This window comes from Nocardia spumae, from assembly GCF_020733635.1.
In the GTDB taxonomy this organism is placed as follows: domain Bacteria; phylum Actinomycetota; class Actinomycetes; order Mycobacteriales; family Mycobacteriaceae; genus Nocardia; species Nocardia spumae.
The window spans coordinates 633,764-864,449 of record NZ_JAJFZL010000001.1 but is presented as its reverse complement, the minus strand read 5'-3'; the positions used below and the strand labels follow the sequence as shown (position 1 = coordinate 864,449).

220 protein-coding genes, 1 tRNA gene, 3 rRNA genes, 1 pseudogene and 1 riboswitch (2 of these 226 cut by a window edge) are annotated in these 230,686 nt (G+C 67.6%); of the genes and pseudogenes, 108 read left to right on the top strand and 117 right to left on the bottom strand.

The window, feature by feature from the left end; genetic code table 11:
* The 3 genes from hemC to LKD76_RS03740 form a co-directional block, all read right to left on the bottom strand.
* A protein-coding gene (hemC, locus tag LKD76_RS03750; protein ID WP_227985081.1) for a hydroxymethylbilane synthase crosses the window boundary here: on the bottom strand, positions 1-215 show its beginning. The gene continues 784 nt to the left of window position 1, outside the view; only the first 215 of its 999 coding nucleotides appear in the window; it begins with the start codon at positions 213-215; its stop codon lies off the left edge, out of view.
* 101 nt (positions 216-316) lie between these two features.
* The gene (locus LKD76_RS03745) at positions 317-1,705 is read right to left on the bottom strand and encodes a glutamyl-tRNA reductase (RefSeq protein WP_227979527.1); all 1,389 of its coding nucleotides are present in this window, start codon (positions 1,703-1,705) and stop codon (positions 317-319) included.
* Positions 1,702-2,574 (bottom strand): redox-sensing transcriptional repressor Rex, encoded by an 873-nt coding sequence (locus LKD76_RS03740; protein WP_227979526.1) that lies wholly within the window; start codon positions 2,572-2,574, stop codon positions 1,702-1,704. The genes LKD76_RS03745 and LKD76_RS03740 overlap by 4 nt, the downstream gene beginning before the upstream one ends.
* Positions 2,575-2,959: 385 nt before the next feature.
* Here LKD76_RS03740 and LKD76_RS03735 point away from each other — a divergent pair, with 385 nt between their 5' ends.
* A complete protein-coding gene (locus LKD76_RS03735) occupies positions 2,960-3,220 on the top strand; it encodes a glutaredoxin family protein (RefSeq protein WP_227979525.1) in 261 nt (86 codons plus the stop codon).
* Positions 3,221-3,302: 82 nt separating this feature from the next.
* Positions 3,303-4,340: an HAD family hydrolase gene (locus LKD76_RS03730; protein WP_372465734.1), complete on the top strand. Its 1,038-nt coding sequence runs from the start codon at positions 3,303-3,305 to the stop codon at positions 4,338-4,340.
* A gap of 45 nt (positions 4,341-4,385) precedes the next feature.
* Here LKD76_RS03730 and LKD76_RS03725 read toward each other — a convergent pair whose 3' ends face one another.
* The 9 genes from LKD76_RS03725 to LKD76_RS03685 all read right to left on the bottom strand — a co-directional run bounded on the left by LKD76_RS03725 (position 4,386) and on the right by LKD76_RS03685 (position 12,990).
* Complete coding sequence (locus tag LKD76_RS03725; protein WP_227979524.1) at positions 4,386-5,396, bottom strand: lysophospholipid acyltransferase family protein; 1,011 nt, start codon at positions 5,394-5,396, stop codon at positions 4,386-4,388.
* Entirely contained in the window at positions 5,393-6,475 is a 1,083-nt protein-coding gene (locus LKD76_RS03720; RefSeq protein WP_227979523.1) for an NAD-dependent epimerase/dehydratase family protein, read from the bottom strand. Before LKD76_RS03720 ends, LKD76_RS03725 begins: the two co-directional genes overlap by 4 nt.
* Positions 6,476-6,692: 217 nt before the next feature.
* Positions 6,693-6,794, bottom strand: coding sequence for a 30S ribosomal protein bS22 (locus LKD76_RS03715; RefSeq protein WP_003402602.1), 102 nt, complete (start codon positions 6,792-6,794; stop codon positions 6,693-6,695).
* A gap of 259 nt (positions 6,795-7,053) precedes the next feature.
* On the bottom strand, positions 7,054-7,281 hold the full coding sequence (locus LKD76_RS03710; RefSeq protein WP_227979522.1) for a helix-turn-helix domain-containing protein: 228 nt from the start codon (positions 7,279-7,281) through the stop codon (positions 7,054-7,056).
* A gap of 179 nt (positions 7,282-7,460) precedes the next feature.
* Entirely contained in the window at positions 7,461-8,279 is an 819-nt protein-coding gene (gene proC, locus LKD76_RS03705; protein WP_227979521.1) for a pyrroline-5-carboxylate reductase, read from the bottom strand.
* A 59-nt stretch (positions 8,280-8,338) separates the two neighbouring features.
* Positions 8,339-9,190: a thioesterase family protein gene (locus LKD76_RS03700; protein ID WP_372465971.1), complete on the bottom strand. Its 852-nt coding sequence runs from the start codon at positions 9,188-9,190 to the stop codon at positions 8,339-8,341.
* Between the two features lie 255 nt (positions 9,191-9,445).
* Positions 9,446-10,309 (bottom strand): sugar phosphate isomerase/epimerase family protein, encoded by an 864-nt coding sequence (locus LKD76_RS03695; protein WP_308188609.1) that lies wholly within the window; start codon positions 10,307-10,309, stop codon positions 9,446-9,448.
* 49 nt (positions 10,310-10,358) lie between these two features.
* Complete coding sequence (locus LKD76_RS03690) at positions 10,359-11,957, bottom strand: Rv0497 family membrane protein (protein ID WP_227979518.1); 1,599 nt, start codon at positions 11,955-11,957, stop codon at positions 10,359-10,361.
* A 37-nt stretch (positions 11,958-11,994) separates the two neighbouring features.
* A complete protein-coding gene (locus LKD76_RS03685; protein ID WP_227979517.1) occupies positions 11,995-12,990 on the bottom strand; it encodes a Ppx/GppA family phosphatase in 996 nt (331 codons plus the stop codon).
* A 254-nt stretch (positions 12,991-13,244) separates the two neighbouring features.
* On the opposite strand from LKD76_RS03685, the gene LKD76_RS03680 reads away from it, so the two are divergent.
* The 3 genes from LKD76_RS03680 (at position 13,245) to LKD76_RS03670 (ending at position 15,067) form a co-directional block, all read left to right on the top strand.
* Positions 13,245-14,066 (top strand): DUF3109 family protein, encoded by an 822-nt coding sequence (locus tag LKD76_RS03680; RefSeq protein ID WP_227985079.1) that lies wholly within the window; start codon positions 13,245-13,247, stop codon positions 14,064-14,066.
* Between the two features lie 57 nt (positions 14,067-14,123).
* Complete coding sequence (locus tag LKD76_RS03675; RefSeq protein ID WP_227979516.1) at positions 14,124-14,657, top strand: NADPH-dependent FMN reductase; 534 nt, start codon at positions 14,124-14,126, stop codon at positions 14,655-14,657.
* Between the two features lie 80 nt (positions 14,658-14,737).
* A complete protein-coding gene (locus LKD76_RS03670) occupies positions 14,738-15,067 on the top strand; it encodes a hypothetical protein (protein ID WP_227979515.1) in 330 nt (109 codons plus the stop codon).
* A 75-nt stretch (positions 15,068-15,142) separates the two neighbouring features.
* Here the strand turns inward: LKD76_RS03670 and LKD76_RS03665 are convergent, their stop codons facing one another.
* The 4 genes from LKD76_RS03665 to LKD76_RS03650 all read right to left on the bottom strand — a co-directional run bounded on the left by LKD76_RS03665 (position 15,143) and on the right by LKD76_RS03650 (position 19,924).
* Entirely contained in the window at positions 15,143-15,832 is a 690-nt protein-coding gene (locus LKD76_RS03665) for a response regulator (RefSeq protein ID WP_227979514.1), read from the bottom strand.
* Positions 15,829-17,079 (bottom strand): sensor histidine kinase, encoded by a 1,251-nt coding sequence (locus LKD76_RS03660; RefSeq protein WP_227979513.1) that lies wholly within the window; start codon positions 17,077-17,079, stop codon positions 15,829-15,831. The genes LKD76_RS03665 and LKD76_RS03660 overlap by 4 nt, the downstream gene beginning before the upstream one ends.
* A gap of 285 nt (positions 17,080-17,364) precedes the next feature.
* Positions 17,365-17,736, bottom strand: coding sequence for a hypothetical protein (locus tag LKD76_RS03655; protein ID WP_227979512.1), 372 nt, complete (start codon positions 17,734-17,736; stop codon positions 17,365-17,367).
* Between the two features lie 136 nt (positions 17,737-17,872).
* On the bottom strand, positions 17,873-19,924 hold the full coding sequence (locus LKD76_RS03650; protein ID WP_227979511.1) for a CocE/NonD family hydrolase: 2,052 nt from the start codon (positions 19,922-19,924) through the stop codon (positions 17,873-17,875).
* A 370-nt stretch (positions 19,925-20,294) separates the two neighbouring features.
* On the opposite strand from LKD76_RS03650, the gene LKD76_RS03645 reads away from it, so the two are divergent.
* Positions 20,295-21,233, top strand: coding sequence for an RNA polymerase subunit sigma-70 (locus LKD76_RS03645; RefSeq protein WP_227979510.1), 939 nt, complete (start codon positions 20,295-20,297; stop codon positions 21,231-21,233).
* Between the two features lie 87 nt (positions 21,234-21,320).
* Positions 21,321-21,929, top strand: coding sequence for a maleylpyruvate isomerase family mycothiol-dependent enzyme (locus LKD76_RS03640; RefSeq protein WP_227979509.1), 609 nt, complete (start codon positions 21,321-21,323; stop codon positions 21,927-21,929).
* 24 nt (positions 21,930-21,953) lie between these two features.
* Here the strand turns inward: LKD76_RS03640 and LKD76_RS03635 are convergent, their stop codons facing one another.
* From LKD76_RS03635 to LKD76_RS03620, 4 genes are all read right to left on the bottom strand, one after another.
* Positions 21,954-22,691 carry a phosphoglyceromutase gene (locus LKD76_RS03635; protein ID WP_227979508.1) on the bottom strand — a complete coding sequence of 246 codons (738 nt, stop codon included), beginning with the start codon at positions 22,689-22,691 and terminating at the stop codon, positions 21,954-21,956.
* Between the two features lie 445 nt (positions 22,692-23,136).
* Complete coding sequence (locus LKD76_RS03630) at positions 23,137-23,754, bottom strand: hypothetical protein (RefSeq protein ID WP_227979507.1); 618 nt, start codon at positions 23,752-23,754, stop codon at positions 23,137-23,139.
* Between the two features lie 134 nt (positions 23,755-23,888).
* Complete coding sequence (locus tag LKD76_RS03625; RefSeq protein ID WP_227979506.1) at positions 23,889-24,779, bottom strand: alpha/beta fold hydrolase; 891 nt, start codon at positions 24,777-24,779, stop codon at positions 23,889-23,891.
* A 9-nt stretch (positions 24,780-24,788) separates the two neighbouring features.
* Complete coding sequence (locus tag LKD76_RS03620; protein ID WP_227979505.1) at positions 24,789-25,442, bottom strand: TetR/AcrR family transcriptional regulator; 654 nt, start codon at positions 25,440-25,442, stop codon at positions 24,789-24,791.
* A gap of 152 nt (positions 25,443-25,594) precedes the next feature.
* Here LKD76_RS03620 and LKD76_RS03615 point away from each other — a divergent pair, with 152 nt between their 5' ends.
* Positions 25,595-25,825 carry a DUF4287 domain-containing protein gene (locus LKD76_RS03615; protein ID WP_227979504.1) on the top strand — a complete coding sequence of 77 codons (231 nt, stop codon included), beginning with the start codon at positions 25,595-25,597 and terminating at the stop codon, positions 25,823-25,825.
* Between the two features lie 52 nt (positions 25,826-25,877).
* Here LKD76_RS03615 and LKD76_RS03610 read toward each other — a convergent pair whose 3' ends face one another.
* The 4 genes from LKD76_RS03610 to LKD76_RS03595 form a co-directional block, all read right to left on the bottom strand.
* Entirely contained in the window at positions 25,878-26,819 is a 942-nt protein-coding gene (locus tag LKD76_RS03610; RefSeq protein WP_227979503.1) for an ROK family protein, read from the bottom strand.
* A 66-nt stretch (positions 26,820-26,885) separates the two neighbouring features.
* Positions 26,886-27,389, bottom strand: coding sequence for a type III secretion system chaperone family protein (locus LKD76_RS03605; protein ID WP_372465733.1), 504 nt, complete (start codon positions 27,387-27,389; stop codon positions 26,886-26,888).
* The gene (gene mshA, locus LKD76_RS03600) at positions 27,386-28,738 is read right to left on the bottom strand and encodes a D-inositol-3-phosphate glycosyltransferase (RefSeq protein WP_227979502.1); all 1,353 of its coding nucleotides are present in this window, start codon (positions 28,736-28,738) and stop codon (positions 27,386-27,388) included. The genes LKD76_RS03605 and mshA overlap by 4 nt, the downstream gene beginning before the upstream one ends.
* A 78-nt stretch (positions 28,739-28,816) precedes the next feature.
* Positions 28,817-29,641 (bottom strand): alpha/beta fold hydrolase, encoded by an 825-nt coding sequence (locus tag LKD76_RS03595; RefSeq protein ID WP_227979501.1) that lies wholly within the window; start codon positions 29,639-29,641, stop codon positions 28,817-28,819.
* Between the two features lie 59 nt (positions 29,642-29,700).
* Between LKD76_RS03595 and LKD76_RS03590 the strand changes: the two genes are divergently transcribed.
* Positions 29,701-30,435: an SDR family NAD(P)-dependent oxidoreductase gene (locus LKD76_RS03590; protein ID WP_227979500.1), complete on the top strand. Its 735-nt coding sequence runs from the start codon at positions 29,701-29,703 to the stop codon at positions 30,433-30,435.
* Positions 30,436-30,444: 9 nt separating this feature from the next.
* On the opposite strand, the gene LKD76_RS03585 is transcribed toward LKD76_RS03590, so the two are convergent.
* Together LKD76_RS03585 and LKD76_RS03580 are read right to left on the bottom strand one after the other, a co-directional pair.
* Complete coding sequence (locus LKD76_RS03585) at positions 30,445-31,686, bottom strand: L,D-transpeptidase (RefSeq protein ID WP_422615967.1); 1,242 nt, start codon at positions 31,684-31,686, stop codon at positions 30,445-30,447.
* Positions 31,687-31,757: 71 nt separating this feature from the next.
* Complete coding sequence (locus tag LKD76_RS03580) at positions 31,758-32,831, bottom strand: UDP-N-acetylmuramate dehydrogenase (RefSeq protein ID WP_372465970.1); 1,074 nt, start codon at positions 32,829-32,831, stop codon at positions 31,758-31,760.
* A 59-nt stretch (positions 32,832-32,890) separates the two neighbouring features.
* Here LKD76_RS03580 and LKD76_RS03575 point away from each other — a divergent pair, with 59 nt between their 5' ends.
* The 3 genes from LKD76_RS03575 to LKD76_RS03565 all read left to right on the top strand — a co-directional run bounded on the left by LKD76_RS03575 (position 32,891) and on the right by LKD76_RS03565 (position 34,773).
* On the top strand, positions 32,891-33,376 hold the full coding sequence (locus LKD76_RS03575) for a DUF2505 domain-containing protein (RefSeq protein ID WP_227979499.1): 486 nt from the start codon (positions 32,891-32,893) through the stop codon (positions 33,374-33,376).
* Positions 33,377-33,457: 81 nt separating this feature from the next.
* Positions 33,458-33,973, top strand: a complete 516-nt coding sequence (locus LKD76_RS03570; RefSeq protein ID WP_227979498.1) for a DUF2505 domain-containing protein — start codon at positions 33,458-33,460, stop codon at positions 33,971-33,973.
* Complete coding sequence (locus LKD76_RS03565; protein ID WP_308188608.1) at positions 33,970-34,773, top strand: class I SAM-dependent methyltransferase; 804 nt, start codon at positions 33,970-33,972, stop codon at positions 34,771-34,773. The genes LKD76_RS03570 and LKD76_RS03565 overlap by 4 nt, the downstream gene beginning before the upstream one ends.
* 13 nt (positions 34,774-34,786) lie before the next feature.
* Here the strand turns inward: LKD76_RS03565 and LKD76_RS03560 are convergent, their stop codons facing one another.
* Positions 34,787-35,425: a hypothetical protein gene (locus LKD76_RS03560; protein ID WP_227979497.1), complete on the bottom strand. Its 639-nt coding sequence runs from the start codon at positions 35,423-35,425 to the stop codon at positions 34,787-34,789.
* 115 nt (positions 35,426-35,540) lie between these two features.
* Between LKD76_RS03560 and LKD76_RS03555 the strand changes: the two genes are divergently transcribed.
* A complete protein-coding gene (locus tag LKD76_RS03555; RefSeq protein ID WP_227979496.1) occupies positions 35,541-36,299 on the top strand; it encodes an LmeA family phospholipid-binding protein in 759 nt (252 codons plus the stop codon).
* Between the two features lie 4 nt (positions 36,300-36,303).
* On the opposite strand, the gene deoC is transcribed toward LKD76_RS03555, so the two are convergent.
* On the bottom strand, positions 36,304-36,972 hold the full coding sequence (deoC, locus tag LKD76_RS03550) for a deoxyribose-phosphate aldolase (RefSeq protein ID WP_227979495.1): 669 nt from the start codon (positions 36,970-36,972) through the stop codon (positions 36,304-36,306).
* 109 nt (positions 36,973-37,081) lie between these two features.
* On the opposite strand from deoC, the gene purU reads away from it, so the two are divergent.
* Positions 37,082-37,969 (top strand): formyltetrahydrofolate deformylase, encoded by an 888-nt coding sequence (purU, locus tag LKD76_RS03545; RefSeq protein WP_227979494.1) that lies wholly within the window; start codon positions 37,082-37,084, stop codon positions 37,967-37,969.
* A 215-nt stretch (positions 37,970-38,184) separates the two neighbouring features.
* Here the strand turns inward: purU and LKD76_RS03540 are convergent, their stop codons facing one another.
* The 6 genes and pseudogenes from LKD76_RS03540 to LKD76_RS03515 all read right to left on the bottom strand — a co-directional run bounded on the left by LKD76_RS03540 (position 38,185) and on the right by LKD76_RS03515 (position 43,643).
* The gene (locus tag LKD76_RS03540; protein ID WP_227979493.1) at positions 38,185-39,222 is read right to left on the bottom strand and encodes an alpha/beta fold hydrolase; all 1,038 of its coding nucleotides are present in this window, start codon (positions 39,220-39,222) and stop codon (positions 38,185-38,187) included.
* A 199-nt stretch (positions 39,223-39,421) separates the two neighbouring features.
* The gene (locus LKD76_RS03535) at positions 39,422-40,450 is read right to left on the bottom strand and encodes an alpha/beta fold hydrolase (RefSeq protein WP_227979492.1); all 1,029 of its coding nucleotides are present in this window, start codon (positions 40,448-40,450) and stop codon (positions 39,422-39,424) included.
* Between the two features lie 84 nt (positions 40,451-40,534).
* Positions 40,535-40,831, bottom strand: coding sequence for a DUF2516 family protein (locus LKD76_RS03530; protein WP_227979491.1), 297 nt, complete (start codon positions 40,829-40,831; stop codon positions 40,535-40,537).
* 115 nt (positions 40,832-40,946) lie between these two features.
* Positions 40,947-41,633, bottom strand: a complete 687-nt coding sequence (locus tag LKD76_RS03525; protein WP_227979490.1) for a heparin-binding hemagglutinin — start codon at positions 41,631-41,633, stop codon at positions 40,947-40,949.
* Positions 41,634-41,866: 233 nt separating this feature from the next.
* A pseudogene (locus LKD76_RS03520) lies at positions 41,867-42,280 on the bottom strand (helix-turn-helix domain-containing protein); the annotation flags it as partial.
* A 106-nt stretch (positions 42,281-42,386) separates the two neighbouring features.
* The gene (locus LKD76_RS03515) at positions 42,387-43,643 is read right to left on the bottom strand and encodes a DUF445 domain-containing protein (RefSeq protein WP_227985074.1); all 1,257 of its coding nucleotides are present in this window, start codon (positions 43,641-43,643) and stop codon (positions 42,387-42,389) included.
* A gap of 321 nt (positions 43,644-43,964) precedes the next feature.
* Between LKD76_RS03515 and LKD76_RS03510 the strand changes: the two genes are divergently transcribed.
* The 10 genes from LKD76_RS03510 (at position 43,965) to LKD76_RS03465 (ending at position 52,558) form a co-directional block, all read left to right on the top strand.
* Positions 43,965-44,687 carry a TetR/AcrR family transcriptional regulator gene (locus LKD76_RS03510; RefSeq protein ID WP_227979489.1) on the top strand — a complete coding sequence of 241 codons (723 nt, stop codon included), beginning with the start codon at positions 43,965-43,967 and terminating at the stop codon, positions 44,685-44,687.
* Between the two features lie 148 nt (positions 44,688-44,835).
* On the top strand, positions 44,836-46,281 hold the full coding sequence (locus LKD76_RS03505; protein ID WP_227979488.1) for an ABC1 kinase family protein: 1,446 nt from the start codon (positions 44,836-44,838) through the stop codon (positions 46,279-46,281).
* Between the two features lie 19 nt (positions 46,282-46,300).
* Positions 46,301-47,551: a saccharopine dehydrogenase family protein gene (locus LKD76_RS03500; RefSeq protein ID WP_227985073.1), complete on the top strand. Its 1,251-nt coding sequence runs from the start codon at positions 46,301-46,303 to the stop codon at positions 47,549-47,551.
* A gap of 4 nt (positions 47,552-47,555) precedes the next feature.
* The gene (locus tag LKD76_RS03495) at positions 47,556-48,194 is read left to right on the top strand and encodes a class I SAM-dependent methyltransferase (RefSeq protein ID WP_227979487.1); all 639 of its coding nucleotides are present in this window, start codon (positions 47,556-47,558) and stop codon (positions 48,192-48,194) included.
* Positions 48,195-48,333: 139 nt separating this feature from the next.
* Positions 48,334-48,741, top strand: coding sequence for a hypothetical protein (locus tag LKD76_RS03490; protein ID WP_227979486.1), 408 nt, complete (start codon positions 48,334-48,336; stop codon positions 48,739-48,741).
* Complete coding sequence (locus tag LKD76_RS03485; RefSeq protein ID WP_227979485.1) at positions 48,731-49,303, top strand: hypothetical protein; 573 nt, start codon at positions 48,731-48,733, stop codon at positions 49,301-49,303. Before LKD76_RS03490 ends, LKD76_RS03485 begins: the two co-directional genes overlap by 11 nt.
* Positions 49,303-50,028: an ESX secretion-associated protein EspG gene (locus LKD76_RS03480; RefSeq protein WP_227979484.1), complete on the top strand. Its 726-nt coding sequence runs from the start codon at positions 49,303-49,305 to the stop codon at positions 50,026-50,028. Before LKD76_RS03485 ends, LKD76_RS03480 begins: the two co-directional genes overlap by 1 nt.
* A 53-nt stretch (positions 50,029-50,081) precedes the next feature.
* Entirely contained in the window at positions 50,082-50,930 is an 849-nt protein-coding gene (locus tag LKD76_RS03475; RefSeq protein WP_227979483.1) for a polyphosphate kinase 2 family protein, read from the top strand.
* Between the two features lie 267 nt (positions 50,931-51,197).
* Positions 51,198-51,995: a DsbA family protein gene (locus LKD76_RS03470; protein WP_227979482.1), complete on the top strand. Its 798-nt coding sequence runs from the start codon at positions 51,198-51,200 to the stop codon at positions 51,993-51,995.
* Positions 51,992-52,558, top strand: coding sequence for a vitamin K epoxide reductase family protein (locus LKD76_RS03465; protein WP_227979481.1), 567 nt, complete (start codon positions 51,992-51,994; stop codon positions 52,556-52,558). The genes LKD76_RS03470 and LKD76_RS03465 overlap by 4 nt, the downstream gene beginning before the upstream one ends.
* A gap of 1 nt (position 52,559) precedes the next feature.
* Here LKD76_RS03465 and LKD76_RS03460 read toward each other — a convergent pair whose 3' ends face one another.
* Entirely contained in the window at positions 52,560-53,672 is a 1,113-nt protein-coding gene (locus LKD76_RS03460; protein ID WP_227979480.1) for a S1C family serine protease, read from the bottom strand.
* A gap of 85 nt (positions 53,673-53,757) precedes the next feature.
* Complete coding sequence (locus LKD76_RS03455; protein WP_227979479.1) at positions 53,758-54,489, bottom strand: ZIP family metal transporter; 732 nt, start codon at positions 54,487-54,489, stop codon at positions 53,758-53,760.
* Between the two features lie 278 nt (positions 54,490-54,767).
* Here LKD76_RS03455 and LKD76_RS03450 point away from each other — a divergent pair, with 278 nt between their 5' ends.
* The gene (locus tag LKD76_RS03450) at positions 54,768-55,820 is read left to right on the top strand and encodes an NAD(P)-dependent alcohol dehydrogenase (protein ID WP_227979478.1); all 1,053 of its coding nucleotides are present in this window, start codon (positions 54,768-54,770) and stop codon (positions 55,818-55,820) included.
* On the opposite strand, the gene LKD76_RS03445 is transcribed toward LKD76_RS03450, so the two are convergent.
* The gene (locus LKD76_RS03445; protein ID WP_227979477.1) at positions 55,798-57,111 is read right to left on the bottom strand and encodes a phthiocerol/phthiodiolone dimycocerosyl transferase family protein; all 1,314 of its coding nucleotides are present in this window, start codon (positions 57,109-57,111) and stop codon (positions 55,798-55,800) included. The genes LKD76_RS03450 and LKD76_RS03445 overlap by 23 nt on opposite strands.
* A 113-nt stretch (positions 57,112-57,224) precedes the next feature.
* Between LKD76_RS03445 and LKD76_RS03440 the strand changes: the two genes are divergently transcribed.
* On the top strand, positions 57,225-57,782 hold the full coding sequence (locus tag LKD76_RS03440; RefSeq protein ID WP_227979476.1) for a TetR/AcrR family transcriptional regulator: 558 nt from the start codon (positions 57,225-57,227) through the stop codon (positions 57,780-57,782).
* 42 nt (positions 57,783-57,824) lie between these two features.
* Here LKD76_RS03440 and LKD76_RS03435 read toward each other — a convergent pair whose 3' ends face one another.
* Positions 57,825-58,793, bottom strand: coding sequence for an SMP-30/gluconolactonase/LRE family protein (locus tag LKD76_RS03435; RefSeq protein WP_227979475.1), 969 nt, complete (start codon positions 58,791-58,793; stop codon positions 57,825-57,827).
* A gap of 291 nt (positions 58,794-59,084) precedes the next feature.
* Here LKD76_RS03435 and LKD76_RS03430 point away from each other — a divergent pair, with 291 nt between their 5' ends.
* Together LKD76_RS03430 and LKD76_RS03425 are read left to right on the top strand one after the other, a co-directional pair.
* Positions 59,085-60,716: a GMC family oxidoreductase gene (locus LKD76_RS03430; RefSeq protein WP_227979474.1), complete on the top strand. Its 1,632-nt coding sequence runs from the start codon at positions 59,085-59,087 to the stop codon at positions 60,714-60,716.
* Positions 60,713-62,212 (top strand): aldehyde dehydrogenase family protein, encoded by a 1,500-nt coding sequence (locus tag LKD76_RS03425; RefSeq protein ID WP_227979473.1) that lies wholly within the window; start codon positions 60,713-60,715, stop codon positions 62,210-62,212. Before LKD76_RS03430 ends, LKD76_RS03425 begins: the two co-directional genes overlap by 4 nt.
* Before the next feature lie 62 nt (positions 62,213-62,274).
* On the opposite strand, the gene LKD76_RS03420 is transcribed toward LKD76_RS03425, so the two are convergent.
* The 4 genes from LKD76_RS03420 to aceA all read right to left on the bottom strand — a co-directional run bounded on the left by LKD76_RS03420 (position 62,275) and on the right by aceA (position 67,803).
* On the bottom strand, positions 62,275-62,475 hold the full coding sequence (locus LKD76_RS03420; protein ID WP_227979472.1) for an antitoxin: 201 nt from the start codon (positions 62,473-62,475) through the stop codon (positions 62,275-62,277).
* Between the two features lie 189 nt (positions 62,476-62,664).
* Positions 62,665-64,968 carry a 5-methyltetrahydropteroyltriglutamate--homocysteine S-methyltransferase gene (gene metE / locus LKD76_RS03415; RefSeq protein ID WP_227979471.1) on the bottom strand — a complete coding sequence of 768 codons (2,304 nt, stop codon included), beginning with the start codon at positions 64,966-64,968 and terminating at the stop codon, positions 62,665-62,667.
* Positions 64,969-65,195: 227 nt separating this feature from the next.
* Complete coding sequence (locus LKD76_RS03410; protein ID WP_227979470.1) at positions 65,196-66,065, bottom strand: 3-hydroxybutyryl-CoA dehydrogenase; 870 nt, start codon at positions 66,063-66,065, stop codon at positions 65,196-65,198.
* Between the two features lie 445 nt (positions 66,066-66,510).
* Positions 66,511-67,803 carry an isocitrate lyase gene (aceA, locus tag LKD76_RS03405; RefSeq protein WP_227979469.1) on the bottom strand — a complete coding sequence of 431 codons (1,293 nt, stop codon included), beginning with the start codon at positions 67,801-67,803 and terminating at the stop codon, positions 66,511-66,513.
* Between the two features lie 559 nt (positions 67,804-68,362).
* On the opposite strand from aceA, the gene LKD76_RS03400 reads away from it, so the two are divergent.
* Both LKD76_RS03400 and LKD76_RS03395 read left to right on the top strand, forming a co-directional pair.
* Positions 68,363-69,508, top strand: coding sequence for a lipase family protein (locus tag LKD76_RS03400; RefSeq protein ID WP_227979468.1), 1,146 nt, complete (start codon positions 68,363-68,365; stop codon positions 69,506-69,508).
* A gap of 201 nt (positions 69,509-69,709) precedes the next feature.
* Entirely contained in the window at positions 69,710-70,708 is a 999-nt protein-coding gene (locus LKD76_RS03395) for an XdhC family protein (protein WP_227979467.1), read from the top strand.
* Positions 70,709-70,748: 40 nt separating this feature from the next.
* Here the strand turns inward: LKD76_RS03395 and LKD76_RS03390 are convergent, their stop codons facing one another.
* From LKD76_RS03390 to LKD76_RS03375, 4 genes are all read right to left on the bottom strand, one after another.
* Positions 70,749-71,243, bottom strand: coding sequence for a hypothetical protein (locus tag LKD76_RS03390; protein ID WP_227979466.1), 495 nt, complete (start codon positions 71,241-71,243; stop codon positions 70,749-70,751).
* Positions 71,244-71,389: 146 nt separating this feature from the next.
* Positions 71,390-72,343, bottom strand: coding sequence for a hexose kinase (locus LKD76_RS03385; RefSeq protein WP_227979465.1), 954 nt, complete (start codon positions 72,341-72,343; stop codon positions 71,390-71,392).
* Entirely contained in the window at positions 72,340-73,491 is a 1,152-nt protein-coding gene (gene nagA / locus LKD76_RS03380; RefSeq protein WP_227979464.1) for an N-acetylglucosamine-6-phosphate deacetylase, read from the bottom strand. Before nagA ends, LKD76_RS03385 begins: the two co-directional genes overlap by 4 nt.
* Positions 73,488-74,429 (bottom strand): ROK family protein, encoded by a 942-nt coding sequence (locus tag LKD76_RS03375; protein WP_227979463.1) that lies wholly within the window; start codon positions 74,427-74,429, stop codon positions 73,488-73,490. Before LKD76_RS03375 ends, nagA begins: the two co-directional genes overlap by 4 nt.
* A 196-nt stretch (positions 74,430-74,625) precedes the next feature.
* Between LKD76_RS03375 and LKD76_RS03370 the strand changes: the two genes are divergently transcribed.
* The 4 genes from LKD76_RS03370 to rpoB all read left to right on the top strand — a co-directional run bounded on the left by LKD76_RS03370 (position 74,626) and on the right by rpoB (position 81,426).
* Entirely contained in the window at positions 74,626-75,870 is a 1,245-nt protein-coding gene (locus LKD76_RS03370; RefSeq protein ID WP_227979462.1) for an extracellular solute-binding protein, read from the top strand.
* A complete protein-coding gene (locus tag LKD76_RS03365; RefSeq protein ID WP_227979461.1) occupies positions 75,867-76,760 on the top strand; it encodes a carbohydrate ABC transporter permease in 894 nt (297 codons plus the stop codon). Before LKD76_RS03370 ends, LKD76_RS03365 begins: the two co-directional genes overlap by 4 nt.
* Positions 76,757-77,596 carry a carbohydrate ABC transporter permease gene (locus tag LKD76_RS03360; RefSeq protein WP_227979460.1) on the top strand — a complete coding sequence of 280 codons (840 nt, stop codon included), beginning with the start codon at positions 76,757-76,759 and terminating at the stop codon, positions 77,594-77,596. The genes LKD76_RS03365 and LKD76_RS03360 overlap by 4 nt, the downstream gene beginning before the upstream one ends.
* 341 nt (positions 77,597-77,937) lie before the next feature.
* The gene (gene rpoB / locus LKD76_RS03355) at positions 77,938-81,426 is read left to right on the top strand and encodes a DNA-directed RNA polymerase subunit beta (protein WP_227979459.1); all 3,489 of its coding nucleotides are present in this window, start codon (positions 77,938-77,940) and stop codon (positions 81,424-81,426) included.
* Positions 81,427-81,491: 65 nt separating this feature from the next.
* Here the strand turns inward: rpoB and LKD76_RS03350 are convergent, their stop codons facing one another.
* Both LKD76_RS03350 and LKD76_RS03345 read right to left on the bottom strand, forming a co-directional pair.
* Positions 81,492-82,700 carry an MFS transporter gene (locus tag LKD76_RS03350; RefSeq protein WP_227979458.1) on the bottom strand — a complete coding sequence of 403 codons (1,209 nt, stop codon included), beginning with the start codon at positions 82,698-82,700 and terminating at the stop codon, positions 81,492-81,494.
* A gap of 114 nt (positions 82,701-82,814) precedes the next feature.
* A complete protein-coding gene (locus tag LKD76_RS03345) occupies positions 82,815-83,522 on the bottom strand; it encodes a TetR/AcrR family transcriptional regulator (RefSeq protein ID WP_227979457.1) in 708 nt (235 codons plus the stop codon).
* A gap of 112 nt (positions 83,523-83,634) precedes the next feature.
* Between LKD76_RS03345 and abc-f the strand changes: the two genes are divergently transcribed.
* The 4 genes from abc-f to LKD76_RS03325 are packed head-to-tail and all read left to right on the top strand — an operon-like array spanning position 83,635 to position 86,676.
* The gene (gene abc-f, locus LKD76_RS32085; RefSeq protein ID WP_227979456.1) at positions 83,635-85,242 is read left to right on the top strand and encodes a ribosomal protection-like ABC-F family protein; all 1,608 of its coding nucleotides are present in this window, start codon (positions 83,635-83,637) and stop codon (positions 85,240-85,242) included.
* Between the two features lie 39 nt (positions 85,243-85,281).
* Entirely contained in the window at positions 85,282-85,929 is a 648-nt protein-coding gene (locus tag LKD76_RS03335) for a CatB-related O-acetyltransferase (RefSeq protein WP_227979455.1), read from the top strand.
* Positions 85,930-85,989: 60 nt separating this feature from the next.
* Positions 85,990-86,448 carry a hypothetical protein gene (locus tag LKD76_RS03330; RefSeq protein ID WP_227979454.1) on the top strand — a complete coding sequence of 153 codons (459 nt, stop codon included), beginning with the start codon at positions 85,990-85,992 and terminating at the stop codon, positions 86,446-86,448.
* A 54-nt stretch (positions 86,449-86,502) separates the two neighbouring features.
* On the top strand, positions 86,503-86,676 hold the full coding sequence (locus LKD76_RS03325; RefSeq protein ID WP_443678159.1) for an FAD-dependent monooxygenase: 174 nt from the start codon (positions 86,503-86,505) through the stop codon (positions 86,674-86,676).
* Between the two features lie 20 nt (positions 86,677-86,696).
* On the opposite strand, the gene LKD76_RS03320 is transcribed toward LKD76_RS03325, so the two are convergent.
* Together LKD76_RS03320 and LKD76_RS03315 are read right to left on the bottom strand one after the other, a co-directional pair.
* Complete coding sequence (locus LKD76_RS03320) at positions 86,697-87,869, bottom strand: RNA polymerase sigma factor (protein WP_227979453.1); 1,173 nt, start codon at positions 87,867-87,869, stop codon at positions 86,697-86,699.
* Positions 87,866-88,273 (bottom strand): YciI family protein, encoded by a 408-nt coding sequence (locus tag LKD76_RS03315; RefSeq protein ID WP_227979452.1) that lies wholly within the window; start codon positions 88,271-88,273, stop codon positions 87,866-87,868. The genes LKD76_RS03320 and LKD76_RS03315 overlap by 4 nt, the downstream gene beginning before the upstream one ends.
* Positions 88,274-88,501: 228 nt before the next feature.
* Here LKD76_RS03315 and LKD76_RS03310 point away from each other — a divergent pair, with 228 nt between their 5' ends.
* A complete protein-coding gene (locus LKD76_RS03310) occupies positions 88,502-88,951 on the top strand; it encodes a DUF4254 domain-containing protein (protein WP_227979451.1) in 450 nt (149 codons plus the stop codon).
* Positions 88,952-89,057: 106 nt separating this feature from the next.
* On the opposite strand, the gene LKD76_RS03305 is transcribed toward LKD76_RS03310, so the two are convergent.
* On the bottom strand, positions 89,058-90,611 hold the full coding sequence (locus tag LKD76_RS03305; RefSeq protein WP_227979450.1) for an ATP-dependent DNA ligase: 1,554 nt from the start codon (positions 90,609-90,611) through the stop codon (positions 89,058-89,060).
* A gap of 94 nt (positions 90,612-90,705) precedes the next feature.
* On the opposite strand from LKD76_RS03305, the gene ramB reads away from it, so the two are divergent.
* Together ramB and LKD76_RS03295 are read left to right on the top strand one after the other, a co-directional pair.
* A complete protein-coding gene (gene ramB, locus LKD76_RS03300) occupies positions 90,706-92,115 on the top strand; it encodes an acetate metabolism transcriptional regulator RamB (RefSeq protein WP_227979449.1) in 1,410 nt (469 codons plus the stop codon).
* A gap of 45 nt (positions 92,116-92,160) precedes the next feature.
* Positions 92,161-92,700 carry a carboxymuconolactone decarboxylase family protein gene (locus tag LKD76_RS03295; protein ID WP_227979448.1) on the top strand — a complete coding sequence of 180 codons (540 nt, stop codon included), beginning with the start codon at positions 92,161-92,163 and terminating at the stop codon, positions 92,698-92,700.
* 37 nt (positions 92,701-92,737) lie between these two features.
* Here LKD76_RS03295 and LKD76_RS03290 read toward each other — a convergent pair whose 3' ends face one another.
* On the bottom strand, positions 92,738-93,556 hold the full coding sequence (locus LKD76_RS03290; RefSeq protein ID WP_227979447.1) for a TetR/AcrR family transcriptional regulator C-terminal domain-containing protein: 819 nt from the start codon (positions 93,554-93,556) through the stop codon (positions 92,738-92,740).
* Between the two features lie 163 nt (positions 93,557-93,719).
* On the opposite strand from LKD76_RS03290, the gene LKD76_RS03285 reads away from it, so the two are divergent.
* Entirely contained in the window at positions 93,720-94,130 is a 411-nt protein-coding gene (locus LKD76_RS03285; protein ID WP_227979446.1) for a VOC family protein, read from the top strand.
* 73 nt (positions 94,131-94,203) lie between these two features.
* Here LKD76_RS03285 and LKD76_RS03280 read toward each other — a convergent pair whose 3' ends face one another.
* Positions 94,204-95,058 (bottom strand): SDR family oxidoreductase, encoded by an 855-nt coding sequence (locus LKD76_RS03280; protein WP_227979445.1) that lies wholly within the window; start codon positions 95,056-95,058, stop codon positions 94,204-94,206.
* Between the two features lie 116 nt (positions 95,059-95,174).
* Here LKD76_RS03280 and LKD76_RS03275 point away from each other — a divergent pair, with 116 nt between their 5' ends.
* Positions 95,175-95,573: a winged helix-turn-helix transcriptional regulator gene (locus LKD76_RS03275; RefSeq protein WP_227979444.1), complete on the top strand. Its 399-nt coding sequence runs from the start codon at positions 95,175-95,177 to the stop codon at positions 95,571-95,573.
* A 101-nt stretch (positions 95,574-95,674) separates the two neighbouring features.
* On the opposite strand, the gene lpdA is transcribed toward LKD76_RS03275, so the two are convergent.
* Both lpdA and LKD76_RS03265 read right to left on the bottom strand, forming a co-directional pair.
* Positions 95,675-97,078, bottom strand: a complete 1,404-nt coding sequence (gene lpdA, locus LKD76_RS03270) for a dihydrolipoyl dehydrogenase (protein ID WP_227979443.1) — start codon at positions 97,076-97,078, stop codon at positions 95,675-95,677.
* A gap of 194 nt (positions 97,079-97,272) precedes the next feature.
* A complete protein-coding gene (locus LKD76_RS03265; protein WP_227979442.1) occupies positions 97,273-98,295 on the bottom strand; it encodes a dipeptidase in 1,023 nt (340 codons plus the stop codon).
* A gap of 142 nt (positions 98,296-98,437) precedes the next feature.
* Between LKD76_RS03265 and LKD76_RS03260 the strand changes: the two genes are divergently transcribed.
* The 3 genes from LKD76_RS03260 to LKD76_RS03250 all read left to right on the top strand — a co-directional run bounded on the left by LKD76_RS03260 (position 98,438) and on the right by LKD76_RS03250 (position 101,299).
* Positions 98,438-100,522: a prolyl oligopeptidase family serine peptidase gene (locus LKD76_RS03260; RefSeq protein WP_227979441.1), complete on the top strand. Its 2,085-nt coding sequence runs from the start codon at positions 98,438-98,440 to the stop codon at positions 100,520-100,522.
* Between the two features lie 126 nt (positions 100,523-100,648).
* Positions 100,649-100,861: a three-helix bundle dimerization domain-containing protein gene (locus tag LKD76_RS03255; RefSeq protein WP_227979440.1), complete on the top strand. Its 213-nt coding sequence runs from the start codon at positions 100,649-100,651 to the stop codon at positions 100,859-100,861.
* 24 nt (positions 100,862-100,885) lie between these two features.
* Complete coding sequence (locus tag LKD76_RS03250; RefSeq protein ID WP_227979439.1) at positions 100,886-101,299, top strand: SHOCT domain-containing protein; 414 nt, start codon at positions 100,886-100,888, stop codon at positions 101,297-101,299.
* A gap of 17 nt (positions 101,300-101,316) precedes the next feature.
* Here the strand turns inward: LKD76_RS03250 and LKD76_RS03245 are convergent, their stop codons facing one another.
* The 4 genes from LKD76_RS03245 to LKD76_RS03230 form a co-directional block, all read right to left on the bottom strand.
* Positions 101,317-102,945, bottom strand: coding sequence for an MFS transporter (locus tag LKD76_RS03245; protein ID WP_227979438.1), 1,629 nt, complete (start codon positions 102,943-102,945; stop codon positions 101,317-101,319).
* 119 nt (positions 102,946-103,064) lie between these two features.
* The gene (locus LKD76_RS03240) at positions 103,065-103,925 is read right to left on the bottom strand and encodes an alpha/beta hydrolase family protein (protein ID WP_227979437.1); all 861 of its coding nucleotides are present in this window, start codon (positions 103,923-103,925) and stop codon (positions 103,065-103,067) included.
* Between the two features lie 38 nt (positions 103,926-103,963).
* Positions 103,964-105,760, bottom strand: a complete 1,797-nt coding sequence (locus LKD76_RS32080; protein ID WP_227979436.1) for an NAD-binding protein — start codon at positions 105,758-105,760, stop codon at positions 103,964-103,966.
* 48 nt (positions 105,761-105,808) lie between these two features.
* Positions 105,809-106,441, bottom strand: a complete 633-nt coding sequence (locus tag LKD76_RS03230; RefSeq protein ID WP_227979435.1) for a TetR/AcrR family transcriptional regulator — start codon at positions 106,439-106,441, stop codon at positions 105,809-105,811.
* Positions 106,442-107,255: 814 nt separating this feature from the next.
* On the opposite strand from LKD76_RS03230, the gene LKD76_RS03225 reads away from it, so the two are divergent.
* From LKD76_RS03225 to LKD76_RS03215, 3 genes are read left to right on the top strand one after another with little or no spacing between them, the layout of a single operon-like run.
* The gene (locus tag LKD76_RS03225) at positions 107,256-107,609 is read left to right on the top strand and encodes an ArsR/SmtB family transcription factor (RefSeq protein WP_227979434.1); all 354 of its coding nucleotides are present in this window, start codon (positions 107,256-107,258) and stop codon (positions 107,607-107,609) included.
* Entirely contained in the window at positions 107,606-108,064 is a 459-nt protein-coding gene (locus LKD76_RS03220) for an SRPBCC family protein (protein WP_227979433.1), read from the top strand. Before LKD76_RS03225 ends, LKD76_RS03220 begins: the two co-directional genes overlap by 4 nt.
* Positions 108,061-108,564 carry an SLOG cluster 4 domain-containing protein gene (locus LKD76_RS03215; RefSeq protein WP_227979432.1) on the top strand — a complete coding sequence of 168 codons (504 nt, stop codon included), beginning with the start codon at positions 108,061-108,063 and terminating at the stop codon, positions 108,562-108,564. The genes LKD76_RS03220 and LKD76_RS03215 overlap by 4 nt, the downstream gene beginning before the upstream one ends.
* A gap of 10 nt (positions 108,565-108,574) precedes the next feature.
* Here the strand turns inward: LKD76_RS03215 and LKD76_RS03210 are convergent, their stop codons facing one another.
* Positions 108,575-109,012 carry a MarR family winged helix-turn-helix transcriptional regulator gene (locus tag LKD76_RS03210; RefSeq protein WP_227979431.1) on the bottom strand — a complete coding sequence of 146 codons (438 nt, stop codon included), beginning with the start codon at positions 109,010-109,012 and terminating at the stop codon, positions 108,575-108,577.
* Positions 109,013-109,116: 104 nt separating this feature from the next.
* Here LKD76_RS03210 and LKD76_RS03205 point away from each other — a divergent pair, with 104 nt between their 5' ends.
* A complete protein-coding gene (locus LKD76_RS03205; protein WP_308188504.1) occupies positions 109,117-109,827 on the top strand; it encodes an SDR family oxidoreductase in 711 nt (236 codons plus the stop codon).
* A 67-nt stretch (positions 109,828-109,894) separates the two neighbouring features.
* On the opposite strand, the gene rrf is transcribed toward LKD76_RS03205, so the two are convergent.
* From rrf to LKD76_RS03190, 3 genes are all read right to left on the bottom strand, one after another.
* A 5S ribosomal RNA gene (rrf, locus tag LKD76_RS03200) occupies positions 109,895-110,011 on the bottom strand.
* Between the two features lie 122 nt (positions 110,012-110,133).
* Positions 110,134-113,249 (bottom strand): 23S ribosomal RNA (locus tag LKD76_RS03195).
* A 323-nt stretch (positions 113,250-113,572) separates the two neighbouring features.
* A 16S ribosomal RNA gene (locus tag LKD76_RS03190) occupies positions 113,573-115,089 on the bottom strand.
* Together the 16S, 23S and 5S rRNA genes form the textbook arrangement of a ribosomal RNA operon.
* 698 nt (positions 115,090-115,787) lie before the next feature.
* Between LKD76_RS03190 and LKD76_RS03185 the strand changes: the two genes are divergently transcribed.
* The gene (locus tag LKD76_RS03185; protein ID WP_227979429.1) at positions 115,788-117,065 is read left to right on the top strand and encodes a PepSY-associated TM helix domain-containing protein; all 1,278 of its coding nucleotides are present in this window, start codon (positions 115,788-115,790) and stop codon (positions 117,063-117,065) included.
* A 151-nt stretch (positions 117,066-117,216) separates the two neighbouring features.
* Here the strand turns inward: LKD76_RS03185 and groL are convergent, their stop codons facing one another.
* The 7 genes from groL to LKD76_RS03150 all read right to left on the bottom strand — a co-directional run bounded on the left by groL (position 117,217) and on the right by LKD76_RS03150 (position 124,574).
* Positions 117,217-118,842, bottom strand: a complete 1,626-nt coding sequence (gene groL, locus LKD76_RS03180) for a chaperonin GroEL (RefSeq protein ID WP_227979428.1) — start codon at positions 118,840-118,842, stop codon at positions 117,217-117,219.
* Positions 118,843-119,119: 277 nt separating this feature from the next.
* Positions 119,120-119,413 carry a hypothetical protein gene (locus LKD76_RS03175; RefSeq protein ID WP_227979427.1) on the bottom strand — a complete coding sequence of 98 codons (294 nt, stop codon included), beginning with the start codon at positions 119,411-119,413 and terminating at the stop codon, positions 119,120-119,122.
* A gap of 169 nt (positions 119,414-119,582) precedes the next feature.
* Positions 119,583-120,377, bottom strand: coding sequence for a Clp protease N-terminal domain-containing protein (locus tag LKD76_RS03170; protein ID WP_227979426.1), 795 nt, complete (start codon positions 120,375-120,377; stop codon positions 119,583-119,585).
* A gap of 63 nt (positions 120,378-120,440) precedes the next feature.
* Positions 120,441-120,722 (bottom strand): hypothetical protein, encoded by a 282-nt coding sequence (locus LKD76_RS03165; protein ID WP_227979425.1) that lies wholly within the window; start codon positions 120,720-120,722, stop codon positions 120,441-120,443.
* Positions 120,723-120,839: 117 nt separating this feature from the next.
* Entirely contained in the window at positions 120,840-121,265 is a 426-nt protein-coding gene (locus LKD76_RS03160; RefSeq protein ID WP_227979424.1) for a hypothetical protein, read from the bottom strand.
* Between the two features lie 144 nt (positions 121,266-121,409).
* Entirely contained in the window at positions 121,410-122,888 is a 1,479-nt protein-coding gene (locus tag LKD76_RS03155; RefSeq protein WP_227979423.1) for an ATP-binding protein, read from the bottom strand.
* A gap of 12 nt (positions 122,889-122,900) precedes the next feature.
* On the bottom strand, positions 122,901-124,574 hold the full coding sequence (locus tag LKD76_RS03150; RefSeq protein WP_227979422.1) for an NAD(P)/FAD-dependent oxidoreductase: 1,674 nt from the start codon (positions 124,572-124,574) through the stop codon (positions 122,901-122,903).
* Positions 124,575-125,094: 520 nt separating this feature from the next.
* Here LKD76_RS03150 and LKD76_RS03145 point away from each other — a divergent pair.
* Both LKD76_RS03145 and LKD76_RS03140 read left to right on the top strand, forming a co-directional pair.
* Positions 125,095-125,544 (top strand): SRPBCC family protein, encoded by a 450-nt coding sequence (locus LKD76_RS03145; RefSeq protein ID WP_227979421.1) that lies wholly within the window; start codon positions 125,095-125,097, stop codon positions 125,542-125,544.
* Between the two features lie 56 nt (positions 125,545-125,600).
* Positions 125,601-126,290, top strand: a complete 690-nt coding sequence (locus LKD76_RS03140) for an SIMPL domain-containing protein (protein ID WP_227979420.1) — start codon at positions 125,601-125,603, stop codon at positions 126,288-126,290.
* Between the two features lie 61 nt (positions 126,291-126,351).
* Here the strand turns inward: LKD76_RS03140 and LKD76_RS03135 are convergent, their stop codons facing one another.
* The gene (locus LKD76_RS03135) at positions 126,352-127,380 is read right to left on the bottom strand and encodes a beta-ketoacyl-ACP synthase III (RefSeq protein WP_227979419.1); all 1,029 of its coding nucleotides are present in this window, start codon (positions 127,378-127,380) and stop codon (positions 126,352-126,354) included.
* A 302-nt stretch (positions 127,381-127,682) separates the two neighbouring features.
* On the opposite strand from LKD76_RS03135, the gene LKD76_RS03130 reads away from it, so the two are divergent.
* The 11 genes from LKD76_RS03130 (at position 127,683) to mnhG (ending at position 139,591) form a co-directional block, all read left to right on the top strand.
* Positions 127,683-127,955, top strand: coding sequence for a GlsB/YeaQ/YmgE family stress response membrane protein (locus LKD76_RS03130; protein ID WP_227985072.1), 273 nt, complete (start codon positions 127,683-127,685; stop codon positions 127,953-127,955).
* 126 nt (positions 127,956-128,081) lie between these two features.
* Positions 128,082-128,798, top strand: a complete 717-nt coding sequence (locus LKD76_RS03125; RefSeq protein WP_227979418.1) for a phosphatidylserine decarboxylase — start codon at positions 128,082-128,084, stop codon at positions 128,796-128,798.
* Complete coding sequence (locus LKD76_RS03120) at positions 128,795-129,691, top strand: CDP-alcohol phosphatidyltransferase family protein (RefSeq protein ID WP_227979417.1); 897 nt, start codon at positions 128,795-128,797, stop codon at positions 129,689-129,691. Before LKD76_RS03125 ends, LKD76_RS03120 begins: the two co-directional genes overlap by 4 nt.
* 57 nt (positions 129,692-129,748) lie before the next feature.
* The gene (locus tag LKD76_RS03115) at positions 129,749-131,956 is read left to right on the top strand and encodes an AAA family ATPase (RefSeq protein WP_227979416.1); all 2,208 of its coding nucleotides are present in this window, start codon (positions 129,749-129,751) and stop codon (positions 131,954-131,956) included.
* A gap of 48 nt (positions 131,957-132,004) precedes the next feature.
* Entirely contained in the window at positions 132,005-133,318 is a 1,314-nt protein-coding gene (locus LKD76_RS03110) for a hypothetical protein (protein WP_227979415.1), read from the top strand.
* Between the two features lie 169 nt (positions 133,319-133,487).
* The gene (locus LKD76_RS03105; protein ID WP_227979414.1) at positions 133,488-136,349 is read left to right on the top strand and encodes a Na+/H+ antiporter subunit A; all 2,862 of its coding nucleotides are present in this window, start codon (positions 133,488-133,490) and stop codon (positions 136,347-136,349) included.
* On the top strand, positions 136,346-136,729 hold the full coding sequence (locus LKD76_RS03100; protein WP_227979413.1) for a Na(+)/H(+) antiporter subunit C: 384 nt from the start codon (positions 136,346-136,348) through the stop codon (positions 136,727-136,729). The genes LKD76_RS03105 and LKD76_RS03100 overlap by 4 nt, the downstream gene beginning before the upstream one ends.
* Positions 136,726-138,324: a Na+/H+ antiporter subunit D gene (locus LKD76_RS03095; protein ID WP_227979412.1), complete on the top strand. Its 1,599-nt coding sequence runs from the start codon at positions 136,726-136,728 to the stop codon at positions 138,322-138,324. The genes LKD76_RS03100 and LKD76_RS03095 overlap by 4 nt, the downstream gene beginning before the upstream one ends.
* Complete coding sequence (locus LKD76_RS03090; RefSeq protein WP_227979411.1) at positions 138,321-138,842, top strand: Na+/H+ antiporter subunit E; 522 nt, start codon at positions 138,321-138,323, stop codon at positions 138,840-138,842. The genes LKD76_RS03095 and LKD76_RS03090 overlap by 4 nt, the downstream gene beginning before the upstream one ends.
* 138 nt (positions 138,843-138,980) lie before the next feature.
* The gene (locus LKD76_RS03085; protein ID WP_227979410.1) at positions 138,981-139,241 is read left to right on the top strand and encodes a monovalent cation/H+ antiporter complex subunit F; all 261 of its coding nucleotides are present in this window, start codon (positions 138,981-138,983) and stop codon (positions 139,239-139,241) included.
* The gene (gene mnhG / locus LKD76_RS03080) at positions 139,238-139,591 is read left to right on the top strand and encodes a monovalent cation/H(+) antiporter subunit G (protein ID WP_227979409.1); all 354 of its coding nucleotides are present in this window, start codon (positions 139,238-139,240) and stop codon (positions 139,589-139,591) included. The genes LKD76_RS03085 and mnhG overlap by 4 nt, the downstream gene beginning before the upstream one ends.
* 13 nt (positions 139,592-139,604) lie before the next feature.
* On the opposite strand, the gene LKD76_RS03075 is transcribed toward mnhG, so the two are convergent.
* A complete protein-coding gene (locus LKD76_RS03075; protein ID WP_227985071.1) occupies positions 139,605-140,885 on the bottom strand; it encodes a phosphatase PAP2 family protein in 1,281 nt (426 codons plus the stop codon).
* Positions 140,886-141,090: 205 nt separating this feature from the next.
* Here LKD76_RS03075 and LKD76_RS03070 point away from each other — a divergent pair, with 205 nt between their 5' ends.
* Positions 141,091-141,498 carry a hypothetical protein gene (locus tag LKD76_RS03070; RefSeq protein ID WP_227979408.1) on the top strand — a complete coding sequence of 136 codons (408 nt, stop codon included), beginning with the start codon at positions 141,091-141,093 and terminating at the stop codon, positions 141,496-141,498.
* Entirely contained in the window at positions 141,495-142,772 is a 1,278-nt protein-coding gene (locus tag LKD76_RS03065) for a metal-dependent hydrolase family protein (RefSeq protein ID WP_227979407.1), read from the top strand. Before LKD76_RS03070 ends, LKD76_RS03065 begins: the two co-directional genes overlap by 4 nt.
* On the opposite strand, the gene LKD76_RS03060 is transcribed toward LKD76_RS03065, so the two are convergent.
* Positions 142,709-143,593, bottom strand: a complete 885-nt coding sequence (locus LKD76_RS03060; protein WP_227979406.1) for an LLM class flavin-dependent oxidoreductase — start codon at positions 143,591-143,593, stop codon at positions 142,709-142,711. The genes LKD76_RS03065 and LKD76_RS03060 overlap by 64 nt on opposite strands.
* Positions 143,594-143,612: 19 nt before the next feature.
* On the bottom strand, positions 143,613-144,632 hold the full coding sequence (locus LKD76_RS03055) for an aldo/keto reductase (protein ID WP_227979405.1): 1,020 nt from the start codon (positions 144,630-144,632) through the stop codon (positions 143,613-143,615).
* A 125-nt stretch (positions 144,633-144,757) separates the two neighbouring features.
* Here LKD76_RS03055 and LKD76_RS03050 point away from each other — a divergent pair, with 125 nt between their 5' ends.
* The gene (locus LKD76_RS03050; RefSeq protein ID WP_227979404.1) at positions 144,758-145,339 is read left to right on the top strand and encodes a TetR/AcrR family transcriptional regulator; all 582 of its coding nucleotides are present in this window, start codon (positions 144,758-144,760) and stop codon (positions 145,337-145,339) included.
* Between the two features lie 87 nt (positions 145,340-145,426).
* Positions 145,427-146,203: an alpha/beta fold hydrolase gene (locus tag LKD76_RS03045; RefSeq protein ID WP_227979403.1), complete on the top strand. Its 777-nt coding sequence runs from the start codon at positions 145,427-145,429 to the stop codon at positions 146,201-146,203.
* Positions 146,204-146,214: 11 nt separating this feature from the next.
* Here LKD76_RS03045 and LKD76_RS03040 read toward each other — a convergent pair whose 3' ends face one another.
* The 4 genes from LKD76_RS03040 to napA form a co-directional block, all read right to left on the bottom strand.
* Positions 146,215-147,360: a glutamate--cysteine ligase gene (locus tag LKD76_RS03040; protein ID WP_227979402.1), complete on the bottom strand. Its 1,146-nt coding sequence runs from the start codon at positions 147,358-147,360 to the stop codon at positions 146,215-146,217.
* Positions 147,361-147,373: 13 nt separating this feature from the next.
* Positions 147,374-148,060 (bottom strand): superoxide dismutase[Cu-Zn], encoded by a 687-nt coding sequence (gene sodC / locus LKD76_RS03035; protein WP_227979401.1) that lies wholly within the window; start codon positions 148,058-148,060, stop codon positions 147,374-147,376.
* Positions 148,061-148,176: 116 nt separating this feature from the next.
* The gene (locus tag LKD76_RS03030) at positions 148,177-148,740 is read right to left on the bottom strand and encodes a LytR C-terminal domain-containing protein (protein WP_227979400.1); all 564 of its coding nucleotides are present in this window, start codon (positions 148,738-148,740) and stop codon (positions 148,177-148,179) included.
* Positions 148,741-148,779: 39 nt separating this feature from the next.
* Positions 148,780-149,145: a nucleoid-associated protein NapA gene (gene napA / locus LKD76_RS03025; protein WP_227979399.1), complete on the bottom strand. Its 366-nt coding sequence runs from the start codon at positions 149,143-149,145 to the stop codon at positions 148,780-148,782.
* Between the two features lie 127 nt (positions 149,146-149,272).
* On the opposite strand from napA, the gene LKD76_RS03020 reads away from it, so the two are divergent.
* From LKD76_RS03020 to LKD76_RS03010, 3 genes are all read left to right on the top strand, one after another.
* On the top strand, positions 149,273-149,863 hold the full coding sequence (locus tag LKD76_RS03020) for a peptide deformylase (RefSeq protein WP_227979398.1): 591 nt from the start codon (positions 149,273-149,275) through the stop codon (positions 149,861-149,863).
* On the top strand, positions 149,853-150,842 hold the full coding sequence (locus tag LKD76_RS03015) for an N-acetylglutamate synthase, CG3035 family (protein WP_227979397.1): 990 nt from the start codon (positions 149,853-149,855) through the stop codon (positions 150,840-150,842). The genes LKD76_RS03020 and LKD76_RS03015 overlap by 11 nt, the downstream gene beginning before the upstream one ends.
* An 86-nt stretch (positions 150,843-150,928) precedes the next feature.
* Positions 150,929-151,744 (top strand): exodeoxyribonuclease III, encoded by an 816-nt coding sequence (locus LKD76_RS03010; protein ID WP_227979396.1) that lies wholly within the window; start codon positions 150,929-150,931, stop codon positions 151,742-151,744.
* A 13-nt stretch (positions 151,745-151,757) separates the two neighbouring features.
* Here LKD76_RS03010 and LKD76_RS03005 read toward each other — a convergent pair whose 3' ends face one another.
* Together LKD76_RS03005 and LKD76_RS03000 are read right to left on the bottom strand one after the other, a co-directional pair.
* Positions 151,758-152,396: a hypothetical protein gene (locus LKD76_RS03005; RefSeq protein ID WP_227979395.1), complete on the bottom strand. Its 639-nt coding sequence runs from the start codon at positions 152,394-152,396 to the stop codon at positions 151,758-151,760.
* 112 nt (positions 152,397-152,508) lie between these two features.
* Positions 152,509-154,335, bottom strand: a complete 1,827-nt coding sequence (locus LKD76_RS03000; protein ID WP_227979394.1) for an acyl-CoA dehydrogenase — start codon at positions 154,333-154,335, stop codon at positions 152,509-152,511.
* Positions 154,336-154,626: 291 nt separating this feature from the next.
* On the opposite strand from LKD76_RS03000, the gene LKD76_RS02995 reads away from it, so the two are divergent.
* The 5 genes from LKD76_RS02995 to LKD76_RS02975 all read left to right on the top strand — a co-directional run bounded on the left by LKD76_RS02995 (position 154,627) and on the right by LKD76_RS02975 (position 159,890).
* Positions 154,627-155,250, top strand: coding sequence for a TetR/AcrR family transcriptional regulator (locus LKD76_RS02995; protein ID WP_227979393.1), 624 nt, complete (start codon positions 154,627-154,629; stop codon positions 155,248-155,250).
* An 82-nt stretch (positions 155,251-155,332) separates the two neighbouring features.
* Entirely contained in the window at positions 155,333-156,541 is a 1,209-nt protein-coding gene (locus LKD76_RS02990) for a homogentisate 1,2-dioxygenase (RefSeq protein WP_227979392.1), read from the top strand.
* On the top strand, positions 156,538-157,722 hold the full coding sequence (gene fahA, locus LKD76_RS02985; protein ID WP_227979391.1) for a fumarylacetoacetase: 1,185 nt from the start codon (positions 156,538-156,540) through the stop codon (positions 157,720-157,722). The genes LKD76_RS02990 and fahA overlap by 4 nt, the downstream gene beginning before the upstream one ends.
* A 364-nt stretch (positions 157,723-158,086) precedes the next feature.
* Positions 158,087-159,718, top strand: coding sequence for a phosphomethylpyrimidine synthase ThiC (thiC, locus tag LKD76_RS02980; protein WP_227979390.1), 1,632 nt, complete (start codon positions 158,087-158,089; stop codon positions 159,716-159,718).
* A 13-nt stretch (positions 159,719-159,731) separates the two neighbouring features.
* Complete coding sequence (locus tag LKD76_RS02975; RefSeq protein ID WP_227979389.1) at positions 159,732-159,890, top strand: hypothetical protein; 159 nt, start codon at positions 159,732-159,734, stop codon at positions 159,888-159,890.
* 9 nt (positions 159,891-159,899) lie between these two features.
* Here the strand turns inward: LKD76_RS02975 and LKD76_RS02970 are convergent, their stop codons facing one another.
* On the bottom strand, positions 159,900-160,550 hold the full coding sequence (locus LKD76_RS02970; RefSeq protein WP_227979388.1) for a TetR/AcrR family transcriptional regulator C-terminal domain-containing protein: 651 nt from the start codon (positions 160,548-160,550) through the stop codon (positions 159,900-159,902).
* An 89-nt stretch (positions 160,551-160,639) separates the two neighbouring features.
* Here LKD76_RS02970 and LKD76_RS02965 point away from each other — a divergent pair, with 89 nt between their 5' ends.
* Positions 160,640-162,118, top strand: coding sequence for an FAD-dependent monooxygenase (locus tag LKD76_RS02965; RefSeq protein ID WP_227979387.1), 1,479 nt, complete (start codon positions 160,640-160,642; stop codon positions 162,116-162,118).
* Between the two features lie 4 nt (positions 162,119-162,122).
* On the opposite strand, the gene LKD76_RS02960 is transcribed toward LKD76_RS02965, so the two are convergent.
* Complete coding sequence (locus LKD76_RS02960) at positions 162,123-162,770, bottom strand: TetR/AcrR family transcriptional regulator (protein ID WP_227979386.1); 648 nt, start codon at positions 162,768-162,770, stop codon at positions 162,123-162,125.
* Positions 162,771-162,858: 88 nt separating this feature from the next.
* On the opposite strand from LKD76_RS02960, the gene LKD76_RS02955 reads away from it, so the two are divergent.
* Positions 162,859-163,992 (top strand): epoxide hydrolase family protein, encoded by a 1,134-nt coding sequence (locus tag LKD76_RS02955; protein WP_227979385.1) that lies wholly within the window; start codon positions 162,859-162,861, stop codon positions 163,990-163,992.
* Positions 163,993-164,037: 45 nt separating this feature from the next.
* On the opposite strand, the gene LKD76_RS02950 is transcribed toward LKD76_RS02955, so the two are convergent.
* On the bottom strand, positions 164,038-164,175 hold the full coding sequence (locus tag LKD76_RS02950) for a hypothetical protein (RefSeq protein ID WP_227979384.1): 138 nt from the start codon (positions 164,173-164,175) through the stop codon (positions 164,038-164,040).
* A gap of 145 nt (positions 164,176-164,320) precedes the next feature.
* On the opposite strand from LKD76_RS02950, the gene thiD reads away from it, so the two are divergent.
* The 5 genes from thiD (at position 164,321) to LKD76_RS02925 (ending at position 170,184) form a co-directional block, all read left to right on the top strand.
* A complete protein-coding gene (gene thiD, locus LKD76_RS02945; RefSeq protein WP_227979383.1) occupies positions 164,321-165,166 on the top strand; it encodes a bifunctional hydroxymethylpyrimidine kinase/phosphomethylpyrimidine kinase in 846 nt (281 codons plus the stop codon).
* A gap of 124 nt (positions 165,167-165,290) precedes the next feature.
* Positions 165,291-166,601, top strand: a complete 1,311-nt coding sequence (locus LKD76_RS02940; protein WP_227979382.1) for a nuclease-related domain-containing protein — start codon at positions 165,291-165,293, stop codon at positions 166,599-166,601.
* 52 nt (positions 166,602-166,653) lie between these two features.
* Entirely contained in the window at positions 166,654-167,154 is a 501-nt protein-coding gene (locus LKD76_RS02935) for a nitroreductase/quinone reductase family protein (RefSeq protein ID WP_227979381.1), read from the top strand.
* Positions 167,155-167,218: 64 nt separating this feature from the next.
* A complete protein-coding gene (locus LKD76_RS02930) occupies positions 167,219-168,484 on the top strand; it encodes a bifunctional glycosyltransferase family 2/GtrA family protein (RefSeq protein WP_227979380.1) in 1,266 nt (421 codons plus the stop codon).
* Positions 168,481-170,184 carry a glycosyltransferase family 39 protein gene (locus LKD76_RS02925; protein WP_372465728.1) on the top strand — a complete coding sequence of 568 codons (1,704 nt, stop codon included), beginning with the start codon at positions 168,481-168,483 and terminating at the stop codon, positions 170,182-170,184. Before LKD76_RS02930 ends, LKD76_RS02925 begins: the two co-directional genes overlap by 4 nt.
* Before the next feature lie 60 nt (positions 170,185-170,244).
* On the opposite strand, the gene LKD76_RS02920 is transcribed toward LKD76_RS02925, so the two are convergent.
* Positions 170,245-170,317 (bottom strand) — tRNA-Glu (locus LKD76_RS02920).
* A gap of 130 nt (positions 170,318-170,447) precedes the next feature.
* Here LKD76_RS02920 and LKD76_RS02915 point away from each other — a divergent pair.
* The 3 genes from LKD76_RS02915 to LKD76_RS02905 are packed head-to-tail and all read left to right on the top strand — an operon-like array spanning position 170,448 to position 172,092.
* Positions 170,448-170,969, top strand: a complete 522-nt coding sequence (locus LKD76_RS02915) for an ester cyclase (protein ID WP_227979379.1) — start codon at positions 170,448-170,450, stop codon at positions 170,967-170,969.
* Positions 170,966-171,463, top strand: coding sequence for a DUF3237 domain-containing protein (locus tag LKD76_RS02910; RefSeq protein ID WP_227979378.1), 498 nt, complete (start codon positions 170,966-170,968; stop codon positions 171,461-171,463). The genes LKD76_RS02915 and LKD76_RS02910 overlap by 4 nt, the downstream gene beginning before the upstream one ends.
* Positions 171,460-172,092, top strand: coding sequence for a TetR/AcrR family transcriptional regulator (locus LKD76_RS02905; protein ID WP_227979377.1), 633 nt, complete (start codon positions 171,460-171,462; stop codon positions 172,090-172,092). Before LKD76_RS02910 ends, LKD76_RS02905 begins: the two co-directional genes overlap by 4 nt.
* Before the next feature lie 251 nt (positions 172,093-172,343).
* Here the strand turns inward: LKD76_RS02905 and LKD76_RS02900 are convergent, their stop codons facing one another.
* The 8 genes from LKD76_RS02900 to LKD76_RS02865 form a co-directional block, all read right to left on the bottom strand.
* The gene (locus LKD76_RS02900) at positions 172,344-172,481 is read right to left on the bottom strand and encodes a hypothetical protein (protein ID WP_157104452.1); all 138 of its coding nucleotides are present in this window, start codon (positions 172,479-172,481) and stop codon (positions 172,344-172,346) included.
* An 88-nt stretch (positions 172,482-172,569) separates the two neighbouring features.
* Complete coding sequence (locus tag LKD76_RS02895; RefSeq protein WP_227979376.1) at positions 172,570-173,199, bottom strand: TetR family transcriptional regulator; 630 nt, start codon at positions 173,197-173,199, stop codon at positions 172,570-172,572.
* A gap of 7 nt (positions 173,200-173,206) precedes the next feature.
* Positions 173,207-173,938, bottom strand: coding sequence for an enoyl-CoA hydratase family protein (locus tag LKD76_RS02890; protein WP_372465969.1), 732 nt, complete (start codon positions 173,936-173,938; stop codon positions 173,207-173,209).
* Between the two features lie 121 nt (positions 173,939-174,059).
* Positions 174,060-175,220 (bottom strand): acyl-CoA dehydrogenase family protein, encoded by a 1,161-nt coding sequence (locus LKD76_RS02885; RefSeq protein WP_227979374.1) that lies wholly within the window; start codon positions 175,218-175,220, stop codon positions 174,060-174,062.
* A 34-nt stretch (positions 175,221-175,254) separates the two neighbouring features.
* Entirely contained in the window at positions 175,255-177,273 is a 2,019-nt protein-coding gene (locus LKD76_RS02880; RefSeq protein ID WP_227979373.1) for an acetyl/propionyl/methylcrotonyl-CoA carboxylase subunit alpha, read from the bottom strand.
* 32 nt (positions 177,274-177,305) lie between these two features.
* Positions 177,306-178,904, bottom strand: coding sequence for an acyl-CoA carboxylase subunit beta (locus LKD76_RS02875; protein ID WP_227979372.1), 1,599 nt, complete (start codon positions 178,902-178,904; stop codon positions 177,306-177,308).
* Positions 178,901-180,055, bottom strand: a complete 1,155-nt coding sequence (locus LKD76_RS02870; RefSeq protein ID WP_227979371.1) for an acyl-CoA dehydrogenase family protein — start codon at positions 180,053-180,055, stop codon at positions 178,901-178,903. Before LKD76_RS02870 ends, LKD76_RS02875 begins: the two co-directional genes overlap by 4 nt.
* Complete coding sequence (locus tag LKD76_RS02865; protein ID WP_227979370.1) at positions 180,052-181,767, bottom strand: acyclic terpene utilization AtuA family protein; 1,716 nt, start codon at positions 181,765-181,767, stop codon at positions 180,052-180,054. The genes LKD76_RS02870 and LKD76_RS02865 overlap by 4 nt, the downstream gene beginning before the upstream one ends.
* 237 nt (positions 181,768-182,004) lie before the next feature.
* Here LKD76_RS02865 and LKD76_RS02860 point away from each other — a divergent pair, with 237 nt between their 5' ends.
* The 3 genes from LKD76_RS02860 to LKD76_RS02850 all read left to right on the top strand — a co-directional run bounded on the left by LKD76_RS02860 (position 182,005) and on the right by LKD76_RS02850 (position 184,263).
* Positions 182,005-182,157, top strand: a complete 153-nt coding sequence (locus LKD76_RS02860; RefSeq protein ID WP_227979369.1) for a CG2302 family histidine operon protein — start codon at positions 182,005-182,007, stop codon at positions 182,155-182,157.
* Between the two features lie 172 nt (positions 182,158-182,329).
* Positions 182,330-183,442 (top strand): serine hydrolase domain-containing protein, encoded by a 1,113-nt coding sequence (locus LKD76_RS02855; RefSeq protein ID WP_227979368.1) that lies wholly within the window; start codon positions 182,330-182,332, stop codon positions 183,440-183,442.
* A 35-nt stretch (positions 183,443-183,477) separates the two neighbouring features.
* The gene (locus tag LKD76_RS02850; RefSeq protein WP_227979367.1) at positions 183,478-184,263 is read left to right on the top strand and encodes a MerR family transcriptional regulator; all 786 of its coding nucleotides are present in this window, start codon (positions 183,478-183,480) and stop codon (positions 184,261-184,263) included.
* A gap of 109 nt (positions 184,264-184,372) precedes the next feature.
* Here the strand turns inward: LKD76_RS02850 and LKD76_RS02845 are convergent, their stop codons facing one another.
* Positions 184,373-185,593, bottom strand: coding sequence for an MFS transporter (locus LKD76_RS02845; protein ID WP_227979366.1), 1,221 nt, complete (start codon positions 185,591-185,593; stop codon positions 184,373-184,375).
* 102 nt (positions 185,594-185,695) lie between these two features.
* Between LKD76_RS02845 and LKD76_RS02840 the strand changes: the two genes are divergently transcribed.
* Positions 185,696-186,124 carry a winged helix-turn-helix transcriptional regulator gene (locus tag LKD76_RS02840; RefSeq protein ID WP_227979365.1) on the top strand — a complete coding sequence of 143 codons (429 nt, stop codon included), beginning with the start codon at positions 185,696-185,698 and terminating at the stop codon, positions 186,122-186,124.
* Between the two features lie 16 nt (positions 186,125-186,140).
* On the opposite strand, the gene LKD76_RS02835 is transcribed toward LKD76_RS02840, so the two are convergent.
* From LKD76_RS02835 to thiO, 6 genes are all read right to left on the bottom strand, one after another.
* Positions 186,141-186,905: an adenylate/guanylate cyclase domain-containing protein gene (locus LKD76_RS02835; protein WP_227985069.1), complete on the bottom strand. Its 765-nt coding sequence runs from the start codon at positions 186,903-186,905 to the stop codon at positions 186,141-186,143.
* Between the two features lie 653 nt (positions 186,906-187,558).
* Positions 187,559-188,320, bottom strand: coding sequence for an ABC transporter permease (locus LKD76_RS02830; RefSeq protein ID WP_227979364.1), 762 nt, complete (start codon positions 188,318-188,320; stop codon positions 187,559-187,561).
* Positions 188,320-189,291, bottom strand: coding sequence for an ABC transporter ATP-binding protein (locus LKD76_RS02825; RefSeq protein WP_227979363.1), 972 nt, complete (start codon positions 189,289-189,291; stop codon positions 188,320-188,322). The genes LKD76_RS02830 and LKD76_RS02825 overlap by 1 nt, the downstream gene beginning before the upstream one ends.
* Positions 189,292-189,438: 147 nt before the next feature.
* Positions 189,439-190,194, bottom strand: a complete 756-nt coding sequence (locus LKD76_RS02820) for a thiazole synthase (protein WP_255660813.1) — start codon at positions 190,192-190,194, stop codon at positions 189,439-189,441.
* Between the two features lie 7 nt (positions 190,195-190,201).
* A complete protein-coding gene (gene thiS, locus LKD76_RS02815) occupies positions 190,202-190,432 on the bottom strand; it encodes a sulfur carrier protein ThiS (RefSeq protein WP_227979361.1) in 231 nt (76 codons plus the stop codon).
* Complete coding sequence (thiO, locus tag LKD76_RS02810) at positions 190,429-191,499, bottom strand: glycine oxidase ThiO (RefSeq protein WP_227979360.1); 1,071 nt, start codon at positions 191,497-191,499, stop codon at positions 190,429-190,431. The genes thiS and thiO overlap by 4 nt, the downstream gene beginning before the upstream one ends.
* A gap of 130 nt (positions 191,500-191,629) precedes the next feature.
* Between thiO and thiE the strand changes: the two genes are divergently transcribed.
* On the top strand, positions 191,630-192,340 hold the full coding sequence (gene thiE, locus LKD76_RS02805) for a thiamine phosphate synthase (protein WP_227979359.1): 711 nt from the start codon (positions 191,630-191,632) through the stop codon (positions 192,338-192,340).
* Between the two features lie 16 nt (positions 192,341-192,356).
* Here thiE and LKD76_RS02800 read toward each other — a convergent pair whose 3' ends face one another.
* On the bottom strand, positions 192,357-193,022 hold the full coding sequence (locus LKD76_RS02800; RefSeq protein WP_227979358.1) for an NUDIX hydrolase: 666 nt from the start codon (positions 193,020-193,022) through the stop codon (positions 192,357-192,359).
* 149 nt (positions 193,023-193,171) lie between these two features.
* Between LKD76_RS02800 and LKD76_RS02795 the strand changes: the two genes are divergently transcribed.
* Genes LKD76_RS02795 through LKD76_RS02785 form a run of 3 tightly spaced genes read left to right on the top strand, consistent with a single transcriptional unit; the run spans position 193,172 to position 197,958 of the window.
* A complete protein-coding gene (locus tag LKD76_RS02795) occupies positions 193,172-194,575 on the top strand; it encodes a GlnX family signal transduction membrane protein (RefSeq protein ID WP_227979357.1) in 1,404 nt (467 codons plus the stop codon).
* Entirely contained in the window at positions 194,572-195,567 is a 996-nt protein-coding gene (locus tag LKD76_RS02790; protein WP_227979356.1) for a glutamate ABC transporter substrate-binding protein, read from the top strand. The genes LKD76_RS02795 and LKD76_RS02790 overlap by 4 nt, the downstream gene beginning before the upstream one ends.
* Positions 195,568-195,570: 3 nt before the next feature.
* Positions 195,571-197,958 carry a serine/threonine-protein kinase gene (locus LKD76_RS02785; RefSeq protein ID WP_372465724.1) on the top strand — a complete coding sequence of 796 codons (2,388 nt, stop codon included), beginning with the start codon at positions 195,571-195,573 and terminating at the stop codon, positions 197,956-197,958.
* 29 nt (positions 197,959-197,987) lie between these two features.
* Here LKD76_RS02785 and LKD76_RS02780 read toward each other — a convergent pair whose 3' ends face one another.
* The gene (locus LKD76_RS02780) at positions 197,988-199,184 is read right to left on the bottom strand and encodes an acetate kinase (protein WP_227985067.1); all 1,197 of its coding nucleotides are present in this window, start codon (positions 199,182-199,184) and stop codon (positions 197,988-197,990) included.
* Between the two features lie 91 nt (positions 199,185-199,275).
* A complete protein-coding gene (gene pta / locus LKD76_RS02775; RefSeq protein WP_227979355.1) occupies positions 199,276-201,357 on the bottom strand; it encodes a phosphate acetyltransferase in 2,082 nt (693 codons plus the stop codon).
* Between the two features lie 219 nt (positions 201,358-201,576).
* Between pta and LKD76_RS02770 the strand changes: the two genes are divergently transcribed.
* Positions 201,577-202,383: an LLM class flavin-dependent oxidoreductase gene (locus LKD76_RS02770; RefSeq protein WP_227979354.1), complete on the top strand. Its 807-nt coding sequence runs from the start codon at positions 201,577-201,579 to the stop codon at positions 202,381-202,383.
* 7 nt (positions 202,384-202,390) lie between these two features.
* Here LKD76_RS02770 and LKD76_RS02765 read toward each other — a convergent pair whose 3' ends face one another.
* Positions 202,391-202,540, bottom strand: a complete 150-nt coding sequence (locus tag LKD76_RS02765) for a hypothetical protein (RefSeq protein WP_227979353.1) — start codon at positions 202,538-202,540, stop codon at positions 202,391-202,393.
* 158 nt (positions 202,541-202,698) lie between these two features.
* On the opposite strand from LKD76_RS02765, the gene LKD76_RS02760 reads away from it, so the two are divergent.
* Positions 202,699-203,208, top strand: a complete 510-nt coding sequence (locus tag LKD76_RS02760; protein WP_227979352.1) for a nitroreductase family deazaflavin-dependent oxidoreductase — start codon at positions 202,699-202,701, stop codon at positions 203,206-203,208.
* A 26-nt stretch (positions 203,209-203,234) separates the two neighbouring features.
* On the opposite strand, the gene LKD76_RS02755 is transcribed toward LKD76_RS02760, so the two are convergent.
* The 3 genes from LKD76_RS02755 to fgd all read right to left on the bottom strand — a co-directional run bounded on the left by LKD76_RS02755 (position 203,235) and on the right by fgd (position 208,206).
* On the bottom strand, positions 203,235-205,553 hold the full coding sequence (locus LKD76_RS02755; protein ID WP_227979351.1) for a serine/threonine-protein kinase: 2,319 nt from the start codon (positions 205,551-205,553) through the stop codon (positions 203,235-203,237).
* Positions 205,554-205,724: 171 nt separating this feature from the next.
* The gene (locus LKD76_RS02750) at positions 205,725-207,023 is read right to left on the bottom strand and encodes a hypothetical protein (protein WP_227979350.1); all 1,299 of its coding nucleotides are present in this window, start codon (positions 207,021-207,023) and stop codon (positions 205,725-205,727) included.
* Positions 207,024-207,138: 115 nt separating this feature from the next.
* The gene (gene fgd, locus LKD76_RS02745; RefSeq protein ID WP_255659605.1) at positions 207,139-208,206 is read right to left on the bottom strand and encodes a glucose-6-phosphate dehydrogenase (coenzyme-F420); all 1,068 of its coding nucleotides are present in this window, start codon (positions 208,204-208,206) and stop codon (positions 207,139-207,141) included.
* A gap of 197 nt (positions 208,207-208,403) precedes the next feature.
* Between fgd and LKD76_RS02740 the strand changes: the two genes are divergently transcribed.
* A complete protein-coding gene (locus LKD76_RS02740) occupies positions 208,404-209,162 on the top strand; it encodes an HAD-IIA family hydrolase (RefSeq protein WP_255660811.1) in 759 nt (252 codons plus the stop codon).
* Position 209,163: 1 nt separating this feature from the next.
* On the opposite strand, the gene LKD76_RS02735 is transcribed toward LKD76_RS02740, so the two are convergent.
* The 5 genes from LKD76_RS02735 to LKD76_RS02715 form a co-directional block, all read right to left on the bottom strand.
* Entirely contained in the window at positions 209,164-209,628 is a 465-nt protein-coding gene (locus LKD76_RS02735) for a MarR family winged helix-turn-helix transcriptional regulator (protein WP_227979347.1), read from the bottom strand.
* Entirely contained in the window at positions 209,625-210,251 is a 627-nt protein-coding gene (locus LKD76_RS02730; RefSeq protein ID WP_227979346.1) for a type 1 glutamine amidotransferase family protein, read from the bottom strand. Before LKD76_RS02730 ends, LKD76_RS02735 begins: the two co-directional genes overlap by 4 nt.
* Positions 210,252-210,298: 47 nt before the next feature.
* Positions 210,299-211,513, bottom strand: coding sequence for an O-succinylhomoserine sulfhydrylase (locus LKD76_RS02725; protein ID WP_227979345.1), 1,215 nt, complete (start codon positions 211,511-211,513; stop codon positions 210,299-210,301).
* Positions 211,514-211,634: 121 nt separating this feature from the next.
* A complete protein-coding gene (locus LKD76_RS02720; RefSeq protein WP_227979344.1) occupies positions 211,635-212,051 on the bottom strand; it encodes a rhodanese-like domain-containing protein in 417 nt (138 codons plus the stop codon).
* Between the two features lie 18 nt (positions 212,052-212,069).
* Positions 212,070-212,183: riboswitch (SAM riboswitch) on the bottom strand.
* Positions 212,184-212,236: 53 nt separating this feature from the next.
* Positions 212,237-212,743, bottom strand: a complete 507-nt coding sequence (locus LKD76_RS02715) for an Rv0361 family membrane protein (RefSeq protein ID WP_227979343.1) — start codon at positions 212,741-212,743, stop codon at positions 212,237-212,239.
* A gap of 271 nt (positions 212,744-213,014) precedes the next feature.
* Here LKD76_RS02715 and LKD76_RS02710 point away from each other — a divergent pair, with 271 nt between their 5' ends.
* From LKD76_RS02710 to LKD76_RS02690, 5 genes are all read left to right on the top strand, one after another.
* On the top strand, positions 213,015-214,418 hold the full coding sequence (locus tag LKD76_RS02710) for an FAD-dependent oxidoreductase (protein WP_227979342.1): 1,404 nt from the start codon (positions 213,015-213,017) through the stop codon (positions 214,416-214,418).
* A gap of 49 nt (positions 214,419-214,467) precedes the next feature.
* Positions 214,468-215,331 carry an amidohydrolase family protein gene (locus tag LKD76_RS02705; protein WP_227979341.1) on the top strand — a complete coding sequence of 288 codons (864 nt, stop codon included), beginning with the start codon at positions 214,468-214,470 and terminating at the stop codon, positions 215,329-215,331.
* 106 nt (positions 215,332-215,437) lie between these two features.
* Positions 215,438-216,535, top strand: coding sequence for a CaiB/BaiF CoA transferase family protein (locus tag LKD76_RS02700; RefSeq protein WP_227979340.1), 1,098 nt, complete (start codon positions 215,438-215,440; stop codon positions 216,533-216,535).
* Between the two features lie 97 nt (positions 216,536-216,632).
* Positions 216,633-217,463, top strand: coding sequence for a hypothetical protein (locus tag LKD76_RS02695; protein WP_227979339.1), 831 nt, complete (start codon positions 216,633-216,635; stop codon positions 217,461-217,463).
* Positions 217,464-217,690: 227 nt separating this feature from the next.
* Positions 217,691-220,303 carry a helix-turn-helix transcriptional regulator gene (locus LKD76_RS02690; RefSeq protein ID WP_227979338.1) on the top strand — a complete coding sequence of 871 codons (2,613 nt, stop codon included), beginning with the start codon at positions 217,691-217,693 and terminating at the stop codon, positions 220,301-220,303.
* Between the two features lie 39 nt (positions 220,304-220,342).
* On the opposite strand, the gene LKD76_RS02685 is transcribed toward LKD76_RS02690, so the two are convergent.
* Positions 220,343-220,774 (bottom strand): nitroreductase/quinone reductase family protein, encoded by a 432-nt coding sequence (locus tag LKD76_RS02685; RefSeq protein WP_227979337.1) that lies wholly within the window; start codon positions 220,772-220,774, stop codon positions 220,343-220,345.
* A gap of 213 nt (positions 220,775-220,987) precedes the next feature.
* Between LKD76_RS02685 and LKD76_RS02680 the strand changes: the two genes are divergently transcribed.
* Complete coding sequence (locus LKD76_RS02680) at positions 220,988-221,347, top strand: hypothetical protein (protein ID WP_227979336.1); 360 nt, start codon at positions 220,988-220,990, stop codon at positions 221,345-221,347.
* Positions 221,348-221,883: 536 nt separating this feature from the next.
* Complete coding sequence (locus LKD76_RS02675) at positions 221,884-222,507, top strand: hypothetical protein (RefSeq protein WP_227979335.1); 624 nt, start codon at positions 221,884-221,886, stop codon at positions 222,505-222,507.
* 13 nt (positions 222,508-222,520) lie between these two features.
* Here LKD76_RS02675 and LKD76_RS02670 read toward each other — a convergent pair whose 3' ends face one another.
* Both LKD76_RS02670 and LKD76_RS02665 read right to left on the bottom strand, forming a co-directional pair.
* Positions 222,521-223,129 (bottom strand): methylated-DNA--[protein]-cysteine S-methyltransferase, encoded by a 609-nt coding sequence (locus LKD76_RS02670; protein WP_372465968.1) that lies wholly within the window; start codon positions 223,127-223,129, stop codon positions 222,521-222,523.
* Positions 223,130-223,249: 120 nt separating this feature from the next.
* On the bottom strand, positions 223,250-223,501 hold the full coding sequence (locus LKD76_RS02665) for a hypothetical protein (RefSeq protein WP_227979333.1): 252 nt from the start codon (positions 223,499-223,501) through the stop codon (positions 223,250-223,252).
* A gap of 62 nt (positions 223,502-223,563) precedes the next feature.
* Between LKD76_RS02665 and yczR the strand changes: the two genes are divergently transcribed.
* Entirely contained in the window at positions 223,564-225,054 is a 1,491-nt protein-coding gene (gene yczR, locus LKD76_RS02660) for a MocR-like transcription factor YczR (protein ID WP_227979332.1), read from the top strand.
* A gap of 103 nt (positions 225,055-225,157) precedes the next feature.
* Here the strand turns inward: yczR and LKD76_RS02655 are convergent, their stop codons facing one another.
* Complete coding sequence (locus tag LKD76_RS02655) at positions 225,158-226,447, bottom strand: adenylosuccinate synthase (protein WP_227979331.1); 1,290 nt, start codon at positions 226,445-226,447, stop codon at positions 225,158-225,160.
* 309 nt (positions 226,448-226,756) lie between these two features.
* Between LKD76_RS02655 and LKD76_RS02650 the strand changes: the two genes are divergently transcribed.
* Together LKD76_RS02650 and LKD76_RS02645 are read left to right on the top strand one after the other, a co-directional pair.
* Positions 226,757-227,416, top strand: coding sequence for a hypothetical protein (locus LKD76_RS02650; RefSeq protein ID WP_227979330.1), 660 nt, complete (start codon positions 226,757-226,759; stop codon positions 227,414-227,416).
* Positions 227,417-227,467: 51 nt separating this feature from the next.
* The gene (locus LKD76_RS02645; protein WP_227979329.1) at positions 227,468-228,250 is read left to right on the top strand and encodes a site-2 protease family protein; all 783 of its coding nucleotides are present in this window, start codon (positions 227,468-227,470) and stop codon (positions 228,248-228,250) included.
* A gap of 317 nt (positions 228,251-228,567) precedes the next feature.
* On the opposite strand, the gene LKD76_RS02640 is transcribed toward LKD76_RS02645, so the two are convergent.
* The gene (locus LKD76_RS02640; protein WP_227979328.1) at positions 228,568-229,662 is read right to left on the bottom strand and encodes an FUSC family protein; all 1,095 of its coding nucleotides are present in this window, start codon (positions 229,660-229,662) and stop codon (positions 228,568-228,570) included.
* A gap of 71 nt (positions 229,663-229,733) precedes the next feature.
* Positions 229,734-230,192, bottom strand: coding sequence for a DUF3151 domain-containing protein (locus LKD76_RS02635; protein WP_227979327.1), 459 nt, complete (start codon positions 230,190-230,192; stop codon positions 229,734-229,736).
* A gap of 185 nt (positions 230,193-230,377) precedes the next feature.
* Between LKD76_RS02635 and LKD76_RS02630 the strand changes: the two genes are divergently transcribed.
* Positions 230,378-230,686: the beginning of an Rv0361 family membrane protein gene (locus tag LKD76_RS02630; protein WP_227979326.1), read on the top strand. Its footprint extends 1,641 nt past the window's final position; the window shows 309 of its 1,950 coding nt (coding positions 1-309); it begins with the start codon at positions 230,378-230,380; its stop codon lies off the right edge, out of view.

Sequence of the window (230,686 nt, the reverse complement as noted above, 5' to 3'; positions counted from 1 at the left end):
GCCAGTTCCTCACGCAGGGCCGCGGTGAACACACCGACGCCGATCTTCTCGACCGGATCGGAGGATTTGTCACCCGCGGTCTTCACGATGACCAGTTCGGCGTGCTGTCCGGCAGCGATCAGCGCATCGCGGACGGTGCCGGCCTGGGTGAGCGCCAGCACGCTGCCGCGCGTACCGATCCGCCACGGTGTGTCCGGCGTCCCGCGTCGCGTCATATCGTGCTCCTGCTCGTCTGCCTCGGTAGCGGTACCCATGGCGACAGCCATATCTACGCCGGCGACAGCCATATCTACGCCGGCGACAGCCATATCTGCGCTCACTGCGGATGCCCCTGTTCGTCTCCGAGATGGCTCGTGGTGAAGTCGTCGGCCAATTCGCCGCCGAGCGTGGCGATTTCCATCGGTGCCGCCACCGCTTGTGCCGCACCGGGTTTCAGTTCGAACAACTCGCGCAGCGCCTCGGCGTAACTGCCGCCGCCGGGAACCGCGGCCAATTGTTTGACCCGAACCGTGGGCGCGTGCAGCAGCTTGTCGACCACCCGGCGCACCGTGCGGGCCACCTCTTCCCGCTGCGGATCGCCCAGATCGGGGAGTTTGGATTCCAGCCGCATCAGCTCGGCCTCGACCACCTCGGCCGCGCGCTGTCGCAGCGCGGCGACGGTCGGCGTCACCTCGGCCATCCGCTGGCCGGACAGATACTTGGCGAGTTCCTCGGCGACCAGCGCCCGCGCGGCACTGGTGTCGTCGGCGGCCGCGCCGGCGGCCGGATCGCGCTGAAGGGTCTCCATGTCGATGACGGTCACATCGGGCAGACCGGCCACGGCGGGATCCACATCGCGCGGCAGGCCCAGATCGCAGATCACCATCTGATGTCCGGACTTCGAGACGTTCAGAGCTCGATGGGCATCGGCCAGGCTGACCACGGATCCGACCGCACCGGTGCTGGTGATCACGATATCGGCGTCGGACATGGCCTCGACCAGGTTCGACAGCTCCATCGCCGCCGCCGACGCGCCGTGCATGGTGGATGCGGTGTGGGCCAGCCGCTGGGCGCGCTCGAGCGTGCGGTTGACCACGATGATCCGGCCGATTCCGGCGCGCGCCAGATGTGCCACCGACAGGCCGCCCATCGCACCGGCCCCGACCACGACCGCGGTCCGGCCGGCGAGATCGCCGAGCACCATGGAGGCGCGATCCAGCGCCACCGACACCACCGAGGCGCCGGCCCGGTCGATACCGGTCTCCGAATGCACCCGCTTACCGACCCGCAGTGCGTGCTGCGCCAGTTCGTGGAGGGTGCGCCCGGCCGCCTGCTGGGTATCGGCGGCGGCATAGGCGGACCGGATCTGGCTGAGCACCTGCTGCTCACCGACGACCATCGAATCCAGCCCGCTGGCCACCGCGAACAGATGCTCCGCGGCCGCCTCGGAATACCGCACGTAGGCGTGCTTGGTCAGTTCCGGCAGGGAGAGATCGGCGTGCTTGGCCAGCAGATCGCCGACCTCGGCCAGACCGCCGTGGAAGGCGTCGACCACGGCGTAGACCTCGACCCGATTGCAGGTGGAGACGATCATCGCCTCGGAAATGTGCTGAGAGGCCAGCATGCGGTCGGTGAGCTTGGGCCGGTCCTCCTCGGTGACCGCGACCTTCTCGAGCACCGCAACAGGTGCGCTGCGATGCGATATTCCGACGAGAAGCACACTCATGGTGCGACCACCGATCCCTTGCTGGTTGGCTCCGTTGCCGAATGCGAGGTTGTCTTGTGGGGGTTGGCCTGGTGCGCGGCGCGCCCGGCCATCCGGCGGCCGATCGGCGTGGACACCGCGTGCACGGTCTCCCCCGCCGCGACCCGATCGGTGGCTTCGGCGGCGGCCTCGAGTTCAGCGCTGCGGGCCCGTTCGAAGGACAGCATCTGCAGTTCGACAGCGAGGTCGACGCGGCGCACCTCGACCGAGGCCGGCACGGCCAGGTTCACCGGCGAGAAGCTCAGAATGCACTGCACACCGGCGGCAACGAGTTCATCGCAGACACTCTGGGCCGCGGCGTCGGGAACGGTGACGACGGCGATGGTGGGCGCGAGTTCGGCGACCGCGGCGCGCAGCACCGCCGTATCCCGCACGCGCAGGCCGCTGACCGGGGTGCCGATCACCGCCGGATCGCTGTCGAAGATGCCGACCGTGGTGAATCCGCGTCGGGAGAAGCCGCCGTAACCGGCCAGTGCCCGGCCCAGATTTCCGGCGCCCACCAGGATCACCCGGTGCCCGTTCGCCAGCCCGAGCACATCCTCGATGCGATGGCGCAATTTCGCGACGTCGTACCCGACACCGCGAACTCCGTTGGGGCCCAGGAAGGACAGATCCTTGCGAAGCTTGGCCGAACCGACACCCGCCGCGACAGCCAGTTCTTCACTCGATACGATGAGCACACCCTCGTCGGCCAGGACGGCCAGCACTCGAAGGTAGGTGGCCAGGCGGGTCACCGTGGCCTGCGGGATGTCCTTGTTGATGGATTTGCCGGAAACGCTGTTCAGAGCTCTGCCGGAGACGCCACCGGGCGTCTCATGCTGCTCTGTCACGTCGTTCGGCTCCTCGTCCGGCCGGGGGTAGGGTCCGGGGTTTCGCTTGTCCACTACCGACACCGGGGGACTGACATCGGTATCGGATCGGTGTTGGTACACGGGTGCGTGTGCGTCCGCCGCCAGAAGCAGGCGGGTCGCGTGTCACCACCGTAACTGCTTGTGAAGCCCTGCACAAAGTCGGTGAATTCAGTCACTCTCCGCTAGTCGGCTCGGCGAATGGCTGCTCACATTCAACCGCCGCGCGCCACCGGCTGACACGCAGGCGCGCCGGACCGGCGTTTTCGGTGCCCGTATCCGGAGATTCGGGACGAACTCCCCGCACGCGTTCACCGTGGCCGCGGGTAATGGCCGCCGTGTCGGCGTGGTGGCATTTAATGACGGCATGAGTACTGCCACACATTCGGTGACTTTGCTGACCCGCGCCGGTTGCGGTATGTGCGCCATCGCACTGACCCAGCTACGTGGCATCTGCGCCGACTTCGGACTGGAACCGGGGACCGTGGACGTCGACGAGGCCGCGGCGACCGATCCGTCGTTGCGCGCCGAGTTCGGCGACCGGCTGCCGGTGGTATTGCTCGACGGCCGGGAACACAGTTACTTCGACGTCGACGAACCCCGGTTGCGCGCCGATTTGAGTCGCTGAGCACACATTGCTCAGCAGCCGTCGGGGCATCGCTTCGCTCGGCTAATGTTGGAGTGTTCGCGCGGAACAGGCGGAGGTACTGGTGCCGGAACGATCGAAAGATGCGAGGACGGGTTTCATCGCGGGTAGGTTCGGCGAATTCCCGGCGCGTTGGGGGCAGGGTCTGTCGGACCAGCTCACACGGATCGCGCGCAGTCCGTTCGGACCCAGCGAGGAAGAGGTTCGTGCCAATCTGGCCGGTGAGGCCAGTGCGGATGCGGCCTTGGCTCTGCACGATGCGGAATTGGCGGAATCCGATGCGGCCGAATCCGATTCCGAATATCCGTCGCATGCGCGCCCGCCCAGGGATCTGACCGCGGCGGCATTCTTCGACGTGGACAACACGATGGTGCAGGGCGCATCGATCGTGCACTTCGCGCGGGGGCTGGCGGCCCGGAAATATTTCAAGACCTCGGACCTGGTCGATATGGCCTGGAAGCAGGTGAAATTCCGGGTCACCGGCAAGGAGAGCCAGGGCGATATGGCCAGCGGAAAGGAAAAGGCGCTGTCATTCATCGCCGGCCGTTCCACCGCCGAACTGGCCGCGCTCGGCGAGGAAATCTACGACGAAATCATCGCCGACAAGATCTGGCCCGGTACGCGGGCGCTGGCGCAAATGCATCTCGACGCCGGGCAGCAGGTCTGGCTCGTCACCGCGACACCGGTCGAACTCGCCCAGGTCATCGCGAAACGACTGGGCTTGACCGGTGCGCTGGGCACGGTCGCCGAAAGTGTGGACGGTGTGTTCACCGGGCGACTGGTCGGCGATATTCTGCACGGCCTCGGCAAAGCACACGCCGTGCGCACGCTCGCGATTCGCGAGGGACTCAATCTCAAGCGCTGCACGGCCTATTCCGACAGCCACAACGATGTGCCGATGCTGTCCTTGGCCGGAACCGCGGTGGCGATCAACCCGGATTCGGATCTGCGTGAGGTCGCCAAGAATCGTGGCTGGGAGATTCGTGATTTCCGTACCGGCCGCAAGGCCGCCAAGATCGGCGTGCCGACCGCATTGGCCCTGGGTGCCGCCGGTGGCGCCGCGGCCGCCGTACTCACCCGCAAACGCGAACAGCACGCCTGAGCGGAACCGCCGGTCACCGATGAGGTGACCGGCGGCGGCTTCGCATCAGCCGGTGAACGGATTGCGCCGCTTGGTCAGCAATTTGTACAGCGTCTGCTGAATTGTTTCGCGAACCTGATCGGTGACCTCGAACATGGTCATCGGATCGTCGGCCGCCTCGGCCGGAAAGTTGTCGGTGGAGATGGGCGCACCGAATTCGATCGTCCACTTCGAGGGCAGCGGGACGGTGCCCAGCAGACCCAGATGCGGGAATGTCGGCGTCACCGGGAAATAGGGCAGCCCGAGCAGGCGCGCCAGCGGCTTGATATCGGCGAGTTTCGGGTAGATCTCCTCGGACCCGACGATGGAGCACGGAATGATCGGCACCCCGGTCTTGACCGCCGCCGACACGAAGCCGCCCCGGCCGAAGCGCTGCAACTTGTAGCGCTCGGAATACGGCTTGCCGACGCCCTTGAAACCCTCGGGGAACACCCCGGCGACCTCACCCGACCGCAGCAGCCGCTCGGCGTCGGCGGGGCAGGCGAGGGTATGGCCGGCCTTGCGGGCCAGCCCGCCGACGACCGGAAGTTCGAACACCAGATCGGCGGCCAGCAGCCGCAGCGCACGATGATCGGGATGCCGGTCGTGCACCGCCAGCTGCACCATCAGCGCGTCCAGCGGCACCACGCCGGCGTGGTTGGAGACCACCAGCGCGCCGCCGGAGGCGGGAATGTTCTCGATCCCGTTGACCTCCACCCGGAACCACAGATCCGACAACGGTCGCAGCGCGGGCAGGATGACCGACTCGAGCAGATGCTGGTCCAGACCGAACTCGTCGACCTGGTAGTCACCGGTGAGCCGCCGGCGGGCGAAATCGGCGGCGCCGCGGATACCGCCGGCGACCGTGCCTCGGACCAGGTCGCCCAGTGAGCGCGGCGGTGCGGATTCGGCCAGCCGTTCGGTCAGCGAGGTGACCGGCTCCAGCACCGGCTGCCCCGCCCAACGGCGCGCCGCCGGACGTTGTCGGGACTCGAAATCCGTCTCGTGCAGGTGAATGACCTTGGCAACGTCGTTCATCGATGTGCTCCCGTCCCGGCCCCGACGAGGCCGAGGAGTCTGGTTTCTGCAGCGTCGATCCATCGCGGATCTATGACGGGCCGCAACGCTGCGCCCCCGATGAAGTCGTCGAACGCCTGCACCGTTGTCCAGCGCGGTGCGAAGCCGAGTTCGGTACGCATTCTCGTTGTGTCCAATCCACAGCCGTAGTGGAAATAGTCGATCTGCTCGCTGGTGAACTCCCGCATCACGGGGCCCATGAACGATCGGCCGACAGTCTGGAACACGCTCATCGGCACAGGTAATTCGACGCGACCCGCGCGGCGGATGGCCTGGGACAACGCCAGCGCCCCGTCCCCGGCGACATTGAAAGTCCCGCCGGGCGCGGACTGCGCGGCATGGGCCAGCGCCGCAATCGCGTCCTCTTCGTGCAACAACTGCATGCGAGGGTCACGGCCGAAGATCGTCGGCGTGATCGGGGAACGGAAATATTGCACTCCCCGGCTCGCCAGCCGCGGCCCCACAATCGGTGGAAATCGAAGAATTACTACGGCGACATCCGGGCGCCGACGCGCCAGACCACGAGCAAAACCCTCGACTTCGATCATATCGCGCGCGAACCAGCCGTGCGGTGGCGTGCGCGCACTCATTTCCTCGGTGAATTTCGCCGGATCCTTCGGCCCGCACCCGTACACCGCGGACGAGGAGCGGACCACTACGCGGCGCACGCTGGGAGCCTTCTGGCATACCGCCATCAGCTGCATGGCGCCGAAGACGTTGTAATCCTTCATCGCGGCGCGACCACCGCCGGCCGGCGGGCGGGACAATGCCGCCGGATGCACCACCGTATCGACCTGGTTGCCGTCGATCACCTTACGGATCAACGGGTTTCGAATATCGGCGCGAACGAATTCCGCCCGCCCCATCCGGCGCAGCAGATCGCGGCTGGGCATCCGGGCATCCACCGCGATGACTCGTTCCACGGCCGGATCGGCCACCAGTCGCGTGACGACATTGCCGCCGAAGAAGCGGCTCGCACCGGTGACCAGGACGACCTTGGGCGACTGGTCGTCGCGGCCGGCCGTATGGCCATCACGCATATCAGAACCCACGCCGAATCCCACCTGTGCACCCCTGCTTTGGCTTGTTCCGCGTTCCAGAGTAGCGGCTGTGACGAAGGTCGCCGAGAGTATTTACCAGGATCTAACGATGACTTCAGTCACCGGAAACACGGGGCTCGAAAACTCGCGGATAACAAACCGGAAGCCCGTCATCGAACTCGATGACGGGCTTCCGGCTAACGTTCAGCGCGTAGGCTTACTTGCCGAGTTTGCGACGCTGCACACGGGTACGGCGAAGCAGCTTGCGGTGCTTCTTCTTCGACATCCGCTTACGGCGCTTCTTGATCACAGAACCCATAGGGTTGTTCCTCGCGTTCTCTCTCTACCCTCGGCACGCACGCCGGTTACGTACGCCCATCTTCCGGTTCGCTCGGCGGCCGCCTGGCAACCAGTGTTCAGCTGGCGACCTGACCCCAGATCGACAGCGGGTAACACAACGGTGGTTCATCGTACCGGGCCAACCCACGGCGAACGAAACGGGCACCTCCGGCGCCCGACCCGTCGATACCCCGGATCGGCTGTACCGACCCGTTCCGACCCCGGCCGCTCACACGTTTCTACCCGGCGTCGAAGTACGACGTCTGCAGGTAGTCGTGCACCGCCTTGGCGTGCACCCGGAACGATCGGCCGACTCTCACCGCGGGTAGTTCTCCCGAATGAACCAGCCGATACACCGTCATCTTGGAAACCCGCATCAGATTCGCCACCTCGGCAACGGTGAGGAACTGGGTTCCTCCTCCGCCGATGACAGGACCGGGACTCGCAGAGCTGTTTCCAGACATCATTGGACCACTGACCTCCGGCACGTCCGCGCCGCCGGCTTCCCCACCGGCGGAACAGACACGCACGTGCTCCCCTGAGCTTAGCGGGACCAGTGGGATTGCTGCGACGGGTGGGAGAAATAGCAGTGTCACCGGCCGATGTCATGCCACACGCCGGACGACATCCGACTGCCATGCGACGGTTACTCGCCAGTCGCCCCCTGTTCGACCGAACGGCGCTTGGCGGCGTGCAGCGCCTCCCAGAACGCCGAGCGCACGCCGCCGCGCTCGAGTTCGCGCACGGCCGCGGCCGTGGTGCCCGCCGGGGAGGTCACCGCCGCGCGCAGTTCCGCGGCATCCTGTCCGGACTCCTCGAGCAGGGCCGCCGAGCCCAGCATGGTCTGGACCACCAGGCCGGTGGCCACATCACGGGTGAGGCCGAGGCCGACGCCCGCCTCCACCATCGCCTCGACCACGAGGAAGAAATACGCCGGTCCCGAACCGGAGACCGCGGTGACCGCATCCATCTGGCCCTCGGATACCGTGACGACCTTGCCTACCGCGCCGAGCAGTTCCGCGACCGTGTTCAGCGCGGCGGACTTGGCGTAGCGGCCCGGCGCGATCGCGCTCATGCCCTGGCCGACCAGCATCGGGGTGTTCGGCATCACCCGCACGACGGGGAATCCGGCGGGCAGTTTGGATTCCACCCGGGCCGTGGTGACACCGGCGGCCAGCGACACCAGGATCTGATCGCGATCGTTGTCGAGTTCGAGTTTGCCCAGTTCGGTCAGTACGGCGTCGACATCGTGCGGCTTCACCGCGACCACCAGGACGTCGGTGCCCGTCGCCGCCTCGGCCAGGCTGTCGGTAACCCGGATGCCGAACCGCTCCCGCAGCACCTGCGCACGGGCCTCGACCGACTCGACAACAACCAAGTCCTTACCCGGGCGCCCGGCCTCGAGCAGCCCGGCGATCAACGCCTCGCCGATCCGTCCGCCACCGATCACCGCAATTCTCGTCATGGCGTCCAAGGCTATCGGTGCCGTCCGGTTCCCGGAGGGCAGGGGCGATCAGCGGGCACTCAGCGCGACAACGGAATCAGCGCGAGCTGACGCGTCTGCGCGACCACGGCGCCGGTGCTGTCGAGCACCAGCTGATCCTCGTCGAACATGCGCTCACCGATCTCCTGGGCGGTCGCGATCACGCGCAGCCAGCCCGGGGCCGGGCGGCGCCGCAGGTAGGTGGTGAGCTGGACCGTGGGGGCCCAGCCGAAACGCCCCATGTTCATCGGCACCGGCGGACTCATATCGCCGGCCATCATGGCGAAATACGCGGCGACATCGAGGTCGCGGCCGTCGGCGGCACGCGGCCGGATCCACAGCCGCAGGCGCGGCTCCCCCTGTTCGCCGGACAGGAAACGCGCCCATCCCGGATCGATCGCCACCGACGCCCCCTGGGAGACGTGCACCAGGCGGCCCATGGTCGAATCCGGTTCGTAGCCGAGGGCGTCGGCGGGCGGCTCGGGTGGCATATCGGTGACCGCCGCACGGCGGTAGGCCGGCTTGGCATCGTCGAGGTGGCCGAAGGTGAATGCCGAATGCACCATGGTGCGCCCGCCCTGCACCAGATCGGTGTCGACCGAACAGATCTGGCGGCCCGTCTTGCGGATCCGCACCCGGTATTCGACCTCGCCCGGATCCGGGGCGCCGAGGAAGTCGGTGCTGGCCGCGATCGGGAGCATCTCGGCGAGGCCCGGATGCGCGGTACGCAGACGGGCGGTCGCGGCGGCGGCCGAAGCGGCCACCATGGTCCCGCCGTGCAGTTTCTTACCGATGGTCCACACCGGGTCGATGACGCCGCCGTAGCGAGCGAACTCGGTACCGACTTCCAGTTCGGTGACCGCGCAGACCCGGCTGAACGGTGCGTCGTCCAGATCCGTCCGCGCCGTCTCGATCGTCAGCTCCGTCACCCGCCGCTCCTCTATCGATCCCGGCCGGAAGTCCCGCCCCCGGCCTCGTACAGCGTATAAGTGTGCCCGAACAACGGAACATTCCCCACCGAGTGTGAGACAACCCGCAACCCGGCGCCGCCGCCACCGGACCCGAGGCAACGCCTACGAGACCGTTACACCAGGGAAGTTCGAGGCCGCGGGGCCGAGAACCCGCCGGAGCGGAGGCCGACAACGCGGCTACCGCGCGCCGGTGGGCTCCGGGTCGGGGGCGGGTCGCAGGTTGTTCAGATGGGTTCGCGCGAAGTGCAGCGATCGCGCCAGCATGGCGGCGCGGTCACTGGTGGTGCGGGCGTTCTGGGTGTTCACCTCGATGACCGCGTGGCCCTGGAAACCGTTGCGCACCAATGATTCACACACTTCCACACAGGGCTGCGCACCCTCGCCGGGGACGAGGTGTTCGTCATGTGCCGCGCCACGGCCGTCGGCGAGATGAAGATGCGCCAGGCCGCTGCCCATCCGTCCGGCCAGCAGCAGCGGGTCCATCCCGGCGGTGGCGGTATGGGACAGGTCCAGAGTGTAGTGCCGGAATCCGGTATCGGTCGGATCGTAGGACGGACTGAACGCGGTCACCGAAAGTCCGGGTCCGCCACGGCGTTCCAGGCGGCGCACCGAACCCGTCGTGCGCCCGAACAGCGAATCGGCGCGCATCGGGAACATGTTCTCGACCGCGACCACGACCGGACTGTGCTCCTCGAGTTCTCCGACCTGCTGAGCGAATCCCTCGGCGTAGCGACGCTGCCAGCGAAACGGCGGATGCACCACTACGGTGGCCGCGCCCAGCGACTCGGCGGTCCGCACGCTGCGTTCGAGTTTGGCCACCGGATCGGCGCCCCATACCCGCTGGGAGATCAACAGGCAGGGTGCGTGCACGGCCAGCACCGGCACCGAGTAGCGGCGCACATACTCTTGGACGGTGGAGATGTTCTGGCTGGCCGGTTCGGCCCAGACCATCAGTTCCACACCGTCGTAGCCCAATTCGGCGGCGTACCGGAAGGCCGCCTCGGTATTTTCCGGGTAGACCGACGCCGTCGACAACCCCACCTGAACGGTGGTCCCCGCCTGACCGCTGTGCCCCACTGTTGCTCCCTGCTCAGTTCGTGCTGAGAAGAAAGGCTAGCGGCCCGAGCGTCACGAAGATGCCCACAACGACGGCGATCACCGTGCTGAGAATGTCGTCGGTGCGGCGCAGCACCCGGACCAGCGCCACCAGGCCGAGGATCACGACCATCGCGAGGATCAGGGCGACGAACGGCATGATGTCCCACATCTGCTCGAAGCCCTTGAACAGCAACATTCCCGCGACCGACGCTCCGATGGCCTGTCCGGCGAGGATCATCCACTGGCGGCGGTTGACGTCCTCGGTCGATCCGCGGAATGCGAACGAGGGGACGGCCGGCATCCGCAGTTTGGCGGGCCGCTTCCATCGCGAGGGCTGTTCCTGTTCCTCGTCGTCGAGCAGCTCGTCGTCGAGATCCTCGTCGAATTCGTCCTCGGGTTCGACCGGCGCGTAGAACTCGGTGGCGGCCTCCGCCGGATCGAGCAGATCGATGACCCCGCGGCGCGGACCACGACCACGTCGCTTCTCTCCGCCGCGTGCATTGGCATCACGCAGCAGATCTCCGGCAACGGTCTGTCCGGACAGCAGTTGCGGATCGCGCCCGGACAGTGACCATCCGGCGGAGCGGTCCTCGACCGGACCGGCATCGCGATGATCGGCGTGCTCGTCGAATTCGGGCTGGTTGAAATCAGGCTCGGCGAAATCCGAACGGGCGAAATCGGGTTCGTGGAAATCTTGCGGCGGGGGCGCGGGAGCCGGCGCGGGGGCGCCCGGCCGCCGTCGGGCCGACCAGGCCGGCAGGCCCCGCGGAGCCTCGGCCCCGTTCCACCCCGGCGCACCGTTGCGACCCGGCGGCGGGAAGTCCGGCGCACCGAACTCCCGGGGTTCCGGTGCACCGAATTCACGGTGCCCGCGTTCGGGTGCGCGCTGCGGCGCCCAGGTCGTCGGCCCGGCCTCCGGCTGCGGCGCGAAGGGCGGCACGACCATCGTGTTCTGCTCGTTGGGCTCCGGCCGGTGCCGGCGGCCGGGCCGACCCGAATCCACCGGTTCCTCGGATGCCGCGAACGAGTCGGCGGCTTCACGCTCGGCCAGTGCCTCACGCAGTTCCCGGCGTGCGCGCCGGCCGGAAGGCGCGGGGGCGGGGTCCGCGCCGAACGGACTCGGTGCGCTTTCCGGCGCCGCCTGCCAGCTGGGCGCGGGGGCCGCGCCGTAGGGATCGGATACCGGCGCCGAGCCGTAACCGCCGAAGCTCGGTTCCGGCCGGTATCCGCCTGCGTCCGGCGCGGAGTCGAATGAACTGGGCTGGAACGAATTCGGTTGTTCCCAGGAGGGTGTCCCCGGCGCCTCGGTTCCGGCCGCGAGCGGGTCGTAGAAGCTGATCGGCCCGGACAGCGGCGACTCGGATTCGTAGCCGGGTGTCGCGAGCTGGAAGTCCGGCAGCTGTTCCGGCTCTTCCTCGGGCGCGGCATGCGACGAGGAGCCCGGGCGGACCTCGGGCAGATCGCCGGTCAGATCGGTGACCGCGATGCCACGTCCGCCACGCCGCCGGCGCCCACCACCCGAAGCCGGAACTCCCTGGCCGTTGCGCGCCAGCAGCTCGGCGACCGACAGCTGTGTCGAATCCTCACTCATGCTGGATCCTTTCCGACATGACCGATACCCGCATCCGTCATCGCGAAACGGTTTCGGTCGGGCCCGGCACACCGATGGACCGAGTAGTACCCGCACCCGGATCGATATCCAGGTCGGTATCCAGTTTGCGCAGAATCAGTCCCTCGCGCAGCGCCCATGGGCAGATCTCGAGCGTATCCAGCGACAACGCCCGCATACTCGCCTCCGCTACCAGTGCGCCGGCCACCAATTGTTGCGACCTGTCGGAACTGACGCCTTCCAACTCCGCGCGGTCGGCGGCGGTCATCCGGGAGATGAAAGCGATCAGCTGCCGCAGACCGGAACTGGTGAGACTACGCCGCGCGCGGGGGCCCGCGGCCGAAGGGGCGGCGCCGGTCAGCCGGGCCAGTGAGCGGAACGTCTTGGACGTTCCCACGGCGAGGTCCGGGCGCCCGACCTCGAGTAGTTGCTTGGCCGGAATCACCAATTCGGCATCGAGCCAGTCCCGCAGCACGGCGACTCGCCGCTTCCCGGGTGGATCGTCGTGCAGCCAGTCCCTGGTGAGACGTCCGGCGCCCAATTGCATCGACAGCGCCGCATCGGGCGCCTCGTCGCACCCGTTGCTCATCTCGAGCGAGCCGCCGCCGATATCGAGATTGAGGATGCGCCCGGCGCTCCAGCCGTACCAGCGCCGCACGGCGAGGAAGGTCAGCCGCGCTTCGTCGACGCCGGACAGCACGCGCAGCTCGACTCCGGTGCGCGCGCGGATCTCGGCCAGCACGGCATCGGAGTTGGCCGCCTCGCGCAGCGCCGAGGTGGCGAACGGCATCAGCTCCACACAGCCGGAAGTCTTTGCGATACTGGCGAACTCGGCGATCGTCCGGGTGAGCTTGGCCGCCCCGTCGGGGGTGATGCAGCCCGCGTCGTCCATGTTCTCCGACAGCCTCAGGGTGGCCTTCGTCGAGCTCATCGGCATCGGGTGCCCACCCCGATGCGCGTCCACCACGAGCAGGTGGACGGTATTGCTTCCCACATCAAGGACACCGAGCCGCACATGAACACGGTACCGGGGCCGGTACCCGGTCCGAAGGACGAACCGGAACATGCGTGCTGGACGGGCCGGAGGAAGCGGCGCGACGGCACCCCACCGAGCTCGTCATCGGGGTGGTCACCGCGCGACCCGAGCGGCCCGGGACTGGGGCCGGAGCAGGGAAGCTGTTAGCGTCTGGCGATGTGACCGCAGGAGCATCCGCGCACGCCCCGACCTCGCCGGACCAGAGGACCGACGGGTCGCGACCAGCTGCGAAGATCGATCCGACGCCCGAGGTCGATCTCGACTTCCCACGGGAGTGGATCGAATTCGTCGATCCCGACAACGACGAGCATCTGATCGCGGCCGACCTCACCTGGCTGCTGTCGCGCTGGACCTGCGTCTTCGGCACACCCGCGTGCCAGGGCATCATCGAGGGCCGCCAGGACGACGGCTGCTGTTCGCACGGCGCCTTCCTGTGCGACGACGACGATCGCAAGAAGCTGCAGAAGGCTGTGAAAATGCTCACGCCGCAGGATTGGCAGCTGATCGACGAGGCGCGCGACGACCAGGGCAAGGTCCGCAAGAAGCTCTATCTGGAGGAAGACGACCTCGACGGCGAACCGGCGATCCGCACCCGCCGCCACGAGGGCGCCTGCATCTTCCTCAACCGCCCGGGATTCGCCGGTGGCATCGGATGCGCGCTACACACCATGGCCCTGCGGCAGGGCGTCGAACCGCTGACGGTGAAGCCCGAGGTCTGCTGGCAGCTGCCGATCCGGCGCACCCAGGACTGGATCGATCGCCCCGACGGTGAGCAGATCCTGCGCACCACCATCACCGAATACGACCGCCGCGGCTGGGGGCCGGGCGGGCTGGATCTGCACTGGTACTGCTCGGGTTCGCCGGACGCCCATGTCGGCAGCCGTCCGGTCTGGCAGTCCTACGCCCCCGAACTGATCGAGTTGATCGGCGAACCGGCGTACCGCGAACTGGCCCGGCATTGCGAACGCCGCGCGGGCCTCGGCCTGATCGCGGTCCATCCGGCGACGGCTGCGGCCGAGAACAAGGGGGCCGAGAACAAGGCGGCCGAGAAGTAGGCGGCCGAGCGCTCCCGATTCCGGAATACCCCGCCCCGCGGTGTGCTTGAAGCCATTGTGGGCCTTCATATTCTGCTGATTTCCGGAAGTACGCGCGCGGGCTCGACCAATACCGCCGCATTACGCACCATCGCCGATATCGCACCGCCGGATATCACGACGGAATTGTTCGACGGGTTGATCGATATCCCGGCATTCGTGCCCGGTGATCAACCGTCCCCGCCCGCCGTGGCCCGGCTGCGAGCGCGCCTCGCCGCGGCGGACGCGGTGCTGTTCTGCACACCCGAGTACGCGGGACTGTTGCCGGGCAGCCTGAAGAATCTGCTGGAATGGACGGTCGGCACCGCGGACCTGCACGAGAAACCGGTGGCCTGGGTTTCGGTCGCGGCACCGGGTCGCGGCGAGGGGGCGGTGACTTCCCTGCGCACGGTTCTGGGCTATGTCGGCGCGGTCGAGGTGGAATCGGCCTGCCGCCGGATCACCGTGCTCAGCGCGATGGTCGGAGCCGACGGAATGGTCGCCGATGCGGCGGCGCGGCACGAACTCGGGGAATCCGTGACCGCGCTGGCGGCGCATTTCGCACTGAACTGAACATCCGATCAATGTGAAGCACAGCTGTACGGTCACCACCTCGCCATGCACGCTTCACATACCCGTGATAGGTGTAAGTCATGATGAGGAAATTCGTGGCTACCGCGATGCTCGCCGCTGGTGCGGCCCTGACGCTGGCGCCCGGCGCACACGCCGATCCCACTGTCGACCCCGCCCACTACTCGCTGCAGAACGACGCCTTCGTCACCTACACCGACCCCGCGGCCCTGCAGGCGCAGCAGAACGGCAAGCAGGTCATCGTGAGCCCGTACGGCACCTCCCGGCCGATCGCGTGCCGGGACAACACCGCACCGCTGGACGACTGCTGGCAGCGTGACGACTTCGGCTGGTTCCAGCTGCAGAGGCAGGAGCTGCCGCAGATCGGCACCGCCTGGGTGCACGTCGTATAAGCCGGACCACAGACGTCGAACAGCGAAAAGCCGCGAGGCCGGGCCGGCCTCGCGGCTTTCTCGTGCCCGAATTCCTCAGGCTTCGAGTTTGTATCCCAGTCCGCGCACGGTGACCAAGTGCTCCGGCTTGGCCGGATCCGCCTCGATCTTGGACCGCAGCCGCTTGACGTGCACGTCGAGAGTTTTGGTGTCACCGACGTAATCGGCACCCCAGACCCGGTCGATCAACTGCCCACGGGTCAGTACCCGACCGGAATTGCGCAGCAGATATTCGAGCAGATCGAATTCCTTCAGCGGCAGGGTCACTCCTTTTCCGTTGACCTGCACGGTGTGGCGATCCACATCCATACGCACCGGCCCGGCCTCGAGCACACCGCTCTCACCGGAACCGTCCATTTCCTCACCCGCGCCGCGCCGCAGCACGGCGCGAATGCGAGCGATCAGCTCACGCGAGGAGTACGGCTTGGTGACGTAGTCGTCGGCGCCCAGCTCCAGGCCGACCACCTTGTCGATCTCACTGTCGCGGGCGGTCACCATGATCACCGGCACACTGCTGCGGGTGCGCAGCTGCTTGCACACGTCGGTGCCGCTCATCCCGGGCAGCATCAGGTCCAGCAGGACGATATCGGCGCCGGAGCGATCGAATTCCGACAGCGCGGATGGCCCGTCGCCCACGACCGTGACCTCGAAGCCCTCCTTGCGCAGCAGGAACGCGAGCGGATCGGCCAGCGACTCCTCGTCCTCGACGATCAACACACTGGTCATCGGGTTGCCTCCACACCGTTTTGTCCGGTCCGCCTGCGCGCACCGTCGTCGTTCTTGCCCACCCCGTTCGTGGTGGGGCTCTTCCACTCCGCCTGATCGGCGGAATTCTGGTTGCCTATCGAGACCGCGGGAATGCGCAGGGTGAATGTGGAGCCGGTACCCAATTTGCTCCACAGTGTGATTTCACCGTTGTGGTTGGCGGCCACGTGTTTGACGATAGCCAGCCCGAGTCCGGTTCCACCGGTGGCGCGCGATCGCGCCTTGTCCGCGCGGAAGAAGCGTTCGAAGACCCGTTCCTGATCTTCTTTCGCGATACCGATCCCGCGGTCGGTGACGGCGATATTGACATGGCCGTTGCGCAGTGACCGGCTCACCGAGACGTGCGAACCCTTCGGCGAATAGTTGATCGCGTTCTCGACCAGATTGGACAGCGCGGTCACCAGCAGCGTTTCGTCACCGAGAATCTCGAGGCCGCTGTTGGCATCGGTACTGACGGTGATTCCGGCGGCCTCGGCGGCGGTGCGGGACCGCTCGAGCGCGGCGTGCACCACGGTGTCGACGTCGACCGCCTCCAGCTGCGGAAGTTTCTCTGCCCCCTGCAGGCGCGACAGCGCGATCAGCTCGGTGACCATCTTGCCCATGCGATCGGATTCGGTCACCAGCCGCTGCCCGAAATGACGCACCGAATCGGGGTCGTCGGCCGATTCCAGCATCGCCTCGGCCAGCAGGCTCATCGCACCGACCGGAGTCTTGAGTTCGTGACTGACATTGGCCACGAAATCGCGGCGGGTGGCCTCCATACGGGCTTGTTCGGAATCGTCGTCCGCGAACAGCACCACGAAATTGGAATCCCCGCGCGACAGCGGGCGGGCCACGCCGCGGACCGCGATCCGGCTGCGGCCGGGCAGCGGATTCTTCAGCGTCTGATCGAAGTCGACGTCCTCACCGGTGGCGATGACCTTCTCCACCGCCGCCCACGCGCGTTCGTCCAGCAACCGATTGCGGACCAGGCCGAGTTCCTCGGCCCGTGGGTTGACCAGCACCACATCGCGGTATTCGTCGACGACCGCGATGCCGCTCTCGGAGGCCAGCACGATCAGATCCAGCACCTGCGACATCGTCATTCCCGATTCGGCGGCGCGCCGCTCGGCTTGGCGGGCGTTCACATACGGAATGACCAAGCCGCCGACGGCCAGACCGACTACGGCCGCGAGTACTGCCAGCAGCACGGCCTGGGGAACGCTCACATAGGGAATCGTACGGTCGCGCACACGTACGCCAAACCCGGGATGGCGAAGTTTCGCGCAGGTCACGGGTGATTCCGCGGTAGTTGGCCAGGTGTTCACACAAAGTTGGCCGGGCGGCGGATCAGCTCTGAACGGCGGATTTCGGCCGTCGAGCGGGCAGCCCGCACACCCCTCTCGTTGCGCCGCCGCATATCTGGTTCCGCGCGTGTCATGCAGCGATCCGCTCGGCGTGTCGATCTGTCGCGATCGTCGCCGCATCCGCCGGGCGCGATTGTGAGGTGCGCCTCAGTGTCGCGCGTCGCGGATCCGCCGGAAGAGATACGCCACCGCCGCGGTGCCCACATAGGCCAGGCACAGGGCGATCACCACGATGAACAATCCGGTGCAGAACGCCTGGACCGCGCCATAGGAATCCCAGCCGGCCATCGTGGTTCCCAGCAGCGCCCAGAACCAGCCCTGGGCCGACAACGACGTGAACACGACGGCGCGCGGAATATCGGAGAATCTGTCGGCGGCGACCGAATCGCGCCGCGGACCGTTCATATCCGGCTCGACCCGGCCGATCAGCACCAGTACCCAGTAGATCAGCACGCCGGCCAATCCCAGCGTGAACAGCACGGTCGGGAAAGACAGTGTGGCCCGGACGAATTCACCCACCCGAATCAGCTCCCCTCCCTGCGGATGCCCGGGCCACTCTATCGCCCAGGCCGTGAGCCGGACATTCCCGGCAACGAAAAGTCCCGGGCACGCACGCCGTTGTGCGTACCCGGGACAGTCGGTGAGCCTTACCGGTTCACCAGCCCGATTCCCCCTTGACCGGAATGTTCACGAAGCTCGGGGCATTCGGATCCAGCTGCAGATGCTCCGGCTTCAGGCCGGTGTCCACGAGCATCGGCGCGATCGGCAATCCCTTGGGGAAGTTGCCGGCGTAGACGTCGACCCGCAGCCGATGGCCCGGCGCCAGCACCGCCTGGGTGGCGGGCAGGGCGATATTCAGTTCGGTGGCCTCACCCGGCACCGTCGGCTGTCGCTTGTCCAGTGAGGTATAGGCCCGCGGATCGGTGTAATCACCGTTGTCCGAACGGCTGCTGTGCTCCTCGTCGACCTCGCGCAGTGAGGCCATCAACTGCCCGGAGGACAGCACGGTCGACTGGCCGTCGGGTGCGACATCGTTGACCGTCACCGTCCAGTAGCCGTCGGCGGCATCCTGAACGGTGTTGAGCCGCACCGCGATCGGTCCGGAGATGGTGGTCTCCCCGGCGACCGGCGCACTGGTGAAGGTGAGCGCGTTGGTCTCGGCGACGCGGGAATCCTTACCGCACCCGTCGATCACCGCCAGCACGCCCGCGGTGGCCTGTGCGGCGTCGTTGGAACACACCGTGGTCAGCCCCGGCGCGATCGTCAAACGAGCAGGGGCTCCGGTGAACTCACCGGTCAGCGAACCGTCGTAGACACTGCCCGGCAGACCGCTAGGTTCACCCGACAGATACATCCGCCGATACCGCGCCGCCTCCTCGGCCGGAGCCGAGGGGCCGAAACCGCCCTGGGTGATCCAGCCACCGCCCTGCTGTCGCAACGTCACCGGACCGTAGGTGTCGATTCCGTTGTCGATTCCCTTGAGCCACTTGTCGAACCAGGCCCGCTGCAGCACGTCCAGCCGCGGCGGCAGGCCCGGCTTGCCGTACTCGTTACCCGAGTTCAGATGGTAGGTGTTGCCCATGAACAGCTGCTTCTGGCCGGGCGGCAACGGAATCTCGTTGTAGATCTTGGATTCCGAGTAGGTGAACAGATCGTGCCAGCCGCCGGTGACGAAGGTGGGCACCTGGATCCGGCTCGGATCGCCGAGCCACCCCTGACGCTCCGAGGACATATCCGTCAGCATGTTCTTCACCCGCGGATCGAGGGTGTTCATATCGGTATTGGTGTAGGCGTTCAGCAGCACATCCATATAGGTGTACGGATCGCTGATCCGGTCACTGAGCCAGGTGTTGTCGAATTTCCCGGTCAGGATCGATTGCACATCCGGCACCCATTTCAGGCTGTTGATCGCGGTCAACCACAGCGGGATGAAATTGAAGCCGAATCCACCGCCGGGTGCGAGCACATCGTCGACCAGATCGCTGCCCGGTACCACCGGGAAGATCGCTTTCAGCGCCGGCGGCGCCTTCTCCGCGACCTGCACCTGGTTGATTCCCGAATAGGAAATGCCGTTCATCCCGACTTTGCCGTCGGACCATGCCTGCCGCGAAGCCCAGTCGATCACCTCGACCGTGTCCTGCTGTTCGCGCTGGCGCAACATATCCCATTCACCCTGGGAGAATCCGGTGCCGCGGACATCCACCACGACCTGGGTGTAACCGCTCTTGATCAACTGCCGGTCGACGGCGAAGTTGCGGAGTTCACCACCGCCGAACGCCTTGGTCAGATCCGTGACACCCGACAGCGGAGTGCCGCCGAGGTCGATCTGGCGGAACAGATTCAGCAGCGCATCCGACAGTCCCGGAACGGAATTGGCGTGGTCGGCCAGATTCGACACCAGCTTGGTGTACGGGGTCATGTTCACGACCACCGGCGTCCGGGTGTCGATGGGGTGACTGGCGGCATCCGCGGGCCGGTACACATTGCCCTTCAGCACGGTGCCGTCACTCATGGTGATCGGCACATCCCAGTCGATGTGGATATTCGGGTACTGCTGCGGGCCGTCCTCGGCGGCGGTCCAGGCCGCCCCGGCGGCGCCACCGTCCGGCCCGGTCGCGACGGGCCCGGCCTGGGCGGGAGTAGCGAAGAATGGAACGGCCACCGCGGCCGCGACAGCCGCGACTGTGGCGCGTAACGCGTACTTCATCGGACGTGACCCGCCTCTCGAGATGGTCGAACGTCCGAGAGTGTATCTACCGCCGAGTAAGTTGCAAACCAGCGGTTACAACTTATGCAAGGAAATGTTCTCAACTTCTCAGCCTCTCGCCCCGAATCCGCGACCAGCGAAAAATCCACCGATTCCCCGACCGAAAGTTATCCACACCACTCCCCACCGGCCCGAACGGGACTACCGCCGCGAGCGCCCCGAGTGGCGACCACCGCGATAGCAATTCGATAGCTACAGAAGTCCGGGAGAGATGGGGATCACAAACTGTGGAGTATTGCATATCCGATGTGCCACAACGCCTGAATATTCCACACGGCCGATCCCGATCTCATCGGTATCGTGAGTCGGCATGACATCCACGCCGGGTGCGATGGAGCTCGAGGCGCTGCGGATTCCGCTCACCGGATATTGCTACCGGATGCTCGGCGGTTCATCGGAGACCGAGGACGCGGTACAAGAGACCCTGCTGCGCGCGTTCCGCCGGCTCGACACCTTCGATCCGGCCCGCGCGCGACTCACCACCTGGGCGCATCGCATCGCGCACAACGTATGCGTCGACCTGCTGCGGGCATCGGGTCGGCGCGCATCCCCGATGGACATCAGTGAGCTGGGCGAACCCGGTGAGTTCGGGGAACCCGCGGCGCCGGGAACCTATGTGGAACCGATGCCGGGCTCGCGCCTGACCACGGCGACCGACCCCGCCCAGCGAATCGTCGAACGGGAGTCGATTCGTCTCGCGTTCGTCGCCGCCCTCCAGCTTCTGACGCCGCCGCAGCGAGCCGCGCTGATCCTGCGGGATGTGCTGTCGTTCTCGGCGGCGGAGACGGCCGAGATCATGGACAGCAGCGCGGCAGCGGTAGACAGCGCACTCCACCGGGCGCGGGCCACCCTCGCCGGTCACGGCCCCGCCCCGACCTCGGAGGCGATCGCACACGAGCTCGCCGAACGCTATGTGCGAGCGTTCGAGACCCACGACGTGGACGCGCTGGTCGCCGTACTGCACACCGATGTGACCACGTCGATGCCGCCGGTGCGCTGGTGGATGCGCGGCGCGGCGACAGTGGCGTCGCTGGTCGCGGCGAGCGACGCCTGCGCCGCCGACCGGCTGCTCGTCACCGATATCAACGGGCAGCTGGGGTTCGGCCAGTACCGGCCCGACGACACCGGCGTGTTGAAACCGTTCGCGCTGGTCGCACTGGAGTTCCGGGACGAGCGCATCGGCCATACGACGACTTTTCTCGGCACCGCAGAGCGGTTCGCGGAGTTCGGACTGCCTACCCGGCTCTGATACCGCGACGAGTTTCGCGGGCCTCGTTCGTACAAGTGATGTCGACGCCGCTCGGGTCGACACCACCGCCTCCGAGGAGACCGAAATATGACCGCGACCGAAACGATGCTCCGGGCCGAAACCTTCGCCGAACGTCGACGCCTCGCCGACCTGCTGACCGAATTGACGCCCGCGCAATGGGAGACGCCCTCGCTGTGCGCGGGCTGGCAGGTCCGGCAGGTGGTCGCCCACATCACCCTCGCCTACCGGCATTCGGCGCTGCGGGTGATCGCCGGAATCATCGCCGCGGGCGGCAACTTCAACCGATTCAGCGACCGCATCGCGCATCGCGACACCGCCCGGTTGTCCGACGCCGAGTTGCTGACATCGCTGCGGACCAATATCGAACACCCCTGGCGCCCGCCGAGGGGCGGGCAGCGGGGAGCGCTGGCCCACGATGTCTTCCACGGTCTCGACATCACCGAACCACTCGGTCTGACCGGTCCGGCCCCCGACCGGATCGCCCTGGCCATCGGCGATCCGGACCGGCGGGCTCTCGCCTATTTCGGTGTGCACCTCGACGGTATCGCGCTCGAAGCCACCGATACCGATCTCCGCATCGGCGACGGAACACCGATTCCGCTGGCCGCCAAGGATATTGCGCTGATCGTCGGCGGCCGGCGACCGGTGCCGGCCATCGATGACGGCAGGGGGTGAAACGGGGGTGCCCCGCCGCGGCGGCTACTTCCCGCCCTGGCCGGCGACGGCGGCCGCACCCGCGGCCGCGGCCTCCGGGTCCAGGTATTCGGCGGGGCCGACCGGGCGCAGGTTCTCGTCCAGTTCGTAGCGCAGCGGAATACCGGTGGGGATGTTCAGGCCGGCGATGTCCTCGTCGGAGATGCCGTCCAGGTGCTTCACCAGCGCACGTAGCGAATTACCGTGCGCGGCGACCAGGACCGTCTTACCGGCCACCAGTTCCGCGGAGATCGTGGACTCCCAGTACGGCACCATCCGGGCCACCACGTCCTGCAGGCATTCGGTGGCCGGGACCTCGATACCGGCGTAGCGAGGATCGCCGTCCTGGCTGTATTCACTGTCGGCCTCGATCGGCGGCGGCGGGGTGTCGTAGCTACGCCGCCACATCATGAACTGATCATCGCCGTACTGATCGCGGATCTGCGCCTTGTTCTTCCCCTGCAGCGCACCGTAGTGACGCTCGTTGAGACGCCAGTCCCGAACCACCGGAATCCAGTGCCGGTCCGCGGCGTCGAGGGCGATGTTCGCGGTGCTGATCGCGCGGCGCAGCAGCGAGGTGTACACGATATCGGGCAGGATGCCGTGCTCGGCCAGCAACTCACCCGCGCGCTTGCCTTCGGCGACACCCTTGTCGGTCAGGTGCACATCCACCCAGCCGGTGAACAGATTGAGAGCATTCCATTCGCTTTCGCCGTGGCGCAGCAACACGAGGGTGTACGTCATGGGGGTCATGCTATCGGTGCGGGCTCCCGGTAGCGCCGCCACCTCGGCGGAGTCCGAAACGGATAGATGCCGACCCGTACCGGGCATCGATCACGAACCGATCACCGGCCCGATTTCTCGGCGCGAGCCGGGTCCGATCGACACCGGTGATCCGACGGCCGCGCCGCGGCTGCGACCGGGCACGAGGTCCGCCGATGATCGCAGGCTCGTCCGGCGGACGTCCGGGCTCGAATCTCGCTGATTTCATTACTTTCCCGCCGCGGCGGCGGACCTCATGATGACGGCTGATCGTGGGAGTGCATCGCGATCGGCCGTATGAGGGAGTCGGCAATGAGTGAAACATCGGTGTCCGCGGAGGAGTCGGGGCCACCGTTGGGCCTGGTGTTGTTCACCTCGCGGGTCCTGCACTGGGGCGTGGTCGACTGACGAACTCGCCCGTGGAGCCCTAGATCGTTTCACCCTCACTGTTGAGCGGTGAGCCGTCGAGCGCGGTGACGGTCGGCTGCATCGTCAACTTCGCGATGATCCCCGGTCCCTCCAGAACCCGGGGCGCTCTGCGGAATTCGAACAGGATGAAGCCGCTGCGCTTGTGGCCGCGCACCATATGACTCGGCGGGCGGGTGTCGGCTCCGTCCAGCAGCCATTCGTACAGCGGGCCCAGATCGTCCTCACGCCAGCCGTCGAGATTCGCGGCGTGCGCTCCCAGGGCGAGCTTCTCGGCCAGGTAGACAGGATCGAGAACCGTGCAGCGGATCTCGATGTCCAGCGCTTGGAATTCGTGCCGCGGGCCGAACGACCAATAGCCGTGAACACTGGTGACGGCCTGGGCGATCGGCCTGGCTTCGAGTAGCCACGAGTACTCGGCCAGGAAGGGCGCGTGCCGCTGTAGCCAGTCCCCCTCGTCGCCGGGCGCAACCGACCAGGGGCGCGGAATATCAGGGAAATCCGGCCATTCGACCTCGGGGCAGTCCCAGTCGACCGTCCAGGACCTGACCCGCTCCCGGTTCGCCGTGAATCTGGATCTGAGCTCATCCGCCCCGTGCGGCCGCGATCGTCGGAACATCTCGATCCCCCTCGGTACGTCGCGCTGAGGCCTTGTCGTGCAAACCTCCACCAGCATGCGGGAAAATCCCGAAAATCGGCGAGGTTCGCACGATCAATGCGACCGTCACGCGGGTGCGGGTGTCCGCGGGAACCTCAGTCCCGGCGACGCGCGGCGAGGGCGCGGACGAATCGTGTGATCTCGGCGGGCTTTTCCTCCGCCATGAAATGCCCGGCATCGATCGGCTCGTAGGTCAGGTCGGACGCCCAGGCCCGCCAGAGCGCGGAGGCGTCGAATCCCAATTGCGCGCCCCAGTCCTGGGAGATCACACCGACGGGCATCCCGAGTGTCGCTCCGGCCTCGCGATCCGCGCGATCCATCTCCAGATCGACCCCCGCGGTGGCGCGATAGTCGGCGACGATGGAGTCCACCGCTCGCACCGAACTGTCGATGTAGTGCTGCCGGACCTCCGAAGGGAAGGTGGCCCCGGTGGGGTCCCACGCGTCGAGGAACGAGGCGAAGAACTCCGGCGCCACCGCCCGGATCATCTTCTCCGGCAGGCCGGCCGGCTGCGCCATCAGGTACAGATGCCATGCGACCTTCGCGTCGACACCGTGCAGTACCTCCCAGGTGTCGAGCGTGGGCAGCACGTCGAGGATGCCGAGATACCGCACCGTCTCCGGGTGATCGAGGGCCGCGCGGACCCCCACCAGGGCGCCGCGATCGTGACCCACCAACCCGAACCGATCATGCCCGAGCGCACCGGCCACCCGCACGACGTCGGCGGCCATGGTCCGCTTGGAGTAGGTATCGGGCCCTTGTTCCCGCGGCTTGCCGCTGGCACCGTATCCACGCAGGTCCATCGCGATGACCGTATGCCCGTCGGCGAGCTCCCGAGCGACATCGCGCCACATGTAGTGGGTCTGCGGAAAGCCGTGCAGCAGAACGACGGCCGGCCCGCCACCGCCGACAGCGACATTCAGTTCGACACCGCCCTCCCCTGGCAGCGTGCTGTAGCGAAATCCATCGATGGCCGGTGAGTTCACTGTTCTCCTTCACAGATCGGTTGTCGATTGCGGCGACGGACATCCGGAGAAGATGCCCGCGGGCAAGGCTGTCGAGCCGGGTGCGGCCCGCAGGGCGGGAATGACGATCGAATCGACCAGCGCCTCGAGGTAGGCGTCTCCGGTCTCGAGCCCGTTGAGGCGGCGTAGCAGCAGCACCGATCCGACCACCTCGTCGAAGGGGAAGGGATCGACGCCGGCCGACAACTCGCCGCGCCGGATCGCGGCGTCCAGGACCGCGACCGGCAGACGAGCTCCCGTGGGACCCACGGACCGCTCGATCTCCGCGCAGAGTTCCGGATCCTCGATTCCCGATTGGAGCAGTATCAACGCGGTCCGGCCGTCGGTCGAACGCAAGGTGCTGATCAGTCGCCGGCACAGCGCCAGCAGGTCACCACGGAGGCTGCCGGTGTCGATGACGTCTGACCCCGCCGCGCGCGCGGGACCGGATTTCAGCGCGGCGACGACCATGTCCCGCTTGGATTTCCATCGCCGATAGAGGGTGGCCTTGGACGCACCGGCGCGGCGCGCGACCTCCTCGAAAGTGATGTCGTTGTATCCGCGTTCGGCCAGCAGCGAGTTCACCACGTCGAGGATTTCGCGCTCGCGCGCGTCGTCGCGCGGACGGCCTCCGCGACGCGTCACCCGGTCGGAGTCATCGAGCCTGTTTGGATACGACACGTTTCGTATCCTAACCAGATCGCCTCGCGTCCGCCACGTCGACCACCGCTCGCATCTGTGAGGCGCGTTACATTTCCGTACGGATGAGTTCCGGCGGCCGACACCGTCCAACGATCATGAGCACACAGCAGAGCAACGGTGAGAACCAGGTGAAGGGACCCGCGTCCTACTTCCCGTCGATCGAGAAGAAGTACGGGCGACCGGTGGCGGAATGGTTCGACGTCATTCGCGGATCCGGGCTGACCAAGCACATGGAACTGGTCGCGTGGCTCAAGAGTCAGCACGGCCTCGGCCACGGTCACGCCAACGCACTGGTCGCCCACGTGCGCAGCGTCGACGGCAACTGAGCGGATCCGGCCACGCTGCCGCGGTCACCGCCGCCGGACAGCCGGCCGCCGGTCACCGTCCATCGCCCGGCGACGCCGCGGTCCCGGATGTGGCCAGTGCGGCCGCGCCCACCAGAGTCGCACCGTCGGTGATCTCCGACTTCAGCACCCGCAACTCGCGGAGGAAACGCAGGCGCGCATGTTTCGCGACCGCCGCCCGCAGCGGATCCCACAGCGGCGCACCGGATTCCGCGAAACCCCCGCCGACCACCACCCGATCGATATCCAAAGTCGCGGCCGCGGAGGAAATGGCCTGACCCAATGCCGTTCCGGCGCGAGACAGGGCGGCGAGGGCGATCCGGTCACCGGCGAGCGCCGACCGCGCGAGCTCCCTTCCGGTTCCACCGGACCATCCCTGTGCGCGCGCCCACCGCGCCGCGGACATCCCGCTCGCCACCGCCTCCACACAGCCGACACCGCCACACGCGCACGGCACATCCCAACCGGGCACCACGATATGGCCCACATGACCGGCATTTCCGGTGCGGCCCAGCAATACTCGCCCATCACCGATGATGCCGCCACCGATGCCGGAGGACACGGTCATCGCCAGCCCGGCACGCACACCCCGCAGACCGCCGATCCGATACTCGGCCATCGCGAGCGCCGCGCCGTCGACGGCGAAGTGGATCTCGGCGCGCGGAAACAACTCGCGCACCGCGGCGACGACGGGAAACCCGTCCCGCCACTGTGGGATGTTGAGTGGTGCGGTACTACCCGCATCGATATCCACCGGGCCGGCAGCCGCGATTCCGACCGCGGTCACCTCGACTTCCGCACCACGGTCATCGCCGGCGGCACGGACCACCCGCGTCAGGAGTTCCCGACAGGCATCCCACACCCCGGTCGGCGGCACCTCGACCCGCCGGATATGCCGCAGGGTCAGCGGGTCGTCCGACACCGCAACGGCTGCCGCGAATTTCGTCGCTCCGATATCCAGAGCCAGCACAGCCAACCGCCACCGCCTCCTCCGCGCACTCGGTGGGAGGAACGCTACCGCCTCGGCACGCCGAGCCGGCCCTCAGGATTCCTCGGACTCCACCAGATGTTCGAAGGCGCGCAGATTCTTCAACGACTCACCGCGCGACACGCGCCATTTCCATTCGCGCCGAATGGACTCCGCGAAACCCAGCTCCAGCAGCACATTGAAATCGCCGTCGACCGCCTCCAGGATCTGGCCGAAGACGCGGTCGAGTTCGTCCGCGGTGACGGCGTGGGTGGCGATGCGGCCCACCAGATAGATGTCGCCCACCCGGTCCAGGGTGTAGGCCACGCCGTACAACCGGCGATTGCGGCGCAGCAGGTACTTGTAGACGCCCTCGAAATTCTCGTCGGGCTTGCGGCAGACGAAGCATTCGAACCGGACACCGTGCTTGCCGACCGTCAACATGATGGTCGTCTTCAGCTTGCGCTCGCCCGGCAACACCACGACGAACGTGTCGACGCCCTCGCGGGTGTACTCGATCTCCCGCTCACGGACGGTGTCCTCGATCAGCTGTGCGGTGTGCTCGATGGTGTCACTCACCGGCGTACCACTCCCATCCGGCGCCGCCACAGCGCCCGCGACCTGGCCTGATTGCTGTCCATCAGCAACGTACCCGGCAACCGCGAACGCACGGCCCGATGCCCGGCCAACGCCTCGGCGTAACAGTCCAGCAGGCCCTCGGCGGTGTGTTCCCAGGAGAAGCCCGCCGCATGGTCCACCGCGGCCGCGCCCATCCGCCGCAGGCCGGCCGGATCGTCGAGCAATCCGCGCAGTGCCGACGCCCACTCGTCGGCCCGATGGCCGGATACCAATGTGCCCGACACACCATCACGCACCGCGGTACTCAACCCGCCGACATCGGCGGCCAGCACCGGCGTACCGCTGGCCTGGGCCTCGATCGCGACCAGGCCGAACGACTCGTTGTAACTCGGCACCGCCACCACGTCCGCGGCCCGATACACCTGCACCAGACGATGCGGCGGCTGCGGCGGCAGGAAGGTCACCCGATCCGAGATGCCCAGCGTCGCCGCCAGCTCGATCAAGGCGTCGGGGCGGTCCAGACCCGTGCCCGACGGCCCGCCCACGATCAGGATCCGCAGCGCGCGATTCGGCTCGGCGCGCAGCACCTCCGCCGCCGCGAACACCAGCACATCCGGCGCCTTCAACGGCTGAATGCGACCGACGAAGGCCACCACCTGCTCATCGTCGGCGATGCCGAACTCGGCGCGGGCGGCCGCCCGATCGCCCGGCCGGTAGCGGGACAGATCCGCACCCGGCGGCACCACATCGATCCGCTCCGACTCCGCGCCGTACAGCTCCACGAGCTGGCGGGCCTCCTCCGCGGTATTGGCGACCAGCCGATCCGATTCGGCGATGATCTGCTTCTCCCCCACCACCCGCGACAGCGGCTCCGGCGTATCGCCCTCCGCCAGGAAAGCGTTCTTCACCGCCGCCAGCGTGTGCGCGGTATGGATCAGCGGCACCCGCCAGCGATCCCGCGCCAGCCAGCCGACCTGCCCCGACAGCCAGTAGTGCGAATGGATCAGGTCGTAGTAGCCGGGCAGCTGACGTGCTTCCTGCCGCAGCACCTCCGCCGCGAACGGGCACAGCTGAGTCGGCAGATCGTGCTTGTCCAAGCCCTCGAACGGACCGGCCACCACATGCCGGACCAGCACCCCGGGCGCGGCCTCGACCACCGGTTCGTCATTCGACGACGTGGCCCGGGTGAAGATCTCCACCTCCACGCCCCGGCGCGCCAGCTGAACCGCCGACTGCAGCACATAGACGTTCATCCCGCCCGCATCGCCGGTACCCGGCTGCGCGAGCGGAGAGGTGTGCACCGACAACACCGCGATCCGATGCGGACGTTGATCAGGCCGATAACTCACACACTCCAGTGTGCACGCCCGCGCCGCGAGGACGTCATGCGCTTGCGGCCTAAGTGAGAGCCGTCACAGCGTTGCCGGTCACCGCAAGGTTTCGATGAACTCCGTCACTTCCGTGGCGAAACGGTCGGGGTCCTCGACGAACAGGCCGTGCTGGGCATCGTCCCAATACGAGGCACGGGCGTCGGGGGTGTGCTCGGCGATGTAGCGGCCGTTCTCCACGGGTACCACCGGGTCCGCGGTGCCGTGCATGACGAAGACCGGGATATCGAGGTTCTTCAGGGTCTCGATGTTGTCGACCGTGCGGTAGAACAGCGCCTTGCGGACCCGGGGCGGGGTCGCGAGGCTGCCGCCGAACAGGCGCTGCGCATCCTCGCCCTTATCGCGTCCCGGACCGGTGTTGGCGTTGCCGAAAGCGGCGAATCCGCGCATCGCGCGACCGGCGCTCTCCTCGAACACATCGGGAATCGCCTGCTGCATCGCGGGACCCGGCTGCGCGCCCTCGACGCCTCGTCCGACACCGGCCTGCGAACCGCAGTACACGATGCCGGCGAGCGCGCCGGTGCCGTGGGCGGTCAGATAGTCGCTGAGCACGATGCCGCCGTAGGACCAGCCCAGCAGCACCGCGCCGGTGGTGACGCCCTCACCGGCCAGCACCGCGGCCACATCGGCGGCCCAGTTCGCCGGATCGTCGTAACCGCTGTCCGGAGCATCCGAATAGCCGTGTCCGCGCAGGTCCACGGCGATCACCCGGAAACGTCGCGCCAACTTCTCCGCCGCCGCGCCCCAGCAGCGCAGCGTGCCCGCCCAGCCGTGCAACAACACCAGCGGACGCGCCTGTTCGGGTCCGGAGACCTGATACACGATCGTCGTACCGTCCGCGCTGACCACTTCCCGAATCGCCATACCGGCCAGGCTAACGCCAGTTAACTTTCGCGGAAGACGTGACCGCTAGGCTCGGATCCATGAGCCCTCGTCACGCAGTCGTCACCGGAGCCAGCTCGGGCATTGGCGAAGCCACCGCCCGGGAGCTGGCGAAACAGGGCTACCACGTGTACGTGGGGGCGCGGCGGCTGGATCGGCTGCAGCGACTGGCCGACGAAATCGGTGGTACCGCACTCGAATTGGATGTCACCGACGAGGATTCGGTGCACCGTTTCACCGATGCGGTCGAGCGGGCCGAGGTGCTGGTCAACAATGCCGGCGGCGCGAAGGGGCTGGCCACCGTCGCCGAGGCCGATCTCGACGATTGGCGCTGGATGTGGGAAACCAACGTCCTCGGCACCCTGCGCCTGACCAAGGCACTGCTCCCGAAGCTCATCGACTCCGGTGACGGCCTCATCGTCACCATCACCTCGGTGGCCGCCTTCCACGCCTACGACAACGGCTCGGGGTACACCTCCGCCAAGCACGCGCAGGCGGTCCTGCACCGGACACTGCGCGGCGAATTGCTGGGTAAACCGGTGCGCCTCACCGAGATCGCCCCGGGTGCGGTCGAAACCGAATTCTCCCTGGTCCGCTTCGACGGTGACGCCGACCGCGCGGCCAAGGTGTACGAGGGCATCGACCCGCTGCTGGCGACCGATATCGCCGAGATCGTCGGATTCGTCGCGAGCCGCCCGCCGCACGTCAACCTCGACACCATCATCGTCAAACCGCGCGACCAGGCCGACCCGGGCCGATTCGCTCGCCGCGGCTGAGATTTCGTTCTAGCTCCCGCCGCGGACCGGTCCGGGCGTGACCGGTGCCGCGGACACCACCGGGGCGGGTTCGCCCTTGATGGCCGACATGGTCTTCCAGGTATCCCAGTCGATGGTCCAGTCGTAGAGATCGCCGTCGGCGGCCGACAGCGCGATCGAGGTGCCGGTGACCTCGACCGGGTCGCCGTACATGGCGGTCGGGAAGAAGGTCTGGGCGTCACTGGTGCTCAGGTTGATGCAGCCGTTGGTGACGTTGGTATTTCCCTGTGCCGAGGCCGATTCCGGGTTGGCGTGAATGAATTCGCCGTTGTTGGAGATGCGTACGGCCCAGCGTTCCCGGACGTTGGTGTAGAACGGCGGATTCGACATGAGGAAATCTTCGTATTTCTCTGTCACCACGTGGATACCCGAGCGGGTGACATTTCGCGCCTCGTTGCCCTCACCGTAGCTGCAGGCGAAATCGAACAGGGTCGATCCGTCGCGGATCACCTGCACGCGATGGCTGGGCGCGTATCCCTTGACGATCTGACTGCGACCGATGGAGAAATGCGAGGACAGATCGGAATTGCCGTAGGCGCCGTCGCCGAGTTCCAGGCCGTACAGCTTGGCGGTGAAGGCCACCGTGGTGCCGGGGGTCCAGTAGTTGCGCGGACGCCAATGCGCACGGGAGCCGCCGTTGTCATCGGGCAGCCAGGCCCAGCCGCCCTCGGTTTCCGGTGTGGTCGTGACGGTGAACGCCTTCTCGGCGGCCTCTTTGTTCTCGATGTGCTTCTTGAACTGCAGAATGATCGGCGCCGCGATGCCGACCTCTTGGCCGTCGCCGATATTGACGGTGGCCGACACCGTCGCCTTGGGGGCCAGGGTAGTGAACTTCGCGCTGATCGGGACCGGCTTGCCGTCGGTACCGACCGCATTGCCCGACCAGGTGTAGGTGACGCCGTAACCGAGCGGCTCGGTGACCTTGAAACTGCTCCTGTCGGGCGACAACTCGCCGGTGACCTGCTTACCGTCGGGATTCGTCAGCGTCACCTGGTCGATGCGGCCCGAGGTCACCGATACCGACACCGGTGCGACCGGGCTGATGTCCGATGCGCCGCTGCCGGGCTCGAAATTCACCTTCGCCACCGGACCGGATTCCTTCGGCGCGGCCGAACCACTGCCACCGCCGCTGGAACATCCGGCCACTACTGCCGCGACCGCGAGCTGACCGGCGCCGACCAGAACGGCACGGCGGCCGGTAAGTCCTCGAATGTTCACTTCCGCGAATCTACCGCGAGCCTCCGACACGACCACCCGATCGCGGGGGTGGCGCCCGCCACGTACTACAGGTCCACGCCGACGGTCACCGGCTCCGGTTCCAGCCGGATCCCGAAGCGCTGCTGCACTCCCGCGCGCACGGTGCGCGCCAGCCCCACCAGATCCGCGGCGGTGGCCGCACCCCTGTTGGTCAGGGCGAGAGTATGTTTCGTGGACAACCGGACCGCAGACTCCGGACCAGGGAAACCCTTGGCGAAACCCGCGCGCTCGATGAGCCAGCCCGCGGAGAATTTCACGCCGTCCTCCGCCGGATAGGTCGGGATAGTGATATCTCCCACATCGGCCCGGATCGTGTCCAGCACGCGCGCCGCGCGATCGTGCGCGACGACCGGATTGGTGAAGAAGGATCCGGCGCTCCAGGTGTCGTGATCGGCGGCGTCGAGGACCATGCCCTTACCCGCGCGCAACCGCAGCACCGCCTCCCGGACCGCGGCCGCCGGGCGGGTCTCGCCCTCGGCGGCGTCGAGGGTGCGCGCCAATTCGCCGTAGCGCAGCGGTGCGCTGGCGCCGTCCGGATTCACCGCGAATTCCACCGCCAGCACGACCGCGCGATCGGAATGTTTGAGTACCGAGGTGCGGTACCCGAAACCGAGTTCGGCCGGTGCGGCCCAGCGGATTTCACCGGTGGCCCGGTCCAGCAGCCGGACGCGGCGCAGCAGCTGCGCCACCTCCACGCCGTAGGCACCGACGTTCTGCACCGGAGTCGCACCGGCCGAGCCGGGGATACCGGACAGGCACTCCAGACCACCGAGCCCGGCGGCGACCGCCGCCGCGACCACGCCGTCCCAGTCCGCACCGGCCTCGGCGAGGACCAGATCCGGGCCGATCTCCACCGCGGTGGTGGCGATACGCACGACGACACCGTCGAAACCGCCGTCGGCGATCAGCAGATTGGACCCGCCCGCGACCAGTAGCACCGGAATCCCGGCGGAGTCGAGGGTGCGCACGGTCGCGACGAGCGCCTCGGTGGTGGCGCATTCGGCGACGGTCGCCGGTCCGCCGACCCGCAGCGTGGTCAGTGCCGCGAGCGGCACCGATGCGCGAACCCGCGCGCCGGTCGCGCTCAGTAACTCGCGCACGTTGTCGAATGCCACCACTCGAGAAGTCTGCACATCGAAAGACGGTAGCGTGTCCCACCATGGCGACACCCTTGGCGTACACAGCGCACTACGCGCACCCGGCCCCCGTGGTGCGTGCTGCGCTCGCCGATGAGCAGTACTGGAAGGACCGCATCGCGGAGGTCGGTGGCCCCGGTGCGCGGCTGGACTCCTTCGCCGCCGACGGCGATCGGCTGCGGGTGGAGATGGTGCAGACCATCCCGGCCTCGGAACTGCCCGCCGCGATCACCTCGGTGCGTCCCGGCGATCTGATCATTCCGCGTACCGAAACCTACGAGGGCCTGTCGGGCATCTTCGAAGCGCACGTCGAGGGCGCGCCCGCGAAGGTGCGTGGCACGGTCACCATGACCGGTGACAACAGCAACTCCCAGGCCGTCGTCGACGGCTCGGTGGAGGTCGCGGTCCCTTTGTTCGGCAAGAAGATCGAGGCCGTCGTCGCCGAGAAGCTGCTCGAGCTGCTGGCCTCGGAAACCGAATTCACCAATGCGTGGATCGCGAATCGCTGACCCGCGCGTGACCGCCCTGCCCGGCCGGCGGCGGCCGGGCATCCGTATCGCCGCAGCCGGGGACCAGTAACCTAGCCCTCTATGGCCCGCCGACTCGACTACTCAGCTCGCTATCCGCTGCACACCACCAAAGAGGTGTACGCCGCGCTGTCCGACCGCGCCTACTGGGACGCCCGGATGGAGGAGATGCGCAAGCACTCCCCGAACGAAGTGGTCCACCTGCAGGCCGACGACAACGGCATCGAACTCGAGGTGCGCCACATTCTGCCGCGCGACATGCTGCCCGAGATCGCGCAGACGGTGATGCGCAAGGACATGGTCATCACCCGCAAGGAGAGCTACGGCCCGTTCGGCCCCGAGGTCTCCGGTGAGTTCAGCGCCGCGATCCCGGCCGGGCCCGGCACCCTCACCGGCACCATGCGGCTGTTCCCCACCGACACCGGCTGCACCCTGCGCACGTCGCCGGTGGCGAAGGTGTTCATCCCCATGCTCGGCCCCAAACTCGAGCAGATGATGCTGATCAATCTCGTGGACCTGTTCCGCGCCGAGGCGGAATTCACCCAGCAGTGGCTGGAAGAGCAGCACCCGACGGCCTGAACCGGCCGACCGGCGGGCCGCAATCGCGCGGTGCGAAACCCCTGGGCGCCATCACCCGGGGAACGACCGGCATCAACCGGCTGCGCCGTAGCGACCGCTGGCTGGCCCACGAACCACTGGTGATCGAACGACTGCGTGCGGCCGCCGATCCGCTGGTGGTCGATCTCGGCTACGGTGCGAGTCCGGTGACCACCTTGGAACTGGCCGCTCGGCTGCGCCGGGTGCGAGCCGATATCCGGGTCGTCGGACTCGAGATCGACCCCGACCGGGTGGTTCCCGACCGGGACGGGGTGCGATTCGCCCGCGGTGGATTCGAACTGGCCGGCCTGCGCCCGGTGCTGGTGCGAGCCTTCAACGTCCTGCGCCAATACGACGAGGAGCAGGTCGCGTCGGCCTGGACGACGATCCTGGCGGGTCTGGCGCCCGAGGGCCTGCTGCTCGAGGGCACCTGCGACGAATTGGGCCGCCGCTGCGCCTGGATCCTGCTGGATCGCGACGGCCCGATCTCGTTGACCCTGGCCTGGGACCCCTTCACCGTCGACAAGCCGTCCGATATCGCCGAACGGCTGCCGAAGGCGTTGATCCACCGCAATATTCGCGGCGAACGCATTCACGCGCTGCTCACCGCGGCCGATCGAGCGTGGGCCCATGCCGCGCCGATGGCGGTGTACGGGCCGCGGGTGCGCTGGCGGGCGGCGGCGGAACTGCTGCGGGAGCAGGGTTTTCCGCTGCGGAACTACCGGCGGCGGATGCGCGACTGTGTACTGACGGTGCCGTGGGAGTGCGTCCGACCGGCGTGATCCGGTAGCGGGGTCACACCGCCGCCAGCGCGCGCCGGATCCGCGCGGCGGCGCGCGGCGGCAGATGTCTGCTCGCCGAACCGATTTCGGCGGGGATGCATCGATCGATCGCCACCGCGTCGGCGACCACCTCGTCCAGCGCCCCCTGCCCGATACCGGTTTCGGCGAGATCGAGGACGGTCCGCACCGGTGTGGTCACCAGGAATGTCCCGGCCGATTCCACATCGCCGCGATGCAGATCGCGGCGCAGCACCACCAGCCGTGGCGCGACGGGCGGACGGCCCGCGCTCGCGGACAGATGGAGGAATCGCGGCCGCAGCCGGCCCAGCCCGTGCAATTCGGCCGCGCTCTGATGAGAGACCGCCGCGGCGCCGTCGAACCACGCCGACCACATCGCGTATTCGTCGAGCGGGCCGTCGGGCCAGTCGGCCATGCGCAGGATGCCGAGCCCCGCGCGGACCACCGACCCGTCGGCCAGGGCGCCGCGGACCCGGCGCTCACATCCGGCACGCAGCGCTATCCGCGTCGTGAAGTATCCGGCGTGCCGATCGGCCAACTGCCGCAGTACCCACCATCCCTGCTCGGATTCATCGGGCCCTGCCTCTTCGGGATCCCCTGTTGCTCCGGGACCCTCTGCGCCGTGCGCGGACATGGACCCAGGTTACGCCGGAGCTCTGTGCCATATGTCACAATCAGCTCCGCCTCTGCATGACAAGCCTCACCAGCTCCACAGAGCGGGCTCAGAAAGCTCGGGAAGAATCGGTGCCATGAGTACGAATCCTCCAGACACCGCGGCCCCCGCGCCTGCTCCGGCGGGTGCTCCGAAACGCCGCCACGGGCGACGGATCGCCTTGATCGTCGGACTCGTCGTCGTGCTCGCGCTGGTCGGTACCGCGGCCGGCGCCGAAACCTATATCCGGCACAAGAACGAGCAGTGCATCGCGTCGCAGATGGAGAAGGAACTCGGCTCCAAGGTGGATGTCGGTTTCGGACCGAAACCGTTGCTGCTCACGGCCGTCGACCACAAGGTCCAATACGTCACCGTCGACAGCGACGATTCGAAATTCGGTCCCGCGGTGGATATGAAGGTCCACGCCCGGGTCAACGACATCCAGATGATCGACAACGGCCGAGGCGGCGCGAAGATCGGCAGCAGCTCCGCCGACGCGACCTGGAGCAACGAAGGTATCGCGCAGACCCTGACCGGTCTGGTGTCCGGGGTGGAATCCGATCCCGGCAGCGGCACCCTCGATGTGAAGGTGCTGGGCGGCCTGGCCGATCTGAAGGTGCAGCCGCACATCGTGGACAACCGCATCGAGGTCAGCACCCAGTCCGCCCAGCTGTTCGGCTTGGGCCTGCCCACCGACCTGGTCGACAGCATCGTGCAGTCGATGACCCAGAGCCTGCAGAACTACCCGATGGGGATGCAGCCCACCCAGGTGAAGGTCACCGACAACGGCATCGCGGTCGCACTGCGCGGCGGTGCCACCACTCTGCAGGCCGGCGGCGACGACGTCCGGTGCTGATCCGCTAGTCCGGGAAGCCCGCGAGCACGTCGGCCGAACGGGACAGGCCCAGCCGGGTCGCGCCCGCGGCGATCAGTTCGGCCGCCGCCTCGGCGGTCCGGATACCACCGCTGGCCTTGATGCCGAGCCGGCCACCGACGGTGTCGGCCATCAAGCGCACCGCTCGCGCCTCGGCGCCGCCCGCCGGGTGAAATCCGGTGGAGGTCTTCACGAAATCGGCGCCCGCGCGTTCGGCGACCCGGCACACCTCGACGATCGCGGCATCGGACAGCGCGGCGGATTCGATGATCACCTTGAGCACCGCATGATCCTCGACGGCCTCGCGGACGGTGACGATATCGGCCAGCACCGCGTTGTAGTCACCGGCGATCGCCGCGCCGATATCGATGACCATATCGACCTCGGCGGCGCCCTGCTCCACCGCGAATCTGGCCTCGGTGCCCTTCACCAGCGAGTGGTGCTTTCCGGACGGGAAGCCCGCGACGGTCGCCACCACCAGCCCCGGCGCCTCCACCGGCAGCATCGACGGCGACAGGCAGACCGCGTACACCCCGAGTTCCCGGGCCGTCTCGACGGTGGCCGCGACATCGCCGGGCGTGGCCTCCGGAGCGAGCAGGGTGTGGTCGATCATCGACGCGACCTGGGCACGGGTGAGCGATGCGGGGGCAGCCATGAGCACACAGTCTGGCACAGCCCGCGAATTCGACCAGGCCGGACCGGATTACGGCACGAGGGCCCGGGTGGCGCCGCCGAACGGGGAACGACCTGCGAGGATCGTCGCCATGAATGGCACTGCGTCCGCCGATGACCGTCGTTTCGTCCTGAGCCTGGGCTGTCCCGACCGGCCGGGCATCATCGCCCGCATCACCTCGTTCATCGCCGATCTCGGCGGCTCGATCGTGGAGGCCGGGTATCACTCGGACACCGATTCCGGCTGGTTCTTCACCCGCCAGGCCGTCGCGGCCTCGACCGTGCCCTTCGAGCTCGAGGAACTGCGTGAACGCTTCACCGTCCTGGCCGGCGAACTGGGACCGCAGACCGAATGGCAGCTGCTGGATTCCGGTCGGCGCCGCCGGGCCGTGATCCTGGTCAGCCGGGACGGGCACTGCCTGCACGATCTGCTGGGCCGCGCGGCCAGCGGCGAGCTGCCCGCGACCATCGAGGCGGTGATCGGCAATCATCCCGATCTGGGCGAGATGACCCGGGCGCACGGCATCGCCTTCCATCACGTGCCCTTCCCCGCCGATCCGGCCGAACGCGGCCCGGCCTTCGAACGGGTCCGGGAGCTGACCGACTCCTTCGATCCGCATGCGGTGGTGCTGGCCCGGTTCATGCAGGTGCTACCGGCCGAACTGTGTGAGCACTGGGCCGGGCGCGCACTGAACATCCATCACAGCTTCCTGCCCTCGTTCGTGGGTGCCCGTCCCTATCATCAGGCCTATGCGCGCGGAGTGAAGCTGATCGGCGCCACCTGCCACTATGTGACGCCGGAGCTGGATGCCGGGCCGATCATCGAACAGGACGTCACCCGTATCGACCATGCCGATACCGCGCGCGATCTGGTCCGGCAGGGCCGCGATATCGAGCGGGTGGTACTCGCGCGCGGACTGCGCTGGCATCTGGAAGGGCGGGTACTGGTCCACGGACGCCGCACCGTCGTCTTCTCCTAGCCGTGGGATGCGGCGGGCCAAGACCGGGCGCCCTTGACCGGCCTTGGCGGACAACACGATTCAGCATCGTGTTGCCGTCTGTACCGCGCGGCAGCCGACCGTGCGGCTCCGCGGCGACAAAATCCGTGGCGACTCCCCGTTCCGACCGTGGGTCATCAGGATGCACCCGCGACGCGAGTACGTCCAGTCCCGGCCACCGGGCCGCCGTCGTGCCGTCAGCCGGCGACGGCGTGGCGACCGCGCCGGCCGGCCTCCATCAGTCTGCGAAGTTCGGCGTTGAATTCGGCGGCGGCCTCGATATTCGCCAGATGTCCGGTGGCGAGCACCGAATAGCGATCCAGGTTCCCGGCCGCCGCGAGTTCCTCGGCGATCTTGCGGGACATGTTCTCCGGCAGCAGGTTGTCGTAGGCGCCGGCGACCACACTGGTCGGCACGCGCAGACTCGCCGCGGCGCCGTGGATTTCGAGTTCGATCAGCGCCAGCGCGAATTTCGCCCGCACCAGCGGCCGGCAGGAGCGCACGATCGACAGCCCGAAGTCGACCTGATCGGCGGTGGCGTACCGATTCATGATGCGCGCCTTGAAGATCCCACGCACCGGCGAACCGGCGGGGAAGGGCACCGGCTGGCCGAACAGCGCGCGGCCCAGCCAGGCGGGCGCCGGGATGATGTCGTTGAAGATCGGCAGCACGCGGGTCTCGGCCGCGATATCTCCGGCGGTCGTGGTCAGCAGCAGGGCTGCGCTCGCCCGCCGCGCTACCTGATCCGGGTGGAATTTCGCCCACGCCTGAATGGTGATGCCGCCCATGCTGTGCCCGACCAGTACGGCCTTACGTCCCGCCGGGAGCACCGCGTCCAGGACATCGGACAGATCGTCGGCCAGCTGCTCGGCGTCGAACGGGCGCGCTCCCAGCGTGCTCGCACCGTGCCCGCGCTGATCGAAGGCGATGACGCGATGATCGCGGGCGAAGGCGTTGAGCTGTGGATTCCAGTACTCCAGGCAGCAGGACCAGCCGTGGATGAACACGATCACATCGCCGTCGGCCGGACCGTAGGAGTGGACCCGCAGCCGGGCCCCGTCGGCGGTGGTGACGGTGACGACCTCGGGATCGGGTACGGAATTCAGGTCGGCAGTGCGATAGCGACGAGAACGCAGTTTCGCACGAAAACCGCCGGTCAGAGCCCCTGCGCCGGTCCACAGATCGGCAACGTTCTCGGGCAGGTTCACCAGCATGAGCACTCCTTTGTGTCCCATCGCACATTACCTTGCTAGCAAGGGTGCTTGCTAGTGCAAGCAGTGACCGAATACGCCTCCGCCCGCGTTCTCGCGACGGTTCCCGCTCCCACACCCGCTAGTCGAATACCCATTACGCTCAACCACATTCACGATCGCGAGCGAAAATCGCATTCTCCCGGTTGTCGTCGCGGCGCCGCCGAGCGCCACCGGGCGACGCTCAGGCCGTGGCCTCACGCGCGTAGCCCGACGAATAGGTCTCGGCGAGGACCTCGGCGAGTTCGTCGTTGAACGCCTCGTGCGCCTCGACGGTGCCGAGATGACCGGTGGGCAGCACCACCATCCGGCGCAGCGCGCCCACGGAGCGCAGCGCCTCGGCGATCCGCTCGGAGTGCACCGGCGGCGTCATATCGTCGGCCGAGCCGGCGATCACCGTCGTCGGGACCGTCACGCAGCCGGGACAGCTCTGCAGTGCCAGTTCGGCCAGCAGAAAACCGAAGCGGGAGCGGACCATCGCCGGGCAGGACCGCACGATCGCCAAGCCGAAATCGGCGACGTCACCGGTCGTGGCCAGACTCATGATCTGGCGGCGGAAGATCCACTTCACCGGCTCGATCGGCGGCAGTATCAGCGGCAGCCCGAGGCCGAGGCGGCCGATCGGGAACGGCAGCGCCAGCGGGCCGCGGTTGAACCGCGGCACCACGGTGGTCTCGGCGATGAGGTCACCGGAAGCGGTATTGGCCAGCACCACCGCATCCGCGCGCCGGGCGACCTGTTCGGGATAGCGCCCCGCCCACGCCTGGATGGTCATGCCGCCCAGGCTGTGGCCGACCAGGACCGCGCGCTGCCCGGGACGCAGCGTCGCGTCGAGGACGGCGGCCAGATCGTCGGCCAGCAGATCGGTGGTCAGGTCGGCGGAGCCGGATTCGCTCTCCCCGTGGCCGCGCACGTCGTAGGCGATGACGCGGTAATCGTCGGCGAAGGCGTTGATCTGCGGATTCCAGTACTCGAGGCAGCAGGTCCAGCCGTGCACCAGCACGATCGCCTCACCCTCGGCGGACCCGTAGCTGTGCACCCGCAGCCGGGCGCCGTCACTCGCGGTCACCGAGCTCACCGCACAGGGCGCGGCAGGCGGGTTCAGCGCGGGCAGGCCGTAGGACCGCGTGCGCAGATCGGCGCGGTGAGCGCTGAACAGCCCACGGATCCGCTCCATGATTGCCGCCAGCAAGGGGGGCAACGTTGCCTGCATGACAACACTCCTTTGTGTGTTACTGATCGATACAGTAACCCGAAGGAGTGGATGCTTGCTAGTGCAAGCGGGCGGCGTGCCCGCCTACCAGCGCGGACCTCGCTGGATTTCGTCGACCTTGGGCCGCACATCGGCCAGATAGATACCGGTGGCGATCACCGCCGCGATACCCAGCAATCCGACCGGAGTTCGGGCCAGGAGCAGAAACCCCAGCGCGACGGCGAGAATCGATACCCAGATGGGCTTGGTGAGTTTGTCGACGGCGGTGAAGGCGTCGGAACGCTGGCGAATCGCGTGGACCAGCGCGAAGATGGTCGCCGCCATCGCGGCGAGCCACAGCAGCCACAGGATCGCACTAGTCAGCTGATACACAGCACCCATGATAGGAGCAACGCCCGCATACGGCAGGCGCATGCGGGCGTTGCGGTCTCCGGTGCACCCGGTTCCGTGGATCGGATCCGGATTACCCCTCGGCCGGTTTTCTTCTGCGGCCGAGTTACTTCTTGGCCGGAGTGGTCTTCTTGGCGGCGGGAGCCTTGGCCGGGGCCTTCTTGGCGGGAGCCTTCTTGGCCGGGGCCTTCTTCGCCGGGGCGACCGACTCCTCCGCGACCGGATCGGCGGTGGCCTCGCTGGTCACCGCGACGACCTCGGCGTCGACGACCGCGGCGGCCTCCTCGACCTCCTCGGTGGCCTTGCCCAGCAGGCCGCGGGCCTGATCGGACACCTTGTTCAGCACGTCCTCGGCACGGGTCACGACATCGCTGTAGATGCCCTCGACCTTGTCGAAGCGCTCGTCGAAGCCCGGGTTCGAACGCAGCCGGTCGACGGTCTCCTCACCGCGCACGGCCAGATCCGAATACAGATCCACGAGCTGGCGGTAGTACTGGTCGACCAGCTTGCGCAGCTCCTCCGAGGTGAAGCGCTCACGCAGCTCGGCCAGGTCGTCCGGCAGTTCGGACGGCAGGCCGGAGAGGCGGCCGCGCAGCGTCTCGATCTGATCCTGCACATCGGCGGGAAGATTCGACAGGCGCTCGCGCGCCTCCTCGACGCGGGTGTTCACATCGACGGTGGCGGCGCGATCGCGGACGCGGTCGACGATGTCGTTGACCGCCGCGTAGAGCGCGTCACCGGCTCCGACGGTCGCGTAGATCGGCTTGGTCACAGTGACGTTGGGCTGGGTCATATTTGTTCGTTCTCCTGGCGTGGCGGAACTTCGGTAGTGCTGCCATCGGTGGCATGGTGCGGAACCTCTTTGTCCCTCGAACTCGAGTCCTCGGGCCCACTGGGCCCGACAGGGGACTCGGGCTCGGAGACGCTGCCCCTCTCGGGAACACCGCCCCTGCTCCCCCCGGGAACGCCCCCCTCGGATTCCCCCTGCACGGACTCCGAGACGTCCCCTCCGATGTCGTTCCCCGCGTTTTCCCGGTGGAACGATTCGTAGATATCCAGGAGCACCTGCTTCTGCCGCTCCGTAATTCCGGTATCGGCCAGCAGAGCGTCCCGGACCGGGCTGTGCGCCCTCTGTTCGAGGTAACCGGCCCGGACGTACAAGACCTCCGAGGAGACCCGCAGACCCTTGGCGATCTGCGTGAGAACCTCGGCGGACGGGTTGCGCAATCCGCGCTCGATCTGACTCAAGTACGGATTACTCACCCCCGCCAGCTGCGCGAGCTGACGCAGCGAGACCTGAGCGGCCTCCCGCTGCGCCCGGATGAAGCCTCCGATGTCGTGCGCCGCGTTGGCTACGCGGCCCACCCGGTCTCCGGGAACCCCAGACGTCTCTGCGGATTCCCCGGTGTTCCGGTCGGAAACCTCTGGTTCCTGTGCCATCACACTGCTCACCTTCCGGCGGTTGTACGGTCGATTCTAAGTGAGGGTGCTAACTCTTGCAAGCACCCCTGCTAGCACTATTTCGGCAAACGTTCAGCACCAGGCGCTAGAAGCCCGGGAAGAGTAAATGCGATACGGCGTAAATCGCCAGTCCGGCAAGCGATCCGACGACCGTTCCATTGATGCGGATGAATTGCAGATCGCGTCCCGCCTGCAATTCGATCTTGCGACTCGCCTCATCGGCGTCCCAGCGGGCAACCGTGTCGCTGATCAGGGCCGCGATCTCGGAACCGTAGTTGGCGACGAGATATCTCACACCGCGTTCAACCCAAGCGTCCACTTGTTTTCTCAGATCCGGTTCATCGACGAGCCGCTGTCCGAGCTGCTGCACATTCTCGGAGACCTTCCGGCGCAATGTAGAGCCCGGATCATCGGCCGATTCCAGAATCATCCGTTTGGCCACCCGCCAGGTGGCCTGCGCCATTCCGGTTATTTCCTCGCGGCCCATGATCTCCGTCTTCACCCGTTCGGCCTTCGCGATCATGGCGTCGTCGTACTGCAGATCCCGGGCGAAATCCTCGAGAAAACGGTTGGCCGCCAGCCGCACCTCGTGATCGGGCTGCGAGCGAATCTTCCAGGTGAATTCCACCAATTCCCGATAGATCTTCTCCGACAGCAGGATGTTGGCGAATTTCGGCGCCCACGACGGCGCATCGCGCATCACGATCCGGTCGAGGGTCTCCTGACTGGCCAGCGCCCACTGGTGGGCCCGCTCGGCCAGCAGATCGAGCAACGGCTCCTGCCGGTTCTCGGCGAGCAGTTCGGTCAGCACCCGCCCGATCGGCGGCCCCCACTGCGGTTCGGCGATCCGCTTGACGATGGTCTGATCGATGACCTGCTCGACATCGGCGTCCCGCAGCGCGCCGATCACCGCGCGCAGGATGGTCGAGGACTCCTCCGACACCCGCGCGGCATGGTCCGGATCGGCCATCCAGGTCCCCAGCCGCAACGAGATCTGCGCCGATTGGACCTTCGTCGCGACGGTGTCGGGCGACAGGAAGTTGGTGCGCACGAAATCGCCCAGGCTGGTGCCCAGCTGATCCTTCTTCTTCCGGATGATCGCGGTATGCGGAATCGGCAGGCCCAGCGGATGCCGGAACAGCGCCGTCACCGCGAACCAGTCCGCCAGCGCGCCCACCATGCCGGCCTCCGACGCCGCGCGCACATAGCCGATCCAGTCGCCGCCGACGCCGCGGGAACCGAGCCAGCAGCAGATCAGGTAGACGATGGTGGCGGCCACCAGGAATCCGGTCGCGACCATTTTCATCTTGCGCAGGTCGCGCCGCTTTCCGGCTTCGTCCATCAGATCGGCGAACGACGACGGTGACGCGGGCGTACCCCGGGCCGGTGCGCGTGTGGCATTTCCCACTTCCGGCCCGGTTTCGGGGTTCGCGTTCGCGTCCGCCAGGGCGGGGGCGCTGCCGGCAGATTGCTCCATGATTTCCATTCTGGTCTGGAATATCGTGTCGGCCACCGTGCCCCTGCTCACCGCGGCCCGCCGTCGCACCCGCCCAGGGGCCGCCGCCGAGCGCCCGCACCGGCTCGGCGAACCGGGAACATCACCTCCGCGAAGGACTTAAGCTGGGGGTGTCCCCAACCCCCGTAACCAGGAGTCCACTCGAGCATGACCACACATCGTGCCGCGAGCGCCGCCGTCGACACCACCGCGGTGCGCCCCGGCCGGGTGGACGGTCGCAAGCGGCGCTGGCATCAGCACAAGATCGATCGCAGGGAAGAACTCGTCGACGGCACCCTCGCCGCCATTCGCAACCGCGGCGGCGATGTCGGAATGGATGAGATCGCCGCGGAGATCGGCGTCTCCAAAACCGTCCTCTACCGGTATTTCTCGGATAAATCCGATTTGACGCGCGCCACCATGGAGCGATTCATCGAGACCACGCTGATGCCGCGCATCTACGAGGCCATCAGCGACGACGCCGACGAATACCAGCTGGTCCGAAACACACTCGCCGCCTACGTGCACACCGTCGACGCCGATATCGACGTCTACCGGTTCATCATGGGCAATCCCTCGACGACCGATAAATCCAGCCTCGCCGATTTCGAGAAGCTGTTCGCCGACGTGGTGTCGGTGGTCGTGCAGACCAAGGCCTTCGACCGCGGCGTCGATACCGAGGGTGTGCTGCTGTACTCGTACGTCATCGTCGGCGGCGTCCAGCTGGCCACCGACTGGTGGATCAGCAACCGCTCGATGTCGGCCGATCGCATGCTCGACCATCTGTCGATGATGGTCTGGAGTGCGATCGAGGGCATGGTGCGCGCCGGTGGTTCACCGGAGAAGTTCAACGCCGTACCGCATCAGCTTCCCGAGGCCGACCTGGGCTGATCCTCCCGCGGGCGGATCCGGATCCACCTCCGGGCGGATCTTCGATCACGCATCTGTGCCGTCGGGCCGCACTTCGTTACGCTGAGGACCGGCCGTGCGGGGAGGCGCCCGCGCCTGCCGTGTGTGCCGGCACCAACGGAGGTCATCAATGGCGAAAGAGCTGCCGACGTCACGGCTGGCGCGGGGGACGAAACTGGGCGTGGCGGTCGCCGGCAACGTCCTGCGTTCCCAGAAGACGCGGCGCTCCATGCGCGGACGCTCGGAAGCGGTCCGCGCGCGCATGGCCGAGGAATCGATGATTCGCGCCACCGAGCAGATGGTCATGGTGCTCGGCACCATGAAGGGCGTGGCCATGAAGCTCGGCCAGATGCTCTCGGTGCTGGACCTGGACCTGGTGCCGCCCGAACATCGCGAACGCTTCCAACGCCGCCTGGCCGTGCTGCGCGACAGCGCACCGCAGGTCTCCTTCGACACCATGCGCGAGGTCATCGAAAAGGACTTCGGCCGATCCCTCGACGAACTGTTCGCGGAATTCGAATCGGAACCGATCGCGGCGGCCTCCATCGGCCAGGTCTATCGAGGCACACTGCACGACGGGCGTCAGGTCGCGGTGAAGGTGCAGTACCCGGGAATCGACACCGCCGTGCGCGCCGATCTGAAGAATCTGGCGATGTTCCGCCGGGTGCTGCAGTCGGCGATGCCGTGGGTGACGCCCGCGGTCCTGGACGAGCTGCGCCTCAATCTGGAGAGTGAACTCGACTACGTCGCAGAGGCACAGACCCAGCTCGCCATGGCGGAGTTGTTCGCCGACCACCCGTTCATCGTGGTACCGGCCACCATGCCCGAGCTGTCGAGTACACACGTGCTGGTCAGCGAGTACTTCCCGGGACGTGGGTTCGAGGAGATCCGGCAGTTGCCCGGGGCCGAACGCGACCGGGTCGGCGAGATCATCTACCGCTTCTACGTCGGCTCCCTGTTCACCTTCAACGAATTCTGCGGCGATCCGCATCCGGGCAATCTGCTGCTGGGCGCGGACGGGCGCGTCGCCTTCCTCGACTTCGGCCTGTTCAACCGGATGGATCCCGAGCATGTGCGGTTCGAGGCGACCTGTATCCGGGCAGCCGCCGAGGAGCGCGCCGACGATCTGCGTCAGTTGATGATCGACCACGGCATCATCGAGTCCCCGGAGGAGATCACCCCCGAGGACTGCCTGGAATATGTGCTGGCCGCCTGCGAGTGGGCCCTCATCGATCAGGACCTGACGATCACCCCCGAACTGGCCAGCGGCGCCTTCGTCCTCGCGGTCGATCCGCGCGCCGGCGAGTACGCCGGGATGAAGCAGCAGAATCTGCCGCCGGAACATCTGTTCTCCCGGCGCGCGGATTTCCTCACCTTCGGGGTACTCGGGCAGCTGGAGGCCACCGCCAACTGGCATCGGATCGCCCGGGAATGGCTCTACGGCGATGCCCCGGTCACCGACCTGGGCAAGGAGCATCATGCCTGGCTGGCACGGCGCGGGTTGCCGGATACCCCCGCCGCGCGCACCACCGCCCGAAAACGCAAGACCACCGGGAAACGTTCCGGCACCAGGTAATTCGTCCGCACAGAATGGGATTGACATGACGGACAGGGAATTCGACCTCGTACTGTTCGGCGCGACGGGGTTCGTCGGCAGGCTCACCGCGCAGTATCTGGCCGAGGCCGCCCCCGCCGGTGCCCGGATCGCACTCGCGGGCCGGTCCCCCGAGCGGCTCACCGCGGTCCGCGACGAACTCGGCGGCGCCGCGGCGATCTGGCCGCTGCTGGTCGCCGACTCCTCCGACCAGGTCGCCCTCGACGCCCTCGCGGCCCGCACCAAGGTCGTGGTCACCACGGTCGGTCCGTATCTGCGCTACGGCCTGCCGCTCGCGCAGGCCTGCGCGAACGCCGGCACCCACTACGCGGATCTGACCGGTGAACCGCTCTACATCCGGGAATGTATGGACCGGTTCGGCGAGCGAGCCGCCGAAACCGGAGCCAAAATCGTGAACTCCTGTGGCTACGACTCGATTCCGTCGGATCTGAGCGTGTACCGGCTCTACCGCCGCTCGGTCGAGGACAACACCGGCGAGCTCACCGACACCACACTGGTGGCCTGGCTGTCGGGCGGTGTCAGCGGCGGCACCATCGATTCCGGCCGCGCCATGATGGAAGCCATCGCCGCCGATCCGGCCAAGGGATCGGTACTGTCGCATCCGTATTCGCTGAGTCCGGACCAGGCGATGGAGCCCGATGTCGGCCGCCAGACCGATCAGGCGCTCTCGCGGGCCTCCGCGATCGACCCGAGTCTCGACGGCTGGGTGGCGACCTTCGTGATGGCCGCGCACAACACCAAGATCGTACGGCGCAGCAACGGCCTGCTCGGCTGGGTCTACGGCAAGAACTTCCGGTACCGCGAGGTGATGAGCGCCGGCTCCTCGGCCGCGTCACCGCTGGTCGCCGCCGGTATGGCCGGTGGCATCGTCGCGACCATGACCGCCGGAGCGCTGCTGTCGCGGGTCTCGGCCGGTCGCCGGCTGCTCGATCGGGTCCTGCCCAAGCCGGGTACCGGTCCCAGCGCCGAGACCCGGCACAAGGGCTGGTTCCGGATGAAGACCTTCGCCGACACCACATCCGGGGCGAAGTACGTCTGCACCTTCTCGGGAAAGGGCGACCCCGGCTACCAGGCCACCGCGGTCATGCTCGGCGAAGCGGGACTGTGCCTGGCATTCGACGAATTACCGGATCTGGCGGGCATTCTCACCCCGGCCTCGGCCATGGGCGATCCGCTCACCGATCGGCTCCGCCGGGCCGGACTGACGATCGAGGTCGAACGGGCGGGATGATCCGGTGAATCTCGCGCGACGCACCATGAACAATCCGGTCTTCGCCCTGCTCTACGAACGCGCGTGGCGGCCGACCAGTTTTCTGCTGGCCACCGGGCGCACCATGCGGGCGGATCGGCACGACGCGGTCCGGACACTGCGCCTGGGCCCGGGCGACCGGGTGCTCGACATCGCCTGCGGGCCGGGCAATTTCACGCACTACCTGAGCGAACATGTCGGCGACGGCTTCGCGGTGGGCGTCGACTACTCGGTGCCGATGCTACGCCAGGCGGTAGCCGACAACGCCGGGGTCAAGGCCGGCTATGTACGCGCCGACGCCCGTCGGCTTCCCTTTCCCGACAACAGTTTCGACGCCGTGTGCTGTTTCGGCGCGCTGTACCTGATTCCCGATCCGCTGGTCGCCGCGGCCGAGATGATCCGCGTCCTGGCGCCCGGCGGCCGGATCGCCATCAGCACCAGCCATCGCCCGCACGGATGGGTGGGTCAGGTGTCGAACATCGTCGGCGGGGCGGGCGGCCTCCGGGTCTTCGATATCGATACCTTCCCCCGGCTGTTCGCCGCGGCCGGGCTGGTCGAGATCGAGCAGGAAGTGCACGGCCTGCTGCAGTACGTCAGCGCCCGTGCCGGCGCCGACGACGACTGAAAATGGCCGCGACACAGTAAATTACAACTATTCACTCACGGCCGATGTGGGTAGTCACAACGCCTCGCCCGGCTCGCGCGCGCCCGGTTCCGCTAAGGTCGTCGACGGGGAATCACTCGGGCGGAAGGGGAGCACGGACGTGCCGATTCCGGAGACCGGCCAGCGGGCGGCTCGCGAATTGTATGCGGCGGCAACGGGTTCCGGAGGCTCCGGATCCGGAACGTTCGAGATCGCCGAGGACACCGCCCGCAATCTGGCGGCGGCCTGTGACCGGCTGGTGGAGGATCTGCAGGCGGCCCGCACCGGTTCCGCCTCACTGACATCGGTGCGCGGATTCGGCGACCTCACCTCCGGGCGGGCCCTGGCGCGCGGATTCTCCGCCAAGGGTGGCGAATTCCTCGATACCGTCACCGCGTTCCAGCAGACCGCATTGCTGATGAAGGCCGCGTACCTGGCCGCGGGCAAGCATTTCGACGAGGCCGAGGCGGCCAATCGAGCGGCGCTGGCACTGATCCGTCCGGACTCGGGGGCCACTCGTGGCGGATGAGTCGAGCGTCGATCCGCCCTTCGTCACCGATCGGGAGGTCTACGGCGGCTACAGCCACGACCAGCTGTGGGATCTGGTGCACGAGGCACTGGACCCCGCCGCACTCGGCGAGGTGGCACAGGGCTGGCAGCAACAGGCGGACACGGTCGGAGCGGCCTTCCGCACCTTCGCGGACGCGACGCGCGGCGAATTCGAGCGCTGGTCCGGCCGGGCCCGCGCTGCGGCCGAACCGGCCACCGACGCGTTCGTCGCCCAGGGCACCGCCGTGGCCGCCGTCTGTACCCGGATCCACCGGTTGATGGAATCCAATGCCGAAGCCGCGCAATCGATCCGGGACGCACTGCCGGCGCCGCGAACCTATCTGCCGCTGGCCGACCCGATCGCCGAGGCGGTGCACGGCGGCATCCGCCGGATGGCGCACGATATCGCCGCCGCGGCGGCCCTGGCCGATGCCCGCGACATCATGACCTTCCGCTACAACCACACCCTGGTCGCCTCCGGCGATCGGGTGCCACGATTCACGCCTGCGCCACAACCGGATCCGGGTGGGGGTCACCCGTAGTGAAGTGGGTGCTGACCCCCGACGAGTTCGCCCACGTCTGGGCCACCGAAACCGATCTCGACCGCAGGCCCTATCCGGTGAACATGATTCCGGAATCCACCGTGCGCTCCGAATCCGAATACGCCGCACTGGGTTTGCGCACCCGCTACCTGCGCAATACCGATCCCGACCTCACCGCCGCGCTGGTGCTGTGCACCCGCCCGGACGCCACCACCGTCACCGTCTCCGGACAGCGCTCACATCCCGCCGAGAATCAGGAGCGGATCCTCGCCTTCGCCGCGGTGGTCCATCGGCATGCCGCCGTGCTGATCGCGCGGCCCGAGGCCGTCACCGTGCTGGTGTGCCATGCCCGCGGTCTGGGCGAACGGCTGGTCGCCGCGATCGGCTCTGCACCGGCCGGACAGTCCGGGCCGATGCGCGAACCACAGCAGGCGGTTCTGGACGCCGCCGCCGACGTGCGGCCGGGCGGAGACATCACCGCACCACCGGCTCCGGGCGCCGCGCGATTCCGGCGGAAGCTGCGCGCGCCGGTCGATTCGCGCGGCTTCATCACCGTCACGGTCGCGCCGGACAACCCGATGTCGCCACCGACCCGGCACCGGACCTGGCTCGATATCAGCGGGGACGGCCGATATCTGCTCACCACCGCCGCCGAACTGGTGCTGACTCCGGTCGACGACGCGGAATTCGCCGCCCAGTTGACCCGGCTGGCCGGAATCGGCTGACACGCTGTGCGATCGCCGCCGGGGAACGGGGCCGCCGACCATACTCGACTGTTATGGCGAAATCTCCGTGGACCGAATCTGCCTCCACCGCATTGCGAGCCACCGGGGTGCGGCTCGACTCCTATGATCCGGCCGGCACCCCGGGATTCACCGCGGACAAGAAGGTCGGCGAGGAGTTGCTGGCCGAACGCGGCCGGGTGCTCTCCGATCTGCAGGAGTTGCTGTTCGCCAACGGCCGCTCCGGCGACCGGCGCAATCTGCTGCTGATACTGCAAGGCATGGACACCGCGGGGAAGGGCGGCGTGGTGCGCCATGTCATCGGCGCGGTCGATCCGCAGGGCGTGCGGCACGCCGCCTTCGGCGTGCCGACCGAGGAGGAGCGCGCACACCACTATCTGTGGCGAATCCGGCGGCAGTTGCCCGGTGGCGGCCAGATCGGCGTCTTCGATCGCTCCCACTACGAGGACGTGCTGGTGGTCCGAGTCCACAACCTGATCGAGCGAGCGGAGTGCGAGCAACGCTACGAGGAGATCAACGAGTTCGAACGCGAACTCGTCGAGGGCGGCACCACCATCGTGAAGGTCGCGATGTTCGTCTCCCTGGACGAACAGAAACGGCGGCTCACCCAGCGACTCGAACGTCCCGACAAATACTGGAAGTTCGATCCGAACGATATCGGTGAGCGGGCCAAGTGGCCGGAATATCAGCAGGCCTACCAGGACATGCTGGATCGCACCGATACCGATTACGCGCCGTGGTACGTGATCCCCGCCGACCGCAAATGGTTCTCGCGCCTCGCGATCACCGAACTGCTCATTCAGGCGCTGGAGGGCCTGGAACTGAGCTGGCCGAAACCGCACTTCGACGTCGAGGCCGAATTGACCCGGCTCGCGGCGAGCTGACCGGGGACATTCGCGCGATTCGTATGGTCCGCGCCACGGCCGCACTGCGACCGAGGTCACCCCGAACGGGGTATTCGCCGCGAATCTGGGCGATCTCTCAGGTTCACCGGGAATCATGTGGGCCGAGTGTGCCGTGTGCTGCGCCGTGCGGCGGACGCCGCCGACACGGCGGCACCGCGACGGCTCGGCGGGCGGCCCGTACGATCGCAGGCGGCAGCCGGCCGCACAACACCGATGTCGCTCGTCCACACGAAACACAGGAAAGGCGTGGTGAACTCCGAGGTGAGCAAGAATCCGCGTGGGAAGAACTCGCTGACGGCGGTGCGAGGCGGAGACCGCACGCGCACGATCCTGATTCAGGTGGGCGTCGCAGCCGTGCTGATCGCGCTCATCGCGGCCATCGGCATCAGTATCGCCGTCAAGCAGTCGAACAAGTCGAAGCAGGAAGCGATCGACACCGTACCGTCGATCTCGGCCAAGCCGTCCTCGCCCGACGCGGTTACCGGATCCATCACCGACAAGGGTGAGATCAAGATCGGCAAGCCGGGCGCCAAGGTCGATATCCGCGTCATCGCCGACCTGCAGTGCCCGGCCTGCAAGATGTTCGAGACCGCCAACTCCAAGGCCATCGAGGACGCCGTCAACGCGGGCACCGCGAGCGTGAGGTACAACATCATCGCGTTCCTGGACCAGTCCTCCGGCGGCACCCGCTACTCCTCGCGCGCGTCCAACGCCGCCTACTGCGTCGCCGAATCCGATCCGACCAAGTTCCTGCCCTGGCTGACCACCATGTACGAGCAGCAGCCGCCGGAGGGCGGCACCGGCCTGCCCGACGACAAGCTGGTCCAGATCGCCCAGGCCGCCGGATACACCGATCCGGCCGTCGCCCAGTGCATCACCTCCGACAAGTACGACAAGTACGTGCAGAAGGTCACCAAGGACGTGCTCAACAGCGGCATCAAGTCCACGCCGACCGTCTACGTCGACGGTAAGCAGATCACCAGTTCGCAGCAGCTGATGCAGCCCGATGGCCTGCGGCCGGTGATCGAGGCCGCGGCCAAGTGATCACCGCACGGCCTCGCGCCGCATGGCTGCTGCTGGCCGCGACCCTGCTGGGCTGGCTGGCGGCGGTCACGCTGACGATCGACGACTTCAAGCTGCTGAAGGATCCGTCCTACCGGCCGTCCTGCAGTATCAATCCGATCCTGTCCTGCGGTTCGGTGATGGCCACCCACCAGGCGTCGATCTTCGGATTCCCGAATCCGATCATGGGCGTGGTGGGCTTCTCGGTGGCGGTCACCATCGCGGTGCTGGCCGTCGCCGGTGTCGGGATGCCGCGCTGGTTCTGGGGCGGGCTGTGGTTCGGTCTGCTCGTCGGGATGGGCTTCATCTTCTGGCTGATCTTTCAGAGCCTCTACCGCATCAACGCGCTGTGTCCGTACTGCATGGTCGTGTGGGCCTTCACGCCGGTATGTCTGGCGGTGGTCACCGATCAGCTGTGGGGCGGCGCGCGCGGCATCCTGGGGATCATCGCGCAGTGGCGCTGGACGTTCGTGGTCGTCTACTACGCGATCGTGCTGCTGCTGGTGTTCCTGCGCTTCCAGGACTACTGGCTGTCGCTGGTCTGAATCAGTTGGGCGGGCCCGCGGCCAGCGTCACCGACAGCGTGCGGTGGGTGCCGTCGGGCTCGACCAGTTCCAGCACGACACTGTCGGCGGGGTGGCGCACGTTCAACGCGGACTTCAGCATCTGCGCCGAACCGACCGGCCGGCCGTCGACGGCGACGATCACCTCCCCGGAGTTCATCCCGGCCGCGAATGCCGGCAGGCCGTAGATCGCCACATCGACGCGGGCACCCGCGGGTGTGGCATCGGAAGTGAGCACACCGAGCGTCGCGGTCGGGCCGATGTGGACGGTATCGGTGGGGACGCCGGTGCGGATCTGGCGCACCACCGTCAGCGCCCGATCTATCGGGACCGCGTAGCCGCTGGCCTTCCCTTCGGAGCGGGCGAGCTCACCGGAGGCCGCGGTCACCACCCCGATCACCGCACCGGACCGGTCGGCCAGTGCGCCACCGGACTGACCGGAGACCACGGGGGCGGCCACCTCGATCATTCCGATCAGCGCCTTACGCGACAGGTCGGCGGCATCGCGGGCCACGATCGAGGAATCCAGCGCGGTGACCGTGCCCGGTGTCGCGGTCGGCCGCCCGGTACCGCCCGCATTACCGATGGCCACCACCTGATCGCCGACCCGCACGCCGGCCGAGCTTCCGATCCGGGCCACCGGCAGCGCACCGGCGCCGGTCAGCGACAACAGGGCGATGTCCTCTTCGGAGTCGTAGCCGAGCACGGTGGCCGGATAGTGCGCGCCGTTGCCGATATCGCCGACACTGATCGTCTCCGCCCCCTTCACCACGTGATGACTGGTCAGGATCTCGCCGTCGGGGCTGAGCACGATGCCCGATCCGGCCGCGCCCATTCCGCTCGGGCGGATCGCGACATTGATATTCACCAGCTCCGGTTCCACCGCGGCGGCTACGACGGCGGGGTCCATCGGTGGCAGCGGCGGCCCGAACAGCGTCGAGGAGGTGTAACCCGACGGGACCGCCCAGCGCGGCAGGTCACCGCGATAACCCAGGAAGACGGTCCCGACCAGCGCCATGACGATGGCGAACGCAACCACCGACGGCCATCCGCCGCGAGCCGGACGGGGAGCGGGTCCCTGCTGCTGTTCGTCCATCGCCACTCCCGATTGTGCATGCCCGGAGGGCTGGCGGAGTTTGTGCTTTCATGTGTACCAAATCCGGGGCGGGATGTGCCCGGCATCAGTCCTGTAATGCCGCCACCGCGAACATCGCCGCCGTTCCGGCGATCGTGCAGACAAGCACCGTGCGCGAGGGTCTCCCCGAATGCGCTTCCGGCAGAATGTCACTCGTAGCCAAGTACAGCAGGAATCCGGCGAAATATCCCAGATACAGCCCAGCCACATGCGCGGGCACCCGGATCACCGTGCCGATGATCGCACCCGCCACCGGCGCCAGGGCGTCGAGGACCAGCAGCGTCAGCGCCCGGCGGCGGGCATTGCCGTAGAGGGTGGGGATGGTGAACGCGTTGAATCCGTCGGCGAAATCGTGCGAGATCACCGCGATCGCGACCGAGACGCCGAGGGCGGAACCGGCCTGGAAGCCGACGCCGATACTCAATCCGTCGAGCATGCTGTGGAAGATCAGGCCGGCGGTGGCGACCAGTCCGACCGCTTGGAAATCGTGGGTGTGGCGGCCGAAGTCCTGCTCGTGGCCGATGTGGATGGCCATCTCACGTTCGATGATGTGGATGGTGAAGAAACCGATCACCGCGGCCACCAGGACCCCGGGAACACCGGCGACGACCTGATCGGATTCGGCCAGGGCGTCCGGAATCAGGTCGAAGGCGACCACGCCGAGCATGATCCCGGCGGCCAGGCCGAGGATCAGCCGCTTGCGCTCACCGATATGCGCGGCGGCCAGCCCGCCGACCAGCGTCGAGCACATCGATATCAACGCCAGCAGGATCGCCACCGGATCAGCATCCGATATCGGCGCGAGCCCATCGAGCACATCCGATCGGCGAGTCACCCCGGCGCGTCGCTCCGGTCGCGTCGCTCCGACCGTGTCTTCTGCGGCCTCCGCGGCTCCCTCCGTGGTAACGCACACTGCCGCCTCCGGTCGCGTCGCTCCGACCGTGTCTTCTGCGGCCTCCGCGGCTCCCTCCGTGGTAACGCGCACTGCCGCCTCCGGTCGCGTCGCTCCGACCGTATGGTTTGCGCGCGCATTCATGCGGGAGTAGGCATGGACGCATGACCACAGCTGCCGCGTATTCCGTATCCGCGCCCGACGGCGGATTCGCCAAGACCACCATCGAACGCCGCGAACTCGGACCGCACGACGTACTGATCGACATCAAGTACGCCGGCATCTGCCACTCCGATATCCACACCGCGCGCAACGAATGGCACGGCACCAAGTACCCGTGCGTGCCCGGCCACGAGATCGCCGGCCTGGTGGCCGCCGTGGGCTCGGAGGTGACCCGGCATCGGGTCGGCGATCGGGTCGGCGTCGGATGCATGGTGGATTCCTGCGGACAGTGCGAACCCTGTTTGGCCGGTGAGCAGCAGTACTGCACCCGCGGCGCCACCATGACCTACAACGGCGCCGTCACCGAGCAACAGCAGGCCGGTGGCTACACCCTCGGCGGATACTCCACGCAGATCGTGGTGACCGAGGGCTTCGTGGTCACCATTCCGGAGGGCATCGGCCTCGACGAGGCCGCCCCGCTGCTGTGCGCGGGTATCACGCTGTACTCACCGTTGCGGCACTGGGACGCCGGTCCCGGTAAGCAGGTGGCGATCATCGGAATGGGCGGTCTCGGACATGTCGGGGTCAAGATCGCGGCCGCCATGGGCGCCGAGGTGACGGTACTGAGCCATTCGCTGAGCAAGCAGGACGACGGCCGCCGCTTCGGCGCTCATCACTACTACGCCACCGACGACCGCCAGATCTTTCGCGATCTGCGCAACCGGTTCGACCTGATCATCAACACCGTCTCCGCGGATCTGCCGATCGATACCTACATGCGACTGCTGAAGCTCGACGGCACCATGGTGATCCTCGGTCTGCCGGACAACCCGCTGGCGGTGCGGCCGTTCACCCTCACCGGTAACCGGCGTTCTCTGGCCGGTTCCAATATCGGCGGTATCCCGCAGACCCAGGAGATGCTGAACTTCTGCGCCGAACACGGTATCGGCGCCGAGATCGAGGTCGTCTCCGCCGACCGCATCGACGAGGCCTACGAGCGTGTGGTGGCCAGCGATGTGCGGTACCGCTTCGTCATCGACGCCGCCACCATGTGAACTTCTCGGCCGGTAGCACGCTCTCGGATGCGCTGCGGTGCAACAACTCCGACAGCGTGCGCCGCACCCGGCCCATCTGGGTGCGACTGTGATCGTTGGTGTCGTACTCGACCTGGACGGTCAGCCGGTCCCCGAGGGTGAACGCGGTCAGTTTGGGCGGCATCCCCGGCCCCATGGCCAGGATGTTGTCACGGATCAGCCGGATACCCTCGGGGACCACATGTTCGGGGACCCGTCCGATGTTCGACAGCGCGATACTGGGCTGGTCCGCGAGCATGGCGGCGGTGGCCTCGTCCCGGATATGGCTGCCCGCCAAGGCCATTCGGGCGGGGTCACGGCGGGCCACCGCGGCGCGCACATCGTCGTGCACCACGCGGCCCAGCTCGAGGGGATCGGCCGACTCGCCCACCATCAGCAGCGTCCCCCAGCCGGAGGCGCAGTTGAGGACGGTCTCGTCCGGTAGCCACGGGTCCAGGGACGAGCGCATATCCGCGGCGTATCCGCACACCATCGGCAGCGCGCCGGCGCCGCCGAGCTCGGCGCGCACCGCCACCAGCGCACATCCGCTCAGCAATCCGTTCACGCCGATCCCGGCCGTCCGCGCGGCCGCGACGAAGGCCGCGGTCGCCGCGGGATCCAGCTCGATCCGCTCCGCGGCGAAGAGCCCACGCCCCGGACCCGCGGTGCCGTCGCGGGGCAGCCGGGCCGGGGGTTCACCCATGATGGTGCGCATCGCGCCGAGCAGTTCGGCGATCTCCGCGTCGGAGATGATCTCGGCGAGGCGTTCGTCGATCGCCGGTGGCAGTTCGCTTTTCGCCAGCACGGGCAGTGGCGCACCGCGCAGATGCGCCGTGTAGCGGCGCCACATTCGATCCAGCAGCGCGAAAGCCGAACGGCCGTCGGAGATTCCGTGATGGATGATCAGGACGACGCGACTCTCGGTGCCGTCGCGGAACAGGTGCGCGAAGAACAGTCCCGCACTCCAGTCCTGTGGGCGATTGACGAGGTCCACGTATTCGATCTCACCGCCCTGGCTTTCGGTGAGAACGGGCCGGTACCCCTCGACATGCCGCAGCGTCGGCACCCCCGCATCCTCGACATCGTGACTGCTGAGCAGCGGATTCTCCGCGGCCAGTTCACCGAGCACGGTCCGCAGGAGATCGGCGTCGAGTTCCCCCTCGACCGTCGATCCGACGAACAGCGCCATGCCGCCCACCGGGACCGAGCCGAAGCCGCCGTGCGCGCGGAAGTAGCCGGATTCGAAGGGGGATACAAGGCGTTGCGTGACCATCTGGCACCTCTCGGACGATTCGGGATCTCCTTCAGACCATACATATGTTTCAAACGCTTGTCACAAACATCTGTTTGAAACACATGTCAGCGCCGACTTGCTACCCTGCCGACGTGGGAACGCGTGAAGATCTCCTGGCCGCCGCCAAGCACTGCCTGGCCGAGCGCGGCTATGCCCGGACCACGGTGCGCGATATCGTCGCGGCCTCCGGCAGCAACCTGGCGGCGATCAACTACCACTTCGGTACCCGCGACGCCCTGCTGAGTCAGGCCATGGTCGAGTCGACCACCGACGCGGTACAGCAGATCCTCGTGGCCCTCGCCGACAGCAGCGAACAACAACCCGCCGCCCGGCTGCACACCTTCCTGCGCCGGTTGATCGCCACCTTCACCGAGGATCGCGCCCTGTGGGCCGCCAATATCGAAAGCCTCGCGCAGGCACTGCATTCCGGTGACGTCCGCACCGATGTCGCCGGCAAACAGCGCGATGCCCGGGCCTCCCTGGCCCGGATGTTGTTGCCCGACAGCGAGGAATCCGACGACACCGAGATCGGCGCGCTGCTGCTGACGCTGCTGGACGGCCTGCTCGTCCAATGGCTGCTGGATCCGAAGGCGGCCCCCTCGGCCGAGCAGATCATCGGCGGTCTGCGCACCATCGCCCGAACGCTGTAGGCACGGTGGGCACGGCGTACCGACCGGCCCGCCGAGCTCGATTCAGGCCGGTGCGAGGCGAATTCGGAGCACGCTCCCGGTCACGGTACTCACCAGCAGGGCCCGATCGTCGCCGGGAACCGTCGTCACGGAGGTCACCGGGGTACCGAGATCGGCCACGGTGCACACCCCGGAGCGGCCGGTCGGGTCGACGCGAACCAATCGTCCGAGAGTGGTCGCGTCGTAGAGCATGCCGTCCGAGCCGGCGGTGAGATCGTCGGGCAGCGCGGTGAGCGGTACCGCGCCCACGGTCACCTCGGCGACGGTGGTCTGCGCCTGCGGCGCATCGATCGGAATCCGGACGATCTGCCCGTCAGGACTCCGGTAGAGGGTTACGTAGACCGAATCACCCTGCACCACGATGCCATTGGGGCCGGGTACCGCGGCGCGTGCGGACCATTCCCGATCGATCGATCCGTCGGGCCGGACCCGGATCACACCGCGCGCGGTGTCGGCGACATAGAGATCGCCCGCGGCGTCGAAGGCCGCACCGTTGGCCATCCCCGAGCCGGAGACGAACGGCCGCGGCACCGGATGGTCGGCAGCGGGATCGAAGCGAACGACGCCGCTGCCGTGCGCACCCGGCAGGAGGCCCGCCGAGGAATCGCCGTACACCACGTACAGCGCGCCGTCGGGGCCCGATCGGATCGCGCCGGGCGCGTCCACCGGCACCTCGGCGGTCACCCGGCCACCGGAGTCATAGCGCTGCACCACATTCCGGAACACCCGAGACACCCAGAGATCGCCGTGGGCGTCATAACCGAGGTTCTCCGCGAAGTCCAGCAGCGGCGCGGGCGCGGGGAGCAGTTGCTCCACCGAGGCCGCGGGGCACGGCGCCTGCGCACCGGCGGGAGCGAACGCCGCCGGAACCACCGCCGAGACACCGGCCCACAGGGCCGTCAGGGCGCCGGCGACCACCGTCCGGCCGACCCGCGCTTTCCGATCCGACCCGCACCGGTTCGACATTCCCACCACGGCCTCCGCCTCCGTTCGTCATTCCTGTCCGAACAACCGCCGATACCGGCCGTCGTGTTACCGCGAGCAAGCCGGACCTGGGCGAATACTACGATCCGCGGACCGCGCGCGGGCGTGATCGACGCTCGGTCCGGCTCGTCGGCGGCACGGCCCGAACACGGCTCCCGCGGGCCTCGCACGGCGTAAGGTCGACCCTGGAGCCGGGCCCGGGACGAACCGCACGCACACCACCGCGGGTCGGCGCGGCCGGATCCGAGTCGGTATTCGGCAACCACGCTGGAGGTCTCGGTGCCCGACCGTGAATCGTTCGACTACATCGTGATCGGGGCGGGCAGCGCGGGCTGCGTACTCGCTCATCGTCTCACCGAGGATCCACAGGTCTCGGTCCTGCTGCTCGAGGCCGGTCCCGAGGATACGGCCGATGAGATCAAGATCCCCGCGGCGTGGGGCAAACTCCTTCGTACCGAATGGGATTGGCGTTACGAAACCACACCGCAGAAACATCTGGGCGGGCAGCGGGCCTACTGGCCGCGCATGAAGGCACTGGGCGGCTGCTCGTCGATGAACGCGATGATCTTCATCCGCGGCAACCACGCCGACTACGACGGCTGGCGGCGCGACTTCGGCGCGGTCGGCTGGAGTTATGAGGATGTACTGCCGTACTTCGTCCGCTCGGAGACCAATACCGGGCTCCGTTCGCCGTACCACGGCACCGACGGCCCCCTGCACGTGGAGCAGCGTCGCTTCACCCACGAGCTCACCGATGCCTGGATCGCCGCGGCGGCGGCCGCGGGCCTGCCCCGCAACGACGATTTCAACGGCGCCGTCCAAGAGGGCGTCGGCCGCTACCAGGTGACCCATCGCAACGGGCGCCGCTGGTCGACCGCCGACGGCTACCTCCGGCCGATCACGGACCGGCCGAATCTGACGGTCCGGACCGAGGCGCACGCGACCGCGCTGCGATTCGACGGCACCCAGGCGGTCGGTGTCACCTACCGGCGGCACGGCAGCGAACACACCGTGTACGCCGAGGCCGAGATACTGCTGTCGGGCGGTGCGATCAACTCCCCGCAGTTGCTCATGCTCTCAGGGGTCGGACCGGCCGCTCATTTGCGCGAATTCGGCATCGACGTGGTCGCCGACCTACCGGGGGTCGGTGAGAATCTGCACGACCACCCGGTGACCCCCATCCTGTGGCGCACCCGCGGAATCTCCGATCTCGCCGACTTCGAGACACCGCTGCGGCTGGCCCAATGGCAGGCGCTCGGCCGAGGCCCGCTGACCTCGAATGTCGGTGAGGGAGGCGGCTTCGTGCACAGCCGGGAGGGCCTGGAGGGCCCCGACATCCAATACCACGTCGCACCGACCGCGTTCTACGACAACGGCTTTCACGAGCACATCGCCCCGATGTTCACCGCGGGCCCGACCCTGGTCGATGTGCACAGCCGCGGCCGGCTGCGGTTGCGGTCGGCCGATCCGATGTGGAAGCCGGAACTGGACCCGGGCTATTTCACCGATCCGCGCGATCTCGACGCACTGCTCGCGAGCTGCCGGCAGCTCATCGATATCGCGAACCGGCAGCCGCTGGCGAAATACCTGGACCGGCCGCATCTGCCCGAACGCGCCGACCGGCTCGACGAGGACGGGTGGCGCGCCCATATCGAGCGCTGGACCCAGACCCTGTTCCACCCGGTCGGCACCTGCGCCATGGGCACCGGCGAGTCCGCGGTGGTCGACCCCGAACTGCGCGTGCGGGGGGTCAGCGGGCTGCGCGTCGTCGACGCCTCGATCATGCCGCGCATTGTGCGCGGCAATACCAACGCCCCCACCGTCATGATCGGTGAGAAGGCAGCCGACCTGATCCGCGGCCGCCTCGCATCATCCACATCCGCCACCGCCGCGAAGGAGGCCACCCGATGACGACCCTGAACGAGATCGGCGAGGTCGGCACCCACGCCACCTTCGACGTGCACGATCCCGGTACCGGCGACGTGGTGGGCACCTACCCGATCCACACCGCGGCCGATATCGCCGAGACGGTGACGCGAGCGCGCGCGGCCTTCGAGTGGTGGTCGCGTCTGGACTACGCCGAACGAGCCCGGCGCCTGGCCGGTTTCGCGGGCCTGCTGGCCCGTCGCATGCGGCAGCTGGCCGCGGTGATGCACGACGAAACCGGTAAGCCGTATTCCGATGCCGCACTCGAGGTGTCGCTCGCGCTGGACCACCTGAGGTGGGCCGGAAAGAACGCACCGAAAGTGCTGGGGCGCAAGTCCGCTCGGGTAGGACTGCTCACCGTGAATCAAGCCGCCTCGGTCGAGTACAAACCGCTCGGCGTGATCGGTGTGATCGGCCCGTGGAACTATCCGGTGTTCACCCCGCTCGGCTCGATCGTGTACGCGCTGGCGGCGGGCAACGCGGTAGTGTTCAAACCGAGTGAGTACTCCCCCGGCGTCGGCCGCTGGCTGGTCGATATGTTCGCCGAGGTCGTTCCGGAACATCCTGTGCTGCAACTGATCACCGGCGACGGGAGCACCGGTGCGGCCCTGTGCGAATCGGGTGTGGACAAGGTCGCGTTCACCGGATCCACGGCGACCGCCAAGAAGGTGATGGCGGCCTGCGCCCGAACCCTCACCCCGATCGTGGCCGAATGCGGCGGTAAGGATGTGCTGATCGTCGACGCCGACGCCGATCTGGATGCCGCCGTGAACGCGGCGCTGTGGGCCGGGATGGCCAATGCCGGGCAATCCTGTATCGGCACCGAACGGGTCTACGTCCACGAGCGGATCTACGACGCGTTCACCGACAAACTGGTGGCGAAGGCGAAAGAGCTGCGTGCGGGCACCGATGCGGGCGCGAAGATCGGCCCGATCACCATGCCGAAACAACTCGACGTCATCCGCCGGCACATCGAGGATGCGATCGCGCGCGGCGGCCGGGCGCTGACCGGCGGCGCCGCGACCATCACCGGACAGCTGGTGCAGCCGACGGTGCTGGTGGATGTGCCCGAGGATGCGCCCGCGGTGACCGAGGAGACGTTCGGTCCCACGCTGACCGTCGCGAAGGTTCCGGATATGGACACCGCGATCGCCCGTGCCAACGACAGCCGCTACGGTCTGTCGGCGGCCGTGTTCGCCAAGGCCCGCGGTCGCGAGCTGGCCGACCGGCTGCGCACCGGAATGGTCAGTGTCAACGCGGTTTTCACCTTCCCGCAGATCCCGTCGCTCCCGTTCGGCGGCGTCGGCGATTCGGGGTTCGGCCGGATTCACGGCCCCGACGGTCTGCGCGAATTCACCTATGCCCACGCCGTCGCGCGGCAGCGGTTCCCGTCCCCGATGGCGTTGACGACGTTCGATCGCACCCGCAAGACCGATGACACCGTCGCGACGCTGATGGCATTGCTGTTCGGCCGCCACTGACTCCGGAAACGCGAAAGGCCGGGTTCACCGAGACGGCGAATCCGGCCTTTCGCGGTGGGGACCTATTTCTTGTCGGTCTGCTCGTGCAGCGCCTTCTTCGCGGCCTGTTGCGCGGCGTCGACCTGCTTCTCGAACTTGCCGCCGGTCTGCTTGTCGACCAGGTCGCCCACCTTGTCGATCATCGGGTCGAGTTTGTCGGCGTTCTTGGCCGCCAGATCGGCCGCCTTGCCGGCAACATCCTTGAACTGGTCGAACATTCCCATGAGCGGTTCTCCTGATCTCGAAACAGTACTCGTAGGCTAACGCACCCGGACCCGGCGAATCCTCGGCAACAGCTGTGAATTCGGCCCCTCGCCAACCGGAAACCGGCGCGGACACACCCGTCGCCCGGGTGGCGGACCACCCGGGCGACGGGGATTGCTCAGCGCGCGCGCATCATCCGGCCGAACGGCTCATTCCGACGGTGTGGCCCGGCGCCGCACGCGGCGCGCGGCGGCGACCATATTGCGCAGCGACGGATCCAGCTGCCAGTAGTGCCGAGTCTTCAGACCACCGTCGGGATTGGCCCACAGTCGCTCCGGGGTGACGGCCGCGGCTGCGGCGGTGAGCAATTCGTCGATCTCGTCGATATCCGGAATACGCGCCGAACGGCTCTCGTAGACACCGGGACCGACGCCGTGGCTCAGGCCGTGCCCCTCCTCGACGTCCTCGGCCAGCGCGTTGAGCACCCACTCCAGCGAGCGGGTGGCGACGATCGCGGTGACGTCGGCGTCGAGTTCCTCGATGGCACGGACGATTTCGGCACGGCCGGAGTAGGCGATATGGGTGTGGATCTGGGTGTCGGGCCGCACCCCGGAGGTCGCGAGCCGGAAGGCGTTGACCGCCCAGCGCAGATATTCGGTACGTCCGTCGGGACGCAACGGCAGCAGTTCTCGCACGGCCGGCTCGTCGACCTGGATGATCGCCACTCCGGCCTTCTCCAGATCGGCCAGTTCGTCGCGGATCGCCAGCGCCACCTGATCGGCGGTCTCGTACAGCGGCTGGTCCTGCCGCACGAAGGACCGCGCGACCATCGTGACCGGGCCGGTCACAATGCCTTTCACCGGTTTGTCGGTCAGCGACTGGGCGTAGGCGATCCACTCCACCGACATCGGCTTCGGCCGCGAGACGTCGCCGTAGATGATCGGCGGCCGCACACAGCGCGAACCGTAAACCTGCACCCACCCGAAATGCGTGGTGGCGAATCCGTCCAGTAGTTCGGCGAAGTACTGGATCATGTCGTTGCGCTCATGCTCACCGTGCACGAACACGTCCAGGCCGATGTCCTCCTGCAACCGGATGGTGGCCTCGATCTCGGACTCGATCCGCTTGCGGTACTCCTCGTAGGACAACCGGCCCTCGCCGAGCTCGTAGCGGGCCTGCCGGACGGCGTCGGTCTGCGGGAAGGAGCCCAGGGTGGTCGCCGGAACCAGCGGGAGGTTCAGCCGTTCGCGCTGCGCCTCGGCGCGCACCGCATAGGGCTCGCGCTCCCGCATCTGCGGCGTGACCGCGTAAACCCGTTGCCGCACAGCGTGTTTCTGCTTGAAATGGACCGCGGTCGGCCGTTTCGCCCACCGTTCGGACGGCCCCTCGGTGAGCGCCTTCGCCAGCGAAACCACCTCGAGCACCTTCTGTTTCGCGAAGGCCAGGCGATCGGCGACGTTACCGTCGATGTCGTATTCGACCAGCAGGTCGTAGGGCACGTGCAGCAGAGTGGTGCCGGTCGACACCACCAGATCCGGGCACACCTTCGACAGCGCGTTCAGGTACTCGAGGGTGACGTGGCGATCGGCCCGCCACACGTTGGTACCGCCGATCACACCCGCGTACAGGCGTTTGCGTGCGATTCCCGGGATCGCGGCCAGTTCCTCGGGGCGCACCCGGTGACTGGCCAGGTCCAGGCCGATCGCCTCGACGTGGGTACGGGCGAGAATCCGGGTGGCCTCGCCGAAATCACCGTACTGGCCGGTGACGAGGATGCGCGGGCGCAGCGCGGCGGTCGAAAGCTGTTGGTAGGCACGTTCGAACGCAGCCAGTTCTTCCGGAGTGCGCTCACTGGTGAAGCAGGGTTCGTCGAACTGCACACAGGTCGAACCGCGCTTGGCGAGGATCTCGAGCAGCTGCTCGTAGACGGGCAGCAGCTTGTCCAGCAGGGTCAGCTTGTCGAACTCGGTCTCACCCGGGACGTGCCCGGCCTTCGACAGCAGCAGCAGCGACAGCGGTCCCAGCACCACCGGCCGCAGCTCGATGTCGCGCGCGATGGCCCGGTCCCATTCCTCGAGCAGGGCCTCGGGGTGCAGGGAGAATTCGGTGTCGGCGTCGAGTTCGGGCTGGCGGTAGTGGTAGTTGGTGCCGAAGAAGCGCACCAGCTCCAGCGGCGGCAGGTCGGGCCGGCCGCGCGCCATCAGGAAGTAGAAGTCGAGCGGATCCAGTTCCTCCCGATAGGACTCGAATCGCTTGGGCACCGCCCCGAACAGCAGCGCGTTGTCGAGGATGTGGTCGTAGAAGGAGAAGGTGTTACCGGGTACCTGGGTCAGTCCCGTCGCGGCCAGCTCGGCGAACTGGGTGTCCTGGATGTCACGCCCGACCGCGAGCAGTTCCTCGCGGGACAGGGTGCCGTGCCAGTAGGACTCCAGTGCGCGCTTGAGCTCTCGGTGCGGACCGATCCGCGGGTAACCCAGGATGCTCGATCCGAAACCGTCGGTGACGTTGACCATGAGCGGGACTCCCTTTCGAGCTGCGGTCGAAGACCTGTGTGCAGCCTATGCCTGTGGTTTGTCTGGCCTCGCTCCGCTCGGCGGGTTCGCTCGTAGGACCCGCTCCATCGTGGTCCGGGGAGCCGGCCGGCGCGGCTTCTGCGACGGTGTAGCGATTCGGCGGGATGGGTTGAATCGTCCGTGCAGGGCGTTCGGTGGTGGCGTGGGGGTTGTCTGTCCCCGGTGTTCTATCCCCGGCTGTACTGGTAGAAACCGGCTCCGGTCTTCTTGCCCAGCAACCCCGCCTCGACCATGCGCATCAGCAGCGGCGGCGCCGAGTACAGCGGCTCCTTGAATTCGGTGTACATCGAGTCCGCGATGGACTTCACCGTGTCCAGGCCGACGAGATCGGTGAGTGCGAGCGGACCCATGGGGTGGGCGCAGCCGAGCACCATGGCCTTGTCGACGTCTTCCTTGGTGGCGAAACCGGATTCGACCATCCGGATGGCCGACAGCAGGTACGGCACGAGCAGGGCGTTGACGACGAAGCCGGAGCGGTCGGCGGAGCGCACGACCTGCTTGCCCAGGACCTCACCGGCGAAGGCTTCGGCCCGCGCGGAGACGGCTTCGCTGGTCTTGAGGGTGGTGACCAGTTCGACCAGCGGGAGCACCGGAACCGGGTTGAAGAAGTGCATGCCCACGACCCGCTCGGGATTGTTGGTGGCCACGGCGATCTTCATGATCGGGATGGAGGAGGTGTTCGACGCCAATACAGCGGCCGGATCCGTCACGACCTTGTCGAGTTCGCTGAAGATCGCGGTCTTGACGTCCTCGTTCTCCACGACGGCCTCGACGACCAGCTGCCGGTCGGCGAAGTCGCCCAGATCGGAGGTGAACCGCAACCGCCAGGCGGTCTGCTCGCGCTCACGCTCGGTGATCTTGCCGCTGCTCACACCGCGATCCAGCGACCGCAGAATGCGGGCGCGACCGGCGGCGGCCAGTTCCCGGGTCTGTTCGAACACGAGCACATCGACATGCGCCCGAGCACAGACCTCGGCGATTCCGGCGCCCATCTGTCCCGCGCCGATGATCCCGACGCGCTGAATCTTCTCGCTCACTGCGGTTCCGCCTCTCCGAGTTTTTTGCGGACTGTTCCGCCTCCCCGCGTCTTTTGCGGGCGGCTCGAGTGCCGTTGTCGGTCGTGCATCCGTTTGTGGCGCCGGGTGCCGAACCGGTTCTGGGGGGTTGCCCCAGGAGTTACCCATGTTCTTACGAAACCAATTGTCTCGTATCGAATTTTGGGGGTACGTCGTCGAACTGTTGGTGTTCTAAGGGAAAAGCCCTCCCCGCCGGGGCTGTTCGACGGGAAGGGCTGAGGGCGCTCGTTGCAGGAGTGCCCGTGTCAGGTGGTTGAGACCCCGTGCTCGCGAAACCGGATAACTGATTTCGCGAGCACATGGGTAACTCACCGGGCACGACCAGAACTCCAGGTCGTACCCCACCGCCGGCCGCCATCGCGACCGGCGCGGCTCCTGGTCTGGCCAAGAGTCCTGGGGAGGCGGTTCAGTGGAACTGGCCCTCTTCGGTGGAGCCCTTCAGCGCGGCGGTCGAGGTGTTGGGGTCGACCGTGGTGGCGATGGTGTCGAAGTAGCCGGCACCGACCTCACGCTGGTGCTTGACGGCGGTGAAGCCACGCTCGGCGGCGGCCTTGAACTCGCGCTCCTGCAGGTCGACGAAGGCGGTCATGCCCTCGCGGGCGTAGCCGTAGGCCAGGTCGAAGGCCGCGTAGTTGAGCGAGTGGAAGCCGGCCAGGGTGATGAACTGGAACTTGAAGCCCATCGCCGCCAGCTCGCGCTGGAACTTCGCGATGGTGGCGTCGTCCAGGTGCGCCTTCCAGTTGAACGACGGCGAGCAGTTGTAGGCCAGCAGCTGGTCCGGGAACTCGGACTTGACGCCCTCGGCGAACTTCCGGGCGACCTCGAGGTCCGGGATACCGGTCTCCATCCAGATCAGGTCGGAGTAGGGGGCGTATGCCTTGGCACGCGCGATGCTGGGCTCGATGCCGTTCTTGACGTGGTAGAAGCCCTCGGAGGTGCGCTCACCGGTGATGAACGGACGGTCGCGCTCGTCGACGTCCGAGGTGATCAGGGTGGCGGCCTCGGCGTCGGTGCGGGCGATGACGACGGTCGGGGTGTCCGCGACGTCGGCCGCGAGGCGGGCCGAGGTCAGGGTGCGGATGTGCTGCTGGGTGGGGATCAGCACCTTGCCGCCGAGGTGGCCGCACTTCTTCTCCGACGCCAGCTGGTCCTCCCAGTGGGTACCGGCGGCACCCGCGGCGATCATGGCCTTCTGCAGCTCGTAGACGTTCAGGGCGCCACCGAAACCGGCCTCACCGTCGGCGACGATCGGCACGACCCAGTTGTCGACCGAGGTGTCGCCCTCGACCTTGGCGATCTCGTCGGCGCGCAGCAGCGCGTTGTTGATGCGGCGCACGACCGACGGCACCGAGTTGGCCGGGTACAGCGACTGGTCGGGGTAGGTGTGCCCGGACAGGTTCGCGTCACCGGCGACCTGCCAGCCGGACAGGTAGATGGCACGCAGGCCGGCACGCACGGCCTGGACGGCCTGGTTACCGGTCAGAGCGCCGAGCGAGTGGATGTAGTCACCCTCGGTGTTGACGCCCTCCCAGAGCAGCTCGGCGCCACGGCGCGCGAGGGTGTGCTCCTCGACGACAGAACCCTGCAGCTTCACGACCTGATCGGCCGAGTAGTCGCGGGTGATGCCTTTCCAGCGGGGGTTGGTGTCCCAGTCCTTCTGGATCTCCGCAGCGGTCTTCGGGGTGCCGGTCTTCGACATCTGATGACTCCACTTCTTCGTTCGGTCGGGCCCCATGCTCGGACTTGCGCGCTCGACTCCTGGCTGGTGGCGAGCCGGTCGGTGTCCGAACTCTGCTGGAGCGGCAATTCGCAGGGTTGCTATGCCCATCGGGTGTACTTCCACACGATGGCACAACTGAAAATCGCCGTCTACCTGTTGCAAGTGTGAATCTGCGCTAGCTTTGCGGGACGCTTTGCTAAGTCTGCAAAATTAGCCTGTTAATTGCGCGGGCTTCTTCTACTGGCGGGTAGGTCTGACATGCGGTTTTACGTAACGCCCGTACTGTTTCAGTGAGCCTTACCACTGCCGCGTTTCCGGGGCACGTATCGAGGACTGTGATGACCTTCACAACTCGAGGCGGTCGCCCTCTCTGTGGGCCGCACCACTCGCCAGACCGACGGGCATGTCTCCCCTCGGGCATCGCGGGCTCCGTACGATTCGCCTCATCCCGGCGGCTCGACCATCGGCTGCCACACTGTTCGCCGTGCCCCGCGAGACAGTCCCCGCGAGATCGGCACCGGCGCCCGAAAGGAACACGATGCGCACACTCTGGACCGCGATATCGGGGGCGGCCTGTTCCCTGGCACTGGTCGCGACGGCCGGCCTGTTCTCCGCGCCGAGCGCGAGCGCCGACATCCCGGCCGTGCGGTCGGCGCAGCCACTGTCGGCCGCGGCGACGCTGCCCGGTTCGGTCGATTCCGAGCGCATCCTCTACACGACCACCACGGCCCGCGATCAACCGGCGGTGGCCAGTGCCGCGGTCTACTTCCCACCCGGCCCGGCACCGGCCGGCGGCTGGCCCGTCGTCGCCTGGGCGCACGGCACCGTCGGCCTCGGTGACAGCTGCGCCTACAGCGTGGCCGGGCCCGCCGATGTGGACCGCGACTGGGCCTATCTGGGGACCTGGCTGAAACAGGGCTACGCGATCGTGGCCGCCGACTATGCCGGCCTGGGCACCCCCGGTAACCATCCGTATCTCAACGGCGTGGTCGAGGCGCACAATGTCGTCGACGCCGTGCGCGCGGCCGTCGACCACTACTCGCGGCTGTCGCGCGCATGGGTCGTGATCGGCCAGTCCCAGGGTGGCGGCGCGGCGGTATCCACCGCCCGGTACGCGACCGAATTCGGCGGGCCGGATCTGGACTACCGCGGTGCGGTCGGCACCGGCGTCCCGGCCTATATCGAGGACATCCTGATGCCGTTGGGCCCGGGTATGCCACCGCTGAAGCTCAGCCCGCACACCACCGGATATGTGCTCTACATCCTCAACGGGTTGCGCACCACCTTCCCCGAACTCGATATCGCCTCGTTCCTCAACGACTCCGGCCGCTACTGGCTCGACCGCGCCCAGGACGAGTGCCTGATGCCGCTCGGTGACGATCTGGCCGCCGCGAACGTGGTGATCGGCGATCTGTTCACCCGGCCGCTGGCCGATATTCCGAACCTGCACGGTTTGCTGGCCGGCTACCTCGGATTGCCCGAATCCGGTTTCGACAAGCCACTTTTCATGGGCCAGGGGCTGCGCGACACCGATGTGATCACACCGGAGACATTGCGTTACGCCGGGGTGCTGACCGCCAACCGGCAGCCGTTGACGTTCAGGGCCTATCCGACCGACCACAGCGGCACTGTCAACGCCTCGCTGGTGGATTCGTTGCCGTTCGTTCGCGGCCTGTTCTCCTGACAGTACGACCCGGTCGGTTATTCGCTTGTGCTATGTCACAGCCGTTTCCGCACCGGACTCGGTGCCGTTCGTCGAAATTCTCGCGCCGGCACGACTGCGGGCCGTCCAGCGGTTATCGTGGCCCTCACGTGTGACGATCTGGCGACGGGACGCGACGACCGACGGGCCCGCCCACTCGCGCACGCTGATCGGGAGCATGTGATGCGTGACATCGTCGAGGACCTGATGCGGGTCTGGCACAGCGGCCGCACGGGTGGCCTGGCAACTCTGGTCCGCGCGTTCGGAGCCTCCCCCTTACCGGTGGGCTCGGCGATGCTCATCGATCCCGACGGCGGTGTGCACGGGTCGGTCTCCGACGGCTGTTACGAGGCGGCGGTCTACGAGGCCGCGGTGGACGCCGCCCGGACCGGCCGCCGGGAACTACAGCGCTTCGACACCACCTCCGGATTCGATGTCAGCGCCGACTGCGGCACCATCGACGTCTTCGTGGAACCGTTCTCCCGCAACCACTTTCCCGAATTCGCGGCGGTGGCGGGCGACATCGCGCGGCACAAGCCGGTCACGGTGTTCACGGTGGTGTGGCACGACGATCCGGAGGTCATCGGCCAGCATCTGGTGACCGATCGCCGGCACAACACCGAACTGGTGTCCCTGCCGGAATCGGATGTCTTCGTCTGCTCGCATACGGCGCCGCCGCGGCTCATCATCTTCGGCGCGAATTCCTTCGCGGCCGCGCTGACCACGCAGGCCCGGCTGCTCGGCTACCGGGTGACGATCTGCGATCCCCGCGAGGCCTTCGCCGCGTCGGCGTCGTTTCCCGGCGCGGAGGTCGTGGTGGACTGGCCGCATCGCTACCTCAACGCGCAGGCCGCGGCGGGGGCCATCGACGCGACCACCGCGATCGTCGCGGCCACCCAGGACCCGAAGTTCGAGATCCCCCTGCTGACGGTCGCGCTGCGGCTACCGGCGCTGGGCTATCTGGGCGCGCTCGGCTCACATTCCGCGCACGGCCATCGCCTGGAGGCCCTGCAGGCCGGCGGCTTCGATGCCCGGACCCTGTCTCGTCTGCACTCACCGGCCGGTTTCGATATCGGCGCCCGCACGCCGATGGAGACCGCGATCGCGATCGCGGCGGAACTGCTCGCGGTACGCGCGGAGGCGGCGGATCGCTTCGCGGCCCGCGCCGCGGCCGTGTCCTGACCACCCGGCATCTCCTGACCACCCGGCGGCGCATCGAGCCTCAGGGTTCGAACCACTCGCGGGCCGAACGCCGCAGCAGCAATCCGATCACCAGCACCGAGACGACCGGCCCGACCCATCCCGGCGGACGCCCCACGAGGATCGAGGGCACCGTCCACAGCGCGTTGAGCACCGCCAGCAGGACCGCGGTGATCCGGATACCGCCGCCCTCCGCCCCGAAGGCCAGCGCGACCACACCCAGCAACCAGCTCGCCACGAAGGACGCCCCGGTGATCATCGCCGCATGCGGTCCCGACAACCACCAGGACGTGGCGGCGCAACCGGCCCCGACCACGGCCAATCCCACCGCCAGTACCTGAGCCGCCCGCACCGCGAACGGCATCCGATATCCCTGGTGGTCGGCGGCGGGGGATCCGCCGGAGTCGGCGGGGGCGGATGTGGGACCGCCGTCCCGCGCGGCGTCGCCGGAGAGGGCGCTCTCGGCGTCGGAACCGTCGGAAACGGCGTCGTCGGGCACGGATTCGCGGTCGGACATCAGCTCACCTCTTCCGGGAACCGGTGCGCCGATGACCATCCGCGGCGCGGACGACAACGAGAATGCGGACAACGACAAGCCTGCGTTCGAAATGTACCGTGTCGCCCGTCCGGCGCCGCCGCTCGCGCGCGGCGTGCCGGGAAACATCACGCCCGGGCGGCCCCGCCCTCTTCGAGCAGCAGTTCCTCGATCCGCACCTCCGCACCCAGACGCTGCCGCAGCGACAGGTCGACCTCACCGGCCACCGCCATCACCACCGCCGCGGCCGAGGTGGCGACCGCCTCGGTGAGAATCGCGGGCCAATCCGGATCGACGGCCGCGGCCAGGGCCGCGATCACCGAGGCGGCCGCGGCATCACCGGCACCGGTCGGATTACCCGCGATCGGCTCCGGCAGCGATGCCGACCAGGCGCCCGCGGCGGTGACCGCGACCATCCCGTCGGCGCCGCGCGTCACGACCACGGCGCCCGCGCCACCCTCGACGAGTGTCCGGGCCACATCGACCACATCACCGGTGGTCTGCGGCGAGATGCCGGCTACGTACTCGAGCTCCCGGATATTGGGCATCAGGACGACACCGGGCACCCGCGCCGCCTCGGCCAGGGCGCGGCCGTCGACATCGCAGACCACCGGTACCCCGGCGTCGAGGGCCAGCCGTGCCAATTCCGCGGGAATCGAATCGCGGACCCCGCCGGGCAGCGATCCCGAGATCACGATCCCGCTGCTGTCCACGAGCAGTCCGGCCACCCGCACCAGCAGCTGATCGACCGCATCGGGTGTGGTGATGTGCGGGCCGGGTTCGCGCAGCGCGGTCGCGGTGCCGTCACTGCATTCGCTGATCACCACGGTGCGGCGGACCCACGGCAGGGCATGCACGAAATCCACGGGCAGTTCCCGCTCCGCGACCGCGGAGAACGGATGATCGGCGAAACCCGTTGCCCGAGAATACTTCCCGATCTGATTGAGCACCCGGGTGACATTGATCCCCGGCCCGCCTACGCGTTGTTCCACGGCCGTGACGCGATGCGCCCGGCCTGGTTCCAAGTTCTGGACGCGATAGGTCATGTCGTAGGCCGGATTCAGCGTCACGGTGAGGATCACGCCACCCACTGTCCCCGACGCAGCACCGCGCGCAACTCGAGATCCGAATCCACGACGAGCAGGTCGGCTCGCAGCCCCGGCCGCAGCTCACCGACATCGGTCGCCCCGATAGCGGCCGCGGGGGTGGTGGCGGCGGCGCGCACCGCGTCGACCAGGCCGAGACCACAGTCGACGACCGCCCAGCGCAGACAGTGCAGCAGGGTCGCGGTGCCACCGGCCAGTGCCCCACTCGGCACCCGGGCCACGCCGCCGATCACCCGGACCGGTTGCGGTCCCAGCCGGTACTCCCCGTCGGGCAGCCCCGCGGCCTGCATCGCGTCGGTGATCAATACGACCCGATGGCGGGCGGCGGCGAACACCAGGGCGCCGAAGCCGGCATCGACATGCACTCCGTCGCCGATCAATTCGACGAAGACATCGCCCGCGGCAGCACTCACCAGCGCCGCCGCCATCGGGCCCGGATCGCGGTGATGCAGCGGCGGCATACAGTTGGCGAAGTGGGTGACCAGGGTGCCGGTGCCGCCGGGCGCCAGTGCGCGACGGAAGGTCTCGTGGTCGGCGTCGGTATGACCCAGCGCGACCACCACGCCCGATGCGGTGAGCCGCTGTGCGGCGGAATCGAATCCGGCTCGCTCCGGAGCGAGCGTCATCATCCGCAAGCAGCCGTCGGCGGCGGTCAGCAGCCGGTCGATCAACCGCGGGTCCGGATCGATCAGGTATCTCGGATCCTGTGCGCCGCAACGCTTCCCGGACAGGAATGGCCCCTCGATGTGGATACCCGCGATATCGCCCGTCGCGGCCACGTCACGGAGCGCGGCGGTCTGCGCGACCATGGTGTCGGGCGCCGCGGTCACGATACTGCCCAGCAGGGTCGTGGTCCCGTGGCGATGGTGATATCGCGCCGCCGCGCGCGCCCGCTCCGGATCGGTCTCGTCGAACCGATGGCCGAAACCGCCGTGGTTGTGAATATCGACCAGGCCCGGCAACAGCGTTCCCCGATACGGGGGTGCGGCTCCGGCCTGCCGCTCGGGCTCGAACGGATACACCGCCCGAATGCGGTCACCCGCCACCTCGACCACCGCATCGTCGATGATCTCGTGCGAGGTGACCACCCGGCCGCGCACCGAGAACCGGTTCGCGGCCCTCATTCGAGTACCCCGAGGCGGGCGTAACCGGCCGCTCCCACCAATCCGGCGCGCGCGCCGAAAGCGCCCGCCACCACCCGCGGGACCGGTACCACCCGCACCAGCGCGGTGAGCCGCTCGCGCAGTCCGTCCACCAGGATCGGACCGGCATCGGCGAGGCCGCCGGCGAGCACGATCAGTTCCGGGCAGGAGGCGTGCAGCACCCCGAGCAGGCCCTCGGCCAGCGCGTCGACCGCGTCCTCGACCACCGCGCGCGCGTGCGGATCGTCGGCCAGGACGGCGAAAACCTCCGGTGCGCCTGATATTTCGCGCCCGGTTCGTTCGGTGTAGGCACGCGCGATGGACGGTCCGGACGCGACGGTCTCCACACATCCGACGTTCCCGCACGGACAGCGCCGCCCACCGCGACGCCGAACCGGAATGTGGCCGTACTCCCCCACCTGACCGGCGCCGCCGCGCACCAAGCGCCCCGCCACCGAGAGCGTCCCGCTGATACCGGTGCCGAGCATCAGCACCACGACGTCGTCACAGCCCTGTCCGGCGCCGTAGCGCCATTCCGCCCAACCGGCGACGACGACATCGTGCTCGATCAGCACCGGGAAAGCCCAGCGATCGTCGAACCGGTTGCCCAGCTTCACATCCCGCCAGCCGATATTGCTGCTGAACACCGCCAGCGACCGCGCTGGATCGACGATGCCCGGCATCACGATCGCCGCGCGTCGCACCGCGCGCGGCACCCGCGCCAGCAGCCGGTCACCCAGCGCGGCGACCGCGTCGAAGGCCTGTGCGCCGCGCGGCGTGGGCACGGTCTCGGCCGCCAGGATCCGCCCGCTCGCATCGGAGATCTCGGCTTTGATCGTGGTGCCGCCGATGTCCACGGCCAGAACCGGATCGGCCGGCTCACCGGCCTTCCCGGTCATCGTGGTATCACCGGATGCCACCGGATACAGGTACGGCCGCCGGGGACGCTCCGGACAGAGGTCGGCACGTCCTCAGAATCATCGGCGCGATCGATCATGTCAACATCCTCGGCGAAGGGGCGCGCACACGGCGATTCTGCGATTAGATTCGGTCCGTCCGCATCGGCGCCACAACCGGCATCACCGCGACGGGTGGGCAGATCGAGAGGGTTCGTTCGTGACGGGTGCACCACGCGGCGTCTGCGCCGTGCTCGCGTTGCTGACCGCGGTGACCCTGCTGGTGGCCGGCTGCGGATTCCGCGGGCGCAGCAGCGACGATTCGAATCCGAACGCGCTGTCACTGCTCGTCCCCGCCTACAGTGACAGCACCCGGGCCGAGTGGATGTCGATCATCGCGAGGTTTCGCGAACAGAATCCGGCGATCACCATCGATCTGCAGGTGGAATCCTGGGATGCGATCAACGAGGTGGTCCGCACCGACCTGCAATCGGTCGGCACCACTCCCGACATCCTCAATATCGACGCCTACGCCGGCTTCGCCGCGGACGACCTGCTGTATCCGGTCGGCGATATCGTCGACCGCTCCGTCCTGAACGACCTCGTACCGGCATTCGCCCGGAATGCCTCGATCGACGGAACGCAGTGGGCGCTGCCGATTTTCGCCTCGACGCGCACGTTGTTCTACAACACCGACCTGTTCGCCCGGGCCGGCGTCACGGCCGCACCGCGCACCTGGTCGGAACTGACCGATGCCGCTCGCCGCGTACAAGCCCTCGGTGGAGGTATCTCCGGATACGGTCTGCCGCTGGGTAGTGAGGAAGCCCAGGGCGAAACCTCCATCTGGACCTTCGGCGCCGGCGGCAGCTGGTCCGGCGACCACGGCGTCACGGTCGCCACCGCACCCAATCTCGAAGGAGTCGAGGCCATGCGGTCTCTCGCCGATGCCGGTGTGACCCAACCGAATCCGGGTTCGACCGATCGTAAGGACGTCATCAATGCCTTCATCCAGGGCCGGATCGGCATGATCGAGGGTCTGCCGCCGGTATTGGAGACGATCGCGCGGCAGAATCCGGGCCTGCGGCTGGGCACCGCGCCGTCACCGACGAAAACCGGTGCACCCGTGACTCTCGGCGTCGCCGATCATCTGCTGGCCTTCCGTAAGCACGGGAACAAGCGGGACGCGATCCGGCAATTCCTGGACTATTTCTATTCGCCCGCGGTGTATTCGAGTTTCGTCGGCGCCGAGCATTTCATTCCGATCACCGCGAGCGGCACCCGCGCACTGGCCGACGATCCGGTCACCCGGGCCTTCGCTCCCACGGTGGCGGCCGCGCGGTTCTATCCGTCCGGTGATCCCGCCTGGGCCGCGGTCCAGGGCGCCGTGCGCCAGCAGATCGGCACCGTCACCCAGGGCGCCGATCCCCGGCAGGTCCTCGATCGGATCGCGCGGGCGGCGCGATGACCGGATCCACCCGCGCGGGCGCCGCGGTCCGTGCCCTGCCCTGGCTCGGGCCGGTACTGATTCTGATCGCCGCGGTTGTCGCCTTCCCGGCCGGATACATGATCTGGACCAGCACCCGCGATCTGAGCCCGTACGGCCGCGACCGCGGGTTCGCCGGGCAGGCCAACTTCCGCCGGCTGTTCGACATCCAGGAACTCGGCAGCATCGTCGCGCACACCGCGGTCTGGGTGGTCGCGGTCGTGGGGATCACCCTCGTGCTGTCCGCGGCGCTGGCGCAGTTCCTCGCCAAGGATTTCCCGGGACGGACCCTGGTCCGGCTGGCTGTGCTCGTGCCGTGGGCGGCCTCGGTGGTGATGACGACGACCGTCTTCGCCTATCTCCTGGATCCCGAGGTCGGACTGGTCAACCGCCTGCTGGTCGATATCGGCGTACTGGACCGGGGATTCGGATTCACCAAACAGCCCCTGCCGGCCTTCACGGTGGCGATCGCGGTGGCGGTCTTCGTCTCGACCCCGTTCACCACGTACACGATTCTGGCCGGCCTGCAATCGATTCCGGCCGAACTGGTGGAGGCCGGGCGGATCGACGGCGCCTCGGCCTGGCAGCGCTATCGTCACCTCATCCTGCCCCAGTTGCGACCGGCGATCGCGGTCGCCACCGTCATCAACATCATCAACGTGTTCAACTCGCTGCCGATTCTGCAGGTACTCACCGGCAGCATCCCCGGCTTCGCCGCCGACACCACGACCACGCTGACGTTCAAGCTGATTCGGCAGAATCAACAGCTCGACACCGCGGCCGCGCTGAGCGTGCTGAATTTCGCCCTGATCGCGATCATCATCGCCGGGTATCTCACCGTCATCCGCCCGGACCGGGAGCAGCGGTCGTGACCACGACGCGCATCCGGCGCCGCCGCTGGGATCTGACCTCGATCGGGATCGTGATCGCAGCTCTGTTCCTCATCCCCTATCTCACGATGGTGCTGGGGTCGCTCAAACCCCGATCCGAGATCTCGCGGATACCGCCGGCATATCTGCCGCGGGACTGGCGACCCGGCAACTACGTCGATATGTGGCACACCCCGGAGACGCCACTGCCGTTCAATATCGTCAGCACACTGGCCATTTCGATCCTGGCCACGCTGCTGGTCCTCGCCGCCGCGGTGCCCGCCGCCTATCACACGGCACGGCGACGGTTTCCGGGCCGCGCGGTATTCCTGGCGCTGGTCCTGATCACCCAGATGCTGCAGCCCACGATCCTGGTGACGGGTCTGGTCCGCGAGTTCTTCGCCCTGGGAGCCAACGACACCTGGTTCGCGATGATCCTGGTGAACGCGGCCTTCAACCTGTCTTTCGCGGTGTGGATTCTGCACAGTTTCTTCGCCGCGATTCCGCCGGAGCTCGAAGAGGCCGCGCAGCTGGACGGACTGAGCCGAATCCAGATTCTGGTGCGGGTCGAGCTGCCGCTGATCTGGCCGGGCCTGATCACCGCGACGATTTTCGCATTCGTCTCGGCTTGGAATGAATACGCGGCGAGCCTGGTCGTTCTGACCACGCCGGAGAATCAGCCGCTGTCGGTGGCGCTGACGAAATTCGTCGGACAGTACGACACTGCCTGGCAGTACGTCTTCGCGATCTCCACCCTCGGCATCGTCCCGGTGGTCGTGCTGTTCGCCGTCATCGAGAAACGCCTGGTCGCCGGGCTCACCGCGGGCAGCGTGAAATGACTTGCGGCACACCCGCCCACCGCGGCGCCGAACTACTTGACACGCGGCATATTCGGATGACATTATCGAAATGGGAAGACGCCATAATTCAGGCGTTTATTTTCTTGTTCTCTCGACATCTGTCGAATTCCGGTGTAATTTGAGACCTCCCGCCAGGGTGCGTGCTGTCCGACTCTCGAAAATACGAATCAACCGTGGAATGCGGCGCTGTCTGCCTGCCGCCTTCCTCCCGTGGTGACCGAGGCAGGTCCGATCAGCGTCCGGCGGCGTGACATCGCCAATACAGCCCACAGGACAAGCAGATATCGCAGCGGCCGCACCGAGAGTGCGGGCGTTACGAGGTGCTGGAAGGACGCGTCTTGACAGTCTCCGATCCGAGCCGAGTCGAAGCCGTAACCCCCACTGATGCCCCGACACCCCCGCGACGCGTATCGTTCGCCAAACTCCGTGAACCGCTGGAGGTTCCGGGACTACTGGAAATCCAGACCGAATCCTTCGCCCGGCTACTCGGCACGCCGGCCTGGCAGGAGCGCGCCGTCCGCCGCGGCGAATCCGATCTCGGTGGACTGGCGGAAATCCTCGCGGAGGTCAGCCCGATCGAGGACTTCGCCGAATCCATGTCGCTCACCCTGTCGGATCCTCGTTTCGAGGAGGTCAAGGCCTCCGTCGAGGAGTGCAAGGACAAGGACATGACCTACGCGGCGCCGTTGTTCGTGACCGCGGAGTTCATCAACAACAACACTGGTGAGATCAAGTCTCAGACGGTTTTCATGGGTGATTTCCCGATGATGACCGATAAGGGGACGTTCATCATCAACGGCACCGAGCGTGTGGTGGTGTCGCAGTTGGTGCGGTCGCCGGGTGTGTATTTCGACGAGTCGATCGACAAGGGTACCGAGAAGACTCTGCACAGTGTGCGGGTGATTCCGTCGCGTGGTGCGTGGCTGGAATTCGATGTCGACAAGCGTGACACGGTGGGTGTGCGTATCGACCGTAAGCGTCGTCAGCCGGTGACGGTGTTGTTGAAGGCGTTGGGACTGACCGCCGAGGAGATCACCGAGCGTTTCGGCTTCTCCGAGATCATGAAAACCTCACTGGCCAAGGACAATACAGCTGGCACCGATGAGGCGCTGCTCGATATCCATCGCAAGCTGCGTCCGGGTGAGCCGCCGACCAAGGAGTCCGCGCAGGCGCTGCTGGAGAACCTGTTCTTCGCGGAGAAGCGCTACGACCTCGGCCGGGTCGGCCGCTACAAGATCGACCGGAAACTCGGGCTGAATCCGGGCGGCGAGCGGGTGCTGACCCGCGACGACATCCTCACCATCATCGAGTATCTGCTGCATCTGCACACCGGCACCACGATGATGACCGCGCCCGGCGGCGTCGAGGTGCCGGTGGAGGCCGACGACATCGACCACTTCGGCAACCGGCGGGTGCGCACCGTCGGTGAACTGCTTCAGAATCAGATCCGGCTGGGCCTGTCGCGGATGGAGCGGGTGGTCCGGGAGCGGATGACGACGCAGGATGTCGAGGCGATCACCCCGCAATCGCTGATGAATATTCGTCCCGTCGTCGCCGGACTGCGCGAATTCTTCGGTTCGTCGCAGCTGTCGCAGTTCCTGGACGAACGCAATCCGCTCGCGAGCCTCACGAACAAGAGGCGGCTGTCCGCACTCGGACCGGGTGGCCTTACTCGTGAACGCGCGGGACTCGAGGTGCGCGATGTGCACTACAGCCATTACGGGCGCATGTGCCCGATCGAGACACCCGAGGGACCGAGTATCGGACTGATCGGATATCTGTCGGTCTATGCCCGGGTCAATCCGTTCGGATTTCTCGAGACGCCGTATCGGCGAGTGGTCGACGGCGTGGTCACCGACGAGGTCGACTATCTGACCGCCGATCAGGAGGATCGGCATATCGTTGCCCAGGCCAATGAACCGCTCGACCCCGACGGGAGATTCACTGGCGCGCGAATCGCCGTGCGCCGCAAGAACTCCGAGGTCGAACTGGTCGACTCGGCGACGGTCGACTACATGGACGTGTCGCCGCGCCAGATGGTGTCGGTGGCGACCGCGATGATCCCGTTCCTCGAGCACGACGACGCCAACCGCGCCCTGATGGGCGCGAACATGCAGAAGCAGGCGGTCCCGTTGCTGCGCACGGAGTCGCCGCTGGTGGGCACGGGAATGGAACGACGGGCGGCGATCGATGCCGGCGATCTGATCGTGAACGAGAAAGCCGGTGTGGTGGAGGAGGTTTCGGCCGACTACATCACCGTCGTCCACGACGACGGCACTCGCCGCAGTTATCGGCTCCGCAAATTCTCCCGTTCCAACCAGGGCACCTGCGTGAATCAACGCCCCGTCGTGGACGAGGGGCAGCGCGTCGAACGCGGTCACGTGCTCGCCGACGGCCCGGCCACCGAGAACGGTGAGATGGCGCTGGGTAAGAACCTGTTGGTGGCGATCATGCCGTGGGAGGGTCATAACTACGAGGACGCGATCATTCTGTCGCAGCGTCTCGTGGAGGATGATGTGCTGACCTCGATTCATATCGAGGAGCACGAGATCGATGCTCGGGATACGAAGTTGGGTGCCGAGGAGATCACTCGCGATATTCCGAATGTGTCCGATGAGGTGCTCGCTGATCTGGATGAGCGTGGCATCGTGCGTATCGGTGCCGAGGTGCGTGATGGTGACATCCTGGTCGGCAAGGTCACTCCGAAGGGTGAGACCGAGCTGACTCCGGAGGAGCGGCTGTTGCGTGCGATCTTCGGTGAGAAGGCGCGTGAGGTTCGTGATACCTCGTTGAAGGTGCCGCACGGTGAGTCGGGCAAGGTGATCGGTATTCGGGTGTTCTCGCGTGAGGACGACGACGATCTGCCTCCGGGTGTGAACGAGCTGGTGCGTGTGTATGTGGCGCAGAAGCGCAAGATCCAGGACGGTGACAAGCTCGCCGGTCGGCACGGCAACAAGGGTGTTATCGGCAAGATCCTGCCCAAGGAGGATATGCCGTTCATGCCCGACGGCACTCCGGTCGACATCATCTTGAACACTCATGGTGTGCCGCGTCGTATGAATATCGGTCAGATCCTGGAGACCCATCTGGGCTGGATCGCCAAGACCGGCTGGAACATCCGGCTCACCGGCGATGCGCGCCCGGACTGGGCGCGTCGGCTGCCCGCGGAACTACTGTCGGCACAACCGGATACGAAGCTCGCGACACCGGTGTTCGACGGAGCCGACGAGAAGGAACTCGCCGGACTGCTGACCTCCACGCTGCCCGATCGAGACGGCGAGGTCCTGGTCGGCGCGGACGGCAAGTCGGTGCTGTTCGATGGTCGTTCGGGTGAGCCGTTCCCGTATCCGGTGGCCGTGGGTTACATGTACATCCTGAAGTTGCATCACCTGGTGGACGACAAGATCCACGCGCGGTCGACGGGTCCGTACTCGATGATCACCCAGCAGCCGCTCGGTGGTAAGGCGCAGTTCGGTGGTCAGCGTTTCGGTGAGATGGAGTGCTGGGCCATGCAGGCCTACGGCGCCGCCTACACCCTGCAGGAACTGCTGACCATCAAGTCCGACGACGTGGTCGGGCGGGTGAAGGTCTACGAGGCGATCGTCAAGGGCGAGAACATCCCCGAGCCCGGCATCCCGGAATCGTTCAAGGTTCTGCTCAAGGAACTCCAGTCACTGTGCCTCAACGTCGAAGTACTGTCCGCCGGATCGGCGATCGAACTGCAGCACGGCGACGAGGAGATCGACCGCACCGCCGCGAATCTCGGAATCACGCTGTCCCGCAATGAATCCGCGGAGGAGCTGGGCTGAACGAGTGCGCCGCGCACCATCCGGGTGCGCGGCGGCACAGCCGGCAGAACCGAACCTCGCCGGTATCAACCACGCGTTCGGCCGAATCCGCGACGGTCGGCCACCGCCGTGACGACCACGGCCGAGAGCGTCGATACGCAGGCGAGCGATACTGTCGCGGCCCAGCCGAACCAGTCGACCGCTGCCGCGCCGAAGGCGGTGCCGAGGCTGCCGCCGAGGAAGTAGACCACCATGTAGGCGCTGTTGAACCGGGCGGGGGCGGCCGGATCGATCGCCAGGACGGTGCTCTGGTTGGCCACCTGGGCGGCGAACAATCCGGCGTCGAAGAGCCCGAGGCATATCAGCGTGATCGCGGTATTCGACAGGGAGACAGTGAGTGTCGCGGTGCTGAGAATGGCCGGTACCAGCCCGATCAGGATCACGCGCCGCGCGCCGACGCGATCGGTCCACGTTCCGGAAATCCGAGTGGCGACGATGCCGAGCAGCCCCGCGAGGGCATACAGGCCGATCCGCTCGGGCGTAAAGGAGAACGGCGGTTGTGACAGTGCCGCCGCGAGCCCGGCCCAGACAGTGCAGAAGGCGAAGAACCAGAGAGCGCCCCGGCCGCCGGCGAGCCGCAGAGCGGGATGCCGGGCATACAAACCCGGCATTCGGCGCAGGGTCTCGAGGTAACTCGCGGTGGCCGCCCCCGGAGCCGCGGGGAGCGCGAATCGGGCCGCGGCGGCCACGACCACACACCCCACCGCGAAGACGAGCAGCATCGCCCGCCAGCCCATGGTGTCCGTCAGCCATCCACCCACGATGCGACCGGCCAGGACTCCCGCCGAGATGCCCGCGGTCACAATCCCGAGCACGGTCGCCCGCCGCGCCGGAGGCGCGAATCTGCCTGCCACCGAACTCAATTGCGCGCCGACCGAGGCTCCCGCCCCGACCAGTCCGACCGCCGCGCCGAGCACCCCCGCCGAACCCGCCGCCGCGCAACCGGTCAAAGCTACTGCGAGAACGGCGAATTGGGCCGACACCACGGTACGCGACACGAACCTGTCCACCATCGGCACGAGCAGCGCCAACCCCAGCAGATACCCGACCGGCCCACACGCCAGCGCCGTACCGACCGCCGCCACCGAGGTGTGTAATGCCCCGGCCACCTCGGCGATGGCCGGTTGCAGCGGATAGATACTCGCCGTACCGAGCGCTGCGGCCAGCGCCATGAACCACACCACAGGCGTTCTGAGCACGGTCACCGGAGTATCCGCAACAACGTCGAGTTTCATGAATCCGACGGTAGGAACTCCCGGTTCACCGATCCGGCGGAAAACAGACGACATAGTCCCCGGGTGGCCGGACGAAACATCGCCGTTCGAGCGCCCGTGGTGACACCGAACTTCTCACGCCGGGTCCGCCGCCGGGCGGCGGGAATCTACGACCGGGGGGTCGCCGGGTGCGAATGCGCCGGCCCGCGCCGCGAGCACGGCCATCGCCGCCGCCCGCTCCGGATCGGCTTCGGTGCGCAGCAGTACCACCTGGTGGTACACCGGCGCTGTCGCCGCGACAAGCAGCGCGCGCGCATCGGTTTCGGGTGGAATCTCACCGCGCTCGACCGCGCGATCGACGACGATCTCACATTGCGAGTAGCGGTCCTCCCACAGCTGCCGTAGCGCTCGCGCCGCATCCTCGGAGCGGAACGAGACCGCGATCAGCGCCATCGCGATCGAGGATTCCTCGGTGAAGGAATCGCGGATCTCGCGGTTGAGTTCCGCGAGATCGTCGCGCAGCGAGCCGGTGTCGCGGGGGTGCCAGTCCAGATCGCTCGCGGCGGCGAACACATCGGCGATCAATCCGCCCACATCGCGCCAGCGCCGATACACGGTGGTGCGATGAACGCCGGCGCGGGCGGCCACCGCATCGACGGTCAAGGCGTCGTAGCCGTTTTCGGTCAGTTCGGCCTGGACCGCGGCGAGGACTTGGTCACGAATTCGGGCGGTGCGGCCGCCCGGACGCGCTCGCGGCCCGTCGCATCCTGGCGAACTCTCTCTGCGCAGGTCAGAACTCACTATCTCCATCCGCTTGCTCGCCGGGAACTGATGTGCGATCATCTTAACGCAACATTCGTCGCACTAGTGAGGTCGCCCATGCTCATTCGAAGTATTCACCAGGCTCAGCGGTCGCCGCAGACCGTGTCGTCCTCGAATGCTTCGGAGGTAGTTCGTGCCCACTCAGATCACCGCACTCGCGGTCAGCAAATCCTTCAACGGCCGCACGGTTCTCGATGCGGTTACCTGCTCGCTCGGCGCGGGTGAGCGCACCGGAATCATCGGAGAGAACGGGTCCGGCAAGAGCACACTGCTGCGCCTGTTCGCCGGGGACGAGCAGCCCGATCAGGGTGAGATCGTCGTGCACGCCGAGGGCGGCGTCGGCTATCTCGCACAGGACGAACAGCTCCCCGCGCACCTGAGCGTCCAGCAGATCATCGATCGTTCGTTGCGTGAACTGCGCCGAATCGAAGATCGCATGCGCCGGCTCGAAGTCGAGATGGCCGCCGGCAAGCAATCCCATCTGGACGAATATGCCGAACTGGCATCGATTTTCGAGCTGCGCGGCGGCTATGACGCCGATGCCCGGGTGGAGCGAGCCCTGCACGGCCTCGGGCTGGGAGTGGTTCCGCGTGACCGTGCGGTCGGCGGACTCTCCGGCGGTGAACAGGTCCGCCTGCGCCTGGCGGCCCTCCTGGCCGCGGCGCCCGAGGTGCTGCTGCTGGACGAGCCGACCAATCATCTCGACGACGACGCGCTGACCTGGCTGGAAGACCATCTGCGGACCCGGCGCGGCACCACGGTCACGGTCTCGCACGACCGCACCTTCCTCGAACGGATCGCGACCACACTGCTCGAGGTGGATTCCGATCGCCGGTGCGTGGTGCGCCACGGCAACGGGTACGGCGGCTACCTGGCCGAGCGCGAGGCCGCGCGGGAACGCTGGGCTCAGGCCCACCTGCGCTGGCAGGACGAGGCCGACCGGCTGCGCGAGACCATCGCCACCACCGCGCGACGGGTCGCACCGGGACGGGCGATGAAGGACAACAACAAGATGGCCTACGACCGGGCCGGTGGCCGCGTGCAGCAGTCGCTGGCGGGCCGGGTCCGCAACGCCGAGGAACGACTGCGGCGGCTCCTGGCCGATCCGGTACCCCCGCCACCGGAACCATTGCGGTTCAAGGCAGTTCCCGCTGCCGGGCGTGCGCGCGGCATCATCCTGGATGCCACCGATATCGCGGTGGACGGCAGGCTCTCGCCCACGAGTGTTCGGCTGTCCGCGGGCGAGCGACTGTTGATCACCGGCCCGAACGGCGCCGGAAAGTCGACTCTGCTGCGGGTGCTGGCAGACGATCTCACGCCCGACGGCGGCACGGTGGCGCGACGCGGTCGAGTCGGCTACCTCGCCCAGGAACCCCGCCCCGCGGTGCCCGGGCAGACGCTGTTGTCCGCCTTCGCCCAGGGGCGACCGGGGCAGCCCGGCGATCACACCGAACGCCTGCTGTCGCTGGGACTGTTCACCCGCGCCCAGCTCACGAACCGGGTGGAGAATCTGTCCACCGGGCAGCGGCAACGGCTCGAACTGGCACGCCTGATCAGCGAGCCGTCGGAACTCCTGCTGCTGGACGAGCCCACCAATCACCTGTCGCCCGGACTCGTCGAGGAGTTGGAGAGCGCCCTGGCCGACTACCGGGGTGCGCTCGTGGTGGTCAGCCACGACCGCCGGCTGCGAGCTCGCTGGCGTGGCGCCCGGCTCGATCTGCGCGCACTGGCCTCGGCCTGACCCGATTCTCCGATCACCCACTTGCAGAAGGGATTCCCCATGCCCGAACCGCTCGCCGTCACCGACCCCGCCACGCTGCATCCGATGCCCGGGCAGCCGCGCGTGGTGCTGCTCAAACCCCTGGTCACCTCGCCGCTGATCGAGGTCGGCGACTACTCCTACTACGACGACCCGGACGATCCCACCACCTTCGAAACCCGCAACGTCCTGTACCACTACGGACCGGAAAAGCTGATCATCGGCAAGTTCTGTGCCCTCGCCACGGGTGTCCGATTCATCATGAACGGCGCCAATCACCGCATGGACGGCCCGTCGACCTTCCCGTTCTCCACCATGGGCGGCGCGTGGTCTCACCATGTCGATCTGCTCATGGATCTGCCCAATCGCGGTGACACCGTGGTCGGCAACGACGTCTGGATCGGATACGGCGTCACGGTGATGCCCGGTGTACGGATCGGCCACGGCGCGATCGTGGCCGCCGGTTCCGTGGTGACCTCCGATGTTCCGGATTACGGCGTCGTCGGCGGCAATCCGGCCCGCCTGATCCGCACCCGTTACCGCGCCGCCGACATCGACCGCCTGCTGGCCCTGTCCTGGTGGGACTGGCCGATCGAGCACATCGACGAGCACGTTCGCACGATCATGGCCGGCGGCATCGACGACCTGGAGAGGGCGAGGCCGGCATAGGCGAGCTGTCATCCCTCGTGGCCGCGCTCCCGCACCCGCCGACCGGAATCGAGTGAATGCATGTCCGAAGCATCCGGCCCCACCACACTTGCCGAGTGGCTCCGCGGCCATGCGGTACCTCTGACGCGTCTCGACCCCGACGGCCCGCTCGACGACCTGGAACCGCTGGGCGAGATCATCGGCGGGGCCCGTGTCGTCGCGATCGGCGAGAGCTCCCACTTCATCACCGAGTTCGAGCGGATGCGGCGGCGCATTCTGCGCTTCCTGGTCGAACGCTGCGGCTTCACCGTCGAACCGACGCCGCTACAGCGGCCCGAGCAAGGAAGTATCGAAGCCTCGTTCACCGACGCCGGCCTCGGACCCGGCCTCGCCGATCTTCGCCACGCGCGCCGCGAAGTCACCAGCGGTCCCGACCGCACGCGCCTGCAGAGCGCCTACCTCCACATTCCCGTCCTCGACGCCTTCGATGCCATGCTCAACACCGCGAGCTCCAGCGTGGCCGATGACGGCGGACGATAACCAGCCGCACTCCCACGCCCTCGGGCGTCTCGAACGACATGATCGGAACACCATATGAAGCAACATGATTCGCTGGAATCCACAGCACCCGGCGACGGGGTCATCGTCGGGGCGGGTCCGGCGGGGCTCATGCCGGCCGCTGAACTGCGACTGGCCGGTATTCGGCCGGTGGTGCTGGAGCGGAAGTCGCAACGGCGCGGCACACCGAACGAGGTACCGGTGCGGTAAGGCTCCGAATCCGCTCGGGCTCAGCCGCTTTGCCCGTCCAATCGCTGATGGAGGGCTGCGGCGCGGCGGGTGAGGTGATTGCGCTCGGCGAGATTGTCCGCGCGGGCGGCGGCATCCACATAGAGCCGCGCCGCCGTGCCGAGGTCCCCGGCCCGCTCGTGCAGATACGCCGCGGACGCGGTGTAGCGCGGGAGTTCGGGATCCAGTTCGGCGAGGGCGGCCAGCCCGGCCCGCGGTCCGTCGGCCTCACCGACGGCGACCGCGCGATTGAGTCGCACGATCGGGCTGCCGGTGAGCCGAACCAGCTCGTCGTACCACTCGACGATCTGCACCCAGTCGGTCTCCGCGGCGGTCTGCGCGTCGGCATGCAGCGCCGCGACCGCGGCCTGGGCCTGATACTCCCCCAGCCGATCGCGAGCCAGTGCGGCCTGCAACACCGCCACCCCCTCGGCGATCAGGTCGCGCCGCCACCGGCCGCGGTCCTGGTCCGCGAGCGGGACGAGACTGCCGTCGGCACGGGTGCGGGCCGGGCGCCGGGCGTGGTGCAGCAGGAACAGGGCGAGCAGCCCGGCCACCTCGGGATCGTCGGTGGTCGCGGCCAGCTGGCGAGCCAGCCGGATCGCCTCCGCCGCGAGATCCACATCTCCGCTGTAGCCCTCATTGAACACCAGATACAGCACCCGCAACACCGTGTGCACCTCACCGTGACGGTCCAGCCGGACCGTACTCACGGTGCGCTTGGCCCGGCTGATCCGCTGCGCCATCGTCGCCTCGGGAACGAGATAGGCCTGCGCGATCTGCCGGGTGGTCAGACCGCCGACGGCCCGCAGCGTCAGTGCGACGGCCGAAGCCGGGGTGAGACTCGGATGCGCACACAGGAAGTAGAGCTGCAGTGTTTCGTCGACCGAGGCCGCCGGCCCGGGCGGCGGCTCGTCGAAGACCCGCTCTTCGCGGCGGCGCCGCGCGTCCTCGGATCGTGCGAGATCGACGAAACACCGCCACGCCGTGGTGATCAACCAGCCCTTGGGATCCTCGGGCGGCCTCGCCGGCCAGGTCTGCACGGCCCGGATCAGGGCCTCCTGGACGGCGTCCTCGGCGGTCGCGAAATCGGCGCCGCGGTGCACGAGCGCGGCCAGGACACCGGGAATCAGCTCGCGGATCCGGGCCTCGTCCACCGGGTCCGCGGCCGTCATTCGGTGACGCAGGGCGCGGTGGCCATCAGCGGCCGCAACTCGAGCCACTCGCAGACGGGTTCACCACCGGCACCGGGCGCCGCGGACAGCTCACCGGCCAGCGCCAGCGCGCGTTCGTAGGTGTCGACATCGATGATCATCCAGCCCGCGATCACATCCTTGGTCTCCGCGAACGGCCCGTCGGTCACGGGCGGACGCCCCTCACCACCGGATCGGACCCAGGTGCCCTCCGGTGTGAGGGCCTGGCTGTCGACGAATTCGCCGGTGTCGCGCAGCCGGGCCGCGAAATCGTCCATATACCGGAGATGAGTCTCGATCTCGGCGGGCGTCCACCGATCCATCGGCACATCGTTGACGGCCGCCGGAGCGCCGCGATAGTGCTTGAGAAGCAGGTACTTGGCCATGGCATTTCCCTTCCTGTGCCGGCGACCCTAGTCGGTCGCACACCCCTGGGACGGAACCGTGACACCGTTCTCGACATCTTCCGCCGAATTTTCCGAACTTTCTTCCGCCACTCGCGCGGCCCGCTCCGGTCGTTGCCGAAACAACCTGGGCCGCAATACCTCCCCGATCGACGCGGCCGGATCCCAGCGGCGGGCAGCGATGCCAATCAGAAACATTTGCAGTGGAGGATGATCGGCGTGGAATCGCTCCCACCCAAACACCTCCTGCTGGAGGCCTGCCGGGGCCTGACCGACGACGGTCACCCCGTGTTGAAGTGCGCGTGCCGCCTCAGCGAACTGCACGAGCAGAGACTGAGCGCCGTGCCCGGAGCGACGCTGGACATCGATCGTGATCGAGCCCAATTGGTTTCCGATATCGACCGCTGGGTCGCCGGTGAACTCCCCCGCGCCCACAGTGCCGCACGCATGCATACCGAAACGGTCGGCACGGTGATCGACCGGCTCGCGCAGTTCTCCGCACTGGCCTATCTCACCTTGACCAACGAACCGGAATGGATGATCCACGACGCCTGGCGGCGGCTGTCCGAACTGGCGGTCGCCTACGACGATCTGGCCGGTGAGGTGACCGCTGGACTGTGCCGGCTGCCGGATCTGAGTGGACATCACGAATACGAATGACCCCGGCGCCCGGATCCGGCGCCGTCCCGAGCAACAGCGGCGCGGGCGAGGGCGCCGACGCCGCCGATGTGAAACGGCTGGTCAGCCCCCCTTTCCCGGGTAGGCCTCATGCTGTGGCGCCCGCCATCAGCGCGCGCACCGCATCGATGGTGTCGGCTTGGGCCGGCTCCTTGTCCGGCCGGTACCGCACCACCCGCGCGAAGCGCAATGCGACACCACCCGGATAGCGTGAACTGGTCTGCACTCCGTCCAGTGCGATCTCGACCACCAGTTCCGGCCACAGGTACACGGTGTGTTCGTCGCGGGAGCGTTCGTGGCGCGGGAATTCCGCTGTCTGCCAGCGCAACAGCGCATCGGTCAGCCCCTTGAACGTCTTACCGACCATCACCGGGTCGCCCCCGTGCGGATCACGCGCACCCAGATGCAGATTGGACAGGTAACCGGTGCGGCGGCCATACCCCCATTCCGCCCCGAGCACGACCAGATCCAGCGTGTGCGCGGGTTTGATCTTGCGCCAGGCCCGCCCACGCCGGCCCGCCGCATACGGCGCCGACAGCGATTTGATCATGATGCCCTCGTGTCCGGCGGCCAGCGCACCGTCGAAGTATTCCGCCACCGTCTCCGGATCGGGGTCGATCAGTGCCGGAATGCTGTGCTCGCCCGCCACCGCCGACAATGCCTTCCGGCGTTCCCGCAGCGGCGCGTCGAGCAGATCGACCCCGTCCAGATGCAGGCAGTCGAAGAAATAGGGATGCAGCAGTAGTTCCCGGGTGGAATTCACCGTCAGGCGCGGCTCCTCCGAACCGGGATCGGCGGCGAAGCGGCTCATCGTCTCCTGGAACGGGCGCGGGCGGCCGGAATCGGTGAGGGCCAGCGTCTCGCCGTCGAGAACCACACTGTCGCAGGGCAATTCGGAAACCAGCTGCACGAGTTCCGGTACCCCGGAGGTGATATCGCGCAAGGTACGGGTGAAGACCCGGACCTGGGACCCGTTGCGATGCACCTGAATCCGGGCGCCGTCGAGTTTGTGTTCCACGCTCAGATCGCCGTCGAACTCACGCAGCACCTCGTCGAGGGTGGCGCCGGGTGAGGCCAGCATCGGCTGAATCGGGCGGCCGACCTCGAGTCGGAAGGCGGCCAGCGCCGTGGCGCCGCCGCCGAAGGCCGCGGCCGCGGTCACCGGCAGCCGGCCCGACAGCATGTACGCCCGGCGCACCAGATCCGCGGGCACTTCCGCGGCCACGGCCACCGCCTCGGCGACGATGGCGGTGAGCGCGCCCTGCCGCAGTTCACCGGTGAGCAGCCGGATCAGGAAGGTCCGCTCGGCATCGATCGCCCGGGCGAGCAAACCGGTCAGCAGTTCCCGCCGGCGCGCCACCGAGCCGCTGCCCGATATCGCCGCCAGCTCGCTGAGCGCCTCGTCGACAGCGGCGACGGTCAACGTCGGTGTGGCCGCCGGCTCCACCTCGATGGCGGCGACGGTGCGCCAGCCGGTACCCAGCTTGCCCTGCGGTAGTTCTCCGGATAACCAGGCCACGACCGGCAGGAGTTCGTCCGATTCGGCACGCCCCAGCAACTCGGCCAGACCCGCGATCTTGACCTTGCGCGACGCGGTTGCCCGCACCGAATCCGACGCCGCGACCACATCCGAAAGCAGCACGAACTCGACGGTAGCCGGTCGGTGTGACATATCGCTCGAGTCTGCTGCTAATTTGCCATTGGCAACTATGCGAAGCAGTTCATAGTCTGGGAATATGGCCAAGACTTATGTCGGGGCGCGGCTTCGCCAGCTACGCACCGAACGGGGACTGAGCCAGATCTCGCTCGCCAAGAAGCTGGAGATCTCGGCGAGTTACCTCAACCAGATCGAACACGATGTACGCCCGCTCACCGTACCGGTCCTGCTGCGGATCAGCGAGGTGTTCGGCGTCGATACCGGATTCTTCGCCTCCCAGGACGACACCCGCCTCATCGCCGAACTCCAGGAAGTGGTGATGGACACCGAACTCGGGATCGAGGCCGACGCCCAGGAGATCGCCGAGATGGTCTCGGCACATCCGAGTCTGGCCCGCGCCCTGGTGAATATGCACCGCCGCTACCGCAACACCACCGCCCAGCTGGCCGCGGCCACCGAGGATCGCTTCTCCGACGGCAGCGGCTCCGGCGCCATCTCCCGCCCGCACGAGGAAGTGCGCGACTTCTTCTATCAGCGGCAGAACTACATCCACGAACTGGATACCGCCGCAGAGGAATTGGCGACCCGGATGCGCTTCCACGGTGGCGATATGCGCCGGGAGCTCACCCGCCGGCTCACCACCGGTTACGGCGTGCAGATCGTGGAACGCATCGATCTCGGGGAGGGGGTGCTGCACCGCTACGATCCCGAGGCCCGGCGGCTGGAGATCGCACCCCACCTGTCCGGCGGTCAGCGCGTATTCAAACTCGCCGCCGAACTCGCGTACATGGAATGCGGGGACCTGATCGACAAATTGGTCGAGGAGGGCAACTTCGCCTCCGAGGACACTCGTACGCTGGCCAAACTCGGGTTGGCCAACTATTTCGCCGCCGCGACGGTGCTGCCGTATTCGCATTTCCACGAGGTCGCCGAGGATTTCCGCTACGACATCGAGCGGCTGTCGGCATTCTTCGCGCAGAGTTACGAGACGGTCTGTCATCGGCTCTCCACCCTGCAGCGGCCGAACCTGCGCGGGGTGCCGTTCTCGTTCGTCCGGGTGGACCGCGCCGGGAACATGTCGAAACGACAGTCCGCCACCGGATTTCACTTCTCATCCGCCGGCGGCACCTGCCCGCTGTGGAACGTGTACGAGACCTTCGCCTATCCGGGCCGCATCATGACCCAGATCGCGCAGATGCCCGACGGCCGGAAATATCTGTGGATCGCGCGCACCGTCGAGCGGCGCGCCACCCGCTACGGGCAGCCGAGCAAGACCTTCGCCATCGGCCTGGGCTGCGAACTGCGCCACGCGGGCCGGGTGGTCTACGCCGACGGCCTGGACCTCAACGAACCCCAGGCCACCCCGATCGGCGCCGGCTGCCGCGTGTGCGAGCGCGCCAACTGCCCGCAGCGGGCGTTTCCCCCGCTGGGCAAGTCCCTGGACATCAGCGAACACCGCAGCTCGATCTCGCCCTACGTGCTGCGCTGAGCCCGCATATCGTGCCCGCACCGCGGGCTTTTGTTAGCGTGGGGCATGGTGTCGACGGAGCCACGGATCGCACCCGGTCGCCTGCGCGAACTGGGTCCGGTGAATTGGGTTGTCTGGCAGGTGCTTTCCCGGGCGGCGGGCACCGACGACGCCCATCTGTTCAGCACACTCGGCCGTACCGGCGGACTGTTCCGCGGCTGGCTGCATTTCTCCGGGCGGCTGATGCCCGGCGGCAAACTCTCCCGCTACGACACCGAGCTGGTCATTCTGCGGGTCGCCCACCTGCGCGACTGCGAATACGAGACCGATCATCACATCCGCCTCGGCAAACGCGCGGGCGTCACCGGGGAAATCCTGGCGCGGCTGCGCACCGGCCCCGAGGCCGAAGGCTGGTCGGCGAAGGAACGCGCGCTGCTCACCGCCGTGGACCAGCTCGTCACCACCCGGAATGTCGACGACACCACCTGGTCCGCGCTCGCGCGGCATTACGACGAGAAGCGCCTCATCGAAATTGTGCTGCTGACGAACCAATACGAAGGTCTGGCCAGCACCATCACCACCCTGCGCATCCAGACCGACCACTGAGTTCGTGGCCGATCGGTCGTGATCCGAGCCGGCGGCGTCATTCGGGGTCGGTCACGGGCGGTTCGATGAGGACGGCCAATCCGTCCAGCACTCGCGCCAAACCGAAATTCCAGGCGTGGTCGGCGCTGTAGGCACTGTCGTGCGCGCCACCGGCGGCCGTGCCGACTCGTGCGGCCAGCGGATAGCGCCGCGGATCGAACACCTGCTCCAGGACCGGAGCGGCGCGTTCCCACCATTCGTGATCCGACAATCCGGTGACAGCGGCCGTGCGGTCGGTATCGATCGCGATGCGGGCGACGGCGTTGACGAAGCCCAGTAGATGGGTCAGCGCCGCATCCATCTCGATATCGCTGAGCCCGAGACCGTCGAAGGCGCTCAGTTCGTGATCGTATTTCGCGGCCAGACCCGGTCCCAGCGGCGGGCGGGTCGTCGGCACATAGGCCACCCAGCGGTGGCGGTCGAGCATGGCCCGGTTCTCCCGAGCGACCGCGCAAACCCGTTCGCGCCAGGACATTCCGGTCAGGTCGGGGCGCGGCATCTGCCCGTACACCGAATCCAGCATCAGGTCGAGAAGTTCGGCCTTGCCGGGCACGTAGGTGTAGGTGGCCATCGGGGTCAGTCCCAGTTTCGCGGCGACGGCCCGCATGGTGAGCGCCTCCAGCCCCTCGGTATCGGCGATGCCGACCGCCGCCGCCACGACCTCCTCGACACTGCTGCGTTGTTTGGGTCCGCGCCCCGAGCCGCGACCCGGCTGCCGCCAGAGCAGGTCCAGCGTGCGCGCCGGATCGCCCGCGCCGGATCGCTCACCCGTGACGCGCGCCCGGCCGGGCCTCGCCTCGGCCGACTCCTCTGTCACCCGACCTCCCGGTTCCGACCGCCGCGGTTCGGCGTCGTGCGCATCGTATCGAGCCGTTGCCACGCACCCACGACGGGAATAACTCTCTACGTTGTACAGTATACTTAGTAGAACAATTCTCGGCGCGCCGCGTGCGACGCCGTGCCGATCCCCGAGGAGGACCGTGAACATCACCGCATCCGCCGTCTCGCTCAATGTCGCCGACCCCGACGCGTCGGCGACATTCCTCAGCACTCACTTCGGCTTCGCCGTCGAGATGTCCGCCGACGGCTTCGTTTCCCTGACTCGGCCGGATGCGGGTTTCCATGTGATCTTCCTGCGCACCGGGCTGGCCACCTTCAAGCCCGCCCGGATCGCGGGCGACGCCGGGCAGGGCCTGCTGATCGTGTTCACCGTGGACGAGATCGACGCGGAATACGAGCGTGTGCGGGCCGAAGGGGTGGAGATCGTGACCCCGATCGAGACCGAGCCGTGGGGCGAACGCTACTTCCAGGCGCTCGATCCGAACGGCGTCGTCATTCAGTTGGTTCAGTGGGTCGGCGATCCGAGCGCGTACACCGCGCCGGAATCCTGATCCCGGTCCGAACCGGACGCGAGGGTGCCCGGCGCGCGTTTTCGGCGCCGGGCACTCCCCGGAAGTGTCGCTCTCAGCCCGCCAGGGCGCGGCCCAGCACCTCGGCCGCCGACGCCGACGGCCGTCCGATCAGCTTGCGCAGGTCACCGCTGGTCACATCCAGCCATCCCGCACGCAACCCGGCATCCGAGTCGGCGAGCACCCGCGCGAAATCTCCGGGGACACCGGCGTTTTCCAAACCCGCCGCCAGCTCGTCCTGCGGCAGATCCCGATATCGCACCTGCTTACCGGACACGGTCGAAATCACCCGCGCCACATCGGTGAGTGACAGTCGCTCGTCACCACCGAGCTCGTAGGTCCGCCCCGCGTGACCGTCGGTCGTCAGCACCACGGCCGCGGCCTCGGCGTAGTCGGCCCGTGCGGCACCGGCGACCAGCCCGTCGCCGGCCGCGCCGTACAGCACCCCCGATTCCAGGGTCGCCTCCACGCCGTTCAGATAGTTCTCCCAGTACCAGCTGTTGCGCAGGATTACATGCGGCACAGCGGATTCGGCGACAACCTCTTCGGTGCCGCGATGCTCCTCGGCGAGGATCATCGGATTCCGCTCCGCCCGCGGAATGCTCGTATAGGCCAGCAGCTCGACCCCGGCCCGCTCGGCGGCGCGAACGACATTGCCGTGCTGTTCGACCCGTTTGCCGAATTCGTTGCCCGAAACCAGCAACACCCGATCGACCCCCCGCAGGGCACGATCGAGTGCCTGCGGATCGTCGTAGGACGCCTGCCGGACCTCCGCCCCACGCTCGGCCAGATCGCGCACCTTGTCCGGATCCCGGACGATCGCGACGACCGGCCCGACATCCCTGTTCAACAGCGCCTCGACGGCGAGACGCCCCAACTGGCCACTGGCCCCGGTAACGGCAACGGTCATAGCCCAACCTCCACATCGCGAGTACGAAACGTATGGCACTAACTATTAGTTAGTGCCACATATTCCCGCACTACAGACAAGAAAGTCACTACAGGAGAGATGGGTAGCATCAGATCATGACCACTGGGCAGCCCGTCTCGGCAGACGACGCCGATCCGACACTGGAGGCCGACGTCTTCGCGCAGAATTGCCGATCTCGACCCGTCCTGCAGAATGTGGCAAGCCGCTGGGGAGCGCTCGCCCTGGTCGCGCTGTGGGAAGGCCCCTACCGGTTCAGCGCGCTGCGACGTCGCGTCGACGGCATCAGCGAACGCATGCTCTCGCAGACCCTGCAGGCCCTCGAACGCGATGGCATGATCCATCGCGAGGTGCAGCAGACCATCCCACCCCGGGTCGAATACACCCTGACCGACCTCGGCACCCGAGTCGCCGGCCAACTGCGCGGCCTGATGGAAATCCTGGAAACCAATATCGACACCATCCTGGCCGCCCAGGACGCCTACCACCGCGACTGACGATCGGCGCGCCGATCACCCGGTCGGCCACCGTCGACGCTCAACGCGAAAAAGGCCCGGTATCAGGCGAATTCGCCGATACCGGGCCGTTCCGTCAACGCTCAGAAGTTGATCATGTGCCCCGCGAGGCCGTGAATCGCCTCCTGCAGCGCCTCACTCAGCGTCGGGTGGGTATGCACGTTGCGCGCGAGCTCGTTGACGGTCAGATCCCACTTCTGGGCCAGCGTCAGCTCCGGCAGCAGCTCCGACACATCCGGGCCGATCAGATGCCCGCCGAGCAGCTCACCGTATTTCGCGTCGGCGACCAGCTTCACGAAACCGGTCGGATCGCCCAGGCCGTGCGCCTTACCGTTCGCGGTGAACGGGAAGGTCGCCACCTTGACGTCGTAGCCCTCGTCGCGGGCCTGCTGCTCGGTCAGACCGAAGCTGGCGACCTGCGGCTGGCAGAACGTCGCGCGCGGCATCATCCGGTAGTCACCCAGCGCGAGGGTCTCCGCACCGCCGATGGTCTCGGCCGCGACCACGCCCTGCGCCTCGGCGACATGCGCCAGCTGCAGTTTCGCGGTCACATCGCCGATGGCGTAGATGTGCGGGACATTGGTGCGCATGTAGTCGTCGATCGCGATGGCGCCGCGGTCGGTCAACTGCACACCGGTGTTCTCCAGCCCGTAGCCCTGCACGCGCGGGGCGAAACCGACCGCCTGCAGCACCTTGTCGACCGTGACGGTCTCGACCGCACCGGACTTGTTGTCCTTGATCGAGACGGTGACCTTGGAACCGTTGTCCTCGATGGATTGCACCGAGGCACCGGTGGAGATGGTGATGCCGAGCTTCTTGTACGCCTTGGTGATCTCCTTGGAGACATCGGCGTCCTCGTTCGGCAGCGCGCGATCGAGGAACTCCACGATCCGCACGTCCACGCCGTAGTTCTTCAGGACGTACCCGAACTCCATACCGATCGCGCCCGCGCCGACGATCAGGATCGACCCCGGCAGATCCCGGGTCAGGATTTGTTCCTCGTAGGTCACGACGTTCTGCGACAGCGAGGTGCCCGGCAGCAGCTTGGTCTCGGTGCCGGTGGCGATGATGACGTTGTCGAACGTGACCGTCTCGGTGCCGCCGCTCGTCAGCGCGACCGAGAGGGTGTTCGCGTCGGTGAAGGTACCCTTCCCGTCGAACTCGTCGATCTTGTTCTTCTTCATCAGGAAGTGGACGCCCTTGACCCGGCCGTCCGCGACCTTACGACTTCGGTCGAACGCGGCACCGAAATCGAAGCTCGCCTGTCCGGAGATACCGAACGTCTTCGCTTCCTTGGTGAAGATATGGGCCAGCTCCGCATTGCGCAGCAGTGCCTTGGACGGAATGCACCCGACGTTCAGGCACACGCCACCCCAGTATTTCTGCTCGACGATCGCTGTTCGCAGGCCGAGTTGAGCGGCGCGGATCGCGGCGACGTAACCGCCGGGACCAGCGCCGAGAACGACGACATCGTAGTGGGAAGTCACCGTGCCATTATTGCCTCCGCGTCGCTCCGGCGGGTTCGCGGCCCCTCCGGCCCGCCGTGCGGGCACCGCCGCTCGCTCCTTCGTCGCCTACGCGGCAACGCGAGAACGGCGGGCCGGCCGCGCACGGTCGCCGGTGCGGCTCGCTCCGTCATGGGCATGTGGCGGGTTATGGACGCACCCGCAGGTTGGGCCGTCTATTTCCAGACCTGCCGCGCCACTCGCTCGAAGTTGCCGCGGAAGATCCGCGCGCGCTCGGACGCGGTGAATCCCTTGCGAGCGAGCACCTCGTCGAGGCCCGGGACGGGCGGTCCGGCGGCGGGATCCTTCCCAGCACTGGTGTTGCCGAGACCCAGGAGATCCTCCGGCGGCACCCACTGCAGCGGGCCCCACCGGGTGTAGTCCTCGGAGAAGTTCTCCGGCGCCGCCGCGATCTCGGCGTTGAACTGGTCACCGTCGAAGGAGAAGTCCGATCCGATGCCGATGTGGTCCACGCCGACCAGTTCCGCACCGTAGGCGATGTGGTCGGCCATGGCCTCGATGCGTGCGGCCCGGCCCTCGGCTCTGTTGCGGCCCAGAAAGATTCCCACCCCGTTGACGCCGATCACGCCGCCGGTCGCCGCACAGGCGCGAGCCTGGTCGTCCCCGATGTTGCGGGGGTGCGACCAGAGCGCGGCGAAGTTGGAGTGGCTGTAGATCATCGGCCCGCGCACGGCCTCGGCGATATCGAGTCCGGTTCGCCGCGAGCAATGCGAACCGTCGGCGAAGACACCGACCTCGTCCAGCGTGCGGATCAGCACGCGGCCGTACGGAGTGAGTCCGCGGTCCTCTGCGTCCAGGCAGCCGCCACCGGCCGCGTTGGCGTGGTTGTAGGTGGGCAGCAGTGAGCGCACGCCGAGCGCGTGGAACACCGCGACATTGTCCGGATCCCCGTGCAGCGGACGCGAATCCTCCAGATCGAAGCCCAGCGCGATCCGCGCATCGGGCCCGGAACCGGGCACCTGCGTATCCGCCACCGTCGACACCAGCCGAAACCGGCCGTCCGCCAGCGCATCCCGCCGCAACAGCGCGATCATCGCCAGCGCGTCCTCCATCGAATGCAGCGAATAGCCGACGTTCACCGACACGTACGAACCCGCCGGATATCGTGTCAGCTCGGTGATATCGGCCGACGGAAGTACCGGCAGGCAGCAGTGCTGCTCCCACAGTGCAGGCCCCACCGGTTCTCCCTTCGTGGCACATCCCGGAGTGTGAGCAACTGTACGAACTCGGCGACATTCCCGTGGTGGGACACGGCGGCGGAAGCCGTTGCGCGCACCGCTCTCCCCTCCCCGGCCGCTCCCGTAGGCCAGAATGTGATCCATGAGCGGCGCCGAGCAACCGAACGATCCGTACCTCTGGCTCGAGGATGTCACCGGTGAACCTGCCCTGTCCTGGGCTCGGGCGCACAACGAGGTGGTGATCGAGCGGTTCGCCACCTCCGAACGGTTCGACAACCTCGATCACCGCATCCTCGCCATGCTCGATACCGATACGCGTATCCCGTACCCGACGCGGCGCGGACGCCGGCTCTACAACTTCTGGCGCGATGCCGAACATCCTCGCGGGCTGTGGCGGTGCACCACCTTCGACGACTACCGCGGCGACAACCCGGCCTGGGATGTGCTGATCGACCTGGACGCGCTGGCCACCGCCGAGGACGAGAACTGGGTGTGGGGCGGGGCGGCGGTCCTGCGACCGGATCAGGACCTGGCGTTGATCAGCCTGTCCCGCGGCGGCGCCGACGCCAAGGTGGTGCGCGAATTCGATATGAACACCAGGCAGTTCCGGGAACCGGGCGACGGCGGCTTCTACCTGCCCGAGGCAAAATCCCAGCTGCGCTGGATCGACGCCGACACCGTCTATGTCGGAACCGATTTCGGGCCGGGCAGCCTCACCGATTCCGGCTATCCGCGGCTGGCCAAGCGCTGGCGCCGGGGCACCCCGCTGTCGGAGGCGGAGACGGTATTCGAGGGCGAGCCCGGCGATGTCATGGTCTCCGCCGGCTACGACCGCACCCCTGGATACGAACGTCACTACGTGGCTCGCGCCACCGACTTCTTCAACGAGTCGGTGGCACTGCTGAACCCCGACGGCACGCTGCGCCCCATCGACGTACCGAGCGACGCGTCCGAGTCCTGGTACAAGGATTGGCTGCTCGTACAGCTGAAATCCGCGTGGGAGGTAGGCGGGCGCGACTATCCGGCGGGCGCGCTCCTGGCCATCGACATCGGCGAATTCTTCGACGGCGCACGGGATTTCGAGGTGATCTTCGAGCCCGACGCGCACACCTCCCTGCACGGGTACGGCTGGACCGAGAACCACCTGCTGCTGATCACGCTCGAGGATGTGCAGACCAAGCTGTACGTGCTCACGCCGGGCACTGGGCCGTCCCCGGACGGGGCCTGGACGCGCGAACCGCTCGCCGATACCCCGCCGATGGCCACCACCAATGTCATGAATCTGGATCCGCTGGAGAGCGGTGACGAATTCATGCTCACCACCAGCGGTTTCACCACACCCGCGACCCTGCTGGCCGGCGCGGTCGGCAGTCCGGCGGTCGCCCTCAAGCACGAACCGGCCTACTTCGACGCCGAGGGCATCGACACCGAACAGTTCTTCGCGAAGTCCGACGACGGAACGATGGTGCCCTACTTCGTGATTCGCCACCGCGACCAGCGAGGCACGCCGGGCCCGACCGTGATGTCGGGATATGGCGGCTTCGAGGTCTCGCGCACCCCGGGCTACAGCGGCGTCGCGGGTATGGGCTGGCTCGAACGCGGCGGCACCTGGGTGCTGGCCAATATCCGTGGCGGCGGAGAGTACGGGCCGCAGTGGCACACGCAGGTGCAGAAGGCCAACAGATACAAGGTCTACGAGGACTTCGCCGCGGTGGCCGAGGATCTGGTCGCCCGCGAGATCACCACGGCGGACCGGTTGGGCGCGGTCGGCGGCAGTAACGGCGGCCTGCTGATGGGCGTGATGCTGACCCGCTATCCGGAACTGTTCGGAGCCATCGTCTGTCAGGTCCCGCTCCTGGATATGAAGCGTTATCACCTGCTGCTCGCCGGCGCCTCCTGGATGGCCGAATACGGCGACCCGGACAAGCCCGAAGAATGGGACTACATCGGCAAGTACTCGCCCTATCAGGTGGCGGCCGCGGCCGACCCCGCCCGCGCGTACCCGCCGATCCTGCTCACCACCTCGACCCGCGACGATCGCGTCCACCCCGGTCACGCGCGCAAGATGGCGGCACTGCTGGAGGCACAGGGCCGGACGGTCTGGTATCACGAAAACATCGAGGGCGGTCACGGCGGCGCGGCCGACAACAAGCAGATGGCCTTCCAGTCGGCCCTGATCTACGAATTCTTCACCCAGATGCTGCTCGAGAACCGGAAGACCGTCTGATCGAACCAGGACATTTTCCGGAATCCGGGACCTACGGCCCGTACGAATTCGGGCCTTTGGTCTCTGGAGTGTGACCTGACGCACTGCCATTCTCGGTTCGGGGACCGAGAACGACAGGAATTCGCAGTGCGCACAACGACGATCGATGTGACCACCGTGCACCGACTCGCCGCGGAGTTCGACGGCCGGCAGCCACGCCGGTGCGTGGAGATGGCCGTCGCGAGCGCACTGCGCGACCTGCGCGGAAGCCCGGCCCCGGCCCTACCGGAACTCGTGGAACGGCTGGCCCGTCAGCGACTCACCGATTCGGCCTGCTCGCCGCCGACCACCGTGCCGTAGCGGGTTCTTCGAGAGGAGCACATCATGGATTCGTTCTGGGACTACGTCTGGTACACGATCCTCATCTTCGCCTTCGTGGCGTATCTGATCATTCTCTTCCAGATCATCGTCGACCTGTTCCGGGACCACACGGTGTCGGGCATCGCCAAAGCCGTCTGGGTGATAGGGCTGGTGCTATTCCCCTACATCACCGCACTGGTCTATCTGATCGTCCGGGGCAAGGGCATGGCCGTGCGCGCGCAGCACGCCCACGCCGAAGCCAAACAGGCGACCGACGAGTACATCCGGCAGGTGGCGGGTAAGTCGCCCGCCGAGGAGATCGCCGACGCCAAGGCGCTGCGCGACGCGGGCACCATCGACGACGCCGAATTCGAGCAACTCAAGCGGCGCGCACTCGGCCACGACAACGCCGACCGAGGCAATCTGACGGCGCTGTGAGCTGACGGCGCTGTGAGTTATCCGCTCCCGGATGCGTCGTCGGCATCCGGGGCGGAGCCCACCGGCCGGCGCGGTAGCCGGCCGGTGAAGAACAGGGCGATCACAGCCAGCAGCGCGGTCACCGCGAAGGCGACCTGTAGTGCCTCCAGGCGCGCGTCGGCGTTGACCGCGACGATCTCATCGGTCGTCGGCTCGGCCACCCCGGCGGCATCGAGCGACTGCCGAAGCGCGGTGGTGGACAGGAACGGCACGCCATCGGCCAGTTCGGTGGTGGCCCGTTGCGAGACCTCGGCGGGCACCGCAGGGTTGTTCTCGATACCGCCGATCACCGCGGAGGTGAGCGTGGCGATGAGGATCGATCCGATCAACGCCGTTCCCAGCGAAGCACCCAGATTGGTCGCGGTGTTCTGCAATCCACCGACCTCGGCGCTCTGCTCATCCGGAACGGCCGACACCGTGACAGCGCCCAGCTGCGAGGCGAGCGCTCCCAGACCGAGCCCCATGAACAGCATCGGCACCGCCACCACGGCCGCGTTCGCACCCGGATCCATACCGCCCGCCAGCAGCACGATTCCGATGATCATGGCCCCGAGGCCCAGGCGCACGACGCGCCTCGGATTCGCGCCCGGCCGCAACTTGGGGATTCCGACGGCGGCCAGAACCAACGCGACCGACAGCGGAAGTATGCGGACACCGGTTTCGAGCGCACTCAATTCCAGTACCACCGACAGGAACAACGGGACGGCGAAGAACACCCCGGCCTGCACCGCGAACTGCGCGAAGAACATCGCCAGCCCCCCGCCGAGGTGTCGGTTACCGAACAGGCCGGGATCGATCAGCGGTTCCCGGCCGGATCGGAGCAGCCGCGTCTGCCACCGCAGGAACGCGTACAGCACCAGCAGTCCGGCCAGAATCAACCAGATCACCGGTGACAGGCCCGCGATCGAGGTGCCGCCGGGTCGCGCCCGGACCCAGCCCCACTCACTGGACCGCAGCACTCCGAAGACGATCGCGCCCAAGCCGAGGACCGACAGCACCGAGCCGACGAGGTCCAGCCGCACCCGCTCCGCGGCGACATCCGCCACCCGGCGCAGCACCAGCAGAATCGCCACCACGACAACGACTTCGCCGAAGAACACGTACCGCCACGACGCGAAGGTGGTCACGGCGCCGCCCACCAGCGGTCCGACCGCCACCGCCATGGCGCCGGCCGCGGCGACGAGTCCGTATGCCGCCGCCCGGCGCTCCTCGGGAAAATTCGCGGCCACCAGGGACACGATCGCCGGCATGATCAGCGCGGCCCCGATTCCCTCGAGCAGTGACCAGCCGACCAACAGCACCCCGAGATTGGGCGCCAACCCGGTGACCAGCGAACCGATCCCGTAGATCACCAATCCCAGCCCGAACGCGCGCCGCCGGCCGAGAATCGTGCCCACTTTGCCGCCGGTGACCATCAGCGACGCCATCACCAGGGTGTACAGCGTGATAGCGGTCTGGATACCGGTGATCGTGGTGCCGATATCGCTCGCGACCGTCGCCATCGACACATTCATGACCGAGCTGTCGAGGGTCATCAGGAATTGCCCCGCCCCCAACACCGCGAGAACGAGTGTGGATCCGGGGGCCGCGGCCGGCCGGACCGTCATCGCCGCCGCGATCGAATTCGCGCCGGGTCACCGGAGCCGATGCACGGATACCCAGTGGCTGTCCACCTGCGCATCCATCAATTGAAGCACCGGACCGCCCGAGTTCGGCGCATTCTCGGTTACAGGTCGCGCACCCACTTCTCGATCCGGTCCACGGTGGATTCGGGATCGGTGATCCAGCCGTTGTGCCCCAGCGGTTTCGGCTCGTGCCAGGTGCTCACCCGCGCCTTGGGAAGTTTCTCCAGCAGATGTGCGGCCGAGCTCCGGGGCGTCAGGTCGTCCTTCGCCATGGTGATCGACAGGACAGGCAACCCCAGCCGCGCGATACGTTCGTCGTAGTCGATATCGGCGCCGAACGGAACGAAGCGGCCGGTGCGGGCCAGCCGGGCCCAGTCCGCGATCAGGACCTTCGACTGTCTGCCGAAGCCGCCGGCCGTGATTCGATCGCCGGGCCAGAATCCCGCCAGGTTCGCGGTCAGCGAGATCGCGGCGGGCCCGACCAGCATTGCCGAGCGGGCGATCCCGCCGTAGCCGCGGTAGTACGGGGTGCCCGAGGCGATCAGGATCAGCCCGGCCAGCCGCCCCCGGATCCGCGCCGCGTACATCACCCCGAGCTGACCGCCCATACTGTGCCCCAGCAGCATCGGCGTACTGTCCGGGAATCGCGTGCGGACCGCTTCGAAGATCGCCGGGAAATCGACCGACACCAGCTCGTGGTAGCCGTAGCTGCTCACCGAACTCGGCTTCGGGCGGCTGTCGCCGTTACCCCGCAGCTCGCCGATCGCCGTATCGAAACCGCGCCGCGCCAGTTCGCGGGCGAAATCACCGTAGTACTCACCGGGCACTCCCAAGCCGGGGATGATCACGATGACCGGCCGCGGGGTGTCGGCGGTGATCGGGTGGCGATGGGGACCGCGTGCGGGGACGAACCGCACCGGCACCGTGGAACCGTCCGGCATCTGGATCGGAATCGTCTCCATATGCGCACGCTACCGCGCACATCCGGCGCCCGGCGGTCTCAGGGTTCCAACATGTCGGACTCGGCCGAGTCACCGGCCACCGGCCCGGTATGTGTCCCGGCGCCCTCGGCCGCGTTCGCGCGCTCACTGATCAGGGCGATACCGCGGCCCGAGTTGCCGCCGCCCTCCTTCGTCGGCGGTGCGCCGTCGGATTCGGGCTCCATGTCGACGCCCGCACCGCGTTCCAGCAGCTCGTTCAGGCCGACGCGGGTCGCCACCACCACCAGTTGATTGCCCTCGCACAGCAGGGTCTGCGATGACGGACGCCATTCCGGGGTCTCGCCCTCGGCGGTCTGCACCGCGAGTATCCGGGTGTGTTCGGACAGTCCGAGTTCCGCGATCCGCAGCCCCGACAGGGCCGAACCCCGTTCCACCGGGACCTCGGCCACCAGCAGGGTGTCCTCGTCGACCGACAGCGTCGCGATCACCCGGCGCTCCACCACCGCGGCCGCGAATCCTACGGCGGCGAGCTGGAATACGCTGCGCACCACAGCCTTTCCGAGCGTTCGCTGCACCCGATCGGCCAGGTCGTCATCCGATAGCCGCATGACGACCTGAAGATCGTCGCGGTAGGACTGTCCGAGCATGGCGGCTTCGAGGTTGACGGCGTCGCTGGAGGTGAGCAGCACCAGCGCCCGCGCCTTGGGCGTCCCCACCGACAACAGTGTGTCCTCCCAGGTGGCCTGACCGATCACCACCGGCACACCGAGGCTGCGGGCCAGCGCGATACCGCGCGCGTTCTCGTCGTTGTCCAACGCGACCACCGGCACGCCGAGGTCGCTCAGCTGCTCGACCACGCGCATGCCGACATTGCCCAGACCGGCGACCACCACGTGGTCTTCCATTCGTGAGGGGTCGGGATGATGGTCCGCGAGCTGGGCGCGCAGCACCCCGCCCACGACCAGTGCCGTGACGACCGGTGTCATCGTCAATCCGATGAAGACGACCCCCAGCTGCAGCAGTTTGTACATGGGTTCGCGCGAGGGTTCCGGTTGCGCGGCTCCCGCGGCGTCGAGCAGTGTCTCGTACGCCGCTGTGCCCCAGCTGTTTCCGATGCACACCATCATGATGCAGCCGGCCGCGATGAGTACCAGCAGCACCAGTAGCAGCCGGATCAGATCGTGGCGGGCCAGGTATCGCATCAGCGTGAGCCAGCGCCGGGGACCACTGGGCGAATAGGGCACCCGCTCGGCGAGGGCGAGCACGCGGGCGACCGGAGATCGCGCCGGCAGCAGTGAAATCCCCTCGGCATCACCGACCAATCCGGATATCACCTGATCCGGTGGGGCATCGCCGGCAGCGGCCACATAGAGGGTGCGCTCACCCAGCCGCAGATAATCCAGGGCATCCTCACCCAATGCCGCCGCGATGAACGAGGGCGCCGCCATCTCCGAGATCGACAGCACCACACAATCGGAGAACAATCGCCGAATTCGAAAACCCAACCCGGTATTGAACATCCGGATCACCAGCCGGATGCGCGGATTGAGTTCGTGGGCGCGCAGCGCGGCGTGGAAATTCTCCACATCCGCCTGATCCACCAGCGCCAGCGCCCGCGCGTGCTCCACTCCGGCATCGCGCAATGTCGCTTCGTCGAGATGCTCCGCGCACAGAATCCGGACCCTGGTCAGCTTTTCCAGTCGCGGGACGTAGCTTCCGCTGCGGTTGGGCAGCACCACGGTCACCGTGGCATCGGCGAACCGCGTGGTCAGCTGGAGTGCCAGCTGGTGGACAAGCGGATTGTCACCGCAGACAACGAAAGTCGGGGACCGCTCGCCCCCCGGCGAAACATTCACATTCCGATGCTAGAGCGAATTCCGTTCGGCAGCACGAGCCTTCACCGATCAGGCGCTGACCGCCCCCATGATGACACGGCGCAACACCCGGATCACCTCATCGAGCGGGCGGCGAGGTTCCGAACCGCTCCATTCGTCGACCACGTAATTCACCGCGCCGATGATCGCCAGCATCCGGGTCTCGTAGTCCCCGCTGGGGATCTCGCCCTGCAGCGCCGCGTCCTCGGCCGCACCGGACAGCAGGGTGCCCCAGGCGCGCCGAATCTCCAGCCGGAACTTCTCCACCTTCGGCCCGGCGCCGACCACCTCGACCAGTGCCACCCTGGCCTTGCGGGGATCTCGGCCGATCGATTCGATGTAGGCCCGCACTCCCGCATCGATGATCTCGATGGCACCGGCGTCGGCACGCGCCTCCAGTGCGGCGACCACCGCCTCGCGGGACTCGCGGTCGATCTGCTCGTACAGTTCCAGCAGCAGGGATTCCCGGCCGGTGAACTCCTCGTAGAACTGCCGTGAGGAAAGCCCGGCATCCTTGCAAATCGCTCCGACCGAGCTATTGGCATACCCGTCTCTGGCGAACACTGTTAGTCCGGATTCCAGAAAACGCGCACGTCGCTGCCGTTGCCGGTCTTCTACGGGCTGCCCGGCGTACATCCGGCCCGCGTTCGTTTCCTGTGACATTGCGCCAGACAATACCGAAGGGCCCGATTCCCTCGTCATGGATCGGGCCCTTCGCTTACACCTCCGACTCACCGCGCGTTAGCCGGAAGTTGTCTCTGTGATCGGAGCGCAGCAGCAATGACTGCGCTCGTCATGTCGCGGATGGTTAGCCGAAAAGAACGGTAGTCGATACCACCCGCGCAACGGAAGAGTTTGAAGGAATTTTCTAGGTTTTATTTCGGAAAAGATTCCACCAGGAACTGTTCACGCCGAGGGCGCCAACGCGATCACGACTTCGAAGCGAAGCGAGTTCGCGGACGACCAGAAATGGGTCGAATGGGTTATCCCGGACCGGCCACGGGTGACCGACAGCAATCCGCCCGGGATCTCCACACCACGGAAACGCCGAATTCCGCGAAGGAATTCGGCGATGGTTGCCCGCGCCGGATACTCGTGCGGCCACGACGGCATGGCCGGCCGGGCGTCGCCGCGGAGCGCGCGACGACCGCCTCGACATCCACGGCCGCGAAAGCGGGAGGAAACCGGCGCCCGGGCGGCGTTCCTCCCGGCAATTCGAGCGCCTCCGAGGGTTGACCGTCGACCGACCGGCGGCGGACCGTCCGGCGGGCGTTCAGACAGCGATCGGTGGCGACCCGATCGAGCCGGCCCCCGGTCCGTTCGGGGCCTGTTCACGAGCCTGGACGCGCAAGGACAACGACGACGCCATGACAGTTCTCGCCGCCGACATCGTCGGCGCGCGCACCTCGGATCGCCACCGCGACGAATACTCGAGTCATCTCTTGACTATTTCGGCCGGACTCGTACACTTAAGTAAGTGCTTAACCAATCGGAGCGGCTGAATCAGATCTTTCGGGCGCTCACAGATCCCACTCGCAGATATCTGCTGGAGCGGCTCGGCGCCGGTCCCGCGGCGGTCAGCACCTTGGCCGAGCCGCTGGATATGAGCCTGGCCGCGGTCGTGCAACACCTCCAGGTACTGCAGGATGCCGGCCTGATCCGATCCGAGAAGGTCGGCCGGGTGCGGACCTGCCGGCTGGTGCCCGACGCACTGCGCCCGGCCGAGGATTGGTTGCACGCGCGGCGAACCCCTTGGGAACGCCGCTTGGACGCACTCGGCGCGACCCTGGCCGAACATCCCACCACCCCCGAACCCGAGGACTCTCAATGACCGGCGCCCACACCCTGATCCACTCGACCTTCACGCTCGAGCGTGAGTACCCCGTCACTCCCGCAACCGTTTTCGGCGCTTGGGCCGAGCCACGGCGGAAGGCGGAATGGTTCAGTTCGCCCGGCGGCGATCACGAACTCGACTTCCGCGTCGGCGGCAACGAGATCGCCTCCGGCGTGCACGACGGTAAGCGCATGGCGTTCACCGCGACGTATCAGGAGATCGTCCCCGGCGAACGTATCGTCTACACCTCCACCATGGGGGTCGACGGCGAGGTCGTCACGGTGTCGCTGACCACCGTGGAATTCGACGGAACCGCGGCCGGCACCCGGCTGACCCTCACCGAACACGGCGCGTACCTCGACGGTCACGAGAAGCCCGAATGGCGCGAGGAGGGCACCGGCGATCAACTCACCGCGCTGGGTGAACGCCTGCGGGAGCTGTCGCACCGGTGACGATCCCGCCGCCGCAGATCGCCGTCTGCGGACCAAGCGAATGCACCGGCGCCGAGGCCCGGGACGCCCGCGAGGTCGGCCGCCTTCTGGCCGAGTCCGGTGCCACCGTGCTGTGTGGCGGCGGCACCGGCGTCATGGCCGCGGTCGCCGAAGGAGCCGCGAGCGCAGGCGGACTGGTGATCGGCGTGCGCCCGGATACCGATCGGGACGCGACGTGCGCCGGTCTGTCGGCGGTGCTGTTCACCGCCATGGGAGAGGCCCGCAACGCGATCCTGATCCACTCCGCCGACGCGGTCGTGGTCATCGGCGGTTCATGGGGGACGCTGTCGGAACTGGCGCTCGCGAACCACCGACGATCGCTTCCCATCGCCTCACTGCACGGCTGGCGAATCCGGACCGCGAACGGCGACGAGGTCGACGGCTCCCATGCGGTGACCACACCGGCCGAGGCGGTCGAATGGGTGCTGCGCCGGCGCCGGCTCGGCCCGGAGCACCGATAGATCAGGCAGTCTAGGCAGTCTCCGACATCCGGGGAGCGGCCGAGAGGGCTGCCGCCGCGGTGGTGAGCGCGGCGATCAACTCCGCGCGACCCCGGCGCGGCAGTCTGCTGTCGAACTCCTCCCGCAGCGCCACCCGAATCTCACCACGCAGTGCCAGCCCCTCCTCGGTCAGCACCGCCCGGGTGATCCGGCGATCCTCCGAATCCGGCTCCCGGGCAACGAAACCGCGGCGCTCCAGGCGATCGACCATACCGGTCACATTCGTCTTGTCGCAGCCGAGCATGGTCGCCAGCTCGCCGAAGGAAGGCCGCTGATCGTGCAGCTGGCACAGCAGTTCGACCTGCTGCGACGTCAGCCCGAATCGCCGGGCAACCTGCCAGTAGACAGCGCCGAGCCGGCGATACAGCCCGCCGAACGCAGTGGTCAGCTCGTACTCTCCGGTCGCCACGAGGAAAGTCTACTTCAGCGATGGTTGACATGATCGACCAATTAGTCGAGCATATGGACTATCGTTGATACCGTCTATCTGGAGGTAGAGTGCCGGTAGCAATCGTGACCGGGGCATCCGCGGGGATCGGCCGTGCGATCGCCGAACGCCTGGGTGCCGGCGGCGCCGAGGTGGTGGTCAACTACAACACGAACCGCGCCGCCGCCCTCGAGGTCGTCGCTGCCGTCGAGAAGGCGGGCGGACGAGGTGTGGCGGCACAGGCCGATGTCGCCGATCCGGCGCAGTCGCGGCGCCTGTTCGATATCGCCGAGGAGCGATACGGCGGCGTGGATATTCTGGTCGGCAATGTCGGCTTCGCTCGCTTCGGTCCGCTCGCCGAAGCCACCGACGACGACTTCGATCGCGTCTTCGGCCTGAACACGCGGGCGACGTTCTTCGGTTTGCGGGAAGCCGCGAATCGATTGCGCGACAACGGCCGCATCGTCGTGGTGTCCTCCGGGGTCACCGTGACGCACCGCCCGGATACCGGGCTCTACGCCGCCGCCAAGGCCGCGGCCGAGCAGTTGGTCCGGGTGCTGGCCAAGGAATTGGGATCGCGCGGAATCACCGTGAACAGTGTGCTGCCCGGTGCTACCCGCACCGAATCACTGGCCACGAACCGCGGTGAATCCGCTCTGGCCCAGGTCGCCGCGGCAACGCCGCTCGGCCGCGTCGGCCAACCGGAGGATATCGCCGATATCGTCGCTTTCCTGGCCTCGGATGCGGCCCGCTGGGTGACCGGAGAATCAATTCGAGCCAGCGGAGGATTGTTCTGAATCCGGAATGTATCCGGGTATGCGGAAGGCCCCCAACCATCAGGTTGGGGGCCTTCGCGAATGTATGTTCCGGCGGTGTCCTACTCTCCCACACCCTGTCGAGTGCAGTACCATCGGCGCAGGTGGCCTTAGCTTCCGGGTTCGGAATGGGACCGGGCGTTTCCCCACCGCTATAACCGCCGTAACTCTATGAAACTAGACACAGAGAGCCACAACCCTTTCACCCCTCAACAGGGATCCCGGATCAAGTCTCGCTGATATCTGTGTGTTGTTTCAGATACCGCACAGTGGACGCGTAGCAGCTTTGTTGGTAAGTCCTCGGCCTATTAGTACCAGTCACCTACATGCATTACTGCACTTCCAGTTCTGGCCTATCAACCCAATGGTCTGTTGGGGGCCTTACCCCCTCGAGGGGGTGAGAAACCTCATCTTGGAACAGGCTTCCCGCTTAGATGCTTTCAGCGGTTATCCCTTCCGAACGTGGCCAACCAGCCGTGCCCCTGGCGGGACAACTGGCACACCAGAGGTTCGTCCGTCCCGGTCCTCTCGTACTAGGGACAGCCTTCCTCAAGTTTCTAACGCGCGCGGCGGATAGAGACCGAACTGTCTCACGACGTTCTAAACCCAGCTCGCGTGCCGCTTTAATGGGCGAACAGCCCAACCCTTGGGACCTACTCCAGCCCCAGGATGCGACGAGCCGACATCGAGGTGCCAAACCATCCCGTCGATATGGACTCTTGGGGAAGATCAGCCTGTTATCCCCGGGGTACCTTTTATCCGTTGAGCGACACCGCTTCCACTTGCCGGTGCCGGATCACTAGTCCCGACTTTCGTCCCTGCTCGACCTGTCAGTCTCACAGTCAAGCTCCCTTGTGCACTTACACTCAACACCTGATTGCCAACCAGGCTGAGGGAACCTTTGGGCGCCTCCGTTACATTTTGGGAGGCAACCGCCCCAGTTAAACTACCCACCAGGCACTGTCCCTGAACCAGATCATGGCCCGAGGTTAGAGGTCCAATACGACCAGAGTGGTATTTCAACGACGACTCCACGAACACTGGCGTGCCCGCTTCACAGTCTCCCACCTATCCTACACAAACCGTACCGAACACCAATACCAAGCTATAGTGAAGGTCCCGGGGTCTTTTCGTCCTGCCGCGCGTAACGAGCATCTTTACTCGTAATGCAATTTCGCCGAGTCTGTGGTGGAGACAGCAGAGAAGTCGTTACGCCATTCGTGCAGGTCGGAACTTACCCGACAAGGAATTTCGCTACCTTAGGATGGTTATAGTTACCACCGCCGTTTACCGGGGCTTAAATTCTCAGCTTCGCGTCCGAAAACGCTAACCGGTCCTCTTAACCTTCCGGCACCGGGCAGGCGTCAGTCCGTATACATCGTCTTACGACTTCGCACGGACCTGTGTTTTTAGTAAACAGTCGCTTCTCTCTGGTCTCTGCGACCACCCCCAGCTCACGGTGCAAGACCGGTCACCAGACGTGGCCCTCCTTCTCCCGAAGTTACGGAGGTATTTTGCCGAGTTCCTTCACCACAGTTATCTCGATCGCCTTAGTATTCTCTACCTGACCACCTGTGTCGGTTTGGGGTACGGGCCGTGTACCAACTCACTAGAGGCTTTTCTCGGCAGCATAGGATCACTGAATTCACCTCAAACGGCTACGCATCACCTCTCAGGCACATGCTGTGCGGATTTGCCTACACAACGCCCTACAGGCTTACACCCGGTAATCCACCACCGGGCCCAGCTACCTTCCTGCGTCACCCCATCGCTTGACTACTACAGCCAGGGTCGTGCGCAGCCACATCCGGCCTCCCGAAGGAGGTCCATCCGCTTTTGGGCACTTAGCACAACTGATTCGCCATTGGGCGCGGATACACGGGTACGGGAATATCAACCCGTTGTCCATCGACTACGCCTGTCGGCCTCGCCTTAGGTCCCGACTCACCCTGGGCGGATTAACCTGGCCCAGGAACCCTTGGTCATTCGGCGGACGAGTTTCTCACTCGTCTTTCGCTACTCATGCCTGCATTCTCACTCGCGCAGCCTCCACAACTAGGTCACCCCGCTGCTTCCCTGGCTACACGACGCTCCCCTACCCACCCAGTCGACTGGCCCGAAGGCGATCTAATGACTGAGTGCCGCGGCTTCGGCGGTGTACTTGAGCCCCGCTACATTATCGGCGCAGGATCACTTGACCAGTGAGCTATTACGCACTCTTTCAAGGGTGGCTGCTTCTAAGCCAACCTCCTGGTTGTCTCAGCGACCCCACATCCTTTTCCACTTAGTACACGCTTAGGGGCCTTAGCCGGCGATCTGGGCTGTTTCCCTCTCGACTACGAAGCTTATCCCCCGCAGTCTCACTGCCACGCTCTCACACACCGGCATTCGGAGTTTGGCTGACTTCGGTAAGCTTGTGGGCCCCCTAGGCCATCCAGTAGCTCTACCTCCAGTGTGAAACACGTGACGCTGCACCTAAATGCATTTCGGGGAGAACCAGCTATCACGGAGTTTGATTGGCCTTTCACCCCTACCCACAGCTCATCCCCTCAGTTTTCAACCTAAGTGGGTTCGGGCCTCCACGACGTCTTACCGTCGCTTCACCCTGGCCATGGGTAGATCACTCCGCTTCGGGTCCATGACATGCGACTCAAACGCCCTATTCGGACTCGCTTTCGCTACGGCTACCCCACACGGGTTAACCTCGCCACACACCGATGACTCGCAGGCTCATTCTTCAAAAGGCACGCCATCACCCCACCACCCGAAGATGGAAGGCTCTGACGGATTGTAAGCGCACGGTTTCAGGTACTATTTCACTCCCCTCCCGGGGTACTTTTCACCTTTCCCTCACGGTACTAGTCCGCTATCGGTCACCAGGGAGTATTCAGGCTTACCGGGTGGTCCCGGCAGATTCACAGCAGATTTCACGGGCCCGCTGCTACTCGGGTGCCCATCACAGCAGAGAACATGTTTTCGCTTACCGGACTCTCACCGTCTACGGTTGGCCATCCCAGACCAATTCAGCTAACACGAACTTTTCTGACTACTGCTTGGCTCGGCAGAACCAAGAAGATGGGTCCCACAACCCCAAGAACGCAACGCCTGCCGGCTATCACACGCTCCTGGTTTAGCCTCATCCGCTTTCGCTCGCCACTACTCACGGAATCACTCTTGTTTTCTCTTCCTGTGGGTACTGAGATGTTTCACTTCCCCACGTTCCCTCCACACACCCTATATATTCAGGCGCGGGTAACACGACATCACTCGTGCTGGGTTTCCCCATTCGGAAATCCTCGGATCTCAGCTCGGTTGACAGCTCCCCGAGGCTTATCGCAGCCTCCTACGTCCTTCATCGGCTCCTGGTGCCAAGGCATCCACCGTACGCTCTTAAACACTTACTAACAAAGATGCTCGCGTCCACTGTGCAGTTCTCAAACAACACACCCGCATCGAATCGAATTTCACAAGACCGGACCGAAGAAACCTTCGCGGTATCAAGGAAGACCCGAACGGATCGTTTTTTTGCCTGGAAAGAACGTCTGTTCTTTCAGGACCCAACAGTGTGCCGATATATCCACCGCGAGCCGGCCGTCCGACCGTCTCACATGCGAGGAGTTTGTCAGTGTTCCACCCATGAGCTCCGCAGTTCCACATTCGGGAACATAAGCGGCTCTGGCACTTTCGCGTCCGACTCTTCGGAGCGAACAGTGCAGATGCTCCTTAGAAAGGAGGTGATCCAGCCGCACCTTCCGGTACGGCTACCTTGTTACGACTTCGTCCCAATCGCCAATCCCACCTTCGACGGCTCCCTCCACAAGGGTTAGGCCACCGGCTTCGGGTGTTACCGACTTTCATGACGTGACGGGCGGTGTGTACAAGGCCCGGGAACGTATTCACCGCAGCGTTGCTGATCTGCGATTACTAGCGACTCCAACTTCACGGGGTCGAGTTGCAGACCCCGATCCGAACTGAGACCGGCTTTAAGGGATTCGCTCCACCTCACGGTATCGCAGCCCTCTGTACCGGCCATTGTAGCATGTGTGAAGCCCTGGACATAAGGGGCATGATGACTTGACGTCGTCCCCACCTTCCTCCGAGTTGACCCCGGCAGTCTCCTGCGAGTCCCCGCCATTACGCGCTGGCAACACAGGACAAGGGTTGCGCTCGTTGCGGGACTTAACCCAACATCTCACGACACGAGCTGACGACAGCCATGCACCACCTGTACACCAACCACAAGGGGGGCTACATCTCTGCAGCTTTCTGGTGTATGTCAAACCCAGGTAAGGTTCTTCGCGTTGCATCGAATTAATCCACATGCTCCGCCGCTTGTGCGGGCCCCCGTCAATTCCTTTGAGTTTTAGCCTTGCGGCCGTACTCCCCAGGCGGGGTACTTAATGCGTTAGCTACGGCACGGATCCCGTGGAAGGAAACCCACACCTAGTACCCACCGTTTACGGCGTGGACTACCAGGGTATCTAATCCTGTTCGCTACCCACGCTTTCGCTTCTCAGCGTCAGTTACTGCCCAGAGACCCGCCTTCGCCACCGGTGTTCCTCCTGATATCTGCGCATTTCACCGCTACACCAGGAATTCCAGTCTCCCCTGCAGTACTCTAGTCCGCCCGTATCGACTGCAAGCTTGCAGTTGAGCTGCAAGTTTTCACAATCGACGCGACGAACCGCCTACAAGCTCTTTACGCCCAGTAATTCCGGACAACGCTCGCACCCTACGTATTACCGCGGCTGCTGGCACGTAGTTGGCCGGTGCTTCTTCTACAGGTACCGTCACTTTCGCTTCGTCCCTGTCGAAAGAGGTTTACAACCCGAAGGCCGTCATCCCTCACGCGGCGTCGCTGCATCAGGCTTTCGCCCATTGTGCAATATTCCCCACTGCTGCCTCCCGTAGGAGTCTGGGCCGTGTCTCAGTCCCAGTGTGGCCGGTCACCCTCTCAGGTCGGCTACCCGTCGTCGCCTTGGTAGGCCATTACCCCACCAACAAGCTGATAGGCCGCGGGCCCATCTCGCACCGATAAATCTTTCCACCACAAACCATGCGATTCGTGGTCATATCCGGTATTAGACCCAGTTTCCCAGGCTTATCCCAGAGTACGAGGCAGATCACCCACGTGTTACTCACCCGTTCGCCGCTCGTGTACCCCGAAGGGCCTTACCGCTCGACTTGCATGTGTTAAGCACGCCGCCAGCGTTCGTCCTGAGCCAGGATCAAACTCTCCGTTGAAGACTCTCAACTCACTCCGAAGAGCAAATCAGAAGTATCTCGAACCAGAGTCCGAAAACCTAACTTAAACGCCAGCCGGAAAATTAGCTGACAAAAATATCCGACCCTCACACGGGGGGTGAAGATCGGAACCAAAAACAAAATTTTGGCACTGACATTCATCGACACACTATTGAGTTCTCAAAGAACACACGCACCAGCAATCTCGCGGGTTATTTCCCCGGTCGATCGGTTGGGCAACTTTTACAGCTTAGCTCAGCCGGAAGCTCCCGACCAAATCGGGGTTCTTCCTACCGAACCAGTGTGACCGTCAGGCGCTCCTCGTCCAACCTCGTGTCCCGGGCCTTTCGGCTCCGGGTCGGTGTCCGTGTCGCTCTGACCTGGAATAAGTTACGTGCCAACCGCATTCGAAGTCAAATCGCCTGGTCATCCGGCCGAAAGACGTACTTCGACGCATTCGCAACACCATCCACAACACCGATCGGCGGTCGAATATTCCGATCGGTCTCCCAAGAATGCGAACAGCCGCCCGTGAGCCGCCCCGAACACATTCCCGGCACGACTGCCGGCGTTCGATTCCGCGATGGTCGCGATCCGGACAACTTCTCGGCGGCGCCCTTCCCGGCGGCGCCCTTCCCGGCGGCCCTCGATTCGGAACGAGCCACACATCGAATCAAAGTTAGGTTAGCCTAAGTTTTGTGAGTCAGGTGACAGCGCGTACCGCCGAGGGGATCGCCACGAGTTCGGCCGCCGGGGCGACGGCGCGGAAGGCCCGGCGACGACGGCCGCGCAGGCCCCTGCGGCGTGGATTGACCGTCGCCCATCGGTGGTCGGCTCTCGCGCTGGGCATCGTGCTGGTGATTCAGTGCACCTCGGGGGCGGTGCTGCTTTATCACACCGAGTTGTTCCGGGCCTCGAATTCCACGTTCTACCAGCACACATCGGGCGATGTGCCGATCGATGCCGACGGCAGGGCGGATTTCGATCGGGCCCTGGCGCTCGTACGGCAGGACGACCCGCACTTCACGGCCGGCTGGGTCGGCATCGACGCCGGCGTACTCGTGGTCGGCGATGCGGATTTCACCGAGGCATACGGCATCGACCCCGGGTCGGGGCGGATCAACGATCGAATCGGGCTCACCGGTGGTGCGCTGGGGTGGCTGGTCGATCTGCACGACTGCGCCTTCGGCTGCCTCCGGTACACCGGGGCCGTTCCCGCGTTGAACACGACGGTCCCGATGCTCGATATCACTTGGGCCGCAGCCATTCTCGGCGTCATGGGACTGCTGCTGGCGATACTGGCGATCTCCGGCGCGGCGGTCTGGTGGCCGACCCTGAAGCGGTGGCGGCACGGGTTCCGGGTGCGGACGTCCAAGGGACGCTTCGCCCGGGACCGCGATCTGCACAACGTGATCGGCATCATCAGCGTGCCGTTCCTGCTCATGTGGGGCATCACCGGCGCCGCGATCGAGATGCCGGCGGTGCAGAAGGCCTGGCTCGCGGCCACCGGCGGCCAGGCGGCCACCGAGCTGCCACAGGACACGTTCGCACCGCGGGCCTCACCGGCGGGCCGGCCGGCCCTTTCGGCGGTCGAGGCGGGCCGTATCGCGACCGAACGGCATCCCGGACGCCTCGCCTACCTGATGTTGCCGACCGACTCGGCCCCGTACTACCGCGCGTACGTCGCGGGCGGCTATTCACCGTATGAGCACCGGGCGCTCTACGGTGGCGATGTGCTGGTGTACGTGAACGCCCACGACGCCTCCGACACCAAGGTGGTCGACGCCGCCCACGACCGTCCGCTGGCGAACACCTTCTACGCCAAGGTTTTCGAACCGGCGCACTTCGGCTGGATGGTGAACGGGTGGTGGCGGCTGATCTGGCTGGCCTTCGGCCTCACCCCTTCGGCCCTGGCGATCACCGGAACCTCGACCTGGCTGTTCAAGCGGCGGGTCCGCAGAAGTAGGCGAGCCTGATCCCGAAACGCCGGTAGCCGGCCCACCCGAGGGCGGACCGGCTACCGGTTCGAAAGGTGTTGCCGGGAGGCGGGAATGACCGGGTCAGGGTCGGAGGCGGCAGCGGAGCGTCACCACGCGGGCCCCCCGGTCGTTCCCAATCGACTCGGACTCAGAAGTCCATGCCACCCATGCCACCGGTCGGGTCGCCGACGGGAGCGGCGGCCTTCTCCGGCTTGTCGGCCACGACGGCCTCGGTGGTCAGGAACAGCGCGGCGATCGACGCGGCGTTCTGCAGCGCCGAGCGGGTGACCTTGACCGGGTCGGCGACACCGGCCGCCAGCAGGTCCTCGTACACGCCGGAGTCGGCGTTGAGGCCCTGGCCGGTGGGCAGGTTGGCGACCTTCTCGGCGACCACGCCGGGCTCGAGGCCGGCGTTGAAGGCGATCTGCTTCAGCGGCGCGGCCAGCGCCACCTTCACGATGTTCGCGCCGGTGGCCTCGTCACCGGTCAGCTTCAGGTCCTCCAGCGCGGGGCCGGCCTGCAGCAGCGCCACACCACCACCGGGGACGATGCCCTCTTCGACGGCGGCCTTGGCGTTACGCACGGCATCCTCGATGCGGTGCTTGCGCTCCTTGAGCTCCACCTCGGTGGCGGCGCCGGCCTTGATCACCGCAACACCGCCGGCCAGCTTGGCCAGACGCTCCTGCAGCTTCTCGCGGTCGTAGTCCGAATCCGAGTTCTCGATCTCGGCGCGGATCTGCGCGACGCGGCCCTGGATGGCCTCGGCATCACCGGCACCGTCGACGATGGTGGTCTCGTCCTTGGTCACCACGACCTTGCGGGCGGTGCCCAGCAGGTCGACGGTGGCGGTCTCCAGGTTCAGGCCGACCTCTTCGCTGACGACCTCGCCACCGGTCAGGATGGCGATATCGGCCAGCTGCGCCTTGCGGCGGTCGCCGAAGCCCGGGGCCTTGACGGCGACGGACTTGAAGGTGCCGCGGATCTTGTTGACGACCAGGGTCGACAGGGCCTCGCCCTCGACATCCTCGGCGATGATCAGCAGCGGCTTACCGGCCTGGATGACCTTCTCCAGCAGCGGCAGGAGATCTTTGACGGTCGAAACCTTCGAACCGACCAGCAGGATGTAGGGGTCCTCGAGAACCGCTTCCTGACGCTCGGCGTCGGTGACGAAGTAGCCCGAGATGTAGCCCTTGTCGAAGCGCATGCCCTCGGTCAGCTCCAGCTGGAGTCCGAAGGTGTTGCTCTCCTCGACGGTGATGACGCCTTCCTTGCCGACCTTGTCCATGGCCTCGGCGATGAGCTCACCGATGGACTGGTCGCCGGCGGAGATGGCGGCGGTAGCGGCGATCTGCTCCTTGGTCTCGACCTCCTTGGCCGAGTCGAGCAGGCGAGCGGTCACGGCCTCGACGGCCTTCTCGATGCCGCGCTTGAGACCCAGCGGGTTCGCGCCGGCCGCGACGTTGCGCAGACCCTCGCGCACCAGCGCCTGGGCGAGCACGGTAGCGGTGGTGGTGCCGTCACCGGCGACATCGTCGGTCTTCTTGGCGACCTCTTTGACCAGCTCGGCGCCGATCTTCTCGTAGGGGTCCTCCAGCTCGATCTCCTTGGCGATGGATACACCATCGTTGGTGATCGTGGGGGCGCCCCACTTCTTCTCCAGGACAACGTTGCGACCCTTGGGGCCCAGCGTCACCTTGACAGCGTCGGCGAGGCTGTTCAGTCCCCGCTCGAGGCCGCGACGGGCCTCTTCGTCGTACGCAATTGTCTTGGCCATTGCGTTGAGATCCTCCACATGTATATGGGGCTGACACACAGAGCGACCGCAGGTTGGATCGCCCCATTACGCTGGCCAGGTTCGGTGCCCGCGACGGACGACCGAGGGTGTCTGGGAACCCGGTCTCACCTGCCCGACCTAGCACTCACTGGTCGAGAGTGCCAGACCCTTTTTAGCACTCGCCAGTACCGAGTGCAAGGTTACGGACAAGATGGGTGGGCCGTTCGCGATCGGCGATATCCGGCGAGGCGCGCCGATTCCGGGCCGGGCCGGGCGGTTACGTATCGTCGGTGACCCGCAACGCCAGCGCCACGAAGGCATCGGTGCGGCGCTCTTCGGGACTGCGTGGTTCCCCGCGTTCGACGGTCACCTGCTCGGCGTCGTGGAGCAGGAGTTCCGCCTCGATCCGCATGATCGCCCGAATGAACGGTGGCGCCACCTCGGGCGGCAGATCGCCGTTGACGATGTAGCTCCCGTCCGGACCGTCCTCGGTTTCGACATAGGACAGCGCGCGCAGGAGATCTGCGCGTAGTTCCCCCGCGATCAGGTCGGAATTCGATCCGTCCGCCATAGCAATATCGTATCCGGACCACCGATCACCTCATCAGCCCCACAACTGCTCAGCCGTATCGGCCCGCGATCCGCCCGCCGGTTCTGCCTGCGATCACGGGCGCGACCCGGCGATCCCACCGGTCGGCCGCACCCGCGGCACAGCCGGCTCATCGGCGTGGCGGCCGGAATCAGCGCGCCGGCGGGGCGGGCGGCACCGGCGGCTGTGGCGGAACGGGAGGTTGCGGAGGCTGCGGCGAGGCCGGCGGATCGACCGGATTCGGCGGCATGACCTGTGCGAGCTGCCCCGCGATATCCCGCTCGATACCGTCCTTGCGCAGGCCGAGTCCGGCCAGGACGCCGGCGCCGTCCTCCTGTTCGAGCAACGCCAGCAGCAGGTGTTCGGTGCCGATGTAGTTGTGCCCGAGCCGCAGCGCCTCACGGAAGGTCAGTTCCAGCGTCTTGCGGGCGGCCGCGGTGTACGGGATCAGCGCGGGCACCTCGTCCCCAGCGGGCGGCAGCGCCGCGGCCGCGACCCGGCGCACCGCGTCCAGGGTCACCCCCTCGGCGATGATCGCGTGAGCGGCGAGCCCCTGCGGTTCGCTCAGCAGGCCGAGCACCAGGTGTTCCGGCTGGATCTCGGCATTGCCGGCCTGCCGCGCCTCCTCCATCGACGCCATCACCACATTGCGCGCCCGAGGGGTGAAGCGCGCGAATCCGGCATTGGGATCCATCGCCGGATCGCCCGGCTTGGGGACGAATCGTTTCTGCGCCGCCTGTTTGGTGACGCCCATGCTCTGGCCGATATCGGTCCAGGAGGCGCCCGAGCGGCGGGCCTGGTCGACGAAGTGGCCGATCAGATGGTCGGCCACCTCACTCATATGCCCGGCGACCACCACGGCTTCGGTGAGCTGTTCGAGTACATCGTCGGGTCGTGCGCGCTTGATGCCGTCGATCAGATCGTCGAGGCGGATGCGTTCGGTCATGCGTCAACTTTAGGTTGACCACCCGGGGAGCGTCAACCCATTGTTGACGACCGGGGGTCGACGCTACCGATCGGCAGCCCCCGGAGACTCTTTCGGCCAGGTGATGTGCGGCAGTGTGATGTGCGGCAGCAGCCGGGCGGAGGTCGGCGGCGGAGTCGGGCTCGGCGAATTGTTCCGGCGCAGGCCCGAGCCGTCGTCGGGCGCGGCCGTCGGCGTCGCGACGCTGCCCGCGGGTGCGCTCGGCGGGCTGCAGCAGGTCTTCTCGCCCTGGTCGGTGTGGCCACAGGCGGTCAGCCCGAGAACGACAACGACCGCCGACAGTCCGGCAACGGCGCACTTCTTCACGAGATCTCCCCGGATCGAGCGCCGCTCCTGCCGCGGCGCACACCGATACGGTGCGACACAACGCTTATCGATCCCGTATGACCACCTAAAAGCCCAGTACAGCGGACCTGGCGGAGATCACTCCTCGGCGATTCCGATCGCGACCGGTACGGGTTTGTCGGCCTCACTCTTGGCCAGGCACACCAGCTTCGCGGTGCCCAGCGCCACATTCGGGCTGCCCTCGAACTTGGAACCCGGATTCTCCGCGAGAATGCGCTCCATCAGCGACTTCTCACCCTCGACATCGAGTTTGCGAAATTCGCCGCAGGTGGTCTGTGAGGCCGTCGCACTGTTCTGATGTTCCGTGGCACTCGGCTCCGCGGCGGGCGTCGACGGCGACGCGGCCGACGTGGGCGGGACGTTCGCGGGAGCCGAGGTGGCGACGGCCGAACCGTTTCTGCGCAGGCCGTTGGCATCGGCGGACGAATGGTCGTCGCTGCCACAGGCGGTCAGGCCGACGGCCAGCGCTGCCAGCGCGACAGCCGTCACGGTCAGTCGTTTCATCGTGGGTAACCCCCGAGTGGTCCGGCGTGGCCGGAGCTCCTCCGGCGCGAGCGCCGAACGACCTCCGGCGCGGCTCGCAGCGTACCGGCCGTTTCCACGATTGAAAACCCGGACCTCGGGCGGTACCGGATCGGATTGCGGCGCTTACTGTTCGGTTGTCTCGGCCGCCGCCCCGGCAACGCTCGCCGCCTCCAGTGGCAGCCGGACGATGAACCGGGTGTCGCCGGGAACGGACTCCACCCGGATATCGCCACCGTGTTTGTTCACCACGATCCGGAACGAGATATCGAGGCCGAGACCGGTGCCCTCACCGACGGGTTTGGTGGTGAAGAACGGTTCGAAGATCCGATCCCGTAGCGCCTCCGGCACACCGGGGCCGGTATCGCCGATCTCCACTGCGGCACAGTCGTTCTCCCGATAGGTGCGCACCGTCAGGGTGCCCGCCCCGTTCATCGCGGCCACGGCGTTGTCGATCAGGTTGGTCCACACCTGATTCAATTCCGCTGCGTAACAGGGCACCTCGGGTAGCGCGTGATCGTATTCCTTGACCACGGTGATGCCGTCACCGATCTTGCGCGCCAGCATCACCAGGGTGCTGTCGAGCAGTTCGTGGATGTCGACCACCTGGAACGGCGCCCGATCCATCTGCGAATACTGTTTGGCCGCATGGACGAGTGCGGAGATCCGCCCGGTCGAATCGGTGATCTCGTTCATCAGCAGCTCGGTTTCGACCGTGTAGTTCAGCCAGCGGATCGCACCCTCGAAAACCCCACCGTCACAGTCGCCCAGGGTGCCCGAGATCCGCTCCATCCAATCGATGTCGAATCCGGCCTGGACGAAATTCGGCGCCAGATCCCAGCCACCGGCGATGCCGTGGTCGGCCAGCCAATCACCGAGTTCGTCCTCGCGATCGGCGGCCTCCATCGGCGTCAGCGTCGGCGCCTTGGCGACCTGGGTGGCGGCCTCCTCCTGCAACTGCACCAGCGATTCGAGTGTGGCGGAATCGAATTTGCCGTGCGCCATCATCTTGAGCTTGTGCCGCATTCCGGCCACTCGCTCGCGCAGCGACGAGGTGGCGCGCACGGCCGCGGCCGCGGGATTGTTCAGTTCGTGGGTCAGCCCGGCCGACAACGAGCCCAGCGCCAGCAGCCGTTCGCGCCGGCCGATGATCTCGTTGGTGTTGCGGTTGCCGAAGAACACGCCTTCGAGCAGGTGCAGTGCCATCGGGAACCACTCCTGCATCATGTGCGCGAAGGTGGCCGCCTCGAGGACGAAGAATTTCGACGGCCTGGTCACGGTCAGCGAGCCGGTGTAGTTCTGGTCGGCCCGCTCTCCCATATAGGCCGTCCACGCGCCCGCGTACGACCCGCGATGATCGGTGCGCACCAGCTCGAGGTCCTCACCCGCGGACATCTTGGACAGCACGACTTCGCCGTCCATGAGCACGTAGAAGCAGGTCGCCGGGTCGCCCTCGCGATAGACCGGACCGGGTTCGAAGTACTCGACCCGACCTTCGCGGCACAGCCAGGCGAGCTGTTCGTCGTCGAGTTTCTCGAACAGGAACAGCGTGCGCAGTTCCTGCGGGTCACAGACCGTCCGGGTGCCCGTCACTTTGTCGGTCACAGTGCCCACCTCCTACTGTTTGGCGATATACCGGTGGACCAGCATGACCGCCATCGCGCCCTCGCCGACCGCGGAGGCGACCCGCTTCGCCGATTCCGAGCGCACGTCGCCGGCGACGAACACGCCGGGGATGCTGGTTTCGAGATGATGTGGGGGCCGGGGCAATTCCCAGCCCGGCGGTTGCGCGCCGTCGATCACGAGGTCCGGCCCGGTGAGCAGGTAACCGGCGGTGTCGCGGATGAGAAGTCCGTCCAGCCAATCCGTTTCGGGCGCCGCGCCGATGAACAGGAACAGGCGTTCCGCGTCGACCTTCTCCTCGGCGCCGGTCGCGTTGTTGCGCAGCACGATTCGTTCCAGATGATCGCTGCCGTCGGCGGACACCACCTCGGTGTTGGTGTGCACCTTGATATTCGGCACAGCCTCGATCTGCTGGATCAGATAGTGCGACATCGACTGTTCCAGTGAACTGCCGCGCACCAGGATGTGCACCGAACCGGCCTGCCGGGACAGGAACACCGCGGCCTGGCCGGCCGAATTCGCACCACCGACGATGTAGACGTCGCGATCGGCGCAGTCGGCGGCCTCGGTCATCGCGGAGCCGTAGTAGACCCCGCGGCCGGTGAAGTCGTCCACCCCCGGCGCGGGGTGGTGGCGGTAATTGACGCCGGTGGCGATCAGGACTGCGTGCGCGCTGACGCACGAACCGTCGGCGAACAGCACCCGCCGTGCCGAACCGCACACCTCCAGGCCGACCACCTCGCGCGCGGTGATGAGTTCGGCCCCGAATTTGACGGCCTGACGCCGGGCCCGATCGGCCAGCTGCGCGCCGGACAGACCGTCCGGGAAGCCGAGGTAGTTCTCGATGCGCGAGCTCTGCCCGGCCTGGCCGCCGGTGGCGGTGCGCTCCACCAGGACGGTGCGCAATCCCTCCGAGGCGCCGTACACGGCCGCGCCGAGTCCGGCCGGACCACCGCCGATCACGATCAGGTCGTAGAACTCGCCGCTGGGATCGGTACTGAGGCCCACACATCCGGCCAGCTCACTGTCCGACGGCGACAACAGCACGTTGCCGGTCGGATCGATCACCACCGGGCACTGCTCGGCATCGGCGCCCGCGGCCTCGAGCAAGCGCGCGCCTTCCGGATCGTCGGCCAGATACCAGCGATAGGGCAGCTGATTGCGGGCCAGGAATTCGCGCACTTCGGAACTGCGCGCCGACCAGCGGTGCCCGATCACCTTCGTTTCGTGCACCGGGCGCCGGTCGTCACCGCGCCAGGATTCGAGCAGCGCGTCGACCACCGGATACAACTTCTCCTCCGGCGGATCCCACGGCTTGAGCAGATAGTGGTCGAGATCGACGACATTGATCGCATCGATGGCGGCATTGGTGTCGGCATAGGCCGTCAGCAGCACCCGCCGGGCGTAGGGGTGCAGGTCGATCGCGTTCTCCAGGAATTGGATGCCGTCCATTCCCGGCATCCGATAATCGGCGATCAGCACCGCGACCGGCTGACCGCGCAATTTCAGTTCACGCAGCACGTCCAGTGCCGAGGCGCCGGAATCCGCGCGCATGACGCGGTAGTCCGCACCGTATCGCCGCCGCAGGTCGCGGACCACGGCCCGGGAGACACCGGGGTCGTCGTCGACGCTGAGGATTACCGGTTTGACGGCAGCTGGTGAAGTCACATCGGAAAGTATGAGCGTCCGACCGGCAAGTTGCCGAGGATGTTCGCTACGGGCACCACGGCATCACACCTGCCGGTGCTGGACGAGGTCGAGTTCGCTGGGAGTCAGCAGCCGTTCGAGTCTTTCCTCTCGTTCCGCCCGGTCGCGCCGGGATCGCCTGCCGTGCTGCCGGAAGGCTGCCGACAGCGGTCCGGATTCCGAATCGGGAAGTAACGGAACCGATTCCGCCTGTCGACGGTGAAGGATGGTTCGAATATTCACGGCCGATCACCTCACGGGACGTAAAAGCCTGAGCTCCAGTCGGTTGCTTCGTTGCCTGCCGTATATCTATCCGCCATTGTGCGTCCGGTATTACGGTCAGCGAAACCGATCACATCAGAATGTGATCTAGTTGATCTTCGGCAATAAAGTGGCGTCGCTCACACGCATGGATGTCGAGCGGCCACTACTAGGATCGGCGGTACCGGTCGTCATAATCTCGCGTACCGAAAATTTTCGCCGGACAATCTCGGAGGCAGCGTTGCCGAACACCCTGGAAGCCACCATCGACATCGCGGCCACGCCGGAACGGGTGTGGACCGTCGTCTCCGATCTGTCGCGGATGCCGGAGTTCAGTCCGACCACCCTGCGCATGGTCCCGCTGGGTGCCGCCCGCGCCGGGACCTGGACGGTCAACCTCAACAAGGTCGGCCGCAAGATCTATCCGACCACCTCCCGCATCGTCCGATTCGAGCCGAATCAGGCCTTCGCGTTCCGGATGAACGAGAACGGCACGGTGTGGAGCTACACCCTCGAGGCCACCGAGGCCGGCACCCGGCTCACCGAGCGCCGCGACGTCCCGAACGGGGTGCGCAAGCCGGTTCGGGTGCTGATCGACGGATTCCTCGGCGGTGAGCAGCGGTTCGAGTCCGATCTGGTGTCGGGCATGAACGAAACCCTCGGCAGGATCAAGGCGGCCGTCGAGCGCTGACGGCCGATTCGGCGAGCCCGGGGACAGATCGCCGCCGACCGCGTAGTTTGCGCGCTATGCGACGAATCACGTGCGTCATGGCGGTGATCGCGGGTGCGACCCTGCTGCTGAGTAGTTGCGGCAGTTCGGATTCGGGCACCTCGCGGGAGGTGACGGTGGTCGGTACCGGTCAGGTACGCGGGGCACCGGACACCCTGAACGCCGATATCGGCGTCGAGGTGACCGCACCCGACGTCTCCACCGCCATCGAGAACGCCAACGGTAAGGCGAAGGCCGTCGATGACGCCATGGTGAACGCCGGCGCCAAGCGCGAGGACATCCAGACCACCGATGTCTCGGTCCAGCCGCAGTACGGACCCGATCGTGCCGTGACCGGCTACACCGCGACCAACACCGTGCACGTGGTGGTCCGCGATCTGCCCAAGGCCTCCGCCATCCTGTCGGCGGCGGTGCAGGCCGGCGGTAACGACACCCGCATCCGCGGCGTCTCCTTCGCCCTCGACGACAATTCCAAACTGCTCGCCGATGCCCGGGCCGGCGCCTTCGCCGACGCCAAGGCGCGCGCGAATCAGTACGCGGTGTTGTCGGGGCTGACATTGAAGGATGTGAAGACCATCAACGAAACCCGCAGCGGCGAATCCCCGTCACCGCAGGCCAAGGCCCAGTTCGCCATGCCGGACGTCCCGCTCGAGCCGGGTCAGCAGACGGTGACCTTCACGGTGACGGTCACCTGGAACATGGGCTGATCCCGGCCCGACAGCACGCGGCCCGGCCGGTGGGCACCGGCCGGGCCGTGGCGTCGGCGGGCTACTGCCAGTTGGGCAGTTTCGCCACCTGCGCGGCATAGGACAGTCCCGCGCCGAAGGCGACCAGCAGCGCCGCCGCACCCGGCTTGCTCTCTCCCGACCGCAGAATGGCTTCCATGGCCAGCGGCACCGAGGCGGCCGAGGTGTTGCCGGTCTCCTCGATGTCGTTGGCCAGCGCGCAATTGGCCGAAAGCTTCAGCTCGCGGGCCATGATCTCGATGATGCGGCCGTTGGCCTGGTGCGGGACCATCGCATCGATATCGCCCGGGGTCAGCCCCGCGCGCTCGATGGCGTCCAGGCAGACCTTCTTCAGCGAGTGGGCGGCCCAGCGGAAGACCGCGGTGCCTTCCATCGCCAGATACGGGCGGACCGCGTCGGTGCCCTGCTCCTCGATCTCGTGGAAGTACTCCATCCAGTCTTTGTCCTGACGGATGGCGTGGTGCTGTTCGCCGTCGGAACCCCAGACTGTCGGGCCGATCCCCGGTTCGTCGGACGGCCCCACGATCACCGCGCCCGCGCCGTCGGCGAACAGGAATGCGGTGCCGCGATCGGTCGGGTCGATCGCGTCGGTGAGCCGTTCGACGCCGACCACCAGCACATGACCGGCGGTGCCGCCCCTGACCAGGTCCGACGCCACCCCCAGCGCGTGACAGAAGCCCGCGCACCCGGCGGAGATGTCGAAGGCCGCCGGGTTGTTCATGCCCAGCTCCGTGGCGATCTGCGGCGCGGCGGCCGGCGTCAGCAGCAGCCAGGTCGAGGTCGCGACGATGACGCAATCGACCTGGGCGGGAGTGATCCCCGCCGCGGCCATCGCATCACGTGCCGCCGCGGCGCTCATGGCGACGATGGTCTCCGACTCCGAGGCGAACCGCCGAGTGCGGATCCCCGAACGGGTGCGAATCCATTCGTCACTGGAATCGATGGGTCCCGCGACCTCCTCGTTGGTCACGACCCGAGCGGGGCGGTACACGCCGAGCCCGAGCATCGCCGTGTGCTCCACCCCGGTGATCTGGGCGAGTCGAGCAGCCATCGCGCATCTCCTCTGTACCTGCCGGCGGGGCCGGATTGAACCGGACCGGGTCCGGTTCGACGCCACCTGCGATTCGAACGTTCTTCATCCCCCACGCACCGACACGCTCGCTGGTTCACCGACCGATGGCCGATACCCCTACGAGTGCGTAGACATGAGGCCCCCTCATATTAGTCGGAATATTAACCCGGAGGGTGGGTATTGTCACAATCGATAGGTGTACGACCGGCTCACGGACTGGTCGGGGTACCAAACCGAACTGCGGTGACCGGCCCCTACGACGAATGTCCTTGGAGGACACCATGCTCGGTCTCGGAATCATCGGCTGGATCATCATCGGCGGGCTCGCGGGCTGGATCGCCAGCAAATTCATGGGCACCGACGCCCAGCAGGGAATTCTGCTCAATATCGTCGTCGGCGTCGTGGGCGGCCTGATCGGCGGCTTCATCTTGCGACTGTTCGGCGTCGACGTACACAGCGGCGGCTTCTTCTTCAGCTTCCTGACCTGCCTGGGCGGCGCGGTCATCCTGTTGTGGCTGGTCCGGCTGGCCACCGGACGCAAAAAGGTCGGCTGAGCCCACGCGCGGCGGCGGGAGCGGGCGGTCGGGACCACGCCACGGTGATGCCGTGTCCCGTAAGGTGTGAGCGCGGTCGTCCGAGCTCTCCCGACCGCCCATGATCCGAGCACGAAAGAGGAGTCAGTGGCCCGCCGTCCCACCCCGCCCGGTACGCCCGAACGTACCGGGCTCGGTCATGTCGCCGACCTGGTCCGCGCAGCGATTCCACCGTTGCATCCCGCCGGCCTGCCCTTCGTGGCCGCGCCGCTGGCGGTAGCGGTCGTAGGCGGACGACGACGCTGGCTGCGCCGCACCGGACTGGCCGCGGCGGCCGCCTCGGCGGCCTTCTTCCGCCACCCCCACCGGGTTCCACCGAACCGCGCGAACATCGTGGTCGCCCCGGCCGACGGTGAGATCGCCCTCGTCGACACCGCGGTACCGCCGGCGGAGCTGAATCTCGGCGACACCCCGCTGCCGCGGGTGAGCATCTTCCTGTCGGTCCTGGACGTGCACGTCCAGCGCACCCCCGTCTCCGGCACCGTCCGCAACGTCGCCTACCAGCGTGGACAGTTCCGCTCGGCGGATCTGCCGGAAGCCAGCTCGGTCAACGAACGCAACAGCATGGTCCTCGAGACCGCCTCGGGACAGCTGGTCACGGTCGTGCAGATCGCCGGCCTGCTGGCCCGCCGCATCGTCTGCGACGCCAAGGTCGGCGACAGACTCGGCATCGGTGAGACCTACGGACTGATCCGCTTCGGGTCCCGGGTCGACACCTACTTCCCCGCCGGAACCCGGCTGCTGGTCGAGCCCGGCCAGCGCACGATCGGGGCGGAGACGGTACTGGCCGAACTGCTGCCATGATCGAGAACACCGTGACCGAACCCGGTCGCCGCCGCCGCACGATCCGCCTGTTGCCCAGCATCGTGACCATTCTGGCGCTGTGCGCGGGATTGTCGGCGGTGAAGTTCGCACTCGACGGCTCCCTCGACATCGCGCTGGCGATGATCGGCGCGGCCGCCGTCCTCGACACCCTCGACGGGCGGCTGGCCCGGATGCTGTCGGCGACCACCAAGATCGGCGCCGAACTGGATTCGCTGGCCGACGCCATATCCTTCGGTGTCGCACCGGCATTGGTGCTGTACGTGACCCTGCTCCGGCAGGACAGCGCGGGCTGGATCATCGCCCTGATCTACGCGGTCAGCATCGTGCTGCGGCTGGCCCGATTCAACACGATCATGGACGACGACACCCGGCCCGATTGGGAGCGTGAGTATTTCACCGGGGTGCCCGCACCCGCGGCCGCGCTGATCGCGCTGCTGCCGATCGCACTGCACAGCCAGTTCCACGCCGGCTGGTGGGACAACTTCCCGGTCGTCGCCGCCTGGACGGTCTTCGCCGCGCTACTCGCGGTCAGCACCATCCCGACGCTGGCGATGAAATCGGTATCGGTGGCGCCGCAGGCCGCGGCCCTGCTGCTGGTGCTGGTCGCCCTGGCCGCGGCCGCGCTGATCACCTATCCGCTGATCCTGCTGATGGTGCTGATCGGGCTGTACCTGGTGCACATCCCGTTCGCGTGGCGCTCGCAGCGCTGGGTGGCGGCGCGGCCGGAGACCTGGCACGCCAAACCGTCCGAGCGCCGCGCGCAGCGGCGTGCGGACCGGCGGCTGCCCACGATCGGCGAATCCCGGTTGCGACTGCGCCGACCCGCCATCGGCGAATCGCGATTGCGACTGCGGCGGCCCGGCGGACGCTGAACCGGCGAACGTCCTCCGGCACCGCCGCCCCCGCACGGCGCGGGCACAATGGCAGGCGTGCCTGAATTGTCGTTGACCGCCCGTCTCACCCGCTCTGCCGCCGATGCGCGACGCGGGGTGGTCCGCCTGCATTCCGAGGCACTGGCGGCGCTCGGGCTGCGGGAGTGGGACGGGATCAGCGTGATCGGGTCGCGCCGCACCGCCGCGGTGGTAGGTCGCGCGCCCGCCGACACCCCCGCCGGAATCGCACTGCTCGACGACGTGACACTGTCCAACGCGGGGATCCGCGAGGATGCCACGGTCGTCGTCGCCCCCGTCACGGTGTACGGAGCCAGACACATCTCGGTGACCGGATCGACGGCGGCGATGGGCGCGATCGCGGAGTCCACGCTGCGGCAGGCCCTGCTGGGCAAGGTGGTGACCGTCGGAGACGCGGTCTCGCTACTGCCTCGCGATCTCGGCCCGGGCACCAGTTCCGCCGCGGCGACACAGGCGCTGTCGCGCACCTTCGCCATCGCGTGGACCTCCGAACTGCTCACCGTCACCTCGACCGATCCCACCGGCGGCCCGGTCAGTGTGCAACCCAACAGTGCCGTGGTGTGGGGCGCCGCGGCACCGACCGCCACCGCCTCGCACGATCCGCGCGGCGCGCTGGAATCCGATGAGCCCGGCACCCGGATGCGCGTGCGGGAACGTCCGTCCGCGGTTCCCGTCGCCGAGCTGGCCGGGGTGCGCGGACCGGCGGGCAAGCTGTCGGAATGGCTGAGCCTGGCACTGGACGAACCGGAATTGCTGCGCACCCTCGGCGCACCCCCGCACCTGGGTGTTCTCCTCACCGGCCCGGCCGGGGTCGGCAAGGCCACGCTGGCCCGCGCGGTATCCACGCCGCGGCGGATCGTGGAACTGGACGGCCCGACCGTCGGCGCGGCCGAGAGCGGGACCCGGCTGCGCGAGATCGGCCTCGCGGTCTCGGAGGTCTGCTCCGGCGCGGGCGGAGTCCTGTTGATCACCGATATCGATGCGCTGTTGCCGGCGGATCCGGAACCGGTCGCCACCCTCGTCCTCGATCAATTGCGCGCCGCGGTCGCCACTACAGGAGTGGCGTTCCTGGCCACCACCTCACATCCCGGCGCGGTCGACAGCCGTTTGCGCGCACCGGATCTCTGCGATCGCGAGGTCGCGCTGACCCTGCCGACCGCCGCGATCCGCGTCGAACTCCTGCAGCAGCTACTGCGCAAGGTGCCGACCGAAGATCTCCAACTCGAGGAGATCGGATCCCGGACACCGGGTTTCGTGGTCTCCGATCTGGCGGCGCTGTGCCGGGAGGCGGCGTTGCGGGCCGCCTCCCGCGCCAGTCGCGACCACACCGATCCGGTACTGACGCAACCGGACCTGGTCGGCGCGCTCGAGGTGATCCGCCCGCTGTCGCGTTCGGGCGCCGAAGAACTCGCGATCGGCACGCTGAGCCTCGACGATGTCGGCGATATGACGGAGACCAAACAGGCGCTCACCGAGGCCGTGCTGTGGCCGCTGCGGCATCCGGATTCCTTCGCTCGCCTGGGTATCGATCCACCGCGCGGCGTTCTGCTCTACGGACCGCCCGGCTGCGGTAAGACCTTCCTGGTCCGGGCGCTGGCCGGTAGCGGGCAGCTCAGTGTGCACGCGGTCAAGGGCGCCGAGTTGATGGACAAGTGGGTCGGCTCCTCCGAACGGGCGGTGCGCGAATTGTTCCAGCGGGCCCGCGATTCCGCGCCGTCGCTGATCTTCCTCGACGAAATCGACGCGCTGGCCCCGAGGCGCGGGCAGAGTTCCGATTCCGGTGTCGGCGATCGGGTGGTGGCGGCACTGCTCACCGAGCTCGACGGCGTGGAGCCGCTGCGGGATGTGGTGGTGGTCGGCGCCACGAATCGACCGGAGTTGATCGATCCCGCCCTGCTGCGCCCGGGTCGCCTGGAACGAATGGTGTTCGTCCCGCCGCCGGACGCCGACGGCCGGGCCGAAATTCTGCGCACCGCAAGCCGTTCCGTACCGCTGAGCGACGATGTCGATCTCGCGGTCACCGCCGCAGAACTCGACGGTTACTCCGCCGCGGACTGTGCGGCCCTGCTCCGCGAGGCCGCCATGTCCGCGATGCGGCGCGACGTGGACGCCGCCGCCATCGGCGCCGCGGACCTGGCCACGGCACGCGAGACCGTGCGACCGTCGCTGGACGCCGGGCAGGTCGAGTCGCTGCGCCACTACGCCGAGCGGCGCGCCGCCGGCTGATCGGCAGGTCTGCCCCGATCACGATCGTTTCACAGGTATTTTCGGCAGGTGCGCACGCACCGCGAGGTTCTGGAGATGATCACGGCGGCCCTGGCCACCCTGGTCGCCGGGCTCTCGTTGATGCTGCCCAACGGCTTCCACTGGACCTCGCAGACCTCGGTGCTGCAACTGGATATGCTCGCCGCCAGCCAACCACGGGCGATCGCCGCGGGCGCGATCGTCGCGCTGATCGTGGCGGTCTTCGCGACCACGGTCAACACCGCCCTCACCGCCTGGGGCGCCGCGCTGTGCGGAATCACGGTGATGTTCCTCGCGCACCTGCTCGCCGAATTCGACGAACCCGCGATCGCACCGTCGACGCTCAATTATCTGGATTCGCTGGCGGGCGGAATTCTGCTGGGCGGTATCGCGGTCGCGGTGCTGCGCGGCTGGTTACAGGTGTTCGGCTGGACGCTGGGCGCACTGTCGGCCGTCGTATTCGGTCAGCTCGGCTCGACCTCGGCGGGCCGAGTGCTCGACGGTGTTCCGACCCCGCCCGGGTGGTCGACGACAGCGGTGCCGCCGCTGTGGCTGATCGTGATCACACTCGTGCTGGTGATCGTCGGCACGATCGTCAATCGTGAACTGGATACCGTGGAGCGACGCTCGGTCGAATTGCCGATGGCGCCGATCGTGGCCGGTCTGGTGTTCGTGATCGCGGGCCTGCTCGATGCGTCGTGGCTTGCCGGTCATGCCGACAGCACCGGGCACATCGCCGTGGCGGCCGCGGTGACGGTGCTCGCCGCGGTCGTCGCCGCGGTCCTGCTGCCCCGGCGTGACGGCGTGCTCATCCTGTCGGCGGTCGCCTTGTCGGCGGTGGGAAGCGCCCTGATTCCCGCGCGGCTGCCGGGATGGTCGGTGGCGCCGCTGGTGATATTGATCGCCCTGGGCATCGTCGCGGGGTTCCGCCGACCGGCACCGATGCTCGCGATGGGGGTACTGGCGGCGATGGCGCTCTACTGCGCGCTGGCGGCGGGGCATCGCGTCGACGGCGGCATTCAGGCGGCGGTCCTGAGCGCGCTGCTGGCGGTGACGGCCGGCTACTGCTTCGGCAGTGCCGCACCGCGATACAACCCGACCCGGGTCCTCGGGGTCGCCATCATCTTCGTCCCCTCGGTGGTGACGGAAGTACGGGATCATCTGGGACGGCAGCAGTTCGTCACCGATCCCGGGCACTGGTACCTCGGCCCGACGCCGGCGCTGAGTTCGCAGACCCCGTACTGGACGGCGCTGGGGATCACCGCGGGCTGCACGGCCGGCCTGGTAGCACTGCGATATTGGCGCAAACCCGTCGCGGCGACCGCCGCCGACGACGAGTCGTGAGGCTGCCGGCCGCCGTGCACCGGCACCGCACACCGGTAGCCGACATATAGCCGTCGCCTCTGGAAAGTCGGAGTGCGGCCCGCGCCCGCGCCGGTCATGCCCACGAAATCACGCAGTCAGCAGTAGGATCGAGCCGCCTCCACCCCGCCGCCGACCGACGGAGTGACGTTTGCTCGCTATCCTGCTCGCCCATGCCCTGGCCGCCCTGCTCGCACCACCCGCCGTGCGCGTACTGGGCAGGCGTGGCTTCTACCCGATCGCACTGGCACCGCTGGCGGGCCTGGTATGGGTGATCGCCAACTGGAACAGCGGGAGCGAGGTCCACATCACCTGGGCGCCCGAGATCCACATGAATCTCGACCTGCGCCTCGACAGCCTGGCCTCGATCATGTCGGTGCTGATACTCGGGGTCGGGGCGCTGGTATTGGCCTACTGCGCCGGATATTTCGACGACGACGATCGACCACGGCTGGGGATCTTCGCCGGATATCTGGTGGCCTTCGCCGGCGCCATGTTCGGCCTGGTCGTCAGCGACAACATGCTGGTGATGTTCACCTTCTGGGAGATCACCACGGTGCTGTCGTTCCTGCTGGTCGGTCATCACGCCGAACAGAGCACCGGGCGGCGGGCGGCGCTGCAGGCGCTGCTGGTCACCGGCGCGGGCGGGCTCGCGATGCTGGTCGGCCTGGTGCTGCTGGGCCAGCGCTGCGGTAGCTATCTGCTCTCGGAGGTAGTGGTCCGGGCCGATCCGCACGACTGGTCGACCGGTATCGCCGTGGTGCTGATCCTGATCGGCGCCGTGAGCAAATCCGCGATCGTGCCACTGCATTTCTGGCTGCCCGGCGCGATGATCGCGCCCACTCCGGTCAGTGCCTACCTGCATGCCGCGGCGATGGTGAAGGCCGGTATCTATCTTGTGGCCCGGCTCGCACCGGGGCTGGCCGAATCGCCGGCGTGGCATCCGATCGTGCTCACCCTGGGCGTGCTGTCGATGCTGCTGGCCGGCCTTCGATCGTTGCAGGTCTACGACCTGAAGCTGGTCCTCGCCTTCGGCACCGTGAGTCAACTGGGATTCCTGCTGGTCCTGGTGGGCCTCGGCACTCCGGAGGCGGCGCTGGCCGGCGAGGCGATGCTCGTCGCGCACGCCCTGTTCAAGGGCTGTCTGTTCATGGTGGTCGGCATCATCGATCACAGTGCGGGGACCCGGGATCTGCGGCGTCTGTCCGGAATCGGGCGCCGGGCACCGGTGCTGTGCACCATCACGGTGCTGGCGGCGCTGAGTATGGCCGGGATCGCGCCGCTGTTCGGATTCGTCGGTAAGGAGAGCGCGTTCTCGGCCGTCCTGAGCGCGGAGAATCTGAGCACGCCGGTCCGCATCGTGGTCGATATCGGGATCGTGGTCGGCTCGATGCTGACCGTCGGTTACAGCGCGCGACTGGTGTGGGGCGCGTTCGGCACCAAGCGCGCCACCGAGGGCGTGCCGGAACCGGAACCGCCCTGGCACCGCCCGGCGGCGCTGTTCGTCGCACCGCCCGCGGTGCTGGCGGCGGCCTCACTGGCCGCGGGTCTGGTCGCGCCCTGGATGGATCGGGTGCTGGCGCCCTATGCCCGCACCCTGCCCGGAACCCTGAACGCCCATCTGGCGCTGTGGCACGGCTGGGGCGCGCCGCTGACCCTGACGCTGATCGCCATCGCCTGCGGTCTGGTCCTGTTCGAAATCCGTGACCGCATCGGCGAATCGTTGCATCCACGACTGGGCAACGCCGACCGGGTCTACGACGCCACCCTGCGCGCGATGGATCAGTTGTCGCTGCGGATGACCGGTGCGACCCAGCGCGGTTCACTGCCGCTGAATCAGGGCCTGATCCTGGTCACCGTCGTGGTGCTGCCCGCGGTGCTGTTGTTCACCGGCGCTCGGGCGCCGATCTCGGTGCGCGCCTGGGATTCCGGACTGCAGGTGGTGATCGGCGCGATCATGGCCGCGATGGCGCTGGGCGCCACGATGATGCGCAACCGCCTCGCGAGTGTGCTGCTGGTCGGTGTCACCGGCTACGGCTGCGGTGTGCTGTTCGCCCTGCACGGCGCTCCCGATCTGGCGCTGACCCAGTTCCTGGTCGAGACCCTGACTCTGGTGATCTTCGTCCTGGTGCTGCGCAGATTCTCCGCGGAGATCGAACCCGATCGCACGGCGGCGCTGAAGGTGCGCCGCGCGATCCTCGCGGCCGCGGTCGGGGTGGCGGTGGTGATCGTGGCCGCATTCGCCACCGCGGCCCGCAGCACCGAGCCGATCTGGCATCGAATCCCCGGCGCGGCCTACAGTTTCGGCGGCGGTAAGAACGCGGTGAACGTACTGCTGGTGGACATTCGCGCCTGGGACACCCTGGGTGAGATCTCGGTGCTGGTCGTGGCCGCTACCGGCGTCGCCTCGCTGATGTTCCGCAGCCGCCGCTTCGGCACCCTGCCGCGGGTCTCCGACGCTCCCGACTACAACCCCGATCCGGACCGGTCCTATTGGTTGCGGGCCAGCCCGCTGGTGGCGCCGCGCGACCGCTCGATGGTCATGGCGATGACCACCCGGATGCTGTTCCCGACCATCATGGTGTTGTCGGCCTACTTCTTCTTCGCCGGGCACAATGCGCCCGGCGGCGGTTTCGCGGGCGGACTCACGGCCGGATTGGCACTGGTCCTGCGCTATCTGGCCGGCGGGCGCTACGAACTGGCCGAGGCGCTGCCGGTGGACGCCGGACATGTGCTGGGCGCCGGGCTCGTCCTGTCGGCGGGTACCGCCACCGGCTCACTGCTGCTGGGCGCGCCGCCGCTGTCCTCGGCGATCATCGAGGTCACCCTGCCGGTGCTGGGGCACATCAAATTCGTCACCGCCATGCTGTTCGACCTCGGCGTGTACCTGATCGTGGTGGGCCTGGTCCTGGATGTGCTGCGCAGCCTGGGTGCCCGGCTCGACACCGAACTCATCGCCGACCGGGCCCGGCGCGGCGGCACGACACCGTCGTCGAAGGGAGGGACGCGATGAGCGCGAACATCACCATGCTGGCCCTGATCGGGATCATGGTCGCCTGCGGGGTGTACCTGGTGCTCGAACGCGCGGTGTCGAAGATGCTGCTGGGTTTGATCCTGTTCGGCAACGCGGTGAACCTGCTGATCCTCACCCTGGGTGGTCCGGACGGACGGCCGCCCATTCTCGGTGAATCCGATCGGCGGCATCACGAACCGGCCGATCCGCTGGCCCAGGCGATGATCCTCACTTCGATCGTCATCACGATGGGACTGGCGGCCTTCGTCCTCGCCCTCGCCTATCGAGCGTTCGCCCTGACCACCACCGAACGGGTCGAGGACGACCCCGAGGATGTGAAGGTCGCCGCGAAGCGGGAAGGCGAGGATCCCGAGCAATGAGCCTGTCCCCCGGCCTGTTACCCGCCCTGTGCCCGCTACCGGTACTGATTCCGCTGCTCACCGCGGCCGCGACCCTGATCGTGGGCCGCAAGGCGCGGGTACAACAGGCGATCTCGGTGGCCGCGCTGACCGCGGGCGTGGCGATCTCCGGGGTGCTGCTGTATCTGGCCGACCGCGACGGTATGGGTGTGGTGCAGGTCGGCGGCTGGGATTCGCCGATCGGCATCACCCTGGTGGTCGACCGCTTGTCGGCGGCGATGCTGCTCGTCTCGTCGATCGTGCTGCTGGCGGTGTTGATCTACGCGGTCGGGCAGGGTATCAGCGACGGTACCGAACGCCAGCCGACCTCGATCTTCCAGCCGACATATCTGATTCTGAGCGCGGGGGTCTCGATCGCGTTCCTCGCCGGAGATCTGTTCAATCTGTTCGTCGGATTCGAGGTACTGCTGGCCGCCTCGTTCGTCCTGTTGACGTTGGGCGCCAGTGCCGATCGGGTACGGGCCGGGGTCTCGTACGTGATGGTGTCGATGGTGTCGTCGCTGATCTTCCTCACCGGGATCGCGCTGGCGTACGCGGCGACCGGCACCCTGAATCTCGCCGATATGTCGGTCCGCATGGCGTCGGTACCGCTGGGGGTGCGCAGCGCGATCTGCGCGGTGTTGCTGGTGGCCTTCGGCATCAAGGCGGCGGTGTTCCCGCTGTCGAACTGGCTGCCCGATTCCTATCCGACCGCGCCCGCCCCGGTCACCGCGGTCTTCGCCGGCTTGCTGACGAAAGTCGGTGTGTACGCGATCATCCGGGTGCACGCGCTGTTGCTGCCGGTCGGCACTTTCGACGGGATCCTGCTGGTCTGCGGCCTGCTCACCATGGTGATCGGCATCCTGGGCGCGATCGCGCAGAGCGATATCAAGCGATTGCTGTCGTTCACCCTGGTCAGCCACATCGGTTATCTGATGTTCGGGGTCGGGCTGAATTCCGTCGCCGGCACCACCGGCACGGTGTTCTACGTGGCGCACCACATTCTGGTGCAGACGACATTGTTCCTGGTGGTGGGGTTGATCGAACGGCAGGCCGGATCGGCGTCGCTGAGCCGGTTGGGCGGGCTGCTGGCGGCCAGTCCCGCACTGGCCCTGCTCTTCGGGATTCCGGCACTCAATCTCGGAGGTATCCCGCCGCTGTCCGGCTTCATCGGCAAGGTGCGCCTGCTGCAGGCGGGCGCCGCCGATGGCAGTGTGCTGGCCTGGATGCTGATCGCCGGTGCGGTGACGACGAGTCTGCTGACCCTGTACGTGATGGCGCGGGTGTGGAGTAAGGCGTTCTGGCGGCCGCGCATTCAAGCGCCGGAAGGCGCGCTGGCCCACGCGACTCCCTCGGCGCTGATCGATGAATCCACCGATGTGCGGTTCGACGACCGCGAGGATCCGGGCCGGATGCCCCGGCTGATGGTGGTGCCGACCGTCGCCTTGATCGCGGTGGGCCTGGCACTGACCGTATTCGCCGGGCCGATTCTCGGGATCGCGCAGCGCGCCGCCGAGGATCTGGGGAATCCGCAACGCTATGTGGAAACCGTGCTGGGGCCGGGAGGTGGCCGATGAACCGGGAACGCTTGGTCCGCGTCGGCGTGCTGATCTGGCTGGCGGTGGTCTACACCGCGCTGTGGGGTAATGCCAGCGTGGCGAATATGCTCGGCGGTCTCGTCGTCGGCGTGCTGATCATGGTGCTGCTGCCGCTGCCGCGGGTGCCGGTGACCGGTGGGCTGCATCTGCTGCCGCTGCTCCAGGTGATCTTCCTGACCGCGTACTACGCCATCGAATCCAGTTTCCAGATCGCCTGGTTCGCGGTGCGGCCGGCCGGTGCTCCGGTATCCGGTGTGTTGCGGGTCCGGCTGGCCATCGGCTCGGATCTGGTGTTGGTGCTGTGCGCCGACGTCCTCAACCTGATTCCGGGCACCATGGTCCTCGAACTGGACCGCGCGACCGGGACGGCGTGGGTACACGTCCTCGATGTCGGCAGCGACGCCTCGGTCGAGGAGTTCTACCGCATCACCCGGCGGCTGGAAGGGCTGCTGGTCCGCGCCTTCGAACGCAAACCACTACCGGAGGAGGCATCGTGAGCCATACTCGCGCAGCCGCTGACGAGGCCGACCGGGCGCGGGTGTCCCGCAAACCACAGGAGGCATCGTGAGCCATACTCGCGCAGCCGCTGACGAGGCCGACCGGGCGCGGGTGTCCCGCCGGCGACAGGAGGCATCATGACGGTCGTCGCGATCGTGGCGGGGGTGCTGCTCGGGGCGGCCGCCGTCTTCACCTCGTATCGGGTGCTGGCCGGGCCGGGCACGCTGGACCGGGTGGTCGGCATCGATTCGCTGGTGTGCATCGCGGCGGCCGGATTGGCGGTGTGGGCCGCGTTCAGTGACGACACCGCGGTGGTTCCGGGCATCGTGGCGCTCGCGCTGGTCGGTTTCCTCGGTTCGGCGGCGGTCACCCGATTCCGGGTTCGGGACGACCGATGAACGCCGTCGATACCGTCCTGAACTGGATCTCGTATGTGGTGATCCTGGTCGGCGCCTTCCTCGCGGCCACCGCCGCCATCGCGATCATGCGCTTTCCCGACACCCTGACCCGTATGCACGCGGCGACCAAACCGCAGGTCACCGGGCTCATCCTGATTCTCGTCGGCGCCGCGATCCAGTTGCGGGGCCATCCCAACGTGTGGATGCTGGTGCTGACGGGTCTGTTCACCCTGGTCACCGCACCCGCCATCGCCCACCTGGTGGGCCGGACCGCCTATCGGGAGCAGCGTCACCGCGACGGCCTGCTGCTGGTCAACGAACTGGGTGACGAGGGCATCGACGACGACTGAGGTCCGCGCCGTGTCAGAGCGCGGCCACCGGTTGCGCGGTCACGGTGACCGGTGTGCGCGCGAACCACATGCGATGGAAGGCCCAGACGAAGCCCGCGAACGCCGCGAGCGCGATGATTCCGGCCGGCAGCGGATAGTCGGCCATCTGCACCGCCAGGTACCGGTACGCCAGCAGCAGCCCGGTCAGCAGGGCGCATCCGGCGCCGACCAGGGCGACACGAGCGCGGTTCCAGCCGCGTTCCGGCGCGCGCAGCACCGATTCGATCGTCAGCGCCAGCACCGCACCGGCGAGCAGATCGGCCCCGTAGTGATAGCCGAATCCGAGCGTCGCCGACAGCGTCGCCAGCAACCAGAAGGCGCCGCCCCACCGCAGCCAGCGCGGCGCCGGCGTGCCGTCGGCGCCGCGGCGCGAATGCAGGAAAACCGCGGTCGCCCACGCGGTGTGCATGGACGGCATGCAGTTGCGCGGGGTGGCGTTGTCGAACGGCAGTGGTTTCGGGTGGTAGTCGACCGGCGGCACGATATGCGGCCAGTAGTCGCCGATCTGCAGGCCGTGCCCGTCCGGCCCGAACGCGAACATCGGCCCGACCACCGGGAAGAGCAGGTAGACCACGGGTCCGACCACACCGAGGACCAGGAAGGTGCGCACCAGGTAGTGGCCGGGCCATATTCCGGTCGCGACGACCTTGCGCAGCTGCCAGGCCGCTACCACCATCGCCGCCACCGGCAATTCGATATAGACCCAGTGCAGTACGCCGTAGACGACCGGTCCGAGGGCTTCGATCACCCGGCCCATCACCCATGAGGGTTCGCCGAAGGCGTGGTCGGCCAGCACCACATAGCGGTCGCGCACGTTCGGACCGGCCATCACCGTGAAATGCAGCCAGACATCGCCGACCTTGGTGGCCAGGATCAGCAGCGCGCCGAGGGCGGCCGCCCGCAGCGCATGACGTTTGTCCGCGCCTTCCCAGCCCAGCCACGCCACCAGCGCGAGGCCGGTCAGGGCGATGACCGCACCGTTGCCGACGGTCATCGGACCACCGGACAGCACCCGGATCAGCGCGCAGACGGCGTCGATGGCGACGGCCACGCCCACGGTGCGGAACCGCCGCCGCCACGACAGCCCGACCAGCGCCAGCGCCAGCCCGGCCCACGGCACCGATACCGATTTCGGCGTCCCGGCGAAGTCCTGCCACAGGCTGTGCAGGGGACCTTCGAAACCCTTGTGGGAGGCCACGATCTGCAGCACGACGAGTGTGGCCGCGACAGCGGCGATCAGCGCCGTCGCCGACAGTTGCGGCGAGACGGTCCAGGTTCGTCTCCGGGGTGCGTCACCACCGAGGTCGGAACGCGGATCATCGAGCAGCACCTGATCATCGTAAACAAGCGATGAACGCCGTCCCTACCCCAGCGGAACCACCGGCGACGAGTGTGACCCGCGCCATGGCCCACAACCTTTCCGTAAGCGAATGCCAATGGCCCGCTGTCACAGTCGGTCCATGTTCACTTGGTATGTCGCCCTGCTGGCGGTCAGCGGGATCATCATGATCGCCCTCGCTTCGGTACGGAACGGGCAGAGCAGCGCGTCCCGCTCACTCAACGGGGTCCTCGGCGCCGTCTATCTGGGTTACGCGGCCTACCTCGCCTTCCTCTTCGACGGCGGCTCGTATCTGATCTTCTTCCAGGCGTTCATCGTGCCGGTGGTGATGGTGGTGAACTTCTTCCGCAACCGGGCGCCGCGTCCGAAGCTGACCGAAACCCAGAAGGCGTGGCGCGAATACCAGCGCGCGAGCCGGCCCTCGTGGGAACGCCGCGGTGGCGCGGCGCGATCCTCCGTCCGCTCGCGTTCTCCTATCATCGAGACATCGGTTGGCGCGGCGTCCCTTCGAGGAAAGGTCCGGCGATGACGACGGTGCTCAGTGGCGCGACACTGTGGGACGGACTGACCGACGCACCCGTCGGCCGCCGTGACGTACTCGTCGACAACGGCCGGATCACGCGGGTGGCCGAACATCTCGCCGCACCGCCGGATGCCGAGATCATCGATCTGACCGGACATACGCTGACACCGGGTTTCATGGACTGCCACACCCACGTCACGGTGACCCCGTCGCTGGTTCCGGCGATCGTGCGGTCGGCGGCCGCCACCGCCCTGGCGAGTATTCCGGTCCTGCGGACGATGCTGCTGAACGGATTCACCACGGTCCGCGATCTGATGACCGCCGATCCCGGATACAACACCCTCGATCTGCGCGACGCGATCGCCGCCGGATTGATCGACGGGCCCCGGATGCTGGTCGCCCCGCATCTGATCTCCGCACGCGGTGGGCACGGAGATTTCAGCGGGATGCTCGGCGATCAGTACCAGGGCCTGCATCGATATCTCGAAATGGCGGCCGCCGACGGCTGCGACGAGATCCGGACCCGGGTCCGCGCCGAGATCCGCGCGGGTGCGGATTGGATCAAATTCGGTGCCACGGGCGGCTTTTCGAGTCCCTCCGACGACCCCACCCGGCCCACCTACAGCCAGGAGGAGATGGATGCGCTCGTCGCCACCGCCCGCGACCTGGGCCGTCATGTCACCCCGCACTGCTACGGCGACGAAGGCGTGCGCCGGGCGGTCCGCGCGGGGGTGCGCAGTATCGAGCACGGCAATCTCGCGAGCCGCGACACCCTGCAACTGATGATCGATCACGGGGTCTATCTGGTTCCCACCCAGTTCACCGTCCTCGACGACGCCCGCCGCGCCGACGACGACGCCTACTGGGCCGACAAACCCGCCTACAAGCGCCGAAAGTTCCTGCGGCACCGCGAGGCTCTGCTCGCCGGCGCCGATTTCGTTGCCGGCAGCGATATCTCGATCGCCTTCGGTACCGACGCCGGTATGTTCCCGCACGATCAGAACTGGCGTGAATTCCCCACCATGGTCTCCACCGGCATCAGCGCCGCCCGCGCGCTCAGATCCGCCACCAGCGTCGCCGCCGAACTGCTGGAACTCGACGATCTGGGTGTGCTGGCCGAGGGCCGGATCGCCGACATCATCGCCATGCCGGGTGATCCGTTCACCGACATCAACCTGACGGGCCGAGTCGATTTCGTCATGAAGGAGGGGGTGGTCTACAAGCGGCCCGATCCGGACACGATCTCGTCGGCGACCCAGCGGGCGACTCCGGGCGGATAGGGATCGGACAGGCCCAGCACGAGGTGGGAGAAACCGGCGTCGACGGCCGCGGCGACCGCGGCACGGGTGGTTTCGGGGTGGTCGTAGGAGACCGGCAGGTGAATCGAGCGGATGATGGTGGCCGGGTCGCGGCCGATCTCGGCGCAGTAGCGGTCGAGCAGCGCGCTGCGGCCGGCGAGCTCGTCGATATCGCCGCCTCCGGGGATGTTCCACAGGTCGGCGTGTTCGGCGGCGATGCGCAGCACCCGTGACGACCGGCCGCCGATCATGATCGGCGGATGCGGTCGCCGCACCGGTTTCGGATTGCCGTACGCGCCGGTGAGATCGACGTAGTCGCCGTGGAAGTCGAACGGTTCGGTCTCGGTCCACAGACGCCGGATGACGGTGAGCCCTTCGGCGAGGGTGCCGATCGCGTGCTCGAGGTCGTGGAAGGGCAGGCCGTGTGCGGCGTATTCCCGTTCGGCCATCGGGTGACCGGGTCGCGAACCCGCGCCGATTCCGAAATCCAGGCGTCCGCCCGACACGATGTCGACGGTGGTGGCGATCTTGGCCAGCACGGCGGGCGGCCGGAATCGGTTACTGGTGACGAGCAGTCCGAGACGCAGCCGTTCGGTCTGCGCCGCGAGCGCCGAAAGCAGCGTCCAGCCTTCGAGAATCGGGCCGTCGGGATCACCACCGATCGGCATGAGGTGGTCGAACAACCACGCGTGCTCGATCTCCGGGACGTCATCGGCGTCCCGCCACACCTCGAGGATGTCGTGGTAGTCCACCTGCATCGGAGCGGTCATGATGCCGAAGCTCGGCCGAGGGGTCCTCGTCATGACGAATCCTTTCGTTCGGTCAACGCCGGCGCAGTGCCGGGTCGAGCAGGGACGGTGGTGTGTCGAACTTCTCCTGCGGAGCGAGATCGACTCCGGGAGCGACGATGTCGTCGATGGCGTCGAGGATGTCGGGCGCGAGCACGGTATCGGCGGCGGCCAGCTGTGAGCGTAGATGTTCGAGCGTGCGCGGCCCGATGATCGCGCTGGTCACGCCCCGATGCGCGGTGACGAATCCGAGGGCCAGCCGGATCATGGTGAGGCCGGACTCGTCGGCCAGTGTCGCCAGCCGCTCCACGGCATCCATCCGCGCCCGGTTCGACGGAATATCGGGGTCGAACCGCTCGGGCAGGACGGCTGCGCGATGGGTGGTGATCTCCCGGTCACGCCGGACCGCGCCGGACAACCAGCCCGAGGCCAGCGGACTCCACGCGAGCACACCGAGCCCGTACTCCTCGGTCACCGGCAGTACGTGAGTTTCGATGCCGCGCTGCAGGATCGAATAGCCGGGCTGTTCGGTGACGTAGCGGCTCAGCCGGTTCGCCCGTGCCGCCCATTGCGCTTGCACGATGCGGTAAGCGGGGAAGGTCGAGGACCCGAAGTAGCGGATCTTGCCCGCGCGTTGCAGATCGGTGAGGGCCGACAGTGTCTCCTCATCGCTGGTGCGCGGATCCCACCGGTGGATCTGATAGAGGTCGACATGGTCCACTCCGAGCCGGCGCAGACTGTCGTCCAAGGCGGTCGCCAGCCAGCGCCGCGAGCTGCCCTGGTGGTTGCGTTCGGTACCCATCGGCGAATTCGCCTTGGTGGCCAGCACGATGTCGTCGCGGCGGCCGGCGATGGCCTTGCCGACCATCTCCTCCGATTCGCCCTGGCTGTAGCGGTCGGCGGTATCGATGACGTTGATTCCGGCCTCGAGCGCGGCATCGACGATGGCGGTCGCGTCGTCCTGGGTGGTGTGCCCGATGGCGCCGAAGTTCATCGCGCCCAGGGCCAGGGCGCTGACCTGTACACCGGTCCGGCCCAATGTGCGGTACTGCATGGGATTCCTCCACGGGTGTGAGTGGTCTTCGAACGCACGATCTGCCATGCTGAAAGCGGAACGACGTTCCGATAACCCAACATACGGAACCTTGTTCCGTTTAGCAACAGGAGGTCGGCACCGCGGTGTCCGAGGTCGAATCAGCGACGCCCGCCCCGAGGAAGCGGGCCGATGCCCGCCGCAACGAGCAGACCCTGCTGAACGCGGCGGCGGCGGCCTTCGTGGCCTCCGGGGTCGAGGTGCCGGTGCGCGATATCGCCAAGCGAGCCGGGGTCGGCGTCGGCACCATCTACCGCCATTTCCCGACCCGGGCGGACCTGATCGTCGCCGTCTACCGGCATCAGGTCGAGGCGTGCGCCGAGGCCGGCCCGGCGCTGCTCGCCGACAGTGACTCCGCGCATACGGCACTGGCGCGCTGGATCGACATGTTCGTCGATTTCCTCATCACCAAGCACGGCCTCGCCGGAGCCCTGCAGTCCGACGACACCGCCTTCCACAGCCTGCACGCCTACTTCATCGACCGTCTGCTGCCGGTCTGCGCCGAACTCCTGGAGGCGGCCCGGCAGGCGGGTGAGATCAGCACCGATATCGATGCGTACGAGCTGATGCGCGGGGTGGGCAATCTGTGCATCGGCGCCGAGAGCGATGAGCACTACGATGCCCGCCGCCTGGTCGGCCTGGTCGTCACCGGCCTGCGCCGGCGATAGCCGAAACCCGTTGCGGCCGAACCGGACCGACGCACCATCGCGGCCCCGGGCTCGGCACGAACCGGGATCACCGGTCAGACTGCAGGTATGGGTGAATACATCGAGGCGGACGGACTACGCACCTACTACGAGGTGCACGGCGAGGGGGAGCCGGTGGTCCTGCTGCACGGCGGGCTCGGTACCGCGGAATCGTGGGCGCAGCAGGTGCCCGAACTGGCTCGGCACTATCGGGTCTACGTGCCCGAACGACGCGGCCACGGCCGCACCGCGGATGTGCCGGGCCCGATCACCTATGCGGCGATGGCGGCCGATACGGCGGCCTGGCTCGATGCGCTGTCGCTGACCGGGGCACATCTCATCGGATGGAGCGACGGAGGCGCGGTCGCGGCCCTGGTGGCCGTCGCCCGGCCGGAGCTGGTGCGCAAACTGGTCGTCATCGGCCAGTACCTGTCACTGGACGGGGAGTGGCCGTCCTCGCGGGCGGCGCTGGACGGATTCGCCGACGACCCCGGCACCCGCGCCATGTTCGAGGGGTTGCACGCGCCACTGTCCCCGAACGGCCGCGACCATTTCCCGGTCGTCTACGACAAGATGATGCGGCTGTGGCGTGAAGAGCCCGAGATTCCGCTCACCGATATCGCGCGCATCACCGCGCCCACGCTGATCATGCAGGGGGACGGCGACTGGGTGCGGGTCGAGCACAGCGCCCTGATCGCGCGCACCATCGCCGATGCCCAGCTGGCCGTGGTCCCCGGCACCTCCCATGCCCTGCCACTGGAGAAACCCGGCGTGGTGAACCGGCTGCTACTGGACTTCCTGGCCGTCGACCAGATCACCCGGATGCTGCCCGTCGGCCACGACTAGCGGCCCGGACGTCAGCTGTTCAGCTCCTTGACCAGTGCGTCCACCACCGCTACCAGATCGCCCTGTGCGGCTGCCGCCACCCGCCGCTGGCGCTGATAGGACGCGCCGCGCTCGACGATGTCGGGTACCCGCGCGAGTTCGGTCTCACAGCGCAGCAGCTTCGCGGTGGGTTGCAGCCGGTCCAGCAGGTCCGCCAGATCGTCGGTGACCAGCCGCTCATTGCTGTCGGCATCGGTGATGATGATCGCGTCGAGCCCGTAACGCGCTGCGCGCCACTTGTTTTCCTGCACATGCCACGGCGGCAGGGTGGGCATGGTCTCCCCCGCCTCCACCCGCCGATCCAGATCGACGATCAGGCAGTGGATCAATGCCACGATGGCGGAGAGTTCGAAACGGCTGGGAATTCCGTCGCAGACGCGAACCTCGATGGTTCCCCATCGCGGTGCCGGGCGGATATCCCAGTGCATCCCGCCGAGTTGTTCGAACACACCGGTTTTCATCTGGTCGTGGACGAAAGATTCGAATTGCGACCAATTCTCGAATTGGAACGGCAATCCGGCGGTCGGCAGCTGCTGGAACATCAGCGCCCGGTTACTGGCGTAACCGGTATCGAGCCCGGCCCACATCGGTGACGATGCCGACAGTGCCAGTAGATGCGGATAGGACAGCAGCAGCGTGTTGAGAATCGGGAAGACCTTCTCCGGGTGCGACACGCCCACGTGGACGTGCACGCCCCAGATCAGCATCTGCCGCCCCCACCACTGGGTCCGGCTGATCAGTTCGTCGTAATGTTCCGAGCGGGTCAGCTGCTGAGTCGACCACTGCGCGAACGGATGGGTGCCGGCGCAGAACAGATCCACCCCGACCCGATCGGCGGCCGCGCGGACGGTGTCCATCGTGGTGTGCAATTCGTCGACGACCTCGCCGACCGTATCGTGCACGCCGCTGACCAGCTCGACCGTATTCTTCAGCAGTTCCTTGGTGACGTGCGGCGGACCGTTGGGCGCGCGCAGATCACCGACCTGGTCGAAGACCGCGGCCGCGGTGTTGGACAGATTGCGCGTCTGCTTGTCGACGAGCGCGATCTCCCATTCGACGCCCAGGGTCGGGCGAGGCGAGCCGTTCCACGGAACTGTGCGAGCGCCTGCCCCACCCATGACGGACCCGCTCTTAGCCGATGACGCCGCAGGCGACCCGACCGCCCGCGTCGCCGGTGGCGAGAGTCTCGGCATCGGGCCCCGGTGCGCCGCCGTTGGCCTGCAGGTACCGGTTCGGGATGTTGCCGAAGTTGTCGGCGCCGGCGTGAATCATCAGCGCCTTGCCCTTCAGCTCGTCCAGGGTGACCGCATCGGTGGTGGTGACGAGCTTCGCGGTGCCGTCCTTACCGACCTCCAGCGAGGTGAGATCACCGCTGGCCGGATGGCTGTTCGAATCGCCGACCTGCAGATGCCCGCCGGCGGACAGGAAGTTGCCGGGCGCGCCGCCGGAGGGGGCGGTGGAGTTCGGCTCACACTTGCCGTACTGGTGCACGTGCAGGCCGTGGAATCCGGGCTGCAGGCCGTGCGCGTCGACGGTGATCTGCACCTTCTCACCGGACTTGGCGATGGTGGCGGTACCGACCTGCGCACCGGAGGGATCCTTCAACTGCACCGAAACCGAGTCGCCCGAGGGGGCGTTCTGCTCGGCGGTACCGGAGTTCTGCGCCGGACCGGCGCTTCCCGTCCATACCGGCGGGGTGGTCCCCTTGACGTCGCTCGACTCCTGGCTGTTGCTGCACGCGACCAGGCCGAAAGCCGCGATCGCCAGCATCGGGGTCACAGTCCGCCAGGAGGGGCGACGAGTTGCGGAGGGGGCCATCGGAGAACTCCTTTACGAGTACCGAGTTTACGAGTAATGCTGGTTGAACAGATTCCTTACCGCACAAGATGATGCCAGAGGCGCTACGCACCGAACCGATGGGGCTCGGTTGGGTTCTAGTTACCGGTGACGATGACGATGACGCCCGGCGGCGAGTCGGCGATTCCGGGGAATCGCGGTTCCGCCGAGATGCCCAGTTCCTTCGCGATCGCCTGGGCGGTCTCCCGCTCGTGCGGCGAATTCCCGTAGTAGACGGTGGTTTTCGCGATCACACCGCCGGGGTAGTTACCGGTCTCGGTGACATCGAACCCCGCCTCGGTGAGCTGATTCCCGGTCCGCGAGGCCAGACCCGAGACCGTGCTGTTGTTCAACACCCGGACCGGAATGTTCTTGTCCGCGGCGCCCGCGGTGCTGGTCGGCGCGGTGGCCGTCGTGGTGGTGAGCGCGGTGGCCGACGACTCGGTGGCCGCGGCGGCGGCACTGGTGGCCGGTGCGCGGGTGGTGGTGGGCGGTGCGGTCGACACCTCGGAATCGGCCGATGTCTCCGCGGCGGAGGACTCGGAATTCGAATTCGACAGCGCCATGGCGCCGAGGCCCGCGAAGACGATGGCCAGCGCGATCAGCACCATCGCGAGTGCTCGCAGCGGTGGTCCACCGGAGGTCGGATTCGGGTTGCTCACGGTCTCGACCCTAGTCGCACGAGGGGGCGGATGCGCGCATCAGACCTGGAAGCCCAGCCGTCGCGCGGCGCGCGATTTCTGCCGGCTGGCCCGCAACCGGCGCAGCCGCTTCACCAGCATCGGATCGGCGGCCAGCGCCTCGGGCCTGTCGACGACGGTATTGAGTACCTGGTAGTAGCGGGTGGCCGACATCGCGAACAGTTCGCGGATGGCCTCTTCCTTGGCGCCCGCGTACTTCCACCACTTGCGTTCGAAATCGAGAATGTCGAGTTCACGGCGGGTGAGACCGTCTACCGTGACCGCCTCGCCTCCCTCCATGAGGGATCCCTCGACCGCTGCCGCGATCTCTTCGCTCGCGGAGCTGTCCTCGCTTGCGGATAGATTCCGGGCCGCTGCGCTGTCCATATCGCTCCCTCGCCGAATCAACACCGGACGACAGTCGTGGCTCATTCAACCACGCGACATCGGCGTTCACCGAGGCGTTGTACGGCGTGTCGGGCGGTACACGCGGCGCCGCGTAAAGTGTGCGAGCATGGCGATTCTCCCGATCCGCATCGTCGGCGATCCGGTTCTACACAGCCCGACCCAGCAGGTGTCACAGTCGCCGGACGAGCTCGCCCAGCTGCTGGCGGACATGTACGAAACCCTCGACGCCGCCAACGGTGTGGGGCTGGCCGCGAACCAGGTGGGGGAATCGTTGCGACTGTTCGTCTACGACTGCCCGGACGTCGCGGCCGACGGTTCGGTGCAGCGCAGGCGCGGCGCGGTGATCAACCCGGTCCTGGAAACCTCCGAGATCCCCGAGACCATGCCCGATCCCGATGACGACGAGGAGGGCTGTCTCTCGGTTCCCGGCGAGCAGTTCCCCACCGGCCGGGCGGACTGGGCGCGGGTGACCGGCACCGACGAGAAGGGTGAACCGGTCACGATCGAGGGCAAGGGCTTCTTCGCCCGCATGCTGCAGCACGAGGTGGGCCACCTCGACGGTTACCTCTACGTCGACGTGCTGATCGGCCGCAACGCTCGTGCCGCGAAGAAGGCCATCAAGCGCAACGGCTGGGGCGCACCGGGTTTGAGCTGGGTACCAGGCGAGGTACCGGATCCGTTCGGACATGACGACTGACCTTCCCGATATTCCGCTCGGCCGCCGGGTGGTGGCGCGCTATCGCCTGCCCGACGGTTACGCACAGCAGTTCACCGATGTGATCGGGGAACTGGTGGCACATGAGCCGGTCCGGATCCGGACCGGCGAGGGTGCCGTCGTCACCATCGAGACCGATCGGATGGTGGCACTGAAAGCGCTGGGTCCCCGGCCGATTCGGATCGGTGAGATCCGGGCGCTCGAGGCCGCGGCCATCGACGGCTGGCCCGGAACCGAGCGCGCCTGGTTCGACGGCTGGCTGTGCAGCGCCGGCCACGATTACACGCTGCGGGCCAATACCGCGGTGCCGCTCGGTGGTTCCGGTCGCGGCGCGGCCCTGGATATGCGCACACTGCAGCAGATCGGCCAGTGGTACGCCGAACGCGGGCTGCCGCTGCGACTCCGGCTGCCGGATCGCCTCGCCCCGGTCCCGCCGGGCTGGCTGGTCTGGGGCGAGACCCTGGTGCTCGGCATGGATATCGCCAATTTCGTCCTGCCACAAGGACCTTCGATGGTCCGCATCGACGAGCGCCCGCATCCGGCCTGGCTGGAACTGCACCACCAGCGCGGCGAGGACACTGTGGACGTGGCCGCGCCACCGCCGGATGTGGACGTGCTCACCGCGGCGTACAACGGCGAACTCGGCTTCGCGGCGCTGGGCCTGCCCGCACCGCTGGCGATCGGCCGCGGCGCACTCACCACCGCGCCCGACGGCCGCCGGTGGATCGGGCTGAGCTGTATCGCGGTCGCCGCACCGCACCGCCGCCACGGGCTGGGCACCCTGGTCTGCGCCGAACTGATCCGCTGGGGTCACAAGCGCGGCGCCACCCATACCTATGTGCAGGTGGAGGCCGGCAACACCGGTGCGCTGGCGCTGTATCGGGAGCTGGGGTTCGTCGAACACCACCACTACCGCTACGCCGCACCGGATCCGAACGCGGGCCGCCATCGCGGGGAGTGAGGCCGGGTGGGCTCCCCCACACCGCCGGGTCGCTGCCGTTCCCACCTCCGCGGCCGTCGCGACGGGGTGGCAACTAATCTCGTGTCATGCGCTTGGCTACCTGGAATGTGAATTCGATCCGGTCCCGTCTGGACCGGGTCGTCTCGTGGCTGGACCGCTCCGATATCGATGTGCTGGCCATCCAGGAAACCAAATGTCGTGACGACCAGTTCCCGGCCGAGCGCTTCGAAGAGGCCGGCTACGAGGTCGTGCACACCGGATTCAGCCAGTGGAACGGGGTGGCTATCGCGTCCCGGGTGGGTGTCGAGGACGTCGAGGTGGCTTTCCCCGGACAGCCCGGCTTCGACAAGGATGCCGAGACCTCGCTGCTCAGCGCACCCGTGGTCGAGGCCCGGGCGATCGGCGCCACCTGCGGCGGGGTCCGGGTGTGGAGCCTCTACGTGCCCAACGGCCGCGCACTCACCGATCCACATTTCACCTACAAACTGGAATGGCTTGCGGCCCTGCGCGATTTCGGCGCGTCCCGGCTGCGCGAGAACCCGGCGTCGCAGATCGCGCTGTGCGGTGACTGGAATATCGCGCCGACCGACGACGATGTCTGGTCACCGGAGTTCTTCGCCGACAAGACCCATACCTCCGATGCCGAGCGCGCGGCCTTCGACGCGGTGGTCGAGGCCGGATTCACCGATGTGATGCGGCCGTTCGCGCCGGGCCCCGGCGTCTACACCTACTGGGACTACACCCAGTTGCGCTTTCCCCGCAAGGAGGGAATGCGGATCGATTTCGTGCTCGCCTCCCCCGCACTGAGCGCGCGGGCGGTCGACGCCCTGGTCGATCGCGAGGAGCGAAAGGGTAAGGGCGCCAGCGATCACGCGCCCGTGGTCGTCGAACTGTCCGAATGATCGGACCGGGCGATCAGCTCTGCCGGGTCTTGATGGCGTCGTGCGAGATGTAGACGTCGTAACTGCCGGGCATCGCGATCACGGCATTGCCGTAGGCCGAGCGGATGAACGGATCGGTGTACCAGCTGTGATCGCGCATTTCGGTGAAGAAGTCACCGTCCCCGCCGTTCAGCATGGTTTGGTGCTGGCCCACCGCGTTACCGTCCAGCCGCTGTCCGTAGAGCCGGGTCACCTTGTAGCCGGAATGGAATCCGAGGGCGTTGACCCACGGCTCCAGTTCGACGATATCGGCCTGCAGCACCCAGAGATCGCCCTCGATCCGATAGGTCTGCCGGGTCTCGTCGTGCTGTCCGTCGCCGTAGAGGGTGAGCTCGATATCGAGGGTATGTGAGCTGCCGGCAACGCTTTTCGCGACGATGTGCGCCGCCTTGACCTCTCCGGTCAGCCCCAGATAGGTCTGCAACAGGGTGACCGCCCACAGCAGAACCACCGCGACCAACAGGACGACCAGACCGCCGGCGCCCCGGCCGATATGCCTGCGCCACCCGGCTTTCCGGGCACGCAGCACGGCCGTCAGCAACAGCGCGATCGCGACGACGAACAGGACCGCCAGCACGACCTGCATCCAGCCGAAGGCCACCGGGAACACCATATCGATAGTTGTACCCCGATATCGGCGTCGAACGCGGCCCTGTGGGGACGAATACGTCGGGGCCGCCCGGGAATTCCCGGGCGGCCCCGACGGGACTACGGATTCGCGGGTCTCAGAACGCCGCTTCGTCCAGCTTCATGATGTCGGTGTCGAGGTTCTCGACCACGGCCCGCACCCCGCTCAGCAACGGCAGCTGATTCTTGGCGAACCACGATGCGACACCGACCTTTCCGGAGTAGAACAGCCGGTCCTTCTCCGACGGCTGCCCGGCCAGCGCGGCCTGGGCGATCTGGGCCTGGGCCAGCAACCGCCAGCCGATCACGAGATCGCCCACGGCGTGCAGGAACCGCACCGAGCCGAGGCCGACCTTGTAGATCTCCTCGGGCGTCTGCTGCGCGGCCATCAGGTAGTTGGTCAGCGTCGCGGCCATCGCCTGCACATCGGCCAGCGCGGCGCCCAGCAGCGTCTTCTCCGCCTTCAATGTGTCGGGCTCGGAGTCGGCGAACTCCTGGATCAGACCCGCGACGTGCGCGAGGGCGACGCCCTTGTCGCGAATGATCTTGCGGAAGAAGAAGTCCTGCGCCTGGATGGCCGTGGTGCCCTCGTACAGCGAGTCGATCTTCACATCGCGGATGTACTGCTCGATCGGGTAGTCCTGCAGATAGCCGGAACCGCCGAAGGTCTGCAGCGTCTCGGTGAGGGTCTCGTAGGCCCGTTCGGAACCCACGCCCTTGACGATCGGCAGCAGCAGATCGTTGACCCGGGCGGCGGTATCGGGGTCGGCACCGAAATTCGCCTGTGCCACATCGTCGTTCTGGTAGGACGCGGTGTAGAGGTAGAGCGCGCGCAGCCCCTCCGAATACGCCTTCTGCAGCGCCAGGCTGCGGCGGACGTCGGGGTGGTGGGTGATGGTCACCCGGGGCGCGGTCTTGTCGGTCATCTGGGTCAGGTCGGCGCCCTGCACGCGAGTCTTGGCGTACTCCAGCGCATTCAGATAGCCGGTGGACAGGGTGCCCGCCGACAGCACGCCGACCATCATGCGCGCGTTCTCGATGACCTTGAACATCTGCGCGATGCCGTTGTGCACATCGCCGACCAGATAGCCGACGGCGGGTTTGTCGCCACCGTAGGTCAGCTCGCAGGTGGGCGAGGACTTGATGCCCATCTTGTGCTCGAGGTTGGTGACCAGCACACCGTTGCGCTCGCCCAATTCCAGTGTCTCCGGGTCGAACAGGTACTTCGGCACCACGAACAGTGACAGTCCCTTGGTACCCGGGCCGGCGCCCTCGGGCCGGGCCAGGGTCAGGTGGAAGATGTTGTCGGCGGTATCGCCGACGTCACCGCCGGAGATGAAGCGCTTCACACCCTCGATGTGCCAGGTCCCGTCGGGCTGCTGTACCGCCTTGGTGCGGCCCATGCCCACATCGGAACCGGCATCGGGCTCGGTGAGCACCATCGTTCCGCCCCAGCGGTTTTCCCACGCGTGCTCGGCCCAGCGCTGCTGCTGCTCGGTGCCCTCGCGGTACAGCACCTGATGCATGAGCGGGCCCATATTGAAGAAGCTGGCCGAATTGTTCGCGGCGACGAGCATTTCCTGGGTAGCCCAGATCAACGGCGAGGGGGCGGCGACACCGCCCATCTCCTCGGGCATGCCCAGACCGGACCAACCGCCCTCGTTGATCGCCGCGACCGTCTTGCGCAACGGATCGGGCACGATCACCTCGTGCGCGGCGGCATCGAACTGGATCGGATTGCGATCGGCGTCGACGAACGATTCCGCGACCGGGCCCTCCGCCAGCCGGAGCACCTCGGTGAGCATTCCGCGCGCGGTTTCGGTATCCAGATCCCCGTACGCGCCCGACTCCAGCAGCGCGCCGATCCCCAACACCTCGAACAAGTTGAACTCGATATCCCGAAGGTTCGCCTTGTAATGCGACACGCTCCCGGCCTCCTCGCCATTGTGTGATGTTGTCGGTGGAGGTTGCCGTACCCGCGTTCACTTACGCAACCGTAACCGGGCTGGAGCTGTAGAATTGTCGATAACTTAAGCGGGTGGCCCACTCCATTCGCGATTCACTTTCCACAATCCTCCGATAGTTCGAGGGAATTTGCTCGGAATGTGCTCGCAATCGAGACACGCGCGCGGCCGCGCCGGGCGCGCGCGGCCGCGCCGGCGCGGGGACACGATCCGGCACCGTGACCTGCCGCTACCACTGCTATCTTGATCCGCATGGCATCGGAATCCGCGGTGCGGCCGCGACAACGGGCCCAACATCTCGGCCCCGAACGCCGACGCCCCCAGGTGCTGGATGCGGCGCTTCGGATCGCGGTCGACGACGGCGTCGCCGCGGTGACCATCGCCGCCATCGCCGATCGCCTCAACGTCACCCGGCCGGTGGTCTACGCCTGCTACGCCGATCGGGTCGAACTGATCAATGCCCTCATCCAGCGGGAAGAGGGCTATCTACTCGGCGGCATCGTCGACGCGCTGCCCCCGCGCCGCGTCGAGGCCGACGAGGAAGTATTCGTCGACGGCTTCCGGGCGCTGCTGGAGACGGTGACCAAACGACCCGACACCTGGAAACTGCTGTACGGCAATCCGGATCCGGCGGTGGCGAGCTCGTTCGGCCGGGGCCGGCGCTTCGCCGTCGAACGGTGCACCCGGCGGCTGCGGCCGACGCTCGAGGCATGGGGTACCGAGGACGCCGAACGCAAACTGCCCGCGCTGGTCGAATTGTGGGTGTCGGCCGGTGAGGGCGCGGTGCGCACCCTCATGTCCTCCGGCGACTGGAATCCCCAGGACCTGGGCGCCTTCGTCGGCGCGGCGGTCTACCGCGCCCTGCGATCGGCCTGATCTCACCCCCGCTCACCGGTAACTCCGCTGGCTAGGATGGATCTCGGCGACCTTTCGACCAGCGACCCGGCGGGAGAGCGGTATGGCGTTCTATCGGCAACTGGGATCCCTACCGCCGAAGCGGCACACCCAGCATCGCGACGACCAGGGGCAGCTCTTCTACGAGGAGCTGATGGGCGAGGAGGGCTTCTCCGGCGATTCCGCGCTGCTGTACCACCGCGGTCTGCCGCCCGCGATCATCGATTCCTCCGTCTGGCGGCCACCGAATCCGGGGACCGTGCCCAACCATCCACTGCGCCACCGCCATCTCCGCCTGCACGAACTGTTTCCGGACGCGACGGTCCCGGATACCGATGTCGTGACCGGCCGCAGGCTGATCCTCGGCAACGACGACGTGCGCATCTCCTATGTGGCCGCGCTACGGGAATCCCCGTTGTACCGCAACGCGATCGGCGACGAGCTGGTCTACGTGGAGGCGGGCTCGGGCGTGGTGGATACCGTCTTCGGCCGGATCCCCGTACGTACCGGCGATCAGGTCCTGCTACCGCGCGCCACGACCCATCGGTGGCGGCCGTCCGGCCCGGAACCGCTACGCGGCTACATCATCGAGGCCACTGGGCACATCACACCGCCACGGCGATATCTGTCGAAATTCGGTCAGTTCCTGGAGAATTCGCCGTACTGCGAGCGCGATCTGCACGGTCCGGCCGAACCGCTGCTGGAGTCCGGAACCGAGGTCGAGGTGCTGGTCAAACATCGGCCGGGCCCCGAGATCGCGGGCACCCGCATGGTGTACGCGACGCACCCGTTCGATGTGGTGGGGTGGGATGGCTGCCTGTACCCCTTCACCTTCAATATCGCCGATTTCGAACCGATCACCGGCCGGATCCATCAACCACCGCCGATTCACCAGGCCTTCGAAGGCACCAATTTCGTGGTGTGCGATTTCGTGCCCCGCAAGGTCGATTACCATCCGCTGTCCATTCCGGTGCCGTATTACCACTCCAATGTGGATTCCGACGAGGTCCTGTTCTATTGCGGCGGAAATTACGAAGCGCGAAGGGGTTCGGGGATCGGACAGGGTTCGGTGTCGGTACACCCCGGCGGTTATGCGCACGGGCCGCAGCCGGGCGCTTACGAACGCAGCATCGGGGCGGAGTATTTCGACGAACTGGCCGTGATGGTCGATACCTTTCGGCCGCTCGGACTCGGCGAGGGCGCGCTGGCCTGCGAGGACCCCGAGTACGCGTGGACCTGGTCGGGGCGCGGGCCGAGTACGGAGCGGGCGTGAGCACCACGGATGTGCGGCTGGAGATCCCGGCCGACGCGCCGTTCGGGCCGGACAATCTGCCCTACGGGATCTTCGCGCCACCCGGCGGGGAGTTCCGGGCGGGCGTGCGGATCGGGACACAGGTACTGGATCTCGCCGCACTACTCGATGATTCGACGTTCCACCGGCCCGACCTCAACGCCTTCCTGGTTCAGGGCCCGCAGCGCTGGCACGCGGTACGCGAGCGTCTGCGGGAACTGGTGCGGGCGCCGCTACCCGCCGCGGTGGTTCATCCCGCCGATGCGGTGCGGACGAAACTTCCGGTCGCGATCGGTGACTACGTGGATTTCTACGCAAGTATCGATCACGCCACCCGGCTCGGCCGGTTCCTGCGACCGAACAGTGCGCCGCTGCTGCCGAATTGGCGCCATCTCCCGGTGGGCTATCACGGCCGGGCAGGCAGCGTGGTGGTATCGGGAACGCCGGTGACCCGGCCTCGCGGGCAACTCCGCACCGATTCCGGCGCACCGGAATTCGCCCCCTCGCGGCGGCTCGATATCGAGGCCGAGCTCGGATTCGTGATCGGCGCCGGATCCGAACTCGGAACGCCGATCGCGGTGGACGACTTCGCCGATCACGTCTTCGGCGTAGCGCTGGTCGACGACTGGTCGGCCCGCGATATCCAGGCGTGGGAGGCGCAGCCGCTCGGACCGTTCCTCGGCAAATCCTTCGCCACCTCGATGGCCGCCTGGATCACGCCGCTGGCCGCCCTGGAGGCCGCGCGGATACCGATCGGCGCTCAGCAGCCGCGGCCACTGCCCTATCTACGGGGACAACGGGATTGGGGATTCGATATCGATGTGCGGGTGCACTGGAACGGGGTGGAGGTCAGCGCACCGCCCTATCGCGCCATGTACTGGTCGGCGGCACAGATGCTGGCCCATCTGACGATCAACGGCGCCGCCACCCGCCCGGGTGATCTCTTCGCCTCCGGCACGATCTCGGGACCGCGACGGCACCACTGCGGATCGTTCATCGAATTGTCCGGTAACGGTAGCGAATCCATCGATGTGGGCGGTGCGGCGCGGACCTTTCTGCTCGACGGGGATACCGTCACCATCACCGCCACCGCACCGGGCGTCGGCGGCACACCCATCGCCCTGGGAGAGGTCAGCGGGCGCATTCTGCCGGCTGCCGGCTGAGCCCGGACATCGAACGAAAGCCCTGCCCGGAAACGAGGGGCGCCGGGAGAGACTGTTCATCGTCCGTCGATCACATGCCGAAGGTGTGCCGGCCCGTTGACCGGATAGTGCGACGATCCATATTTCCGGACGATCCCGCCTTCGCCGCCGGGTCCGCTGCCAGCGATTTCCCGGTCGGACCGCAGTTCGAGGCCGAGTGACGCCACCCGTGGGGGCGGGGTACCCTCGGGCCGGTACCACACATCGTGCCAACGGGGGCTCGCACCAGCGGGCTGAGAGGACGGCTAGCCCGATCGGGCGGATCAGGGCCGTCGACCGTACGAACCTGACCGGGTAATGCCGGCGTAGGGAGGAATGAGCTCACATGTCGTCCAACCATGTCACCACCGGCCCGATAGCGGGCAGCGTCAAACATTACGAGCAGGTCGAAGCGGACGGATCGACGCTGCGCATCCCCACTCGCCGAATCAACCTCACCAATGGCGAGCACTTCGACGTCTACGACACCTCGGGCCCGTACACCGATGATTCGGCCACCATCGATCTCGAGGCGGGGCTGCCGAAGCTGCGGGATAGCTGGACCAAACCCGATATCGCCGGCCCGCGCACCCAGCTCGCCTGGGCCAGGGCCGGTGAGATCACCGCCGAGATGCGGTACATCGCTGCGCGCGAAGGCGTTTCGCCGGAACTGGTGCGTGACGAGGTCGCCGCCGGACGTGCGGTGATCCCGGCCAATCACAACCACCCCGAATCCGAGCCGATGATCATCGGCAAGAAGTTCGCGGTGAAGATCAACGCCAATATCGGCAACTCCGCCGTCACCTCCTCCATCGCCGAAGAGGTGGAGAAGATGGTGTGGGCCACCCGCTGGGGCGCCGACACCATCATGGACCTGTCCACCGGTAAGAACATCCACGAGACCCGGGAATGGATCCTGCGGAACTCGCCCGTACCGGTCGGCACCGTGCCGATCTACCAGGCCCTGGAGAAGGTGAACGGCGATCCGACCCTGCTGACCTGGGAGATCTACCGCGACACCGTGATCGAGCAGGCCGAACAGGGTGTGGACTACATGACCGTGCACGCGGGCGTGCTGCTGCGGTATGTCCCGCTCACCGCCAAGCGCGTCACCGGGATCGTGTCCCGTGGCGGTTCCATCATGGCGGCCTGGTGTCTGGCCCATCACCAGGAATCGTTCCTGTACACGAATTTCGCCGAACTCTGCGAGATCCTGGCAAAGTACGACATCACCTTCTCCCTGGGCGACGGCCTGCGGCCGGGGTCCATCGCGGATGCCAACGACGAGGCGCAGTTCGCCGAACTGCGCACCCTCGGCGAGTTGACCACCATCGCGAAATCCCATGGCGTACAGGTGATGATCGAGGGCCCCGGGCACGTGCCGATGCACAAGATCGTGGAAAACGTTCGGCTGGAAGAGGAGTGGTGTGAGGAAGCGCCGTTCTATACCCTCGGCCCGCTGGCCACCGATATCGCGCCGGCCTACGACCACATCACCTCCGCGATCGGCGCCGCGATCATCGCACAGGCCGGTACCGCGATGCTCTGCTACGTCACGCCGAAGGAACATCTGGGCCTGCCCAACCGCGACGATGTGAAGACCGGCGTCATCACCTACAAGATCGCTGCACATGCCGCCGATCTCGCCAAGGGACATCCGCGCGCGCAGGATCGTGACAACGAATTGTCCAAGGCGCGCTTCGAATTCCGCTGGCACGACCAGTTCGCCCTGTCACTGGACCCCGACACCGCGCGGGAGTTCCACGATGAGACCCTGCCGGCCGAACCCGCCAAGACCGCCCACTTCTGCTCGATGTGCGGCCCGAAGTTCTGCTCGATGCGGATCTCCGCCGATGTGCGTGAGTACGCCGAGAAGCAGGGCTTGACCGATGTCGAGGCGATCGAGGCCGGTATGGCGGAGAAGTCCGCGGAATTCGCCGATGCGGGCGGCAAGGTCTACCTGCCGGTTGTGTCCTGACCGGACCCTGATCGTGACAGCGAAAGCTGTTGCGCTGCTCGCGCCGGCGCCCCCGCCGCCACGGTGGGCGTCGGCGCGGCAGATAGGTCAGCGGGCCGCCGCCCGCGCCTCTCAGTGCCGCAGTCCCGATGCCCACCTGGTCATCGACGGCGGCAAGACCGCGCACGCGTGAGCGGTTCTCCTATCGGCACTCTCGGTCGACGGCCGCCAGCGCGCTGATCCCGGCGAGGATGACCCGCAGCCCGTGGTCGAACTCGGCATTCGGTTCCGCGGCGAACAGGCTGGTCACCAGGTGCGCCGTGCGTGGAAAGCGATCGGCGTCGACCGACTGCTCGATGTGCGCGTAGGGATTGTCGTCCCCGTAATCCGCGCCCGAGCGCGCTTGCTCCTCGATGACGAAGCCCGTGGTGTAGTGCAGCACGATCGGGAAGACCCGACCGGCGTCGACCGGCGCGAAACCCGCGTCCTCCACTGTGCGCAGCGTCAATTCCATTGTTCGCCACATCGATTCATCGCTGACATAGGTTCCCGCCAGCAATCGCCCACCGTCGCGGTGACGCAGCATGGCGCCCCGGAGCCGCCCGGCCAGCTCGGCGATCCAGTCCTGCCAGGTGACACCACGGCGTGGCGCCTCCACCCCGGAGACGGCCTCGACGAAGACAGCGCGCGCCATCACATCCAGCAGTTCCCGCTTGTTCTTCACATGCCAATACAGCGCGGGCGCCTGCACATTCAGCGCCCCGGCCACCTTACGCATGGTCAGGCCGTCGAGACCTACCTCGTCGAGCAGCCCCAACGCCGCCTCGCCGATGACCACGGCATCGAGTTTCATCGCACCTCCTCGCGGAACACTTGACAGCTTAACAATGTTCTGTTGTCCTTAACAGCGTTAAAGGATTTAACAACGTTAAGGAGTGGGCCATGCAGACGACCGAGGTGGTAATCGCAGGTGGCGGGCCGACCGGCCTGATGCTCGCGATCGAACTGCGCCTGGCGGGGATCGAGGTGGAGGTGCTCGACGCACTTCCGGCCCGCACCGGCGAATCCCGCGCCGGCGGCATCCACGCCCGCTCCATGGAGCTGCTCGACCAGCGCGGCCTGCTCGACGACCTGCTCGCCCGGGGCCGCCGCATCCAGGCGGGCCATTTCGGCGGGCTTGCGCTGAACTTCGCCGATTTCGAGACCCGCTACCCCTTCACCCTCGCGGTGCTGCAATCCACCATCGAACGCGAATTGGACGCCGCCGCCACGGCTTCCGGCGCCCCGGTCCGATGGGACTCCCCGGTCACCGGATTCCGGGCCGACGAGGAGGGGGTGCTGGTCGAGGTCGGCGGCGCCCGGCCCCGGCGGATCCGCGCCCGCTATCTGGCGGGTTGCGATGGCGGGCGCAGCGCGGTCCGCAAACTCGCGGGCATCGGCTTCGACGGCACGGATGCCACGGTGACCGGCATGCTCGCCGACGTCGAACTCGCCGAACCGCCCGCGGAACCGTTCTTCGGCACCCGCGGCAGCGTGGGCGACTTCTCGGTGATCCAATTCGAGCCCGGGTGGTACCGGCTGATGGCGCAGTGCCACGACCGGGTGCTTCCGCGCGGGTCGGAGCTGACCTACGAGCAGTTCCGCACCGCGTTCACCGAACTGGCGGGCACCGATTTCGGGATGCACAGTCCACGCTGGGTCACCCATTACAGTGATTCCGCCCGTCAGGCCGACCGCTATCGCGTCGGCCGGGTCTTCCTCGCCGGCGACGCCGCCCATATCCACTATCCGGCCGGGGGGCAGGGACAGAACCTGGGACTACAGGACGCGGCCAATCTCGGCTGGAAGCTCGCGGCGGTGTTGCGGGGCGACGCCTCCGAGGCGCTGCTGGACACCTACGAGTCCGAGCGGCATCCGATCGCGGCGCGGGTACTGCGAAACACCCGGGCGCAGACCGCGCTCTCACGGCCCGGCGTACACATGGACGCGTTGCGCGACACCATGTCCGAGTTGATCGGCATGGATGCGGTACGACACCGGCTCGGGCTCATGATCACCGCCCTCGACATTCGATACGACTGCGCCGGCGATCACCCACTGACCGGCCGGCGCGTGCCCGATGCCGATCTCGTCACGGCCGCGGGGCCCACCCGATTGTACGAACTGCTCCGGTCCGGACGGCCGATCCTGTTGTCACGCACCGAGACCGAAACCCCCGACATCCGCGGCTGGAAGGACCGGGTGGACCTGGTGACCGCCGACGATCGGGTCGATACCTGGACCGTTCCCGGCCTGGGCAGCGTTGCCGCGCCCACCTCTGCGCTGATCCGGCCCGACGGCTATATCGCCTGGGCGGCAGCGGATTCCACCACACAGGGACTGGCCACAGCGCTCACCACCTGGGTCGGCGCGGCCCGCTGAGCGGCTACTTGCGGGGCCGCCAGCGCGCGGTGAACTCATCGGGTTCCGGTGGGGGGCCGGGGAGTTCGCCGGAGGCCCGCAATCCGTCGAGCAGCAGGGCGAGCACGCGGCGGCGCAACTGGGCGGTGCGTTCGGGATCGGGCAGCGTGATCGCGGCACATGCTTCCAGGATCAAACTGATATCCGCGATCGTGACACCGTCCCGCACGGTGCCGGAAGCGCGTGCCCGGCGCAGTATTTCATGGTTCAGTTCGCCCGAGCGCCGCACCTCGGGGGCGAAGGAATCATCCGGGGTGAAGGTGCCGGCCAGGCGGACCGTCAGCGAGTGCACATCGGCATCGACCACCCGGCGCAGGAATTCGACCAGCACCTGTGCGTCGTCATCGGTCCGCAGCGCCGCCTCGGCCTCCGCGTTGTAACGGCACAGCCCCTGATAGCAGAGGGTGCGCAGCAGCACTTCCTTACTCGCATAGCGCCGGTACAGGGCACTGATCCCGACTCCCGCCCGCTCCGCGACGGCCGCGATCGGCGCGGTCGCGTCGGCGAGGAAGACAGCGCGGGCGGCGTCGAGGATGATCCCGTCGTTGCGCGCGGCCTGCGCCTTACGGCCGGGAAGTGGCTTGTGAGCTGGGGCATCGGGCGAGTTCGACATAGACACAGAGTAGCACTTGAAACGGAATGATCCGTTCTGTTAGGGTCTAAACAGAACAAATCATTCCGTTCCAGTCAGGAGTTCGACGATGACCATCCACCCCTTCCGCATCGACATCCCCCAGGCCCGGCTGGACGATCTGGCCGACCGGTTGCGCCGGGCGTTGTGGCCGAACGAACTCCCCGGCGTCGGCGACTCCTACGGCGTGCCGGGCGATCGGGTGCGCCGCCTGGCCGAGTACTGGCTGAACGAATTCGATTGGCGCGCCACCGAGGCACGTCTGAACGCGTACCCCCAGTTCCGCATCGAACTCGACGGCGAGGAGATCCACTTCATTCATGTGCGGTCCTCGCGCGCCGATGCGGTGCCGGTGATCCTCACCCACGGCTGGCCCGGATCGGTCCTGGAGTACCTGGATGTGATCGAGGCGCTGACCGAACCGGAATCCCCCGAGGATCCGGCGTTCCACGTGGTCCTGCCGTCACTGCCGGGATTCGGCTTCTCCGGGCCGACCCGCAGCACCGGCTGGGGCACCCAGCGCACCGCGCGCGCCTGGGTGGAGTTGATGGACCGGCTGGGTTACGAGCGCTTCGGCGCGATCGGCAACGACGGCGGTTCCATGGTCTCGCCGGAGATCGGCCGGCTGGCCGGGGACCGGATCGTGGGCGTCCATGTGACGCAACTGTTCTCGTTCCCGTCCGGAGCAGCGGGCGAATTCGACGATCTGTCCGAGGACGATCAGGCGGCGCTCGCCCATCTGCAATGGTTCCACGACAACAAGATGGCCTTCAACCTGCTGTGCAGTCAGCAGCCCCAGACCCTGGCCTACGCGCTCACCGATTCGCCACTGGGCCTGCTGGGCTGGAATGCGCAGCTGTTCGGCGAGAGCCTGGACCCGGAATTCGTGATCGCGAATATCGCTCTGTACTGGCTCACCGGGACGGCGGGGTCCTCGATCCGCTTCTACTACGAGAACGCGCACGCCACCGAACACCCCTCCGAGCCGACCACCGCCCCGACCGCACTGGCCATGTTCGCCGGGGACTTCCAGTCGATTCGGCGCTTCGCCGAACGCGACCACAAGAACATCGTCAGCTGGAACTCCTATGACGCGCGGGCGGTGTCCGGAGGCCCCAACGACGCGGCCGGTCATTACGCCGCCCACGAGGCGCCGACGGTGTTGATCGGCGACATCCGGCGGTTCTTCTCCCGGCCGGCGTGAGACCCGCGCGGCTGAGCAGTCCGGCCGGACTGCTCAGCCGGGGCGCTACCGGCGCTTCTTCCCCTCGAAGGTGACCTCGACATCCGATTGCGCGACGCCCTTGGCCTTCTTCGCCGCTCGCTTCTCCTTCAGCGATTTGCCGGACTTCTTGGACATGGTGCTGCGCGGAGATTTGTCGGACATGGGGGTCCTTTGTTCGCAGGACCTGAGTGATCCTGTTGCCTCGACCGTACGCGCTCGATCGCCCGCCTCGGCGAAAGTGCGATGCCCACCGGCGCGGCAGTGACCGCCCGGTGACCGGCGCCGGGCGCGTCGTAGGGTCTGACTCGTGAAACTGCTGCCGTTGCCGGATGAGGGTGCCACCCCGATCCGGGTGCTGACGATCGCCGGGACGGACTCCGGAGGTGGAGCGGGAATCCAGGCCGATTCACGGACCATGGCACTGCTGGGCGTGCACGCCTGTGTGGCCGTCGCCGCGGTGACCGTGCAGAACTCGGTCGGCGTCAGCGGCTTTCACGAGATTCCGCCCCGGACCGTCGCCGACCAGGTGCGGGTGGTGACCGGCGATATCGGGGTCGCGGCGGCCAAGACCGGCATGCTGGCCTCGACCGCGATCATCGAAGCCGTGGCCGAGGTCTGTGGCGAGGTGGGGATCGGCCGCGACGACGCGGTACCGCTGGTGGTCGACCCGGTGGCGGCCTCGATGCACGGGGATCCGCTACTGCACGCCGAGGCCCTGGACGCGCTGCGCTCGGTACTCATCCCCCGCGCCACCCTGGTGACGCCCAACCTGGACGAGGTGCGGCTGCTCACCGGTGTGGTCGTGACCGACGATCGCACCGCACGCAAGGCCGCCGAGGCACTGATCGCCCTGGGCCCGCGGTGGGCGATCGTCAAGGGCGGACATCTGCGCTCCTCCGAGTTCAGCACCGATCTGCTCTACGACGGCGACCGCTTCCACGAGTTGACCGCGCCGCGCATCACCACCGGCAACGACCACGGTGGCGGCGACACCCTGGCAGCCGCGGCCGCCTGCGCGCTGGCCCACGGCTACGGCGTGCCCGAGGCGGTGGCCTTCGCCAAGGAGTGGACCACTCGATGCCTGAAAGCGGCCTACGATCTCGGCGCCGGGCACGGGCCGGTCTCCCCGTTGTGGCGGCTACGCGGGAACTGACACCGCACCACACATCTCGCCGCCCCAGCAACTTTCCGGCTTACCGCATGGTCGTGAAAGCCGTTGGGGCGCAGTACTATATACAGCGCGGGCCACAACTCGAAGCCGGGACGAGGAGTCGACCATGCTGATCATCAACGCCGAGAACACCGATCCCAGCACCGAGCGGAAGGCGCTCGGATTTCTGCGGGACTACAGTTCCAATCCCGGAATCGCCCTCTCCGGCCTCCGCATTCCCGATCGACACCGCCGCGGCGGCACCGAGGCCGATATCGTCGTCCTCACTCCCTTCGCGGCGGCGGTCATCGAGGTGGAGGACATCCTCGAACCGATCGGCGGCACGCTGTCGTGCCCGGTCGACGGCCGGTGGTCGATGCCCGGCAGCGCCGGCGATCCGATCCGGTTGCGCGGCAACGACATCAATCCACTGCGTCATGTGGCCGAGGCGAGGTCGGACCTGCAGCATCTGGCCTCCGAGATCGAGCCCGGCCGCGACCTGTTCGTCGACGCCCTCGTGCTCGTCGCCCCGCACCCCGGTACCACCGTCTCACTGGACAAGGGCCGGATGCCGGCGGGCCGTGACGTCCTGCTGGGCTCCGACGCCTCGCAATTGTGGAAATGGCTCAACCGCAAGGCGTTCCGAGCCCGGACCGACCCGTGGACCGCGGAGCTCGTCATCGATGTGCTGGCGGAAATCGGATTCCACCAGGCCTGCGATCCGGAGGAAGCGGCCACCCTGCGCGCGGCCCTGCTGCGCGAGGGGTTTCCGGCCGAAGCACCGGCGACGTCCGCCGAGCCGGCGCCCGACGTCCCCGTCACCGAGCCGGCGCCCGAGCTTCTCGTGGGCGTGAAAGCCGACGCCCCCGCTCCCCCCGAGCCCAGCGCCGCATCCGCCGGCGATGTCTGCGCACCGGCGAAGCCCGATACCGCCCATGCCTCCGCCCGGTCGGCGGCCGCGGCGCCACCCGACACCGAGCCGTTCGGCCGCCCACTGACCGAACCACCGGTTTCGGTGAGTCCGCCGCCACGCGACATCCCGCAACCACTGCCGCCGCGCTACCCCGCGGCCGCCGGGCCCCGGCCGCCGGCCGACTCCACGCGCCGATTCCCCGAACCGGAGTCCGACGACGAGCCGGCGCCCAAGCCGTTCCGCCGGCCGCCTCGGCACCGGGTCGAGGCCGTCGTGGTGATCGGCGCCCTGGCGGCCGTTCTCATCGGTTTCGTCTGGTATTTCACCGCCGATGGTTCCCGGCCGCACAGCGACGCCGGTAACCGTCCGACCCCCACCTCGACCGCGGGCGCCCCGCCGCCGGCACCGGTGATACCGCCCGCACCCGCCGCCCCGGCCGCGGCCGAAGTGCCCGCACCCCAACCGGACTCGGGGTTGTTCCCGCAGGATGCCAGGGCCTGCTACCCCTTTCAGGCCGGCTGCTGACCGCCGGCGCGCGAGCGGCGACATTGTCGGACCCCGTCGGCATACTGCCCGCATGAGCGAATCCGACGCGACGACTCGGCGCGATATCACCTCCTACGACGATCCGGACGCACCGTGGAATCAGGCCTTCTCCGAAGGGGATATCAAGGACTGGAACCGTCCGGTGATCGAGGAGTTCCGGGCCAACGGCGGCAAGGTCGGCGGTTCCTACGAGGACGCCACCCTGCTGCTGCTCACCACGACGGGGGCGCGCAGCGGTAAACAGCACGTCGTCCCGCTGGGGGTGCTCTATCGCGGCGACACCCCGTATCTGAGCTCGTTCGTCGAGGGGAAGTATCCGGCCTGGTACCACAACATCAAGGCGAATCCACAGGTCGAGGTGGAATTGGGCACCCGTACCCTGCGGGCCCGGGGCCGCGTGCTCGAGGGAGCCGAATACGACGAATTCGCCGCCTGGGTGCTGGCGAACAATCCACTGCTGGCCGATTTCCAATCCACGTCGCCGCGGCCGGTGCCACTGGTGGTGCTGGAGTTCGGCGAACCGGAGTCCTGAAGCTCCCAGGAAGCTCCCAGCTCGGGCACATCGGTGCCCAAGCTGGGTGGCCGAAATTGGGAGCATGTCCGACACAGCGACGGCAGTCCAGGCGGCGACCACGCCCGACTCGACAGACACACCGGTGCTCGAGATCGTCATTCCGGTGTACAACGAGGAACGCGATCTCGCCGGCTGTGTGCGCCGCCTGTACGCGTTCCTGCGAAGCGGCCTCCCGTTCTCGGCGCGAATCACCGTGGCCGACAACGCATCGACCGACTCCACCCTCGCCGTGGCGCACGAGCTCGCCGAGGAACTGCCCGAGGTCGAGGTCGTCCACCTCGACCGCAAGGGCCGGGGCCGGGCGCTGCGTGCGGTCTGGGAGGCCTCCGACGCGGAGGTCGTCGCGTATATGGACGTCGACCTCTCCACGGATCTCAACGCCCTGCTGCCGCTGGTGGCGCCGCTGGTCTCGGGGCATTCCGATCTCGCGATCGGCACCCGGCTGGCCAAATCCTCCCGGGTGGTGCGCGGGCCGAAGCGGGAGATCATCTCCCGCTGCTACAACCTGATCCTGCGAGCCTCACTGCAGGCCCGGTTCTCCGACGCCCAGTGCGGATTCAAGGCCATGCGCACCGACGTGGCGCGCCGGGTACTGCCACTGGTCGAGGACGGCGAATGGTTCTTCGACACCGAACTGCTGGTGATCGCCGAACGCGCCGGTCTGCGCATCCACGAGGTGCCCGTCGACTGGATCGACGACCCCGACAGCCGCGTCGACATCATCGACACCGCGCGTAAGGATCTGCTCGGTGTGTGGCGGGTCGGTCGCGGGCTGGCCACCGGCACCCTGCCGATCAACGAACTGCGGGCGGCCATCGGCCGGGAACCCCTCGTGGACGGTGTTCCGCTGGGCATGGTCGGCCAGCTGGTGCGGTTCGGCATCATCGGCGTGCTGTCCACTCTGGCCTACATGCTGCTGTACGTGCTGCTGCAGTCGGTACTCGGCGCGCAGCCCGCCAATTTCGCCGCGCTGCTCCTCACCGCGATCGCGAACACCGCGGCCAACCGTGCCTTCACCTTCGGTGTCCGCGGCTCGGGCAACGCGGTTTCGCACCACTTCCAGGGTTTGCTGATCTTCACCTTCGCCTGGCTGCTGACCAGCGGCTCGCTGTTCGCCCTCCATCGCTGGGCGCCGGAGGCCTCGGTGCACGTCGAACTGTTCGTCCTGGTGGTCGCGAACCTGGTGGCGACGCTGACCCGCTTCGTCGGGCTGCGCTGGGTTTTTCGCAACGCGGTCACCGGCACCCCTGTCACCGATCTCACGGCGGCACCGACGGCCCCCCGGTGACCACCACCCTGATCCGGCCGGTGTCGCCGGCCGGATCGGCGCCCGCCCCGGATCGGCGCCGCTGGGAAGGCCGGGCGCTGGCCGCTCTGCTACTCACCACCACCATCGCCTACCTGTGCGACCTGGGCGCGAACGGGTGGGCGAATTCGGGGTATTCGGCTGCGGCGCAGGCCGGTTCGGTGTCGGGGAAAGCATTCTTGTTCGGCTCCGCGGATGCCTCGAACGGGACCACCGTCGGCGGTCCTCCGGCAGCGCTCTGGCCGATGGATCTGACGGTACGGGCGTTCGGCCTGTCCAGTTGGACGCTGCTCGTCCCGCAGGCCCTGATGGGTGTCGGCGCGGTCGCGCTGCTGTGGGCAACGGTCCGACGGCCCTTCGGCCCGGTCGCGGGACTGCTCGCCGGTACCGCACTGGCCCTCACACCCGTCGCGGCGCTGATGTTCCGGTTCAACGATCCGGACGCGCTGCTGGTACTGCTGATGGTCGCGGCCTGCTGGGCGATGACCCGTGCGGTGGCCGACGGCCGCCCGCGCCGGCTGCTGTGGTGCGGAATCCTCACCGGATTCGGCTTTCTGGCCGGGCAGTGGCAAGTGCTGCTCGTGGCGCCCGCCCTGGCGCTCACCTATCTCGTCGCCGGCCCGCCCCGGGCGCTCGCGCGCATCGGGCAGCTGTGCGCCGCCGCGTGGGCCATGGCCGGGATCGCGGGCTCGTGGATTCTGCTCACCGACCTGTGGCCGGTCGACTCCCGACCGAATTTCGTCCGTCCCCCGCACAATTCGCTCCTGGCGACCGGCGTCACCCGGTGGTTCGACGCGGACCGGGGCACATCGATCGCCTGGCTGCTGCCCGCCGCGCTGATCCTGCTGATCGCCGGACTCGTGCTGCGCGGCAGCGCTTCTCGCACCGACGGCCGACGTGCCGCCCTGATCATGTGGGGTGGCTGGCTGCTCACCGCGGCGCTGTTCAGCTGCGCACCGGACAATGTCCACCAGTACTCCCCGCTCGTGCTCGCACCGCCGGTCGCCGCGCTCACCGGCGCCGGGGCGACGATGCTGTGGCGCGCATCCGGGCGTCGCTGGGTTCGCCCGGTGGCCGCCACGGCCATGGTCGCCACGACGGTGACCGCGTGGATGCTGTTGTCCCGCAGCGCGGATGCTGTCGCGTGGTTGCGCTGGGCGGTACTGGCCGGCGGCATCGCGGCGTCGATCGCGCTGCTGATTCCGCGGTCGCGCCGATGCGCGCTGGCGGCCGCGATCGCCGCGGGTGTCATCGGGTCGGCGGGCCCGCTCGCCTGCACCGCCGACACCCTGGCCTTTCCGCACCGCCCGGACGGTGCCGTGGCGTCGGCGAACACACCGGGTGAGAGTGTGATCGCCCTGCTGGATCGTGACGGTATCGCCTACCGATGGGCCGCGGCGACCGCCGGCTCCGATCGCGCGGCGAGCTATCAGCTGGCCACTCAGCTGCCGATATTGGCGATCGGAGGATTCGACGGCGGTGCTCGCGCACCGGCCCCGGACCAGTTCCGCGACCACGTCGCGAACGGCGATATCCACTACTTCATCGGCGGTGGGAACGACGATTCGCGCTCGGGGCCCGCGGAGTCGCCTGCGGCGCGGATCACTTCGTGGGTGGCACAGCATTTCCCGCGTCAGGACATCGACGGAGTGGCCGTGTACGACCTGACGGTGCCGTATTGAGATCGGATCCCGGCGAAATACGAATGCCCGCCCTGATCAGGGCGGGCATTCGTGATCTTGTAGCCCCGACGGGATTTGAACCCGCGCTACCGCCTTGAGAGGGCGGCGTCCTAGGCCGCTAGACGACGGGGCCAGGAACTTCGCGCTCCAGGAATCCGGAGTCCAGCCAGGATATCGGGCGAACCCGGGCTCACCAAATCCGCAAGTGGATCGCCTCGATCAACCCCTTGCTCAACCTCTTGCCTAAACATACGGCCGTACGTATGTTTGTGATATCGGGCCGCATCACGCCCCGACGGCTACCGAAGGACACCACCATGGACGGCCACCGCATGTTCGAACTCGCGCAGGCCCTCGCGATCGCGAAGAGCGGGCAGGACCTCCCCGCCGCACTGGCCCTGCTTCATCCGCGGATGACGCTCACGACCCCGGCGTTCGGGACCACCGCCCGCGGTCCGGCGGAGAACGAACGCGCTCTGACCCGATTCTTCGCATCCTTTCCCGACTATCACGTCGAACTGGCCGGCCACGCCGACGACGGACGGACCCTCGCCTGCTGGGGTACGGCTCGAATGACCATGACCGGCACTCGTTTCGGGGTGTCGCCCAACGGCCGGCGGGCCGAGCTGCCGATCTTCATCACGTTCACCTTCGCCGACGATCTGATCGAGAGCGAGCGGTTCTGCTTCGATCTGTCGGATCTGTGCGCGCAATCCGGCGTCTCCACCGACGCGGTGCGGCACACCCTGTTCGGCGAACCGAGCATCCCGGGAGGCCGTCGATGACCCTCGACGCCCGCGTTCGAACCGTCGAACCACTGCGCACCACAACGCTTTTCGATATCGTCGTCGATCTGCGCCCGCGGGTGGAATTCGGCGTCGACGGCCCGGTCGGCCGACGCGTACTCTACGGCGCGGCAGGCGGTTCGTTCCGCGGTCCGCGGCTCGGTGGCGAGGTCCTGGCCCAGGGCGGCGACTGGGCACTGTTCCGTACCGACGGCACCATGATGCTCGACGTCCGGCTGGCTCTGCGCACCGAGGACGAGGCCCTGATCCATATGAGCTACGGCGGTCGCTGGGCGATCCCGCCGCAGGTCCGGGACGATATGGCCACGCCCGCCGGCCGACTCCGCGTCGACCCGGCCGACTACTACTTCCGCATCAACCCGGTGTTCGAAACCGGATCCGAGCGGTACCGATGGCTCAACGATGTGGTCGCCGTCGGCACCGGATACCTCGTCGAGGGCGGCGTGGCCTATCACGTCGAGCAGATCCTGTGACCACCGGCGCGGAGGCCGCCCACCGCGGCCGTGAACGCGGAAATCGTTCGCGCCGCCTGATCACCCGTCACGCCGTCGACATCGCCTCCCTCGACGGCCTCGGCGGGCTCAGTTTCGGACGGCTCGCCGAGGACCTCGAGCTCAGCAAGGCGGGAATCCAGACGCTCTTCCGCACCAAGGAACGACTGCAACTGGCGACAATAGACACCGCGGGCGAGCTTTTCGCCGACGCGGTGATCGCGCCGTCGCGGGAGGCGTCCGAGGGCGCGCCCCGGCTCCATGCCCTCGTCGAGCACTGGATCGACTACGCCGCGCGGCCACTGTTCGCGGGCGGCTGTTTCTGGGGTGCCAATCTGCCCGACTTCGACAGTCACCCGGGTCCCGTCCGCGACGCGCTGGTGCTCGGGCATCGAGCGTGGCTGGGCGCCCTCACCCGTCAGCTCGAACTCGCCGCCGCCCAGAACGCGTGCTCCGCGACCGATATCGAATCGGCGACCTTCCAGATCGACGCTGTCCTGATGGCGGCCAATACCGCACTGCGCCTGGGCGATACCTCCGGCATCGCGAAGGTGCGCCGCATCGTCGGCACCCTGGTCCCGCCGCCGGTGGCGGAATCGCCGAGCGAATAGCTCGCCGAACTCGATGCCGGACCGGCATTTTCAGCGCGGTGTGCCGTCCCAGCGCCAGCCGGAGCGCCGCGGGGGACCGGGCAACTCCGTACGGCCGGTCGCCCACAGCAGCGTGGGCCAGGGCGGAGCCGGTCGGCGCATCCGGGAACAACCGGGCCAGGACGCGTGTGGGGCGGTGCGCGGCGCGGTCACGGCGAGGCGAACCGCGCACTGCGGATCGTCCGCCGTGACCGGGGGTCGTGCGGTTCGGGTCAGAAGGGCCGACCCTGAATCAGTCCGAAGATGCCCGCGATGAAGAACAGCGGGATGAACAGTGCGGTGGCAACGGGATCGCCGTTCAGATACCCCTGCCGGATACCTTCCAGCGCTGCCGCAGAACCCGAATCCATGATCGGTCCCCTCGAGTCGATGATCTGGGTGAGATTTGCCCGATTACGGTAGCGCAGCGCGCAGACGTTCCCAGGACTGGCTCGCAGGTCAGTGCGGGGTGTGCAAGGCCATGTGCAGGGTCGCCGCCCACTGCTGCACGATCTGTTTGCGGCGCACCGAGTCGTCGGTCAGCACATCGGCCAGGCCCAGACCACGCGCCATGTCGAGGGTGGCCTGCACCAGATGGTGGGCCACCGGATCGGAATCGTCGACACCCAGCGCCTCGACCGCCAGTCGGTGCGAGACCCGGCCGAAGCGGGCTTCCAGCGGGACGATTCGTTCACGCAGCACCGGGTCGGCGGCAGCATGGGTCCACACCTGGAGTGCGGCCTTGAACAAGGTGGTCGTGTACGACTCGACCAGCTGCGCCACCACCGCCTCGGTGCGCGCGAGGTCGTGGGCACCGACATGGTCGGGCGCCGACGTCAGCGCGGCCGCCTCGGCCTTCGACTGCGCCATCCGGGTGTCGAACATGTACTCGAGGGCCGCGGTGATCAGGTCCTCGCGGGTCGGGAAATGATGTTGTGCCGCACCGCGTGACACCCCGGCACGTTCGGCGACGACCGCGACGGTGGCGGCCGCCCAGCCCATGTCGGCCAGGCAGTCGATGGTGGCCTCGAGCAGCCGCTGCCGGGTGGCCCGGCTGCGGTCCTGTTTCGGTTCGTGCGATGCGGTCATGATGGCCTCATTCTGCCCAGCTCGGCGGACGGCGCTGGAAGAAGGCCGTCATACCCTCGATGACCTCGGGCGTTCCGAAATAGCTCGCGGAGCGTTGAGCCAGCTCATCGGCACTGCGATCGAATTCGGCGAGCAGGCCGGCGTTCACCAGCCGCTTACTCTCGGCCAGACCCTGCGGGGAACTCTTACGCAGTTCCCCGCACAGCCGAGCGACCTCGGCGGCCGGATCCGCGGCGGCGACGGTGATCAATCCGATCCGCTCGGCTTCGGCAGGGTCGAAGGTCTCCCCGGTCTGGTAGTACCGGGCGGCCGCACGCGAGGTCAACCGCGGGAGCAGGGTGAGCGAGATCATGAACGGCGCCAGGCCCAGTCGCGCCTCGGTCAGCGCGAAGCTGCTCGCCGGCCCGGCGACGACGATGTCGCAGGCGCCGACGATCCCCATACCGCCGGCCCGCACATTGCCGTCGATCTGCGCGATCACAGGTTTGGGCAGTTCGACGATGCCGCGCAATACCTCGATCATCCAGCGGGTGCGGATATCGGCGGCCGCGGCGGGATCGGCGTCGAGCGCTTCCTTCAGATCCGCACCGGCGCAGAAGGTGTTGCCGGTATGGGTGAGGATCACACCGCGCGCCCGGTCATCGGCCCCGGCCCGGCGCAGCCCGTCGAGCAACTCCCGGACCAGCGTCGAGGACAGCGCATTCCGGTTGTGCGGAGAATCCAGGGTGAGCACCGCCATTCCGTCGCGCAGTTCGTAGCGCACGAAAGGCGTTTCGGCACCGTTGGTTTCACTCACTTGCGTTCTCCTTACACCGGATGGACAGGCGGCCGGACCGGTATCCGGTCCGGCCGAGCGGGCATCAGTACGACTTCGGCAGGCCCAGCGAATGCTGGGCGACGAAGTTGAGCACCATTTCGCGGCTGACCGGCGCCACCCGGCCGATGCGGGCCGCGCCGAGCATGGCCGCGAGGCCCACATCCGAGGTGAGCCCGGATCCGCCGTGGGTCTGGATCGCCTGATCCAGCGCCTTGATACTCGCCTCGGCCGCGGCGTATTTCGCCATGTTCGCCGCTTCCGCGGCACCGAAGTCGTCGCCGGAGTCGTAGAGCACCGCGGCCTTCTGCATCATCAGCTTGGCGAGTTCGACCTCGATCTTCACCTGCGCCAGCGGATGCGAAATGCCCTGATGCGCACCGATCGGGGTCTTCCACACCTGCCGCTCCCGGGCGTACTCCACCGCGCGGTCGATGGCATAGCGGCCCATCCCCGTCGCCATCGCCGCACCCAGGATCCGCTCGGGGTTCAGCCCGGCGAACAGCTGCGCGATCGCCGCGTCCTCCTCACCGACCAGTGCCGTGGCGGGCAGCCGGACATCGTCGAGGAACAGCGTGAACTGGTTGTCCGGCTCGATGATGTCCATCTCCTGGCGGTTCTTCTGGAAGCCGGGAGTGTCGGTGGGGACGATGAACAGGGCCGGCTTCAGCTTGCCGGTCTTGGAATCCTCGGTGCGCGAGACGATCAGCACCGCCTCGGCCTGATCGACGCCGGAGATGAAGATCTTGCGGCCGTTGAGTATCCAGTCGCCGCCGTCCCGGCGCGCGGTGGTGGTGATGTTGTGCGAGTTGGAACCGGCGTCGGGCTCGGTGATGCCGAAGACCATCTTCGACGAACCGTCGGCCAGCCGGGTCAGCCAGTACTGCTTCTGTTCCTCGGTGCCGTACTTGGTGATGATGGTGCCGCAGATCGCGGGCGAGACCACCATCAGCAGCAGGCCCGCGCCCTGCGCCGACAGTTCCTCCATGACCAGCGCCAGCTCGTAGATGCCGGCACCGCCGCCGCCGTACTCCTCCGGCAGATTCACGCCGAGGAAGCCGAGTTTGCCCGCCTCGTTCCACAATTCGTCGAGCGGTTCGTTGGCACGGGCCTTGGCCACGACGTAGTCGCGGTAGTTGTACTTCGCGGCGAGCGCGGCCACCGCGGCGCGCAGTGCCTTCTGCTCGTCGGTCTCGATGAAACTCATGATCTACTCCTGGTGTCGGAAGCTGTTGCGCTGCTCATTCGGCCGGGTCGGGGGCGTGGACGACGGCGAGGACGGCCCCGACCTCGACCTGCTGGCCGGCGGCCACATTCAATTCGGCGAGCACGCCGTCGGTGGGGGCCGCGATGGTGTGCTCCATCTTCATCGCCTCGAGCCACAGGATCGGCTGTCCCTTCACCACGGTGCTGCCGATCTCGGCGCCCAGCCGGATCACCGATCCGGGCATCGGCGCCAGCAGCGAGCCCTCGGCGACCTGGTCGGCGGGATCGGAGAAGCGCGGCAGTTTGCGCAGCGACACCGGTCCCAGCGGCGAATCCACGGCCACCAGATCGCCGTAGCGGCCGATCTCGAATCGCCGCCGCACCGCACCGCGCTCGCCCGGCACCGCAAGAACCACGACATCCGGTGTGGCCTCGATCAATTCGAGACCCTCGTGCCCGTCGACGCTCAGGCCCGCGCGGTTCAGCCGATAGCGCACCTCGTGGACGCCCGAGGTACGGCTCTCGTAGGACTTGCTCTGGGCCTGCGAAGGCAGGTTGCGCCAGCCACTGGGCAACCCGCCGCCGATTCGCGCCCGCGACCGGTTCGCCGCCGCGTCGGCCAGCGCCGCGGCGATGATGGACAACGCCTCGTCCGCCTCCGAAACCAGCGGTGCGGACAGGTTCTCCAGTCCATGGGTGGCGAAGAAGGCGGTATCGGTGTCCCCGGCCAGGAAAGCCGGATGTCGCAGCACGCGGACCAGCAGATCGCGGTTGGTGACCAGACCGTGGATGCGAGCCCGCCGCAGCGCGGTGGCCAGCAGATGCGCCGCCTCCTCGCGGGTATCGGCGTAGGAGATCACCTTGGCGAGCATCGGGTCGTAGAACACTCCGACCACCGAACCGTCGACGACACCGGAGTCCAGCCGCAGTCCGGGTTCGGTCAGCACCGTGAATTCGGCAGTGCCCGGCGCGAATTCGATGCGATGCACCGAACCGCTCTGCGGCTGCCAGTCCTGTGCCGGATCCTCGGCGTACAGACGCACCTCGATCGAATGTCCGCGCATCGGCGGCGGCGCCTCCGGCAGCCGGTAGCCCTGCGCCACCTGCAGTTGCAACCGGACCAGATCCAGTCCGGTGGTGCACTCGGTGACCGGATGTTCCACCTGCAGACGGGTATTCATCTCCAGGAAGAAGAAGTCGCCCTGCTCGTCGGCCAGGAATTCGACCGTGCCGGCGCCCTCGTAGCCGATGGCCTCCGAGGCCAGGCGTGCCGCTTCGAACAAACGCTCCCGCATGGACGAGATCCGCTCGACCAGTGGCGAGGGTGCCTCCTCGACCACCTTCTGATGCCGCCGCTGAATCGAGCATTCGCGCTCGCCCACCGCCCAGACCCGGCCGTGGGTATCGGCCATGACCTGGACCTCGATATGGCGGCCGGTTTCCAGATAGCGTTCGCAGAACACCGTCGGATCGCCGAATGCCGATTCGGCTTCGCGCCGGGCGGCCTCGATCTGGTCGTTCAGTTGCGAAAGTTCGCGCACGACCCGCATACCGCGACCGCCACCACCCGCGGAGGCCTTGATGAGCACCGGCAGCAGATCCGCGGTGACCTCGGCCGGATCGAGTTGCTTCAGTACCGGGACGCCGGCGGCATCCATCATCTTCTTCGACTCGACCTTCGAGCCCATCTGCTCGATCGCCGCGACCGGCGGGCCGATCCAGACGAGCCCGGCCTCCTGCACCGCCTTCGCGAATCCCGCGTTCTCGGAGAGGAATCCGTACCCGGGATGGACGGCATCCGCCCCGGCGGCGAGTGCGGCCTCGATGATCAGTTCGGCACGCAGATAGGTCTCGGCGGGACTGTTGCCGGGCAGTCGGATCGCGGCATCGGCTTCGGCCACATGCGGCGCCTGCGCGTCCGCGTCCGAATACACCGCGGTCGTGGCGATCCCCATGCGCCGGCAGGTCGCGAACACCCGCCGGGCGATCTCCCCGCGATTGGCGACCAGAACATTCGTGATGCGCCCACCCGGCACCCGAGCGTCATCCCGCACGGACTCATTTCGCGATGCAGTCATATCGCACCTCACATCCGGAAGACGCCGAAGCCCTCGGCGCCTTCGATCGGGGAATTGTGGATGGCGGACAGCGCCATTCCCAATACCGTGCGGGTATCGCGGGGGTCGATGACACCGTCGTCGTAGAGCCGGCCCGACATGAACATCGGCAGCGATTCGGCCTCGATCTGCGCTTCGATCATCGCGCGCATGCCCTTGTCGGCCTCCTCGTCGAAGGGCATCCCCCTCGACTCGGCGGCGGCACGGCCGACGATGGAGATCACGCCGGCCAGCTGAGCCCCGCCCATGACCGCGGATTTCGCACTGGGCCAGGCGAAGACGAAGCGCGGATCGTAGGCACGACCGCACATGCCGTAGTGGCCGGCGCCGTAGGAGGCGCCCATCAGCACCGAGATGTGCGGCACCTTCGAATTCGACACCGCGTTGATCATCATCGCGCCGTGCTTGATGATGCCCTTCTGCTCGTACTCCTTGCCGACCATGTAGCCGGTGGTGTTGTGCAGGAACAGCAGCGGGGTGTCGGACTGGTTGGCCAGCTGGATGAACTGGGCCGCTTTCTGCGCCTCTTCGGAGAACAGCACCCCGCGGGCATTGGCGAGGATGCCGATCGGATAGCCGTGCAGTTCGGCCCACCCCGTGACCAGGCTCGAACCGTAGAGCGGTTTGAACTCGTCGAAATCGGAGCCGTCCACCACCCGGGCGATGACCTCGCGCGGATCGAACGGGATCTTCAGATCGGTGGGCACGATGCCCAGCAGTTCCTCGGGATCGTAGAGCGGATCGATCACCTCGGCCCTGGGCGCCGGCCCCTTCTTGGTCCAGTTCAGCCGGCGCACGATGGACCGGCCGATGCGGATGGCGTCCTGTTCGTCGGCCGCCAGGTAGTCCGCCAGACCCGAAGTGCGCGCATGCATTTCGGCGCCACCGAGTGATTCGTCGTCGGACTCCTCGCCGGTCGCCATCTTCACCAGTGGCGGTCCACCGAGGAACACCTTGGAACGCTCCTTGATCATGACCGTGTAGTCGGACATGCCCGGAATGTAGGCGCCACCGGCGGTGGAGTTGCCGAATACCAGTGCGATGGTGGGGATTCCGGCCGCCGACAGGCGGGTCAGATCGCGGAACATCCGCCCGCCCGGTACGAAGACCTCTTTCTGTGTGGGCAGATCGGCGCCGCCGGATTCGACGAGCCCGATCACCGGGAGCCGGTTCTCCAGCGCGATATCGTTCATGCGCAGGTTCTTGCGCAGCGTCCACGGATTCGAGGTGCCACCGCGCACGGTCGGATCGGGCGCCACGATCATGCATTCGACACCCTCGACGATGCCGATACCCGCGATGACACTGCCGCCGACATGGAATTCGCTGCCCCACGCGGCCAGCGGCGCCAGCTCCAGGAACGGCGAATCCTCGTCGATGAGCAGTTCGATGCGTTCGCGCGCGGTCATCTTGCCGCGCTTGCGATGCCGGGCCATCTTGTCCGGCCCCCCACCGGCGATGTTCTTGGCGTATTCCGCCTCGACCTCGGCCAGTTTCTCGGTCATGGCCTCGGCCGCGGCCTGGTAGTCGGCCGAATTCGGGTCGATGGATGTGCGCAGTGTGCTCAAGATTGGAACCCCAATCGCTTGGCCGCGAGGCTGGTCAGGATTTCGTTGGTGCCGCCGCCGATGCCGAGAATGCGGACGTCGCGGTAGTGCCGCTCCACCTCGGATTCCCGCATGTAGCCCAGCCCGCCGAACAGCTGAACCGCCTGGTGGGCAACCCATTCGGCGGTTTCGACGGCGGTGTTCTTGGCGAAGCAGACCTCGGCGATCAGATCGGTCTCGCCGTCGGCCGCCCGCTCGGCGACATGCCGGGTGTACACCCGGGCGACGTCGATGCGGCGGGCCATCTCCGACAGCGTGTTCTGCACGGCCTGGCGGCTGATCAGCGGCCGGCCGAAGGTCTCGCGATCACGGCACCAGCCCAGTGTCAGATCCAGGCAGCGCTGCGCGTGACCGTAGGCCTGCACGGCCAACCCCACCCGCTCACTGACGAAAGCCTGGGCGATCTGCGCGAATCCGGAGTTCTCCGCGCCCACCAGATTCGAGACCGGCACCCGCACATCCACATACGACAGTTCGGCGGTATCGGAGGCCAGCCAGCCCATCTTCTCCAGCTTGCGGCTGACCGTGAAACCGGGCCGGTCCTTCTCGACCAGCAGCAGCGACACCCCGGACGCACCCGGGCCGCCCGTGCGCACGGCGGTCACGACGTAATCGGCGCGCACTCCGGAGGTGATGAACGTCTTCGAGCCGTTGACCACGTAGTCGTCACCGTCGCGCACCGCAGCGGTGGTGAGGTGGCCGACATCGGAGCCGCCACCCGGTTCGGTGATCGCCAGCGAGCCGATCTTCTCACCGGCCAGCGTGGGTTTCACCCAGTTCTCGATGAGCTCCGCGTTACCGCTGGCCGCCATGTGCGGCACCGCGATTCCGCAGGTGAACAGCGAGGCGAACAGACCACCGGAACAGCCCGCGTAGTGCATCTCCTCGGCGACGATGGCGGCATCGATACCGTCACCGCCGGCGCCGCCGACCGCCTCCGGGAACTGGATGCCGAGTAGTCCGAGGGCGCCGGCCTTCTTGTGAAGTTCGCGCGGGATCTCCCCCGCCCGCTCCCAGTCGTCCAGATACGGCAGCACCTCGCGCTCGGCGAAACCTCGTACGGTGGCACGCAATTCACGCCGTTCGGGCGTCTGCCAGACACTCGTCGTCACGGTAGCAACTCCACTGGTATGTCGATGTGTCGAGACCGCAGCCATTCGCCGAGTCCCTTGGCTTGTGGATCGAATCGGGCCTGATAGGCGACACCGAGTCCGAGCAGGCCCTCGATGACGAAGTTCACCGCGCGCAGATTGGGCAGCACATGCCGGGTGACGCTGAGCTTCGCGGTTTCGGGCAGCAGCGCCTGCAGTTCGTCGACGGTGAGGGTGTGCGCGAGCCAGCGCCACTGCTCGTCGGTGCGCACCCACACGCCGATATTCGCGTTGCCGCCCTTGTCACCGCTGCGGGCCAGCGCGATGGCACCGAGTGGAACGCGGCGGGTCTCGGTGCGCGGCAGCGGCTGCGGGAGTTCCGGTTCCGCTACCTCGGCCAGTGCGCGGGTCGAGGCGGCGGGCGCGATCGCCACCTCGGACCCGTCGGGCAGCACCGCGGTGTGCGCGACCTCGCCCGCGTCGACATAGCCCGCGGTGAACACGCCGTAGGGGGCGCCGTTGCCGGGCGGTGAGGTCAAGGTGAAGCCGGGGTAGCTGGCCAGCGCCAATTCGACCGCGACACCGGAGAATACGCGACCGACCTTGTTCGGGTCGGGATCGCGGACCACACAGCGCAGCAGTGCGCTGGCCCGCTCCTCGGTATCGGCGTCGGGACGGTCCAGCCGCGACAGCGACCAGTCCAGTTCGGCCGGTCGCACGGGCAGCCAGCTCTCCAGCTGCCGCTGTGCCAGTTGCGCTTTGGCCTCGATATCGAGTCCGGTCAGCACGAAGGTCATCTCGTTGCGGAAACCGCCGAGGGTGTTCAGCGAGACCTTGAATTGCGGCGGCGGCGCCTCCCCGGTGACCCCGCTGATCAGGACCCGGTCCGGTCCGGCGGCACCGAGCCGGATGCTGTCCAGCCGCGCGGTGACATCCGGCCCGGCGTAGCGCGCACCCTGGATCTCGTACATGAGCTGCGCTTCGACGGTGTCGACGGTCACCGCACCGCCGGTGCCCTCGTGCTTGGTGATGACACTGCTGCCGTCACGGCGCACCTCGGCGATCGGAAATCCGGGGCGGCCCAGATCCTCGAATTCGGTGAAGAAGGCGAAATTGCCGCCGGTGGCCTGGGTCCCGCATTCGATCACGTGCCCGGCCACGACCGCACCGGCGAGCGCGTCGTAATCGTCTCGGGCCCAGCCGAAGTGAGCGGCGGCGGGGCCGACGACCAGCGCGGCGTCGGTGACGCGGCCGGTGACGACGATGTCGGCGCCGGCGTTCAGCGCCTCGGCGATACCCCAGGCGCCCAGATAGGCATTGGCGGTCAGCGGAGCGCCCAGCCCCAATTCCCGGGCGCGCGGCAGCAGGTCGTCCCCGTGGACGTAGGCGATCTTCGCGTCCAGCCCGAGTTCGTCGGCGACCTCACCGACGCGCCGTGCCAGCCCGGCCGGATTGAGCCCACCGGCGTTGACGACGACGCGCACACCACGCTCGAGTGCCAGGCCGAGGCAGTCCGCCAGCTGGCGGACGAACGTCTTCGCGTAGCCGAGCGCCGGATCCTTCATCCGGTCGCGGCCGAGAATCAACATGGTGAGTTCGGCGAGATAGTCCCCGGTGAGTACGTCGAGCTGCCCGCCTTCGAGCATCTCGCGCATCGCGCTCAACCGGTCGCCGTAGAACCCGGAACAGTTACCGATCCGGAGGACTTCCGGATCGGAGCCCAGACTGGTCATCTGCGCGGCGCCTCCTCCTGCGACGTGGCTGCCGCAGCGCCTGCGCTGCGTCGCGTTCCAGGGTCACATCGGGTACAGAAAAAATCAAGCCTGCGTGCTTGTTAATTGGCGAATAGGCAGGTGAACAGCTATCAGCGCGCCGAGGCCGCGTTCACCGCGGAGCGACTGGGGGATGTCACACACCTGCCCAGACCGGCCGGTGTGTGCCGATGCCGGGCCGCCGGGCAAGATGACAGGGTGTCCAATTCCATCCTCGTCGTCTTCCTGCTGGCCCTGGCCGGATTCCTGGTCGGCGGCGCCTTCACCATGTGGAAGAACTCGCGCCTGATGTCGGCGATCCTGGGCGTGTGCGCGCTACTCGCGGTCGTGGGCGCCATCAGCTGGTGGTGAGCGGCCTCACACAGCGACACGCGACAGCCTTGGAAGCCCCGGCGGATCGACCGGGCCGCCGACCCGACCCCCTCGAGTGACTCAGATCACTATTGAGGTTGACCTTGGGTCAAGGTGCACGCTCATCGCATCGGCACGAACGCCGACACCGGAGATTCGAGGAGCGCACGCCATGTCCATCACCCCGACCATCCAGGATCGCCCCGAGCTGCAGCAGGCCCTCGAGGCCATCGTCACATCCGGCATCACCGGGATCACGTTGCGTGTGAACGATGAACGCGGCGAGTGGACGGGCAGCGCGGGAGTCGCCGAACTGGGCGGTACCGCGACGCCGCCGATCGACGGTCACGTCCGGATCGGCAGCAACACGAAAACTTTCGTCGCGACCCTGGTGCTGCAGCTGGTGGCGGAAGGCAAGATCGAGCTCGATGCCCCGGTGGCCGAATACCTGCCCGAATTCGGGTTCGACACCCGGATCACGGTGCGAATGTTGTTGCAGCACACCAGCGGAGTGTTCAACTTCACCGGCGAGTACTACCCCGACGGGACGGTCGCGACGGGGATTCCCGCGACTACCGCGGGCAAGGAGTGGGTGGACAACCGGTTCACCACGTACCGGCCGGAGGAGCTGGTGACACTGGCGGTGTCCAAGCCGTCGCGGTTCGAGCCCGGGACCGGCTGGAGCTACTCCAACACCAACTACGTCATCGCCCGGTTGCTGATCGAGAAGATCAGCGGTCGCTCGTTCGCCGAGGAACTGCAGCGGTTGATCGTCGGTCCCCTCGGACTGGCGGGCACCGTCGCCCCGACGACTGAGACCGATATCGCCGCGCCGCACGCGCACGCGTATTACCGATACTCCGATGACGGACAAGAGCAGACCGTCGACGTCACCCTCCACAACCCCTCCTGGATCTCGAGCGGCGGTGACATGATCTCGACCAGCGAGGACCTGGCCACATTCATCTCCGCCCTCGTCGGCGGCGCCCTCCTGCCGTCCGAACTGCTGACCGAGATGTACGCCGGGCGCCCGACAGGCATCCCCGGTATGGACTACGGCCTGGGAGTCTTCGTGCAGGACACCGGAATCGGTGGCACCGTGATCACCCACAACGGCGGCGCCGCCGGTCACGCCGCGCTGATGTTCAGCACACCGGACGGCAGCACGACCCTCACCGCCACGCTGAATTATGTCGACGACGCGGCGATGTCGTTGGCCGTGCCGTTCCAGCAGGCGACGCAGCGACTCGTCGCCGAGGTGTTCTGCGGCGGGCAGGCAGACTGAGCGACGGCGGAGCCGGTACCGGGAAGGCTGGGCGGATGAACAGCGGAGTGACGATCGGGCAGGCGGCGGCTTTCATCGGCGTGACGGTGAAGACAGTGCGGCACTATCACAAGCTCGGACTGGTCGCCGAGCCCGAACGTGACAGCTCCGGCTACCGGCGGTACGGATCGGCCGAGTTACTGCGACTGGTCCAGGTCCGAACCCTCGCCGGCGCGGGCGTGCCGCTGGCGGAGATCGGGCCACTGCTCGACGCCGACGCCGAGTCGTTCGCCACCGCACTCACCGATGTCGAGCGGCAACTCGCCGCACAGATCGAGGAGTTGAACGCCCGCCGGGAAACGCTGCACCGGCTCGCCGACGGTAACCGGGCGCTCTTGCCCGACCGTGCCGTGACACTGCTGGAGCAGATGCCCGGCCTCGGGTTCGCCCCGGACGAGGTAGCCGCCGCCCGAGAGGGACTGGTACTCGCCAAAGCCCTGGTGCCGGAGGGCTTCGACGACTACCTCACCCATGTCGAGCCCGCCATGCGGGACCCCCGATTCGTCGCCCTGAGCAAGCGAGCCGCCGAAGCCGCGACCTGGGCCCCGGACGACCCTCGCATCGACGAACTGGCCACCGCCATGGCCGAGCACTATCTCGCCAACCCCGCCCATCTGAAGATCGTCACCGGCCTGCAAGCCCGCACCGAGGGCGCGGCCCGATACAAGCTGATCGCCCACCAGCGCGGGGAGCGAGCACCGGCCGCGGCACGGTTGACCGCATTGGTCGAATCCGAACTCCGCGCCGCGGGCGTCCACATCCCCAGACCGGACACCCACTGAGCCGAGCCCGGTTTCGGGTCGCGTCCTGGGTGCCGCGGGTACTGGCCGCCCCCGGCGCGAGGCGTCGATCCACGCCTGAACAGGGCGACCGCACGGAACCTGTCATCCATCATTCGTGCTCCGCGGGAGCCGGCGCCCGGGACGTCCGGACGACACCACCGCGCGGACGGACACCGGTGCCCGCCGGGCGGCCGATCACCCAGACGATGAGCGCGCACAGGGCGAAGGCAGCGCCGAGAACGCTGGATCCCACCCATCCCGCGGCGGAGTAGACCGCTGTGGTGGTGGTTGCCCCGAGGGCGGAGCCGAGCGAGTAGAACATCATGTAGCCGCCGATGACGCCGCTCGTGCGGTCCGGGTAGGCGGCCGTGAGCAGATGCTGATTGCTGACGTGTACCGCCTGCACCGCGAAGTCGAGGACTATCACCCCGGCGACGACCAGCAGCAGCGACCACGACGCCTGTCCGATCGCCGACCACGACGCGGCCAGCAATACGAGCGCACCTCCCGTGACAGCTCGCGCGCGACCGGCGTCGGCCCACCGCCCCGCTCGGGCCGCGCCCAGAGCGCCCGCGAGACCCGCGATTCCGAACAGGCCGATCTGCGCCGTACTCAGCCGCCACGGCGGCGCCGCGAGCGGCAACGCCACACCGCTCCACAACACCCCGAAGGAGGCGAACAGAAAAAGCGCGATCAGACCACGCGAGAGGAAGAGGCGCTCGCGGAACAGGCGTCCCAGCGACATCAGCACCTCACCGTAGCCGGCCCGGGCTCGACGCGGTTCGGCCGGCAGCAACCTCAGGACCAGTCCCGCGAGCACGATGAGCAGCACCGCGAGCGCGATATAGACACCGCGCCATCCCCACACCGCGGCGATTCCTCCCGCCACCACCCGCGCGCCGAGGATGCCGACGACGACACCGGAGGTGACGATTCCGAGTGTGCGCCCGCGTTCCGCCGCGCGGGACAGGTCGGCGGCGTAGGCGACCGTGGTCTGCACGACTACGGCGAACAGGCCGGCGAAAGCCAGCCCGGTCAGCAGTAGCCAGAGCTCGGAGGCCACCGCCGCCAGCACGACACCCACCGCGGTCAGCAGCAGATGCCCGGCGATGAGCGCGCGCCGATCGAACATATCCCCCAGCGGAACGAGCAGGGCCAGACCGATCAGGTATCCCAGCTGTCCGGCCGTGACGATCCATCCGAGAGCCGCCTCCGAGAGCCCCAGATCCTCGCCCACCTGGGCGAGTACGGGTTGGGCCACGTAGACGGTCGCGACCGCCACCGCGCAGATGGTGGCCGACAGCATGGTCCGGCCGGACGTCGGAGTCACGACACCTCTCCAATCAGTAGCAGATTGCAACCGAACTGACGGTAAGGCAGAATGGTTTCAATCCGCAACTCTTCAGGAGGGACGACGATTCACACCGACGGGATGACCTGGACCGACCCCACCTGTCCGGTCGCACGCACACTCGATCTGGTCGGGGATCGGTGGAGTCTGCTGATCATTCGCGATGCGATGGACGGCGCGCGCGCGTTCACCGATTTCCAGCACCGCACCGGAATCGCGCGCAATATCCTCACCGACCGTCTACGGCGCCTGGTCGAACGGGGAATCCTCGATCGACGGGCGGCCGAGTCCGGCCGGCGGCAGATCTACGTCCTCACGGCGGCGGGACGCGACCTCTTCGCAGTCGTGGTGGCCATGCGGCAGTGGGGTGAACGGCACGCGTTCACCCCGGAGGAGAGTCACTCCGTACTGGTCGACGAGACCGGTCACCCGATCCCGGAGCTGCGGCTCGTCGACGCGCGGGGCGAACCGGTCGCTGTCGATACGAGCTACGTGCGGCGCCCGCGCTGATCGGCGGCCCGCGCCCCTATTCCCCGGTCAGGCGGAAGATCCGCATTCCCTCCGGCACACCGTTGAGCGGTGCGGCGAACATACTGCGCCGATAGGGCTTCGCGACCACCTCGAGATCCTTCAGCGTGCTCGGCTCCAGCGCCTCGAGCGTGGTCTCCGAGATCATCGTGTTGCCGTTACCGCCGGCCTCCATCACCCGCGCGGCGACGGTGACATCGACCCCCAGCCAGTCGCCGCCGATCTCCCGGGGTGTGCCGGTGTGCAGTCCGGCCCGCATCCGCGGGCGATACCCCTGCACCTGCACCTCGGCCAGATTCCGTTTCGCGGTGAGAATCGCGCGCACCGCGCTGTCGGGGGAGGCGAAGACCGCCATCACTCCGTCGCCCATGCGTTTGACAACCTGACCACCGCGATCCACGATCGGCGGCTCGATCGCGCTGGCGACCCGGCGCAGCAATTCGAGGGTGGCCTCGTCACCGGCCGACAGCGACCACCGCGAGAACGACACCAGATCGGTGAACAACACCGTCACCTCCGCGCTGCCCTTACCGCGCCCGACCCGCTCCAACATCGCCTGCCAGACCTGCAGGGCACCCAGGCCGAGCTCCTTGGCGGCGTTGGGGTTGTCCCCGACGAATTTGTCCGCCGCCCGCGCCACCGCCCGAGCACCGCCGGGACCGGACAGCGACAGCGGGTCGCCGAAGGCCGGATCGCCCGGCAGATTCTCCCGCGCCCTGCGGATGACACCGATCACATCGGGACGCTGATTCGCGGCCGCCATCAGGGCCGACAGCTGGGCGGCCCTGAGCCGACGAGAGGCGCGGCGCCGGATTTCGGGGTCCGCGGCGGGGTCGAGCGGAGTCTCGAAATCGGCCTCCACGGCGGCGGGCTCCAGCTCCGGCGCGCTCTCCGATATCGGCCCGGCCCCTTCGGGACCAGCGGTTTCGGCCGGCGTGGACGCGTTCTTCGCGCCGTTCTCCCGGCCTGCCCCGAGTCCCCTGCCGCCCCGGCGCCCACCGGAACCGTTGCGACGTGCGCCCGTACCGCCGGGACCGGCTGTGCGGGACGCATTTTCGCCGTCGCCGGAGGGTTTATCGCTCACATCCCGAGCGTAGCCAATGATCGCCACCTGCCACCTCCCGATCGGACGGAGCGGGCACATCAGTGGGTCCGCCGATGGATAACGTGCTGGTTGCCGGGCCGATGTTACCGAGCGAAACTTCCGTTCGGAAGCCCCGGACGCGCTGTTCACACAGCGTTTGCACACAGCACACCGGCCCGATGCGCAGGCCGGCTGCGCATCGGGCCGGTGGTCGTCGCATTCACCGGGCAGTGGTGAACGCGACCGGGATAGCAGTCCCCCGACAGGACCGCCCTCCCGTCCCGGGCTCGCGAGGGTGAGCGCCCGGGAGCGGGCAGGTATCGGATTGTCGATCAGGCGTCGCGACGGTCGGTCACGATCAGGGCCGCGACGAACACGACCAGCGAGAAGACGGCGAAGTAGATCAAGCCGCCCCAAGCGCCCCAATGCCAGTTTGCCGCCGGTGAGCTGCTGTCGTCCAGGAATCGGTTGATATTCGCGAACGGAAGAAACGGCTGCACATTGCGGCCGAAGCTGCCGAAGCTCCCGAGCAGCGTCTCGATCAGCAAGGGCCACAACACGATCAGCGAGATCGCGGCCGCGGACTGCCGCACCAGAGCACCGATTCCGACCGACAGGACCACAGCGAGCAGGGCGTAGATCGCGATGCCGTAGATCGCGCGCCAATCGGAATCCGAGCTCAGGCTCATCCGCACCCCCGCGTCACCGGCCAGCGGTTTGGCGATCAGGTAGGCCAGCAGGGCCAGGACGAAGGTGAGCACCGCGGCGTAGACGCCGGACAGCAGTGCCTTGGTGGTCAGCACCAGGGCGCGGTTCGGCGTCGCCTGGAAGGTGGTGCGGATGATGCCGAAGCGGTATTCGCTGGTCACGGTCAGGGTGGCCATGATCATCAGGACCATGACACCGAACTGGCCGACCCCGGCGGTGGCGCCGGCGGTCGTCAGCAGGGTTTGATTCTGCCCACCCATGCTCGACCGGGCGACGGCCGCGAACAGCGCGGCCAGCCCCAGACCGAGCACGACGACGACGGCCGAGCACCACCACGGTGATCGGGTGGAGGTGAGCTTGATCCGCTCCGCGGCGACGATCCCCATTACAGCGCACCTCCCATGACCTGTTCGATACCTTCACCGTGGTACTGCACCGCACCTCCGGTCATGCGCATGAACGCCTCCTCGAGCGAAGCCTGCTGCGGCGCCAGCTCGTACAGCGTGATGCTGTTGGCGCCGGCCAATTTACCGATGGCATCGCTGGTTTCACCGACGACCACCAGCGCCGCGGTGGCCTCGGCCCCCGCGACCGCCTCGCGCTCACCGGCTTCGCCGTCCTCGCGCACCGTCATCCCGTTCGAGGTGAGCAGGCTGCGCAATTCGTCGAGTTGCGGACTGCGCACGCGCACAGTCGATTCCGACGACTTGGCGATGAAATCCTTGGTATCGGTGTCGGCGATCAACCGGCCGCGGCCGATGACCACCAGATGGTCCGCGGTCTGTGCCATCTCCGACAACAGATGGCTCGACACCAGCACGGTGCGGCCCTCCGCGGCCAGCCGCTGCATGAACCGCCGGATCCACAGGATGCCCTCGGGATCGAGGCCGTTGACCGGTTCGTCGAACAGCAGCACCGGCGGGTCGCCGAGCAGCGCGCCGGCCAGGCCGAGCCGCTGGGACATACCGAGTGAGAAACCACCGGCCTTCTTGTGCGCGACCTCGGTCAGGCCGACCAGGTGCAGCACCTCGTCGACCCGGGTGACCGGAATATCGTTGGTCGCGGCCAGCCAGCGCAGATGAGAGCGCGCCGAGCGATTCGGATGCACCCATTTCGCATCCAGCAGGGCACCGACCGTGCGCAGCGGCTGTGCCAGTTCCTCGTAGCGCACACCCTCGATATGAGCCGTACCGGCGGTGGGCTTGTCCAGTCCGAGGATCATTCGCATCGTGGTCGATTTACCGGCGCCGTTCGGGCCCAGAAACCCGGTGACCTTACCGGGCGTGACCGTGAACGACAGGTCCTCGACGGCGACGGTGTCACCGTAGCGCTTGGTAAGACCTCTGCATTCGATCATGCGCACCAGTGTTCCCGAGAAACCGTCGCCGCACTATCGCTCACAGGTCGCGAGTCCCGTCATCCACAAGGATGATCCGTACCCGGAGGGGTATGAGTGGTGTCCCCGAGTCCCGACCGGCCGCGTGAGCTGGGGACACCCGTTCGTTCACACCGCCGGAGACGACGCCTGGGCCCAGAACCGCTTGGGGATGCGCCCGGCGTGACGCGCCAGATATCCGGCCTGCACCGCGGCGGCCATCGCGGCGGCCATCCGCGCGGGCTGCCGAGCGCGGGTGACCGCGGTGGCCAGCAGCACCGCCGCACAACCGAGTTCCATGGCCAGTGCGGCATCGCTGGCGGTGCCGATGCCCGCGTCGAGGATCACCGGCACTCCGGCAGCCTCGACGATCATCTCGATATTGTGCGGATTGCCGATCCCCAGTCCGGTGCCGATCGGCGCGCCCAGCGGCATCACCGCCGCGCATCCGGCGTCCTCGAGCCGCCGGGCCAGGACCGGATCATCGGTCGTATAGGGCAGCACCACGAAGCCCTCGTCCACCAATTGTTCGGCGGCCGAAACCAATTCGATGGCATCGGGCAGCAGCGTGCGCTCGTCGGCGATGACCTCGAGTTTGACCCAGTCGGTATCGAGCGCCTCACGCGCCAGCTGAGCGGTGAGAACGGCCTCGGCGGCGGTGCGGCAGCCCGCGGTATTGGGCAGCAGCGCGATATCGAGGCGTTTCAGCAGATCCAGCACCCCGGTTCCGCCCGCGGCGTCGACGCGGCGCATCGCGACCGTGGTCAATTCGGTCCCCGAGGCGACCAGCGCCTCCTCGAGAACCGCGAGGTTCTCCGCGCCGCCGGTGCCCATGATCAATCGGGAGCCGAATTCCCGATCGGCGATCCGCAGCGGTTCGCTCAGCGCCGCGTCAGCCACCCTGCACCGCCGTGAGCACCTCGATCTGCCAGCCACGGCCGACCGGCTCGTCCCAGCGCCCCTTCGGGAACAGCGCGCCGTCCACCGCCAAGGCCACCCCGCGGCACGGCAAATCGAGTCGCTCGAGCAGCTCCCGGACGGTGAGCGGGACGTCGAATTCGTGTTCGACGCCGTTCACGGTGACCCCGATGGGGATCGACGCGGCACTCGGTTGAGCGGTCACTGGTTACCTCCTGATGATGGTGCGAATCGCTGCGGATCGGCGGCCTTCGCCTCGGCCAGGGTGTCGCCGGCCAGCAGCGCCGTGACGGCGTCGACGGTGATCGGCACGCCGAGGATGCCGTTGCGGCCGTGGCCGGTGGCGGCCACCACCCGCTCCGACAGCCGCCCGATCAGGGGCAGATTGTCCGGCGTGCTCGGGCGCGCGCCCGCGGTGGCCTCCGCCAGTTCGTATTCGCCGAGCGCCGGCCACACCGCTTCCGCGTCGGCGATCAGGTCACGCACACCGGCGACGGTGACGGTGGTGTCGAAACCGGCCTCGTACTGGGTGGCGCCGACCACGATGCCCTCGGCCCGCGGCACCAGGTAGATCGGACGGCCGTGCACCCGGGCCCGGATCACCCGCCGCGGCGGCGGTGCGGTGCCGGGCCGGCGGCGCAAGCGCAGAATCTCCCCCTTGACCGGCCGGACGGGCAGTTCCCACAGCCGCGCACTGGCCGATCCGGCGGCGAGCACGATCCGATCGTGGTCGAGTTCCTCGACCGCGCGCACCGACTCGGCCAGGATGTGCACACCGGCCTGGTCACACGCGCGCCGCAGGGCTCCGACCAGCAGCCGGTTGTCCACAGCCGGTTCGTCGGCGGCCAGCAGACCGGCCCGGACGGTGCGCGAGAGCCCGGCTTCGGCCGCGCGCACACCGGCCCGGTCCAGCAGCCGCATGTCGTAGCCGTGGCCGCCGCAGAAGTCGGCGATGGTGCGCAGATCGGCGGCGTCGGCGGCGTCCAGCGCCAGCGTCAACGTCTGATCCGCCACGAAGACGTCCACACCGGTGGCGGCGCGCAACCGCGCGCCGAACTCCGGCCAGCGGCGCAACGACGCCGCGCCGAATTCGAGGAGATCGTCCTCGCCCGGCCAGCCCTCCGACAGCGGGGCGAGCATGCCACCGGCCACCCAGGACGCACCGGCGCCGATATCGGGATCGACGATCGTGACCGCCCAGCCCTGTTCGGCGGCACGCCATGCCACCGCGAGGCCGATCACACCCCCACCCACGACGGCCAGACTTCGCATCACTCCACCTCACTCGGTCCCGGGACAGTACGAACCGCGACCGTGCAACGACCCTCCCGCGCGGCCGCCATCGCTGCGGGAATGCCCTAGTATTTCGCCTCTCCACGGTAGCGCGGCTACGGTCGGACCCGTGCAACCGTCCCATCCCCATCGTCCGATCGCGCCCCGCGAACGCCTCGCCTCGGCCCGGCTCTACCTGTGCACCGACGCCCGGCGCGATACCGGGGACCTGGCCGCGTTCGCCGAGGCGGCGCTGTCCGGCGGTGTCGACATCATCCAGCTCCGGGACAAGGGTTCGGCCGGAGAGGCGAAGTTCGGACCGCTCGAGGCCGCTGCCGAACTCGGCGCACTGGCCGAGTTGAAGGCCGCCGCGCGCCGCCACGGCGCGCTGGTCGCGGTGAACGATCGCGCGGATATCGCGCACGCGGCCGGTGCCGATGTGCTGCATCTGGGCCAGGGCGATCTGCCGCCCTCGCACGCCCGGCGGATCGTGGGTCCGGAGGTGGTCATCGGCCGTTCCACCCACAATCGCAATCAGGCCGGACTGGCGCTCGTCGACGAGAACATCGACTACTTCTGCACCGGGCCGGTGTGGAATACCCCCACCAAGCCGGGCCGCACCGCGGCGGGTATCGACCTGGTGCGCTCGACCGCGGACTCACATCCGACCCGGCCGTGGTTCGCCATCGGCGGGATCGACGCCGAACGCCTGCCCGAGGTGCTCGCGGCCGGCGCGACGCGGATCGTGGTGGTCCGCGCCATCACCGCGGCGCGCGATCCGCAGGCCGCCGCCCGGGAACTCAAACAGCGCCTGCTGGACAACGCCGCGGGCACCCGCTGACGAGTGCGGGCTCGGCTCAGCTCAGCACCTGGTCCAGGGTCAGGACCAGCAGTGCGCCGGCCGGTGCGCCGCATCCGTTGTCGTGCCGGGCGATTCGCGCGGTCGGGATCTCCGGACCGGGCGCGTCCAGCCAGACGAATCCGCGATCGGCGAGATCCACCGTGCGCGGCAGCGCCGCGGCGACGGCCGCGGCATCGGCCACACCGGCGAGATCCAGCCGCGCGGACGGTGCGCGTAAACCCGGCCAGGCAGCGGCGAAACCCGGATGCAGCGGACGCTCGTCGACCTCCTCCTCGGGCACCCAGGCCAGTTCCGCGCTTTCGCGATTCGCGGTGGTCGCGAGTGTTTCGGGGGCATCGGCGACCACGGTGGTGTAGGTCCAGCCACTGGCCGCCGTACTCGTCACCCGGCTGCCGCGCACCCGGACCGCGGCGGGGGCAATTCCCGCTTCTTCCTGCGCTTCCCGTACCGCGGCGTGCACGCTGGTCTCATGACTGTCACGCGCACCACCGGGCAGCGCCCAGGTTCCACCCTGATGACTCCACGGCGCGCGGTGCTGCAGCAGCACCACCGCGCCACCGCCCGGTCGCGGTGCGCGCAACAACAATCCGGCCGCCCCGAACAGGCCCCATTGCCGCGTCCCATCGGGGCTCTCCAAGAAGCCGTCTCCGTCACCGCGCATACTCCGCCTCGTCCCGATCACGCCGGCGTCGACGATCCTCGCCGACCTCGTGGTACCGCGGTCATGCCCGACACATGTCCAGCGGTACCGGTACGACCACAATAAGCTCAGTCCACACAATGCAACCCGGCGAACGAACGGAGGCGGGCATGGCTCGCACCGAGCAGCGACCGCTCGACGAGTCGTCCCCGCACGCTGCGCCGACCACCCTGCGCGGCCGATTCGACCGGACCGCGGTGCGGTGGCGACTGGATGCGGCGGTGGTGCGACGCAGGCTCGACGCGACCGATATGCGGGCCTTCGCCCGCTCGTCACCGGCCCGCCTGGTCGCGTTGGGCCTGTTACTACTCGGGCTGTGCCTGTTCGCCGGCGCGGTCACCTCCGCTGAGGTCGGCGACCGCCAGCACGCATTGGATCACCTGCTGAACGAGGCCGAGCCCGATGCCAATTCGGCTCAGCACCTCTACACCTCGCTGTCGGTCGCCGATGCCGCGGCGGGAACGGCCTTCATATCCGGTGGACTGGAACCGAAACCGGTCCGCGACCGCTACGACCAGGCGATCGGGGAGGCCGCGGCCGAATTGGTCGCCCAGTCCGACAATGCCGGCGCACCCGGTGCCGCACCGCCCGACGCCGACACCAGGCTGCGCACCGTCGTCGCGACCGAACTGCCGGTCTACAGCGGCCTCATCGAGACCGCGCGGGCCAACAACCGCGAGGGCCATCCGGTCGGCGCCGCCTATCTCAGCGAGGCGTCGAATCTGATGCAGAACACGATGCTGCCCAGAGCGCAGGAGTTGCAGGGACACCGCTCCTCCGCGATCGCGCGGACCCAGCACGACCATGTGCGACCGCCGTGGGCCGCGATCATCCTGCCGGTGCTGGCGCTGGCCGCCCTGGTCGCCGGCCAGTTCTATCTGGCCCGGCGCTGGCACCGGGTGCTCAATCCGGGGCTGCTGGCGGCCTCGGCGACATTGCTGGTCCTGTTGGCCTGGACGGTGATCGCGGGATCGGTCTCGGCGGTGTCTACCACCTCCGGGCGCGACGACGGCGCGGTGCCGGGCGCGGAGCTGACCGAGAGCCGCATCCTCGCCCAGCAGGCGCGGGCCGCGGAGACGCTGAAGCTGGTGCGCCGCGACGCGAGCGGCGATTACGACCACACCTTCGATACCGCCACCGCCCGGCTCGACCAGCTGCTGACCCACTATCCCGGCGACGCACCGGGTTCCGCCGAGGTGGCCCGGGCGCGAACCTCGCTGGAGCACTGGCGTACCGCCCATCAGCGGATGAACGACGCCCTGGGACGCGGCGATTTCCCGGCCGCCTCCGAGGTGGCCATCGGTGCCGATCCGAGTCAGGCCAGCGCGTCGGTGGACACCCTCGACAACGCGCTCGGCGCGGGTATCTCCGACACCCGTGATGCCCTGCGCAACAACATCTCCGACGCTTCACGGACGCTGGACTTCCTCGCGCCCGGTGCGCTGACCCTGGCCGCGCTGGCGGCCGCGTTCGTGGTGGCGGGCCTGTGGCCACGGCTTCGGGAGTATCGATGAGCAGAGAAGTATCGCAGCGGACCCGGCGCTCGGTCGCGACGCTCGCGGTGGCGGCCGCAGCCCTCGTCGCGGCGGGTTGCGGTGGTGCGCAATCGAATCCGCGCGCGTCAGACAGCGGCACCTACACCGAGCCGCCGCTTCCCGCGAATGCCCTCGTCACCGGGCCGGAATCCACCGCGCAGCCGAATGCCGAACCGCAGTGCGGGAATCCGACGGCCAGCCTGCGCCCCACCGGCGCCGGCCAGGGCCCGAGCATCGACGCGATCCGCGCACGGGGACGGCTGCTGGTGGGCCTGGACCCCGGCAGCAATCTGTTCAGCTTCCGCGATCCGATCAGCGGCACCCTGGCGGGGTTCGATGTCGATATCGCCACCGAGATCGCCCGCGATCTGTTCGGCGATCCGCATCGGATCGAATATCGCATCCTGGGATCGGCGGATCGGGAGAAGGCGCTGCAGGATCACAGCGTCGACATCGTGGTGAAGACCATGACCATCACCTGCGATCGGCGCCAACGCGTCGACTTCTCCACCACCTATCTGATGTCGCATCAGCGGGTGCTGGCCGTGCGGGGTTCCGGTATCACCGGGATGGCGGATCTGGCCGGCAAACGCGTGTGTGCCGTCGGCGGCACCACCTCACTCGACCGGATCCGGCAGATCCGGCCGCCCGCCTCGATCATGACGGTGCCGACCTGGGCCGACTGTCTCGTGGTGTTGCAGCAGCGGCAGGTCGATGCCGTCAGTACCGACGATGCGCTGCTGGCCGGCCTGGCGGCCCAGGACCCGTACGCGGAAGTGGTGGGCGCCGACCTCAGCGATGAGCCCTACGGTGTCGGAATCCCGAAGGGCAATGACGATATGGTTCGTTTCGTGAACGCCACCCTGCAGCGGTTGCGCACCGACGGCACCTGGGATCGGCTGTATCGGGCGTGGCTGGCCCCCGCGCTGGGTCCCGCCGCCGGACCACCGGAACCCACCTATCGGGACTGATCGATGTCCGAACGCCAGGATCTCCCCGACTTCGACTCCCCGCCCACGGCATTGACCCCCGCCCCCGAGGCCGGGGAGGAACCGACGCTGCCGCGGGCCCGCCAGGAACCGGAATCGGCGGGCACCGAACCTGGCCCCGCTCCGACGGCGGCAACCGAATTCGGGGGACCCGGCACCGTGGCGACACCGGGTACCGCCCCGGCACCGCGGACCACGGCCGCCGACTCGCGCGGCTCCGAATCCAGCCGGCCCAGCGGCCGCAGCGGCCGCACGGTTCGCACCCGGCCCACCACGCGCCGGCTGGGCGCGGGGCTGGTCCCGATTCCCATTGTGCCGCCGATGGATCCGATGGTGGCGGTGCTGTCCGATCCGATGGTCGCCGAGGGCCGCCGCTACTGCTGGCGCTGCGGCCGGCCGGTGGGGCGCAGCACCCCCGCGCACGCCGCCTCCCCGGCGGGTGAATGCGGGAACTGCGGCGCCCCTTACGATTTCCGGCCCTACCTGGGCCCCGGCGACAGCGTGGCCGGACAGTACGAGATCCAGGGGTGCATCGCACACGGCGGACTCGGCTGGATCTATCTGGCCATCGACCGCAACGTCAGCGATCGCTGGGTGGTGCTGAAGGGACTGCTGCACGGCGGTGACGCCGAAGCCCAGGCGGTGGCCGTCACCGAACGCCAATACCTGGCCGAACTCGCCCATCCCAGCATCGTCAAGATCCACAACTTCGTCGAACACCCGGGACCCGACGGCACCCCGATCGGCTACATCGTCATGGAGTACGTCGGCGGCCGTTCCCTGCGCGATCTGCTGGACACTCATCAGCGCCCGGAACGGATGCCGGTCCCCGAGGCCCTCGCCTACATCCTGGAGATTCTGCCCGCGCTGGACTATCTGCACTCCCTGGAGCTGGCCTACAACGATCTCAAGCCCGACAACATCATGGTCACCGAGGATCAGGTGAAGCTGATCGACCTGGGTGCCGTCGCTCCCTTCGACTCCTACGGGAATCTCTACGGCACCAAGGGGTTCCAGGCGCCGGAGATCGCCGCCACCGGACCGACCGCCGCCACCGACATCTACACGGTGGGCCGCACCCTGGCCGTTCTGACGGTGAATATGCCGATGGACGCGGGTCGCTACACCGACGGTATTCCGCATCCGGATATCGAACCCGTCCTCGCGCGCTACGAATTCCTGCACCGGCTGTTGCTGACCGCGACCGATCCGGATCCGGCCCGCCGCTTCCCCTCCGCGCGCGTGATGGCCACTCAGCTCGCGGGCGTCCTGCGCGAGATCCTGGCCACCGACACCGGTGCCGAACATCCGCAGCTGTCGACCCTGTTCAGCCCGCCGCGCACGAGTTTCGGCACCGAGGAGCTGATCGGCCAGACCGACGTCTACGCCGACGGCGTCGTGCGCGGCAAAGAGCTCGGGGCCCGCGCGATCGCCGCCGCGTTGCCGGTGCCGCTGACCGATCCCGCCGATCCGTCGGCCGCACTGCTGGCCGGCACCGTGCACGCCGAGCCCGAACACGCGCTCGACGCGGTTCGCACCGCACGACGGCGTGCCGAATCGGCACCCGGCGGCGCGCCGGAGAGTTTCGCCCTCGAGAGTCTGCTGGCCGAGGTCCGGATCCACCTCGATCTGGACGAGCCCGCCGCCGCGCGCGAACTGCTGGACCGCATGGGCGAATACGATTGGCGCAGATACTGGTTCCTTGGTCTGATCGCCCTGCGGGAACAGGATTACGAACGCGCCTACGGCTGTTTCGACGAGGTCCTGTGCGCCCTCCCCGGCGAGATCGCGCCCAAACTCGCGCTGGCGTCGACCGCCGAACTGGTTCTGCAGCATTGGGACTCGCCGGATCCGGGCCAGTGGCGACAGTACGCGGAGAAGTTCTACGCCACCGTGTGGCGCACCGATCGAGGGGTGGTGAGCGCCGCCTTCGGACTCGCCCGCCAACTGGCGTCCGACGGCCGGGTAGCGGCGGCGGTGACGGCCCTGGACGAGGTCCCGGCCACCTCGCGCCACTTCACCGAGGCGCGGCTCACCGCGGTGCTGCTACTGCTCACCGCACAAGCGGTCGAGGAACTGCCGGAGTCGGCGCTGCGGGTGGCGGCGGATCGGCTGCAGGCATTGCCACCTGCCGAACATCGCGTCGCCCAGCTGCGGGTGCTGACGCTCGGCACCGCCCTGGCCTGGCTGCAGGCCGGACACACCCCGCAGCGCCGCGATACCACCCTGTTGGGCAGACCGTTCACCGAACGCGGCCTGCGGCGCGGTATCGAAACCGGGCTGCGCGGGCTGGCCCGAACGGCTCCCGGCCGCACCCATCGGTACGCCCTCGTCGATCTGGCGAACGCGATCCGCGCCAAGAGCTGGTTCTGACGGCGTCGCGCGAGACGACGTTCGAACGCTCAGCCCACGAGCGCGACAGCCGCGCGGGCGATCGCCAATTCCTCGTCGGTCGGCACGACCAGCACCGAGACCTCGGCTCCGGGCGGTGAAATATAGCGCGCCACACGCTCTTTCGAATTGTTGGCCACCGGATCGACCTCGATCCCGAACCGCCGCAGCCCCGCCAGCGCGTCGGCGCGGACCCGGGCGTTGTTCTCCCCCACCCCGGCGGTGAAGGTGATCGCGTCCACCCGGCCCAGTTCCACCAGGTAGGCGCCGAGGTAGCGGCGCAGGCGATGCACGTAGACGTCGTAGGCCAGCCGCGCGGCGGGATCGCCCGATTCGATGAGGGTGAACAGGGCACGGAAGTCGTTGACCCCGGACAGACCCTTGATACCCGAACGGCGATTGAGCAGTTCGTCGATGCCGTCGATATCCAGTCCGGCGGTGCGGGCCAGATGCACCAGGATGCCCGGATCGAGATCACCGGACCGGGTGCCCATCACCAGCCCTTCCAGCGGCGTGAGCCCCATACTCGTATCCACCGCCCGGCCACCCCGGATCGCCGACGCCGAAGCGCCGTTGCCCAGATGCAGGACGATCTGGTTGTGTGTGGCGGGATCCCCGCCGATCAGCTCGGAGACCCGGCCGGAGACGTATTCGTGCGAGGTCCCGTGGAAGCCGTAACGCCGAACCCCGTGCGCCGCGGCGATACCCGCGTCGATGGCATAGGTCTTCGCGGCATCGGGCAGGCCGTGGAAGAACGCGGTGTCGAAGACCGCGACCTGCGGGATATCGGGCAGCAGGGCGCGTGCGGACCGAATGCCCGTGACGTTGGCCGGATTGTGCAGGGGCGCCAGCGTGGACAACTTGTCGATGGACTCCACCACCGCGTCGGTGATCAGCGTGGGCTCGTAGAAGACCTCGCCGCCGTGCACCACCCGATGCCCGACCGCGGACAGCGCCGCCCCGGTCAGATCGTGGCCGCTGCTCGCGAACAGATCGAAGACCACCCGCAGACCGGCGGCATGATCGGCGATCGGCCCGGTGTGCTCGAATGTCCTTCCGTCACTGTGATGTTCGACCGTGATCTCGCCCGGATCCACCGATTCGCCGATCCGCGACACCATCCCCGAGGCCATGACCTGCGCCGAATCCGGATCCAGCAGTTGATATTTGATCGACGAGGACCCCGAGTTGATCACCAGTACCTGCATCGGCCCGCGATTGTCGCTCACTGCGCCTCCTGCATCCCGCGGGACACCCGCACCCGGTCGGCACAGCAAGCCGCTGCGCGATTGTCGCTCACTATGCCTCCTGGCGGCTCTGCGCCTGGATCGCCGTGATGGCGACGGTATTCACGATGTCCGCCACCAGGGCGCCGCGCGACAGGTCGTTGACCGGTTTGCGCAGGCCCTGCAGAACCGGTCCGATCGCCACCGCGCCGGCGCTGCGCTGGACCGCCTTGTAGGTGTTGTTGCCGGTGTTGAGGTCCGGGAAGATGAACACCGTGGCGCGGCCGGCGACGTCGGAATGCGGCAGTTTGGTGCTCGCGACCGCCGGTTCGATCGCGGCATCGTATTGGATCGGCCCCTCGACCGGCAGCTGCGGCGCCCGCTGGTGCACGAGTTCGGTCGCGGCACGGACCTTGTCGACATCGACCCCGGTGCCGGATTCACCGGTGGAGTACGACAGCATCGCCACTCGCGGTTCGATGCCGAACTGCGCCGCCGTGCGCGCGGAGGAGATGGCGATATCGGAGAGCTGCTCGGCGGTCGGATCCGGGACCACCGCGCAGTCGCCGTAGGCCAGGACCCGGTCGGCCAGGCACATCAGGAAGACGCTCGACACTGTCGAGACCCCGGGTTCGGTCTTGATGATCTCGAACGAGGGCCGAATCGTATGCGCGGTGGTGTGCGCGGCACCGGAGACCATGCCGTCGGCGATGCCCTTGTACACCATCATCGTGCCGAAATACGAGATGTCGGCCATGAATTCGCGTGCCCGCTCGACCGTCATCCCCTTGTGTGCCCGCAATCGGGCGAATTCCTCCGCGAACTCACCGCGCAGCTCGCTGGTGCGCGGATCGAGCACCTGGGCCCCATCGATATCGAGCCCCAGTTCGGCCGCGCGAGCGCGCACGGTGGTCTCGTCGCCGAGGATCGTCAGTTCCGCGATCTTGCGCTGCAACACCCGTCCCGCCGCGCGCAGAATGCGATCGTCGTCGCCTTCGGGCAGCACGATCCGGCGCGGATCGGCCCGTGCCCGCTCCACCAGCTGGTATTCGAACATCTGCGGGGTGACCACCGACGGCACCGGAACCTCGATGAGCTCCAGTAACTTCCGGCTGTCCACCCGCTGCTCCATCAGCGCCAGCGCGGTGTCGATCTTGCGAATACTGCTCAGCGACACCCGGCCCCGGGTGTGCGCGGCGGCACTGGCGGTGTCGAATGTGCCCAGCTGCGTGGTCAGGATCGGCAGCTTCGGCTTCAACCCCTCCATCAGCCGGGCGATCGCCGGATCCGGCAGCATACCGCCGTTCATGATGATGCCCGACAGTGACGGAAAACCTTCCGCCTCATGGGCGTTCACCAGTGACAGCAGCACGTCGGACCGGTCGCCGGGCACGATCACGGCCACCCCGTCGGTGAGTCGTTCCAGGATGTGCTCGGCCGTCATCCCACCGACCATGACCTCGAGCGCCTCGCGTTGCAGCAGCTCCGGATCGCCGGAGTACACGGCGCCGCCGATGGCCTCGCACAGTTCGTTCATCGTGGGGGCGGTCAGCAGCGGGACCTCCGGCAGCGTCCACGATGGGCAGTCCAGGACACTCAGCGCGGACCGCACATCCTCGAGCCGGTCGGGATCGCAGCGGTTGACGATGATCGCCGTGGACCGGGCGTGCTCGTATTCGAGTTCGGCCTCGCACACCCGGGCGACCTGCACGACCTCCTCCGGACTGCGGCCGGCCCCGCGCAGCACCAGCAGGATCGGCGCGCCGAGGTTCACCGCGATGCGCGCGTTGTAGCGCAGTTCGCTGGGCCCGGCGACATCGGTGTAGTCACTGCCCACGATCACCACCGCGTCGCAGGCCTTGGCGACGTCGTGGAAGCGCATGACGATATCGCTGATCGCGGCGTCCGGATCGGCGTGCACCTGTTCGTAGGTGACGCCGACCGCCTGCTCGTAGTCGATATCGGCGGTGCAGTGTTCCAGCAGCATCTCGAGGATGTAGTCACGGCCGTGATTGGAGCGCGTGATCGGCCGGAACACCCCGACCCGCGGGGTGGTCGCCGACAGCATCTGCAACATGCCCAGCGCAACGGTGGATTTGCCGGTGTCACCTTCCAGTGACGCGATGTACACGGTGGACGGTGCGGTCTCGGCCATGGTCCCGAGCTTAGTGAGCCGCTCCCGGGGCGACACTGTCGCAACCCCACAACCGACAGATGAGCGCTTCGGACATTCTGATGCGCGAATCAAGCATTGTCCGACTCACCCGCGGCGAAATAGCCTATCCACAAGGGTGCCGCCGAGCATCCCCAGCACACTCACCCGACAGTGCTCCCGGGCCGAGAACCCGCCGGAGCCGAGCGAAGGCCGACAACAATGCAACTCGGTACGTTCCTGCCCACCTCCACCCCCGATCCCGAGCATCCGATCCTGGGCGATATCCGCGCCGCCGCGCGCCTGGCCGAGGAGGCCGGCCTCGATTCGGTGTGGTCCACCGACCATCTCCTCGCGAGCGCCCCGATCCTGGAGAGCACCGTCACCCTGGCCACCGCGGCGGCGGTCACCGATCGCATCCGGATCGGCTACGGCGTCCTGCTGCTCGCGCTGCGCCCCGCCGCGTGGGCGGCCAAGCAGATCCAAGCCCTGCAGTATGTCTCCGGCGACCGGCTGCTGCTGGGCATCGGCACCGGCAACCCGGCTCACGGCGATACCGGCTGGCGTGCCGCCGGCGCCTCTTTCACCGACCGCGGCCGCCGCACCGACGAGAGCTTGCGCATTCTGCCCGATCTGATCGCCGGGCGGCCCACCGCTCTGCCCGACGGCACCGAGTTGGCCCTGTCCCCCGCCGCCGCCGTGCCTCCGATCCTGGTGGCGGGCAACGGGCCTCGCGCCATGCGCCGCGCCGCGGAATTCGCCGGCAGCTGGCTGGCCATCGGTATCACCCCGGAAGAATCCAGCACCGCGGCGAAACAATTGACCGAATCGGCCGAGCGGTACCAGCGCCCGGCGCCGACCGTCTCGGTGGTCGCTCCCCTGCCCGAGGACCTCGCCCAAGCTCGTGACCTGGTCACCGCCTATGCGGAGGCGGGTGTCGAACACCTCATCGCCCCGCCCCGCGACGCCGACTGGCGGACCGGGTACGAATTCGTGGCGAAGGTGAAAGACGCTCTGCGGCAGCGCTGATCGGCGACTACGCGCCGAGGAACGGCAGCGCGACCGACAGGAAGCCGTCGGGGTCGGAGGAGAACACCACATGCCCGGCATCGAATTCGGCGATCGAACCCAGCGTCGCGGGCAGGAGCCTTCGGCGCACGATCGGGTCCCGGATACTCGCGGGCACCCTGGCTCCCTCGGGTGTTCCGGCGCGATACCCCGCCTCGAGCCCGGCCATCCGCACGGCGCTGGATCAGTACCTGACCACACGGTGATGATCCGGCTCGGCCGCCCGGCGGGGTCACCACCATCGTGCCCCCGGCCGCGCCTCGCTAAAATTCCTTCATGACAGCACAATTTCCGGATCGGCAGTGGGGTTCGCGGACCGGCCTCCTCGGGCGTACGGCGAGCGCGTTCGCCGCGACAAGGCTCGGATCGCAGGTGGTGCGCTCTCTCACTCCGCTGGATCGGAAACTGTTGCAGCGCACCGATGCTCGCTACACCGTACTCGGCCCGATAGGCGCGCCGGTGATCCTGCTGACCACCACCGGACGCAAATCCGGGCAGCCACGGACCTCACCACTGTTGTACGTGCACGACGGCGACACCCTCTACGTGATCGGCAGTAATTTCGGCCGAGCCCGTCATCCGGCGTGGACGGCGAATCTGCTGACCACCCCCGAGGCCACGGTAACCATTGCGGGACAGCGCATTCCGGTGCGAGCGCGGCCGGTCGAGGACGCCGGACACCAGCGGGAGATCTTCGACCGTTTCGTCGAGACCACCGAGGCGTACGCCGCCTACCGCAGCCGCACGACTCGCGATCTGCGGATATTCGCGCTCACCCGGGAGTGACACCGAGGTCCCGCGGCCATCGCCGCTCACACGATCCGGCGATTGCCCAGATACACCCGCCCCGCGAAGGTGCGGATCGGACTACTGCCGAAGTCGAGTGACCACAGCGGATTCGCGTTCGCGCCCGGCGGCATCACGGTGATCAGGCCCTGCCCGCCGCGTGGCACGACCACCACCCTGGCGCCGTCCGTGGCCCAGGGAACCTGGTTGTTCGGCAGCACACCGCCCTCGGCGGTATACGCGTCGAACCACGCGTATTCGAGCTCGTATTTCGATTCGAGGTCATCGGAGCCCGACTCCTCGGTGGTGTCCCAGCGCAGGAGAACCTTGCTGCCGGTACCCGCGACCGACACCTGATGGCCGTAGGTCGCCTCCTTCGGCACCTGCCTGGACCACAAGAGGGATCCGGTGGCCGGATCGAAGGCGGCGAGCAGATCGCCGCGCATCATCATCGGCAGTGCCGCAGCGGTATCGGGCTCGGCGTAGCGCTTGTCGTTGCCGTTCGGTGCCGGATCGTCGCCCTGGGTGGCATACGGCTGGCTCGCGACCACGCGCCAGCCGGATCCGGCACTCGCGCGTTTCGTGCCGTCGAGGGTGTAGAAGTCGGCGTCGATCGCGAACCCGCCGGGAAACGCCGTCCAGTCCGGAGCCCAGACCGTCAGGGGGTCAGCGTTTTTCGGAGTCAGCTGGTACACGACCTTGCCGGTTTCGATAGCGCGCAGTTCGAAGCTCGCCTTCGAGAACGGATCTCCGGAGACGGCATCGCGCTGCAGGGACACCACCCCGGACCCGTGGACCAGGCCGGCTTCGATGCCCTCCGCCTGCCAGATCACCGCGCCGGTGGCATCGGCCGCGATCACCGAACCCGATTCGCTGTCCTTGCTTTCGGGTTCGAAGATGGCGAAGGTTTCTCCCGCCGCGACGATTTCGGTGGCAGCGCCGAGCCTGCCCGAAACCACTCCCGCTTCGACGTCGACGAAAACCGTGGCGTACGAGTCCGAGGTGACATCCCGGCTGCCCGCGGCGCTCTCACCGTACTGCGTCCGGCATCCCGCGTAGCGGCCCGAAGCGGTGAACACACACTCGCCGAAGTGGGCTGGACCCACATCGACGCTCCGCAGGACGGCCCCGGTCTCGGCGTCGACGACGACAAGGGTGTCGGTTCGACCGTTACGCCCGTTGTAGAGCACCACCTTGTCCGAGCCGCCGACCGGCTCCTCCGACGCCGGCACCGCCGCCTGCCATCGCGGACCGGTGGGTTGGACGCCGAGATCCGGGCTCTGCGCGGTGACGAGGGCGCGGGGCATGGCCCGGGCGGCATCGGTGGGCCCGACCGCGTCGGATTCGCTCGACCACAGCGCGAAACCGGTCACGACCGCGGCGACCACCACGACGAGTGCGCCGAGTCCCAGCCAGGGCCCGCGCCGCGACCCCGCCGAGGAATCGCCGTCCCGGATCACCGTCGGGATGGCCGCTTGCGGCCCACCGGTCATGAGCGGCACCGCGTCTCGCAAAGGCCCCGCGGAGCGTAGCGCCGTGCCCAGCGCCGCCGCGAACTCCGGCGAGGTCGCGAACCGGTCCCCGGGGCGTTTCGCCATCGCGCGCGCGAACACCCGGTCCACCTCGGGGTCCAGCTCCGGCCGTGCGGTCCGCGCACTCGGCGGCGCGGCCGTGGCATGCCGCAGGATCACCTGACCGGGATTGGCGTCGGCGAACGGCGGCGTGCCGGTCAGCAGGTGAAAGATGCTGCAGGCCAAGGAATACTGATCGCTGCGGCCGTCCAGCGGCTGCCCGCTCAGCTGTTCCGGCGAGGCGTAGTTGATCGTGCCGATCATCATGCCGGTACCGGTCAGATCCGAGGCGTCCGCGACCTGGCGCGCGATACCGAAATCGGTCAGCAGGATATCGCCGGCCCGGCTCAGCAGGATATTGGCGGGCTTCACATCTCGATGGACCAGCCCCTGGGCGTCGGCGCGGTCCAGCGCACCCGCCACCGCATCCGCGATCCGGGCCGCCTCGGACGCGGTGACCGGACCGTTCGCCCGCAGCCGCTGCGCCAGATCCACCCCCTCGACCAGTTCCATCGCGATCCACAACCGGCCCTGATCCTCGCCCCGGTCGTACACCTTGACGATCGCCGGATGCGACAGTCCCGCGGCCAGATCGGCCTCCCGTTCGAACCGCGCTCGGTATTGCGCATCCGCCGAGAACTGCGCTGCCAGCACCTTTATCGCATCGGACCGGGGTAGCCGCGGATGCCGGGCCACGTACACCTCGCCCATCCCGCCCGCACCCAGCAGTCGTTCGATCACATAACCGGCGAATACCTCTCCCGGATGCAACATGCGTCCCTCCTCCGCCGAGGAGACTACCCAGTTGTCCTTGCGCGAGGGCGGCCGATCCGACAACGAACCGACCGGAGGGCCACCCCGGCACGGTCGAGTGCGGGGCCGCCCGGACGATCGTCGTCCGGTCGATCCGTAATGTCTGCCACGCGACCGTTGTAACCTGTGGGTTCAATGCGGCCATGGGTACGGCGGGTCCTGTTCCCCGCGACTGTTCGCATGGCCGTCGGGGTGCCGCGCCAGTCCGCGCATCGACGGCGTGCCGCGCTCTGGGCGTGGTGCGGAGTCGCTCCACGGAGTGCGCCACATTCCCGATGCCGCCTGGCGCGCAACCGGTCGCGGACGCTCGCGGGGGATCATCGGCCCCGGCATCACCCGGGTCGGGGCGGGTCGCGCGGTGCCGAGCACCGCGAGACCGGGCGCCGTTCGGTGCGGTCGATACGGCGCGATCACGATCGGTGGGCGGCGTTCGATGTCGTCGATGCGGGCCGTCCCGGATTCGATACGTGCACCGAGTTCTTCGAGGCGCCGGGTGAGGGCATCGATCCGCTCCGCCAGGTGGTCATTTCCGTGTTTCGCCTCGTCGAGGATGCTCTGGCCGGCGGCGAAGGCCACGTCGAGCTGACCCAGGGCGTATTCGTCGGCGGCGGGCCCCGGCGGCGGTCCGATCGCGGCACCTCGATCGACCCGGGCGATCACAGCTGTCACCGCCTCCCGCCCGCGCGCCGAGATCTCCCCGCTGCGCCGTGCCAAGGGCGCGAGTTCACGGTCCAGTGCGGCGAATTCACTGATCGAGGCATCGAGTTCGGCGACCTTGCCGGGGTAGGTGTCGATTCCGCTGCGGCCGGGGCCGGCGATCGCGGCGGGAGTCTCCGGTACGGCAGGGGCCCGCCCCGTACCGCTACCGAAGCCGCGCCACACACCGCACAGATAGCCGGGAAGTTCGCGATACAACTTCGCTACCGACGCTGACAGTTGTTCCGGCATAACGAGATTCGCCATCTCGATCGGACATCCGCCGTTGCCGATATCGGTTACCCGCACCGGCATCGGCGTGCCCGGCGTGGACGAGCGCGACTGCGGCGAGGCCTCGTAAGCGGCGAATCCGGCGCCCAATGCGGCGATCGGACTGGCCTCGTACTTGTTCCACGGCAACAACGCTTTCGCCGCGACCCGGTCGACCCGCCTGGTGGCCGAGCCGGACAGCGCCTTACCGGCGGCGCGAACGAGCCCATCGCGCAACAGTTTTCCGCCCAGGTCTGCGGCCCACGCACCACCCGCGCCGCCGATCCCCGCGACGGCGGCCTCCTCCAGCGCCCGGCCGGCGCTCTTACCATCGCCCAGGGTCGCACCGGCGTAGGTCGTCAGCGCACCGCCGAGCATCGCACCCGGTGGCCCGAGAAGTGCGCCACCTACCGTCGCACCCACGACCGCGCCGGCATCGGCCCAGGTAAAACCGAAAATGCCCACATGCCGAAGCTATGTGGGCATACTCGCGAAACAGCCGGCCGCAACGAGTCCTTGATGGTTGCCGCGCCGGGTTTGACGGGTTTCGGTTATCGGGTGTGACACACCCCGCAGGAGATCAGAGTGCGCGCAGACGCGGTGCCAGATCGCGGGCGAACAGATCCAGGAAGCGGCGCTGATCATGGCCGGGGGCATGGAAGACCAGATGGTTCAGACCTGCGTCCAGATACGGCTTGATCTGCTCGACCGCCTGATCCGGATCACTGGCGACGATCCAGCGCTTGGCGATCTGCTCGATCGGCAGGGCGTCGGCGGCGGCCTCCATCTCGATCGGGTCGGTGATGGAATGCTTCTGCTCGGCGGTCAGCGACAGCGGCGCCCAGAACCGGGTGTTCTCCAGCGCCAGTTCGGGATCGGTGTCGTAGGAGATCTTGATTTCGATCATCCGATCGATATCGTCGAGGTTGCGGCCCACCTTCTCGGCCCCCTCGCTGACGGCCGGCATCAGTTTCTCGGTGTAGAGCTCCATACCCTTACCCGAGGTGCAGATGAAGCCGTCGCCGGCGCGACCGGCGTAGCGGGCCACGACCGGGCCACCGGCGGCGATGTAGACCGGGATTCCGGCCGGCGGCACGTCGTAGATGGAGGCGCCGACAGTCGTGTAGTACTGGCCCTCGAAGCTGACCCGGTCGCCGGTCCACAGCGCACGCATCAGATCGACCGATTCCCGCAGCCGGGCGAAACGCTCCTTGAACTCCGGCCACTCGCCCTGATATCCGGTGGCGATCTCGTTGAGCGCCTCACCGGTGCCCACTCCGAGCATGATCCGGTCCGGGTACAGGCAGCCCATGGTGGCGAAGGCCTGTGCGATCACCGCGGGGTTGTAGCGGAAGGTGGGGGTCAGCACCGAGGTACCCAACTGGATCCGAGAGGTCCGCTCACCCACCGCGGTCATCCAGGCCAGGGAGAACGGCGCGTGACCGCCCTGATGCCGCCAGGGCTGGAAGTGATCGCTGACGGTCGCGCTGTCGAGCCCGTGTTCTTCGACCTGGACGCCGAGCTCGACGAGCTCACGTGGTCCGAATTGTTCTGCCGACGCTTTGTACCCGAGCTTGAGATCACTCACTGCGTCTCTCCTGTTCGCCGTCCGTGCCGGGACCGGCTCCCGGGCGGGAGACGGCCACATCGACCGAGTGCAGCGCTGGCCGGGTATCCCGAAATTCCACAGCGCGGCAAGCTGCGGTCGCCCTTCGACCATAGTCAGGGCCGAAATGGACACGTGTACACAGCCCACCTACCGGCCTCCGCACCCCGGCGCGGGCGATAGCCCACAATTGTCTGGTGACTGCCGACAATGAGCCGATCCTGTCCTACCTGACCGATATGGACGGGGTCCTGGTGCACGAGGACCATCTGATACCGGGCGCCGACTCGTTCCTGGCGGAGCTGACCGAGCGCGAGATTCCGTTCCTGGTGCTGACCAACAACAGCATTCGCACGCCGCGTGACCTGCAGGCCAGGCTGCGCCGGATCGGACTCGACATTCCGGCAGAGTCGATCTGGACCTCGGCCACCGCGACCGCGACCTTCCTCAACGATCAGCGGCCGGGCGGCACGGCCTACGTGGTGGGCGAGTCCGGGCTCACCACGGCCCTGCACGAAATCGGCTACGTCCTCACCGACAGCGATCCGGACTACGTGGTCCTCGGTGAGACTCGCACGTATTCGTTCGAGGCGATCACGACCGCGATCCGGCTGGTGGAGCGCGGCGCCCGGTTCATCGCCACGAACCCCGATCCGACCGGGCCATCCCGCGAGGGCGTACTGCCCGCGACCGGATCAGTGGCCGCCCTCATCACCCGCGCCACCGGACGGGATCCGTATTACGTCGGCAAACCGAATCCGTTGATGATGCGGTCGGCACTGCGGCAGATCGGCGCGCATTCGCAGTCGGCGGTGATGATCGGCGACCGGATGGACACCGATGTCATCGCCGGCCTGGAGGCGGGCATGCGAACCATTCTGGTGACCTCCGGCATCTCCACCCGGACCTCGATGGAGCAGTACCCGTACCGCCCGACGACGGTTCTCGATTCGGTGGCGGATCTGGTGGGCCGCACCGGCGACCCGTTCGCCGCCTGACCTATTCGGGGCGGCCCGCGCCGGAGGGTTCGATGACCTCCAGCGCCGCGGACAGCTCGGTCAATGCCGCCACGATCTCCGCGAACCGTACCGAACCGAGCTCGGCCGCAAGACGTTTCGCCAAGGTCGCGTGATGCGGGGTGATGCGCCGCACCGCGTCGTGCCCCGCCTCGGTGATGGCGATCAGTTTCGCGCGGCGATGAGCCGGATTGGGCCGATACTCGGCGAACCCCTTGTCCACCAGCAGATCCGCGATGCGCTGCACACTCTGGCGAGTGATACCCATCTCCCGCGCGATGCCCGAGACGGGCAGGGGTTCGTGCAGCACCGCGCCCAGCACCTGCCACCACGCGGCGGTGATGCCGGCCGGTTTCGCCAATTCCTCTGCGACAGACATGAATTGGCCGTTCAACTTGAAGGTGGTGATCGCCGCCGCGGAGAACAGCTCCGCATCGTCGCGACTCACGCCGGCGCCTCGGCCCGCGCCTGTAATGCGTAGAAGCCCTGGGGATCCCGGTCGGCGTAGAGGCGATACCACGCGTCCAGCACCTCCGGCTCGAACAGGTCCAGCCGAGCGAAGACGTGCCGCGCGAAGTCGATCGGCGCGATGCCCGTCGCGGTGATCAGGTCCCCGTCGGTCACCGCGGGTTCGTCCACATAATGCCCCGCCCCGGAATATCCGGTCGAGGCCAGATATTCGGCCGCGTTGCCGGTATGTGGCCGGGCATCGAGCAGACCCTGTCTCGCCAGGCCGAAGGTCGCGCCGCAGATGGCCGCGACCGGCACCCCGGCGGCCAGGAAGTCGCCCGCCGCCCGGGCGAAGGGCAGCAACCGCTCCCCCTCCCAGCTGTCGGCGCCCGGCAGGAGCAACATGGCGCTGTCGCCGGGAGAGAGCTCGTCCAGTGTCAGATCCGGGACCAGCCGCAGACCACCCATCGTGGTCACCGGTTCGGCGCCGAGACCGACGGTGCGCACCTGCCAGGTGCCGGGTTCGCGTTGCATCAACGGCCGATTGACACCGGCGGTGACATAGCCGGGCTCCCAATCGGCGAGCGTGTCATAGATAGCTACATGTACGGTTCCACCCATGACAGTATGCTGTCATATTTGACAGCATACTGTCAATGGCGTGGATATCAGCCGAGCGCCTGCTCCAGATCGCCGAGCAGATCCTCCACATCCTCGAGGCCGATCGAGATGCGCAGCACGCCGTCGGTGAGGCCCACGGCCGCACGCCCTTCCGGACCCATCGCGCGGTGCGTGGTGGTGGCCGGATGGGTGATGAGCGACTTGGCATCGCCGAGGTTGTTGGAGATGTCGACGATGCGCAGCCGGTTCAGCACCTCGAACGCCCGCTTCTTGCCCTCGTCGGGCCCCGCGGCCAATTCGAAGGTCACCACGGTGCCGCCACCGGACATCTGCGCGGTGGCCAGGTCGTACTGCGGATGCGAGGTGAGGAAGGGGTACTTCGTCCACGCCACCGCGGGATGCCGCTCCAGGAATTCCGCGATCGCGAGGGCCGACCGCGTCGACTGCCGCACCCGCAGCGGCATGGTTTCCAGGCCCTTGAGCAGCGTCCAGGCATTGAACGGGCTCAACGCCGGACCGGTGTGCCGCATCAGATTCTTGACCGGGCCGTTGATGTATTCGCTCTCGCCCAGGATCGCGCCGCCGAGCACCCGGCCCTGACCGTCGATGTGCTTGGTGCCCGAATAGACCACCACATCGGCACCGAGTTCGAGGCTGCGCTGCAGCAGCGGGGTCGCGAAGACGTTGTCCAGCACCACTTTCGCACCGGCCGCATGCGCCAGCTCGCTCACCCGCCGCACATCGACGAGGGTCTGCATCGGATTGGACGGGGTCTCGAAGAAGACAGCGGCCGTGGGCTGCGACAGCGCCGCCTCCCACTGATCGAGATCCTCACCGTCGACGAAGACGGTCTCCACACCCCAGCGCGGCAGGATCTCGTTGCACACCACGAAACAGGATCCGAACAGGCTGCGCGCGGCCACCAGGCGATCACCCTGCCCGAGCAGTGCGGCCAATGCGGTGAACACCGCCGACATGCCGCTGGCGGTGGCGAAACACGCTTCCGCGCCCTCGAGCAGCCGCATCCGCTCCTCGAACATGGCGACGGTCGGATTGCCGTAGCGCGAATAGACGAAATGTTCGATATCTCCGATGAAGGCCGCCTCCGCCGCCTCCGCGCTCTCGTAGACGAATCCGGACGACAGATACAGCGCCTCGGAGGTCTCCTCGAAACCGGACCGCCGCACCCCGCCGCGCACGCCCAGCGTCGCCGGGCCCACACCCTCGGGTAACGGCCGATCGAATGCACCGCCGGTGATCATGACTACCTCCCATCAACCCGGCGGATCGGCGCCGAGTTCGCCGGGATCAGCGCCCGACTGCGTGAAAAACTGCGGCGCGCAGCGCTTTTACCTGCGTGGCCGTTACCTGTGCGGACGCTGCTCACGACTGCCGCCATGGCAGACCGAGTGCGCGCCACCCCGCGCCGCCGCGATGTCCGTCGGCGTCCAGCGGCCCCTCGAAACCCTCCAGCACGTTGTAGGAGGGTGCGAATCCGGCTGCCGTGGCCGCGGTGGCCGCGCCGATCGAGCGCTGCCCGGACCGGCACAGGAAGATCACCGGGGCCTCGCCGACGCGATCGGCCAGGATCTGCTTCAGCTGCGCCACGAAATCGGGATTGGGCGCCCCGCCGAAATCGACCCATTCGATCAGCGCCGTCGGCCGGTCGATCGAGGTGGTGTCGGGCACGCCGACGAATCGCCATTCCGCTTCGGTGCGCACATCCACCAGCACCGCATCGGGATTGTCGCGCAACAGCTCCCACGCCTGTCCAGGCGTGATGTCACCGGCGTAGCTCACTTGTCGAACCTCCTACAGAATCCGCACTTGCCGTGTCCGGTCGGACAGCGGCCAGGTCGTCACCCGGAGCACCCCACCGCGGAGGAGGGTTGCCGACCAGCGAGCCGGGGCTTACCGCTGGTACTCATGACCTGAACCGAGAATGCCTGGTCACAGGCCCGATTGTCAAACCTGTCGATCAGGAATCAGGCGTTCCCGCAGACCAGCCAGACCCCCTTCTCCCGGGTGAAATTCCAGTTGGCCACGCTCTTGCGGCCGTCGATCTGGCTGGTCACCGCGGCAGTGGCGTGGTCACCCTCGATCTTCACCGCGTCGACGCCGGCGATGTCGTACTTCTTGCCGACCGAATCCGGTCCCAGCGGCGACTTCTTCTCGTCGAAGGTCGCGCATTCGGTGGTCTTGCGCCGAGCCGCGTCGGAATCGCTTCGGGCCGTGGCGAAGTTGCGCGCGGCCACCGCGACCCGATCGGAATCTGTGAGATTGTTCTCAGCCGGGCGAGTGATCGCGAGCACCACGACCGCGATCAGGGCGATCATCGCGATGGCCGCCGCGATGAGGAACGGGGCGGCCGAGCGCGTGGTGTCGCGCTGATCGATCGGGGTAGCCGGATCATCGCCCGGTGAGCGCGAGTCGCCGTTGCCGTGGGTGGCCGATTCGCCGTCGCTCTCGGGTGCCGGATCGCTGTCGCTCATAGCCTGATCATTACCGGCGGGTCGAAGTGTCGAAGATCACGCCTGCATTTTCGCGCGGATACCGGGAATGGCTGCGACGTACACCACCGATAGAATCACCAGAACTCCGGTCACATCCGGTGCACGGATCGGATAGCTCCACGCGGCAACGAAGCGGCGTCGGCGCCACAACAGCCGGGCAGGAGCTCGGCCCGCACGTCAACTTAGCCTAAGCTAAGAAAGACGGCTGAGATAATTGACGAGAGTTTTCGACCAAAGGGTGCGCGTAAGAATGACCGAACACGCTGGAACGAATAGCGGCGCGGGCGACCGCCCACTGCGCATCGCGATCGTCGGTGCCGGACCGGCCGGTATCTACGCCGCCGACGCGTTGATGAAGTCCGATGTCGAGGCGAGCATCGATCTCTACGAGCGCATGCCCGCCCCGTTCGGCCTGATCCGCTACGGCGTCGCGCCCGACCACCCGCGTATCAAGGGCATCATCACCGCCCTGCACAAGGTGCTCGACAAGCCGCAGGTCCGCTTGCTCGGCAATATCGACTACGGCAGCGACATCAACCTCGACGACCTGCGTCGTTTCTACGACGCGGTGATCTTCTCCACCGGCGCCAACGCCGACCGCGCGCTGGGCGTGCCCGGCATCGAGCTCGACGGCAGCTACGGCGCCGCGGACTTCGTGTCCTGGTACGACGGCCACCCCGATGTGCCGCGCAGCTGGCCGCTGGACGCGGAGAAGGTCGCTGTCCTCGGTGTCGGCAACGTCGCGCTCGACGTCGCCCGCGTGCTGGCCAAGACCGGCGAAGAACTGCTGCCGACCGAGATCCCGCCGAACGTCTACGAGGGCCTGAAGAACAACAAAGCGCTCGAGGTGCACGTCTTCGGCCGCCGCGGTCCCGCCCAGGCCAAGTTCACCCCGCTGGAGCTGCGCGAACTCGACCACTCGCCGAATATCGAGGTCATCGTCGACCCCGAGGACATCGACTACGACGAGGGTTCCGAGGCCGCGCGCCGCCACTCCAAGCAGGTCGACATGGTCTGCAACACCCTCGAGCAGTGGGCCATCCGCGACGTCGGCGCACGCCCGCACAAGCTGTTCCTGCACTTCTTCGAATCCCCCGCCGAGGTCCTGGGTGAGGACGGGAAGGTGGTCGGTCTGCGCACCGAGCGCACCACCCTCGACGGCACCGGCAACGTCAAGGGCACCGGTAACCACAAGGACTGGGACGTCCAGGCCATCTACCGGGCCGTCGGCTACCTGTCGCAGAACATTCCGCAGCTGCCGTTCGACGATCAGGCCGGCACCGTTCCCAACGAGGCCGGGCGCGTCCTGATCGACGAGGGCGCCGACGGCGCCGCCCGCTACCTGCCGCAGACCTACGTCACCGGCTGGATCAAGCGCGGCCCGGTCGGTCTCATCGGCCACACCAAGGGTGACGCCAACGAGACCATCGCCTGCCTGATCGACGACGCCGCCACCTTCACCCCCGCCGCCGAACCCGATCCGGAAGCGGTCGTGAAGTTCCTGGAGGAGCGGGGCATCCCGTTCACCACCTGGGCCGGTTGGTACCGCCTCGACGCCCACGAGCGCGCACTCGGCGAGCCCGAGGGCCGTGAGCGGGTCAAGGTCGTCGAGCGCGAGGACATGCTGCGCGCCAGCGAGCCGCACAAGGTCTGAACTTCACACCCGATCCGCATTCGTCACCGACCTGAGGCATGCTGATCACGTGTTCGATTCACACGTTCACATCATCGACCCGCGGTATCCGCTGGTCGAGAATCAGGGCTACCTGCCGGAGCCGTACACCATCGGCGACTATCGAAAGCGCATGGCGCACTTCGATGTCGACGGTGGTGCGGTGGTGAGTGCGTCCTTCCAGGGCGCCGACTCCACCTTCATGATCGCGGCACTGGCCGAACTCGGGCCGAACTGGGTCGGCGTGATCAATCTGCCGCCGGATGTCACCGACGAACAGATCCTGGCGCTCGATCGTGCCGGTGTGCGCGCCATCCGGTTCAACCTGAAGCGAGCAGCGGTCGACATCGTCACGCTGACCATGCAGGCCCTGCGCGCCTACGAACTGGCGCGCTGGCATGTGGAGCTCTACATCGACGGGTCGATGCTGGGTTCGCTGGAACCGGTGATCTCCAAACTCCCGGCGCTGTCCATCGACCACATGGGCATGTCCGACGACTGCCTGCCCTATCTGCTGAACCTCGTCGATCGGGGCGCCCGGGTGAAGGCGTCGGGATTCGGCCGGGTGGCGATGGATGTGGAGTCGGCGATGCGACGGGTACACGCGGTCAACCCCGGTGCGCTGATGTTCGGCTCGGATCTGCCCGGAAATCGGGCGGGCCGGCCGTTCCGGGACGCCGATATCGAGATCATCGGCAGGGCGGTCGGCGCGGACATGTACCGGGTGCTCGAGGACAACGCGCGCGCCTGCTACCGCCTGCCGGTCGCGGTGCGCTCGGCCGAGGATCAGCCGCCGACACTGCCGATGCCCCGCGTGGAATCGCCGACGCTGCGACTGCACCGGTCGGAACTGCCACAACCGGACCGGACCCGGCCGCTGCGCATCATCGAATAGCGCACACGGCCGACCCGGATGCCGTGCGTCACATCCACCACTTATTGTCGTAGCGTCAACACCGGCGCGCGCCGCCGGTCGCAGGATCGACGAACCGAGGTAGGGCGTGAGCACTTCATCCACCACCGGGCACGGCCCGCTCGCGGGCATCAAGGTTGTTGAGCTGGCCGGAATCGGCCCGGGACCGCATGCGGCACTGCTGCTGGCCGACCTGGGCGCCGATGTGGTGCGAGTGCAGCGGCCGGGCATGATGCCGGGATTCATGGAACGGCCGCAGTGGCGGGGCCGCACCATCGTGGAGGCGAATCTGAAGGATCCCGCCGATATCGAGAAGGTGCTCGGCCTGGTCGAGAAGGCCGATGTGCTGCTCGAGGGGTTCCGGCCCGGCGTCACCGAGCGGATGGGCTTGGGCCCGGACACCGCCCTCGAGCGCAATCCGCGCCTGATCTACGGCCGGATGACCGGCTGGGGACAGTTCGGCCCGCTGGCCGATCGCGCCGGGCACGACATCAACTACATCTCGCTGACCGGTGTGCTGAATGCCATCGGCCGCAAGGGCGAGCGCCCGGTGCCGCCGCTGAACATGGTCGGCGACTTCGGCGGCGGTTCCATGTTCCTGGTGATGGGTGTGCTCTCCGCCCTGGTGGAACGCTCGATTTCGGGTAAGGGCCAGGTGATCGACGCCGCGATGATCGACGGCGCGCTCTCGCTGTCGCACATGATCTGGGGAATGCGCGGTATGGGCCTGTGGTCCGACGAGCGCGGCACCAACCTGCTCGACACCGGTATGGCGTTCTACGACACCTACGAGACTTCCGACGGGAAGTACATGGCCGTCGGCTGTATCGAACCGCAGTTCTACGCGGAACTGCTGAAGGGCCTCGAGATCGATCCGGAGGGCCTGCCCGCGCAGATCGACCCGAACGGGCAGGATCAACTGCGCACGTTGTTCACCGACAAGTTCAAGACCAGGACCCGCGACGAGTGGGCCGCGATCTTCGATGGCACCGACGCCTGCTGCACCCCGGTGCTGACCTTCACCGAGGCCACCGCGAACGGGCATATCGTCGCCCGCGAATCCCTCGTGGAGATCGACGGCGTGGTCCAGCACGCGCCGGCGCCGCGGTTCTCCCGGACCCAGGGCCCGACCCCCACCCCGCCGCCCTCGGCCGCCACCTCGATCGACGAGGTCTGGACGAACTGACCGCTCGAGCGGGCGCCGGGCGAATCGCCCTGCGCCCGCCGCCCGGGTTTCGTACGATGCTCGGGTTCCGCAGTCTTTCGAGGGGGGAGTTCGACCGATGGGCAATCCGTATCCGGGGGTTCCGCAGGCGCCGCAGCCGATGCCGGGGTGGGCGCCGCAGCCGGGCACGCAGTGGGGGCCGCCCGCGCGCCCGGCCGGTGCCGTCCATCGGTCACCGCTCGATGTCGTCGGCGGCATCGCCCTGATCGTGGCCGCCGTCGGGACGAGCGTCCGGGCCTGCTGGGACGCCTCCGTCGTCGGCAGCATCCCCCTTCTGTTGTGCGCCATCGTCGCCGTGGTCGGGGCGATCCTCGTGATGGTCAAGGGGGCCGCCTCGTCCACCGCCCGGATGATCGCGCTCTTCGGTGGCGGAGCGCTGTCGCTGAGCACGGTCGGGACACTGTGGGGCGTCGTCCACTGGGACGGATTCGGCTATCTGGTGGATCACGAGATCTGGCTGACCGTCCTGCCGATCCCGGTTCTCGTCGCCGTCGTCGTACTGTTCCTCCCGGTCCGGACCGGCACCACCCACCCCGCGGCCGCCGCACCCTGGTCCGCACCGGCCTACCCACCGGGTCCGGGCACGCAATGGCTGCCTCCGCAGACCGTCGCACCACAATCCGGGTACCCGCAGTACGGATACGCGCCGCAGCCGGTCGCCCCCTATGCCGCACCGTTCCAGCCCGGTGCCTACCCGGCACCCGCCGGTGTCGCCCCGCAGCCGGCCGTACCGCTGGCCGTGGCCCCGCAGCCGGCCGCCGCTCCCCCGCCGTACGCCCCGCCCCCGGAGCAGGTCGCCGACCCCGCGGCACAACCCACGCAGGCCGTCGCACCGCCACCCGCGCAGGTCCCGACGCCCACCCCGGAGGAGTCGACGCCGCCGTCGTGACCGCCGGCCACCGGCATCCGACTCGCCCGGGCCCGCCGCGACCGGACCCGCCGCGACCGGACCCGCGCACATCGAGCTCACCGCGCGGCCGCGGGCTCCGCCGACCGCGCCGAAGGCCCTCTCACCGGCCGATCTCATAGCATCCGGGCATACCCCGCCGGATCCGGTTGCGTCCGTTCGGTCTTCACCGTCACCCACCCGCAAAAGCGAGGCATTACAGTAATTTCATGGCTCGAAACTGGCCGATGATCGAGCGCGGTGGCGAACTGGGGTCGATTCGCGCCGCTCTGACCGGCCCCGAATACGTCGGCGCGATTCTGACCGGCGACGCGGGCGTGGGCAAGACCACCCTCGCCAGACAGGCGACCGCCGCGGTGGGCGAGCACGTGCGCTGGGTGGCCGGCACGGAATCCGCACGCAGTATTCCGCTCGGCGTTTTCGCCCATATGGTCGGTGTGTACACCGCACACGATCCGGTCACGTTCATGGCCGCCGCCCGCGAGGCGCTGCTGGCCGACGGCGACACCATCATCGGCGTGGACGACGCCCATCTGCTCGATCAGCTCTCGGCAACCCTGTTGCTGCAGTTGGCTATCGACAAGGCCGCCCGGATCGTCTGCACCGTGCGCAGCGGAGTACAGGTGCCGGATGCGGTGACCTCGCTGTGGAAGGACGGTCATCTGCTGCGCATCGACCTCAGCCCGTTCACCGAGCGGCAGAGCGTCGAACTCGTCGAATCCATGCTGGGTGGTCAACTCGAGGGCTTCACCGCCAATCTGATGTGGGAATCCTCGGGCGGTAACGCGCTGTTCCTGCGGCATCTGGTGGAGGGCGCGCTGGAGGCCGGTACCCTGCGCCAGGTCAACGGTGTATGGCAGTTGCGGGGACGCGCCGCGGTCACCTCGGAATTGGCGGCGCTGCTGGAGGATCGCGTCGAGCAACTGCCGGAATCGGTGCTGCGGGTCCTGGAACTGCTCACCTTCTGTGAACCGATCGACCTCGACGTGCTGGCCGAACTCGCCGGTGAGGATGCGGTCGAACAGGCCGAAACCCGTGGTGTCATCAGAATTGTCGAGAACGGCCACCAACTGCTGGTGCGCTACAACCATCCGCTGTTCGGTGAGGTGATCCGGCGACGGCTCGGGATCGCCTCGGCGCGCCGCCTGCGCGGGCGGTTGTACTCGTCACTGCGCGAGCGGCCCATAAAATCCGCCTCCGACCGGATCCGGCTCGCCGAATTGGCTTTGGACAGTGACAAATCCGCCGATCTGGAACTGTTCGAGGCGGCCGCCGCCGATGCCATAGGCCTGGCGAACATTCCGCTCGGTGAACGATTCGCGCGGGCGGCCGTCGAACGACGCGGTGGTGTGGAATCGGCGGATCTGCTCGCGCGGGCATTGCTGTGGCAGGGCCATCGCATCGAGGCCGAGCGCACCCTGGCCAGTTTCGATCCCGACCAGCTGAACGAGGTGCAGCTGGCCCGCTGGGGCAGCACCCGGGTCTCGAATCTGTTGTGGGCCATGGGCGATGCGGATCGGGCCGATGAGGTGCTGGCCCTGGTCCGCGACCGGGTGCGCCACCCCAAGATCGCATTGACGTTGCAGGGCTTGGCGTCCGCGTGCGAGGTGAACGAAAATCTCTTGGAGCAGGCCTTCCTCGATGCGGAACAGGTCATGTCCACCCCCGACGCCCCCGCTTGGGCGGTGTGGTGGGCATCCTTCGGCGGCGGTCTGGCGCTGGCCCTGATGGGACGCGGTGCGGCCGCCCGCGAATACACTCTGCGCGGCCATCAGGTCGAGGAGCAGGTCGACGGCCCGACCAGGTTCATGTCCGCGCACGCGGAGGTGCTGTCGCTTACCTTCACCGGTGAACTGGAGGCCGCACGCCGCTGTGCCTCCGGCTATTTCGGCTACTCCGCGCCCGGTCAGTATCTGGCGTGGGGGCTGTCGAAAATTCTGCAGGGCACCGTCGATGTGGCGCAGGGCCGCTTTCCCGACGGCGTGGAGAATCTGGAACAGGCGCTCGCGGCCCTGACGGCCGAGGGCGCGGCCGCGTGGATGTTCCCGGCGCGAATCCGTCTGGCCGAGGCGTATTCGGCGATGGGCCGGGCCGCGGAGGCCGCCGAGACCATCGCCGAGGCCCGGCAGCGCGGTGGGCGGCACAGCGCGGTCTACGAACCACAGCTCGAGATCGCGCGGGCCTGGCAAGCCGCCGCGGAGGGTACGGTCGCCCCGGCCGTACGGCTGGCCATCGGCGCCGCCGACGCCGCCGCCCGCTCTCATCAGCACGCGATCGAGGCCCTGGCCCTGCATACCGCCGCGCGGTTCGGCGACCGCGCGGTCGCGGGGCGACTGGCCGATCTGGCCGCCCGCATCGATGGCGCGCTGGTGCAGGTGCAATCGCGGCACGCGGTGGCGGTCGCCTCGCAGGACGGTCCCGGATTGGACAAGGCCGCAGCGGAATTCGAGCGGATGGGGGTGCTGCTGTCGGCCGCCGACGCCGCCGCGCAGGCCGCCTCGGTGCACGAGCGACGCGGTGATCGGCGCCGGCTGCTCGAATCGGCGGCCACCGCCAATCGGCTGGCCGCGGCCTGTGGCGGAGCCAGTACCCCCGCGCTGCGGCAATCCGCGCAGCCGCTACCGCTGACCGCGCGCGAACGTGAGATCGCGAATCTGGTTGCGGCGGGGCTGAGTAACCGGCAGATCGCGGATCGGCTCACGGTGTCGGTACGCACCGTCGAGGGACATCTCTACCGCGCCTGTATGAAGCTCGATGTCACCGATCGCGAGGCTCTGGCCGATCTGATGCGCGGTGAGCCACCGCGCGGTGAGCAGCGCTGACGCGGTCGGTGGAACCTCACCTCGATGTGCCGACGACAGTTATCGAGGAGTCGGCGGATCGAGATCCACGCGGATGGTGAGGAGGTTCGATCCGATGGTGCGAACCGCCGCGCTGTTGATCCGGGGGAGCTTCCGCAGGCGTGCCCGCGGATCGTCCTCATCGAGTAGCACCGCTGTGCCGGTGTGCCAGGTGCCGCGAATCTGCAAGCGCACCTCGGGATTTGCGATGATATTGCGCACATATTGGGCGCCGCGGCCGAATTCGGAGACGAACCAGTACGAGGATCCGTCCAGCTTGCCGCCGATCGGCGTGCGACGCGGGAGACCGCTGGTGCGCCCGACGGTCTCCAGGACCGCCTGACTCTTCAAATAGGGGGCGACGCGCCGGCCGACCGGGTTGGCGACCCAGCGCTGGAACGGGGCCGCGAGGCGGCGGCGGATATCACGCGACGATGAGGACGGCGTGGTCATGGTGTCCACGGTAGTCCTCGACGGGGTTCGGCACATCCCACGGCGGGATGGGCGGCAGTTGCGACCACGGTCGGACCCGCGGCCCCGGAAAGTTCACCCCTGCACGGGGGGCCTCGCGTCGATTACGATGCTGACGGCGGCCGCAGGTAGCGGCGACTGCCCGAAAGCTGACGAGGGATGGTGCTCGGCGTGATGCGTCGAAGTCGATACAGGGTGGCCGCGATTCGCGTCGCGGTCGCGGCGGTGCCGTTCGTATTCGCACTCGGGGTCGCCGGTACGGCCACCGCCGGGCCCGTGCAGCCCGGCGTCACCAAGCCCGATGTCCCGTCCCCCTCCGATCAGCCGGCGGAATTGCATTCGGCCGCACCGCAACAGGCGCCCGCACCGCGGTCGGCGCCGCGCTCGAATCCGAAGCCGGAGGAGAAGAAGCAGGACCCGGCGCCGCGCTCCGTCCGCATCGGCGAATTCAGCGCCCCGGTTCCGGACGCCGTTCCGGATGCCGTGGTCGACGGGGTCAACCGGGCCACCGAAGGTCTCGGCGGCGCTCTCGCACCGGAGGCGGAGCACCACTAGAACGCTTCCACCACTCTGTCGCGCGCGTCGCGCGAAACCCTTTCATACGCAAGCGTTTTCCGCGTTCCGTACCGGCCGCGTCGGCGAGATCCCTTGTCTCGCCGCCCGTGCCGCGCTCACGGGCGCCGATTTGCGATTCGTCGCGCAGCCACTAAGCTTCGGCCCGAAGGGTGGCCGCTCGGCCGCCGGGGGATTCCCACCGCAGGCGGGGGATCGCTGTACAGCGCTATCCAAAGGTGGTGTGTTCGAACGTGGCCGGTCGACACCGAATGCAACAGTTCCGCGCGGCGCGACGCGCATTGGTAATCGGAACGATCCCATTGGCATTCGTGACGGCGTGTACCCACTCGTCCGAGGACAGTTCCGCGTCCGGCTCTCACAGCGCCGCGCCCACGAGCAGCAACGACTCCGGTCACAGCAGTGCGCCGAGCACCTCACACCTGCCGGCGCCGGGCACGGAGAACAACTCGCGCCCGCAGCCGCCGACCTCCACCCCGGTCCAGCCCGGTGTGGTGTCACATCCCTCGGATCGGCTGATGTCGCACACTCCGGGGCTGGCTCAGCCCGGCGTGACGGCGCCCAGGCCACCGGAGTTGGTACCCCCGGCTCCGGATTACGTTGTCCCGGAGAACTTCCGGGCCGTGCCGAAGCCGCAGCAGCCCGCGCCGCCGGTGCAGTTCAACCAGTTGCACGCACCCCAGCCGGTCGCCCCGGTGGCCCCGATCGCGCCGCCGCCGCGCACGCTGCGCATGGGTGACTTCAGCACGCCGGCGCCGGACCAGGTTTCCGACGACGTCCTCGATACCGTCAACACCACCGCCGCCGAAACCGAGGCGGCTATCGCCACCGGCTTCAACTCGGTGGGTATCAATCCCAGCCGTTCCGACAAGATCGCCGGCGCGACGATCGCGGGTGCGGCCACGGGTGCGGCGATCGGCGCGACCGTGGCGGGTGTGCCGCTCGCCGTGGTCGGCGGTGTCGTGGGCGGGGCGATCGGTACGACCGTCGCGGCGCCGACTGTCGCGGGTATTCCGGTCGGGACCGCGGCGGGAGCCGCGATCGGCGCTGCCGCGCTGGGCCTGCCCGCCGCGGCAGCGGGTGCGGTTGTGGGTGGCGTCGCCGGCGGTGTGGTCGGTGCCGCTGTCGGCACCGCGATCTGAGCGAATCACTCGCTCAGAACAACATCGGTTCCCCGAACCCCGAGGTTCGTTCGATCTCCAGTAGCCGGGCCTTGGTGGCGATGCCGCCCGGTGCGGAGAATCCGTGCAGGCCGTGATCGGCCGCCAGGACGCGGTGACAGGGCACGATCAGCGGAATCGGGTTGCGGCCCAGGGCCTGTCCCACCGCTTGGGCCGCGCCGGGTGCGCCGATCCGCGCCGCGACCTCGCCGTAGGTCAGGGTGTGCCCCGGATCGATGGCGCGGGTGACGTCGTAGACCGCGCGATGGAATTCCGGCTGGGCTCGATAGTCCACCCCGATCCAGCGCAACGCGTCCAGCTCACCGCTCAGATGTGCCCGAACAGCAGCGATCACCTCGGCCATCGCACCGTCCGGCTCGGCATGCCGCACCCGCTCGGCCGGAATCGAGCCGACACCGCGGCGCAGCATGCCGGTGGTGAAGGCGGAGAACTCCCGCGGACCCGCATCGCCCGGCGTCTGCCCGGGCGCCCGCCCCGAACGGGCGAGTTCTGGTAGTTGGAACCGCACCACGGCGCCCTCGGTCCAGGCCATCGCGCATCGGCCGATCGCGGTATCGAATTCGGTCACCGACACCACGGACATCTCGCTGGCGGGCATGCCACCAGTCTGCACCGTGCCACCGACAATTCCGCCCCGCGAAGTCCAGTTCCGACGAACTGGACCGACCGAACGACGCGCCGTAGCCGTCGCTACCGGTCGGCGTCACCGTACCTCGGTCGGACGCATCGGAATCCGGCGGTCACCGGCGCAGACCTGCCGGGTGCGCAGCACCGCGAGTCCCCGCGGCGCGACCCGTCCGGGCAGGTCACCCAGCGCCGGCCAGTCCGACATGGGTGCGTGCGGCGGATAGCGGTCGAACCGTTCGACCACGTGCCGCCCGGGCCCCGCGGCGTAGCGGTAGGCGGCGGCGAGGACGATCGCGACGGTCAGGACAGTGGCGATACCGGAGAACATACCGTTCACTCTCCGCGCAGCTGGACTTGAATCAAATAGCCACTGTCGTAATACTGGCCTTTATGGCGATACGCGTGATCAGTGCGGCCACCCTCACCCGCGATCTGGGTCGCTGGCGTCAGGACGAGGCGGCCACGGCCCGACGCGGTGCCCGGCCGGCCTATCTGGCTCTGGCCGAGAGCATCCGTCTGCTGATCCACGACGGCCGGGCGCCGCTAGGCATCGCACTGCCCAGCGAACGCGATCTGGCCACCGCTCTCGGCGTCAGTCGCACCACCGTCACCTCGGCGTACGCGCTGCTGCGCGAACACGGCTATCTGATCAGCCGGCAGGGCTCGCGCAGCACCGTGGCGCTGCCCTCGGACGTCGTACACGACGGAAGCAAACCGGCGCGCAGCATCCTGGCGGTGATGTCACCGAGTGCGCAGCCCACCGTCGATCTCACCTATGCCGCGATGTCCGCGCCGCCCCAGATGACCGATGCGTATTCCGCCGCACTGCAAGGCCTTCCGCTCTACCTCGGCACCCACGGCATGGATCCGGTCGGCGTACTTCCGCTGCGCGAGATGCTCGCCCGCCGCTACACCGACCGCGGCCTGCCCACCGATCCGGATCAGATCCTGGTGACCCTCGGCGCCCAGCACGGACTCCGGCTGCTGCTCAATGTGCTGACCGCGCCCGCCGAACGGGTTCTGATCGACCATCCCACCTACCCCAACGCGATCGAAGCGATTCGCGATGTCGGCGCCCGCCCGGTGCCGGTCCCGTTGCGGCCCGAACATCCGGAGGCGGCGTGGGATCTGGACGGAATCCGCAGCGCGGCACGGCAAACCGCTGCCAGCACCGCCTATCTGGTGCCCGATTTCAACAATCCGACCGGATTGCTGATGAGCGCCGCCGCGCGGGCGGAACTCGCGGCGATCGCGCGGGAGACCCGAATGACCGTGATTGTCGACGAATCCATGGTCGATCAGCAGCTGGACGGCGAAACCCCGCCGCCCGCAGCGGCTTTCGCGCGCGGCTCGGAGATCGTCACGATCGGTTCGGCCTCCAAGTCGTTCTGGGGCGGCCTGCGCGTCGGCTGGATTCGCGCCAATCAGGCGCTGATCACCAAACTGCTCGGCACCCGCTCCACCGTGGACCTCGGCACCCCGGTGATGGATCAGCTGGCCACCGGCTATCTCCTCGAGCACGCCGACACCATTCTCGAACAGCGCCGCGACCAATTGCACAGCCGCCGGACCGCATTGCTCGACGCCCTGTCCGAGGAGCTGCCCGATTGGCAGGTCAGTCCCGGCCGCGGCGGTATGTCGATCTGGGTGCAGCTTCCCGCGCCCGTCTCCACCGCGCTGGCCGCCACCGCCCCCAATCACGGTGTACTGCTCGCCGCCGGTCCCCGCTTCGGCGTCCAGGGTGCTTTCGAACGATTCCTCCGAATCCCGTTCACCCACAACGAATCCGATCTCCGCCTGGCGGTGAAATCGATCGCCGCGACCTATGCGTCACTGACTCCGCACGCCGCCGAACCCCTGGCCCCGCTGACCTGCTACTGAGATCTCGGTCCCCGGGCACCGCGTTCCGGGTCCTGAACCGACGCCAGAAAGCGGGACGCCGGTGATCGAATGCCGGAAGTGGCGAGATGACCCGGGCGGCGGACTAGCCCAGGACGTCGTGGCGCACGATCGTCTCGTCGCGTCCCGGACCCACGCCGATGCAGGACACCCGCGCGCCCGAGAGTTCCTCCAGCCGTTGCACGTACGCACGCGCGTTGGCGGGCAGATCCTCGAACGTGCGGGCCCCGGAGATGTCCTCCCACCAGCCGGGCATCTCCTCGTAGATCGGCTTGGCGTGGTGGAATTCGGTTTGGGTGGTGGGCATCTGCTCGACGCGTTCGCCGTCGATCTCGTAGGCCACGCAGATCGGGACGCGGTCCAGGCTCGACAGCACGTCGAGCTTGGTGAGGAAGTAGTCGGTGATGCCGTTGACCCGGGTGGCGTAGCGGGCGATCACCGCGTCGAACCAGCCGGTGCGGCGGGCGCGGCCGGTGGTGACGCCGACCTCGCCGCCGGTCTTGGCGAGGTATTCGCCGGACTGGTCGAACAATTCGGTCGGGAACGGGCCGGATCCGACACGGGTGGTGTAGGCCTTGAGGATGCCGAGCACCGCGGTGATCTTGTTGGGTCCCACGCCCGCGCCGACCGCCGCGCCGCCGGAGGTCGGGTTGGACGAGGTCACATACGGGTACGTGCCGTGGTCGACATCGAGCAGCGTGCCCTGCGACCCCTCCAGCAGTACCGTCTCCCCCTGCTCCAGCGCCTGGTTGAGCAGCAGCCGGGTATCGCTGATGCGGTGTTTGAAGCCCTCGGCCTGCGCCAGCACCTCGTCGACCACCTGCTGCGGCTCCAGCGCGCGGCGGTTGTAGATCTTCACCAGCACCTGGTTCTTGAATTCCAGTGCGGCTTCGACCTTCTGGGTGAGGATCTTCTCGTCCAGCACATCGGCGACCCGGACACCGACGCGAGCGACCTTGTCCTGATAGCAGGGGCCGATACCGCGCCCGGTGGTGCCGATCTTCTTGTTGCCCAGGAAGCGTTCGGTGACCTTATCGATGGCCACGTGATACGGCATGATCAGATGCGCGTCCGCGGAGAGCAGCAGCCGGGAGGTGTCCACCGAGCGCTCTTCCAGTCCGGCCAGTTCGTCGAGCAGCACACCCGGATCGATGACGACACCGTTGCCGATCACATTCGTCACGCCCGGGGTGAGAATGCCCGACGGGATCAGATGCAGCGCGAAGTTGTCACCATTGGGCAGAACCACGGTGTGACCCGCATTGTTACCACCCTGGTATCGGACCACCCATTGCACGCGGCCGCCGAGCAGATCGGTGGCCTTGCCCTTACCCTCGTCGCCCCACTGGGCGCCGATAAGCACGATTGCCGGCATGGGAATCTCCTACGGTTTCGACACGCAGCACGGGTGATACTGCAGCTACCTGCCGTTTCCGAGGCGGTGGCCGGGGGGTCAGTCTAGTGGACACCGATTGTGCCGAGGCGAGCCACCTGACATCGCAACCGTTCACTCGGCGTGGAAAACCGGCCGACCGGCATTCATCCACGGCCCCGGGCTGGGCACCGCGGAGGGCGCACCAACCGCCGGAGCCGATTACAGTGGCCTGCGGAGGCGTGTCGGAAGATGCGCCCGAACGGCAGCGAGGGCGATCGAGTTGGCAGGTTCGAGGAGGGTGTTCGGCAGTTGAGTACTCATGTTCTCCGCTGCAACGGCGCCCCCGTACCCATCGCGCTCGCGTCGCTGCCGACGACCCAGACCACCGCCATTCCGGATACCGACGAACTGGACGAACTGCTTCCGGTGCTGGCCGCCGACAACCGGCCGCGTCTGATCGTGCTCGGTGAGGACGCCGGCCTGGCCGCCGTCCTGACCCATCTGCTGCGGACCGAACGACTGAGCGTGGAGATCGGCTACGTGCCGGTGGACCGCACCTACGGTTCCCGGGCCTATCAGACCGGGACCGGGTCACACGCCGCCAAACTCGCGCTCGACGGCCGCCCCGAGCCGACCCCGCTGATCCGCGACGACACCGGCACCGTACTGGTCGGGCGGGCCACGATCACCGGGCGCGACGGCGCCAAACTCGAGGGCGAGGCCTACGTCGACGAGGTCCGGCTGTTCACCGGAAAGGTTGGGGCGCTGCATGTCTCACCGACCCTGGACATGCCCGGCGTGCGGGCGACCGTACAGCGCGGCTGGGGTAAGCGACGCTGGGTGGCCGGCCGCGCGGTGCAGCTCGGGTCACCCGGGGCCGTGGTGACGCGCGACGGCATCGCCACCGACCGGACCGTGCCGCGGTCGAGCTTCTACCGCCATCACGAGCCCTGGCTGCTGGTTCGATGAGTAGTTCGCCCCGGGCGTGTCCCGGCGCCGTCGCGTTCGGTGAGGTCCGATATGGCTGATCGTCCGGGCGTCTGGGATCGCCGCCACGCCGTCCGGCCGAGTCCGGTATTCCTGCTGATCGTCGTCGTCACCGCCCTGGGCGGGGCGCTGGCCTGGGACGCCGACCCGCTGTCCACCCGGGCCAAGGCCGGAGTGTTCGTCTTCGTGGTGGCGGGCTGGATCCTCAGTGTCTGCCTGCACGAATTCGGCCACGCCTACACCGCGTGGCGAGCCGGCGACCGCGAAGTGCAGATGCGCGGATATCTGACGCTGAACCCGGTCAAATACAGTCATCCGCTGTTGTCGATCGGGCTGCCGATCCTGTTCATCGCGCTGGGTGGTTTCGCCCTGCCCGGCGGCGCGGTCTATCTGAATACGCAGAACTTCTCCGCGCGCACCAATCGCGCGATCAGCGCCGCCGGTCCGGCGATCAACGCGCTGTGCGCGGTGGTGCTGCTGGTGATCGTCCGCTTCGCCGGATCCGGCCAGAGCCACGCCGCCTTCTGGTTCGGACTGAGCTTCCTGGCATTCCTCCAGATCACCGCGACCATTCTGAATCTGCTCCCGATTCCCGGCACCGATGGCTACGGCATTCTGGAACCGTCGCTGAGCTATCAGACGCGGCGTTCGCTTGACCAGGTGAAGCCGTTCGGACTCCTGCTCCTGCTGGCGATCCTGTGGGTCCCGGAGCTGAATCGGATCTTCTTCGACCTGGTCTACCGGGTGTTCGAACTGTCCGGGGTGCCGTCGGAATGGGTCGCGTTCGGCAGTTACCTGACCCGTTTCTGGACCTGATCGCCGGACCGGCGGGCACGCCCGATTCCTGTTCGATTCGCCGGCGACCAGGAACCGGGCGGCCCTCTTCGTGACGATGTGCCCGCCCCCTACTCGGGCGGCCGACACCAATGCGGCCGCACATCACATCGTCACGAAGGTCCTCGACCGCGCCACCCCTCGTCGACGCGGTCAGCACAAACGCTACGAGCCGCCGGACCGGCGCACACGAGTAGTCGACTACCCGATCGCCGGCGCCTGTCGCCCCCAGCCGCGCGCAATCGCCCCGCGTACGCGGGCAGGACTACTGCACCGCAGGCGCTTTCACCGGGCGCGAGTCAATCCTTCGGCGCCACATAGGGGTTTCGCACGGTCGGCGGCAGCAGCGCGATCGCGGAGAGCCGTTTGACCCCGCACACCTGCATCAGATCGACCACGATGGAACGCAATTGGGCGAAGACCACATGTGAGGACAGTCCGGCGCCCTCGACCAGATCCTTGGTGGCACCCTTCGCGACCCGCCGCAACACCCGGGTGGCCTCGGCGGCGTCGGGTTTCTCACCCGGTTCGGCGACCATGTAGCGGCGCACCACCTCGACTGCCCGTCCCAGCTCCTCCACCTCGGCGATCATGCGCGGATCGAGGATCTCGTCGTCCCGCACCAGGGTCAGAGCGCGCCGCAACAGGACTCGGGTGTTGCGCACCGCGTTGTCGAGCGGTTCGATCGCATCGCGAATCGCCTCGAGGCGCGGGCGGGAATTCCAGTACAGCGGCGAGATCCGGCTGACCTCCCGGCCGCCCTCCACCGCGTTGCGCAACCCGTCGATCTGCGGCTGGGTGCCGCGCACGGATTGCAATGCGTCGCGGACCTTGTCCGCATCCTGCTCGAGCAGGCCGTCGGCGCATTCTGACAGGGCGGAACCGACCACCGTGAGGATATCGGCGGCCTGCTGCCGCGCCCGGCGCACCGGATGTAGCGGTATCGCCGCGACCACGACGACCCCGACCAGCCCGCCCACCAGCGCGTCGACCATACGGTTGAGGCCACCGCCGACATGCGGCGGCATGAGCGTCGCGACCAGCACCGCGGAGCTGGCCGCCTGCATCGGGATGACCGCACCCTTGTCGAGGAATACCGCGGTCGCCATCGCCACGCCGACGACCAGCGCGATCTGCCACGGCCCGGTGCCGACGCGGCCGATGAAGAAGTCTCCGATGCCGATGCCGACGGCCACCCCGCCGACCAATTCCACCGATCGGCGCAGCCGGGCGCCGAACGAGACGCCGATCGAGATGACCGCGGCCATCGGCGCGAAGAACGGCTGCGGATGCCCCACCAGCCGATGTGCGATGAACCAGGACAGCGCCGCGCCGACCGCGCACTGAACGATCGGGAGAGCCGACCGGCGTAACCGCCGCCAGCTGGTGCGCATGCGCTGTTTACCGCTGTCGCGAACCGAATCGACGGTGATCGCGGTCGCGAACCGTTCCGAGCCGGTCAGATTCAGTCCAGACCGAGTTCGCCGGCGGCGCGGGGATCGCAATCCTCGAGCAGATCCAGGCAGCGGGCGTATTCGTCGTTCTCACCGATGACCTGGGCGGCCCGGGCGAGGGCCCCGACGGCACGCAGGAAACCCTGATTGGGCTCGTGGCTCCACGGCACCGGGCCGAATCCCTTCCAGCCGTTGCGGCGCAACAGGTCCAGGCCCCGGTGGTAGCCGGTCCGCGCGAACGCGTAGGCCGCGATCACATCCAGGTTCACCTCGGCCCGCCCCTCGGCGGCGCCGTCGACTCCGGCGCGGGCGAGGGCGTCCTCGGCCAGCTGTGCCCAGGCCACCGAGGCCGTCGGGTGAGCGGCCGCGACCTGCACCGGGTCCTGGTTGTCCAGCAGGGCCTGTTCGGCTTCCGTGTTTTCGGGAAGCAATACCGGCTGCGGTCCGAGCAGATCACCGAAGGAGGTCATGGGCTTCATTGTGCACCGCGCCCGCAAATCCTCGTCGGCCCGCATGTCCCCCTCCGGTGGAACGTCGCGATGAGAAAGGCGGCGCCAACGCGTCTGCTGCCTCCTCCGGGCCTTACCCCATTAGGCTGTGTCGTCGGAGACCAACAGTTGACGACCGACAGCTGATACTGAGCAAGGGGTAGCGCGTGTCCGACCCGAACGACGACCAGAAGCCGCAGCAGGGCGCCACCGGCGATCGCCCGCGTCCGGCTGCATCCGGCGCGGGTTCCGACCGGCCGGCGAAACCTGCCCAGCCGGGCGGCTCGGCCCCTGGTGGACGCGGTCCGGACAAGGGCGCCCCGGCCGACGCCGGACAGACCCAGCGGATCTCCCGCGATCAGCTACCGGGTGCCGCGGCGCCGACCGCTCCGCTGGCCTCACCGTCGGCGAAGACCCAGGTCATCCGCACCCCCGGCGCGAAGGACACTCCGGAAAAGACACCACCGGCCGAGCCG

Coding starts and splice junctions, on each gene's coding strand:
- LKD76_RS03745 (WP_227979527.1), bottom strand. CDS start 1,705: ATGAGTGTGCTTCTCGTCGGAATATCGCATCGCAGCGCACCTGTTGCG.
- LKD76_RS03735 (WP_227979525.1), top strand. CDS start 2,960: ATGAGTACTGCCACACATTCGGTGACTTTGCTGACCCGCGCCGGTTGC.
- LKD76_RS03725 (WP_227979524.1), bottom strand. CDS start 5,396: ATGAACGACGTTGCCAAGGTCATTCACCTGCACGAGACGGATTTCGAG.
- LKD76_RS03720 (WP_227979523.1), bottom strand. CDS start 6,475: ATGCGTGATGGCCATACGGCCGGCCGCGACGACCAGTCGCCCAAGGTC.
- LKD76_RS03715 (WP_003402602.1), bottom strand. CDS start 6,794: ATGGGTTCTGTGATCAAGAAGCGCCGTAAGCGGATGTCGAAGAAGAAG.
- LKD76_RS03710 (WP_227979522.1), bottom strand. CDS start 7,281: ATGATGTCTGGAAACAGCTCTGCGAGTCCCGGTCCTGTCATCGGCGGA.
- proC (WP_227979521.1), bottom strand. CDS start 8,279: ATGACGAGAATTGCGGTGATCGGTGGCGGACGGATCGGCGAGGCGTTG.
- LKD76_RS03690 (WP_227979518.1), bottom strand. CDS start 11,957: ATGAGTGAGGATTCGACACAGCTGTCGGTCGCCGAGCTGCTGGCGCGC.
- LKD76_RS03670 (WP_227979515.1), top strand. CDS start 14,738: ATGATGAGGAAATTCGTGGCTACCGCGATGCTCGCCGCTGGTGCGGCC.
- LKD76_RS03665 (WP_227979514.1), bottom strand. CDS start 15,832: ATGACCAGTGTGTTGATCGTCGAGGACGAGGAGTCGCTGGCCGATCCG.
- LKD76_RS03650 (WP_227979511.1), bottom strand. CDS start 19,924: ATGAAGTACGCGTTACGCGCCACAGTCGCGGCTGTCGCGGCCGCGGTG.
- LKD76_RS03645 (WP_227979510.1), top strand. CDS start 20,295: ATGACATCCACGCCGGGTGCGATGGAGCTCGAGGCGCTGCGGATTCCG.
- LKD76_RS03640 (WP_227979509.1), top strand. CDS start 21,321: ATGACCGCGACCGAAACGATGCTCCGGGCCGAAACCTTCGCCGAACGT.
- LKD76_RS03635 (WP_227979508.1), bottom strand. CDS start 22,691: ATGACGTACACCCTCGTGTTGCTGCGCCACGGCGAAAGCGAATGGAAT.
- LKD76_RS03630 (WP_227979507.1), bottom strand. CDS start 23,754: ATGTTCCGACGATCGCGGCCGCACGGGGCGGATGAGCTCAGATCCAGA.
- LKD76_RS03615 (WP_227979504.1), top strand. CDS start 25,595: ATGAGCACACAGCAGAGCAACGGTGAGAACCAGGTGAAGGGACCCGCG.
- LKD76_RS03595 (WP_227979501.1), bottom strand. CDS start 29,641: ATGGCGATTCGGGAAGTGGTCAGCGCGGACGGTACGACGATCGTGTAT.
- LKD76_RS03590 (WP_227979500.1), top strand. CDS start 29,701: ATGAGCCCTCGTCACGCAGTCGTCACCGGAGCCAGCTCGGGCATTGGC.
- LKD76_RS03575 (WP_227979499.1), top strand. CDS start 32,891: ATGGCGACACCCTTGGCGTACACAGCGCACTACGCGCACCCGGCCCCC.
- LKD76_RS03570 (WP_227979498.1), top strand. CDS start 33,458: ATGGCCCGCCGACTCGACTACTCAGCTCGCTATCCGCTGCACACCACC.
- LKD76_RS03560 (WP_227979497.1), bottom strand. CDS start 35,425: ATGTCCGCGCACGGCGCAGAGGGTCCCGGAGCAACAGGGGATCCCGAA.
- LKD76_RS03555 (WP_227979496.1), top strand. CDS start 35,541: ATGAGTACGAATCCTCCAGACACCGCGGCCCCCGCGCCTGCTCCGGCG.
- deoC (WP_227979495.1), bottom strand. CDS start 36,972: ATGGCTGCCCCCGCATCGCTCACCCGTGCCCAGGTCGCGTCGATGATC.
- purU (WP_227979494.1), top strand. CDS start 37,082: ATGAATGGCACTGCGTCCGCCGATGACCGTCGTTTCGTCCTGAGCCTG.
- LKD76_RS03540 (WP_227979493.1), bottom strand. CDS start 39,222: ATGGGACACAAAGGAGTGCTCATGCTGGTGAACCTGCCCGAGAACGTT.
- LKD76_RS03535 (WP_227979492.1), bottom strand. CDS start 40,450: ATGCAGGCAACGTTGCCCCCCTTGCTGGCGGCAATCATGGAGCGGATC.
- LKD76_RS03530 (WP_227979491.1), bottom strand. CDS start 40,831: ATGGGTGCTGTGTATCAGCTGACTAGTGCGATCCTGTGGCTGCTGTGG.
- LKD76_RS03525 (WP_227979490.1), bottom strand. CDS start 41,633: ATGACCCAGCCCAACGTCACTGTGACCAAGCCGATCTACGCGACCGTC.
- LKD76_RS03515 (WP_227985074.1), bottom strand. CDS start 43,643: ATGGACGAAGCCGGAAAGCGGCGCGACCTGCGCAAGATGAAAATGGTC.
- LKD76_RS03510 (WP_227979489.1), top strand. CDS start 43,965: ATGACCACACATCGTGCCGCGAGCGCCGCCGTCGACACCACCGCGGTG.
- LKD76_RS03505 (WP_227979488.1), top strand. CDS start 44,836: ATGGCGAAAGAGCTGCCGACGTCACGGCTGGCGCGGGGGACGAAACTG.
- LKD76_RS03475 (WP_227979483.1), top strand. CDS start 50,082: ATGGCGAAATCTCCGTGGACCGAATCTGCCTCCACCGCATTGCGAGCC.
- LKD76_RS03460 (WP_227979480.1), bottom strand. CDS start 53,672: ATGGACGAACAGCAGCAGGGACCCGCTCCCCGTCCGGCTCGCGGCGGA.
- LKD76_RS03450 (WP_227979478.1), top strand. CDS start 54,768: ATGACCACAGCTGCCGCGTATTCCGTATCCGCGCCCGACGGCGGATTC.
- LKD76_RS03445 (WP_227979477.1), bottom strand. CDS start 57,111: ATGGTCACGCAACGCCTTGTATCCCCCTTCGAATCCGGCTACTTCCGC.
- LKD76_RS03425 (WP_227979473.1), top strand. CDS start 60,713: ATGACGACCCTGAACGAGATCGGCGAGGTCGGCACCCACGCCACCTTC.
- LKD76_RS03420 (WP_227979472.1), bottom strand. CDS start 62,475: ATGGGAATGTTCGACCAGTTCAAGGATGTTGCCGGCAAGGCGGCCGAT.
- metE (WP_227979471.1), bottom strand. CDS start 64,968: ATGGTCAACGTCACCGACGGTTTCGGATCGAGCATCCTGGGTTACCCG.
- aceA (WP_227979469.1), bottom strand. CDS start 67,803: ATGTCGAAGACCGGCACCCCGAAGACCGCTGCGGAGATCCAGAAGGAC.
- LKD76_RS03400 (WP_227979468.1), top strand. CDS start 68,363: ATGCGCACACTCTGGACCGCGATATCGGGGGCGGCCTGTTCCCTGGCA.
- LKD76_RS03395 (WP_227979467.1), top strand. CDS start 69,710: ATGCGTGACATCGTCGAGGACCTGATGCGGGTCTGGCACAGCGGCCGC.
- LKD76_RS03390 (WP_227979466.1), bottom strand. CDS start 71,243: ATGTCCGACCGCGAATCCGTGCCCGACGACGCCGTTTCCGACGGTTCC.
- nagA (WP_227979464.1), bottom strand. CDS start 73,491: ATGAGGGCCGCGAACCGGTTCTCGGTGCGCGGCCGGGTGGTCACCTCG.
- LKD76_RS03365 (WP_227979461.1), top strand. CDS start 75,867: ATGACCGGATCCACCCGCGCGGGCGCCGCGGTCCGTGCCCTGCCCTGG.
- LKD76_RS03350 (WP_227979458.1), bottom strand. CDS start 82,700: ATGAAACTCGACGTTGTTGCGGATACTCCGGTGACCGTGCTCAGAACG.
- LKD76_RS03345 (WP_227979457.1), bottom strand. CDS start 83,522: ATGATCGCACATCAGTTCCCGGCGAGCAAGCGGATGGAGATAGTGAGT.
- LKD76_RS03335 (WP_227979455.1), top strand. CDS start 85,282: ATGCCCGAACCGCTCGCCGTCACCGACCCCGCCACGCTGCATCCGATG.
- LKD76_RS03330 (WP_227979454.1), top strand. CDS start 85,990: ATGTCCGAAGCATCCGGCCCCACCACACTTGCCGAGTGGCTCCGCGGC.
- LKD76_RS03325 (WP_443678159.1), top strand. CDS start 86,503: ATGAAGCAACATGATTCGCTGGAATCCACAGCACCCGGCGACGGGGTC.
- LKD76_RS03320 (WP_227979453.1), bottom strand. CDS start 87,869: ATGACGGCCGCGGACCCGGTGGACGAGGCCCGGATCCGCGAGCTGATT.
- LKD76_RS03315 (WP_227979452.1), bottom strand. CDS start 88,273: ATGGCCAAGTACCTGCTTCTCAAGCACTATCGCGGCGCTCCGGCGGCC.
- LKD76_RS03310 (WP_227979451.1), top strand. CDS start 88,502: ATGATCGGCGTGGAATCGCTCCCACCCAAACACCTCCTGCTGGAGGCC.
- ramB (WP_227979449.1), top strand. CDS start 90,706: ATGGCCAAGACTTATGTCGGGGCGCGGCTTCGCCAGCTACGCACCGAA.
- LKD76_RS03295 (WP_227979448.1), top strand. CDS start 92,161: ATGGTGTCGACGGAGCCACGGATCGCACCCGGTCGCCTGCGCGAACTG.
- LKD76_RS03280 (WP_227979445.1), bottom strand. CDS start 95,058: ATGACCGTTGCCGTTACCGGGGCCAGTGGCCAGTTGGGGCGTCTCGCC.
- LKD76_RS03275 (WP_227979444.1), top strand. CDS start 95,175: ATGACCACTGGGCAGCCCGTCTCGGCAGACGACGCCGATCCGACACTG.
- LKD76_RS03260 (WP_227979441.1), top strand. CDS start 98,438: ATGAGCGGCGCCGAGCAACCGAACGATCCGTACCTCTGGCTCGAGGAT.
- LKD76_RS03250 (WP_227979439.1), top strand. CDS start 100,886: ATGGATTCGTTCTGGGACTACGTCTGGTACACGATCCTCATCTTCGCC.
- LKD76_RS03245 (WP_227979438.1), bottom strand. CDS start 102,945: ATGACGGTCCGGCCGGCCGCGGCCCCCGGATCCACACTCGTTCTCGCG.
- LKD76_RS03240 (WP_227979437.1), bottom strand. CDS start 103,925: ATGGAGACGATTCCGATCCAGATGCCGGACGGTTCCACGGTGCCGGTG.
- LKD76_RS03230 (WP_227979435.1), bottom strand. CDS start 106,441: ATGTCACAGGAAACGAACGCGGGCCGGATGTACGCCGGGCAGCCCGTA.
- LKD76_RS03220 (WP_227979433.1), top strand. CDS start 107,606: ATGACCGGCGCCCACACCCTGATCCACTCGACCTTCACGCTCGAGCGT.
- groL (WP_227979428.1), bottom strand. CDS start 118,842: ATGGCCAAGACAATTGCGTACGACGAAGAGGCCCGTCGCGGCCTCGAG.
- LKD76_RS03175 (WP_227979427.1), bottom strand. CDS start 119,413: ATGGCGGACGGATCGAATTCCGACCTGATCGCGGGGGAACTACGCGCA.
- LKD76_RS03170 (WP_227979426.1), bottom strand. CDS start 120,377: ATGACCGAACGCATCCGCCTCGACGATCTGATCGACGGCATCAAGCGC.
- LKD76_RS03160 (WP_227979424.1), bottom strand. CDS start 121,265: ATGAAACGACTGACCGTGACGGCTGTCGCGCTGGCAGCGCTGGCCGTC.
- LKD76_RS03140 (WP_227979420.1), top strand. CDS start 125,601: ATGCGACGAATCACGTGCGTCATGGCGGTGATCGCGGGTGCGACCCTG.
- LKD76_RS03135 (WP_227979419.1), bottom strand. CDS start 127,380: ATGGCTGCTCGACTCGCCCAGATCACCGGGGTGGAGCACACGGCGATG.
- LKD76_RS03130 (WP_227985072.1), top strand. CDS start 127,683: ATGCTCGGTCTCGGAATCATCGGCTGGATCATCATCGGCGGGCTCGCG.
- LKD76_RS03120 (WP_227979417.1), top strand. CDS start 128,795: ATGATCGAGAACACCGTGACCGAACCCGGTCGCCGCCGCCGCACGATC.
- LKD76_RS03100 (WP_227979413.1), top strand. CDS start 136,346: ATGAGCGCGAACATCACCATGCTGGCCCTGATCGGGATCATGGTCGCC.
- LKD76_RS03095 (WP_227979412.1), top strand. CDS start 136,726: ATGAGCCTGTCCCCCGGCCTGTTACCCGCCCTGTGCCCGCTACCGGTA.
- LKD76_RS03090 (WP_227979411.1), top strand. CDS start 138,321: ATGAACCGGGAACGCTTGGTCCGCGTCGGCGTGCTGATCTGGCTGGCG.
- LKD76_RS03085 (WP_227979410.1), top strand. CDS start 138,981: ATGACGGTCGTCGCGATCGTGGCGGGGGTGCTGCTCGGGGCGGCCGCC.
- mnhG (WP_227979409.1), top strand. CDS start 139,238: ATGAACGCCGTCGATACCGTCCTGAACTGGATCTCGTATGTGGTGATC.
- LKD76_RS03070 (WP_227979408.1), top strand. CDS start 141,091: ATGTTCACTTGGTATGTCGCCCTGCTGGCGGTCAGCGGGATCATCATG.
- LKD76_RS03065 (WP_227979407.1), top strand. CDS start 141,495: ATGACGACGGTGCTCAGTGGCGCGACACTGTGGGACGGACTGACCGAC.
- LKD76_RS03060 (WP_227979406.1), bottom strand. CDS start 143,593: ATGACGAGGACCCCTCGGCCGAGCTTCGGCATCATGACCGCTCCGATG.
- LKD76_RS03055 (WP_227979405.1), bottom strand. CDS start 144,632: ATGCAGTACCGCACATTGGGCCGGACCGGTGTACAGGTCAGCGCCCTG.
- LKD76_RS03045 (WP_227979403.1), top strand. CDS start 145,427: ATGGGTGAATACATCGAGGCGGACGGACTACGCACCTACTACGAGGTG.
- LKD76_RS03040 (WP_227979402.1), bottom strand. CDS start 147,360: ATGGGTGGGGCAGGCGCTCGCACAGTTCCGTGGAACGGCTCGCCTCGC.
- sodC (WP_227979401.1), bottom strand. CDS start 148,060: ATGGCCCCCTCCGCAACTCGTCGCCCCTCCTGGCGGACTGTGACCCCG.
- napA (WP_227979399.1), bottom strand. CDS start 149,145: ATGGACAGCGCAGCGGCCCGGAATCTATCCGCAAGCGAGGACAGCTCC.
- LKD76_RS03020 (WP_227979398.1), top strand. CDS start 149,273: ATGGCGATTCTCCCGATCCGCATCGTCGGCGATCCGGTTCTACACAGC.
- LKD76_RS03015 (WP_227979397.1), top strand. CDS start 149,853: ATGACGACTGACCTTCCCGATATTCCGCTCGGCCGCCGGGTGGTGGCG.
- LKD76_RS03010 (WP_227979396.1), top strand. CDS start 150,929: ATGCGCTTGGCTACCTGGAATGTGAATTCGATCCGGTCCCGTCTGGAC.
- LKD76_RS03005 (WP_227979395.1), bottom strand. CDS start 152,396: ATGGTGTTCCCGGTGGCCTTCGGCTGGATGCAGGTCGTGCTGGCGGTC.
- LKD76_RS02995 (WP_227979393.1), top strand. CDS start 154,627: ATGGCATCGGAATCCGCGGTGCGGCCGCGACAACGGGCCCAACATCTC.
- LKD76_RS02990 (WP_227979392.1), top strand. CDS start 155,333: ATGGCGTTCTATCGGCAACTGGGATCCCTACCGCCGAAGCGGCACACC.
- thiC (WP_227979390.1), top strand. CDS start 158,087: ATGTCGTCCAACCATGTCACCACCGGCCCGATAGCGGGCAGCGTCAAA.
- LKD76_RS02970 (WP_227979388.1), bottom strand. CDS start 160,550: ATGAAACTCGATGCCGTGGTCATCGGCGAGGCGGCGTTGGGGCTGCTC.
- LKD76_RS02965 (WP_227979387.1), top strand. CDS start 160,640: ATGCAGACGACCGAGGTGGTAATCGCAGGTGGCGGGCCGACCGGCCTG.
- LKD76_RS02960 (WP_227979386.1), bottom strand. CDS start 162,770: ATGTCGAACTCGCCCGATGCCCCAGCTCACAAGCCACTTCCCGGCCGT.
- LKD76_RS02955 (WP_227979385.1), top strand. CDS start 162,859: ATGACCATCCACCCCTTCCGCATCGACATCCCCCAGGCCCGGCTGGAC.
- LKD76_RS02950 (WP_227979384.1), bottom strand. CDS start 164,175: ATGTCCGACAAATCTCCGCGCAGCACCATGTCCAAGAAGTCCGGCAAA.
- LKD76_RS02940 (WP_227979382.1), top strand. CDS start 165,291: ATGCTGATCATCAACGCCGAGAACACCGATCCCAGCACCGAGCGGAAG.
- LKD76_RS02935 (WP_227979381.1), top strand. CDS start 166,654: ATGAGCGAATCCGACGCGACGACTCGGCGCGATATCACCTCCTACGAC.
- LKD76_RS02930 (WP_227979380.1), top strand. CDS start 167,219: ATGTCCGACACAGCGACGGCAGTCCAGGCGGCGACCACGCCCGACTCG.
- LKD76_RS02915 (WP_227979379.1), top strand. CDS start 170,448: ATGTTTGTGATATCGGGCCGCATCACGCCCCGACGGCTACCGAAGGAC.
- LKD76_RS02910 (WP_227979378.1), top strand. CDS start 170,966: ATGACCCTCGACGCCCGCGTTCGAACCGTCGAACCACTGCGCACCACA.
- LKD76_RS02900 (WP_157104452.1), bottom strand. CDS start 172,481: ATGGATTCGGGTTCTGCGGCAGCGCTGGAAGGTATCCGGCAGGGGTAT.
- LKD76_RS02895 (WP_227979376.1), bottom strand. CDS start 173,199: ATGACCGCATCGCACGAACCGAAACAGGACCGCAGCCGGGCCACCCGG.
- LKD76_RS02890 (WP_372465969.1), bottom strand. CDS start 173,938: ATGGCGGTGCTCACCCTGGATTCTCCGCACAACCGGAATGCGCTGTCC.
- LKD76_RS02885 (WP_227979374.1), bottom strand. CDS start 175,220: ATGAGTTTCATCGAGACCGACGAGCAGAAGGCACTGCGCGCCGCGGTG.
- LKD76_RS02865 (WP_227979370.1), bottom strand. CDS start 181,767: ATGACCAGTCTGGGCTCCGATCCGGAAGTCCTCCGGATCGGTAACTGT.
- LKD76_RS02855 (WP_227979368.1), top strand. CDS start 182,330: ATGTCCATCACCCCGACCATCCAGGATCGCCCCGAGCTGCAGCAGGCC.
- LKD76_RS02850 (WP_227979367.1), top strand. CDS start 183,478: ATGAACAGCGGAGTGACGATCGGGCAGGCGGCGGCTTTCATCGGCGTG.
- LKD76_RS02840 (WP_227979365.1), top strand. CDS start 185,696: ATGACCTGGACCGACCCCACCTGTCCGGTCGCACGCACACTCGATCTG.
- LKD76_RS02835 (WP_227985069.1), bottom strand. CDS start 186,905: ATGGCGGCCGCGAATCAGCGTCCCGATGTGATCGGTGTCATCCGCAGG.
- LKD76_RS02830 (WP_227979364.1), bottom strand. CDS start 188,320: ATGGGGATCGTCGCCGCGGAGCGGATCAAGCTCACCTCCACCCGATCA.
- LKD76_RS02825 (WP_227979363.1), bottom strand. CDS start 189,291: ATGATCGAATGCAGAGGTCTTACCAAGCGCTACGGTGACACCGTCGCC.
- thiO (WP_227979360.1), bottom strand. CDS start 191,499: ATGCGAAGTCTGGCCGTCGTGGGTGGGGGTGTGATCGGCCTCGCGGTG.
- LKD76_RS02800 (WP_227979358.1), bottom strand. CDS start 193,022: ATGCGCGGTGACGGAGACGGCTTCTTGGAGAGCCCCGATGGGACGCGG.
- LKD76_RS02795 (WP_227979357.1), top strand. CDS start 193,172: ATGGCTCGCACCGAGCAGCGACCGCTCGACGAGTCGTCCCCGCACGCT.
- LKD76_RS02790 (WP_227979356.1), top strand. CDS start 194,572: ATGAGCAGAGAAGTATCGCAGCGGACCCGGCGCTCGGTCGCGACGCTC.
- LKD76_RS02785 (WP_372465724.1), top strand. CDS start 195,571: ATGTCCGAACGCCAGGATCTCCCCGACTTCGACTCCCCGCCCACGGCA.
- LKD76_RS02780 (WP_227985067.1), bottom strand. CDS start 199,184: ATGCAGGTACTGGTGATCAACTCGGGGTCCTCGTCGATCAAATATCAA.
- pta (WP_227979355.1), bottom strand. CDS start 201,357: ATGGCCGAGACCGCACCGTCCACCGTGTACATCGCGTCACTGGAAGGT.
- LKD76_RS02770 (WP_227979354.1), top strand. CDS start 201,577: ATGCAACTCGGTACGTTCCTGCCCACCTCCACCCCCGATCCCGAGCAT.
- LKD76_RS02760 (WP_227979352.1), top strand. CDS start 202,699: ATGACAGCACAATTTCCGGATCGGCAGTGGGGTTCGCGGACCGGCCTC.
- LKD76_RS02755 (WP_227979351.1), bottom strand. CDS start 205,553: ATGTTGCATCCGGGAGAGGTATTCGCCGGTTATGTGATCGAACGACTG.
- fgd (WP_255659605.1), bottom strand. CDS start 208,206: ATGTGGCCGTCTCCCGCCCGGGAGCCGGTCCCGGCACGGACGGCGAAC.
- LKD76_RS02740 (WP_255660811.1), top strand. CDS start 208,404: ATGGACGGGGTCCTGGTGCACGAGGACCATCTGATACCGGGCGCCGAC.
- LKD76_RS02730 (WP_227979346.1), bottom strand. CDS start 210,251: ATGGGTGGAACCGTACATGTAGCTATCTATGACACGCTCGCCGATTGG.
- LKD76_RS02725 (WP_227979345.1), bottom strand. CDS start 211,513: ATGATCACCGGCGGTGCATTCGATCGGCCGTTACCCGAGGGTGTGGGC.
- LKD76_RS02715 (WP_227979343.1), bottom strand. CDS start 212,743: ATGAGCGACAGCGATCCGGCACCCGAGAGCGACGGCGAATCGGCCACC.
- LKD76_RS02710 (WP_227979342.1), top strand. CDS start 213,015: ATGACCGAACACGCTGGAACGAATAGCGGCGCGGGCGACCGCCCACTG.
- LKD76_RS02695 (WP_227979339.1), top strand. CDS start 216,633: ATGGGCAATCCGTATCCGGGGGTTCCGCAGGCGCCGCAGCCGATGCCG.
- LKD76_RS02690 (WP_227979338.1), top strand. CDS start 217,691: ATGGCTCGAAACTGGCCGATGATCGAGCGCGGTGGCGAACTGGGGTCG.
- LKD76_RS02685 (WP_227979337.1), bottom strand. CDS start 220,774: ATGACCACGCCGTCCTCATCGTCGCGTGATATCCGCCGCCGCCTCGCG.
- LKD76_RS02675 (WP_227979335.1), top strand. CDS start 221,884: ATGTCGCACACTCCGGGGCTGGCTCAGCCCGGCGTGACGGCGCCCAGG.
- LKD76_RS02670 (WP_372465968.1), bottom strand. CDS start 223,129: ATGTCCGTGGTGTCGGTGACCGAATTCGATACCGCGATCGGCCGATGC.
- LKD76_RS02665 (WP_227979333.1), bottom strand. CDS start 223,501: ATGTTCTCCGGTATCGCCACTGTCCTGACCGTCGCGATCGTCCTCGCC.
- yczR (WP_227979332.1), top strand. CDS start 223,564: ATGGCGATACGCGTGATCAGTGCGGCCACCCTCACCCGCGATCTGGGT.
- LKD76_RS02655 (WP_227979331.1), bottom strand. CDS start 226,447: ATGCCGGCAATCGTGCTTATCGGCGCCCAGTGGGGCGACGAGGGTAAG.
- LKD76_RS02645 (WP_227979329.1), top strand. CDS start 227,468: ATGGCTGATCGTCCGGGCGTCTGGGATCGCCGCCACGCCGTCCGGCCG.
- LKD76_RS02640 (WP_227979328.1), bottom strand. CDS start 229,662: ATGCGCACCAGCTGGCGGCGGTTACGCCGGTCGGCTCTCCCGATCGTT.
- LKD76_RS02635 (WP_227979327.1), bottom strand. CDS start 230,192: ATGACCTCCTTCGGTGATCTGCTCGGACCGCAGCCGGTATTGCTTCCC.